Here is a 230,686-nt window from a genome sequence, read left to right as displayed (position 1 = left end):
GTTTTCACGGACGCATCTGGCCAACGACGTAAATCAACATTGAAAGCAATACCATCAATCATCACATTGGTTGGGTGGCCTTTGTATAGAGGTTCTAGCATCAATTTAAGGTGTTTTTCACCTACCAGTTTTTGATGCAGCACTTTAAACTCACCATCAAAGATGGGTTCTGGGAAAGCTTGGCCCCACGGACCACCTGAACGCAACGTCTCAGCGGTGTGCATTGAGAACTCTTCAGGTAACAGCTCACCATCAGACAAGATTATGCCCTTAAGTGCCGTCTCACCGAGTTCTTTACGCACAACGTCATCAAACATCTTGCTGAATCGCTCGAAGTCTTTTTCCATAATGGTTAAGCCGGCAGCCATTGCGTGACCACCAAACTTCAAGATCAAGCCAGGGTTTTGAGTATCGATTCTGTCTAGCGCATCGCGCATGTGCAAACCTGGAATCGAACGACATGAACCCTTGATACTGCCTTCACCACCATCAGCAAATGCGATCACTGGGCGGTGATATTTGTCTTTGATACGCGAAGCGAGAATACCGATTACGCCTTGGTGCCAATCACGTTGAAACAGCGCCAAACCAGAAGGCAAATCGTCTTTACCAAATTCAAGGCGCTCACAAAAAGCCATCGCTTCTTGTTTCATGCCCTCTTCGATCTCTTTACGTGTTTGGTTCAAGCCATCTAACTCGCTGGCCATTCGACGCGCGGCATGGATGTTGTTACTCATTAGCAGCTCAACACCAAAAGACATGTCATCCAATCGGCCAGCTGCATTGATACGTGGACCAAGCGCAAAACCAAAATCGGAGGCAACCAATCGCTTAGCATCTCGCTTAGCAATTTCAATCAAGGCTTGAATACCTGGACGAGCTTTGCCCGCACGAATGCGTTGTAGCCCTTGGTGCACCAAGATTCGGTTATTTTCATCAAGTGGAACCACATCCGCAACAGTACCCAGTGCCACTAGGTCAATCAGTTCCATCAACTTGGGCTCTGTCATACCGTGTTGAGCAAACCAACCCAACTTACGCATGTGAACACACAACGCCATCATCAGATAAAAGGCGACACCAACACCCGCTAGCGCTTTTGAAGGAAATGCGCAGCTTTCTAGGTTCGGATTGACCATCGCATCGGCGATTGGCAGTTCATTGCCTGGCAAGTGATGATCGGTAACCAGCACATCAAGGCCTTGCTCTTTAGCGAAACGGACACCGTCAATCGAAGAGACACCGTTGTCCACGGTCATGATCACTTCAGCACCAAGTTCGATCGCCTGTTCGACAACCTCAGGGCTCAAGCCATAACCATCTTCAAAACGGTTGGGTACTAGATAATCAACGTTAGAGCTGCCCAACATACGCAGAGCAAGCACAGACAACGCCGAACTGGTTGCGCCATCGGCATCAAAGTCACCAACAATGATGATGCGTTTTTGCTGCTGAATGGCTTTGAACAACAATTCAACCGCAGCATCAATGCCGCCCAGTTTTTGATAAGAGTGCAAGCCTTTCGCTGCTGTCTCTAGTTGGTCAGCACTGTCGATTCCGCGACTCACATAAATGCGCTTTAACAAGTCAGGTAAGTGAGCAGGTAAGACTGAAGTGTCGACCTCAGGACGGCGTTGGATCTCTATCATATAAAAATGGGCCTGATATTAATCAGGCCACTCCTTAAATCAAAAACATGAGGGATAAATTGGCAATACAGAAACGATATTATTGCTCTAAACGTTGAAGAAGTTGTGCTGGCGGTAAGTAACCACTCACCAACTCACCACTTGCTAGCACGATAGCAGGTGTGCCATTGATGCCAAGCTCACGACCTAGTTGGTATTGTTTAGCGATGATCTGCTTCTGCTCTGCTAGGTCTTTACCAGACGCTGGCATTTGACGGTTGACTTTAGCATCGTGCATGGCTGTTTTTGGATCATCTGAAGCCCAGATTGCTGCCATTTGATCGGCAACTTGTCCTGTTGCACCTTGGCGTGGGTAAGCCATGTAACGAACGGTAATACCTAGATCGTTATAGCCTTGCATTTGGCTGTGCAGACGAACACAGTAACCACAGGTAATGTCAGTAAATACCGTCACAACGTACTTTTCGTTATCGGCTTTATATTCGATAACTGTATCCGACATCGCCGCGACCTTTTCAGCATTCAGCGGAGCTTGACGCTCAGCCAGAACGTCACTGAATTTGCCGTTATCATCCAGAGAGTAAAGAGTGCCGGCTAGAAAGTGATCGCCCTCTGGAGAAGAAAAGATAATGCCACTGTTAGTTTGAATTTCTAATAGGCCATCGATGTCTGAAGGAACGATCTTCTCTACCTTGATACCGATTTTTTCAAAACGCTTAGTTAACGCTGCTGTATCAATAGCTTGAGCTGGAGCAACTTCTACGGCTGTTGATGTTTGTTCTACTTTCGCTTCTGATGCATTACATGCAGTAATCATGAGAGGAAGCACTAATAGAGGAAGACGGCGTAATACGCTCATTAAGTTCACCTTAAAAATAAATGGATTTAAGCACGTGGGTGATGCTGCGCGTGAATTTGCTTCAGCCTTTCGGTCGCCACGTGAGTATAAATTTGGGTTGTCGATAAGTCACTATGCCCAAGCAACATCTGTACGACCCTGAGATCTGCGCCATAGTTCAGTAAATGAGTCGCAAAAGCGTGTCTTAACACGTGTGGTGACAATAGCTCTGTGTCTATACCAGCAACAACCGAGTAATGCTTAATACGATACCAGAACGTCTGACGGGTCATTTGCTTGGCGCGTTTACTCGGAAAAACCACATCAGAACTGTTTTCGCCGAGCAGTTGTGGCCGACCTTGCTCAATAAAAGTCTCAATCCAGTCCACGGCATTTTCGCCCATTGGCACCAAGCGCTCTTTACCGCCTTTACCAATAACACGCACCACGCCTTGTCTTAGGCTGATATTTTCCATCGTCAAACTGACTAACTCGGTAACACGAAGACCAGTTGCATATAATAACTCAAGCATCGCTTTATCGCGAAGTTCAATAGGGTCATTGGGATCAGGAGCCTCTAGCAGTGCATTAACTTGCTCTTCACTCAAATCTTTTGGCAAGCGCTGTGGCAACTTAGGGCTGATCAACAGTGCACTCGGGTCATCGCCTCTCACTTTCTCGCGGTGCAAGTATTGGAACAAGCGACGAATCGCCGACAACATGCGAGCACGGGAAGTCTGCTTAAAATCGGCGTCGGCTAACCAGCCTTGATAATCCTGTAACCCTGAAAGGCTAATAAAGTCGAGGCGGTAATTGTTCTTTTCCATCCACGTTAGAAGCTTGGACAAATCGGTACGATATGAGACAAGCGTATTCTCCGATAACCCTCGCTCCATCCACATAGCATCTAAAAACTGCTCAACGAGACCGTGGTCTGCGCTCTGCCCTTGAGGCGACTGCATAGTGTTACTCACAATATTGGAAACTGTTTTGAGAGTATGTCAGAGCAAATATGAATGCCATAAAAATTACGACTTGAGCGGATAATCGCTGCAATCGAAGTCGATTTATGGTTAGAATTCGCCATCTGAAATTAAAATCGAACGTTTGCTATGAAAATTGGATTATTTTACGGCTCAACCACCTGCTATACCGAAATGGCAGCAGAGAAAATTCGCGGCATTATTGGTGAAGACTTAGTTGATATCCATAACGTGAAAGAAACCCCTCTTTCTTTTATGGCGGACTACGACCTTTTACTGCTTGGTATCTCAACGTGGGATTTCGGTGAGATTCAAGAAGACTGGAATGAGTTGTGGGAAGACATCGCAACAACGCCAATGAAAGGTAAGGTGGTTGCTCTGTTTGGTCTAGGTGACCAAGAGGGCTACGGTGAATGGTTCCTAGATGCGATGGGTCTATTGCATGATGAATTGAAAACCGCAGGCGCTGAGTTTGTCGGCTTCTGGCCAAACGATGACAGCTACGAATTCGAAGCATCTAAAGCATTAACAGAAGACAAGTCTCAGTTTGTTGGTTTGGCTCTCGATGAAGATTCACAGTACGAACTCAGCGACGAACGTATCGCAACTTGGGTTGAACAAGTCCTCGTCGAGTACAGCGAAAAGCTATAAGTTCTGCTTCCTTAGAGTTCAGAGCTAAGAGCTAAGCACTACGAGCTAAGGGCTACGGGCTACGGGCTACGGGCTACGGGCTACGGGCTACGGGCTAAGAACTAAGAACTAAGAACTAAGAACTAAAAACTAAAAGCTTCAGGCAGAAAGAACATCATCGATTAGATACAAAAAGGCCTCATTACTGCGAAGTAATGAGGCCTTTTCTATTTCATCTCGAAGGACAATCTAATCTCAACGGAAGATTAAACGGTCTCTTCAGCCATCTCTTGTTCTGTTGCTTTACCAACAAAGAACATGCAGATGATTGCTGCAGCAGTTGGAAGTAACCAACCCATACCGATCTCGAACAATGGCAGCATCTTAAGTGCAGACACATCGACACCCGCTACTTTAGCGCCATCAATAAGAGCAAACAGTAGAGACACTAATACAACCACACGGTAAGCGGCTTTTGGATTAGGGAAACGGCTACGCAAGAATGTCAGTGCAACCAACGCGATAGCGACTGGGTACAATGCAAACAGTACTGGAACAGACAGAGAAATCAGTTGAGAAAGGCCAACATTCGCTACGGTTGCACAAGCTACACCGTTGATGATTACCCAAGTCTTGTAAGACAAAGGCGTTAGCGAGCTGAAGTAATCAGAACATGCTGAAACAAGGCCAATCGCCGTTGTTAGACACGCCAGTAATACGATCACTGAAAGCACTAGCTGACCTGATGGGCCAAACAGTGATTGAACGTAAAGGCTTAAGATAGCACCGCCATTGTCCGCACCCGCTGCGACTGTTGCGCTTGTTGCGCCCAAGAAGAACAAAGAGATGTAAACAAACGCGAGACCAGCCGCGGCAATACAACCTGCGCTGATAAGGTACTTAGTCGTCGCTGCACGATCAGTAATGCCCTTGCTGCGAATCGCATCAACGATCAGCATACCAAACATCAATGAAGCAAACGTATCCATGGTGTTGTAGCCTTCAAGGAAACCTTTGGTCAGTGGCTGAGTAATGTACTCACCGTGAGCCGCAAGAATGTCGCCTTGTGGGTTAACGAACACAGCAACTGCCAGTACAACCAAACCAACAAATAGTGCAGGTGTCAGTACCTTGCCGATTACGTCGATAAGCTTACCTTGCGACCATGAGAAGAACATCGCTACCACAAAAAATGCAATCGAAAAAAGAGTGAGGTGAGCTTGAGAGGCATCGATGAAGAACGGTTTCACCGCCATCTCATAAGCAACAAGGCCGGTACGTGGCGCAGCGAATGCAGGACCGATGATGATAAAGATCAGCACAGCCATGATAGTTGCAGCTCGCTTTGGAAGATCTTTCGTTAGATGACCCCAAGAGCCACCAGCCACTGCAACTGCGACGATAGTGATTAACGGCAGACCAACGGCGGTCAGCAGGAAACCAGACATCGCTGGAAGAAAGTGGTCACCAGCTAATTGGCCAGCAAGAGGTGGGAAGATGATGTTACCCGCACCTAAGAAAAACGCAAAAAGCATAAAGCCCAATGCCATTATATCTGTTAGTTTTAGACTCTGTTTCACAGATAATCCTTAATTATATTTATGAATTTATGTTGTGCTTACGTGAATGTTACAGCTAGAAGCTGCCAATCAATCTATAAAATAGTCGCGCATAATGACGAAACACTTGGCTAGCTGCAAGTCACCACAAAAAAACACCATATAAATTTGCATTTGAGAACCAAAAGCAGTGGATTCCACTGGGTATGGAAATATTGCCATAATTATAAGCTAACCATAATTAACAACAATGAATTCTCAAATAGAACATTGAGCCATACAATTAATTAACATTAGAGCTAATCACTTAAAATATATCGATATCCAGAACATTCATGAAAGACAAAAAAAACGAAACCAAAAGCTTCAATTTCAAAAAATTCTCGATTTACGGAGGACAAAGCGGCATGCCCGTCAGTACCGATGGCGTGTTACTTGGCGCGTGGGTAAGCCTGCCACAAAGATCATGTGTACTCGATATTGGAACAGGAACAGGTCTGTTGGCCTTGATGGCTGCGCAGCGTTTTGAGGATGCTTCAATCTCTGCGATAGATATTGATCAGCACGCCATTGATGCTGCCACAGTCAATATTGAGCAGTCGCCTTGGCAAGATCGCATCTCCCTTCATCATGGCAGCGTGTTAACCACGGATTTCTCGCAACGATTTGATGCAATAATTTGTAATCCGCCCTACTTCAACTCTGGAGAGCAGGCACAGCAAAGCCAAAGAGCCACCGCGAGGCACACCAACAGCTTGGATCACCTTGAGCTTGCTCAGCGTTGTTTCGAGATAACGACGGATGCCGCCACCGCCAGTTTTATACTGCCGACGACCGAGGGAGAAGGCTTCATCAAGCTTGCCCAACAATGTGGTTGGTACCTAGCGAAGCGCCTTGATGTGAAAACAACAGACAGAAAACCGGCAATTCGAGTCTTGTTTGAATTGTCTAAAGATCCTGTTTGTGAGCAAGATTTGCAGCGTGAATCGCTTACGATCCATCACGATGGCGGTTATAGCGAGGCATTTATTGCCCTTACTAAAGATTTTTATCTCAAGATGTAGCAAATACCATGTGATCCTAATCACTAATGCTTCTATAATGTCCGACTACTCTTTTTTATCGTCTGCTTTTTGAGGCAGAAACATTTATTGCTTGTGGAGAAACAACAGTGATCAGAACCTTTGCAGAACTCGATCTAAACCAAGAGCTGCTTAAAGCAATTGACGAAATGGGCTACGAACGCCCAACACAGGTACAAGCTGAAGCAATCCCACAAGCGTTAGATGGAAGAGACGTTTTGGCTTCTGCGCCAACAGGTACTGGTAAAACAGCATCATTTGTATTGCCAGCACTGCAATACCTACTGGATTTCCCACGTAAGAAATCTGGCCCTGCACGTATGCTTATCCTAACGCCAACGCGTGAACTAGCAATGCAGATCACCGAACAAGCACGTGAGCTTGCTAAATACACCAGCCTGAACATCTTTACGATCACGGGCGGTGTGATGTACCAAGAGCACGCTGACATCTTAAGTACAACCCAAGATATCGTGGTGGCAACACCTGGTCGTCTGATGGAATACATTGAAGGTGAGCGTTTTGACTGTCGTGCGATTGAATGGTTAGTTCTGGATGAAGCAGACCGTATGCTAGACATGGGCTTTGGCCCTGTTGTTGACCGTCTGTCTGCAGAGTGTCGCTGGCGTAAACAAACTTTACTTTTCTCAGCAACACTAGAAGGTAAAGGCATTGAAGGTTTCACTGAAGATCTACTTAAAAACCCAGCAGAGATCGATGCTAAATCATCACTGCGTGAACGTAAGAAGATCACTCAATGGTATCACCGCGCCGATTCAGCTAAGCACAAGCTTAATATCCTAAAACATATCATCACAGAGCAAGCTGAACGCAGCATCATCTTCTTGAAGACGCGTGATCGCCTAGGTGAGCTACGAGCTCAACTAGAAAGTGCACAGATTCCATGTGTGTGGATTCAAGGTGAAATGCCTCAAGATCGTCGTAACAACGCGATTTCTCGTTTCCGCGATGGTTCTATCAACGTACTGCTGGCAACTGACGTCGCAGCTCGTGGTATCGATCTTCCAGATGTGAGCCACGTTATTAACTACGACATGCCGCGTACAGCAGATGTCTACCTTCACCGTATCGGCCGTACGGCTCGTGCAGGTAAGAAAGGTAACGCGGTTTCTATCATTGAAGCGCACGATCAGCTAATGATTGAACGTGTGGCTCGTTACACTGAAGATGCGATCAAAGAACGCTTCATCGAAGGCATGCGCCCAACGCATAAGAAAGCCGCGGTAACGAAGAAGAAGAAACCGAAGAAAGAAGACAAGAAAGCGGTAGCGAAGCAAAAAATTGCTAAGAAAAAGAAAATCGCTAAGAAAAAGAAAGCCGTTAAGAACAAGTAATCTAACCGCCTTTCAATGATTCAATAAAAAGCCCCATGCAGTTCTCTGCATGGGGCTTTTCTTTGTCTGGTTTATTATTGTCTGGCTTGTTATCAGGCTAAATGACTAGGCCTCTAATTTTAATTACCGACTCAAACCGAGAGTAACTCATTAACCAAGAGTGACTAATTAACCAAGAGCTACTAGTTTTGCTCTTCACGCTTGAAGACGAGCTCTTTCGCGTTCGACTCTTCTTCAACGAAGTAGTAACCCGCCGTATCAAATTTGGTCAGCGCTTCAACGGAATCAATTTTGTTCTCAATGATGTAGCGAGCCATCATGCCACGCGCTTTTTTCGCGTAAAAACTGATCACCTTGTATTGGCCATTCTTACAGTCTTTAAAAACTGGCGTGATGATTTGACCATCAAGGCTCTTCGGCTTCACCGCTTTAAAATATTCGTTCGATGCAAGGTTGATCAATACATTATCGCCTTGAGCATTCAACGCTTCATTCAGCTTATCAGTGATGATATTGCCCCAGAACTGGTACAAGTTAGTGCCACGCTCATTAGCTAAGCGTGTGCCCATCTCTAGGCGGTAAGGCTGCATCAGATCTAACGGCTTAAGCAAGCCATATAACCCAGAAAGCATACGCAGGTGATTCTGTGCGTAGTCAAAATCATCGTCCGACAGTGTTTCAGCATCTAGGCCAGTGTACACATCGCCCTTAAAAGCTAGGATTGCTTGGCGTGCGTTGTCTTGGGTAAAGGTTTCGCTCCATTGCTCAAAGCGCGCTACGTTCAGCCCAGCAATCTTATCGCTTACTTTCATCAGAGCTGAAACATCAGCAAGTGTCAGCTTGCGGCACTCTTCAATAAGCTCTGCAGAGTGTTCAACAAACTCTGGCTGGCTGAAGCGCTCAGTCGCTAATGGTGATTCGTAATCTAATGTCTTGGCTGGAGAAACGACAACTAACATAACTTTACCCTAATCGGTTATCTAACTGGATGCAGCTAGAGTATAGAAAAAACATCAACTTGTCTTTATGACTCTTCCTATTACTTTGATAGACAGATCTAGCTGTAAGTCGCTTACAAAGAAGAATCGCTTGCAAAGAAGAATCGTTTACAAAGAAAAGGTCGCAGACAAAGCAAAAATCACTCACCAAGAAAAACTGCAGGCAGATAGAAATTGTAAACAGATAGAAATCGCAGGCAAAGAAAAAGGCTAAGGTCGAAACCTTAGCCTTTCTAATGATTTTAGGATGAGTGATGAATCACTCCAACAAGATTACTTCTTCTTGTTGTTAACCCAAATACCATCTTCCAATTGAGCTTTAAGCTCTGGGAAATCATCCGCATCAAACGTGGGTACTTTACCCGCGTCTAATTGACGGTTGTAGTCTTTCGCTAGCTTAATCACGATGCCCGATAGCAAGATGATCGCTACCAAGTTCACAATCGCCATTAGACCCATCGATACGTCAGCCAATGCCCATACCGTTGGCAGTGTCGCGAGAGAGCCGAACATAACCATACCCAATACAACGATACGGAACAGCACTAGGCCTTTCTTGTTGTTGTGCTCAAGGAAGATAAGGTTCGTTTCAGCGTACGAGTAGTTTGCAATGATTGAAGTGAAAGCGAAGAAGAAAATCGCTACCGCGACAAAGATGCCACCCCATTCGCCTACTTGTGCCGTTAGTGCACGTTGCGTTAGTTCGATACCCGTTACTTCACCGTGCGGTACATACTCACCAGACATCAGGATGATTGCTACTGTTGCAGAACAGATAACAATTGTGTCCATGAACACGCCTAGCATTTGCACATAACCTTGTGATGCTGGGTGTGGTGGGTAAGGCGTAGCAGAAGCTGCTGCGTTTGGCGCAGAACCCATACCCGCTTCGTTCGAGAACAAACCACGTTTGATGCCGTTAATCATCGCTTGTGCGATCGCGTAACCTAGGCCACCCGCTGCTGCTTCTTGCAGACCGAATGCACTCTTGAAGATAAGAGCCAGAACTTCAGGCACTTTCTCAATGTTCATTAGCATTACATAGATAGCGATAGCTAAGTAAGCCAGTGCCATGATTGGAACAATGATTTCTGCAGTGCGGGCAATCTTACGGATACCACCGAAGATAACGAATGCAGAGATAATTACGATACCAACACCAACGTAGCCACGCTCAAAGTCGAATGCCGTGTTCATTGCACTTGCAATCGCGTTCGCTTGAACCGCGTTGAATACTAGACCAAATGCGATGATTAGGAAGATAGAGAATAGAACCCCCATCCAACGCATACCTAGGCCTTTCTCCATGTAGTATGCAGGGCCGCCACGGTAGTTACCGTCGTTATCACGCGTTTTGTATAGCTGTGCTAGTGTGCTTTCAGCAAATGATGTTGCCATACCTAGCATGGCGATTAGCCACATCCAGAAGATAGCACCAGGGCCACCGGCGGTTAGTGCCACAGCAACACCTGCCATGTTACCTGTACCTACACGAGCAGCAAGACTAGTACAAAGAGCTTGGAAAGAAGAGATACCAGCACTGTCTGCTTTACGGCTGTTTCTAAGAACAGAGAACATGTGGCCGAAATGGCGGAATTGAATGAAGCCTAGTCGTACAGTGAAGTAGATACCCACACCAACGAGTAAGTAAACTAAGATAGATCCCCAAAGGAGATCGTTCATCAAATTGATTAAGTCTGTCACGTGAACCTCGTAATTGAGTTTAAGCACCGATCTTGCTTCCGAGCCTTCCTCTAGATCACCTATGCCAGTGTCAATAGTTGTGTCGGCATTAGATTTATATTTATTTGTTGCGATCTAGATTGTAAATGTCGCTTCATGCATCCATTTTACGTATCAGTGTATTTTTTGACGGGCGGATAATGCAGCGAGATGGCCTAAAAATCAATATGCAAATACATTTATATTAAAATGACATTTCACTAATAACACACCTTTTGTTAACACAATTTTCAACAATACAGCCCAATAAAAGTCACATTATCGGGACATAATATCAACAACAACCAAGGCACCACCAAAACAAGAACGACATCCTATAAAGATGACGTCAGCCTAGGTTTTACAAGGTATAGTGAAGATCTGTATTTTTTTCTAGGGCAATGAGAACCCGCTACCGCACGGCGCAATACGCACTTAAATGCAGTGTAGTAAAAATACCATTCCATTCGCACAATGAATTAACATTCCATAACCCCTAATTTAATCGTTTACTTAGGTTTGTTTGCTTGTTTTTTGTACATAAAAATCCCCACAATGTGTGAGCATGCATAAGAAAACAGAACAAAACCTTCATAGATTTGAAACAAATGAGAAACAAATCAAGGTTATTGTGAACCTAAATATGATATTTAATGGTTCGTAAGAACGATTCCCACGGAAGGAGATATGGCTTATGGATAGCTTTCAATTCGATGAACTATCAGAACTAGAAATGCCTCGTGCAACTCAAAAAACTCGCTCTAAACCACTCAAGCGTAAATGGCGAGAAATCGAGGCAATCAACGATCGTAGACAGCTTGAGAAAGAGCTCAGAGAGATGAATCTCGGTCTCGATTTTAGCCTTGATGATATAAAGCTTTAATCTGCACGACAAGAAATTAGATAGCAAAAGGCACCTATACAGGTGCCTTTTTTATTGTATGAAACCACTCTTCGATTTAGAGCACAATTTGAAAGCGAGCGTCTTAATAGAGAGCGCCTAATAATAGCAGCGTTTCAATACGACAACGGGCTACACGCACTCTTGCTCATTCTGTCGAACACGAGCCGCAAGTTGGCGGTACTGATCGGCAATTGTCTCTCCAAAGACAGGGTCGTCTTCCGGTTGAAGCCATTGAGACTCTACTTCTTGCCAATCTTTGACCGTGAATGCCTTCACAATCATCGGTAACACATGCTTCTCTTCATATTCCATGTGCTTTCGTTGAGCTTTAACAAAGGCTTCAAGCTGCTCAATAAAGACTTGCTGAGGAACAACCGCATCTTGGAGGATCATATCGACCACACCTAAAAAGTCCGCGGTTTTCTCAGAAAGCAATTGATGTTCCAGCTCCAAGTCTTCAATCATTTGATCGCTGCCGAATTGCTTGAGGTAGTAACGATAAATAACGTCTTCTTTCGGGTGATGCACCTTATCTGAATGGTTCATGAGATAATGAACCACCTCTGCGATCAAGCTATAGTTTATTTCTCGCTCTTGTTTTAGATGCTCTAACTTATTGTTGAGTATCGCGAGCAAACGAGCCATATAGCCATGCTCTCGTCTAATCCTTTCAATCATCATAGTATTGCACTCCATTACACCTACTATTTATAAGTGTATACGAAGATGCTCATTTATGATTTGACCCTGCTCAGAAAACCACCAACCTACAACTCTGTTGATAATCGCCAATCTATAGGTTGTTGATCCATAGAAGAAAGCAGCTTATTGGTTGTTGAAAAATGCTGACAACCGAAGAAACCACGGCGCGCTGATAATGGTGATGGATGAGGTGCAACCAACACATGATGTTTGTCTGCATCAATGGCTTGGCCTTTCTTCTGGGCATGCGCGCCCCACAGTAAGAAAATGATCGGCTCAGAACGCTGATTTAGCTCAGCAATGATAGCATCGGTAAAGGTTTCCCAACCACACTTAGCATGTGAGTGTGCTTTTGCCTCTTCTACGGTTAGTACCGTATTCAACATTAATACCCCTTGAGATGCCCAAGTATCGAGGTAACCATGACTAGGGATCTCAAAGCCGTCTATATCTTGTGCGAGTTCTTTGTACATATTACGTAGAGACGGTGGAATTTTAACGCCAGGCAGCACAGAGAATGCTAAGCCGTGAGCTTGGTTGGCACCGTGATAAGGGTCTTGCCCAAGGATAACCACGCGTACAGACTCAAAAGGCGTCATATCGAAAGCACTGAACACTTGCTCTTGAGGAGGGTAGATGGTTTTCCCACTATTACGTTGCTGTTCGACAAAAGCGAGAACACTCTGAAAGTACTCTTTGTCACGTTCATCATTAATAATGGATTCCCAACTCTTTGGTGCGCTCATCGTTTTACTTCCCAATCATCAAGGTTTCTAGGGGCTTTCACCAGACAAAAAAATAGCTGTATCGGCTAACTGTCCTAAATAAGGCTCTAGTTATACCTCATACAGCTATCAATAAACATGATGTGTAGGGTTCACTTGTTGATGAATCATAATAATCAGTTCAAGTTGTGTTTATCTCGATTAACCACTTTTTTGCTGTGTACGATGGTGGCCATGGCTATGCACGTGACGGTTTGGTGTCGGTAAACGGCTGGCGACAGCAACAGTTGAAATTGAAGTTGAAGTTGAAGTTGAAGTTTGGGTGATTGAATACATAAAGGCACCTCCTGTAAGACATCGTGAACTACATATTCACTTTAGTACTATGAAAGAAAGGTGCCAATTTTTAGAAATAGACGGAAATAAATTTCCCCCTCTATTATTACGCTTCTTCGCTCACTGCCGTTGCTGAGCGATGGAACATTCTAAGTTGTTGAATTTCCTCTTTCCAGATCGTCGAATCAATGGTTTCCAAGATAAGAGGAATACCATTAAAGCGAGAATCCGAGGCAATATACTCAAAACAATCCCAGCCAATCTCGCCTTTTCCTAAAGAATGATGTCGATCGACTCGGCTCGCAAACTCAGCTTTTGAATCATTGATGTGCATTGCTCTTAGATAGTGCATACCCACAATGCGCTCGAACTCAGCAAAAGTCTGCTCACACGCTTCTTTTGTTCGTAAGTCATAACCGGCCGTAAACGTATGGCAAGTATCTAAACACACACCGACACGCGACTTATCTTCTACTTGGTCGATGATCTCTGCTAGGTGCTCAAATCTCCAACCCAGATTAGTCCCCTGCCCTGAGGTATTCTCAATCACTGCAATTACATCAGGCACCGCTTGGTGAGCCAAGTTGATCGACTCAGCGATCTTGGCCAAACATTCGCTTTCTGAGATTTTCTTCAAATGACTCCCAGGATGAAAATTCAAAAGCGTGAGTCCTAGTTGGTTACAACGCTCCATTTCATCAATAAAAGCCGCACGTGATTTCTCTAGCTTCTCTTCTTCTGGTGCTCCTAGGTTAATAAGGTAGGAGTCATGAGGCAGAATATTCTCAGCACTAAAGCCCAACATCTTACAGTTGGCTTTAAACGCACTAATGGTTTTCGCTTCCAGCGGCTTTGCTGCCCACTGTCTTTGGTTTTTGGTAAACAGCGCAAAAGCATTGGCACCGATCTCTCTTGCGCGCATTGGCGCCTGATCAACACCACCAGCAGCAGACACATGAGCACCAATAAACTTAATATTGTTTTGAGGTTTTGAGGATGAATTATTGTTTGTCATTAAATCACTTTACACTTTCAGGATGCTTAATAAATAAAGGGTCGTATCGTTTGTAGTTCAATAAAAACACAACAAATGTAGTAAACTTACAACAAATAAGACTGTTAAATATTTTTTATACTTTAAAATATTTTGTAATTACTTTGTTTTCAAAGGTTTTATTGATTTATCTCAATATAATCACCTTTTTAAAAATATGGTTTTTGGTTGTTTTTTGACTTAAATCAATGTTAACCTTACAGATATTAGGTATATATTACCCAGCTCAACAAAAATCGAAAGTTAACACCATAATCAAACCACATTCAGTGGACTAGGAGATAGTTATGATCCAAGGTATTCAAATTACTAAAGCAGCAAACGATGACCTACTAAACTCAATCTGGCTACTAGACAACGAAAAGAATGAAGCTCGTTGTGTTGTTGCTACTGCAGGTTTCGAAGCTGACCAAGTTATCTCAGCTGCAGACCTAGGCGACTACGAAAGCCGTGAAGTTGCAATCGAAGCAGCACCACGCATCGAAGGCGGTCAACACCTAAACGTTAACGTTCTTAAGCGTGAAACGTTAGAAGATGCAGTTGCTAACCCAGAGAACTACCCACAGCTAACTATCCGTGTATCGGGTTACGCTGTACGTTTCAACTCTCTAACGACTGAACAACAACGTGACGTTATCGCACGTACGTTCACTGAGTCTCTATAATTTTTAGAGCTTGAACTAGAATACAAAAACGGCGCTCATTGAGCGCCGTTTTTATTTGTTCAACAATACAGATGTACGTTACGGTTGAACTCGACGAAGCACTACTTTTAGCGCTTCAAAATCATTATCAAGATCTTCAGATAACAACTCCATCGCCGCGTGTTTTGCTAGCGGGCCTGGCAGTTCAATATCCGTACCTAAAATATCATCAACCACTTCTTTGAATTTCGCTGGGTGTGCAGTACACAAGAACAGACCAGTTTCGTTCTCTTGCAGTTGCTCTTCCAGTAGACGGTAAGCAATCGCACCATGTGGTTCACATAGGTAACCCTGTGCTTTTAGGTCACGTACTGACTCAGCACTCTGCTCATCAGATACCTTACCTTTGCCTAGTGTATCTAAGCCCCAACCTTTCAGTTGGCAAAGCTCTTCGATACGAGGCCAGTTGTTTGGTTGGCTCACGTCCATCGCGTTTGATGTTGTTGCTACCGTTGGCTTTGGATCCCATTGGCCTGTTTCTAGGTAACGAGGAACCGTGTCATTTTCGTTGGTTGCAGCAATGAAACGCTTCACAGGTAAGCCTAGTGCTTTAGCAAGTAGACCTGCTGTAAGGTTACCAAAGTTACCACTTGGTACTGAGATAACAAGGTTTTCACGTTGCTCTTTAGTCAGCTGAGAAGCCGCTTCAAAGTAGTAACAGATCTGAGCCATCAAACGGCTGATGTTGATAGAGTTTGCCGAGTTAAGACCGATCTCTTTACGCAGCTCAGCATCGTCAAATGCATCTTTCACTAGCGCCTGACACGCATCAAAGTCGCCATCGATCGCCACAGTATGGATGTTCTTACCTAGCGTACAAAACAGCTTCTCTTGCAGTGGGCTGATCTTGCCTTTCGGGTAAAGGATCACAACATTAATGTCTTCCATACCGTAGAAAGCGTGCGCAACCGCCGCACCAGTATCACCTGATGTTGCCGTTAAAATAGTGATTTGACCACCATCTGAAACAGCCGCTAAAGATTGAGCCATAAAGCGGCCACCAAAATCTTTAAACGCGAGTGTTGGGCCGTGGAAAAGCTCAAGTGCGTAAACTCCATCTTTTACTTGCTTGATCGGTGCAGGGAACTGGAACGCCGCATCCACCAATTGAGCAACCTGTTCTTTTGGTAACTCATCGCCGATTAAAGCCGAGAGAATCTTTGAACTACGAGGGACAAAGTCCTCTGCTAGTAGCGCATCGATGTCATCAAACTTTGGCAGTTCAGATGGGAAAAATAGACCTTGATTGCGGCCTAGACCTTGACGAACGGCTTGGCCAAAAGAGACTTGCTCGTCATTTTCTTTGATGTTGTACAGCTTCATAACTCACTTCCTGTAACGATCGAACCTTGCTTATCTAAGCGACAAACGTGGACGAATCCTTCTTCGTTTTGTACGTAATTTTGTTCTAACCAGCGTGCAACACGCTCGGCGACATCTTGTTCTTTGCAAATGCTAAATAGAGTTGGGCCACTACCGGAGATCCCAGTAGCAAGGGCTCCAGCTGAGGTTGCGTATTTACGCGCATCAGCAAACCCTGGAAGCAGTTTCTCACGATATGGTTCAGCAATCACGTCTTTGATCATCTTAGCCGCTAGCTCCGGCTGACCAGAGTGGCAAGCATGGATGAAACCCGCTAAATGGCGACCATGAGCAATGACATCCTGGCGACGATATTGAGAAGGTAGAATCTCGCGAGCTTCTGCCGTTGAAACCTTAATGCCCGGATACGCCATTACCCAGTACCAGTCATCAAAACACGGTACTTCTTGACTAATAATACCTAGCTCTTCCAGCATTAATTGCACACCACCAAGGTAACAGGGTGCAACGTTATCGTAGTGGATACCGCCTGAAATTTTACCTTCCATTTCGCCCATCAGAGCAAGCAGTTCAGTTTCATTCAGGGGCTGACCATGAAAACGGTTTAAAGCATCCAGTGCCGCGACAATTGAACAGGCACTTGAACCTAAACCAGAACCAATAGGCATGTTCTTTTCTAGTGTCATTTCCAAAGGCTTAACCGCAACGCCTTTTTTATCAAGCTCTCTAGAGAACACAACCCAGCAGTCGTAGACAATGTTTTCTTTGGTTTCAGTTGGCAGCTTAGAAACAAAACTGCCTGCTGTTTTTAGTGAGAATGATTCATCACCTGCTTTAACCATTACTCGGTCACCGAGCAGCGTGCCATCCACTGGAGACACAGCGGCCCCCAGCACATCAAACCCTACACTGACATTGCCGATTGATGCAGGCGCATAAACAACAACATCCATATCACTTGAACTCATTCCTAAACTCCTAATTTCCAACCAAGAGTGCGCATCACATCAGAGAATACGCCTGCTGCTGTAACTTCAGTACCCGCACCGTAACCACGCAATACTAGAGGGATCGGTTGGTAGTAACGGCTGTAGAATGCTAATGCGTTCTCGCCATCTTTAATCTTGAACATTGGGTCGTCGCCATCAACAGCTGCGATACGAACTTTACACTTACCATCGGCGATTTCACCAACATAACGAAGTACTTTGCCTTCTTTTGCTGCGATCGCTGACTGTTCTTGGAAATAAGCATCCGCTTCTGGCAAGCGAGCCATAAACTCTTCAACCGTGCCTGAATCATCAAAACCCGGTGGCAATGCTTGGTCAACTTCAACATCTTCAAGCTCAAGTGCCATACCCGCTTCACGAGCAAGAATAAGCAGCTTACGCGCCACGTCCATACCAGACAGATCATCACGAGGATCCGGCTCAGTGAAGCCGTTATCTTTAGCAATATTAGTTGCTTGACTGAGTGTCATACCTTCATCAAGCTTACCGAAGATGTAAGACAGTGAACCAGAAAGAATGCCGTTGAATTTCTCAAGTTCATCACCCGCAGAGATTAGGTTCTGTAGGTTTTCGATGACCGGTAGACCTGCGCCTACTGTTGTCTCGTACATCAACTTACGACGTGAGTTACGTGCAACTTCACGAAGTTGATGGTAGTAAGCCATGCTCGCTGTATTTGCTTTCTTATTTGGTGTTACCACGTGAAAACCAGCCGCTAGGAAATCAGCGTATTGCGCCGCAATGCCTTCGCTAGACGTACAATCAACCAAGACTGGATTGATAATGTGGTTACGTTGAACAAGTGCATTTAAGCGCGCTAAGCTAAACTCTTCTGTCGCGCTCGACATGCGATCACGCCACTGCTCTAGCGGTAGACCATCGCTATCTAGCAACAAGCCTTTGCTGTTTGCTAAACCACATACGCGAATCACGATGCCTTTTTCAGCCAGTTTGCCTTGTTGACGTTGGATCTGGTCAACAAGCTCACCACCAACACCACCAACACCAACAACGAATACGTCAAGGAAGTGCTTAGAGTTAAATAGGTTCTCGTGACACGCCTTGATCGCTTCAGAGATTTTGTCTTCAGGAATAACCGCAGAGATCGCACGCTCAGAAGAACCTTGCGCAATAGCAACGATGTTGACGTTCACTTCAGCTAAAGAAGAGAAGAATTGAGACGCCACGCCACGTGAAGTGCGCATACCGTCACCCACTAGCGTAACAATCGCGACATCGTCCATGAACTCAACAGGCTCTAATAGGCCATCTTTCAGCTCAAGTTCAAACGCATCTGATAGCACTTGCTTCGCTTTCACTTTATCAGCAGATTCAATACAGAAGCTGATGCTGTACTCTGAAGAAGATTGAGTAATAAGGACGATAGAAACGCCGGCAGAAGACATCGCGCCGAATACACGACTCGCCATACCAACCATGCCCTTCATACCTGGGCCTGATACGTTAACCATCGTTAGGTCACTTAGCGTAGTGATGCCTTTGATTGCTAGGTTATCTTCGCCAGTGTCTTGGCCGATCAAAGTACCTGCACCCTGTGGGTTGAAGCTGTTTTTGATTAGGCAAGGAATATGGAATTGCGCGATAGGAGCGATAGTCTTCGGATGTAGAACCGAAGCGCCGAAGTAAGAAAGCTCCATCGCTTCTTGATAGCTTAGTGATTTAAGAAGACGAGCATCATCCACTAAACGCGGGTCACAGTTGTAAACACCATCGACATCTGTCCAGATCTCACAACAATCAGCGCGTAGACATGCCGCTAGAACCGCTGCTGAATAATCAGAGCCATTGCGACCAAGCGTTACTAGCTCACCTTTTTCATTACCAGCCGTAAAGCCCGGCATGATGTTCACGTGACCTTGTGGAAGCGGTGATTGACGGAAGTTCTGAGTTGAAACATCCACATCGACCATCGCTTCAAGGTGGTCACCTTTAGCGTATAGGTATTGAACTGGGTCAATCAGGCTTGCTGGCTGGCCTTTCGCTTCAAGTACCGCTTTCATCAACTGGATTGAAATTCGCTCACCTTTACTGATGATGCGAGCATTTACGTGATTTGGGCACATACCCAGTAAGTTAATACCATTCACGAACTGCTTAAGTTGAGCAAGAGAGGTATCGACCTGCTCTTGAAATGCAGAGCCATCGACTGACGGCAATACCGCTTGAATCTCTGTAAACAATGCTGCGAATGATGATTCGATCTCGGTGATCTGTACTTCTGCTTCACCATTTTTTAGTGCTGCTTCAATAACAGCAACCAGCTTATTGGTTGTTTTTCCTGGAGCCGATAGTACAACGGCTAGCTCTTCTTGCTGGGCATTATTAGCGATGATATCTGCTGCTCGTAAAAAACGATCTGCATCAGCTAATGATGAACCTCCAAACTTTAAAACGCGCATCCCTTTCTCCATAAGTCATAAAAATGGTACAAAAAAAGGCCTGTATCTTGTTGGATACAGGCCTTTTTTTTAAAATCCGTTACTTAGCAGCCTGCCCCAACAATGTGAATGTCGGTAATAATAATGGTGGTGGTCATTACTAGGTGGCTTACGTGCTGCATATCAAATTCTCTGCTTGTGCTTTACTCTACGTGTATCAATTTTTACTACTACACGTCAATGAAAAGTTGCGTTTTTTTTACATTCACACCATTTTTCAGAGCAAACCGCCATTTCAGGGATAAAACGGCGGCTATAAGCCTACAATCCAAAGGTTGGGTTTGATATCAGAACAACAAAGTTAACCCATTGCATATATAGCCATAACAAAATGCTATATCGATTGTGCAGCGAACGTACAGATCTTGTGCTTTAATTGAACGATAACGTTCGAAGAACAATAATAATGACATCAGGAGTGGGAAGTGAAGAGATTACTTATTCTTTTAGCCTTTGCTATGCCTGTTGTTTGTTCAGCGAACAGCCTACCTCTGTTAAACAATTTGCCTTTGCTACCCAGTCAAATCGATCGTTCTGCCCATAAGTTTTTTATCTCCACACAAAATGCATCAAGTGAAAGCTTTGACACTTGGAAAGTCGATAGTGGCTATTCTTACAGTCTGTTTGCCGATGTAGATCTTTATGTCGGTACACGTATTAATAGTGATTCACTAAAATATGAGAGTGGATTCTTGAGTGGTGTCAGCTATCAATTCTCAGAGAGAGTCTCTTTCAACAGTTCTCTGCACACTTATAAAGATGAAACCGAGGACAGTGAAAAGTCAGTCGCCGCTGAGGTTTCAAGCCGAGTACAACTGACCGACAATCTAGATTTGCATGCCACCCTTGATTATGAAGAGTGGCAGCAAGGTGTTGAAGTGGGATTAGGATTTCGTTTCTAATCTATCTTACTTCTTGATTGATAAGCCCGTTAAGATTCAATCAACAATTCCGTTGAAATTAACACACCATTCCAATCAGCATATATATAGTCACCAGGCTGAATCAGTTGATTGTGTATCGTGAGCGTGACATTAACTTGCCCAACACCGTGCTTCTCAGTTTTAAATGGAGATGCCCCAAGCGCTTGAATACCAAGATCCATTTGCGCCATCATCGCCACATCTCGAACCGCACCATTCACAATGACGCCTTCCCAACCGTTTTCTATAGCTAGAATCGCCAATTGATCACCAAGCAGTGCTTTCTGACACGAGCCATTACCGTCTACAACGAGCACTTTGCCACTGCCGTCAGTCTCTAAAACCTCGCGAACCTTGGAATTATCGTGATAACAACGAACTGTTACAATTTTTCCCCAGAACGCGCCACGTTGACCGAAGTTCTGCAATGGCATGTTCAGTTGGGTGACTTTGCTTTCAAACTCGTCACACAAATCAGGTGTTATATCGTGCATATATCCTCCGTGAGTAAGGCGTTGCCGTCTAATGCGGGTGTGCCTCTATGCTTTTATATGTTGTTAGAATTAATCCTTTGTTTTCATTGTTCTATGCTCAATTTAATATTGAATTAGAGTTGATTGCGCATATTTATCTACTAGACTCTAAGGACAGCTTTCAGCTTCCTTGGTTCAAAATCTGGTCTTTAGCAAGCGAGATGTGAGAACTATCTCGAATAATCATTCTAGTTTTGCTGCTAAATAATCACCATAACATTGGTTAAGTTGTAGCCATACTATTAAAGTTTGTTGCGATACGGCAATTGATGTAAATCAACAAAGTGAATGGAATTAACATTCTCGCGTTGTTAGCATGCTGTTAACATTATAGAATCCACTGCAATCACTAACAGAATGATTGAAAGGCGTACTGGATCTACGTTATTGGGCAATACTTCAAGGAAGGCAGATAGCTGGAAGTAAGTGTTTTTTTGAAAACTTTAAGTTATCATCAAAAATACATTACCTGTATGTTATGTTTTTGCCTAGAATTTATTCTATTAGCACAGTTTCGTCACAAATTTAGGTACCGCCAAATGCAAACCCCGCAGATTCTTATCGTTGAAGATGAGCAAGTAACTCGTAACACTCTAAAGAGTATTTTTGAAGCAGAGGGATATGCTGTTTTTGAGGCTAGCGACGGTGAAGAGATGCACCAAGTGCTATCTGACAACCAAGTTAACCTTGTAATTATGGACATCAACCTTCCTGGTAAGAATGGCCTACTACTTGCGCGTGAACTACGTGAGCAAGCAAATGTAGCGCTTATGTTCTTAACGGGTCGTGATAATGAAGTTGATAAGATCCTTGGCCTAGAGATCGGCGCTGATGACTACATCACTAAGCCTTTCAACCCTCGTGAACTGACTATCCGTGCACGCAACCTTCTTAACCGTTCAATGAGCACAAGCTCTGTTCAAGAAGAAAAGCGTAGCGTTGAGAAGTACGAGTTCAATGGTTGGGTACTAGACATCAACAGTCGCTCTCTGGTTAGCCCAGATGGCGAAGGCTACAAGCTACCTCGTTCAGAGTTCCGTGCTCTACTTCACTTCTGTGAGAACCCAGGTAAGATCCAAACACGTGCAGACCTTCTTAAGAAGATGACTGGCCGTGAGCTTAAGCCACACGATCGTACTGTAGACGTAACAATCCGTCGTATTCGTAAACACTTTGAGTCTGTTTCTGGTACGCCAGAAATCATCGCAACGATTCACGGTGAAGGCTACCGCTTTTGTGGTGACCTAGAAGACTAATTCGATTCGCGCTTCTGGCCGTTTAGTTCTTGTCGTCGGTTAGCTGTTCTAAACCGATAGCACTTCTAAACCGTTAGTACTTATAACAGTCGAAGCGTAATCAATAGTGATTAAAAAGGGAGAATGCCAACGCATTCTCCCTTTTTTATTGTTCATTGATCGCTAAGATTTTAGTAAACCGTATCAACCTTAACGTCTTTCTCGACGAGCCACTTCACGGTTTCGCCGTCTTTGAGTTCAATCGCAACATCAACAGGCTTGTCACTGTCGATCTCTAGCTGCCATACAAAAGCGACTTCCCACTGAGTTTCACTGTGTGTTCTTAAATCAAGATCGTCAGCTGTTACCAACAAGGTATCCGCACCCTGTTTAACCGTCACACTCTCAACCGCAAGCGTTGCTGGTAGTTGTGAGTCAGACTCTAGGTAGATAGAACCGTGCAGAGTCTTATCTTGAGCCTCTCCAATCGTAGGCATCTTGTTGTGCCACAGGTTGCTTTTCATTGTGACTGTCGCTGCAGATATTTCGACTTGGTTATCTTGCTGCCATTCTACTTGTGGTGCAGAACAACCCGCTAATGCCACGACACATGCGGCGAATGCTAATTTTTTCATTATTCTTCTACCTTTGATTTAACCAACTCTTTAAGACTTCAATGTCATTCTGGTATTCGTTATTTATTTCATCAACCCAATCTGAAATGTTCTCCCACCACGCAGGCATATCTGGAGATTGAGCTTTCTGAGCAACTTGCTGTATGCGCTTCAGGCCAATTGAACCTGCCGCACCTTTAATCTTATGCGCTTCAGAAACGATGCTGTCTTGATCTTTCGCCACCATGTTGGAATTCAATATTTCCATATATTCCGGCATCATATCTTCAAACATCACGATGCTGTCCAAAACCGGTTTGGACCCGACAATGTCAACATAAGACTCTAGCATATCAATATCAAGCAAAGTGGTATCAATCGTTGAAAGAGCAGGCTTACTCGCTGTTACTTTTTTAACACCTACTACTTTCTCAGCACCGGTTACTTTCTCAATACCGGTTACTTTTTCAACATTCTTTGCAGTATCAATCCCCTTGGCTGTATCAATACCCTTAGCTTTCTCAATAGCCTCTGGCGCATCCTCGATAAGATCGCTGATGACATCCTGGATTGCACGAACCGACAGTGGTTTACTGATCGCTTCATCCATGCCTTTCTGGAAGTATTCTTGCTTGTTGTTTAATACGTTTGCGGTTAATGCCACCAAAGGCGGCAGCTTGCTGTATTTCTCGCGGTAGTATTGAGCAATATCGAAGCCCGTCATATCTGGTAACTGGATATCCAGTAAGACCAAGTCATAATCTTTCGGGTTGAAAACGATTTGCGCCTCTTTACCCGTCATTACGACTGTCACTTCATGACCAAGGCTTTCAAGTAGAGAGCGAGCTACTGTGATATTAAGCTCAATATCTTCGACCATGAAGATCTTAAGATTGGACTGCTTTCTTGGCGTTTTGATCAGAGCCTGAGTATCGTGATTAACAGGCACTCGAATCGAAACCGTAAAGGTACTACCAAAGCCCTCTTCACTGGTGACTTCAATGTGACCATCCATCATATTGATCAACTGTTGAGACACGGCAAGACCAATACCAGTACCGACAGCGTGTAGATTGTCTGTGCCCGACTTCACCTGGTAGTACATCGCGAAGATCTTCTCGATTTCACTTTCAGGAATACCAATCCCGGTGTCTTCTACTTCCATGGTGATGTTGGCAAAGTCGCCATCAATTTCAGCGCTGACTGTCATCACGACACCACCATCCTTGGTGAACTTCATGGCATTACTAACAAGGTTCCACAACACCTGTCTAAGACGAGTACCATCCACTTCGACCGCAGCAGGAAGATCCGATAACCTTTCAAGATCAAACCTTAGCCCTTTTTGCTCTGCCATTAACGCAGAAATACTCTCAATCTCGACAACGAAATCTTCAAAGTTGAGCGGAGTTGGGAATAGCTCAAGTTTACGACGATCAAATTTATCCATATCGATAATATCGTTAAAGATATTACCCAATGTCACCGCGCTCACCTTGATGGTTTGCATCTGCTTGCGCTGCTCGGTCGTCAGTTGGCTATCCAACAACATACGACTTAAGCCGATGATGCCATTGAGCGGCGTTCTTAACTCGTGGCTAATGGTTGAAATAAAGGTGGTCTTATCGCGACTGGCTTTCTCCAGTGACTCTTGGTGCTCTTTACGCTCGGTAATATCACGACCAAAACCGACCAAGCCCAAGTGACGACCTTCTTTACTGTAGAAAGGCACCTTACGCAGTTCGAAGTAGCTCTTACGACCATCAGGGTATTCCAACCATTGGTCATAAGTCAGTGCTTGGTTGTCAGCAAATACCTTCTTATCGGTTTCAACAACTTGTTGAGCGATCTCTTTGCTATAAACATCCCAAGGCGTTAAGCCAACGAGATCTTTTTCTGTCTTGCCAGTAAGCTCTTCAACTGCACGGTTACAACCAGAGAACACACCATCTTCATTACGATAGTAAATAAGATCAGGAGAGGCATCGATAAACGAGCGTAGCAGTGCCGTACGCTCTGCGAGTTCAAGCTGAGTTCGCTCACGCTGGAACACCTCATTTTCGAGATCGTGCATTGCTTCTGCACGCGCTTCTTCCGCTTTTTCACGCTCTTCAATTTCTTGATTAAGCTTCTCGATATTGAGTTGCAGTTTATTGTTGAGCTCTTGATCTCGCTCTCGCATGTCACCAAGCTTAGAGACCAATTTCGCCAACCTTTGACGAGACTCTTCCAGCTGGTCTACGACCACTGATAGGAAATAAACCGCCCAAGGCGTGATCACTAAACCGAAGAAAACCGAACGGACAATGTCGATATCATCAACATTACCTTTGAGTGCGAGGGTAATACCCACTTGCACAACAACTGCGAGGGCTACAAGCGCTAAGGCGAGTAAGATAGAAAAGCGGACAATCCCCAGTTTTACGAGTAGATCCACGTAATACTGAGCGAGATTTTTCATGGGTTTCATTTAACGCTCCATGCGATAAGACTAGCAATATTCTACCCTGTTTAAAGAGAGGAGGTAAGCTAGCTACATCACACGCAGCAAGAGAGCTACAGTTATATTGTTTAAAACAGATAAGTGGGATAAATAGAGGGGCAGCAAGAGATAAATGTGCTTATCGAATTGAGGAAGGATGCACCATCGAACGGTTTCGACCGTCGGATTTAGCTTGATACAACGCACTGTCAGCCAAGGCAACCGCCGAATCCATTTCATCATCAGGTGTCGGAATGTAAGAGATAATACCAATACTCACCGTGATGAATTCAGAGACATTCGATTTCTCATGCGCCAGTTCCAATTTAAGGATCCCATCATGGATACGCTGTGCCACCAGCTGAGCACCCTCAGCCGTGGTATTCGGTAGAATAAAGCCGAACTCTTCACCACCGTAACGAGCCACACAATCCGATGAACGGTTCAGCACCTGCTTAAATGCCTGAGAGACTTGGATCAGAGCATCATCACCTTGTTGATGTCCGTAAAAATCGTTGTAACCTTTAAAGAAATCGATGTCACACAACATAATCGTCAGTGGTAATTTCTCACGCACATGATAATGCCACAGCGTCGAAAGCTGTTCATCAAAACGACGGCGGTTGGAAACCTGAGTCAGGCTGTCCATAAAGCTAAGACGCTCAAGCTCAAGGTTGGCTTCTTCAAGTTTCTGCTCCGCAAGGTAACGTTCTGTAATATCACGCGCCATGATCAACACACCATTAGTGCTTGATGCCAGATCCCTAAACGGTGATTTCACCACATCATACCAAGTGTATTCGCCATCACTAGAGACAACCTTATCGATATAGCGTAATGACTTACCTTGATGAAGCACTTGGTGATCGGTGTCTGAAATACGCATATACATACTATTAGGCACCACATCTTGCAGGCGCTTACCGACCAAATCACTCACTTCAGAGATACCCAGCGCAGCCACAAATGGCTTATTACATGCTTGGTAAACCATATTTTCGTTGAAGATACCAATCGAGTCAGGGCTCGCTTCCAAGATGTTTTGGAGGATGGTGTCACGTTGGGCAAGCGCGACTTCAGTATCTTTTCGCTTTTCCATTTCGCCGCGCAGCTTTTGCTGCATGTCGTGCCAATCGGTCACATCATGGCTAATTGAGAGCGTACCTATGGTTGATCCATCTTGCGAGAGCAAGACACTTTGGTAAGTTTCAAGCAAACAACCCTTACCGTCTTGATCCGTTGTCCACGAACGTTCACTGACTCGACCTTTTAAAGCCCCACCAGAAACACTCAAAGTGCCCTCTTCAGAGCGTCCATGCCAAAACTTTTTAAATGAGCGATTACTCGTCACCAACTCACCCTTTTGATCTTTTACATAGATCAGCTCAGATAAAGAATCCAAAGCGGTGCGCGCGACATTAAGCTCACGAACTTCTTGGGACACCTCTTCATCTGTATTTTTATACGGTGATGCGTGAATCATCCACGCTTTCTTACTTCTAAAACGGATCCTGCGACCAACCAAATTGATCTTAAAGGACTCAAATTCAGACAGCGCCCACAGGGAGACCTGCTCAAATGATCGAGAGTTGATGTGATTGGTTAAGTAATGACGAAAGCTATTCTCGCTTTCAACGGTAGGAAATCGAAAGTTAACGCCAATTTGGCGAATACCAAGCAGCTGCATAGCTTGGCGATTGGCATATAAGATCTCTCCACTTCGAACATCAACAAAGTAGAGTGGCGATGGAGTAGCGAGTAGAAGTTTTTCAAGATGCGACTGATAACGTGAATAAAGATGCCAGCAGATGAGAGCAATCAGCAATACAACAACGATATAAATACCGTAGCCATACGCCCTGTCCCACAACCAAGTCATTACCAGTTCCATTTACTCTCAATCTATACCATAAAATCTGTGAGGGAAATGTTACCACTATTTGTTGGTTTTATCTGCTGTTACCGACAGTCACCATTTTCTATCAATTGACTGCGTTTAAAACGGGCAGTGTGTACTCGAATGCAGAGCCAGTTTTGATGCCTTGTGCGCCAGTTTTATCAAGCGAACGGCCAATCTCAGTCATCGCTAACCAACGGTTCTCACACCACAAAGGAGAGAGTAACGTCGGGCGTCTCGCCGCAGAAGATACTCGGTGATAAACCACGTTTGCTGGAGTGCGTTGAATCACCTCAGTCGCGATATCAATGTACTCCTCAAGGCTTGGTGCTTCTAGCTTTCCGGCCTTCCACGCCTTAGCCATGGTACTGCCCTCTACTATATGGAGCCCGTGCAGCTTAATACCGTCGGTGCCAACGGCTAATACCTTATCTAAAGTTTCAAGGTTATCCGCTTTGGTTTCTTTGGGCAGGCCAACAATAAGGTGAGTACATATATTGATCCCCAAAGCACGAGCACGCCGAGTGATCGTTTCATACACCGCGAAATCGTGGCCACGGTTAATTCGCTTGAGGGTTTTATCATTGGCCGTTTGTAGTCCGAGCTCTAGCCAAATCTCATAGCCTTGTTTCACGTAACCCGCCAGCAGTTCCAATACAGAATCAGGCACGCAATCAGGTCTTGTACCAACGCAAAGGCCAACAATATTGGCACCCGGAGCTTTAAGGGCTTCTTCGTACATGTTCTTGAGCACCTGCACTTCAGCATAAGTGCTGGTGTATGCCTGAAAGTAAGCAAGATACTTCTTAGCACGGGCAATCTCACCCGCACGGTCTTTTAATTGATCGGCAATACTTTGAATCTGAGTTTGTTCGTCGGAAAAAGACGCCACATTGCAAAAAGTGCAACCACCGCGACCGATTGTGCCGTCTCGATTTGGGCAGCTAAAACCACCATGAAGTGTCAGCTTGTGAACCTTTTCGCCATAACGACGTTGAAGGTCTTGGCCGATAGTATTAACCAACTCGTGTAATTGCATATTTTCAAAGTGCTCAAGTAAATAAAAATGAATCTCAGTCTTTTTCTGAAAAAAAATTACATCCCTGCAAAATTCGACCAATTAGTTTACGCAAGGCTTTTTGCGAGCAACCTATCAAATATCAATAAACATGCAAAAAATCGGCTCTATTTGCCTAATGTTGCACATTTGTTAGACATTAAATTCAAAATAAAACGAAAAAAATGGTCTACATGGACCAACTTTCATTGCAATTCGCCTAGACAAAATTGTAGGATACTTACACATATTGGCTATTTTTGAGTATTTACTTACATCTAAAACTTGCCAATAAGTCGGTGATACCCATATCCCACCTATATAAACCACTAGTTTGTGGCTAAAAATAAACGGATATCACTAAGGATTGTTTTTCTCGCAATACTTTTCCTGCGAGATACGGAAAGGATTCAAACCGCCAGCATAGGCAGGTTTAGACCCATAAATATAAAAGGACAAGGCTAACTTAATACAAATAAGTTGCGCCTAGATTTAACTGGAAGGATGTATCTATGGTAGATCAAGAGCAGAACTCACAGGGTCTGTATACTCCTGAATTGGAGCATGACGCTTGTGGTATCGGTTTTGTTGCGCATCTAAAGAATCGCAAATCTCATGATGTAGTAACTCAAGCACTCGATATGCTTGCACGTATGGAACACCGTGGCGGCCAAGGCTGCGATCCGTGTTCTGGTGATGGTGCAGGTATCCTGCTACAGAAGCCGCACGAATTCTTACTAGAAGAAGCCGTAAAGCTTGGAATTAAACTGCCATCTTTTGAAAAATATGGTGTTGGTGTTGTACTTTTCCCTAAAGATGAATACAAACGTGCACAGTGCCGTGACATTCTAGAACGCAATGCACAACGCCTTGAGTTAGAAGTTATCGGCTACCGTGAACTTCCAACTGACAATTCAATGATTGGTGCTGACCCATTAAGCACTGAACCTCAATTTGAACACGTATTTATTTCTGGCGGCCCTGGTATCACACCAGAAGAGCTTGAGCGTAAACTGTATGTTCTACGTAACTACACGGTTCGTGTATGCCTAGAAAGCGTTTCAAATATCGGTGATGACTTCTACATCAACTCAATGTCTTACAAGACATTGGTGTACAAAGGTCAGCTAACAACTGAACAAGTTCCTCAGTACTTCCTAGATCTGCAAAACCCAACCATGGTGACAGCTCTAGCACTTGTACACTCTCGCTTTTCTACCAATACATTCCCTCGTTGGCGTCTAGCTCAGCCTTTCCGTTACATCGCGCATAATGGCGAAATCAATACGGTTCGCGGCAACCTGAACTGGATGAAAGCACGTGAAGCAATCCTAGAATCGGACCTGTTTACACAAGCTGAAATCGACATGCTGCTTCCTATCTGTCAAGAAGGTAGCTCAGACTCATCAAACTTCGATATGGCGCTTGAGCTACTTGTTCTTTCAGGTCGTACTCTGCCACATGCGTTGATGATGATGATCCCGGAAGCATGGCAAGAAAACAAAAACATGGATCCAACTCGTCGTGCGTTCTACCAGTACCACGCGAACGTAATGGAACCATGGGATGGCCCAGCGTCAGTATGTTTCACCGATGGTGTTCAAGTTGGTGCAACTCTTGACCGTAACGGTCTGCGTCCTTCTCGCTATACAGTAACTAAAGACGACTTCCTAGTGATGGCGTCTGAGTCTGGTGTTGTTGAGATCGCACCTGAAAACGTTGAATATCGTGGTCGTCTACAGCCTGGTCGTATCTTCGTTGCTGACCTTGAGCAAGGTCGCATCATTTCTGATGAAGAAGTGAAAGACGGTATCGCTAAATCGCAACCCTACGAAAAATGGGTTGAAGAGAACCTTCTGAGCTTGAAAAAGCTACCCGATGCGAGCAACGAATTTAACCAACCTTCTCCAGAGAAACTGCTTCACAAACAACAATCGTTTGGTGTGAGCTCTGAAGAAGTAAACGAAATCATTCTCCCTCTTGCAAAAACAGGCTACGAGCCACTTTCTGCAATGGGTGCTGACTGGCCGCTAGCGATTCTTTCTCATCAATCGCAGCACCTTTCAAACTACTTTAAGCAGTTGTTTGCACAAGTAACTAACCCGCCAATCGACCCGATTCGTGAGCGTATGGTTATGTCTCTGAACACTTACCTAGGTAAAGATCAGAACCTACTTGCTGAAACGCCTGAACACTGTCAAAAAGTGGAACTTGAGTCTCCAGTTCTTTCTAACTCAGAGTTAGAGAAACTGCGTGCAATCGATAATGAGCACCTTCAATCGAAGACGCTGGATATCGTATTCCAAGCAAACGGAGACCAAGGTAAGTTAGAGCGCGCACTTAAACGTATCTGCCAATATGCGGAAGATGCGGTTATTGATGGCTACTCTATCATCCTACTAACTGACCGTGCGGTTAACTCAAACCACGCCGCTATCCCAGCAATGCTGGCGGTTGGCGCGGTTCACCACCACCTAATCCGTAAAGGTTTACGTGCTAAGTGTGACATCGTTGTTGAAACGGGCGATGCTCGTGAGACACACCACTTTGCAACCTTAATTGGTTACGGTGCAAACGCAGTTAACCCATACCTAGTTATCGAAACGATTGTTGAACTGCAACGTACTAAGAAGCTAGATCCAAACGTTCATCCACGTGAGTTATTCGATAACTACCGTAAGGGTGTTAACGGCGGTCTATTGAAGATCTTCTCGAAGATGGGTATCTCTACGCTGCAGTCTTACCACGGCGCTCAAATCTTTGAAGCACTTGGTGTTAGCAAATCCGTGGTTGAAAAATACTTCACTGGTACTGTTTCTCGTATCCAAGGTCTAACGATCGACGATATCGCACGAGAAGTATTAGTTCGTCACCGTGTTGGTTACCCAGCTCGTGAAATCCCAGCTCAAGTTCTTGATGTTGGCGGTGTTTACCAGTGGAAACAACGTGGTGAGAAGCACTTATTCAACCCAGAAACCATTTCTCTACTTCAAGAATCGACGCGTAACAAAGATTACGGTCAATTCAAGAAGTACGCGAACGCCGTTGATGCTCAAGGCGACAACGCAGCAACACTACGTAGCCAACTTGATTTCATCAAGAACCCAGCAGGCTCTATTCCTCTAGCAGAAGTAGAACCTATTGAGAAAATCCTTAAGCGTTTCGCAACAGGCGCAATGAGCTTCGGTTCAATCTCGCATGAGGCTCACTCAACACTGGCTGTCGCGATGAACCGCATTGGCGCGAAATCAAACTCAGGCGAAGGTGGTGAAGATCCAGCACGTTTCGAGCGTAAAGAAAATGGCGACTGGGAACGTTCAGCAATCAAACAGGTGGCTTCTGGTCGCTTTGGTGTAACGTCTTACTACCTATCTAACGCTGATGAGCTGCAAATCAAGATGGCTCAAGGTGCGAAACCTGGCGAAGGTGGTCAACTACCTGGTGATAAGGTTGATGACTGGATCGGCGCAACGCGTCACTCGACTCCGGGCGTAGGTCTTATCTCTCCACCGCCGCACCACGATATCTACTCAATCGAAGATTTGGCTCAGCTGATCTACGATCTGAAAAACGCGAACCGTAATGGCCGTGTCAACGTGAAGCTAGTATCAGAAGCTGGCGTAGGTACGATTGCATCAGGTGTAGCAAAAGCGAAAGCTGACGTAGTACTTATCGCAGGTTTTGATGGTGGTACGGGTGCATCTCCGATGTCTTCTATCCGTCACACCGGTCTGCCTTGGGAATTAGGTCTAGCGGAAACGCACCAAACACTACTGAAAAACGGCCTACGTAACCGTATCGTTGTTCAGTCTGATGGTCAGATGAAAACACCACGTGACCTTGCAGTCGCAACCTTACTTGGCGCTGAAGAATGGGGCGTAGCAACAGCTGCTCTAGTTGTTGAAGGCTGTATCATGATGCGTAAGTGTCACAAGAATACATGTCCTGTTGGTATCGCAACACAGAACAAAACTCTTCGTGAGCGTTTCGACGGCCGCGTAGAAGACGTAGTCACTTTCTTCCAATACATGGCTGAAGGTCTACGTGAAGTAATGGCTGAACTTGGCTTCCGCTCTATTGATGAGATGGTTGGTCAATCGCACAAACTTAAAGTTCGTGATGACATCGGTCACTGGAAGTACAAGAACCTAGATCTAACACCGGTACTGCACATTGAGCAGGCTCGTGCAGAAGATGGTATCTACAACCAGACAACACAGAATCATAATCTTGAAGACGTTCTAGACCGTAAGTTGATTCAGGCTGCAATCCCAGCGCTTGAGAACGGTGAAGCGGTTACCGCTCAGTTCCCTATCATCAACACGGACCGTTCAGCAGGCACGATGCTGTCGAACGAAATCTCGAAGGTTTACAAAGACCAAGGTTTACCACAGCCAATGAACGTTAAGTTCCACGGTAGTGCAGGTCAATCTTTCGGTGCGTTCCTTGCGAAAGGCGTTAAGTTCGAAGTAGAAGGCGACGCGAACGATTACTGGGGTAAAGGTCTGTCTGGCGGTACGTTAGTACTGTACCCAGATGCAAGATCAACTATCGTTGCTGAAGATAACATCGTGGTTGGTAACGTATGTTTCTACGGTGCAACCTCTGGTGAATCTTTCATTCGCGGTATGGCTGGCGAACGTTTCTGTGTTCGTAACTCTGGTGCGAAGGTTGTTGTTGAGGGTGTTGGTGACCACGGTTGTGAATACATGACTGGCGGCGCGGCAATTATCCTTGGTTCAACGGGTCGTAACTTTGCTGCAGGTATGAGTGGCGGTGTCGCTTATGTTTGGGATAAAGCAGGTGACTTCGAGACTAAGCTCAACGCAGAACTTGTAGACCTAGATCCAATTGAACAAGAAGATAAAGATCTTCTACTGGATATGCTAACTAAGCATGTTGAATTCACAGGAAGTGAAGTTGCTCAGTCTTTCCTAGACAACTTTGAAGCAAGTGTTGCATCGCTAGTTAAAGTAATGCCTCGCGACTACAAAGCGGTTCTTCAAAAGCGTAAAGCTGAAGCACAACAGGCACAAACGGAAGAAGTGGAGGCAGTATAATGGGTAAGCCTACTGGATTTTTAGAACACGGTCGTGAGCTTCCAAAGAAGCTCGACCCGTCAGTTCGAATTGAAGACAACAAAGAGTTCGTACTTAACGAAGAGTTTGGTGAAAAGATCAATACTCAAGCATCTCGTTGTATGGACTGTGGCGTACCTTTCTGTCACAACGGCTGTCCGATTGGTAACATCATCCCAGAATTCAATGACGCTGTTTATCGCGACAGCTGGGAAGAGGCTTGGAACATTCTTAGCTCTACCAATAACTTCCCTGAGTTTACAGGTCGTGTTTGTCCTGCTCCTTGTGAGAGTGCCTGTGTTCTTGGCATCAACCAAGACCCAATCACTATCTGTAATATCGAGAAAACGATTGTAGAAACTGCGTACCGTGAAGGGTACGCAAAGCCTAAAACACCACGCTCTCGCACAGGTAAAACTGTCGCAGTTATCGGTTCAGGCCCTGCAGGCTTAGCCGCAGCTGAGCAGCTAAACAGTGCCGGTCACTCGGTAACGGTATTTGAACGTGACGAGAAAGTGGGTGGTCTACTTCGCTTCGGTATCCCAGATTTCAAACTGGGTATGGACGTAATTGATCGTAAGATCAACCTAATGGCTGAAGCTGGCGTTGAATTTAAAGTTAACCAACACATCGGTGTTGATGTTAATGCTCAACAGTTACGCCAAGAGTTTGATGTGGTATTGCTAACGGGTGGTTCTACGGTTCCACGCGACTTACCAATCCCAGGTCGTGAGCTTAAAGGCGTTCATTTTGCCATGGAATTCCTTGGTCAAAATAATCGCCGTGCCAACGACTTAGATCTTAAGACAGAAGAGCTTCACGCTAAAGATAAACACATTGTGGTTATCGGTGGTGGTGATACAGGCTCTGACTGTGTAGGCACATCAAACCGTCATAAAGCAGCAAGCATTACTCAGGTTGAGATCATGCCGATCCCACCAGAGAAACGCCCTGCAAATATGCCTTGGCCTCAATACCCAATGATCATGAAAACCACCACTTCTCACGAAGAAGGTTGTGAACGTCATTGGAACATCTTAACCAAAGAGTTCATTAGCGACGATCAAGGTCAAGTAACGGGTCTACGTATCGCTGACATCGTTTGGCAAGACGCAAAACCAGGCGAACGTCCAGGTTTTGATGAAGTAGCGAACTCTGAACGTGTTATTCCATGTGACATGGCATTCCTTGCAATGGGCTTCTTACACCCAGAGCCTACAGGCGTGCTTGCTCAACTAGACATTAAACTGGACGAGCGCGGTAACGTCGCTTCTGAAGGTTTTGCGACGAACCAGAAAGGCGTTTTCGCTGCTGGTGATATGCGTACTGGTCAGTCTCTGGTTGTACGTTGTATTAATGAAGGTCGTGAATGTGCAATTGCCATTGATGACTTCTTAATGGGTAACTCAAACTTAGAAGCGAAAGCTGATTCACTCATGCTTTCCGCATAATATTTCTCGGGCTAACGTCGATGACGTTAGCCTAGAGGAAAAGCAACACCCTTCCTAACTTTTATGTTTGGCTAGCACTCGATGCTAGCCTTTTTTCTATCTGCCTTACGGCTCCTAGGACATTCCCTTCGTTGCACATGTTAAATCCCATTAACATCTACCTTTTATATCCCTTTGATATCATTCTACTATTTTAGATTATTACGTGGTTAATCGCGTTTACGCATGATAATTAACCATGAACTTGACCTTAAACACAATTAGCTATACGTTGTAAAGCTGGTGAAAATAAAACCAATCGGTTTTGTTAACACAACCAATAACGTTTTAACTAGCTAAAGACAAACTATAAGCTTATAAAAAATAACAAGTATATGAATAGTTAGTCATTTACTGTCTGGATGACAGAGAAGCAAAAGGGAGAATTGCAATGGCTCTATATGATCCTAGTCTTGAAAAAGACAACTGTGGATTTGGTTTAATAGCGCAAATGGAAGGCCAACCGAGTCATAAGTTGGTACGAACTGCTATTTCAGCCCTCGATCGCATGACACACCGTGGTGGTATTGCTGCGGATGGTAAAACAGGAGATGGCTGTGGCTTATTGCTACAGAAGCCAGACTCTTATCTCAGAATTATTGCAGAAGAGAATAACTTCAAGCTCGGCAAGCAATACGCTGTCGGCATGATTTTCTTCAGCCAAGACCCAATCAAAGCGCAATCCGCGCAAGACATCGTCAATAAAGAGCTCGCGCAAGAAACGTTAACCGTTGCAGGTTGGCGTGTCGTGCCGACCAACACCGACGTATTAGGCCCAATCGCCAAAGATTCCGTTCCCAATATTCAGCAAGTGTTTATCTCGGCACCTGCTGGGTGGCGTGAACGCGATATTGAACGACGCCTTTATATCGCTCGTCGTCGAATTGAAAAACAGATCACCGAAGACAAAGATTTCTATATTTGTAGCCTTTCGACACAAGTCATGGTTTACAAAGGCCTGTGTATGCCGGCCGATCTTCCGCGATTTTACCTCGATCTTGCAGACTTACGTATGGAATCGGCGATATGCCTGTTCCACCAGCGCTTCTCAACCAATACTCAGCCGCGTTGGCCACTGGCTCAGCCATTCCGCTATTTGGCGCACAATGGTGAGATCAATACCATCGAAGGTAACCGTCAGTGGGCTAAAGCTCGTGCCTATAAATTCTCTTCACCACTGCTGCCCGATTTACAAACGGCCGCACCCTTTGTGAATGAGACAGGCTCAGATTCATCAAGCCTAGATAACATGCTCGACCTGTTCCTTGCCGGTGGTATGGATGTATTCCGAGCGATGCGTATGCTCGTGCCGCCCGCTTGGCAAAACCACCCAGACATGGATCCCGATCTGCGTGCATTCTACGACTTCAACTCCAAGCACATGGAACCGTGGGATGGCCCTGCAGGTATCGTCCTTTCTGACGGTCGTTACGCTGCGTGTAACCTAGATAGAAACGGCTTACGCCCTGCGCGTTATGTGATTACCAAAGACAATCTGATCACGCTGGCCTCTGAAGTGGGCATCTGGAATTACGCGCCAGACGAAGTGGCAGAGAAAGGGCGTGTCGGCCCGGGTGAACTACTCGTCATAGATACGCGCCGCGGTAAACTGTGGCAATCTAACGAGATCGATAATGACCTTAAAGGTCGCCATCCCTATAAAGAGTGGATGGAAAAGAACGTTCACAAACTCACACCGTTTTCCGATCTGCCCGATGAGCAAGTCGGTAAGCGCAGCTTTGACGATGACACGCTCAAGACCTACCAAAAACAGTTTGCGATGAGCAACGAAGAGTCGGACCAAGTACTGCGTGTGCTTGGTGATATGGGACAAGAGGCCGTAGGCTCGATGGGCGATGATACGCCGATGGCTGTTCTCTCTTCGAAAGAACGTCTCGTCACTGACTATTTCCGTCAAATGTTTGCACAGGTCACCAACCCACCGATTGATCCACTGCGTGAAAAGCATGTTATGTCTTTAGCCACCAGTATCGGCCAAGAGATGAACGTGTTCTGCGAAACAGACGGTCACGCCTACCGTGTGACATTTAATTCGCCAGTTCTGGTCTACTCTGACATGCAGCAACTTCTGCAGTTAAATCAAAAACACTATGGCCACGCGATTCTTAGCATGCACTATGATCCTGCTGATAAAGATCTCGAACAAGCCATTAATGACTTGTGTGATCGTGCGGTGCAAGAGGTCCGTGATGGTGCTGTTTTGATTGTACTTTCAGACAAGCACTTAGAGAAAGGCAAGCTCCCGGTTCCAGCAGCGATGGCTGTAGGTGCGGTGCAAACCAGACTTGCTGACAACAACCTACGTTGTGATGCTAACATCGTGGTTGAAACAGCAACTGCACGCGACCCACACCAATTTGCAGTACTGCTTGGCTTCGGTGCAACCGCAGTTTATCCATATCTCGCTTATGAAGCATTGGGCAAAATGTTGGACGATGGTTCATTAAATAAAGACTATCGCACTGCATTGCAAAATTACCAAAACGGCATCAACAAAGGTCTGTATAAGATCATGTCGAAGATGGGTATCTCGACGATTGCTTCTTATCGCTGCTCGCAATTATTTGAGGCGGTCGGTTTGCATACCGATGTCGTTGACTTGTGTTTCCGAGGCGTAACGACTCGTATCCAAGGCGCTAGCTTTAGCGACTTCCAACAAGATATCTATAACCTATCTCGTAAAGCATGGACTAAACGTAAACCACTGGAACATGGTGGCTTGCTCAAATACGTACATGGCGGTGAATACCACGCCTACAACCCAGACGTAGTCAGTACCTTACAAACCGCCGTAAAGACAGGCGAAACATCAGATTATCAATCTTTTGCGAAGCAAGTTAATGCTCGTCCTGCTGCCATGCTACGTGACTTAATGAGCCTTAAAAAAGCAGCTCAACCTCTAGCATTAGAAAAAGTCGAACCGAGCAGTGATCTCTTTAAACGCTTCGACTCTGCAGCGATGTCGATTGGTGCCTTGAGCCCTGAAGCTCATGAAGCACTGGCCATGGCGATGAACCGATTAGGAGGCTACTCCAACTCTGGTGAAGGTGGTGAAGATCCACGACGCTTTGGTACTGATCGTAATTCTCGTATCAAGCAGATAGCTTCCGGTCGCTTTGGTGTAACGCCACATTACTTAACCAATGCGGATGTTCTACAAATCAAAGTCGCACAAGGTGCGAAGCCAGGAGAAGGCGGTCAGCTACCTGGTCATAAGGTCACGGCAGAAATCGCTAAGCTGAGATACTCAGTTCAAGGCGTGACTCTGATCTCTCCTCCTCCGCATCACGATATTTATTCTATCGAGGATCTGGCGCAGCTGATTTTCGACCTTAAGCAAGTTAACCCTAAAGCCTTGGTTTCAGTGAAGTTAGTATCTGAGCCAGGTGTAGGCACCATTGCCACAGGTGTAGCGAAAGCTTATGCCGACTTGATTACGATCTCCGGTTACGATGGTGGTACTGCAGCAAGCCCACTGACCTCGGTGAAATACGCAGGTTGTCCTTGGGAGCTTGGTTTAGCCGAAACCCAGCAAGCACTCGTCGCCAACGGGCTTCGTCATAAGATCCGCTTGCAAGTCGATGGGGGTTTAAAAACTGGCCTCGATGTTATCAAGGGCGCGATTTTAGGCGCAGAAAGCTTTGGTTTTGGTACCGCGCCTATGGTGGCGATGGGTTGTAAGTTCTTAAGAATTTGTCACCTAAATAACTGTGCGACGGGTGTTGCGACTCAAGATGAAACCCTACGTCGTGAATACTTCAAAGGCCTACCAGACATGGTAGTGAACTACTTTACCGGCCTAGCCGATGAAGTACGTCAATACCTTGCAGAACTTGGCGTAGAAAAACTCACTGACCTAATAGGTCGTACTGATCTCCTTGAAGCCGTTCAAGGCCTCACTGCGAAACAGAGCAAGCTCGATCTCTCTTCAATACTCGAAGCTCCGGTATCTGCGGAAGGTCACCCACTGTTTTGGACAGAGCCAAACGCACCGTTTGATAAAGCTCAACTCAACCAACAGATCCTTGATGACGCAATCGATGCGATTGAGAAACGTCAATCCACCAGCCTTTACTACAACGTGATCAACACCGATCGCTCGATTGGCGCTCGTATCTCTGGCGAAATAGCGAAACGCTACGGTAACCAAGGCATGGCGGGCTCACCAATTAAGTTGTACCTCGATGGTACAGCGGGCCAATCCTTTGCGGTTTGGAACGCTGGCGGCGTTGAGCTGTATCTGACGGGTGATGCCAATGACTATGTCGGCAAAGGCATGGCGGGCGGTAAGGTGGTTATCAAACCTCACCAAGGCACTGCATTTGTTTGTAACGAAGCGACCATCATAGGTAACACTTGTTTGTATGGTGCGACCGGAGGCAAGCTATTTGCAGCAGGTACTGCAGGCGAACGATTTGGCGTGCGTAACTCAGGCACCGTTGCCGTGATTGAAGGTGCAGGTGACAATGCCTGTGAATACATGACCGGTGGTATTGTTGCCATTCTTGGCGCAACCGGAGTGAACTTCGGCGCCGGTATGACAGGTGGGTTTGCTTATGTGATGGACAAGAATGAAGACTTCCAAGGCCGTGTAAACAACGAGTCGGTCGAAGCACTTTCTCTGTCTGACCTATTTATCCACCAAGAACACCTGCGCGGCTTAATTGCGGAGCACTTAGAAGAGACTGGCTCAGTACACGCTGAAGCTATTCTGGCGAACTTTGATGAATGGATTCCAAAGTTCTACTTAGTGAAGCCGAAGACGGCGGATCTCAACACCTTGCTCGGTCACCAAAGCCGCAGCTCTGCTGAACTTCGTGTTCAAGCGCAATAATTGGAAGGAGCCAATCATGAGCCAGAATGTATACCAATTTATTGATGTGAATCGCGTAGACCCAGCGAAGAAACCAATCAAGATACGTAAGATTGAGTTTGTAGAGATCTACGAACCTTTCACGAAACAACAAGCTAAGGCACAGGCCGACCGCTGTTTAGACTGTGGTAACCCCTACTGTGAATGGAAGTGCCCCGTCCATAACTACATCCCTCAATGGCTCAAACTTGCCAATGAGGGACGCATTATCGAAGCGGCTGAACTGTCCCACCAAACCAACAGCTTGCCTGAGGTTTGCGGCCGTGTTTGTCCTCAAGATCGTCTATGTGAAGGCTCTTGTACCCTCAACGACGATTTCGGTGCAGTAACCATCGGCAACATTGAAAAATACATCAATGACAAAGCGTTTGAGATGGGCTGGAAACCAGACATGTCTCACGTTGAATGGACCGACAAAAAGGTCGCAATCATAGGCGCAGGCCCCGCTGGTCTTGCTGCAGCTGATATCTTAGTTCGAAACGGTGTGAAGGCCGTGGTATTTGACCGCTACCCGGAGATCGGTGGCCTGCTGACGTTTGGTATCCCATCGTTCAAGCTTGAGAAAGGCATCATGGAAAACCGTCGCCGTATCTTTAGTGGTATGGGTGTCGAATTTAAAATGAATACCGAAGTCGGTAAAGATGTTCAGTTGCAACAACTTGTTGATGATTATGATGCCGTTTTCTTAGGTGTTGGCACCTATAAAAATATGCGTGCTGGGTTAGACAACGAAGAAGCACCGGGTGTTTATGATGCTTTACCCTTCCTTGTTTCCAATACTTACATGGTCATGGAACTGGACAACCCAACACCATTCATCGACATGAAAGGCAAGAAGGTGGTCGTGCTTGGTGGTGGTGATACCGCGATGGACTGTGTGCGAACGTCTATTCGTCAGCATGCAGCTAACGTTGTTTGTGCTTATCGCCGAGATGAAGCCAACATGCCAGGCTCTCGCCGTGAGGTGAAGAATGCAAAAGAAGAAGGCGTGAAGTTCATGTTCAACCTTCAACCATTAGCATTGGAAACCGATTCATCTGGTCATGTTACTGGCGTCAAAGTGGTGAAAACGGCGCTAGGTGAACCCGATGACGCAGGTCGTCGTCGCCCTGAACCCGTAGAAGGCAGTGAGCATGTTCTTGAAGCAGACGCCGTTATCATGGCATTTGGTTTCCAACCTCATGCAATGGAGTGGCTAGAACCATTTGGTGTAGAGCTCGATCAATGGGGTCGCATCAAGGCACCCGGCAAACAAGAGTTTCAATACCAAACCACCAACAGCAAGATCTTTGCAGGTGGTGATGCAGTTCGAGGATCTGACTTAGTGGTGACCGCTATCGATGAAGGCCGCAAAGCCGCGGAAGGAATATTGGATTACCTAGAAGTGTGACCAGGGCGTGTTGATCTTTCGAGCTGATTTTTGCAGCGAGTTGCTGGGTATTTATACAAGGCAGAGGCGTCGATGTGTAGCTAGCCTACATGAGAAGCCGATAACGTAGTAGAAATGACCAGCAAACGCTGCCCGAAGGGTTCGGCTAAAAGCGTTTTACTCTTTGTTGAGGGAGATTTGCTTAGAGTGACTAGGCTACTTCCCCCTCGCCGCGATTAAAACGCTTTTATCTCGAACAAAATTTAACCACGAAAGGTCAACACGCCCTAGTATAAGGTTTCCTTTATTACTCAGGTCGTTACTATAAAAAAGGATCCAATCATGGATCCTTTTTTCAATTCGATACGTTTGATGACAAGCACAACGATAAATAATTAGAACAATCGCAAAAGAACCAATACCGATAACTAGAATTAAAACTAAAACAACGCCATAGGAAACACTATGAAAAAAGCCGCTCTCCTTTCTCTATCTCTTTTGACTTTAACCGCTTGCAGCCAAGGAATCACGGACATGAAAGACAGAACTTCATCACCTTGTGGAGACAAACCAAACTGCGTATCAACTCAAGATGACCGTGAGCAGCATGCATTGGCCGCGTTTGAGTTATCAGATTCAGCAAACCTAGATGCGATTGAGCAGGTTGCACTAACCTTACCAGGTTCGAAAACCGCGAGTAAAACAGAAGATTACCTGCGTGTTGAATGTACCTCTCGCATCATGCGCTTTGTCGATGACTTAGAACTTAAGATCACTGATGGCAAACTGATCGTGCGTTCAGAGTCTCGTACTGGTCACTCTGATTTTGGCGTAAACCGAAAGCGTGCTGAACAACTTCGCGCTAGCTTAAAAAGCGAAGGCCTGATCAAATAGATAAAAGAATACGCAGATAAATCGCTGCTATTCGGATGAGAAGTGCCTCTGGGCAGTCGCTCGACACTTCTTATCCATGCTACAATTTCGCTCTACTGTTTAAATATTATTTATTAAGAGACTACACATGAAAATCGGCATCATTGGCGCAATGGAGCAAGAAGTTGCGATCCTAAAGGCAGCAATTTCAGACATTACTGAAGTTAATAAAGGCGGTTGTACCTTTTTCTCTGGTCAGATAAATGGTGTTGACGTTGTTTTGCTTCAATCAGGCATTGGTAAAGTAGCCGCTGCAGTGGGTACTTCAATCCTACTAAGCGAATACCAGCCAGACGTAGTACTGAACACGGGCTCTGCTGGCGGTTTTGATTCAACACTGAACCTTGGCGATGTGGTTATCTCAACTGAAGTTCGTCACCACGATGCAGATGTTACAGCTTTCGGTTACGAAATCGGCCAAATGGCAGGTCAACCTGCAGCGTTCAAAGCGGACGACAAACTGATGGCTGTTGCTGAACAAGCACTAGCGCAAATGGAAGATAAGCACGCCGTTCGCGGTCTTATCTGTACTGGCGACGCATTTGTTTGCACAGCAGAACGCCAAGAGTTCATCCGCAAGCACTTCCCATCAGTGGTTGCTGTAGAGATGGAAGCATCTGCTATCGCTCAAGCTTGTCACCAATTCCAAGTACCATTCGTGGTTGTTCGTGCAATCTCTGACGTTGCAGACAAAGAATCACCAATGAGCTTCGAAGAGTTCCTGCCACTAGCAGCTCAAAGCTCTTCAGAAATGGTTATCAAGATGGTTGCCCTACTAAAGTAAGCGACTAGACATGCAAACACTGTTTGATCAGGTATTTGCAAATGGCGTGCTCCTTGTAATGTGGGGAGCACTGCTTTTTCATTTGATTTTACCTATCCCCCATGCCGCACACCCTACGACCTTATGGCATAAGTTTGCTGAGCTTTTAGCAAGCAAGGTTAATAACAACCAAAACTATTCCCAAAGCTTAATCTCGGGCACATTAGCCTGGGGCGTAATGGTACTGCCGACTCTGGTAATTCTATTGGCACTGCAACCATTGGTTTGGCAATCTCAACTGTTTGAATTAGCACTGTTATTACTGGCGATTGATTGGCGCAATAATGAAAAGCTAGCAAATCAGCTGATCAAAGCGCTTGGTCAAAAAGATAAAGCTGCCGCTCGTCAGTTACTGGCTCCGGTTGTCAATCGTCAAACTGAATCACTTTCATCACTTGGGCTTGGCAAAGCCGCTGCTGAAACCATCATCATGGGTTATGCTCGCAATGTGGTATGTGTTTTATTCTGGTACGCCATTGGTGGTGGAATTGCGGCTTTAATGTATCGCCTTGTAGTCGAGTTAGCTCGAGCTTGGTCGCCAAGTCGCAAGCAATTTTCTCCGTTCGGCTCAACGGCTATCAAGATAGTCGCTATCCTAGAATTCATACCGATGCGTTTGTTTGCTTTGATGATCGTATGTGGTGATAAAGCAATGCACACATTCAAGATGATGCTTGCCCAAAGCCGTTCTTGGCCACTGCCTGGGCCTGCTTGGTTGATCACGGCCGTTGGCAACAAGCTGGAATTATCATTGGGTGGCCCTGCTATTTACAACAACACCAAAGCCATTCGCGCAAAATTGGGTGGAAGAATCGCCCCATCAGCTCTGCATCTATCTCAGGTTCAGAAGCTGCTGTTTGGTCGTATTGCTATCTGGATATTTTTACAAAGCCTAATCTTACTATTTGTTCACCAAGGGATTTAGAGTGAAACCTTCAGCACTTGTTACAAGCCTTACTCTTTTGTCTTCCAGCTTATGGCTGCCTTTATCATTTGCGGAAGAAACATCGCTGACTCCAGAAAAAGTACAGCCAGCTCAACGCGTAGTAAGCCTTGCTCCTCACGCCACTGAACTCGCGTACAGTGCTGGTTTAGGTGATAACCTTGTTGCGGTAAGTGAGAGGAGTGATTACCCACCACAAGCAGACCAGCTTGAAAAAGTGGCAAACTATCAAGGTATCAAGGTTGAGAAGATCATCGCACTGCAACCTGATTTAATTCTTGCGTGGCCAGCGGGAAATCCGCCCAGAGAGCTCGCGAAACTAGAGCAATTTGGGTTTAATATTTACTACTCGAAAACCAAAAGCCTAGACAGCATTGCGACCAATATTGAACAACTCAGCCAATACTCCAGTGATCCGAGTATTGGGAAAAACAATGCCAAGCAATACAAAGAACAACTCAACGCATTGAGACTAAAATATAAAGATGCTGAGCCCGTAAACTACTTTTATCAGCTAAGTGAGAAGCCGATCATCACCGTCGCTCAAGGGCACTGGCCAAGTGAGGTGTTTGAGTTTTGTGGCGGCCAGAATATTTTCGAAGACAGTGCTTCCCCTTATCCTCAAGTTGGTATTGAACAAGTTGTATTAAGGAAACCGCAAGTGATCTTCACTTCTCAGCATGCAATTGAGAATGGAACCATGTGGCAAACTTGGGAGGACGAGATCCCAGCAGTCGCTCAAAATCAGATTTGGTCACTCAATTCTGACTGGATTAATCGCCCGACAACGAGAACTTTGAAAGCGATCCAACAAGTATGCGATTTCTTCGATAGAGCTAGGCAAAATCACTAACTATTTGCTGCATTTTTTCGTACAATTCGCCACCGACCTGTCCCTACAATTTTAACTATAAGAGCACCAGTATCATGGACTCCATGCTGCTTTATATTATCGATTTATTTGGCACTGCCATTTTTGCTGTCTCAGGCGTATTTGTCGCTGGCCGTCTTAAGATGGACCCCTTTGGCGTAGCCGTTCTAGGCAGTGTGACCGCGATTGGCGGCGGCACTATCCGTGACATGGCATTGGGTGCGACTCCCGTGTTTTGGATCACCGATACCACCTACCTTTGGGTCATTATCACTACCTGTTTGCTGACCATGATTATTGTAAGACGCCCTAAACGTCTGGCTTGGTGGATATTGCCGGTATGTGATGCGATAGGCTTAGCCGTATTTGTTGGCATTGGTGTTGAGAAAGCGCTGAATTATCAAGACTCGGCATTAGTGGCTATTATCATGGGGGTTATCACAGGCTGTGGTGGCGGTATTATCCGTGACGTGCTTGCCCGTGAAGTGCCGATGATCTTAAGAAGTGAAGTCTACGCCACGGCTTGTATCATTGGTGGTGCTTTTCATACCATGGCGATTCTCATGGGGCACGATTCAGAAACCGCATTTTTAGCCGGTGTGTTCACAACACTATTGATTAGGCTTGGCGCAATTCGCTGGCACTTGTCATTGCCAACCTTCGCTATCAAATAGATAGAACGATGACTAAGAGGCTCCGCAAAGGAGCCTTTTTTAATTCGCTTTCAAAGTACTTATCCCCTCTATTTCCATTATTCAAAGATCCCCTCCTTTCCTAACACTCTAGTTAGCTCATTAACTCATTCATCACTAGGTTAGTAATGTTTTTTGTTTACTTATCAAATTCACAGGCTATATTAATAAACAAATAACTTTATAAATTAATTAATTTACTAACATTGGCAAAAGGGAGTTCAAGATGAGTATCAATAAAGTGGGCATTGTTTTCTTCTCTAAGAATGGAGCGACTAAGCAAGTCGCAGAGACAATCGCTGAAGGCATTAACACTCAACAATCTAACTCAGCACAGCTCATCGAGGTGCTCTCTTCTGAAATAGTCGAAGGAAGATATGACAATGACGATAAGCTCAGCGCATTAGACAGCTGTGACGCCATTATCTTTGGCTCCCCGACTTATATGGGTTCACCAGCGGCTCAGTTTAAGAGTTTTATGGATGCAAGCAGTGATACCTACTGTAAGAAAGCATGGCGAAATAAGCTCGCTGCAGGTTTCACCACTGGTGGTAGCCTTAACGGTGAACAACAGCAAACCCTACTGAGCTTTTTCACTCTGGCTTGTCAGCATGGCATGATTTGGGCAGGGCTTGATATCTCAAAGCATATTGATGATTTAGGTTTGAATCGCACAGGTTCAAGTATTGGTTTGGTCGCCAGTGATGATCAGACGGCTGAGAGCACCAATAATCACATCAATAGTAATGATCTTAAAACCGCTTTCTATTTTGGCCAACGCATCGCGAGTCTAGTTAAGAAAACCTAACTAGCTAATTAACGAGCTAACGTCAAAACCCCTAGCTTGTCTGATATCTATGTGCTCAGACTAGAGAATGAATGGCGTTTGAGGTAACTTGGTTTAATCATTCCCAACTTTCATGAATATAACCCAATGCTACTCGAAGGAATCGAAACTCTATTGGTTTTAAGTAAAGCAAAAACCATGAGCCGCACCGGCAGTTTGCTTTATATCAGCCAATCAGCGGTCAGCAAACGGATTGCGAATTTAGAAAAGAAGTTAGGCAAGAAACTCATAGAACCGAGTGGTCGACAGATCAAACTGACGCCAGATGCGATTGCATTAATCGAGAGTATCGGCCCTGCATTCAATGAGCTTCGTGGTCTTATTTATGAGCAGCAAGAGTTGGAAGATACCACTCTCATCACCTTAGATAGCTCTAAGTCGCTGATCGCAGGTTATCTAGGTGAGATGATGGGCCAATTTATCCAGCAAGATAAATACATCACCATTACCACTAACCATACCCCAAGAATCATAGAGCGAGTGCAATCTGGCAAGGCGACCTTAGGGTTGTGTGCTGGTTTACTGCCGCCGCATCATGGGTTGATGACATTCCACCTGTTTGATGAGCCGTTTTACATAGTGAGTAAGTCGCCATTAACGGAGCTTCCTCCAATGGTTATCACTAACGACATGACCAATCCGGCAAATTCGTATCAGTTATCTGTGCTTGAAAAATTCGGCATCAAACCCTTGATGGAGATGGATGCTTACACCGCAGCAGCCCAGTTAGCGTTGGGTGGGACAGGGCCAGCGTTGATCCCGCTATCTATCGTAAAAACACTCAATATTGAGCCTCAATACCTGTTTAGTTTTGCCGAATTGAAGGGATTGATTCGACCGATTCATATCTGTGTAAGGCCGAACAGCTATCAGTCTCCACGAGTTAAAATACTGATAGAATCCATTGTTGATGCTGTTCCCAAAGCAGTTTAGACGCCATTAACATCGACATCACGATCACAAGGGGGCGAATCCATTTCTGCCCTTTTGTCACCACGACCTTAGCGCCAAGCTGAGCGCCCATAAAGCCACCAACAGCCATCACTAACCCTAATTCCCAAATGGGTAAACCAGCCAAAATAAAGAAAATTAAAGCTGCGATATTCGAAGTGAAATTAAGAACCTTAGTACGTGCCGTTGCATCCACTAAAGAGAAATGGCCGATAGCGACAAAACAGACCGTGAAAATAGAACCCGTTCCTGGGCCAAAGAAGCCATCGTAGAAACCAACACCGCCACCAATGCACAAAGCAAACACGGCTTCAGACATCTTTTGCTTACCTTCAGACGCTCTGGTTTGTGGTGCTAATAGGAAATAGAGAGAGATGGCGATAAGCAGTAAGGGGATCATGCTCGTCAATAAGCTCGCATCAATATGCTGCACTAACTCAGCACCAATCGCAGAACCGATAAAGGTACAGAGAATGGCAAGACGCATCTCTTTTATGTTCACGATACCGTTGCGTACGAAATACCAACTGGCGGAGAAGCTGCCAAAAGAACTTTGAAGTTTATTGGTGGCCAGTGCCTGCGTTGGTGGTACTCCTGCCGCTAGCAATGCTGGTAGAGTCAATAATCCACCGCCGCCAGCCATTGCATCAATAAAGCCTGCCGCCGTTGCAACTACAAACAAGATAGCCAATATTTCTAGAGTGATTTCCATATACCCAACGCCTTAAATTCTCGTGAAGCGACAACTTACCACCGTGAGCAAACAATCAACAACGAAACACAAGATTGTAACCTATTCCAATTTTTCATCATTTAGCCATCACCAGATTTTCACTATTTAACCGACACCAGATGACAGACATAAAAAAGCCACTCCGAAGAGTGGGCTTTGAGCATTTATATCCGCTTAACAGCGATACACGTTAGTCAATTAAGCTAGAGAAGCTTTAACCTGTGCGTGCAGTTCTTGAACTGAAGTTACTGACGTTTTCGCGTCTGCAGTGTGCGCCATGCAAGTCGCAAATGCAGCGTTTAGCGTAGTCGTGTAGTTCACTTTCTCAGCCAGTGCACCACGACGAAGAACTTTAGAATCTTCAATCGCTTGACGGCCAGCTGCAGTGTTCACGATGTACGTGTACTCGTTGTTCTTGATACGGTCAAGAATGTGAGGACGACCTTCGTGTACCTTGTTTACTAGACGTGGGTTGATACCCGCTTCGCCAAGGATAACTGCAGTACCGTGTGTTGCGTCTAGCTGGTAACCAAGCTTAGATAGCTTAGATGCTAGGTCAACAACGCGCTCTTTGTCGCCTTCGCGAACAGAAAGAAGTGCACGGCCGCCTTCTGGGTAGATGTTGCCACAACCCAATTCAGCTTTAGAGTATGCTTCAGCAAACGTTGCACCAACACCCATAACCTCACCAGTAGAGCGCATTTCTGGGCCTAATAGTGGGTCAACACCAGGGAATTTGTTGAACGGAAGAACAACTTCTTTCACTGAGTAGTATGGTGGAATGATTTCTTTCGTAAAGCCTTGAGACTCTAGCGATTGACCCGCCATAACACGAGCAGCAATCTTAGCGACTGCTGCGCCTGTTGCCTTCGATACGAATGGTACTGTACGTGCTGCACGAGGGTTAACCTCGATTAGGTACACTTCGTTGTTCTTAACAGCAAACTGCGTATTCATTAGACCACGAACACCCAACTCGAACGCTAGCTTTTCAACTTGCTCACGCATTACGTCTTGGATTTCTTGGCTTAGCGTGTAAGCAGGAAGAGAACATGCTGAGTCACCTGAGTGAACACCTGCTTGCTCGATGTGCTCCATGATACCCGCAATAACAACGCGCTCACCGTCACAAATCGCATCAACGTCGACTTCAATTGCATCATCTAGGAAGCTATCAAGTAGTACTGGAGATTCGTTTGAAACACTGACTGCTTCGTTGAAGTAGCGACGTAAGTCTTGCTCGTCGTATACGATTTCCATCGCACGACCACCAAGAACATAAGAAGGACGAACAACTAATGGGAAGCCGATTTCGCGAGATTTCTCTACCGCTTGCTCCATTGTTGTTACTGTCGCGTTTTCTGGTTGTAGAAGACCAAGACGGTCAACAGCAACCTGGAAACGCTCACGGTCTTCTGCACGGTCGATTGCGTCTGGGCTAGTACCAATGATTGGTACGCCAGCAGCTTCAAGCTCACGAGCCAGTTTCAGTGGTGTTTGGCCACCGTACTGAACGATAACGCCTTTTGGCTTCTCAACACGAACGATTGCTAGTACGTCTTCCAGAGTTACTGGTTCAAAGTACAGACGGTCAGACGTATCGTAGTCAGTCGAAACTGTCTCAGGGTTACAGTTAACCATGATTGTTTCGTAGCCATCTTCACGTAGTGCTAAAGATGCATGTACACAACAGTAATCGAATTCAATACCTTGGCCGATACGGTTTGGACCGCCGCCTAAGATCATGATTTTCTCTTTGTCTGTTGGGTTCGATTCACATTCGTCATCGTAAGATGAGTACATGTAAGCCGTATCAGAAGAGAACTCTGCCGCACACGTATCTACGCGCTTGTAGACTGGGTGAATATCGTATTGGTCACGTAGACGACGAATTTCACTTTCAGCCACACCTAGAATCTTAGACAGGCGAGCATCAGCAAAACCTTTACGCTTAAGCTTCATTAGCTCGTCTTTATTCAGACCAGCAAAGCCTTTCGCTTTAAGTTCTTGCTCTAGTTTTACGATGTCTTCGATTTGAACTAGGAACCAACGGTCAATTTGCGTTAGGTTGAATACACCATCAACTGACATACCAGCACGGAAAGCGTCTGCGATGTACCAAATACGGTCAGAACCCGCTTCTTTAAGCTCATGGCGAATCGTCGTTAGAGCGTCAGGTGCGTCTAGGTCAACCATTTCGTCAAAACCAGTTGCGCCAACTTCTAGACCGCGAAGTGCTTTCTGTAGAGATTCTTGTTGGTTACGGCCGATAGCCATAACTTCACCAACCGACTTCATTTGCGTCGTTAGACGGTCGTTAGCACCTGCAAATTTCTCGAAGTTAAAACGAGGAATCTTAGTTACTACGTAGTCGATTGTGGGTTCGAATGATGCTGGTGTTGCGCCGCCAGTGATGTCATTCATTAGCTCGTCTAGCGTAAAGCCAACAGCCAGTTTCGCTGCAATCTTAGCGATTGGGAAACCTGTTGCTTTAGAAGCAAGTGCAGAAGAACGAGATACACGTGGGTTCATCTCGATGATAACCATACGGCCATCTTTCGGGTTGATACCAAACTGTACGTTTGAACCACCTGTTTCAACACCAATCTCACGCAGTACCGCTAGAGAAGCGTTACGCATTAGTTGGTATTCTTTGTCTGTTAGCGTTTGAGCCGGAGCCACTGTGATCGAGTCACCAGTGTGAATACCCATTGGGTCAAAGTTTTCAATCGCACATACGATGATGCAGTTATCGTTCTTGTCGCGAACCACTTCCATCTCGTACTCTTTCCAACCGATAAGTGATTCATCGATAAGAAGTTCGTTAGTTGGAGATAGGTCCAAACCACGGCGACAGATTTCTTCAAATTCTTCTTTGTTATAAGCAATACCACCACCTGTACCACCCATCGTAAACGATGGACGAATGATACAAGGGAAACCAACCATTTCTTGAACTTTGTAAGCTTCTTCCATCGTTTTCGCTGTATCAGCCGTTGGACACTCAAGACCAATCGATTTCATTGCTTTATCAAAACGAGAGCGGTCTTCAGCTTTATCGATAGCGTCAGCCGTTGCGCCAATCATCTCTACGCCGAACTCTTCAAGTACGCCGTATTTTTCTAAATCTAACGCACAGTTAAGTGCAGTTTGGCCGCCCATTGTCGGTAGAACTGCATCTGGCTTCTCTTTAGCGATGATGTTACGAACCACTTCCCATTGGATAGGTTCGATGTAAGTCGCATCAGCCATGTCTGGGTCAGTCATGATTGTCGCTGGGTTCGAGTTTACAAGAATAACTCGGTAACCTTCTTCGCGAAGTGCTTTACAAGCTTGAGCACCAGAGTAATCAAACTCACATGCTTGACCGATAACAATCGGACCAGCACCTAGAATTAGAACACTTTTAATGTCAGTACGTTTTGGCATTATCTACTACTCCGAATTACACTGTGTGCTGTTTGATTAGTTCAATAAAGTGGTCGAATAACGGCGCTGCGTCTTCTGGACCTGGGCTTGCTTCTGGGTGACCTTGGAAGCTAAATGCTGGCTTATCTGTACGGTGGATACCTTGTAGAGAACCATCAAATAGAGACTTATGAGTCGCTCGTAATGTCTCTGGAAGCGTATCTTCGTAAGCAGCAAAGCCGTGGTTTTGTGAAGTAATCATCACAACATCACGATCTAAATCTTTAACCGGGTGGTTTGCACCGTGGTGACCAAACTTCATCTTCACTGTCTTAGCGCCTGACGCAAGAGCAAGAATCTGGTGACCTAGACAGATACCAAAGATTGGTAAACCTTTTTCTAGGAACACTTTTGTTGCTTCAATTGCGTAAGTACATGGTTCTGGGTCACCAGGGCCATTTGAAAGGAAAACACCATCAGGGTTCAGAGCGAGTACTTCTTCTGCTGAAGTTTCAGCAGGAACAACCGTTAGGCGGCAGCCGCGGTCAACAAGCATTCGTAAGATGTTTCGTTTTGCGCCGAAGTCATAAGCAACAACGTGGTATGGCAATTCAGAGTCTGCTTTCGCTTCAGGAAGTCCACCCGTAAGCGTCCACGAACCTTGTTTCCATTGATACGCTTCTTTTGTTGTAACTTCTTTCGCAAGGTCCATACCTTTCAGGCCAGGGAATTCTTTTGCTTTAGCTAGAGCCAAAGCTTCGTCTAAATTTCCGTCGTTTACTGAAGAGCCCGCTACGATACAACCGTTTTGAGCACCTTTTTCACGAAGAATACGCGTCAGCTTACGAGTATCGATATCAGCGATACCAACAACGTTTTGCGACTTAAGGTAATCAGAAAGGGATTGTTCATTACGGAAGTTAGAAGCGATTAGAGGGAGATCGCGAATCACAAGGCCTTGAGCATGGATTGAAGAAGATTCTTCATCTTCGGAATTGGTTCCGGTATTGCCAATGTGAGGGTAAGTAAGGGTAACGATTTGCTGAGAATAGGAAGGATCAGTGAGGATTTCTTGGTACCCCGTCATCGAGGTATTAAAAACGACTTCACCAACTGCAGAACCTACAGCGCCAATGGCTTCACCGTGAAATACTGTCCCATCTTCTAGGACGAGTAGTGCTGACTTCTTCAAGACAACCTCCAGAAATAAAAATGCATTAAAATTGATTTAATTTGCAAATCTACCTTCCTGCAACACCAAAAACTGCGTGTTTATGGAAATTAGACAAATTGGCGGTATTTTAGTGATCTGCGTGATACGTGTCAACATTTAACGCAAAAGAAATTAAACATTTGTAAGAACTAATTCAATTTCCTTTACCAAAGCTTCAAAAGTTCAACTTTTACACTCAATTAATAGGAATATTACGATTTTCTAATTTTGACCCGTCATTTTAGCTAACCATAGAGTGCCAAAAATATCAGCAACAAAACGCAATCGATAAATACCAAGAGAAAACATGATAATTTAAAGATCTAAAACAAAAAACACACTAAAGCCTGCATAAATAGCATAAAAATAGAGGGAAAATTGCGATAAGAAGAAAGTAGAAGGAAGATCGTAGAAGAGAGATTATTAAGGAAAAGCCACCAAATAAAGAAAGCGCCGGCAATTGCCAGCGCATAAATATCTATTTACAGGTCATTCAAACCAAGCACATCCGTCATGGTATAAAAGCCTGCTGGCTTATCATTTAGCCAAACAGCTGCCTTTATCGCACCATTAGCAAAGGTCATTCTATCCGTTGCTTTATGGGTAATTTCAACGCGCTCACCAATATCAGCAAACATTGCGGTATGCTCGCCAATGATGTCACCGGCACGAATCGTCGCAAAGCCGATCTCATCTTTGGTACGCTCGCCCGTAATTCCTTCACGTGACCATACAGCGACATCGTTTAGATCATTGCCCATCGCACCAGCAATCGCTTCGCCCATACCAATCGCAGTGCCTGACGGCGCATCGACTTTATGGCGATGGTGAGCCTCAACGATCTCAACATCACAATAATCGCCCATCACTTTAGCGGCCTTTTCTAGCAGCTTGAATACTAGGTTTACACCAACGCTGTAGTTAGGAGCCATTACGATAGGCATCTCTTTTGACGCCGCATCAATCACCTGTTTCTCTTCTTCAGAGAAACCTGTCGTACCGATAATTAGCTTCTTTCCGTGACGTTTACAAAGTTCAATATTCGCTAATGTGCTCACAGGTGCGGTAAAGTCGACGATCACGTCAAACTCTTCAATCGCTTTCGAAAGGTCATCGACTAGAGCTACATCAAAACGGCCTTCACCGCATAACTCGCCAACATCAACACCGACCAAAGATGACTCTGGGCGCTCTGAACCAGCGCCAACGCTTGCTTCTGAATTTTGGTGAGCGGCTTTCACCAAGTTACGACCCATACGGCCAGCTGCTCCTGCAATTGCAATTCTTACCACTGCGAATATCTCCATTGTTTTGGTTACCGTCACTGCTCATCTGTCGCAGCAACGTTCATTCGATTAATCTCTTTAAACTAACAACAATCTCAAACTCAGGCTAGCAATTACGAAAACTCTTTTATTACTCGCTCTAAAATGGGCACATTCGCTTCAGGGAATGCGTATTGACTCAATGATTCAAGATCGACCCATTCACCTTGTTGCCCTTCTTTACCATAAGGCTGTTGCTCGAAATCAGTCACAAGAATGAAATCAAACTTAAGCGACTTGTCACTGTAATCAAATTCAAGGTGCTCAAACAGAGACTGATCTGTCACCTTAATGCCAATTTCTTCATCAAGTTCACGAGCCATCGCCTGCTCAATGGTTTCGCCCGCTTCTACTTTACCACCAGGGAATTCCCAGAAACCGCCTTTGTGCTTGTCGTCTGGGCGTTTAGTGATAAAGACCTGTGACTTATCTTGGTTGAAGATAATGCCCGCGACAATATGGATTCTTTTCATATGATGATGTTCCTTAATAAAACGCTTCGCTCAAGCAGCCCCTGAATACGTCATCCTCAAGAAGGAGCAACGACTGAGTTGGGGAGAAAATACAACAACCTTAAGCCAAACTATCAAACAAGATTCCCTACTGCGCTCGTTCCTCGCTATAGGGAATGACGACTTTCCTTTCGACAAAAAGATAAGTCATGAAATTTACATACAAAAAGAGCCGCCTAAGCGACTCTTTTTAATAGCAGTAAGTTTTTATGAAGCTAAGTTGTAACGTGTTAAGTACAAGGAGGAGACACGGAGCTTACGTTAGTAAGTGAGTACCTCCGACACTGCAATTATCCGTTACAGCGAAGATTCACCAAACTTAGTCAATTTTACCGTGACACTGTTTGTATTTTTTACCACTTCCACATGGACATGGTTCGTTACGACCCACTTTACGCTCATCGCGTACTACCGTTTGTGGAGATGCCGCATCCGCTTCATCGTCAGCTAGCTGGTTTTCAGCCGTTGCATGTTGTGCTTGTGCACGACGCGCTGCTTGTTCAGCTTGAGCTTGACGTTGAGCTTCCATCTTTTCAACTTCTTCTTGTTGCTGAACGCGAACTTTAGAAAGGATGGTCACAACGTCTGTTTTCAGTACATCTAGTAGGCCTTCAAACAGTTCAAACGACTCGCGCTTGTACTCTTGTTTCGGGTTCTTCTGAGCATAACCACGTAAGTGGATACCTTGGCGAAGGTGATCCATCGCAGCCAAGTGCTCTTTCCAAAGACCGTCTAGCGTTTGTAGCATCACAGACTTCTCGAAGTTACGCAGTACTTGAGCACCAACCACTTCTTCTTTCTGTTTGTACGAATCTACCGCCATACCAAGAATACGCTCACGCAATGCTTCTTCATAAAGCTTGTCGTCTTCGTCTAACCAACCTTGAATATCAAAGTCTAGGTCGAAGTCATTCTTCAGACGATCTTGCAGACCCGCGATATCCCACATGTCTTCAAGAGATTGAGGAGCGATGTATTCATCAATGACTGACGCCAGTACATCTTCACGGTTGTGTTCGATCATCTCGCTGATGTCATCAGAACTCATCAGTTCATCACGTAGCTCATAAACAACCTTACGTTGGTCATTGGCTACATCATCGTACTCAAGAAGCTGCTTACGGATGTCGAAGTTACGACCTTCCACTTTACGTTGAGCTTTTTCAATTGAGCGAGACAGCATCTTAGATTCAATCGCTTCGCCTTCGTCCATACCACTTTGGATAAGACCAGCCATACGATCAGACGTAAAGATACGTAGTAGAGAATCTTCCATTGATAGGTAGAAACGAGAAGAACCCGCATCACCTTGACGACCAGAACGACCACGTAGCTGGTTATCGATACGGCGAGATTCATGACGCTCAGTACCAATGATGTGCAGACCACCTGACTCAAGAACTGTATCGTGGACAACTCTCCAGTCAGCTTTGATCTTGTCGATCTGCTCTTTCGTTGGATTATCTAGCTTCTCAATTTGTGCTTGCCAGCTACCACCTAACACGATATCGGTACCACGACCTGCCATGTTAGTTGCGATAGTTACCGCACTCGGCATACCAGCTTGCGCAACGATCTCAGCTTCCATCTCATGGAACTTAGCATTTAGTACGTTGTGCTTAATTTTTGCTTTTTTCAGTGCGTTAGACAGCAGTTCAGATTTCTCGATAGAAACCGTACCAACCAGTGATGGCTGACCAGCCGCAACACGGTCTTTGATGTCTTCAATGATCGCATTGAACTTGTCTTCTTCAGTACGATAAACCACATCTGGCATATCGTTACGAACCATAGGCTTGTTGGTTGGGATAACCACCGTTTCTAGGCCGTAGATAGACTGGAATTCGAAAGCTTCAGTATCAGCAGTACCTGTCATGCCTGACAGTTTTTCGTACAATCGGAAGAAGTTCTGGAATGTAATCGATGCTAGCGTTTGGTTTTCATTTTGAATCTTCACACCTTCTTTAGCTTCAACAGCTTGGTGTAAACCTTCAGACCAACGACGACCTGGCATAGTACGACCAGTATGTTCATCAACGATAACCACTTCGCCTTCTTCAGTAACGATGTAGTCGACGTTTTTCTCAAACAATACGTGTGCACGAAGCGCAGCATTCACATGGTGCAATAGGCTGATATTGGTTGGAGAGTAAAGTGTGTCACCCTCTTCCATCAAGCCGTTTTTGACCATTAGTTCTTCTACAAATTCTTGACCGTTTTCAGTCAGGTGAACCTGTTTTGATTTTTCGTCCATGGTGTAGTGACCTTCACCACGGTACTCTTCTGAATCTTCTTTATCTTGACGCTCTAGAGAAGGAATTAGAGTGTTAATGCGCGTATAAAGGTCAGAACTATCTTCAGCTGGGCCAGAGATAATTAACGGAGTACGAGCTTCATCAATTAAGATTGAGTCAACCTCATCGACTACAGCGAAGAAGCGCTCACGTTGAACTCGGTCTTCAGCACGGAAAGCCATGTTGTCACGAAGGTAATCAAAACCAAACTCGTTGTTTGTTCCGTATAGGATGTCAGCTTGGTACGCTTCTTTTTTCTCTGGCGGAGCCATGTTTGCCACATTCACGCCAACAGTCATGCCAAGGAATTCAAATAATGGACGGTTTGTTTCCGCATCACGCTTCGCTAGGTAATCGTTCACCGTTATTACGTGAACACCTTTGCTTGGTAGCGCGTTTAGATAAGCTGGTAGGGTTGCGGTAAGTGTCTTACCTTCACCAGTACGCATCTCTGCAATTTGGCCAGCATTTAGAACCATGCCACCAATCATTTGCACGTCAAAGTGACGCATGCCGTAAACACGCTTAGACGCTTCACGTACCGTAGCGAAAGCTTCAGGTAGAAGTTGATCTAACGATTCACCTTTATCTAAGCGCTCACGAAACTCAACCGTTTTTGCTTTTAGCTCTTCATCAGAAAGTGCTTCAAACGTTGGTTCGTAGTTATTAATTTCTTTTACAATTTTTCTAAGGCGGCGCAGTGTTCTGTCATTGCGACTGCCAATTACCTTTGTCAGCAGCTTAGTAATCATGTGCTTGGAATCTCTTCGTTCTCAGATCGTCCGCGATCTATTTTAAATGCCGTCAGTCTCTACTAGCTATGAACTAGTCTTCAGTTACTAACCAAGGATACTGAGATAAATCTAGTATCTTTGATATTGTACTTGAGAGTAGAGTTTTCAAGGCTTGAGTTAAAATTAATGCCCTTTAGTGTAAGTAATTTTCACACTAACGACCATTTAGAACACCATTTGTTTGATGTGCTTGGAACTTTTCTTTCTAATTGCTGATGGATTAAGCAGACAGCAGCCCATTAGCCAGCAATTTCCGGAGGTTAACGACACTGTATCTGGAAAATAGATACAAAAAAACCAGGCCAATGGCCTGGTTTTTGAAATCTTATATTGTTGTAAACAACAATTACGCTAGAACCATACCCGGTTCTGCGAAAGCAACTGGAGAGCCAGCTTCTTCTTCGAATGTTGCCCACTCCCAAGCTTCTGCGTCAGCAAGAACTGCACGTAAAAGTTGGTTATTTAGGCCGTGACCTGATTTGTATGCACGGAACTCACCAATAATAGCGTGTCCACACATGTAAAGGTCACCAATCGCATCCAATACTTTATGAGTTACAAACTCATTGTCGAAACGAAGGCCTTCTTCATTAAGAATTCGGTATTCGTCCAGTACGATAGCATTATCAAAGCTACCGCCAAGTACTAGGTTTTGAGACTGAAGGTACTCAATATCGCGCATGAAACCGAAAGTACGAGCGCGAGAAATCTGCTTCACAAAACCTTGTGATGAGAAATCAAACAACAAACGTTGCTCATCCGATTCAATTGCAGGGTGGTTAAAGTCGATCTCAAAGTCCATACGGAAGCCGTTAAATGGAACAAACTCTGCCCACTTATCGCCATCTTCAAAACGGATAGGCTTTTTGATTCGAATAAAACGTTTCGCTGCATTCAGTGTTTCTACACCCGCTTGCTGTAGCAAGTATACGAATGGGCTTGCGCTACCATCCATAATTGGAATTTCTGGAGCATCGACTTCAACAATAATGTTGTCGATACCCATTCCAGCTAGAGCTGCGTTAAGGTGTTCCACTGTAGAGATTCGTATGCCTTCGTCATTAACAAGAGCAGTACATAACATAGTGTCACGAACTGATGCTGGATCAGCTGGGAAATCTACAGGTGGATTGACATCTGTACGACGATAAACAATACCTGTATTTGCAGCTGCCGGGCGAAGAGTAAGTGTGACTTTACGACCAGAGTGGAGACCCACACCAGTTGTTTTCACAATTTCTTTCAGAGTACGTTGTCTGATCATCTGCTTGCCTCGTTATCAGTGCTACAAATCACGGTCAGTATTTACCAACCGCGAATTTTACCATTAATTCGACGATAGTCAAATTTTGGGTATTTGTTAATCAGCCTGACGTCGTAAAAATGCTGGAATATCTAAATATCCGCTCTCTTTCTCAGCTTTAGGTGCTGCACTTTGGCTAGCGCCTGTACCCGAAGAAACAGGTGACGTTGTTGGCTGTGGTTTAACTTGAGGTTTTACCTCAGTTTTTTCCTGCAATGGCTGTGCCACTTTCTCTTCCACTTTTGCTGCCGTTTGAACAGCAACTTGAGGTTGAGGCGTTGGCGCTACTTTTGCTTTACCACCAGCAACTAAAGTAATGTCTGGTTTTTTCTCTGTGCCGATACCTGTTGCAACAACAGTTACACGGATTTCATCCGTCATATCAGGGTCTAGAGAGGTACCAATAACAACCGTTGCGTTATCAGAAGCGAATGCCTTAACTGTATTACCCACAGTTTCGAATTCATCTAAACGCATATCTAGGCCTGCAGTGATGTTCACAAGAACGCCACGCGCGCCAGCTAGGTCGATGTCTTCTAGTAATGGGCTAGAAATTGCCGTTTCAGCAGCTTCTTCAGCACGGTCTTCACCTTTTGCGATACCGCTACCCATCATTGCATGACCCATTTCCGACATCACAGTGCGAACATCCGCGAAATCGACGTTAATCATACCAGGGCGAGTAATTAGCTCAGCGATACCTTGTACAGCGTTTTTAAGTACATCATTTGCACTTGCGAAAGCTTCTAGCAGTGTTACGCCACGGCCAAGTACTTTAAGTAGCTTTTCATTTGGAATCGTAATTAAAGAATCCACATGTTTAGAAAGCTCTTCGATACCTTGCTCAGCAAACGCTAAACGCTTTTTGCCTTCAAAGCTAAATGGCTTAGTTACAACAGCAACCGTTAGCACACCCAGCTCTTTCGCAACTTCAGCAATAACTGGAGCAGCACCTGTACCTGTACCACCGCCCATACCAGCTGCGATAAATACCATATCGGCGCCAGTTAGAACTTCTTTAATTCTTTCTCGATCTTCGAGAGCTGCATCACGGCCTACTTGTGGATTTGCACCAGCGCCCAAACCTTTAGTGATATCACCACCAATTTGGATCACGCTGCTCACGCTCGTTTTACGAAGGGCTTGTGCATCAGTATTAACACTGATGAACTCTACGCCTTCGATCGATTCACGTACCATGTGCTCAACAGCATTACCGCCACCGCCACCAACTCCAACGACTTTAATTACTGCATCGTCAGACATTTCCATCATCGGTTCAAACATGTGTTATCTCCGTTTTTTCCTGCAACTCAGGTTAAAACTCTTTTTGTATCCAATTACGCAATTTACCAAACAAGCCTGACATAGAAGGTGCTGAACGCTTAGGTTCGCTGTAATCACCCTCATCACTTATCTGACAATCTCTTGCGTAATGAAGTAAACCAACCGCCGTAGAATGATACGGCTCTTTAACATAGTCAGTTAAGCCACTAACTTCTAACGGCTTACCAACTCGAACTTGATTGCGGAAAACACGTTCCGCACACTCTACCAATCCGTCAATTTGTGCCGCTCCACCAGTGAGAACGACGCCAGCTGCAAGGTGGTGTTTAATACCTTCATCTCGTAGCTGTAATTGAACCGTATCAATAGTTTGGTTAACGAGACCCATAAGTTCAGTGTAACGTGGTTCAATCACTTCCGACAAAGTTTGTCTTTGCAAACTTCTCGATGGACGGCCACCTACACTAGGGACGTTAACAGAATCATCCTTGCTTACGAGTTCACTCAGAGCGCAACCGTGGTTTACTTTTATCTCTTCAGCATCGCTCACTGGCGTGCCGAAAGCGAAGGCAATATCACTGGTTACTGCATTTCCTGCGTAGGAAAAGACTTCTGTGTGTCGTAATGCGCCGCCAGTCCAAATGGAAATATCCATCGTACCAGCACCAATATCAACAACACATACTCCAAGCTCTCTCTCGTCGTCAGTAATTACCGCATTGCTTGAGGCAAGTCCTGAAAACACGATTTGTTCTACAGTGAGACCACATCGTTCAACAGCTTTAATAATGTTTCTCGCCATGTCGCTATGGCAAGAAATTAGATGAACACTGACTTCCATTCGAACACCAGATAAACCAAGTGGATTCTTGATCCCCTCTTGATAATCGATGGTAAATTCTTGTGGAATCACGTGCAGAATTCTCTGCTCATCACCTATTTTAATTGATTTCGCGGTATGGATCGCTCGATCCATATCGTCTTGAGACACTTCTTCATCAGAAATAGTGCCCATGCCTTTTTCAATTCGGCTTGCGATATGTTTGCCCGATAGCGAGATAAACACATTGCTGATTTGGCATTCCGCCATCAACTCTGCTTGATCAATGGCTCGCTGAACTGACTTCACTACCGACTCTAGGTCGTTTACACCACCTTTATCCATACCTCTGGATGGGCTTTGCCCTGAACCAATGATATTGATTTGACCATCAGGCAATATTTCACCAACTAGAGCTGATATGGTCGCAGTGCCTATATCAAGACCAACGATTATGTTGTCATCTGCGGTCTTAGTCATCTGTGCTCTCTTCTAACTCTTGCTCTGGAAACCAGCCTACAGCGGCTCCCGTATCATACCTGAGGTCGATGTAGCTCACTTGATTCGCTTTACTACCAAGTTCGTTGTAAAGCGAAATGAAGCGTTCAACACGCTCATCTAAAGAATCTTTACCTAGTTCTAAACGGATACCGTTATCTAGGATTATTTGCCAAGCGCGACGCTCATTGAGAACGAGCGAGGTAACGGTTAACCCTAGATTATTAATCAAAGGAGTTATTTGTCGCCACTTTTCTATCACTTTTTGGCTGGTGCCGTCTGGGCCGTAAAGCTTGACTCTATCGCCCTTCAAAAGACCGATATCACCATTAAACACCTGACCATTATCATTCAACAGCATGTTACCGTTCCAGATTGCTGCTGCATGATACTCAGTCAAAAATACTTTTATTGTGTCTGGCCACTGCTTACGAATGGACACCACTGAAACCCAAGGTAACGCTTCTAAACTGTCTTGCAACACACCGATGTCTTGCGACATGAACGTTCCAATATGCTCTAGCTCGCCAAAGGCATGTTGAACATCACCAGCAGTTACGTAAGTTAAGTCGCCTTGAAGTACTATTTTGGAGAGAGGCAATCGCTGATCGTCCCACATCCAAGTCAGTGTGGTATAGAAAAGAAATCCAATGAATAGCAGTACCATGACAAAAAAAGACCCGCCTACAGCGTGTTTCTTTAGCGATGGTAAACTGAATAGGTGGCGGTTTTCGCTAAAAGTACTTTCTACCAAAGCCCGCATTCCCTGTCGTTGGTTCGCAATTCTATTCCCTATCTTCGTAATAGAGGTAAAAGCACTTACTTTAACCTATGAATTATACTGAGCAAAATCAAACTATCAAACGTTGATAATAAGATTTTTGGTCAATTTTAGGTCAATCGCAAGAAGTGAGCGATCAACCACAGTCTGTATACAGTATTCTGTTACGCGTTTTGCATCTTATTAATGTCTAATTGTAGCGATTCAAGTTGCTTCGCTACACGACCAACATCACCAGCACCCTGTGTTAAAACAAGGTCTCCGCCTTGAATAACGTTGGCTAAAACCGACGGCAGCGTGTTGATATCAGCAACAAAGATTGGATCAATCTTACCACGCCCACGAATAGTTCGACTTAACGAGCGTCCGTCAGCCCCTGCAATAGGTTTCTCACCTGCAGAATAAACATCTAACAGAATAAGCACATCAACCTGCTCAAGAACGTTCGCGAAGTCATCATACAGATCGCGAGTGCGGCTATAACGGTGCGGTTGGAAGATCATCACAAGACGTTTATCAGTCCAACCACTTCGTGCAGCTTGAATGGTGACATCAACTTCGGTTGGGTGATGGCCGTAATCATCGACCAGCATTGCAACACCCTTACCCGTTTCATATTCACCAAGGTGATCGAAACGACGGCCAGTGCCTTCCGTTCCAGCCATCGCTTTTAGAATCGCTTCATCGCTGATGTCATCTTCCGTCGCAACCGCAATCGCCGCAGATGCGTTCAGTGCGTTATGGCGACCGGGAATGTTCAACGTAATATCGAGATTGGCTTTACCTTTGCGAACAACCGTAAACTTGCCTTGCTGACCTTGTTGTACATAGTTTTCAATGCGGATATCAGCGTCTTCTGAGAAGCCGTAGGTAATCACTTGACGGCTAACCTGAGGAATAAGCTCACGTACTACCGGATCATCAACACACATCACAGCCTGACCGTAGAATGGCAGATTGTGTAAGAAATCAATAAACGTCTGCTTTAGCGTTTCAAAATCGCCGCCGTAGGTATCCATATGATCCGCTTCAATGTTAGTCACAATACTAACCATTGGTTGCAGGTGTAAGAATGACGCGTCACTTTCATCGGCTTCAGCGATAAGAATACGACTCGAACCTAGGCGAGCATTGGTACCAACACTTTTTACCAAACCACCGTTTACGAAAGTTGGATCTAAACCCGCTTCCGAATATATTTGTGTCACTAGCGCGGTCGTAGTGGTTTTACCGTGCGTACCTGCCACAGCAATGCCATGACGAAAACGCATCAGCTCAGCCAGCATTTCTGCACGACGAACGATAGGTGTACGCGCTTCACGAGCAGCAATAATCTCTGGGTTTTCTTCGTTGATAGCGGTTGAAACCACCACCACACTTGCATCAGCAACGTTACTTGCTTGGTGGCCGATGTAAACGGTAGCACCCTTGCTAACTAAACGATCGGTCACTGGGTTTTGAGCAATATCAGAACCCGTGATCTGGTAGCCTTCATTAAGCAAGACTTCAGCAATCCCGCTCATTCCTGCGCCACCAATACCGATGAAGTGGATAGATTTAACACGGCGCATCTCTGGCACCATTGCACGGATTTGCGCTAAGTCTTGGGTATGTTCAATCGTCATCAATTCAATCTCATTATTTTGCTAAAGCTTTAATCGCTTCAGCGACGGTCACATCAGCATCAAGCTTGGCTGCTTGACGAGCTTTTGTTGCCATCATTTTTAATTCATTTCTATCAAGCTGAGCAATCGTGTTCGCTAGCTTATCAGCCGTCAATTGAGGCTGTTCAATCATTAACGCTGCGCCACATTCAACTAGGTGATCGGCATTCAACGCTTGCTGTCTGTCTTTATGCATAAACGGAACGAAGATAGAACCCACACCGGCTGCAGACACTTCTGATACGGTTAATGCACCTGAGCGACACACTAATAGATCTGCCCACTCATAAGCTTGCGCCACATCATCAATAAATTCAGTCACTTGAACATTATCAACAGAATGTGATTTGTATTGTTCAATCACTTGCTGTTGATTGTTTTTACCGGCTTGGTGCATCACAGTAAAACCAACGCCTAACTGAGCCAATGTTACAGGCAGAGTATCGTTAAGAATTTTAGCACCTTGGCTGCCACCCATAACTAGGATTCGAATATCGCCGTCACGCTCTGCCATGCGTTGCTCGGGTTCTGCTAAGGCAACAACATCTTCACGCACAGGGTTACCAACAACGTCAGCCGTTGGAAAAGCACCAGGGAAAGCTTGGAATACTTTTTTAGCAATTTTAGATAGCCATTGGTTGGTTAAACCTGCCACTGCATTTTGTTCATGCAAAACTACAGGAATACCGGATAACCATGCCGCGATGCCACCGGGGCCACTCACGTAACCACCCATTCCAAGCACCACATCTGGTTGCCATGCTTTGATGTGCTGTCTTGCTTGAAGTATGGCATTAATAATCTGGAATGGCGCTTTAATTAGCTTGCTAATGCCTTGACCACGCAGGCCTTTCACCTTGATGAAGTCGATCTCAATACCATGCTTTGGCACCAGATCCGCTTCCATTCGGTCCGCAGTTCCTAACCAGCGAATTTCCCAACCTTGTTGCTGAAGCTTTTTCGCCACCGCTAACCCTGGGAAAACGTGACCACCAGTTCCACCAGCCATCACTAAAAGTTTTTTGTTTTGTTTCATCACGTTAGATTCTTATTCTACTAATTCGTTTTGATTGTCGGCTTGTTCTTTTTGTTGCATTCGGCATTCGTGATCGATACGCAGCAGCATAGAAACCGCTACTGACATCACGATAAGGCTTGAACCACCGTAACTGATAAGCGGCAGGGTTAGACCTTTGGTCGGAACAATACCCGATGCAGCACCTACGTTAACAAGCGTCTGAAAAGCAAACCAAATACCAATACCAAAGGCAAGATAACCACTGAATAACTGGTCGTTCTCGAAGGCTTTTTTGCCAATTAAAATGGCTTTAAGCACCAAACTAAAAATAAGGACCAGCACTAAGGTCACGCCAACAAAACCCAACTCTTCAGCCAATACCGCAAACACAAAATCGGTATGTGCTTCTGGTAAATATTCTAACTTCTGAACCGAGTTTCCAAGGCCTTGCCCCATCCAATCACCACGACCAAATGCCATTAGCGATTGAGTTAACTGGTAGCCACTGCCAAACGGGTCATTCCACGGTTCCCAAAATGAGGTAACACGTCGAACACGATAGGGCTCAATAACAATCAAGCCGACGACTGCGGCAATACCCGCCACCATCAAGGCAATAAACTGTGAAAGCTTGGCTCCTGCGATAAATAACATTCCGAACAAGGTCACCAGCATTACAACTACTGTACCTAAATCGGGCTGGCCAAGTAGTAACACAGCAAAAGCACCGAATACCATGATCGGTTTACCAAAGCCACCGAAGAAGGTTTTTCTCACTTCGTCTTGTTTACGAACTAAATAACCCGCCATAAAGATAAACAGCGACAACTTAGCGACTTCAGCGGGTTGTAAATTAAATAATCCAAGAGGGATCCAGCGCGATGCACCGTTAACCGACTTACCGACAGCCAATACCACGACCAGCAAAAAGAAGGATAAACCCAATAAGTACATACTGTATTGAAACCAACGTTTCATTGGAATTTGCAATATGACGCTGGATACGATTAACGCCAACACAAGGAAAATGGCATGGCGGAACATAAAGTGAAACGGCTGATCAGTTAAACGAGCACTGATTGGGAACGAAGCAGACGTTACCATCACCAATCCGGTCAGCATCAGTCCAAGAGCAATCCATACCAACTGACGATCGTAGAGCGCCTCTGGTGTGGCACGGTTTAGCCATTGCCAAATGGATTGATTAATCTCTTTCACTCTTTGCACTGAATGTTAGTCCTTCAACACGTTAGGCATACTCATGGGCAAGGTCAGTGAACGCATCACCTCTCGCCATGAAGTTATTAAATTGATCGAAGCTCGCACACGCTGGAGACAACATCACCATATCACCGGCAACTAACTGCTTCGAGACACTCTCGATAATGTCACGCATGGTATCAAACGTCTTAGCCGATGGATGCAATGGCATAAATTGCGCGGCATCTTCACCGAAGCAACACAGTTGAACACGCTCTAACTGTGACAACACAGGTTCAAGCTCACTAAAATCCGCGCCCTTACCTACACCACCAACCAGAAGATACAAGGTGCCTTGATATTCTAAGCCCGACAGAGCCGCTAATGTACTGGCTACGTTGGTTGCTTTCGAGTCGTTAACCCACTTAATAGAACGCTTATCAGCCACCACTTGGCAACGATGCGTTAAACCGTTGTAGGCCTTCAGAGCTTCAAGGCTTTTGCTGTAATCAATACCGACTTGTTTAAGCAGTGCTAGCGAGACTAGCGCATTTGCCACATTGTGACGTCCAACCAATGTTAAATCTTGAGTAGGAAGTACTGGCTTGCTGTTATCCACTAGCCATTCAGTACCATCAATCGTCGCCACACCAAACTCTTGGTCGTCGAGTCCGAATGTCACTAATGGCATGCTGTGGTCAGGATAAGTCTCTTTGTCTTCGCGGTTTACAATCGCGTACTGAGCGTTGTTAAAAATTCTTAATTTGGCGTCACGGTAATCGGCCATGCCTTGATAGCGATCCATATGATCTTCTGACAAGTTCAAAAAGGCCGCCGCTGCAAGGTTTAGACTGGATGTTGTCTCTAGCTGAAAGCTTGAAAGCTCAAGGACATATAAATCAGCATCAAGCTCAAGAAGGTCTAAGGCAGGAATACCGATGTTGCCACCAACACCAACGTTAAGACCAGCAGCCTTTGCAAGTACACCCGTTAGATCGGTCACTGTGCTCTTGCCATTGGAACCTGTGATAGCCACAACAGGTTTGTCTACCGCCCAGCCAAACAGTTCAATATCGCCAACAACCGGAGTTCCCGCTTGAATAACATCTTGTATTTCAGGCGTCGCTAAGGCGATACCTGGGTTAGCAATCACCAAATCAGCTTCCGCTAACCATTGGCTATTCCAACTTCCAGAATGCAGTTCTACCGATTGAGGTAAAGATTCCTTTCCTGGTGGTAGCTCTCGAGTATCAATGACCTTCACATGAGTATGAGGCTGATATTTTACGAGATGTTTAACGACAGAGAGCCCGGTAATACCGAGCCCCACAACCACTACATTTTGAATATTTTGCCAACGTTCCATTTAAACAAGATGCTCTTAATAGTTTTAAAGAGCCCCTACTCAGAGGCTCACATAGGATTAACGAACTTTCAGTGTCGCTAGACCAACCAGTACTAATACCATAGAGATGATCCAAAAGCGCACGATTACACGCGGCTCTGGCCAACCTTTAAGTTCATAGTGGTGGTGAATCGGTGCCATGCGGAAAATACGCTGACCACGTAATTTGTAAGAGCCCACCTGCAGAATCACTGACAGAGTCTCCATTACAAACACACCGCCCATGATAACCAGTACCAACTCTTGACGAACTAACACCGCGATCACACCCAGTGCACCACCAAGCGCTAGTGAGCCAACATCGCCCATGAATACTTGCGCTGGGTAAGTGTTGAACCATAGGAAGCCAAGTCCGGCACCGACGATAGCAGTACATACCACAACCAGTTCGGAGGTGTATGGAATGTATGGAATGTGTAGATATGCTGCAAAGTTAACGTTACCTGTTGCCCAAGCAATCACAGCAAAACCAGCAGCAACCATAACCGTTGGCATAATGGCCAAGCCGTCTAGGCCGTCTGTTAGGTTCACCGCGTTACTGGTACCCACAATAACAAAATAAGTCAGTACGATGTACAATAAACCTAATTGTGGCATCACATCTTTAAAGAAAGGAACCACCAATTGAGTTGCTGCAGTATCGTGCCCGTGAGCATACAGAGCAAATGCCACAACCAATGCAATAGCCGATTGCCAGAAGTACTTCCAGCGAGCAATCAAGCCATCGGTGTTCTTACGAACCACTTTACGGTAGTCATCAACAAAACCGACCGCGCCATAACCAGCAAGTACAACTAATACAGCCCAAACATAAGGATTGGAAAGATCAGCCCACATCAATACCGTAATAATGATCGCAGCTAGGATCATCACGCCACCCATGGTTGGTGTACCACGTTTGCTAAAGTGAGATTCAGGGCCGTCATTACGAACAACTTGGCCAATTTGTAGCATTTGCAGACGCTCAATTAAACGAGGTCCCATCCACAGCGACAGACATAAAGCCGTCAAAATACTCGCGATTGCACGAAACGATAGGTATTCGAACAAACGGAAAAAAGAAAGGTGTGGCTGTAGTAGCTCTGCAAGCCAAATTATCATGAAAAGTTCTCCTTTAAAGCAGCGGCTATTTTACTCATTCCTGCACTATTCGCGCCTTTTACCAACAAGGTATGTGACGCGTTTTCTGGCAAGCGTAAGTGCTGCTCTATGTGCGCGATCATCGCTTGATGCGTTGCAAAGTGGGTACCGTTACAGACCTCACTAATCACCTTGGTATCATCACCGTAAGTGAGTACATGCTCAAAAGCGAATGGGGCAGCATATTCACCGACTTGACTGTGAAGTGCAAGACTTTCGTCGCCTAATTCAGCCATATTGCCTAAAATCAACCAACGTTGACCTTTGAAGCTCGACAGCAGTTTGGCTGCCGCCTTCATCGCGGGTACGCTGGCGTTATAACTGTCATCTATCAGCTTGATATTCTGACTTAATTGTTGAACCTCAACTCGTCCTTTAACCGAGATAAGATTCGCTAAACCACTTTTTATTTCATCAAGCGTTGCGCCAAATTGAATGCTCAACGCTGCAGCCGCCAACGCGTTCGCCACGTTATGCTGACCAATAATACCAAGTTCAACAGCCGTAGCACCTTGTGGTGTTTGCATATCAAAGCAAGCTTCGCCTTGGTCGTTAATTTTGATATTTTCAGCAAAATAATCGGCTTCACGACTACCTTCAGAAAATGTCAGCACCGCTTTATCCGCAAGTACTTCATTCCAAAAATCACCACCGTTGCTCTCTAAATTAACAATAGCAGTATCACCAGCAGCAAGCCCCTGAAAAATTTCACCTTTCGCTTGTTTCACACCATCAATAGAACCAAAGCCTTCTAAATGAGCCGCGGCTACATTATTAACTAAGGCAACTTGTGGCTTCACTAGCTGAGTGGTATAGGCAATTTCACCAATATGGTTAGCGCCTAATTCGATCACAGCATAGTCATCATTGGGTTCACTGCGTAACAAGGTCAAAGGCACACCAATATCATTATTGAAGTTACCCGCCGTAAACAGCACCTTGCCACGTTGCTGTAAAATGCTCGCCACCATCTCTTTAACGGTCGTTTTGCCACAGCTGCCTGTAATCGCCATCGTTGGCACATCACATTGTTTGTGAATCCAAGCACTTAGTTCACCTAAAGCAAGTTTAGTGTCTTCGACAACAACTTGAGTAATATTTAGGTCAAGTTTTCGTTCGACTAACAACGCGCTCGCGTTTGCTTCAACGGCTTGATGGCAAAAGTCATGCGCGTCGAAACGCTCTCCAACAATAGCGACAAACAAGGCGCCTTCTTCAACGGTACGAGTATCCGTTGAAACTGCATTGATTACGTTATTGTTCGAGTTGCCCGCTTTGATCAGCTCACCACTGACCACGGAGCAGATTTGCTCAAGTGATACATCAATCATTATGAAATACCTAAAAGTTGAAGCGCAGACTCTCGGTCTGAGTAATGTACCGTTTTATCTTTCAATACTTGATAATCCTCATGGCCTTTACCAGCCAGAAGAATAATGTCATCGCTGCCTGCCTGCTCAAGCGCAAACTTAACCGCTTGGTAGCGATCGTGTTCGACAAACGCAGTTTCAGGTTTACTTAAGCCAGACAGCATGTCTTTGACAATCAGTGCCGGTTCTTCGCTACGAGGGTTATCATCTGAAATAATGATTTTATCGGCGAACTGCTCTGCGGTCGCAGACATCATTGGGCGCTTACCAGTGTCGCGATCTCCACCACAACCAAAGATTGCCCACAGTTTACCGGAGCAATGCACGCGCAGTGCTGCCAATGCTTTCTCTAACGCATCGGGCGTATGAGCATAATCGACAACCACTTTTGCCTTGTTCGGAGTTTGGAAAAGCTCCATACGGCCAATCACAGGTTGAAGCTGAGGCGCAGTGTCGACCAAGGTTTGCTTGTCGATACCCAACGAAAGCAGAGTCGCAAAAGCAACCAATACGTTTGATGCGTTAAACTGACCAATCAGTGGAACAGAAAGCTTCCCTTGCCCCCAGCTACCATCGAAAGAGAGCTTGATACCGGTTTCTGCATAAGCGACATCAGATGCCCACACCGACTGTTGATAGCCCGTTAGCGGTAACAGTGACACTGCAATAGCATTGGATAAATCCGGCATCCAAGCTTTACCCACTTCGTCATCCACATTGATCACTGCGTGCTTGCATTTGTGTTGAGTAAACAGGCTCTTCTTAGCCAATGCGTACTCTTCCATCGTGCCGTGGTAATCAAGATGATCACGACTCAAGTTAGTAAATACACCTACCTCAAAGTCCAAAGCCTTTACTCGACCTTGCACCAAACCGTGAGAAGAGATTTCCATTGCCGTGTAGATAGCTTTTTCTGCAGCTAACTCACTCAGTGTGCGCTGTATTTCGATGGCACTGCCTGTAGTGTTCGCTGCGGTTTTTAGATTGTCTAAGAAACCATTACCTGTCGTGCCCATTACCGCTGAGCGTTGACCGACGAGATCAAGCCATTGAGCAATCAATTGGGTGATGGTGGTTTTGCCATTGGTGCCGGTAACACCAATCAACTTAGTCGCTTGGGACGAGTAAACACGACCAGCTAACTCAGATAGCACCAAGTTAAGGTTGTTAATGTAAATAACAGGGACAGTATCCAACCATTCAATCAGACCATGAGGCTTTTCAGCATCGGCCTGTGCAATAACAGCATGAGCTCCCAGTGCGACCGCTTTGTCGATAAAACGACGGCCATCAACAGCATGTCCGACTACGGCAACAAAAATATCACCTTCCTTGATGGCTCGGCTATCTAGCTCCAATTGCTCAACAGCAATCGACTCCAGTTCAGGTGAACTAAAGTCTCCCCAAGGAGAAAGTAAAGATGACAGCGTGAGGCTATTACTCATATTGAATCCTGATTAACTCTATTCTTGAAACTTATTTTCATCAGCGGGGACGTTCATTATTTGCAGTGCGCCCTTCATGATTTCAGAAAAGACGGGGGCTGCGACTGAACCACCATAGTAAAGGTCGCCTTGAGGCTCGTTGACCACAACAACCAATGCCACTCTTGGATCACTAACTGGAGCAAAGCCTGCGGTAACCGCGATGTATTCATCACTGTAGCCGCCAGCTTCAGCCTTACGAGAGGTACCCGTTTTGGCTGCAACGCGGTAACCCGGAACGGCAGCTCTTGTCGCCGTACCACCTTTTTGAGTCACCCCTTCTAGCATATTCAAAACCAGTTCAGCGTTCTCGCGCTTGATGATTTGCTTAGAAAAATCTTGGTCGTTACTCTTAATAATATGAATCGGCTCATACAAACCTTTGTTAGCTAACGTCGCATAGGCATGTGCCAACTGCATCGGCGTAACAGACAAGCCATAACCGAACGCTAAGGTGGCAATTTCAAACTTTGACCAACGACGGCGATTCGGGAAAATACCGCTCGTTTCACCAACCAAATTCAGCCCAGACATCTCGCCTAGACCAACCGAACTGTACATCCCAAGCAAGGCTTCAAGTGGCATGTTAAGCGCCAATTTAGCAACACCGATGTTACTCGACTTCTTGAGGATCAGCGCTAAGTCAGCCTTACCGACTTTAGAAGAATCTCGTACACGACTACCACCGATCTGCATAATGCCATTGCCAGTATCAATCACGATATCTGGGTCTGCAGTGCCGTTCTCCAGCGCCGCCAAAACCACAAAAGGTTTCACGGTCGAGCCAGGTTCCATTGCATCAGTCAGAACGCGGTTACGCATCTTAAAGCTTTGTAAGTCAGCTCGGTTATTCGGATTATAAGAAGGGGCATTAACCATGGCTAACACGGCACCCGTTTTCACATCGAGTAATACCGCAGAGCCTGAAGTCGCCTTGTGATCGGCCACGGCCTGCTTAATCGCTCGATAAGCAATGGCTTGTAATCGTTGATCGATCGTTAATTCGAGTGGTTTGCCTTCTTCACGCTCTTCTAAAGCAATGTTTTCAACAACGCGTCCATAGCGATCTTTACGAATCGTCCGCTTACCTGCTTCACCCGTGAGCCATTTGTCATAGCTGCGTTCAACGCCTTCTAAACCGTGCCCGTCAATTCCGGTAACACCGATAAGGTGTGCACTGACTTCGCCTGCTGGGTAGTAACGTCGAGATTCCGCTTTCAGGCCAACACCCACCAGCTTTAGTTCACGAATATACTTAGCCATCGCTGGGCTAACTTGTCTTTGTAGGTAAACAAATCGGCGGGATTTGTTGCTAGAGATCTTGTCGATCATCGATTGTCGTTCTAAGCCAAGTACATCAGCTAACGCATACCAACGATCAATCTGGGCCATACCATTTTTATCGAAAATCGTTTTCGGGTCGGCCCATACCGCCTCTACTGGAACACTCACAGCAAGCGGTTCGCCATTGCGGTCTGAGATAATGCCACGGGCGGAAGGAATAGCCTTAACACGTACCGAGCGAAGATCGCCCTGACGGATTAAGTTATCTGGTTCAATAATTTGGATGTAAGCCACACGACCAACGAGTGCAGCAAAGGCAAGAAACACGAAAGCAATAACGACGTTGAAACGCCATTTAATAAGAATTGGATCCGAATCCTTTTCGCTCTTCACTCGCTCTTTCGTTGATTTATTAACGGGTTTGGCGGGTGCTTTTTCCTTTTTACCGGTCATTTCAGTGTGATCACAACTTCTTTGTCAGAGTCTGGACGTTTCATGTCTAGCTCTCGTTTTGCCGATGCTTGAACGCGGCTATGTTCAGCCAAAGCCGTCTCTTCAAGCATTAAATTTCGCCACTCATCATCAAGCTGTTCTCGTTCCACTAATGCCATGTCTTTTTTCGTGATCGCCTGACGTGAATTATGTGTCGTAAGAACGACCCCCATCGCACTCGCAAAGATACAGATAAGAAGTACCAATGGAACCTTGCCCACGGAGATCAAATCAAAAAATATTATCTTGGCTAAGTTAGGCTTGGAGGTCTTCATTGACTATAGCTTTTCTGCGATTCGTAGTACTGAACTACGCGAACGAGTATTCTCATCCACTTCATCTTTAGAAGGCTTGATCGCTTTACCAATTGGTTTTAGATCGGCACTGCCTAAAGCTTTAATTTGATCTTCTGTTAACGGTAAACCGTGAGGAACCTGTGGCCCTTGGCTCTCTTTACGGATAAAGCGCTTCACCATGCGGTCTTCAAGCGAGTGGAAGCTGATAACAGAAATACGACCTTGAGGAGCAAGAATGCCTGCTGCGCCTTTCAGTGCGGTATCAATCTCTTCAAGTTCGCTGTTGATGTAAATACGGAATGCTTGGAAAGCACGTGTCGCTGGGTGCTTTTTCTCTTTGAAGCTCTTTGGAGCGACATCAGAGATAAGCTTAGCCAGTTGACCAGTACGCGTTAGCGGTTCGTTCTCTTCATTCTCTTGATAAGCGATGATGCCTTTCGCGATACGACGAGCGTGTTTGTCTTCACCGAACTCACGAATAACCCATGTAATGTCATCAAGATCCGCTTCAACTAACCACTGAGAGACAGGAACACCTGTTGTTGGGTCCATGCGCATATCCAGCGGACCATCTTTCATAAAGCTAAAGCCACGTTCAGCATCATCCAACTGTGGTGAAGAAACACCTAAATCCAGCAATACGCCATCCACTTGACCGACTAAGTCATAACGCTCTGCATATTCAGCCATACCCGAAAATGGACCATGGATAATCGTAAAACGAGGATCATCAATCTTCTGAGCTTCAGCAATCGCTTGTGGATCGCGGTCGATACTAAAGAGTCGTCCATTCTCGCCCAGTTTAGACAGGATTGTACGGCTGTGACCACCACGGCCAAAAGTACCATCAATGTAGGTACCGTCAGGTTTGATCGCAAGTCCGTCAATAGATTCGTTAAGCAATACTGAAATATGTTTGAATGCTTCTGTCATAGTCTTCTCAGTGAGTGGATTGAGCCATTAGTTCGGCAATAATTTGTTCTATTAACGTTTTAGTGTACTGATTTCACGCCGTATCTCCACCATATTGTGTATAGGCTTTGGGAATTTTTGACCCAAGCTCATATCAGGGTGAAGGATTCTAAGGAAATCTAAATCATTTACGTCAATATAAAGCAAAAAACCCATCACTACCGTTAAGTAATGATGGGTTCTTTATATAGGTGGAGTTGACACATACGCCGGGTTCTGTTCCGCTTGCGCGGCGGTAACCATTCGTCTAGGCCTGCAATCGCTCACAGGCTCAAGCAATCTACCCGCCCCCATACGCGAGCAGCGCAATGCGAGGGCCTATTTGATCTTGCTCCGGGTGGAGTTTACCTTGCTACGAACTGTTGCCAGTCGCACGGTGCGCTCTTACCGCACCCTTTCAGCCTTACCTGTGCCTCTTCCGAAGAAATGAGGCCATCGGCGGTCTTCTCTCTGCTGCACTTGTCGTGGGCTCGCGCCCCCCAGACGTTATCTGGCACCCTGCTCTATGGAGCCCGGACGTTCCTCCCCTCTACCAGTCTCCCGAAGGACTTCAACGTCAGTTTCCCGAAGGACCTCAACGTCAGTCTCCCGAAGGACATCAGCAAAGCAGCGATTACCCGTTCAACTCCGAGGGCGGATTGTATAGAGATTAGTGAGCAGTGTCTAGCGAGATCACAAATATGCTGCAAACCTCTAATCAAATGCATGATTTTCACACAATCTAGACAAAAAAAGAGGAATAACGGTAATACCATCATTCCTCAGAAGCTTTTTCAATAAAGGTTATCTACTCTTATAAATATAGGTATCTAGTCTATAAAGAGGTCTCTAGTTGTCTAGATGCTCTAAGCCCCATTTGTATAAAGCGTTCTTTTTCAGATTGTAGATTTCTGCTGTCATCGCAGCCGCTTTTTTAAGGGGTAGCTCTTTGGTTAGAATGCCGAGTGTGCGAGTTGCTTCGTCTGGCAGATCGGTGCTCGCTTCTTCACGGTGACCATGGATCAGCAACACCATCTCACCACGTTTGCGGTTCGAGTCTTCTTCTATCCATTCAATCAACTCACCTAATGGTAATCCTTGAATGGTTTCGAATGTCTTGGTTAGCTCACGAGCCAACACGACCTCACGGTCGGGTCCTAAGATTTCTAGCATGTCCTGCAGAGAATCCGTAATACGGTGCGGTGATTCGTAGAAAATACATGTGCGCTCTGCTTTTGCAATCTCTAAGAACTTGTCTTTACGACCCTTGCTCTTTGGCGGTAAGAAGCCTTCAAAGCTGAAACGATCCGACGGTAAACCTGACGCACTGAGTGCGGTAATCACAGCACAAGCACCAGGAAGTGGCACAACTCTCACACCCGCTTGACGACATTGTGAGACAAGATGGTAACCTGGATCACTGATTAAAGGAGTACCCGCATCAGAGACTAATGCGATAGACTGACCTTCTAATAACCTTTCGACTAGAACTTGGGCTTTAGTTTGTTCATTATGATCATGTAAAGCGAACGTTCTGGTGGATATATTGAAGTGAGCAAGCAGCTTACCCGTGTGGCGTGTGTCTTCGGCTGCTATAACATCGACACTTGATAAAATTTCAATTGCTCTTTGAGTGATATCTCCCAAATTTCCGATTGGGGTTGGCACAATGTAGAGAGTTGGGCTCTCTGTGAGCAAGGTTTTGTTATCTGTCATTTGTTTACCATCACTTCAACGATTAATATAGATACAAATTTATACGGAATTTAAAGAACTCATGGCAACGATGAACCATAAGAGACTCAGTGTACCACGCTTACTAACTCCAATTGCATTAGCAATTACATTGGCGGCTTGTTCTTCAGGTCCTCAAGCACCAACGCGTGTTGATATTACACTAGATCCAGCGCAATCAACTGAAAGTTACATGATGCAGGCGGATAGTAGCAAAGGAAGTCTACAAAACGACTGGTTAATCATGGCACTTAAGGCTTCTGTGCAAGCTGGAAAAACCGATCAAGCGACTCTGCTTATCAAGCGCTTAGCCAAACAAGAGCTGAGTGAAGTTCAACAAGCAGAATGGCAATTAGCTCGCGCTCAACTGCTGGTGAATAACTCGCAACCACAGCAAGCGTACAGCCAGCTGAATTTTCAGCCTTGGTGGAAGCTTCCGAACGAGCAGTGGAAAGATTATCACGAGCTACGCGCTAACATTTCTGAAATGCAAAGCGAGTATTTCGAAGCAAGCCGTGAGTTAGTCCTTTATTCAGAATACGTAGACGCTGATGACGAAAGCCAACAGATAACTGCCGACCGTATTTGGCAGAACCTGAACAGCTACTCTCAATATGAGATTCTAGAACTTAAGACTTCTCCGACAGAAGACGTTCTAGCAGGTTGGTTACAGCTGGCTATTTATATGAAGACGCTGAACTCTAACCTTCCAGACCTACAGAAAACTCTGTCTGATTGGCTGGCTGAGAATCCTCGTCATCCTGCAGCAACCTACACACCTCAGGCGATCACTGACATATTGGCGCTAGAGATCAGCAAACCAACCAGCACTGCGCTATTACTGCCGCTCACGGGTAAGTACGGCAAGCAAGCACAGCTTGTGCGTGATGGCTTCATCTTTGCGATGATGAATGACAAAGAGCGCGAAGAAAATGCAACGCTAACGGTTATGGACACCAACGTACAAAGTGCTGCTGAAATTAAAGCGACACTGGAAGAGAACAATGTAGATTTCATCGTTGGCCCGCTGATTAAGAGCAATATTACCAAGCTTCAGCAAGCGCAGAAAAACCACGAAAATTCGATTCCAGCTTTAGCTCTAAATATTCCGACGCAGCTAGAACCTGATACCAATATTTGCTATCTCGCTCTATCGCCAGAGCAAGAAGTCGCTCAGGCAGCGAAACACCTTTTTGCTCAAGGCTACAAGTACCCGCTTATTCTGGCGCCAAAAGGGCGTTTAGGTGACCGCGTTAAGCAAGCGTTTGAGAAAGAGTGGAAAAAATACAGCAACAACGAAGTCGCGATTACCTTATTCTCTGACAAGCGCCAACTTCAGCGCAATGTGAATCAGGTATTCGGCTTACAAGAGAGCCAACAACGTATCGCTCAAATGGATGGGCTACTTAACCTAGACCTAGAAACTGAACCGCGCAGCCGTCGTGATATCGACTCTGTTTACATTGTGGCGAAGAACTCAGAGCTTACGTTGATTAAGCCTTTCATTGAAGTCGCGATTAACCCAGATGCTGACCAACCAGCCTTGTTCTCAAACTCACGCAGCAACAGCGGTGACAAGCAGTACGAAGATCTAACGGGTGTGTTCTACAGTGACATCCCATTATTGGTTGAGAGCAAGAACGAGCTTAACAAAGAGCTAAACGACCTATGGCCTGCACATTCAAACGGCCAAAAACGTCTGCAAGCACTGGGGATGGATGCCTACTACCTAATGGATGCATTGCCACAGATGAAAGCCGTACAGGGTTACAGCATTCCAGGTGAAACCGGCGTGTTAACCATCGACAACAACTGTGTTGTTCAACGTGAAATCAGCTGGGCAGAGCATGGGGCTTTTTAGCCGAAAGTTCCTGTCCAAACCAACAATCACCCACAAACAAGTGGGTGATAAATACGAGACCGTGGCTAAAAATTATTTAGTTGGCCACGGATTATCGTTAATTCAAGAAAACTTCATAGCTAAATGTGGCGAGATTGATCTTATAATGCGCCATAACAATACGATTGTGTTTGCTGAGGTAAAATACCGCAAGCAAACCCGCTACGGGCATGCCGCCGAAATGGTGACAGCAAAGAAGTCACAGAAGCTGCTCAAAACAGCCAATGTTTGGCTTATGCAGCAAGGCTTGTCGGTGCACTCTACAGATTTCAGGTTTGATATCGTTGCCATAGAAGGGCCGAATGACAATATCGACTGGATTCAAAACGCGATTACCCAAGGATAAACATGCTAGACAGCATTAAAGAAAGTTTTACAGAAAGTATTCAGATCCAAATTGCGGCTGCAGAAGCACTGCCAGACGCAATTACGCATGCCGCTCAAGCAATGGTTGCGACCTTGCTTAACGGAAACAAAATTCTTTGTTGTGGTAATGGTGGTTCGGCGTCGAATGCTCAGCAATTTGTATCGTGCCTACTTAATCGCTTTGAAACCGAGCGCCCTAGCCTCCCAGCAATGGCTCTCACAGCAGACAACACCACGCTAACGGCAGTAGCCAACGACTATCACTACGAAGAGATCTTCTCTAAGCAGGTACGTGCGTTTGGTCAAACTGGCGATATTTTACTGGCTATCTCTACTAGCGGTAACAGCAAAAACATCATCAAAGCGATGGAAGCAGCGGTAACACGTGACATGACGATCATCGCCTTTACGGGTAAAGATGGTGGTGAAATGGCAGGCTTACTTGGCGAACACGATGTAGAAATTCGTATCCCTTCACACCGTACAGCACGCATTCATGAAGTACACATGGTGACACTGCATTGCCTATGTGACCTAATCGATCAAGTACTCTTCCCTGCTCACGAAGAGTGATATACGGAGCATCACAATGAAATCATTAACCTCTATGAAGCTGTTTAAGCTGATTAGTGTTTCGCTACTTACACTGTCCCTGTCTGGTTGTGCTGGCATTTTCATTGCTGGAGCTGCAACCACAGCGAACTTAGTCACTGACACACGAACCACCAAGCAAATTTGGAACGATAACAATATCGAATTTGAAGTCGCAGCCATCACCAACAAACAGCCATATCGTGGCAACGTTCGTATCACAGCGAGCTCTTACCGAGGTTCGGTTGTATTGATGGGGCAAGCGACCACTGACTCAGAGCGTCGCGCGTTTGAAAACCAAGCCAAAGAAGTGGCAGGCGTAGAAAGCATCCACAATCAGGTGCGAGTAAAAGAGCCATTGACCATCAGTGCTATTAGTAACGACAGCTGGATTACTACCAAGGTGAAATCAGCCCTTCTAGCAAACGCTGATCTCAACGGCATCAAGGTTAAAGTCATCACTGAAGATTCAGAGGTGTTTTTACTTGGGTTAGTATCTCGAGAGCATGCTGATATCGCGACAGAAGTTGCGCGTAATGTTTCAGGCGTAAAGCAGGTGATTCGAGCGTTTGAATATGGCGAAGAAGAGACGGCCGTTAACTAGCCTTAAGCCAGCCAATTAAATGCTATTTAGCAGAAAAGAAAAAGCAGCGACGAGTCGCTGCTTTTTTATTTGAGTCGTTATTTAGCTAACGTTAAACGTTATTTGATAACACGAAGGCTTGGGCGACCTTTTGCTGGACGAGGAGGCTCAGGATCTGAGTCAGGCTCTTCAGCATCTACGTCTGCCGTTGCTACGCTCAAAGATGGGCCTTTCTCTTGTTCTTCAAAAGGACTTTCTTCAATCCCTTCTTCAAAAGATTCCATGTAAGCCTCTTCAGGTTCAAACATGGTACCAGCACCATTCTCACGAGCATAAATCGCTTGTACTGCGTAAAGCGGCACGATCACAGAGTGTGGGCGACCACTAAAGCGAGCACTAAACGTCACAGCTTCGTTACCCAGTTCAAGTTGTCCAACCGCACGAGGCGCGATGTTCAGAATGATCTGACCATCTTGAACAAACTCTTCTGGAACTCTTACACCCGGTAATGTTGCTTCAACAACAAGGTGTGGAGTTAATTCGTTATCAACCAGCCACTCATAAAATGCACGAAGCATATATGGTCGGCGTGGAGTCATATTTGAAATATCCATAAACGCTTAGCGAACGAGTCGCATCTCACGCTCAGCTTCAGTTAGAGAAGCTAGGAATGAATCACGTTCGAATACGCGGTTCATGTAAATCTTAAGCTCTTTAGAACCAGGACCAATTAATTCGATACCAAGCTCAGGTAAACGCCATAGTAGCGGAGCTAGGTAACAATCAATTAGGCTAAACTCTTCGCTCATGAAGTATTCATACTCAGCGAAGATAGGAGCAAGAGTCAGTAGGTCGTTGCGCAGTTTAACGCGAGCTGCTTCAGATTCTTCAGCGTTGCCTTTAACGATCTTCTCTGCAACTGAATACCAGTTACGCTCAATGCGGTACATCATTAGACGACTATTACCACGAGCAACCGGGTATACAGGCATCAACGGTGGATGAGGGAAACGCTCATCTAAGTACTCCATAATGATCTTTGAGTCATATAAAGCAAGCTCACGATCAATAAGAGTAGGTACTGATTTGTACGGGTTCAGTTCAACAAGCTCTGCTGGTAGATTTTTTTCATCAACCAACTCAACTTCAACACTTACGCCTTTTTCAGCAAGAACAATGCGCACCTGATGGCTATACATATCAGAAGCACTTGAGAAAAGAGTCATTACAGAACGTTTATTGGCAGCTACAGCCATGGAGCCCTCCAGTACACTTTAAATAAAAACAATGGAGGCCTAAAGCCTCCATTGAACATTAACATAATTTGGGAATTAGCACGGTATTATAGCACAATTAGTGCACATCACGCCAATACTCTTTCTTCAGCAAAATCACGATGATAGTGAAGATTACTAAGAAGGCCATTACCCACCAACCCATTGCATGACGCTCAAGTTGAACTGGGTCGCCCGAGTAAACCAAAAAGTTAACAAGGTCACGAACTGCTTCGTCGTATTCACCAGCACTTAATTCGCCAGAACCGTCAGTTTCAGTGCCAACAACAGTTGTCACTTCCTCGCCATCTACCATATGAGTATCGTAGATTGGTGTTGGAATACCTTGCAGCTCTTCAAGAACGTGCGGCATACCAACACTTGGGAAAACAATGTTGTTCACGCCAAACGGACGAGATGGGTCTTCATAGAAGGTACGAAGGTACGTGTATAGCCAATCTGCGCCACGAACACGAGCAACCAAAGTTAGATCTGGTGGCGGAGCACCAAACCAACTTGCCGCTTGATCAGAGGGCATAGCATTAACCATCAAGCTACCGATTTTCGCTTCAGGGTCGAAAATCAGGTTTTCCTTCATTAGATCTACAGAGATCTCTAAATCATTCGCAACACGTTCATAACGCTGGTACTGCGTTGAGTGACAAGCAAAACAGTAGTTCATGAACATCTTAGCGCCATTTTGCAATGAGGCTTTATCTGTTAAATCATTGTTTGCTTTGTCTAATGGTACGCCTGCACCCGCTGCCATCGCCAGTGACGGCAACATAGCAAATAAAATTACAATCCACTTTTTCATTTGAATGTCACCCTTTCTGGTAATGGTTTCGTCGCTTCATTTTTACTGTAGAACCACAGTAGAACGAAGAACATGAAATAACCTAAGCTAAAGATCTGAGCCAGTAGCGTATACGTTGGCGTTGCTGGAAGCGCACCAAGTACACCAAGCGCAATAAAGCTTATTGTGAATTGGATGATGTTAATCAAATGCAGTTTGCTACGGTAACGGTAAGAACGCACTTTACAACGGTCGAACCATGGCAGTAGGAATAGCACGACAATAGATGCACCCATTGCAACTACACCTATCAGCTTATCAGGAACAGCACGAAGTACAGCGTAGAACGGCGTGAAGTACCAAACTGGAGCAATATGCTCAGGTGTTTTCAGTGGATTAGCAGCTTCGAAGTTAGGCGGCTCAAGGAAGTATCCACCCATCTCTGGGTTAAAGAACAACACGTAACAGAACAAGAATAGGAAACCAGCAACACCGACCATATCTTTCACCGTCCCGTATGGGTGGAAAGGAACAGAGTCAATGATGTCGTATTTCTTAGTGTAATCCTTGTGGAATGGGAACTGAGTTTTGTAGTCGTCGCCCATTGTGCCTTTAGGAAGCTTAGTCTCGATACCGTCTGGGTTGTTCGAACCCACTTCGTGCAGTGCTAGTACGTGAAGTACGATAAGCAGCAGAAGTACGATTGGTAGAGCGATAACGTGCAGTGCGAAGAAACGGTTCAGCGTTGCACCAGAGATGATGTAATCACCACGGATCCAAAGCGTTAGGTCATCACCAATAACAGGAATCGCACCAAACAGAGAAATGATTACCTGAGCACCCCAGTAAGACATTTGCCCCCATGGTAGTAAGTAACCCATGAAAGCCTCAGCCATAAGCACTAAGAAGATCAGCATACCGAAGAGCCAAAGTAGCTCACGAGGCTTTTGGTAAGAACCGTAGATTAGACCACGGAACATATGCAGGTAGATAACCACGAAGAATGCCGAAGCACCTGTCGAGTGCATGTAACGCAGTAACCAGCCGTATTCCACATCACGCATGATGTATTCAACAGATGCAAACGCGCCATCACCAGACGGAACGTAGTTCATTGTTAGCCAAATACCTGTAAGGATTTGGTTAACCAGTACCAACATTGCCAAAGAACCGAAAAGGTACCAAAAGTTAAAGTTCTTAGGCATTGGGTATTCAGATAAATGCTTTTTATAAGCATTCATTGCGGGTAGACGTTTTTCTACCCAATCAAGCAATCCTTGCATTATGCGTCTCCCTCGTCCACACCGATCATGATCTTAGTGTCACTCAAATACATATGCTTTGGCACTACAAGGTTCAATGGGGCTGGTACGCCTTGGAATACTCGACCTGCCATATCAAACTTTGAACCATGACAAGGACAGAAGAAACCAGACTTAACGCCCTGAACTTGTTCTGCAAAAGAATCTGGCAGGTAAGTTGGAGAACAACCTAAGTGCGTACAGAAACCAACAGCAATGAAGAACTCCGGCTTAATAGAACGAAACTCGTTCTGTGCGTAGTCTGGTTGTTGTTCAGTTTCAGATTGAGGGTCACGAAGTTGACCACCGATCGCTTTTAGGTTCTCTAGTACCGACTCAGCACGGCGTACAACCCATACAGGTTTACCTTGCCACTCGACACGAACCATTTGTCCCGGTTCTAACTTACTGACTTCCACTTCCACCGGCGCGCCCGCAGCTTTCGCTTTGGCACTCGGGTTCCATGATTTAATAAAAGGCACGGCTACAGCAGCTGCTCCCAAACCACCAACAACGGCTGTTGTTGCGGTTAAGAAACGCCTGCGACCGTTATTTAAAGGCGCGTTGCTCATCCAAACATTCTCCCATTTGCTCCTTATGGATTGAAATAATTCCGATTAAAGAGCATGGCTAACAAAATATGTATTTAGTTCTATTTATTGACGGCAAATGATAAATAAAACCCTACTTTTTGACAAGATAAAGCTACCTTTTTGTAACAATCATGAGGCAAAGCGCACATTGGGTTACAAAAGCTTTCAAAATATAAGAATTTAGGAATAAAACGAGGAGGGGGAAGCGTTTAGCGGAGGCCAGAAAGACAAAAAGCCCGGCATATAGCCGAGCTTTGAACCACAATTCCAGTAATAAAACTGGTCGCGTGTATTTTTCGGTGAGGAAAAATTAACGCTTAGAGAATTGAGGTTTACGACGTGCTTTACGTAGACCAACTTTCTTACGTTCAACGCAACGAGCGTCACGCGTAACATAGCCAGCTGCACGTAGAGCAGGACGTAGAGTTTCATCGTATTCCATAAGAGCACGAGTGATACCGTGGCGGATTGCGCCAGCTTGACCTGAAATACCACCACCAGAAACAGTGATGTAAAGGTCAAGTTTCTCAGTTAGTTCAACTAGCTCAAGAGGTTGCTTAACAACCATACGAGAAGTTGGACGACCGAAGTAAACATCAAGGCTACGCTTGTTGATTACGATCTCACCAGAGCCTGGTTTGATGAAAACACGAGCTGCTGAGCTTTTGCGACGACCAGTGCCGTAGTATTGATTCTCTGCCATTGTCTTAATCCCCAATTAGATGTCTAGTACTTGTGGTTGTTGAGCAACATGGTTGTGCTCAGTACCAGCGTATACTTTAAGCTTACGGTACATCGCGCGGCCTAGAGGACCACGTGGAAGCATACCTTTAACTGCTAGTTCAAGAACCATTTCTGGTTTCTTAGCAATTAGCTTTTCAAAAGTGATAGTCTTAAGACCACCTGGGAACTCAGAGTGACGGTAGTAAACCTTACCCTTAGCTTTGTTACCAGTCACAGCTACTTTCTCAGCGTTAACAACGATGATGTAATCACCAGTGTCTACGTGAGGAGTGTATTCTGCTTTGTGCTTGCCGCGTAGGCGAGAAGCGATTTCACTTGCTAGACGGCCAAGAGTTTTGCCTTCAGCGTCTACAACATACCAGTCGCGTTTTACAGTTTCTGGTTTAGCAACGAAAGTTTTCATGCTAATAATTACCTATTTAAAAAATTTACACTTAAGGAATACTCGCGTATTCCCACTGTCTAAGAGTTACCATCATCACCCCTTCGAGTGTTGGAAAACTCTTGGCATAACGTGATTTTACTCATCGCTAGAGGCCCGCAGTAACGGTAGGTCGCAGGATTATAGAGAAGAGCGAAGAAAAAATCACCTCTTTTTGAACAAAATCACGATTTTTTTAATTCTCTTTCTTATTCGAGATAATCAAAGCTAACTTAAGTGTTCTTTTGCCAAATATTCATGGCTCTGCATTTCGATTAAACGCGACTGACAACGTTTAAACTCAAATTCTAACTGACCATGGGTATATAGCTTTTCTAGCTCCACTTCCGCTGAAATAATCAATTTCACGTTACGCTCATAGAACTCATCAACTAACGCAATGAAGCGTCTTGCTGCGTCATCTGAAGTCGCACCCATTTGCAACACATCAGCCAGCAGAACCGTGTGATAAACCCTAGACAGCTCAATATAGTCATTCTGGCTGCGAGCCGACTGACAAAGCTGAGCAAACGTACCATGTAGCACACCATCGCTTGCTTCGACTACATCCAGCTGACGGTGATTGACCTCAATCTGTTTGAGTTTCTCTTTATCTTCACCAACGAGCTGCGCGTAATATGTTTCGAGGTTGATGTTCGCTTGGCTATCCAGCGGGTAATGATAGATCTCAGCCTGCTCTAAAGTACGAAGACGATAATCGATTCCGCTATCGACATTAAGAATATGGCAATTGCCTTGAATAAGCTTAATAGCGGGTAAGAAGCGAGCTCGCTGCAACCCGTTACGATACAAATCCGCAGGTGGAATATTAGAGGTCGCGACTAAGATAACGTTGCGAGCGAATAACTCTTGGAACAAAGTTCCTAAGATCATGGCATCCGTGATGTCTGAAACAAAGAATTCATCAAAACAGATAATATCCGCTTCTTCTTTCAACTTATCTGCGACTAAAGGCAACGGGTCGCTAACATTACCTAGCGCCCTTAGCTCATCATGGACTCGATACATAAAGCGGTGAAAGTGAACACGCATTTTTTTTGTGGTCGGTAAGGCATCGTAGAACGTATCCATTAAGTACGTTTTACCGCGCCCGACGCCACCCCAAAAATAGAGGCCTTTTGGTGGCTCTGGCAGTTCTGGCTTTTTGCCCATTAATTTCTGGAATCGAGTCAGTTGAGGAATAGGCGTATTCATGTAATCTTGGAATTGATGAAAGAGTTCATCTAAAGATTTAACGGCTTGCTCTTGCGCTGGATCTCTTTGAAATCCATGTTCTTTTATATCTTGTTCGTATTTTTTAATGGGATTCATGACGACATTTCCACAATGAAAGCAATATCAGACAGCAAATAAAAATGAGCCCAAACAGTATGAGATATGTCGCTATGCGGTGAATAATGCAGCATCAAACTGCTAACTAGCGCACACGCATTTCTCTTTATACTGCGGCTTTCTCATAGTACCATGGAGCCGTATCACGTGTAACTAAGCAGTAACAAACATGTTAAAAAACAATAATAAGGAGCTGTTATGCCTTGGATGTATGCCGTTGCCGGTTTACTAGTCGGAGTTATTTTAGGGGTCGCTATTTCTCGTCTCATGACACCTGAATACAAAAAACAAAAGAACGTACAGAAAGAATTAGATAGCGCAAAGTTTGCCCTTGAACAGCAGCGACAAGAGCTAGCTGACCACTTTGCGAAATCAGCAGAAATGTTGGACACCTTAGGTAAGGACTACACAAAACTGTACCAACACATGGAAAAAACAAGCTCAGAGCTGATCCCTAATCTGCCAGAGCAAGATAATCCATTTGTGAAAACAGCCGCAGCCCATTCGGATAAACCACAAGACAAGCCTTCAGTTAAAGAGGCGACACTTGAAGAACAACCGAAAGATTACGCTAATGGCGCAACCGGTTTATTTACAGAGCAGAAGAAAGAAATCATGGATGCTCCCGATGTCGTTACAGCAAAAGCATCGTAAACATTTAACACTTCTGTGAACTTTACAAAGGTTTTTGAGTCATAACTTTCACTCAGGTCATTTGAAACCTCTCATATTTTTCATAAATATGAGAGAGGCAAGACCTTAACTAGAGAGGAGTTTATGATGAAAAAACCTTTGCTTGCTTTATCGGTACTGACTTTAAGCTTAAGTTCAATCATCACCCCCATTCAAGCAACGGCCGCACTGCCATTAAGTGTGGGCAATGAACAATTACCAAGCCTTGCACCTATGCTTGAACAAGTGACCCCCGCTGTGGTTAGTATTGCCGTAGAAGGCAAACAGGTACAACGTCAGCAAATCCCTGAACAATTTCAATTCTTTTTTGGTCCAGAACAGACACGAGAACGCCCATTCCGCGGGCTAGGTTCTGGTGTGATCATTGATGCCAAGAAAGGCCATATTGTCACCAATTACCATGTCATCAATGGTGCCGACGATATCAAAGTAAAACTTCATGATGGTCGAGAGTACGATGCCGAGCTGATCGGCGGCGACCAGATGTCGGATATCGCGCTATTAAAACTCGAAACAGCCAAGAACCTTACCCAGATAAAAGTTGCAGACTCCGACAAGTTAAGAGTCGGTGATTTCAGTGTCGCTATCGGCAACCCATTTGGACTCGGTCAAACCGTGACATCCGGGATCGTTTCTGCACTCGGTCGTAGCGGCCTAAATCTAGAGAACTTTGAAAACTTCATTCAAACCGATGCCGCTATCAACAGTGGTAACTCTGGAGGTGCGTTAGTGAATCTCAACGGTGAGCTGATTGGTATCAACACGGCTATCCTTGGCCCTAACGGAGGCAATGTCGGTATCGGCTTTGCAATCCCATCCAATATGATGAAAAACCTGACAGAACAAATTCTCGATTTCGGTGAAGTAAAACGCGGTATGCTGGGTGTTCAAGGCGGAGAGGTCACCTCTGAATTGGCGGAAGCGCTTGGTTATGAATCCAGCAAAGGTGCCTTTGTCAGCCAAATTGTACCCGACAGTGCTGCGGACAAAGCCGGACTGAAAGCGGGCGATGTTATTGTCTCTATTAATGGTAAGCGTATTGATACTTTTAGCGAGTTAAGAGCCAAAGTCGCAACCCTCGGCGCAGGTAAACAGATCGAACTTGGTGTCGTTCGTGACGGAAAGAATATGACCTTTGATGTGACTCTGGGTGAATCCACCAATAGTAAGACACAAGCTGAAAAACTCCATGAAGGACTTGCCGGTGCAGAGCTCACTAACACAACCGACAGCGACTCAACGACAGGCGTCAAGGTATCAAGTGTCGCTCAAGGTTCGCCAGCAGAAGCCTATCAACTTCTTAAAGATGACATCATCATCGGGGTAAACCGCCAACCCGTTAAGAACCTTGCTGAATTTAGAAAGATTCTTGAAAAACAACCTGGCGTGTTGGCGCTTAATATCCAAAGAGGCGACAGGACTATCTATCTAGTTATTCGATAGTCATACGTCAGCGCAATTACAGGGAGGCTCAGTAAGTTTGCTTTAAACTTACTCAGTCTCCCTTTTCTTTAGATCAATCAAAATGCTATGCTTCACTCGTAATCAAGTCAGTCATCCATTGACGGATGCTCCATACCTTACTTGTTGAAGAGGGAAACATGCTGTCCTTTCTATTTCGTTCTATTTCCCTTGGACTCGTTTCAGCGGCACTTATTCTTCTCGCATTTCCGAGCTTAAGGCCAGCTATAGTTTCAGATGTCACTAGTCCTCAAGTCGATAATATTGGCTCTCTTCAGATCTCATTTAACCAAGCGGTGCGACGTGCTGCACCCGCTGTGGTCAATATTTATAGTCGTAAATACGCAGAAAGCGATCGCAATAAGCTACTGACTCAAGGTTTGGGTTCAGGGGTCATTGTTAGCGAAAAAGGCTACATCATTACCAACTTTCACGTTGTTGCTCAAGCCGACCAAATAGTTGTGGCACTTCAAGACGGACGAGTAGCCGCCGCACAGCTTGTCGGTTCAGACAAGCGCACCGATATAGCGATACTCAGAGTCAGCGGTGACAACTTACCAGTGATTCCACTGAACCAAGATTACACTGCAAATGTTGGAGATGTGGTTCTCGCTATCGGTAACCCGTATAACCTAGGTCAAACCACAACCTTTGGTATTATCTCGGCAACCGGTCGCTCTTCAATCAGTGCAGATGGCCATCAAGCCTTTATCCAGACCGATGCGGCAATCAATGAAGGTAACTCCGGTGGTGCACTTGTCAATTCACAAGGTGAGTTAGTCGGTATCAATACCGCGTCTTTCCAACAAGCTACCGACATGGAAACCTACGGGATTTCATTTGCTATCCCCTACCCACTTGCCAATAAGATCATGCAAAAAATCATCGCTGATGGTCGTGTGATTCGTGGTTATATTGGCATAGACGGACAAGACATCAACTCGGTGACGTCACGCTTACTCGGCAATAAGAATATCGGCGGTATTGTGGTACTAGGGATAGACCCGAACGGTCCTGCGGCTGATGCAGGCTTTGAAGCACAAGATATTATTGTCAGCATCAATAATACCCAGATTAGCGGACGACAGAGCGTAATGGACATTGTTACTGACCTGCGCCCAGGAACTGTCATTGATGTTGGTGTATTACGCAAAGGTGAAAACAAGACCCTCAAGGTGACTATCGCTGAAGATACACGCCTGTAGCCTATATACGTATGTTGATTGCTAACATGAAGTTAGCGACCCCACACTGTTAAACTTCCAGACACAAAAAACCCAGCTCTTAAGCTGGGTTTTCTTTTATCTATCAAGCGAATTATAAGCTCAATGAAAACTAGTTATATAACTAAGTATCATAACTAAGCGTCATAGCTAAGCGTCATAGCTAAGCGTCGCTAGGTTCATCGATATCAATGCGCGTCACTCGTTGTAGTCCTCTAGGTAGTAAACCACCACGACGACCACGTTCACCACGGAAATTTTCAAGATCCGCAGGTTTCAAGCCAAGTTTGCGTTTACCCGCATAGATTGTCAGCGTCGCATTCTCTGGGATAGCCATTAGATGCGAGACAAACTCTTCACGCTCTTTTGCTTTCGCAGAAGGAATGTTGATGATCTTGTTACCCTTACCTTTGCTCAACTGAGGTAGGTCTTTAATCGGGAACAACAACATACGACCTTGGTTAGTAATCGCCAGAATCTGGTTAGAGTCCAAGTCAGCAATCGGGCTTGGCAACATCACTTCAGAAGCTTGTGGCAAGTTAACCAACGCTTTACCGCTCTTGTTCTTAGACAGCAGATCACTACCTTTACAAACAAAGCCATAACCCGCATCAGAACCGACTAACCATAGCTGTTCATTCTCTCCCATCACCACTTGGCGAATAGAAGTACCAGGGCTGACGTTCAAGCGGCCTGTAATTGGCTCACCTTGGCTTCGCGCCGATGGCAGTGAGTGAGATTCAAGGGAGTAGCTTCGGCCATCACTGCCGAGGAACACCGCTTGTTGGTTACTCTTACCCTTAGTGCTTGCTAAGAATTTATCACCTGATTTGTAGTTCAAGCCTTCAGCGTCAACTTCATGCCCTTTAGCATGACGAATCCAACCTTTTTCAGAAAGCACGACAGTAATTGGCTCACTTGGAACTAAATCACGCTCAGTCAACGCTTTTGCTTCAGCACGTTCAATCAACGGTGAGCGACGATCATCGCCGTATTTATCTGCATCTGCTTGGATTTCTTTTTTGATCAGGGTATTCAAGCGACGCTCTGAACCTAATAGCTTTTCAAGCTTTTCACGTTCAGCTTCAAGCTCTTCTTGCTCAGCTCGAATTTTAAATTCTTCTAACTTAGCTAAGTTACGAAGTTTAATATCGAGTATCGCATTGGCTTGAATTTCAGAAATGTTGAAACGGTTCATCAAAACAGGACATGGTTCGTCTTCTGTTCTAATGATTTCAATCACTTCATCAATATTTAGATAAGCGGCAAGTAAGCCTTCTAAGATATGCAAACGTGCCAGTACTTTATCTAAACGGTACTGCAAACGACGACGAACGGTCGTACGACGGAACTCAATCCACTCTTTCAGGATTTGAACTAAGCCTTTAACTTGAGGACGGTTATCTAAACCAATCATGTTCAAGTTAACGCGGAAGTTTTTCTCTAAATCCGTCGACGCGAATAAGTGACTCATCAGTTGGTCACAGTCGATACGATTTGAACGAGGAACCACGACGATACGCGTTGGGTTCTCGTGATCTGATTCATCACGCAGATCGTCAACCATAGGCAGCTTCTTAGCTCGCATCTGGTTAGCGATTTGCTCAAGTAACTTCGCACCTGACACTTGATGAGGTAAAGACGTGATAACGATATCAGAGCCTTCCTTGTGCCATACCGCGCGCATCTTGATGCTGCCACGGCCTGTACGGTAGATCTTTTCGATATCCGACTTCGGCGAAATAATTTCAGCTTCTGTCGGGTAATCTGGGCCTTGAATGAAACCCATCACATCTGGAAGTTCAGCTTTCGGCGTATCAATCAAATGAATCGCCGCGTTCGCCACTTCACGTACATTGTGAGGCGGGATGTCGGTCGCCATACCAACCGCAATACCTGTAATGCCGTTAAGTAAGATATGAGGAAGGCGTGCTGGCAACATCTGAGGCTCTTTCATCGTGCCATCAAAGTTGGGTTGCCAATCAACGGTTCCCTGACCTAATTCACCAAGCAGGACTTCCGCAAACTTCGACAGTTTTGCTTCGGTATAACGCATCGCAGCGAACGATTTCGGGTCATCCGGAGCACCCCAGTTACCTTGACCATCCACCAATGGGTAGCGGTAAGAGAAGGGTTGCGCCATCAGTACCATCGCTTCGTAACAAGCAGAGTCACCGTGTGGGTGATACTTACCTAGAACGTCACCAACCGTACGAGCTGATTTTTTATATTTTGATGCAGCGGATAGGCCTAGCTCAGACATCGCATAGATAATACGACGCTGTACTGGCTTCAAGCCATCACCGATATATGGCAATGCACGATCCATGATCACGTACATTGAGTAATTTAAGTAGGCATCTTCGGTGAACTTGCGCATTGGCAACTGTTCAACGCCATCATATGTAATTTCGTTAGACATCCATTATACCTCGGCCATATCACCGTTAGTCTGTAGCCATGTACGGCGATCATCTGCACGTTTCTTACCAAGCAGCATGTCCATCATCTCGTTGGTCGCGTCGTTGTCATCAATCGTTAATTGGACAAGACGACGAGTATTTGGATCCATAGTGGTTTCGCGTAACTGAAGTGGGTTCATTTCACCCAAACCTTTAAATCGTTGCACGTTGATTTTGGCTTTCTTCTGCGATAGTCGCTCAAGCACACCATCTTTCTCTGAGTCATCGAGTGCGTAGAACACTTCTTTACCGCAATCGATACGATACAGAGGAGGCATTGCCACATAGATATGACCCGCTTCAACCAAAGCATGGAAATGGCGAGTAAATAGTGCACATAGCAGTGTCGCGATATGAAGACCATCCGAGTCCGCATCGGCAAGGATACAGATCTTACCGTAACGCAGGCCTGACAAATCATCGTTATCAGGGTCGATACCCAGAGCAACTGAAATATCATGTACTTCTTGTGAAGCCAATACTTGGTCTGCTGACACTTCCCACGTATTTAGGATCTTACCGCGAAGTGGCATAACCGCTTGGAACTCACGATCACGTGCTTGTTTAGCAGAACCACCCGCCGAGTCCCCTTCCACGAAGAAGATTTCGGTACGGCTTAAATCTTGAACCGAACAGTCGGTTAGCTTACCCGGCAGTGCTGGACCAGAAGCAATCTTTTTACGTACAACCTTTTTGCTTGCGCGCATACGACGATGTGCGTTAGCAATACAAGCTTCTGCAAGTAATTCTGCTAGTTGAGGCTTTTCATTCAGCCACAAGCTGAAAGCATCCTTCACTACACCAGAAACAAACGCAGCAGTTTGACGAGAAGATAAGCGCTCTTTTGTTTGACCTGCAAATTGTGGATCTTGCATCTTCACCGATAGAACGTAAGAACAACGGTCAAAGATGTCATCACCCGTTAGCTTAACGCCACGAGGCAACAGGTTACGGAATTCACAGAACTCACGCATCGCATCAAGCAGACCTTGGCGAAGACCGTTTACGTGTGTACCACCTTGCTTAGTTGGTACTAAGTTCACGTAACTCTCGGTGATCATATCACCGCCTTCTGGCTGCCAAATGATCGCCCAGTTCGCCATTTCCGTTTCAGCAACGAATTCGCCAACATAAGGTTCTTCAGGCAGTAAGGTGTAACCTTTCACGCCTTCGGCAAGGTAATCTTTTAGACCGTCTTCATAGAACCATTTATGTTCTTCACCGCCAACCTTGTCGATAAAGGTGATTTCTAAACCAGGGCAAAGTACGGCTTTAGCTCGCAGGTTATTAATAAGGCGTAAAACAGAGAACTTAGAGCTATCGAAGTATTTTGGATCTGGCCAGAAATGCACGGTAGTACCGGTATTGCGATGACCACAAGTCCCCGTAACCGTAAGGTCGGTTACGGCATGACCACCCTCAAGGGCGATTTCATGTACCTGACCGTCACGACGAACCGTTACTTCAACGCGTTTTGACAGCGCGTTTACCACCGAGATACCTACCCCGTGCAAACCACCTGAAAACTTATAGTTGTTGTTTGAAAATTTACCGCCTGAGTGGAGCTTAGTTAAAATCAGCTCAACACCCGAGATGCCTTTTTCAGGGTGGATATCAACCGGCATACCACGGCCGTCATCGGTAACTTCTAACGATTGGTCAGCATGAAGCACAACTTTAATTTTCTTAGCGTGTCCCGCTAGTGCTTCATCGACCGAGTTATCAATGACTTCTTGGGCAAGGTGGTTTGGTCTTTCTGTCTCTGTATACATTCCCGGGCGGTGTCGCACGGGATCGAGACCTTCAAGTACCTCGAGGTCTTTTGCATTATATTGTTCAGTCATAATACGGAGTTTACTCAAAAAGTTTGCGTCTGTTCGCTGGCTCTAGTTTCACTAAAGCAGAATCATTACTATGAACCTTCATAGTAGAGCGAACGAGCGAAGTATTGGGGAATATAGTCTGGAAGCTGAGTAATGATGTCAAGCTAGTTCAAAAACTAAGACATCAAACTATGATATTTCACCATTGATAGATGAAATAACAGGCAAACAAGAGAAAATCACTCTGTTGATGAAACAGATTAGAGGTTTAGAAAAGTGACGATTTGTTGTGGGTAACGTTCAAAATCAACAAAGCTATGATCCCCGCCCTCTTCTACTGTCTGTGTCGCACCTTGGTACTTCTCTACCGCTTGTCGGTAATCCAGAACTTCGTCTTCCGTTTGCTGAAGTAACCAGAAGTCACTCGGCTTAGCGATAGCCGGAACCTCTAACGCCTTCAGTTCATCGATATGCTTTGTTTCCAGTACATATCGTTCATCTGTGTATGGGTTTACTTGCTCACCTAAATAATCAGCCAGAAGCTCATACGGCTTCACGGCTGGGTTTACAACCACCGCCTTGAAACCATAATGACTATTTAACCATGTTGAAAGATAGCCACCCAATGAACTACCGACTAACGCGATCTGATATTGATCTTTATATTGCTCCACCAGCTGCTGTAAATGCAGAGCTGCTTGCAGAGGGAAGCTCGGTAGTTGAGGCGTTACGACTTTAATATCAGCGCGATGCTTCGCACAGTAATCAGACATTACGTTCGCTTTATGAGAACGTGACGAACTGTTAAAACCGTGAATATAGAGAAGCAGCGATGGTTTAACGGTTTGCTGATTAAGGTCCGGCATATTAGTAACCACCTGCATCAAAGTCTGGCGAAAACTGCCCACTAGGCAAACGGCGAACCTGCGTAGTTACCGTTCCATCTTGGTGCAATTCAATCTCTCGCCAGCCTGGAGATAAAGTATCAACCGCAAAGTCGTTCGAGTTTGGTTTGAATTGAACACAAGTCGATGGGGTTGCCATGACTTGTACACCATGATGATTGCGATTCATATCTTGATGAACGTGACCACAAAGTATCGCTTTCACATTGGTGTGCTGTTGAACCACATCCCAAAACTGCTCAGCATCTTTCAGGTTATGTTGATCAAGCCACGCACTACCGACCAGTAAAGGGTGGTGGTGCAGCAAAACCAAGGTGTTACGCTTAGGGAATTCAGTCAGCTTTTGTTCTAGTAGATCAAGCTGTTGATCACTAAGGCGCCCGTGAGGTACACCCACCACTTGCGAGTCCAGCATAACCATCTGCCAGTTATCGCCTAGCAAGACATGCTCAACACACTGTATTTGTGGTGATGGTAAAACACTGCCCATATTAGGCTTGAAGTCATGATTCCCGGGTAGCCAGTAACATGGCTTTTCCAAAGGCTCTATCCCTGACTCAAATTTCTGGTACGACTCAGCACTGTGATCTTGAGAGATATCACCAGTTGCTAGAATCGCTTGATAGTCAAAGCCCTGACTAACAATGCCATCGACTACAGCACGAAAGCTATCTTGAGTGTTGATGCTTAATAAGCTGCCATTGCTCGGCGCAAATAAATGCGTGTCCGTTAGCTGCACAAGCTTAATAGTGCTCTCATCAAATTTTGAAGTGTGTGATAATTCCAAAATAACAAATCCAGATACGTTACTGTTTAGACTTTAAAAGTGTTGTTAAATAGGTTCAATTAAAAGGTAATTGGGGTTCGACTGATACCCGTTTTTAAACAAAACGTTAACCATTCCCCAAGAAATTTATTCAATTGAAATTTCTCGTCCTTTTGCAAAAGCTTAGTGTTGGGGTAGTCATATTTCGCTTTGACTCGCGAAAAATCCCCGCTAGCGCACACTTCTGCAACTCGAGCGTCGTGATATAGCCTGACAGACATTTTTGGCAAAGGAAACACTGGCATCGCGTCACTCTGACATATATCTATTAAAGTGGTGTATTTTGTGACCTCATTCACTGTCAATTGATACACCATATTAACGGCTTGGTAACAGCGAACGTCACCAACCTCATGCCCAACAGGTAACAGAGCGTTAAGTTTGGCATAGTTAGTCTCGTAAACTCGCATCAATTCAGCAAGATCAACATGATACGGTTTTTTCACTGCTATATTTGGCATGACGTTAATCTATCCACTCTGACTGTAATTCTTGGTAGTTCAATTGTAGCCACTGTAGCGCAATGATCGTGGCGCCATTTTCAAACACACCGTCTTTTACCAACTGATAAGCCGCTTCACGACTCATCACTTGCACACGAATGTCTTCACCTTCGTAGTCCAATCCGTGTACCCCTTTGGCTGTCGTTGCATCAACACAGCCAACAAAGACGTCGAGCTTTTCTGAGCAACCGCCAGATGAAGGGTAATACGAAGTAATCGGCAATACAGATCCGACTTCGACTCCGGCTTCTTCCATTGCTTCACGACGAGCGACATCTTGTGGTGATTCATCGGTATCAATGATCCCAGCAACAATTTCGTATTGCCATGGGTTCTCATGCTCTAGAGCACCGACACGGATCTGCTCGACGATCACTACTTCGTCACGCACAGGATCATAAGGTAGCAAAGCGGCAGCATGTCCACGCTCAAACATCTCTCGTTCTATTGGTTGGCTCCAGCCGCCCTCAAACAGTCTATGTTTAAATGTGTACTTAACCATTTTGAAAAAACCACGAAACAGCGTCTCTTTTGAGACTATTTCCACATCTTGCGGAGTAAACTCATGTCGTTGATTGTCATACTGTTGCATTTGGTACCTCACTAAGTGATCTTTATAGTTTACTCATTGTCCGAGTTAACTACCAAGGATAAGGTTCAACTTTTTATATAAAATTTATAATTAAAGTTAAGTTTTAAAAAATAAATATTGCACAAGTGGACAGTTAACTGTAAAAAAGTGCAAAGTTTCGAGTAAATTACCACCAAACTGGGTTAAACTCTTTTGAAGAAAATTCCATTAAAGGCAGGAATAGGAAAATGAAAAAACTGCTTCCACTATTTATCAGTGCAGCAATCGGCAGCCTGAGTTCGTCAGCTTTTGCTGATACGCTAGCTGAAGTTTACGACCAAGCAAAACAGAACGATCCACAACTTCTTCGTTCCGCAGCGCAGCGCGATGCCGCTTTTGAAGCAGTAACGTCAAGCCGTAGTGATTTGCTACCACAAATTGATTTAAGAGCTAACTACGATATCAACCGTGGTGATTTAAGCGATAAAAACAATGACAATAACCAATGGGGAGCTGGGATTTACTTTTCTCAAGAGCTCTACCAACGCTCTTCATGGATCACGCTAGACACGGCAGAGAAAACTGCTCGTCAATCTGATTCCGCGTACGCGGCAGAGCAACAAGCCTTGATCCTACGTGTAGCAACGGCATACTTTGAAGTACTTCGAGCTCAAGATAACCTAGAATTTGTTCGTGCAGAGAAAGCCGCAGTTGCTCGTCAACTAGAACAAACAAAGCAACGTTTTGAAGTCGGTCTTTCAGCAATCACCGATGTACATGATGCGCAAGCTCAGTACGATGGCGTATTGGCTGACGAAGTGTTAGCAGAGAACACTCTGATTAATAACTACGAAGGTCTACGTGAGATTACAGGTCAGGAACACTCTAACCTAAGCATCCTAGACACTGATCGTTTCTCAGCAAGCAAATCTTCTGAATCTGCTGCTGCACTGGTTGAGCAAGCAGAGCAAAAGAACCTGAGCCTTTTAGCATCTCGTATTTCTCAAGATGTAGCAAAAGACAACATCACACTAGCAAGTTCTGGTCACCTACCAAGCTTAACGTTAGATGGTAGCTACTCTCTTGCAGATCAATCAAACAGCTCAAATGATTACGACCAAGACAACCTAAACCTAGGTTTGAACTTAGTTGTGCCTCTATATACAGGTGGTAACACGACTTCTTTGACTAAACAGGCAGAATACAACTACGTTGCTGCAAGTGAAGATCTAGAAGCAACTTACCGTAGCGTTGTAAAAGACGTACGTGCATTCAACAACAACATCACAGCTTCGATCGGCGCTCTACGTGCTTACGAACAGTCTGTTGTTTCTGCTCAGTCAGCTCTAGAAGCAACAGAAGCAGGTTTTGATGTAGGTACTCGTACTATCGTTGACGTACTAGACTCAACTCGTCGTCTATACGATGCGAACAAAAACCTTTCAGATGCTCGTTACAACTACATCCTAAGTGTACTTCAGCTTCGTCAAGCCGTCGGTACGCTAAGCGAACAAGACATTGTTGATGTAAACGCAGGTCTAAAAGTAGCAAGTAAGTAATTAAGAATTACTCAGTTACCGTTACAAAAATGCCACTCATTGAGCGGCATTTTTATTATCTATTGAAAGCTAATTCTCAGCCTAACTCAAAGGTTAAGCCTTGAGACTAGAAAACGAGAAGGCTAAGAGTTAACCTCGACCACCTTTAATCGCTTTAATGATTTCAGTCGTAGAGCAACCATCTTCAAAGTTAAGAACTTTCACTTCACCACCAGCCGCAATCACTTCTTCACCACCAGCAATCTCTTCAGGTTTATAATCACCACCTTTCACTAGAATGCTAGGTAGAACCTCAGAGATCAAACGTTGAGGTGTATCTTCAGAAAACGGAACCACCCAATCAACCGCGCCTAAGCCAGCCAATACCGCCATACGACGATCAGTTGGGTTCACAGGGCGACCAGGACCTTTCAAACGTTTGACTGATTCATCAGTATTCACTGCAACGATCAAACGATCACCCAGCTCAGCCGCGTGGTTCATGTAAGAAACATGGCCGGCATGCAGAATATCAAAGCAACCATTAGTCATAACTACTTTCTCGCCTTTCGCACGAGCTCGTTTCACCGCTTCAACCAGTGCCGCTTCAGAGATCACGCCGTAGTCAGTGTCTTGGCTACCATGAATCGCTTCCGCTAACTCAATCGTAGACAACGTAGATGTACCAAGTTTGCCAACTACCACACCTGCAGCAGCGTTCGCTAATGCACACGCTTCATCTAATGGCTTACCAGCAGCAACAGAAGCCGCGAGTACCGAGATAACCGTATCACCCGCACCTGTCACGTCATACACTTCTTTCGCTTGAGTCGGCAAGTGGAATGGCTCCAAACCTTTGCGAAGCAAAGTCATACCATGTTCGCTGCGCGTTACCAACAAAGCCTCGAAATCAAACTCTTCGATTAACGCGAGTCCTTTTTCGATCATTTCTTCTTCAGATTTTACTTTGCCCGCAACCAGTTCGAACTCAGCCATATTAGGCGTAAGCAAAGTCGCACCACGGTAACGTTCAAAGTCTGCGCCTTTCGGGTCAATGAATACCGGAACCTTTGCCGCACGTGCTTTTTGAATAAAACTTTGCACATGCTCCAAGGCACCTTTTGCGTAATCAGATAGGATCACCGAACGTACATTAGGAAGCGCTTGCTCCATGCGAGACAAAACAAGCTCGGGATCCGTGTTCTCAAATTTGTCTTCAAAATCAAGGCGGATTAGCTGTTGTCCTCGGCTCATCACTCGCAATTTAGTAATAGTTGGATAGTCTTCTAACTCAACGAAATCACATTTAACTTTTAGTGCACCTAGGGTGTTTTTTAACACCTCAGCAGGCTCATCTTTTCCAGTCAAACCAACGATATGAGCATGCCCACCAAGAGAGGCAATATTCATTGCTACGTTGGCAGCACCACCAGGACGCTCTTCGTTATTTTCTACTTTCACAACGGGTACAGGTGCTTCTGGTGAAATACGGCCAGTTGGGCCATACCAGTAACGGTCAAGCATTACGTCACCGACAACAAGAACGCCTGATTGGCTGTAGTCAGGTAGAATTGGTTTCATTATGGATCTCCAAAAATCGAATCTGGCTAGAGTCTAGCACACTGATTACAGTGGCTAAACTATAGATAAATGAGTAAAAGCCTATCAAGATAGACACATCAGTCACTACGTTATGACTTGGTTAAGCTTCCATCCATTGCTTCCATGCTTGAACAACATGTTCTCTTTCCATCTCAAACTTCTCAATCGCCACATCCGCATCAAGGTTGAGTAGATTACGATGATGGATTTCATCTCTTAACGTCGTATAGACATTGGTTAATGCCATGCCTTGCTGCTCGTCCATAATCCCCTGTGACAACAAGCTTTCAAAGATTCGTACATTGTCACACCAACGGGTGAGCTTAGGTTTTTCGTTGCTGTATCTCAGCACTAAATATTGCGCCAAGAACTCAATATCAGTAATACCGCCCGCATCTTGTTTCAGCATGAACCGATCGGCTTTTTTACCGCCTAAATGACCGCGCATTTTTTCACGCATATCCACAACGGACTTTTTGAGTGTTGCCTCATCACGAGCCAAGCACAGAACCTCATGGCGAGTTTTGTTGAATGCCGAAGCCAATAAGTCATCGCCGTAAATCATGCGAGCACGAGTTAGAGCTTGGTGCTCCCAAGTCCACGCATCATTGTGCTGATACTCGTCAAAGGCATCCGTTGGACTAACCAATAGACCAGAGGCACCTGAAGGGCGCAGACGAGTATCGACCTCATACAAAATACCGGAAGCGGTTCTAGTTGAGAAAATATGAATAATTCGCTGTGCCAATCTTAGATAAAACTGGCGTCCATCAATCTCTTTCTTACCATCAGTATAGATGTGTACCGGACAGTCGTGCATGAAGACAATATCAAGGTCTGAGTTATACCCCAGCTCCCAGCCGCCAACTTTGCCATAACCGACAACCGCAAAACCACGACCTTCACGATCTTTTACATGAGTCGGTTCACCAAACTTGGCCGATACTTGTAACCAAGCTTGGTTAATACCCGCCTCAACAATCGCTTCGGCTAAATAGGTCAGGTGATCACTGACCTTCATGACAGGCAGAGCACCTGCAATATCCGCGGCTGCAATCCTCAAGATACAAGTCTGCTTAAACTGACGCAGACCTTCCATCTGTTGCTCCATATCATCTTCAGGAATACGAGCTAGGTAATCTCGCAGCTCAGTCTTGTAAGACTCTAAAGGTACGGGATTATAAAGTTGCTGAGGGTCAATAAGTTCATCTAATAGAATAGGATAACGGCCAAGCTGCTCCGAAATCATCGGGCTCGCAGTACATAAACGAACTAACTGAGTTAACGCGGCTGGGTGTTCATCCAATAGCTCAAGGTAAGTGGTGCGCGTGACTATTTTATGGAGAAGGTGCAACACTCGAGATAAACCAAACTCTGCATCCTTGGCGGTGTACAACGCTTGGAACACTTTAGGCATCAAGCGATTTAAAACCTCCCGTCCACGTGGGCCAAGGGTTTTCTTCGCTAAATCCGCTTTAAATTGGATAATGGTTTTCGCCGCTTCCAGCGGGTTAGCAATCGCGATATCATGCTCAAGAACCTGCTCAATCACGTCTTGTTTATGGGCCATATCCCACAGTTCACTAAAGTGACTCGCGATTGGATTGGCGTCCTCTTCATCGACACCAATCAGATCTTCGAAAACAGTATGTACATTCGCCATATGAACACGAGTTGCCGTAATCAAACTATCCCAATCAGCAAATTGCATTGCGACAGCGAGCTGCAGTTGCTCGAACTCACCATCTGGTAAGGTTTGAGTTTGCTTGTCAGACATCGCTTGCAATAGGTTTTCAAGGCGACGTAAAAACAGGTAGGCCTCACGTAAATGACCGACTTCTTTGGTCTCTAATAAATTGAGAGACTCAATAGCACTTAACGTTTCTAGTAACCCTCGACCACGCAGGCTAGGCTCGCGCCCGCCACGAATCAATTGAAAAACTTGCGCAATAAATTCAACTTCACGAATACCACCAGAACCAAGCTTGATGTTATTGGAGAGGCCACGACGGCGAACTTCACTGCTGATCATCGACTTCATTCGACGCAGAGATTGAATGGCACTGAAATCGATATAACGACGAAACACAAACGGGCGCAACATCTGGCGAAGCTCTTGATATTCAGGGTACATTTCACTACCCATCACTCGCGCCTTAACCATCGCGTAGCGTTCCCAATCTCGGCCTTGTTCTTGATAATAATCTTCTAGCGCAGCGTAACTCATGACCAGTGGACCACTCTCACCGAATGGACGCAGACGCATGTCTACTCGATAACAGAATCCATCAAAGGTTTGCTGATCAAGCGCTTTGATAATCCGTTGCCCTAAACGCGTGAAAAATTGGGCGTTGGCGATACTTCGTCGTGCACCTTGTGTTTCACCATTCTCAGGGTAAGTAAAAATCAGATCGATATCAGAAGAGAAATTAAGCTCACCGCCACCAAGCTTGCCCATACCGATGATCAACATCGGCTGCGCTTCACCCAGATCATTACAAGGTGTGCCCCACTCTTTACAGCAAATATCGTACTGCCACTGATAGGTCTCGAAGATCATCGCCTCTGCCAACATCGATAGATGGCTTAAGCTCTGCTCTAGCTCCCACACACCCAAAAAATCACGCCAAGCAATGTAGGTCATTTCTCGATTACGGAATTGACGCAGCACACGCTGGCCACTCATTTCATCGGCACAACTTGAAAGTAACTCGGCTAATCGCTGACGATACCCTTCAGCACGCTCTTCACATGCCAGCATATCAGGTAGGGAGTTGGATAAAACCGTATCACGCTGTAAGCAATCAGCAACAAAACAACTTAAACCGAGTACACGTTTAAGATCTTCAATCATTGGCTCTGGCCAAGCATTGATGGCTTCACTTTGATGATCTAATAATTGCTCAAAAGCAGACTGGGAATGCGTGGTGAGTTGAGAAGGCAATGGCATGTTTCTTCCTTGTGTAAGCTGCGCGCCGAACAATTGGTTCTGTTCTTTAGTAAATAGTTTTAACAGGCAAGTTTAACAACGAGCTTTGAGAACCCGTTTTAATATCTAAGGATAAGTTATACCAAAGTTACGCCAATAAAAAACGCCCACATTAGCAATGTGGGCGTTTTATCGGTTAACTTATCGAATCGGGCCTTTCCTAGCTATCGAATACTAGAAGTACTTCTGAGGAGTAAAGACCAAGACCCCATGATTAAACCTTAAATTGTTTAATCTTACCGTCCAGTTCTTGCGCGTTGGTTTCCATGAGCTGAGAAGTCTCTAACAGTTCACCAACGACCACGACAGAAGCTTCGACAAGCTCACGAACATTCGTTAGGTTGACACTCATCTCTTCAGCAACACTGCTCTGTTGGCCTGCAGCGGTCGCGATCTGGAAGTTCATATCATTGATTTGGTTGACTTGGCTTACTATTCCATCCAACTCTGAGCCAGCATTGGTTACCAGTTCAACGCCTTCAGCCGCTTCTACAACACTCTTCTCCATCAACTCTACGGCTGAATTAGCGCTGCTTTGTAGGTGACTGATCATATCTTGAATCTCAACTGTCGCTTGTTGAGTACGCTGCGCAAGGTTACGAACCTCATCGGCAACAACCGCAAAACCACGTCCCGCTTCACCTGCACGCGCGGCTTCAATCGCTGCGTTCAGTGCTAACAGGTTCGTTTGCTCTGAAATGCCTTGGATAGTACCCACAACGCTGCCAATCGAATCAACGCGTTCTTCTACTTGGTTTACCGCTGCTGCAGATGCTGCGATATCTGAAGATAGCTCACTCATCTTAGACACTGAGCCTTGAACGAACTTCTGACCGGTCAATGCTTGGCCTGATGCCTGCTCAGTCAATGACGAAGCACTTTGCGCATGCTCAGCGACAGTTTGCACGGTAGACGTCATCTCACTCATAGCTGTCGCTAGCTGATCGATCTCGTCGAACTCTTCTTGAGCCGAATCTTTGGTTTCTGACATGCTAATGGTCATCACTTCTGTCAGAGCAAATAACTCGTCTGAAGAAGCCACTTGAGTTTTGATCATGTCGTTCAGTTGGACGCGAGTTTTTTCAAGTTCGCGTGCCACATCGCCGTATTCATCTTTACAGTCCATTTCAATCGGCACTGATAGATTCTTATCGGCCATGATTTTAATGGCGTCATTAAGGTACTGAGTTTGACGAAGCATAACGCGCGCCGCCGCTAATAGAAGAACCACAAACACAATGATCATCAAGGCTGTTTGCCAAGCCACTTGAACTAGGTAAGTCTCGTAATGCTGCTGTGCAACTTGCGCATTATTGGTTACAGCAAGCAATGAATCGTAAAACGTACTTGCGTCCCATAACTGCTTCGAAATGATCAAGATAGTGCTGAATATCATCAGCATGACCATTTTTGGAACGAGACGAACGTCAGAGATTATCCTTTCCCACGGCTTGAATGACAGTTTAGTCATTGTCAGTTCTCCATTAATTCTTATATATTGATGGCTTCTATATCCGCGAGGTGGCTATGTCAGTCAAAGTTCGCGATTTATTTTGAGCCTCGTATGAATGTTGAATAATACCAAAGACGCCACCAAGCCGATGAGCTTATTGTCACTGATTCTCTCTTTCTTAGCGTTATTTGTGATCTCAGGCTTATTGTTCGTTCCGATTGATAAAGAATCAAAACAAGTTCTTATCGGCCTCGATTTTATAATCTGTAGTGTTTTTCTTTTTCAGCTCACGATTGATCTATTGAGATCACAAAATAAGAAAGAATATCTAAAAGTACACTGGATCGATTTCTTAGCAAGCATCCCAATGATCGAACCACTTCGTTTCGCTCGCATTTTTCAGATCCTGCGTGTCATTCTTGTGCTCCGCTCGGGTAAACGTGTTTTCAGAGAGCTGTTTCGTAATCGCAAAGAAACCACGCTCGCCTCGATTATTCTGCTGCTGGTTATTCTCCTAACCATAGGAGCTGGAACAATACTTCTGTTAGAACACAAAGATCCCAATGCCAACATTACCACTGGCCAAGATGCTTTGTGGTGGGCTTTCGTTACCATCAGTACCGTAGGGTACGGCGATCATTACCCCGTGACGAACTCAGGGAAATTAGTCGCCTCTCTGGTGATCATTTGTGGTGTGGGTGTTTTCGGTATGATTTCAGGCTTGATTACTTCTCTGATCACCTCCCCAACTCACCATGAGAATCAACGAGCAGAAAACAAAGAGAAGCATCTTGAAAAGATCATAGAGCAACAACAGAAAATACTAGAGCGACTAGAAAAGCTCGAGCAACAAACAAAAAAATAGGGCCGAAGCCCTATTTTCAAATTCATACTTATACTGATGCCGGTATTGAGTTTAGTCTTGCCAGTATGGCTCAACCTCAACACTGATTTGGCGTGTCTGTTCCATCGCATGCAGAATAGACACTTCTTGGCGAGCCAACCAACGCTCTAGCTGAACCTTCTCATCGCCTTCCAATTTCTCAGTCAAAGGCTCTAACGTTTTAAGTGCCAGCAAGTCATCAATGCCTTGCACCATATCGGCCCATGGCAAGCGGAAGCTGTTTCGTTCATCGTCATCATACAAACTCGCGAAACCAACGCCAGAATACAGATTGCGCATCAAACGGTATTGCTGATCAATATACGCTTGGCTGGTCATCACTCGCTCTGGCGGGAAAGCTTCCATCAAATCAGCCCATGTGCGATCGAGTTGCTGCACGGAAAACCATTCGATACCACGAGCCATTTGCTCACGTGCCTTTTCATCTAAGAAAGGTTGCCAGCCACGAGACAAGATCCAACGGCTAAGATCTAATAATAAACCGGTGTATCGAGCAGAACTCAATAAGGTCAGTAGGTCTTCACGATCTGGCAGTTGCTCTTGCATCTCTTTAAGCTCAGCGACCAAGAACTTACGTGCATCTAGCTTACGCAGCACATGGCCTTTATCTTCGAGCAAATCTTCGAAGTGGTCATAACTTTTTAGCCAATCAAGTTCTTGCTCAAGCCACTTAAGTTCTTGGCGTAAAATAGCACTCGCGCGCCTTGGAACAATGTCACCATAGATAGTGAAGGTTTGACGAATAAAACTTAACGAATGACTTATCTCATGTAACGCTTCAATAGATTGACGCTCAGTAAAAATCTGCTCGTGAGAGTGCCAATGAGCGAGAGCATGCTCTAAAGATTGAATGAAACACGATTCAACAGTATCACTTTTGTCAGTATCAACTAAGGTCAAAGGAGTGACTTCATCTCCTTGATAACCTTGAGCAAGGCGGTAACCCTTAGCAGCTTTGCTGAGATTCCCCAAACGCATACCACCTTGTTCGCAGAATTGACGAGACAATGTAAATAGAGCATCCGTTTGACCCGATTTAAGTTCCAATTCGACTTCGCAAATCGGTTCTTGCAGATCGCCTGACTCAACGAAGCCTTGGTCGAACGCAACCTCAACCTGGCTACCATCTGGCATACCAATCAACCACTGCTCACGAGTGAAGTTGGTAGAGAACAGAGGAGTCAGCTCAGCTTGCAACGTTTCGATGTCTTTACCCGCTGGCCAGATATCCTCTGGGTGCAGGGCTAACTTAGGTTCATTGCTGTCGTGTTCTGCATTGTATTCAGGCCTTTGATGTAAGCCAGCAACCACACGACCAGCGGTCTTTACGGTTTGTACAAATACGTCATCAAAACGTCGAATACGCAAGCCAATATCGTGCTTACGTAGCCAGTTGTCAGGGGTGTCAAAGTAGATGTTACCTAGCTCGCGACAACTGTGCTGAAGTACTTTAGTTTCAGCAATTTTATTGCGTAAAGTCTCTGAAAAATCAGGAGAAACAAAAAACTTCAGTTCTATCTCGGTTTCCATAGTTATACCTTTCTGTGAAGATAGGGACAGGATATTGCCAATTTGAAAACTCAGCAAGTCAGAAATATCGCCCTTATGATGATCTAAAACAGTTTTAATGAGACATTGATTAGGTTAACATGCGCGACTTTGTAGCCATCGCTTAACATTTCACCATGAATATGGTGTATGTTGTTTTAAGGTTATTATTTATTAGGTTGGATGACCATGCCAGTAAATACAATTATGGGGTTATTTGCAAAGTCCCCAATTAAACCTTTGCAGCGTCACGTAGTATGCGTGAACGAATGTTGTTCTCACCTAGTTAATTTCTTTGAAGTTTCTTCAAAAGGTGACTGGGAGAAAGCATCAGAAATTCGAGCTCAGATTTCTCACCTTGAGAAAGAAGCTGACGTACTAAAACGTGAAATTCGCCTTAAACTTCCTCGTGGTTTGTTTATGCCAGTTGATCGCACCGATATGTTGGAGCTATTAACTCAACAAGACAAACTCGCAAACCTAGCGAAAGACATTGCTGGCCGTGTATATGGTCGTCAACTTGTCATTCCTGCTCCAATGCAAGAAAACTTCATCGCTTACGTTAAACGTTGTCTAGATGCAGCGAACCAAGCACAAAACGTAATCAATGAATTAGACGAATTACTTGAGACTGGCTTTAAGGGCCGAGAAGTAACACTCGTTGCTGAAATGATTCATCAGTTAGATGTAATTGAAGATGACACGGACGCGATGCAGATCGAATTACGCCAACAATTAATGGCGATTGAAGACGATATGAATCCAGTTGACATCATGTTCTTATACAAAATTCTTGAATGGGTTGGTGGTATTGCAGATCAAGCACAGCGTGTAGGCGCTCGTCTTGAAGTAATGCTTTCTCGATCTTAAATCATACGCTAACTATATAACGAAGAGCATTTTTTAACCAAACCACTTATGCGCTGAGTATTCCTCTCGCTGAGCGGTTTTTTGCGTCTAAATTTGTTCCGCTTGTTATCAAACAACTAGGTATTACGATGGATATCCTTGCTAACTACGGCACTGTCCTGATTATTGTTGCAGCAGCTTTCGGTTTCTTGATGGCTATTGGTATTGGTGCAAATGACGTTGCGAATGCAATGGGCACTTCAGTAGGCTCTAAAGCTCTAACCGTTAAACAAGCGATCATTATCGCAATGATCTTTGAATTCGCAGGTGCTTATCTTGCGGGCGGCGAAGTAACAGACACGATCCGTAAAGGTGTTATCGAAACGTCTCTATTCGCTCATCAACCTGACGTACTTGTGTACGGCATGATGTCGGCGCTACTAGCTGCTGGTACATGGTTGCTTCTAGCATCATACATGGGCTGGCCAGTATCAACGACTCACTCAATCATCGGTGCAATCATCGGTTTCGCTTGTGTGTCTGTAGGTACAGAAGCCGTAGACTGGAACAGCGTTCAAGGTATTGTGGGAAGTTGGATTGTCACACCGTTGATTTCCGGCATCTTCGCTTATCTCATTTTTGTCAGTGCCCAACGACTGATATTCGATACAGAAAATCCGTTGTTTAACGCTAAGCGTTTTGTACCTGTGTACATGTTCATTACGACAATGGTCATTGCACTTGTAACAATCAAGAAAGGTCTTAAGCACGTTGGTCTTCACCTAAGCGGTACTGAAGCCTGGTTATGGGCAGCTGGTGTTTCTGCTCTAGTCATGATTGGCGGTTACTTATACATTCAAAAGAAATTTGCTAACCGTGAAGAAGACCATGGCTTTGCTGGCGTTGAAGGTATCTTCAGCGTACTTATGGTTATCACAGCTTGTGCAATGGCATTCGCACACGGTTCAAACGACGTAGCTAACGCGATTGGTCCACTGTCTGCTGTTGTTTCAACGGTTGAGCACATGGGTGAAATATCAGGTAAGAGCACTATCGCATGGTGGATTCTTCCATTAGGTGGTATTGGTATCGTTGTTGGTCTTGCTACCATGGGTCATAAAGTAATGGCGACTGTGGGTACTGGTATTACAGAACTAACACCTAGCCGTGGCTTTGCCGCTCAACTAGCAACGGCATGTACGGTTGTACTTGCTTCTGGTACTGGCCTTCCGATTTCAACCACGCAAACATTGGTTGGTGCGGTTTTAGGTGTAGGTTTTGCTCGTGGTATCGCAGCACTCAACCTAGGCGTTGTGCGTAACATCGTTGCTTCGTGGATTGTAACGCTACCTGCAGGTGCTCTACTTGCTGTTGTGTTCTTCTACGCAATTCAGGCTATGTTTACTATGTAACAGCCCTGACGTTAGTAAATATTAGCGTCAGAAAACGGTGAGCTTCGGTAATGATATGTAAATACCATGTCATTATTGACTCAAACGCACAGAAAGGGAGGCTTTGCCTCCCTTCTTTGTTGCACCGCATAAAGAAACTAAATATTATTTGCTCATTGAGGCTGACTCATACGCCTACCCAATTTGAATCGTTAAGGGATTTACTGTGAAAAAACTGATTAGCTTAGTTTTGCTCGCAATGCTTGCGGCTCCAGCTGCCTTTGCACAAGACCGTTATATTGCTGACAAACTATTTACTTATATGCATTCTGGCCCAAACAACACATTCCGTATCATCGGTAGTGTTGATGCTGGTGAAAAGATTACTTACCTACAAACTAACAAGAGCACGGGTTACACCCAGGTTCAAGACAACCGCGGTCGTAAAGGCTGGGTAGAAAGTAAGTTTGTAAGCACTCAAGAAAGCATGGCTCTGCGTATGCCTAAGCTAGAGAAAGAGCTGACTGACGTTAAAGGCAAGCTAGCGAATGCTCGTCAAAGTGCTGACAGCGAAAAAGCTGGCCTAGCGAGCTCTTTAGACTCTCGTAACAAGCAAATTTCTGAACTTGAGCAAAACTACAGCGAGATTAGCCAACAACTTACGAGCTCTCAAACAGAGAACCGTGAGCTACGCGCTAAGCTAGACACTCAAAAAGATGATCTGCTACTGAAATACTTTATGTATGGTGGTGGTGTTGCTGGTATTGGTCTACTTCTTGGCCTTGTCCTGCCACACATTATACCTCGTCGCAGAAAGTCACCAAACGGCTGGTCGTAAGCTGATCACTTTACCTGTTTGGCTTATCTTCCGCTAAACAGAGTAAATTCAGTATCGAATATCAAAAAGGAGCACCTCGGTGCTCCTTTTTATTTGTCTGTTCTCTAAGTCTTTGGGACTATCTATCTTTTAGCCTTTCCACTCGTACAGAGCGGGGATTTCTATTTTCTGTTGATTAAACTCGATAATCACTGATTGCGGCTTAATTTCGAGTAACTGAATGTCTCTTCCAATCCAATCCCCTTGCGCCACTTCTTGACCATTCACTTTGACCCAGCGCTTGGTTTCGCTACTCGAATACATGTGAGTTTGCAGGTCTAGCTTAGGTAATACCCCAGATAAACTATTGCTGTGAGACTCTAACTCTATGACCTGAGACCCTACCTGTCCTGCTGGGCGCGAGTCCATTGGCTCAGGTGCGCTTTGTTGCTCACCCATCATTGATTCAAGCTTTAAGGCCAAATCGGGGGGTAACTCACTGAGATCTAGCCCTTGCAGTAAATCACTGTCCGATTGCAGAGCCGTATTCTCATTGCTTACACCTGGCTGAACCTCTTGCTGAGCTAGTGATAACTCTGACTCTTCTGATGTTCGCGCACTACTCTCTGAACTAGCCACAGGCACAATAGCTCCACCAGCGACATTCGTACTTTCAGAGCCAATCTGCGCATACACCTCTTGGCGTGGCAGTGCTTTCAAAGGTTGGCTTACTGGTGCTGGGCGAACGGCGAATAATACTTCATCTTCTGCATCCACTGACACAGCATCCACATTGGCTATATCAGCACCAGCAATTTGAGACTCAAGGTCTGATTGAGGTTTTGATTCAGGCAGAATCACCAACGCAGCTTGGCTAGCCGAGTTTTGTTGTTGGTTATACGATTGATAAGCCAGAACACCACCCACCAACAAAGAAGGCACCAAGATAAGGAGTAGCCCCATCGCTAACGATGAGCCTCGTTTATTGCTAATCCCTTTAACAGAACTTGGCACATGATGGTTTTGGTAGCCTTTGAAGCTGGGGCTATTAAAAGATGATTGTTTAAGAGACGCTTGGTTAAGAGGCGGCTGCTTAGCAGACGACTGATTAAGCTCATGCATAATGCGTGACATTAACTTGCGCCTCCATCAAGTGACATCAACTTAGGCGAGTCGAGTTGAGCCAATCTTTGTAATCTTGCCAGCGTGCGCTTTCCAGCGATGCCATCGACAGACATCCCTTGCCACATTTGAAACGCTTCAATTTTCATTTTTAACTCATAGTCAAATACATCACTGCCCGATACGTCTTCACCCAAAACTTCAGACAATAGCAGATCAAGCAGTGCAATCGCCTCACCTTGATAGCCCTCTTTGAGCGTATCTCTGAGTGGCTGTTTCCAAATCGCGACATAATCACCTTGCCAGATTTTCTTTAAGGTACGCTTAGGCATCACCAAGAGCTTTTCGTTAACGAGGAGCTCGACAGACTCCTCAGACGCACCATAAAGCACAGCAAACACTGGCTCTTGATCGATATCCAGATTAAGGACCACGGGTACGCCAAGCTCTAACAATGTATCCAAATTTGACTGTTGTTGCTCGCACACAAAGACACTTTGCGGCTCACTTAAGCACAAGCCATCACGCAGTGAAGACTGATACCCCCAGAGCGTATACAAGTCCTTGATAGCGAGAGAACGATTGGTTCCCTGTATCAAGTGCTGTTGAATATCTTGTGGCAAAGCAAACTTTGAAGGTTTTGGCTCAGCAACCAACTGAGGTTCATTCGCCACCAAAGAGCGCTGAGCCTGTGCAGACACTTCTGTTTTCATTTCACTTGAAGTCTCAGCCGACTGCCATGAATTGATATAGCTTGGAGCAAAATTAAAGGTCGCCATTGCGAGGCCGACACTTAATGTAGCAATCCCTGCGTATTGGAATAACTTAGGTACGACGAGAGAAGATCGAGGCTTTTCGACATGATACACATCGGCCTGAAACGACATAACTTGCTGACACGCTCGGTTAACCGTTTCATTGTTCGGTAATGGCTCACCATCATGAAAAGCCAATTGCAGGGCTTTGTCACACACCAAGTTAATGAGCCTTGGAATACCATGAGTATATTGGGCGATCAGCTTGATTGAACGATTCGAAAACAGCATCTGCTCGCCACCCGCCGTTTCCAAACGAAACGCGATGTACTTGCCAGTTTCTTCAGTATTAAGAGGCAGTAGGTGATAGCGACCTGTAATACGCTGTGCTAGCTGACGTAATTGAGTGGTTTGTAAGTGCTGTTGTAATTCCGGTTGGCCGACCAACAGTACTTTTAACAGCTTGCGACTGTCGGTTTCTAAGTTGGTCAGAAGGCGTAGCTGCTCCAGCACATCAGCTGCAAGATGTTGGGCTTCATCGATCACCAATAGGGTTTGAATGCCTTCAGCATGACTATCGAGCAGGAAGTAATGAATGGCCTGACTCAGCTGTTTCAACGATGCTTGTTCAGGGTACTCGACCTCAAACTCATCACAGATAGCTTCCAGTAAATCCGTATTCGAAAACGTAGGGTTGAGTATAAGGCCAGCTTGAGTCTGATTATCGAGTGATGACAACATCGCTTTGGCGACCGTTGTTTTTCCTGTACCTACCTCACCAGTAAGCATCGCAAAGCCCCCACCCTCGCCTAAACCGGCTTGTAGGTTCTGCATCGCTTCTTGATGGCGCTGACTCAAAAACAAATAGCGAGAATTTGGTACAATCGAAAATGGCATCTCAACGAAGCCAAAATATTCCTTATACATGTGCTGCCCTATAATTACGATTAATGGAAAGTACCATTGCTTGCAGTAAAGTCCAGCAGTGATAAAACATTTCGAGGTGATAAGTTGCAAATATACGATAGCCTACCAAAAGACAATGGGCTACAGCGCTATCTAGTCGGTGGAGCGGTGCGCGATAAGCTGCTCAATATTGATAGCTATGATAGAGATTGGGTCGTGGTAGGGAGTACCCCTCAAGAGATGGAAAACCTTGGCTTTACTGCAGTGGGCAAAGACTTCCCCGTATTCTTACACCCAAAGACAAAAGAAGAGCACGCACTGGCTCGCACTGAGAGAAAATCCGGTTCCGGTTACACAGGCTTCGAGTGTTACTTCGCTCCAGACGTGAGTTTGGAAGAAGACCTGATGCGCCGAGATCTCACCATCAACGCCATTGCTCAAGATGATAAAGGCCAACTTTACGATCCTTACCACGGCCAGAAAGATCTCTCAGATCGTGTTTTAAGACACGTTTCAGACGCTTTTGTTGAAGATCCTCTGCGTGTGCTGCGTGTGGCTCGCTTCGCCGCCAAACTTCACCATCTCAACTTTACGGTTGCACCAGAAACCATGGATATGATGAGTGAGATCGTCCAATCTGGTGAGCTGGCACATCTTACCGCAGAACGAGTTTGGCAAGAGTGGCATAAGTCTCTTAGTACGCCGCACCCTGAAGTGTTCCTCTCTGTATTGAAAGAGTGTGGTGCATTGGCAGTCGTATTACCTGAGATTGACGCGCTGTTTGGTGTACCTCAACCTGAAAAGTGGCACCCTGAGATCGACACGGGTATTCACACTCTGATGGTTGCTCAGCAAGCTGCGCGATTAAGCTCATCGTTACCCGTGCGTTTTGCCGCTCAAGTACATGATTTAGGTAAAGGCGTCACGCCAGAAAGCGAATGGCCAAGCCACAAAATGCATTGCCATACAGGCTTAAAAATCATTAAGAAGCTGTGTGAAAGAGTCAGAGTGCCCAATGAATTCAGAGACCTCGCGTTATTAGTGTGCGAGCAGCATTCTAATATCCATCGTGCAGGCGAGTTAAAGCCAACCACCTTTCTCAAGGTTCTCAACAAGTTTGATGTTTGGCGTAAGCCAGATAGGCTCGACGATATACTGCTTTGCTGCCAAGCCGATCACGCAGGCCGAAAAGGATTAGAAGATCAGCCGTATCCTCAAAAAGCGCGTTTTGAAGTTGCGTACCAAGCGGCACTTCAAGTCGAAGTAAAAGCGATTATTGCCGATGGTTTTAAAGGCAAAGACATTCGAGAAGAACAAGAGAAACGCAGAGCTATCGCGATTGAGAGCGCCCTATTAGAGCTCGCTGATAGTTAATCGCCATAGCGCTGATTACCATGCATTAAAAAACCCGCGACTAGGCGGGTTTTTCCGTTTCAATCTGTAGGACGAAACATTTGTCTACGTAAGTCGAGTGCTACTGCATCATCAAGAAAGCAAATAGACCAAAACCTAGAATCAGGCGGTAGATAACAAACGGTGTCATGCCCATACGTGAGATCAGCTTCAAGAAGAAGTGAATACAGATATAAGCACTGATGAAAGAAACCACGATACCCGTTAGCAAGGTGCCAACATGGATAGGGTCACCACTGGTCACTAACTTCAGACCTAAGTAACCACCCGCCAGAGTGATGATTGGGATAGACATTAGGAAAGAGAATCGAGCCGCGGCTTCACGTGTGAAACCAAGGTAAAGTGCTGCGGTAATCGTTGCGCCAGAGCGAGACGTACCTGGGATGATCGCCATTGCTTGAGCAAGACCAATAAACAGCGCCTTTTTCCAACCCGCTTGGTATTCGTCATCACGCAGGCTTGAGTTTTTATCCACCCACCATAGCAATAAACCAAAAATAATCGTTGTCGTCGCAATCACCCACGCACTGCGCAAATAAAGCTCAACAATATCTTTCATCAACAAACCAAAGATACACGCTGGAATCGTCGCGAGAATGATCATCCACGCGAGCTTTGCTTCTTTACTGCGATCACCTTTAAACACGGAGCCAAAGAATGCGCTCAAAAGAGAGACCACTTCTTTGCGGAAATAGATAACGACTGCGGCCAAAGTACCGACGTGGACCGCAACATCAAAAGCCAAGCCTTGATCTTCCCAACCTAAAACAGCCGAAGGAAGGATTAAGTGTGCAGAACTGGAAATAGGTAAAAACTCAGTAAAGCCTTGCACCAACGCCAACATAAACGCTTCAAAATAACTCATTACTTACCTTAAAATTTATAGTGTTATATCTACGACAGAGAGCGAATCTAATTGCTGCATCTTCTGCCATATTTCACTGACGGTTCTTCCATCTTGCGGGATCACTCTCGCAGGACACAGATCATAAAGTGGTTGTGTTACAAAAGGATATTTATAGATATCACTGCGTGGTAATTCTGGTTCGCTTTCAGAAACCACGTCTCCAAACAGCACAATATCAAGATCGAGCTTTCGATCTTGAAGTTTATGAGCATCTTGAGAGCGACCCCATTTAAACTCAATTTTACGAAGTTGCTGTGAAAATTCAGTCAATGAGAGTGATGTGTCGAGCTCTATCACAAAGTTATAAAACGAATGGCTTTCAAACCCTACAGGCTCACAATGATAGATCTTAGAGCATTTAAGGTTAGTCCCTAACGATTGAAGCTCTGTCCATGCCACCTTTGCATGCTTGTCGCGGTCTATGTTCGTGCCAACACCAACATAGGTTATTGTCATGCTTGACCTCGTTCGATGATCACACCGACGGCTTTTGCTTGTGGCACTGCGCCAGGCTTCGCTAAACGGATTTTAATCCAAGGCACTGAAAACTGAGTCATGATTAGTTCAGCGACTTCTTCTGCCACACGCTCAACCAATAGGAATCGGCCATTCGCAATGTGGTCAAGTACGGCTGTGCTGACTGTCGAGTAATCCAAAGCATCAACAACATCATCACTCTTACCTGCAGGGCGGTTGTCATGAGCCATTTCAATATCAAGCACAAGTTTTTGTTTGATCTCTTGTTCCCAATCGTAAACACCGATCGTTGTAATTACTTCTAGCTGTTCAATGAAAACTTTATCCAGTGCCATGACTTGTCCTTTTAGAGGTCGGATACCCATATGGGGGAAAAAAACGTATTATTCGTGTAATTCCAGATATGATATCAATTACTCTTGGATTGAGCATTATTTTCCCATCGTTAGACTTATAACCGTTTAAGGAAAAACATGACCCCTTTGGCACTTATCATGATCATTGCGGCCTATTTGCTAGGTTCAATTTCGAGTGCGGTCTTGATATGCCGAGTCTTAAGACTTCCTGATCCAAGAACGGTAGGCTCCAACAATCCAGGGGCCACCAATGTACTGCGTGTGGGCGGCAAAGGCGCCGCTGCAGCCGTGCTACTTTGTGACATGCTTAAAGGCACCATTCCAGTCTGGCTTGGCTACTACCTCAACATCGACTCGATCATTTTAGGCGTCGTGGCGATTGCTGCATGCCTTGGTCATATGTACCCAATATTCTTCCACTTTAAAGGTGGTAAAGGCGTCGCAACGGCACTCGGAGCCATCGCCCCAATTGGGTTCGATCTAACGGGCATGATCATGGCGACTTGGTTGGTTGTGGCATTTTTGTTTCGTTATTCTTCTTTAGCGGCACTGGTTACTGTGTTGCTAGCACCTTTCTACGCTTGGTTAGTCAAACCTCAATACACACTGCCTGTGGCCATGTTGTGTTGTTTGATCGTCCTACGTCACCATCAGAATATTCGTCGCCTACTCGATGGCAGTGAACCAAAACTCGGGCAAAAAAAATCGGCTTAAACTGTCATGTCTAAGCCGAACCATTTTTAAACCGAGATAAATTTAAACGACACAAGTCTCAGTCGATCAATACTATTCAGTCTTTAAGAGCTTACAGCAGATGTTTATCTAAAAACGTCTTCAGCATTGTGTTCACAAACTCTGGTTGCTCAAGCGAGCTAATATGACCAGCACCAGGAATCACCACTAACTCACTGCCCCTAATGCAATCGTGCATTAAGTATGACTCAAGTGCCGGACGCGGCTTATCTTCTTGTCCAACGGCAATCAACACTGGCAGTGCAAAGTTCTCTACCGCTTCTATCATATCGCGACGCCCAAACACCATTCGACCAATTCGTGCGACTTCTTCTGCTTTCTCACCCTCAAGTGATGATAGCTGCTGAGTAAAACCTTCCACTAAAGCTGGTGAGTTAGTTTGAGCATCATTAGCAAAGAACAGTGGAACAACCGCTTCTACAATCGGCTGAGGAACCATTTTGGTTTGAGTAATGGTGTCTAACATGCTGAAGTATTTAGCATGAGCAACTTCTGGCTCTAAACCAACAAAGGTATCCATAAGTACCAGAGACTTGATTCGTGCAGGAGCTAACTCCGCCAACTCTGTTCCCCACATACCGCCAACCGATAAGCCAACCACAGAGAATTCTTCGATCTCTAAATGATCAAGCAGAGCCAAAACGTGCTGAGCGTAATCTTTCAAGTTACGCATCGAAGCTGGTGCAGCTTGTGATTCACCATGAGACCAAAGCTCTGGAACAATACAGCGATACTGAGTTTTTAATGCATCGATCTGCGGCTTCCACATTGCACTATCCCAAAGGTAGCTGTGGCCTAACACAACAACAGGGCCTTGACCTTCATCTAGGTACGCCATCGACTGGTTGTCTACTGTAAACTTGTTCATTTTCTTCCCTAATCTCTGTTTGCAATTATTTATCGACACATAGTCGGTAAGCTAGGATATAAAAACGGCCGCACAAGGCGACCGTTTATCGAAACACTATAGTCAATTACGCAATGGGCTCTAGCTGGTCAATAGGCCAACGCGGTGTAGCATGAACAGACAAATCAGCCGTTTCACCATTTTTAAGGCGTTGCATACCCGCGTAAGCAATCATCGCACCGTTATCAGTACAGAATTCAGTTCGTGGGTAGTAAACCTCACCACCGATTTTCTTCGCCAGCGCTTCAAGCTCAATACGTAGTTGTTTGTTGGCACTAACACCGCCAGCAATCACGATACGTTTCATGCCTGTCTCTACCAAGGCTCGCTTACACTTGATTACCAAGGTCGCACAAACGGCTTCTTGGAACGCGTAAGCAATATCAGCACGAGTTTGGTCATCATTGTCATTAGCGCGAATGGTATTTGCCGCGAACGTTTTCAAACCAGAAAAGCTCATATCTAGCCCTGGGCGATCGGTCATTGGACGTGGGAACTTAAAGCGCCCCGGAGTCCCTTTTTCTGCAAGTCGAGATAACAGCGGGCCACCCGGGTAATCTAAGCCCATCAGCTTCGCGGTTTTATCAAACGCTTCACCCGCCGCATCATCAATCGATTCACCAAGGATTCGGTATTCACCAATGCCTTTTACTTCGACCATCATGGTATGACCGCCAGAAACCAGCAGAGCAACAAATGGGAATGGTGGAGGATTGTCTTCTAGCATTGGCGCAAGAAGGTGACCTTCCATATGGTGTACTGGCACAGCAGGCACGCCCCACGCATAAGCAATACTGCGACCAATTGTTGCACCCACAAGCAATGCACCAACTAAACCGGGACCAGCTGTGTAAGCCACGCCATCAATGTCTTTCGACGTTAGGTTCGCTTCTGCCAATGCCGCTTTAATCAGTGGAATAGTTTTTTTTACGTGGTCACGCGACGCTAGCTCAGGTACCACACCACCGTAATCGGCGTGCAGTTTTACTTGGCTGTATAACTGATGAGAAAGCAGCCCTTGCTCATCATCATAAATTGCGATTCCTGTTTCATCACAAGAGGTTTCAATACCAATAATGCGCATAATTTTCTCGGCACGCTTTCGTCTAAAATGGGAAATTAACGCAATATTACCCTGCCTAAGCTCTTCAAACAAATATTGTACAGACTATAATCGACAAAGTGCTTTACAAAGCCACTGTGATCGGATTAAAATTCCGCACCATTTTTGATCAAGCTGGTTAATGGCCAAACGCGAATAGAGAGTTAGCTCGATGGGTAACTTCTCTGATTTGGTACTGAGTAACCAGCGATAATGAATAACCCCTGAGGTGAAAGGCATATGCCAATAGTTAAAGTACGTGAAAACGAACCGTTCGACGTTGCACTACGTCGTTTCAAGCGCTCTTGTGAAAAAGCAGGTATCCTTTCTGAAGTGCGTCGTCGTGAGCATTACGAAAAGCCAACTACAGTTCGCAAACGCGCTAAAGCAGCAGCTCAAAAGCGTCACGCTAAAAAGCTAGCTCGCGAAAACGCACGTCGCGTTCGTCTGTACTAATAACTTAATCCATAAGGACTGAGTTATGGCTCTTATTGAACAACTCAAAGAAGAGCAAAAATTAGCGATGAAAGCCAAGGACAAACCGCGCCTTGGCACTATCCGCTTAGCTCTTTCAGCAATTAAGCAACGTGAAGTTGACGAACGGATCACTCTGAACGACGACGACATTATTGCGATATTAGTTAAAATGGTTAAGCAACGTCGCGATTCTGTTGCTCAATATGAATCGGCAAATCGTCAAGATCTTGCTGACGTGGAAAAAGCAGAAATTACGGTACTTGAAGGCTTTATGCCTCAACCGCTAACTGAAGAAGAAGTTATTGCACTACTTGATAGCGCAATTGCAGAAGCTCAACCTGCGGGCATGCAAGACATGGGTAAAGTAATGGCTATCTTGAAACCACAAATTCAAGGGCGTGCAGATATGGGTAAAGTTAGTGGTTTAGTTCGTTCTAAACTCGCTTAATCCCAAATCAAATTGCAACAAGCCGTGCAATCCTTCGGAACGCACGGCTTGTTTGTATCTGTAACCTATTCAAACTATTATTATCCACACTCTCAGTTAGTGCATTTTTCTAAGGTTTTATGGCAGGACACATCCCGCGTAGTTTCATCGATGATCTCCTAGCGCGTCTCGACATTGTCGATATTGTGGACGCACGCGTGAAACTTAAGAAAAAAGGCAAAAACTATGGTGCTTGTTGCCCATTTCACAACGAAAAGACCCCTTCTTTCAGCGTAAGCCAAGAAAAACAGTTTTATCACTGCTTTGGTTGTGGCGTACACGGCAATGCTATCGACTTCATTATGGAGTTCGAACGTCTCGATTTTGTTGAAGCGATTGAAGAGCTGGCCTCATTTTTAGGACTTGATGTTCCTAGAGAACAGCGCAGCGGTGAAATATCCACGGCGCCAAGAGCCAACAGCGAACAAAAACGTAACCTCTACGATTTGATGGGTGGCATCAGTAATTTTTACCGCTCTCAGCTGAAAATCTCAGCGAACAAACCTGCGATTGATTACCTAAAAAATCGCGGCCTTTCTGGTGAAATCGTACAGAAGTTTGGCATTGGCTACGTCGCTGATGAATGGGACTTGGTTCGTAAGAACTTTGGCCAACAAAAAGAAGCCCAAGACATGCTCGTTACTGGCGGCATGTTGATAGAAAACGATAAAGGCAACCGATACGATCGATTCCGTGGACGCGTGATGTTCCCGATTCGTGACCGTCGAGGCCGAGTGATCGGGTTTGGTGGTCGTGTTTTAGAAGACGGCACGCCAAAGTATCTAAACTCGCCAGAAACGCCGATCTTCCATAAAGGTAAAGAACTTTACGGCCTTTATGAAGTGTTACAAGCATACCGTGAACCACCTCAAGTACTTGTGGTTGAAGGTTATATGGATGTTGTCGCACTAGCGCAGTACGGTGTCGATTACTCAGTGGCATCACTGGGCACCTCAACAACCGGTGATCACGTTCAGATGTTGTTCCGCCAGACCAATACTGTGGTTTGTTGTTACGATGGTGATAGAGCAGGTAAAGAGGCCGCGTGGCGCGCACTAGAAAATGCGCTTGAATACCTAAAAACAGGTAACACACTCAAGTTTCTGTTCTTGCCAGACGGTGAAGACCCAGACAGCTATATTAGAGAACACGGTCAGGCTGCTTTCGAACAGCTCGTCCACAATGCGACGCCGCTTTCGACCTATTTGTTCGATAACCTGATAGAAATACACAAGCTGAATTTAGGAACAACAGAAGGAAAATCGGCACTGCGTGCACACGCGAGCGCCTTGATTAGTAAAATTCCTGACAGTTACTTCCAAGAACTGCTCGAAAAATTGCTCGATGAGCGAACTGGATTTGATAACCAATTGAGGCGTGCTCGCGTTCACACAAAGAACCCGACACCTCAACCGCATAAAGAGCTCAAGCGCACTCCAATGCGTGAAGTTATCGCTTTGCTTATCCAAAATCCGAGCTATGCTGATATGGTACCGGATTTATCAAGTGTCAAAGGCTTACAGCTGCCTGGACTAAGTTTATTCGTCGAAGTACTTGATATCTGCCGAGTGAACCCCCATATCAGCACAGGCCAATTATTAGAACATTGGCGAGAGAACAAACATGAGGCACTTCTGTCTCGTCTCGCGAGCTGGGAAATCCCCCTCGACGAAGACAATCAAGAAGACATATTTTTAGACTCATTGGACAATATCCTTGCCCAGTGCGTTGAAAAACAAATTGAAAACCTGCAGGCCAAAGCAAGAAGTGTCGGTTTATCAGCCGAAGAAAAAAGGGAGCTACTAGCTTTAATGCTAGATCTAAAAGCGTAACCCTGTTTGATTAGTCAGCATTTAATAAATTTGTTAACATAATTGGTTTGCATTTGAGAATGCAACGTCCTTCACCAGACCTGAAGTTGGATATCATCTATGGATCAAAATCCGCAGTCACAGCTAAAATTACTTGTTATTAAAGGCAAGGAACAAGGCTATCTGACCTACGCCGAAGTAAACGACCACCTACCTGCAGAAATCGTGGATTCTGAACAGGTAGAAGACATCATTCAAATGATCAATGACATGGGTATCAAGGTAGTAGAAACTGCACCTGACGCTGATGATCTAGCTCTTAATGATGACGATGCCAATATAGATGAAGATGCAGCTGAAGCTGCTGCTGCTGCGCTTTCAAGCGTAGAAAGCGAGATTGGCCGTACAACTGACCCAGTTCGTATGTACATGCGTGAAATGGGTACAGTTGAACTACTGACTCGTGAAGGCGAAATCGACATTGCGAAGCGTATTGAAGATGGTATCAATACCGTTCAATTATCTGTTGCTGAGTACCCTGGCACGATTCCATACATCTTGGAACAGTTTGACCGCGTACTCGCTGAAGAGATTCGCTTAACAGATCTAATTAATGGCTTTGTTGACCCAGACGACGATGGCACAGCTGCGCCAACGGCGACTCACATCGGTTCAGAGCTCGCTAAAACTGATCTAGAAGACGAAGACAAAGAAGAAGCAGAAGACGACGAGGAAGAAGAAGAGGAAGATACAGGTATTGATCCTGAGCTTGCTCTTGAGAAATTCACAGCGCTTCGCACTAGCTACCAAAACCGTCAACTAGCAATCAATGAATACGGCCACGAAAGCCCGAAAGCAACGCTTGCAACAACAATGATGCAAGACGTATTCAAAGAATTCCGTCTGACGCCAAAACAGTTTGATTACCTAGTAAACGAACTGCGTACTTCGATGGATCGCGTACGTACTCAAGAACGCCTAATCATGCGTCAAACGGTTGAGTACGGCAAAATGCCGAAGAAATCTTTCATTGCTCTATTTACTGGCAATGAATCTAGCGAAGCATGGTTGGACGAAGTTCTTGCTTCAGACAAGCCATACGCAGAAAAGATCAAACGTAACGAACACGACATCCGTCGCTCTATCCAAAAGCTGGATATCATCGAACGTGAAACGTCTCTTACTGTTCAAAGCATCAAAGATATCAGCCGTCGTATGTCTATCGGTGAAGCGAAAGCTCGTCGTGCGAAGAAAGAGATGGTTGAAGCGAACTTACGTCTAGTAATCTCGATTGCTAAGAAGTACACAAACCGTGGTCTACAATTCCTGGATCTAATCCAAGAAGGTAACATCGGTCTGATGAAAGCGGTAGATAAGTTTGAATACCGTCGTGGTTACAAGTTCTCTACTTATGCTACGTGGTGGATCCGTCAAGCAATCACTCGTTCGATTGCCGACCAAGCTCGTACTATCCGTATTCCGGTTCACATGATCGAAACGATCAACAAACTAAACCGTATCTCTCGTCAAATGCTACAAGAGATGGGTCGTGAACCGCTTCCGGAAGAGTTGGCTGAGCGCATGCAAATGCCTGAAGACAAGATCCGTAAAGTACTGAAAATTGCTAAAGAGCCAATCTCAATGGAGACACCAATCGGTGACGACGAAGATTCGCATCTAGGTGATTTCATCGAAGATACAACGCTAGAACTGCCTTTAGACTCTGCAACGGCAACAAGCCTGCGCGGTGCAACTAAAGACGTTCTTGCAGGCCTAACGCCTCGTGAAGCGAAAGTACTGCGTATGCGTTTCGGTATCGACATGAACACTGACCACACTCTTGAAGAGGTTGGTAAGCAGTTCGACGTAACTCGTGAACGTATCCGTCAGATCGAAGCAAAAGCACTGCGTAAACTTCGTCACCCAAGCCGCTCAGAAACTCTGCGTAGCTTCCTAGACGAGTAATTACACGCTTTAGTGTGGTTAGCTTTTAAGCATAAAATAAAAAAGGTGAGCGTTGGCTCACCTTTTTTGTGCCTACGTGATTTAAGTGGCTAAGATGTAAGCGGAATTGCCCCTCATAGTGTCTAGACACCATTGATTGGTTCCCCTATAATCTATGCCCTACGGCCCCTTAGCTCAGTGGTTAGAGCGCACGACTCATAATCGTTCGGTCCCCAGTTCAAATCTGGGAGGGGCCACCAAATTAGAAAAGCCAGAACAGTTCACGCTGCTCTGGCTTTTTGCTTTTCTAGCCCTTTATCTTCTAGCTCAACGCTCTGCCCCATTCGCCCAGTTTCTTCTATGTGACTAAACATACTTTTCTTTTATAAAAAAATCGGCAATATGAGAGTACACAAATCATTCAATAGTTCAGGGAAGACTCATGAAAGACGAAACGCTCTCGATTCACTTCGGCTACGACACAGATCCAACAACCAAATCGGTTGCGACTCCTATTTACCAAACCGTTGCTTATGAATTCGATGATGCACAACACGGCGCCGACCTGTTTAACCTTGCGGTGCCGGGCAATATCTACACTCGCATAATGAACCCAACCAACGATGTGTTGGAAAAACGCATGGCAGCCTTAGAAGGCGGGATTGCAGGCTTAGTGGTGAGTGCAGGCAGCGCGGCGATCAACTACGCGATTCAAACGTTGGCACAAATCGGTGACAACATCGTTTCAACACCTCAGCTTTACGGCGGTACTTACACCCTATTTGCTCATATGCTACCAAACCAAGGGATCGAAGTTCGCTTTGCTAAAGACGATAAACCAGAAAGCTTAGCGGCTCTGATCGATGAAAAGACCAAGGCGGTTTATTGTGAAAGTATCGGTAACCCAGCAGGTAACATTATCGACTTAGAACGTGTTGCTGAGCTTGCTCACGCACAAGGTGTACCTGTGATTGTCGATAACACGGTGGCGACACCTGTGTTGTGTAAACCTATCGATTTTGGTGCCGATATTGTGGTGCACTCGCTAACCAAATACGTTGGTGGTCACGGAACGACGTTGGGTGGTGTTATTGTCGATTCAGGCAAATTCCCATGGGCAGAGCACAAAGATCGCTTCCCGGTCTTTAATCAACCAGAACCTTCTTACCACGGTGTGGTGTATACCGAAGCCTTTGGTGAAGCCGCATTTATTGGCCGCGCTCGAACCGTTCCATTGCGTAATACAGGCGCAGCACTGTCACCCATGAATGCCTTCATGTTGATGCAGGGTCTAGAAACGTTGTCGCTACGCATGGAGCGACACACCGAGAATGCACTGAAAGTAGCAGAATACCTTAAGCAACATGAGAATGTGAGTTGGGTAAGCTACGCGGGGTTACCAACCTCTGAGTTCTACCCATTGGCTGAGAAATACATGCAAGGTAAGCCGTCTGCCATTTTATCTTTTGGCTTGAAAGATGGTTATGAAGCCGGTGTTCGTTTCTATGATGCGCTGCAAATCTTCAAACGTTTGGTCAACATTGGCGATGCAAAATCTCTCGCTTGTCACCCTGCTTCTACAACACACCGTCAATTAAGCGAAGCGGAACAAAAGCAAGCAGGTGTGTCACCAGAGATGATTCGCCTCTCAGTAGGTATTGAACACATTGACGATATCTTGGCTGACCTAGAGCAAGCACTTAATGCTTAATGCTTAATGCTTAATGCTTAATGCTTAACGCTTAACGCTTAACGCCGTTAAAGCTAGATCTAACGCTGATCGTTAGCTAACAGACACAAAAAAGCCCATCACAGGATGGGCTTCTTATTATCTAATTTTCTTAGATAGGCTGGCGATTACTCAACCGTTACCGCTTTCGCTAGGTTACGAGGTTGGTCAACATCGGTACCCTTGATTAGCGCCACGTGGTAAGACAACAGCTGCATCGGTACTGTGTAGTAGATAGGTGCTGTTACTTCACTTACGTGAGGCATCTTGATGATCTTCATGTTCTCATCGCTTTCAAAGCCTGCATCTTCATCTGCGAATACGTAAAGTAGACCGCCACGAGCACGTACTTCTTCAACGTTTGATTTCAGCTTCTCTAGCAAGTCGTTGCTTGGTGCAATAACGACGACTGGCATATCTGCATCGATAAGAGCCAAAGGACCGTGCTTAAGCTCACCAGCCGCGTATGCTTCTGCGTGGATGTAAGAGATCTCTTTCAGTTTAAGAGACGCTTCCATCGCGATTGGGTAGAACTCACCACGACCCAAGAATAGTGTGTGGTGCTTATCTGCAAAATCAGGTGCTAGCGCTTCGATCTCTTTATCAAACGCTAATGCTTTTTCAATATCAGCAGGCAGTTGATGCAGTGCTTGAACGATCTCCGCTTCTTTCTCTTCATTGATGCGACCTTGTAGACGACCAATTGACGTTACCATCATCAGCATTGCAGCTAGTTGAGTGGTGAAAGCTTTAGTAGAAGCAACGCCGATCTCTGTTCCTGCGCGAGTCATGAAGGCAAAATCAGATTCACGAACCAGCGAAGAGCCTGCAACGTTACAGATAGTCATTGCTGACATGTAACCTTTTTCTTTTGCAAGACGAAGTGCAGCAAGCGTATCCGCCGTTTCACCAGACTGAGACAAAGTCACCAATAGGCTATTCGGACGAACAACGAAATCACGGTAACGGAATTCAGAAGCAATCTCTACGTCACAGCTTACGCCTGCTAGAGATTCAAACCAGTAACGCGCAGCCATGCCTGAATTGTAAGACGTACCACATGCGATGATCTGCACGTGTTCAACTTTGCTTAGGATCTCTTCCGCTTTAACACCGATTGCGTTAGTGATAACCGAAGTGTCAGAGATACGGCCTTCCATTGTGTTGATCAGCGCTGTTGGCTGCTCAAAGATCTCTTTCTGCATGAAGTGACGGTATTGACCTTTGTCACCTGCATCGTGTTCTGCGTTTGATTCAACGATTTCACGCTCTACACGCTCGCCCGCTACATCAAATACTGTTACATCACGACGAGTCACCTCAGCAACATCACCTTCTTCTAAGTACATGAAGCGACGAGTTACGCTTAATAGCGCTAGTTGGTCAGAAGCAAGGAAGTTCTCGCCCACACCAAAACCGATAACGATTGGGCTACCAGAACGAGCAACAACGATACGGCTAGGATCTTTACGATCAACTGCCACTGTGCCGTATGCACCGTCTAATTGTTTTGCTGTTTTTTGCAGAGCTTCAACCAAAGAAGCTGACGTGCGAAGTTCCCACTCAACAAGATGAGCGATAACTTCTGTATCTGTTTGTGAAGTAAACACGTAGCCACGCTCTTGCAGCAGAGCGCGCAGTGTTTCGTGGTTTTCGATAATGCCATTGTGTACAACAGCAATATCGCCAGACATGTGTGGGTGTGCGTTTGCTTCAGAAGGCTCACCGTGTGTCGCCCAACGTGTATGAGCAATACCAGTACCGCCAATGACATGTTGTTGATCGACTGCGTCTGCTAGCTCTTGTACTTTACCAAGGCGGCGTACACGAGTTAGGTTAGATTCGCTATCAACTACAGCGACACCCGCTGAATCGTAGCCTCGGTATTCTAGGCGGCGAAGACCTTCTACTAAAATTTCAGCTACATCACGCTGTGCTACTGCACCAACAATTCCACACATAGTTTCACTCCATCAATTTCGTTTTATTCCTATTGGCAGCAAGCAAAGGCCAGATCTTTATTAAGATCAATTATAGGAAGGTAAATGCATAATACTTAAATTTGTTTTTACGCTGGATCGGTCAGGATCACTCGAACATCATGTGATTCGATACTTGCTTTGGATTCTTCGCCTAAGTCTGTATCGGTAATTAAGATGTCAATGTGTTCCCATGCCAGCTCTAAGTTCGGGATCTTTCGTCCCACCTTTTCCGACTCAACCATCACGATCACTTCTCGTGACACTTCAGCCATTACTTTACTTAGGCCAACCAATTCATTGAACGTGGTTGTGCCTCTATCAAGGTCGATACCATCAGCCCCGATAAATAGTTGATCAAAATCGTAAGCTCGAAGTACTGATTCTGCGACTTTGCCTTGAAAAGAATCCGAATGGGTATCCCAAGTGCCGCCGGTCATTAGCAGTGTTGGTTCGCTTTCCAACTCATTAAGTGCATTAGCGACATGCAACGAGTTGGTCATCACAACCAAACCACGCTTGCTATTGAGCTGCTGAATTAGCGCCCCTGTCGTGCTACCGCTATCGATCACAATGCGATTATGGTCGCGAATTAAATCTGCAGCGGCTTTCGCTAATGAAATCTTTCGAGTCGAAACTTGTGGACCCAGTTCTTCGTTCACAACCTCTTTCGGTAATGAAATCGCACCACCATAACGGCGCAAAAGCTGACCGTTTTTCTCTAAAGACGCTAAGTCCTTTCTAATCGTGACCTCTGAGGTTTCGAATTTAGCGGATAGTTCATCAACACTAACCTCCCCCTTTTCATTAACGAGGTTAGAAATAGCATGTCTTCTGAGTTGGGTGTTTCGTTTCGACATTTAAAAAAGGCCAGTAAGTTTCGATTTGAAACATATTATAGTTACAACGAAACTATTTAGTCCATTTATTTTGATCCAAAAAATTAATAAATAGCGATAAAACCTTGTCCTAAGACAATTGTTAAGCAGTGATATTGAACTGATTAGGTGGTAGAATCCGCACCCGAAAAGAAAAAAAATTACAAAACTGACTGTTATTTTTTTGCAACTTACCTCTTATATAGTGGGGTAAGTCACATAAAACCGATATTGAATCAAAATCTTTTGGTCATAAAATGACTAAAATTGATGAAAGACTTACAACTCTGAAGGACATATTGGAAGTCCCGCGCTTTTACACAACAGGCACAAAATGTTGATGTAGCGGACCAATCTTCAGACCTTAAATAAATTTCAAATTGTAACAATACTTACCGGAGAGTACCTTCCATGAAAAAGACCAAAATCGTATGTACGATTGGCCCTAAAACTGAATCTGTAGAGAAGCTAACTGAACTAGTAGATGCTGGCATGAACGTTATGCGTCTTAACTTCTCTCACGGTGACTTCGCAGAACACGGCACTCGTATCGCGAACTTCCGTACAGTAATGGAAAACAAAGGTGAGCAACTTGCTATCCTTCTAGATACTAAAGGTCCAGAAATCCGTACTATCAAACTTGAAGATGGTAACGACGTAGATCTAGTAGCTGGTCAAGAGTTCACTTTCACAACTGACGCAACAGTTGTTGGTAACAAAGACGTAGTAGCAGTAACTTACCTAGGTTTCGCTAAAGACCTAACAGCTGGTAACACTATCCTTGTTGATGACGGCCTAATCGAAATGGAAGTTATCGCAACAACAGAAACTGAAGTTAAGTGTAAAGTTCTTAACAACGGTGCTCTAGGCGAAAACAAAGGTGTTAACCTTCCTGGCGTTTCTGTTCAACTTCCAGCTCTTTCTGAGAAAGACAAAGCTGACCTTAAGTTTGGTTGTGAGCAAGGCGTTGATTTCGTAGCTGCTTCTTTCATCCGTAAAGAAGACGACGTTAAAGAAATCCGTGAGCTTCTAAACGCTAACGGCGGCGAGAACATCCACATCATTTCTAAGATTGAAAACCAAGAAGGTGTAGATAACTTCGATTCAATCCTTGAAGCTTCTGACGGCATCATGGTTGCTCGTGGTGACCTAGGTGTTGAAATCCCAGCTGAAGAAGTAATCTTCGCTCAGAAGATGATGATCGAGAAGTGTAACCGCGCACGTAAGATGGTTATCACTGCAACTCAAATGCTTGACTCTATGATCAGCAACCCACGTCCAACTCGTGCTGAAGCGGGTGACGTTGCGAACGCAATCATGGATGGTACTGATGCAGTAATGCTTTCTGGTGAAACTGCTAAAGGTAAGTACCCAGTTGAAGCTGTAACTATCATGGCTCAAATCGCGAACCGTACTGATTCAGCTCTTAAAGCTGAGCTAGGTTCTCGTCTAGACAGCCCACGTCTACGCATCACTGAAGCAGTATGTAAAGGCGCTGTAGACACAGCAGAGAAGCTAGCTGCTCCTCTAATCGTTGTTGCAACTGAAGGCGGTAAGTCTGCACGTTCAGTACGTAAGTACTTCCCAACTGCAAACATCCTTGCTCTAACAACTAACGAAAAGACAGCTGCACAGCTAGTTCTAACTAAAGGTGTTAAGCCAGTTCTTGTTGACTCTATCGAGAACACAGACGCGTTTTACATCAACGGTAAAGAAATCGCTCTACAATCTGGCCTAGGTAACAAAGGCGACATCGTAGTTATGGTTTCTGGTGCTCTAGTAGCTTCTGGTACTACAAACACGGCATCTGTTCACGTTCTATAAGAATGAACCGATACGCATAAAATATAAAAGAGGGCTTCGGCCCTCTTTTTTTATGAAACAAATCTTGCCTAACTTTTCAGTACGCTGTATTATCAATCACAGTAGAATCACGTACTGTTAACTTCCATGGGCTCTTTCTAAGAGACGGATTAGCAGACTAGAATCAAATATGCATGAGGTTTGTAATGTCTAGTCCTACGCTCACAGACAAAGTATCAAAGATGATTCGCCAAGATATTCTTAATGGTGAGTTAACCCCTGGCCAAAAACTCGTTGTTGCTGATCTAAAAGCACGATACAACGTAGGCGCATCTCCAATTCGTGAAGCCTTAGTGCAGTTATCTTGGAGTAAATACGTAAAGCTAGAGCCACAAAAAGGCTGCTGGGTATCTCCGGTCTCAAAGAAAGAACTCAATGACCTATACGAAAGCCTTCGACTGGTCTCTTCCGTTCTGCTTAAAAAAGCGATCTCAGCTGGCGATGAAAGCTGGGAATTAGAAGTGTTGACCTCTTACCACAAGCTATCACGCCTTCAGAACGTAGAAGAAGAATTTGATTCTGTTGAATGGGAAGAACGCCACCAACAGTTCCATGTCGCGTTGCTTGAAGGTGCTGATTCAGAGAACATGTTTAAGTTCTTTGATGAACTAATTAACCAAGTTAAACGTTACCGCTTCTTAGCAATGTCAGCTGAAACAGCATCTGATGATCTGTTCAATATTGATGAGCACGAAATGATCATGAAGCTAGTACTCTCTAAGAATGCAGAACAAGCAACAGAGTTACTTGATCAACATTTACTAGGTTCAATGAAACGAATTGAAGAAGTTATCGAAGCGGCATAACGCCAAGATAGATTCTAACCAAATAAAAACGGAGCCCAACGGCTCCGTTTTTTGTTTCCAGTATCACGACTGAACTACCACCCAAAAAACTCTTTGTGATGAGTATTGAGCAGTACAACCATAGGTAAAAAATACAGTGCACTCAGTTGAAAGCCAAGAATGACTAATGTGCCTATGGTTAACCTCACTAAAAAATCGACAAACATACCAGGCCTCTTTTAACCAGACAGTATGATCCCCAAACTCTTGCTACAGCTAACCTAATTCTACTGTTATCTCTCAAGCCATTGATAAGGCAAGCTAACCAGTTGAATTAAGTTAACGGTGTCATCCCTTTTATATCGGGTAAACACTCTGTTTATTGGTTCGCTTAACACGACGCAACCTGAAGCAAGATAGTTTACTTATTGTTTATTTTAGCTCAAATTTTCATCAGCATTAGACTTTAGTCTAACTACATAAGACTTGTGACATAGGTCGCCTCAAAAGTGAGATTCCTAGTATAGATGTTGAAAGGAACGGCTGAAGACTAACTTTAAAAGATACGAAGCGAGGAAGATGGCTTGATAGGAAAGTGGTTAGTCACTTAAAACGTAAATCTTTTAAAGGCTAAGTCTGTTGAAAGCCAAGTGAAATATTAAAGACGAATCGAGTAATGAAAAATTAAGCGACATCAGCATGACTAGGGCACATAGAGACGGTATTGCGCCCAGACGATTTAGATTCGTAAAGCCCAACATCGGCACATTTGTATGAGCGAGTGCTGTTGCTTGTCAAATCAGTGAAACCGACACTCACCGTCACTTTAGTCCCTGAGGATAGCTCTATTTCTATTCGTAATCGATCCAACACACGTTTCGCTTCCGGCAGTGAGGTGTGTGGCATCAGTAATGCAAACTCCTCCCCCCCAACGCGAGCAACAAAATCAGTATTGCGTAGGCTGTCTTGTAGAAGCCTTGCAACACTTGCAATCACTCGGTCGCCTTCATCGTGGCCAAGTTCGTCATTGATTCGTTTGAAGTTATCAATATCGACTAAAGCTAAGCAAGTGGTCGCTTCATTAGGGTAACGCTCGACCAAGCGAGAATAATACGCGAGCTGCTCTTCGAACTTTCGGCGGTTCCAAAGGTTACTCAAAGAATCTCGTTCACTTAAGATCCTCAAACGCACCTCAAGCTCCTTCCTTACAGAAATATCAACCAAAGACGTAATATAGTAACTGATCTTTCCAGAGCGATTCTTAACGGCTTGTACTCGCATGATGACGGTGAAAGGGATACGTAACTTGTTCTTACACAGAACTTCCCCCTCCCATACTTCTTCTTGCTCTAAGTGTTGCCAGATTGAATCACTCGAGAGTGTCTGCTCGGTATTTTCAAGCAACAGCTGTAATGCATTTTGACCGATAACTTGAGTTTTGCAGTACCCCGTCATGTTCTCAAACTCGTTGTTGATCATCATAGTACGATGCTGCTTATCAGAGATCATGACGGCCGACATGCCGCTCAATGCGGCACGTGCCAACTTACTTTCTAGACTTCGACGTCGGTAATGAGTCACTAAATAAGCAAACGGAAACGCAAAAACTAGTACCGTTAGCAACACAAACACTTCTTCTTGAGAGAGGTCACTTAAGCTCGGTTCAGCTCGATCCATCAGTTGTTTCTGATTAAGTTGAATCAGTAAATGGACCTTTTGATTATTCGCGAGCATCACCGTGTTAAACGCAAACAAATTGCCATCTTCAAAAACGTGCCCCACCTGATCATTAGAGATCGCTTCCCATGCCTTTGGTGCGATGTTTTTTAGGTTATAGCCTTTTCTTTCTGGAATAGAATCGCCAAACAGCTTACCGCTATGGTTACTCGCTATGTAATAACCCGCTTCATTAAGAACTTCTGCTCTAAGATCATTATCAGGTGAAAAACTAAGACGCGACGATAAACCCCATACGTCGAGATTAATAACAAGGTAGCCCACTCTTTTCTCAGGTGTTTCTACGGGGGTAAAGACACGAATAACCGGCATATAAGGGAAGGTGATCTCACCATGTTCCATTTCAAGCTCAATGCCCCAACCGCCAATTTGTTCAGCTTCTAGTTTTTGAGCGTATTGAAAGTAGCTCGAGTCAGATTTATCTTGAAGTTGTTGCGGTACCGTTATGTGGCCTGAATCAGCGGAGTAGTTGACACGAACCAGCTCTTTACCCGAGATATCTAGCAGGTGGATCTGTGTATACCATTTTTGGTTCACGAGGACAGACTGCCAAACCTCTTCAAGTAGATCTTTGGTTTGGTCAGAGGGAGAAGAGGCAAAGTTAACCAAGCTTTGGCTGTGGCTTAACAGGCCCATTACGGAAACTAATTGAGTCTTAAGAAGATCGTAGTCTCGCTTAGCGTACACCAATTGATGGACGGCTTGCTTGGCTGAGTAGTCAAAACTCTGCTGCTTCACTTCTTGATATCGCTGCAAGTAATATAGAGCGACAGCTGAACAGAGTGTGATTGAGATGATTAGTAATGTAATTATTGATTTTTTATTTCGCATTACTAGCTCAGGAAGAAAAAGAGAGCGCAAGATTATAGCACTCTAGGAAATTAACAAAATAAAAGCCGCTTAAAAAAGCGGCTTTAAAACTATTTTTTAAATACTTCTTGTTTAGGCTTTCAACGCTCGTTCACCACGTGCGATGCCAACAACCCCACTTCGAGCGACTTCAAGTACTTCCGTTACTTCAGACAATGCCTGAATGAAAGCATCCAGCTTCTCGCTAGTGCCGGCCATTTGAACCGTATATTGCGAAGCCGTTACATCAACGATTTGGCCACGGAAGATATCCGCGGTGCGCTTCACTTCGGCGCGAGCAAAGCCGCTAGCGCGTACTTTTACCATCAATAGTTCACGCTCGATATGCTCAAGCTCAGACACTTCTTGTACCTTAAGTACGTCGATTAACTTGTGTAACTGTTTTTGGATCTGCTCAAGCTGCATTTCGCTCGAGTTAGTGGTGACGTTCAGACGAGAAAGCGTTGGATCATCCGTAGGAGATACATTCAAAGACTCGATGTTGTAGCCACGCTGAGAAAACAAGCCAACCACTCGAGAAAGTGCACCTGGTTGGTTTTCCATTAATAGTGAAAGGATGTGTCTCATATTATGTTCTCTCCGTTTTGCTTAGCCACATGTTATCCATACCCTCGCCTTTGATCTGCATTGGGTATACGTGCTCGGTGTCATCCACACTGATATCGACAAATACCAAACGGTCTTTCATCGCCAGTGCTTTTTCCAAACCTGATTCCAGTTCATCCGGAGATGAAATACGCATGCCAACGTGGCCATAAGCCTCAGCAATCGCAGCAAAATCAGGAACAGAGTCCATATATGAATTAGAGTAACGACCTTGATAAACAATGTCTTGCCACTGTTTTACCATGCCTAAGAAACGGTTGTTAAGGTTAATAATCTTAACGGGAATATTGTATTGCAGCGCAGTCGACAGCTCTTGGATATTCATTTGAATACTGCCGTCACCAGTAACAATCACAACTTCTTCATCAGGTTTCGCAAACTTAACGCCCATACCAGCAGGTAAGCCAAAGCCCATCGTGCCTAGACCACCAGAGTTAATCCAACGGCGTGGCTTGTCAAACGGGTAGTACAAAGCAGCAAACATTTGGTGTTGACCTACATCAGAAGCAACATAGGCATCGCCATTGGTTACTTTATGAAGTGTTTCAATAACTTGTTGTGGCTTAATACGACCAGACGTTTTGTCATATGCTAAGCAGTCACGTTCTTGCCACTGTTTAATTTCACTCCACCAGCTTTCCATCGCGTCTGCATCGTTAGTTCCACCTTGCTCAATAAGCAGGTTAACCATGCTCTCTAGTACTTTTTCCGCTGAACCTACAATCGGTAGATCCACTTTAACGTTCTTAGAGATAGAAGATGGGTCGATATCAATGTGCATGATCTTCGCATCAGGGCAGTACTTATCTAGGTTATTGGTGGTTCGATCATCGAAACGTACGCCAATACCAAAGATCAAGTCCGCATTGTGCATCGCCATATTGGCTTCATACAAACCATGCATGCCCAACATACCCAAAGAGTTCTTATGGGTACCAGGGAAAGCGCCAAGCCCCATTAGGGTGCTTACCACGGGTAAATTCAGTGCCTCTGCTAATTTTAACAGCGGCTTATCTGCCTCAGAAATAACTGCACCACCACCGACATAAAGTACCGGCTTCTTCGCTTCAAGAAGGGCTTTTAGCGCCTTTTTGATCTGACCTTTATGACCCGTAACCGTTGGGTTATACGAACGCATTTTGATCGTTTCTGGGTATTCATAAGGAAGCTTGATTTGTGGGTTTAAGATGTCTTTTGGCAGATCAATAACCACAGGACCAGGACGTCCTGTCGTTGAAATATAGAATGCTTTTTTAACGACTTCAGGGATATCTTCCGCTTTCTTAACGAGGAAGCTGTGTTTAACGATCGGACGGGATACACCCACGATGTCACACTCTTGGAAGGCGTCATTACCAATTAAGCTATTTGGTACGTTACCAGAAATAACTATCATTGGGATTGAGTCCATGTAGGCTGTGGCAATACCAGTAACGGTATTGGTCGCACCCGGACCAGAACACACTAGTACTACGCCCGGCTTACCGGTAGAACGAGTATAGCCATCTGCCATGTGGGTAGCGGCTTGTTCGTGTCGTACTAATACGTGTTTAATTTCAGCAGTTTTAGCATGCAGCGCATCATAGATATCAAGTACAGAACCACCTGGGTAACCAAAGATTTGTTCTACACCCTCTTCAATTAGAGACTGCACCACCATCTCTGCGCCGGATAACATTTCAGCGCCGGATGACATGGCTGTTTCAGGTTTTGTTGTCATATTGCTCTCCTCACCAGTTTCCAACCATATTTGGTGAACATGTTGGGCTGGTTTTTCATAGTCTAGGGCTTATTCGTAGCCTAATTCGAAATACTTCCACTTTTTCGGCTATGGCTGTCTGTCGTGATAACAACAAACAGTAATACGAAACAACTTTAACGCTTTATTATCATCTGGTCTAACACCTGTTATCCGATAATTACGTCAAAAAACCAACTATTAGCTGAAAGCATTAAATAAAACCCAAACCAAACCCAATAGTTAGATTTAAAAACCAATTAACACCTAAAAAAAAGAGCTTAATATTCAAATGAATCACGGTTTATCGATTAATTACGCCCTTATTGGTGTGCGCTTTCGCACATTGTGCTGTGTCGGCAGGCATAAAAAATCCCCCTAAAAATGCAATCACATTCGTAGGGGGATTTTTAAACAACTGAAAATTTATCTAAGCAGAAAACTACTTATCTTTAGGCTTTTCATTGTACATTTCTTCGATTTCGTCTTGATACTTATCGTTGATAACTTTACGACGCAATTTTTGAGTAGGTGTCAGTTCGCCATCATCCATAGAAAATGCTTTTGGCAGCAACTTGAATTTCTTCACTTGCTCAAACTTAGCTAGCTCTTGCTGTAAGTCATTCACGCGTTTCTCTAGCATCTCGACAATCTGGTGATGTTTAACAAGCTCAACACGGTCGTGATACTTGATATTCAGCTCTTTGGCATACTCTTCTAGAGAGTCATAACAAGGAACGATCAGCGCAGAAACGAATTTGCGCGTATCAGCGATAACGGCAATCTGTTCGATAAAGTGATCTTTACCAATCGCGCCTTCAACCACTTGCGGTGCAATATACTTACCGCCAGAGGTCTTCATCAATTCTTTAATACGATCAGTAATGAACAGGTTACCATTTTCATCAAAATGTCCCGCATCACCAGTCTTTAGGAAACCGTGCTCGTCAAACGTCTTAGCGGTCTCTTCTGGCATCTTGTAGTAGCCACGCATCACCATTGGACCACGAACAAGAATCTCGTCCTTAGCACCAATTTTCACTTCAGCGCCCGGCATCGACATACCAATCGAATCAGGGTTAAAACAGCGGTCATCCCAGCACGATACTGTTGCCGTGGTTTCTGTCATGCCGTAGCCAAGTTTAACGTTGATACCAATCGCGTGGAAGAAGCGACCAATGGTTTCATCAAGCTTCGCGCCACCACATGGCATGAAGTTGATGTTACCGCCTAATAGAGCTCGCAGTTTAGATAACACAAGTTTATCGGCAAGCGCATGGCTCTTCTTCAGCATGAATGATGGTGTGCGACCTTCTTGGTGACAAACTGAAAGCTTCGCTCCCATGTTCACGGCCCAAGTAAAGAGGACTTTACGGATAAACGGTGCTTTAGACACTTTCTCGTGAATCGCTGAGAATATCTTCTCGTAGAAACGAGGAACTGCAGACATAACCGTTGGCTTAACATCACTCAGCGCATCACGCACTTGCATTGTGTCTTGCAGGTAACAGTTGGTTGCGCCTTTATAAAGCACATAGAAAGTCCAAGCACGCTCAAATACATGTGATAAAGGTAAGAAACACAATGAGACGTCGTCTTTGCTTAAGCTAAGGCGCTCATCATGGCCTTTTAGTTGATAGCCAACGTTCGTGTAATCAAGCATTACGCCTTTTGGCTGGCCTGTTGTACCAGAGGTATAGATAAGCGTCAGTAAGTCATCCATACAGGCATCCGCAAGACGAACATCAAGTTCAGCTTGCTGATCTTCAACACCACGAGCCATGAATTCTTTCCAAGAGACGGCAAAGCGATGTCCTTGCAGATCGATATCATCAGACATCGCCACAACAACTTCTAGCTGTTCACACTCTTCAAAAAGGCTAACCGCCGCATCAAATTGAGCTTGCTCGCCAACGAATAAGATCTTCACATCTGCATTTTGGATAATGTAAGAAGACTGCGCTGCTGTGTTGGTTGGGTAGATTGGTACCGTTACAAGACGCGCTTGTAAAGATGCAAAATCTGCCACAGTCCACTGAGGCATATTGTTCGAAAAGATACCGATCTTATCCTGAACTCTCAGTCCGTTAGCCAACAGTGCTAATGAAAGCGTATCGATTTGTTGTCCAAACTGTTCCCAGCTAATACCTTGCCATACATTGTCGACTTTATGCTTCAAAGCTGTACGGTTGCCGCCTTGGGCAATTTGGTCACGAAGTCTTTTTACGATATGAAAATCTAAATTGGCCATCTCTTTACCTTTGGCTTACACCTGTAAGCTTTTTTGAGCGCACAAGTGTACCTCTGATCATGGAAAAGGCAACTGATGAAGCTCAAAGTTATAAGTAATAGTACGTCTCACGCTAAGTTTTCTATCAACAAAAATAGCAGGTACAAAAAAGCCCCAAGCCAGACTCCCAGCTTAGGGCTTACAAATCATAGGGATTAGTGCTTAGTTAAGCGCCACGACTTCGCCACAGATCATCATTAACTGATCTCGTAACCAAATGTGTCCTTTATCCTTTTCACTTGATTCGTGCCAGCTTAGGAAGCCAGAAATTGCCGCATTATCGAATGGGAAATCTAGAATCTGAAGCTGATCTTTGTTCGCGGCATGCTCAACCATCCAACGAGGTGCAATTGTCACAAGCTCAGATTGACCAACAACGTAAAGTACGTTGCTTAAGCTCGTACCTTCGTAGAAAGGTGTGCAATCTAGGTCACGGTAAGCTTGCTCTGAGAAGCTGCGTTGACCATGGATGCGAGACAGTTTTGCGTGCTTTTCGTTAAGCAGCTCTGCCGCTGAAACTTCACCGTTGATACGTGGGTGAGAAGCAGAAGCAACAACAACTAATTCGTCTTGGAAGATCTCAGTGCTTGAAAAGCCCTGCTCATCAAAACGAGCGTAATCAATAACGAAGTCGATTTCTTGGTAGCGCATACGCTCAGAAAGTTGACGATCGAATTCTGCATCCATGTGCAGTTTAACGCTCGGTGCTTGGTCGTTGATTGTCGACATGATCTTAGGTGCAAAACGCATGTCACAAGGGCTACAAATCGCAAGTTTGAACAGACGAGAAGACGACTCTGGAGAGAACACAGAACTTGGCAGTTCATTGCGTACTAACTGTAGTGCTTGGCGGATTGGACCAAACAACTGACGAGCACGTTGAGTCGGCTGAATACCACGACCTTGACGCATGAATAGTTCGTCGTTAAACATCACTTTTAGACGAGCAACAGCGTTACTTACAGCAGGCTGAGACATACCCAGATTATGAGCTGCACGTGTAATGTTTTGCTCTTGCATAACTGCATCAAATACAGTCAAAAGATTTAAGTCGACTCCACGAAGTGTGCTTTCCATTCTGTAGCTTGCAATAGCACTCATTGCGTCTTTTTTCTCTAACATTCAAGTTGCCTCTTGTCGGTTCGACAGCGTTAAATTGGTAATGGTATAGGAATAGATAACCACTAATTCTTATATTTATCAGACCGATGTTTTTCGGATTACCATTACTATTAACCAATAAATCTCGAGCTACCAACAAGATTGATAAAGAATAATTTTATTTTACCTTAATGATTAAATAACATCTAAAAATCAATTATTTATAGAGTTATAAAAAAACATAAAATGCATCACTTATGAGTTTCATTTCGACTTATTTAGCTGTTCTATCGTTTGGTTACATTTGTTACAATTTATTGAACCCATGAATTGTTTGACTGGTTGATTCAGAAATAACACTTATGAGTTAAGTGAGCGATGCATAACTAGGAAAATCGACCTTGTCCCAAAGTTGCTTTCTTAAGTCATCTTGGTTGGACCAATTGCCCGCTAACACCCACTCAACAAGTGCACTTGCCACGTCGGGATAAGTGACCACTTCAGCTTGTTTTTCATCGAGCCAACTGCGCATGATAGCCGCATCTAAAAAGGTCATAGTTTGAGCTAATCCAAGAGCCTCTAGCGTCGCCACATTACTCTGTTGTTCGAACTGCCCTTCGAGTGGTTTAAGAAGCAATTTCTTCCCCAAAGTTAAGGCTTCAGATGGCAATTCAAAGCCGCCATTAGCCACTACACCAGAGCATTGATTGAGGTCGAATTGGAAACCGGCATGACTCAGTGGTTTGAACTCAATATTTTCGACTCGGCTATGCTCAATAACATCCGGGTGGTAACAGACAAAGTTGTGCGAAATGAACTTCATCAGCAGCTCTGAGATCGACTCAAGATCCTCAAACGGCAAATAGACCAACGTAAAGTTTTGTGCTGCTTTTGTTTGTTTATCACCAGCCAGCGTGTGAACGATAGGCGGCAGTATCGGTTGTTCAAAGTGATACCAATGCAAACCAATCGAGTGCTCAGTTGGGGCAAAATGTTGAATCACCGAATGTTCAATCCAGTTGCCCCCTTCTTTAGGTACATCGTAGCGGAACGCATTCTGGTGGCTTATGCCAATGCATGGCACACCTTGCCTCTTAGCTGCCCATGCAGTCACAGGCTCAAAGTCATTCAACACTAAGTCATAAGGCGTCAAATCGATCTGATTAATCTCACTGAGAAATCGCCAGATGTTGTTCTTGATGAATGTCTTGCCGTATTTAACCTGCCCCTGCTCGCTGTAAAAAGTTAAGCCGCTGCGGGTCTGATAATTACCAAACGCTTCCATCGAGAAGTACTTGCTCTCGTCTCGCCCAGAGAACAGAAAGTCGACATCGATATTTTGCTGACGAAAAGCCACAGCCATTGCCCTCGCTCGAGCGATGTGCCCATTCCCTGTGCCTTGTACGCCATATAAAATTTTCATGCATGTTCCTTTATGTTTGCCACTTAAGCTCGGCAGTGGTTGTTGCCAACAAAATGATTACAGGATGAAGCTGATAGCAAGGCTAGTACAAGCGATGCCCAAGGCTGCGCCAATCAGTACGTCCGTTAAAAAGTGCACACCAAGTAGGATTCGAGAGCCAGCAATCGCAGTCGCCCAAATCAGGCTAAAGAGGTACAAGCTCGGATAGAAATGTCCGATTAGAGTCGCCATAACAAAAGCCGCAGCGGAATGCCCAGAAGGCAGGCTGTATTTATCAGATGGCACAATATGGGAGTAAAGCAATGAAGAGAATTCAGCGGGTCTGCGACGCTTGAGGGTATTTTTGGCAAACCAGTAAATAGGTAACTCGATTGCAAAGGCAGTTAAGCCCACCAATAGAAAATCTCGACCGGTGTAACTGTCAGCCAGTAGTGCAACCAAAGCAATCAAAACGTAAAGGTGTCCATCTCCAGTATGAGACACCGCCTTACTGAGTGTCGCCTGTTGTCCGCTATAACGGCTCTTTAAACAGAAAACAGAAAATGCCACATCCCAGCGGACAATAGGTTCGATAGTACGCATACAATCTCCTTAACAATCCTTATTCAGTTAAGGCTCAAGTTATGCTCCTGAAATGACAGTTAAGTGACGTTTTGAATGAACTAAAATGAATTTTGAGGCGAATTGACCGCTTTCGCTAAGCAAGCTGATGGGGCCTAGAAACTGCAGATAAAAATAAAGCGACCCAAGGCCGCTTTATTCTTCTACGTTTTTACTTCTTTATATAAGCAAGCAAACGCTACTTCTATCGTGTTAATAGCTATAGCGTTCGCTAATGATAATAGTGCTCACTAATGATAATAGCGCTAAAGGTTATAGCGCTAATGGCTCATGCTTTTTCACTAAACCAAAGTCCGCCAGTATCGCGTAGGCCGCAGGGATCATAAACAACACCAGTAAGGTCGAGGCAAATATGCCAAACACGATAGAAATAACCAGAGGCTGGATAACCTGAGCCTGTAAGCTGGTTTCCGTCAACAGCGGTAGCAAACCTGCCGCTGTCGTCATTGAGGTCAAGAATACCGCACGGAAACGCTCGCGACTGGCTTTCACTACCGAGTCGTGCACGCTATCTCCCTCATCGACATGGTGACGAATGTACTGCACCAACAAGATGGAATCATTTACCACAATACCGGCAAGCGACACAAAGCCCATCATGCTTGGCATACTCAAAGAGTGGCCAAGTATCCAGTGCCCAACCACCACTCCAATAAAGGCGAGTGGAATCGCCAACATCACGACCACAGGCTCTAAGTAGCTTCGGAATTGATAACTAAGAATCGCAAACACGCCGAATAGGCCGAGCAAGAAGCCTTTGCCCATCGAGGCTCCAGTCTTAGCTGCATCTTTGGCTTCCCCTTCGAAATCAAAGCGTAAGCCCGGGTACTTCTGAATAAGTTTGGCTGCTTCATCTTTTTGGAACTGAGCCAAAATTGCTGAAGAACTCGCCTTCTTATTATCAACATCACCAAAGATACTAATGGTTCTCAGCCCATCGATACGTTGGATTCGTACGTAGTTACGTTGGAAATCTAGCGTTGCCAATGTCGCTAGCGGAATCTGGCTGCCATCTGCTGTGATGATTGGGAAGTTAGCCAGTTGTTGTAAATCGCCTGCCTGTTCTTTATCAAGGCGCACCTCAATCGAGATGTTCTCAACGCCAATTTGAATCTCATCCGCAGTTTGCCCAAAGAAAGCCGCTCGTAATTGGGACGCTATCATCTGCCCATTCACATTGTAGGTTTCGGCTCCTGGGCGAAGTTTAACTAAGATTTCTTCTTTCCCCATGCGCATGTCATCAAGCACACCATGCACTCCGTCAAACTGATTGAGGTATTCCTGAATCTCCAGAGAAGCAGACTTCAATTCAGCCAGATCATCATGCTTGGCACGGATCTCGATAGCACGGCCACCCGGCCCCATCGTCGGTTGTTTAAAAACCAGCGAGATAGGATCAGCCAAATCGCCGATATCTTCACGCCATGCATTGATGAAATCATCGATAACCGTGTTACGGCTCTCTGCACCGCGTAAGTCTAAACGCACAGTAGCTAAATGTGGCCCTGATTCATTGGCGTCTGCGTTGGCATTGAATTGGCTGGTGATATGCTCAACCAATTTATTACCATCCTCAACCTCTTCGCTCCATTGCTCATTCAAACGCTCAGCAGACGCGACAATTTTGTCTACGACTCTCTCGGTTTGAGACAATGATGCGCCCGGCGGAAGAATGATACGCGCCTCGGCAATATCACCATCAAGCTCAGGGAAAGGTTGGAACTTAACAACGCCACCAGCAATCAAGGCTACCGAAAGCAACAGCAGGGTCAGCACTCCGCCCATAAAGGCGTAGCGGAATGTAACCACTTTCTCAACCATGTTCATCAAGGTGGTATTACGAAAGTTCTCAAACTTCTCTAACAACACAACTTTGAAGCGCAGCGCTGGCTTGTCATTCTTTTCTTTGTGTAATGAATGAGACAAGTGATTAGGCAGAATCAGGAAGGCTTCAATCAAGCTCAACGAGAGCACTAATATCAATACTTGAGGAACAGCCTTAAGCACCGCGCCCATTTCCCCATCGAGAAACAGCAAGCTACCGAAAATACACACCGTAGTTAAGAAAGAAGATAAGACTCCGGGAAGCACTTTCTTAACGCCGTTGTACACCGCATCATCAACGTTTTGCCCCCGATCTAAATGGGACGCTATCGATTCGGCAATCACGATGGCGTCATCCATCATGATACCAATCGCCATTAGCAAGCCAACCAATGACATGATGTTAATCGATAAACCAAGGTTAGCCATCAAGAACAAACCACCAAGGAAGGCTACCGGCAGGCCAGCAGCTACCCAGAATGAATAACGCAAACTGAAGAACAACCACATGGTGGCAAATACCAGAACAATACCTTGCCAGCCATTGCGCACCATCATGGTTAAGCGATCCCAAAGTACCGACGAGAGATCGTTGGTCATTTGTAGCGTCACGCCATCAGGGGCAATCGCGCTCTGATCTTCAACGAAACGCGTCACGTTCTCTTTGATTCGTAACGCATCATCTTCTTTGTTTTTACTGATTTTCAACAGAGCCGATGGCTTTCCATCAAACAACACCTTCTGTTCATCAAGCTCAAAGCGGTCGGTTATTTTTGCAATGTCTCTCAGACGGATCACTGATCCATTAGGCGCAGAGCCAACCACGATGCTTTCCAGCTCAACCGGTGTAATTCGTCTTTCATCAAAACGAATCAGAAAATTCTTGTCTGGTGTTTCAACGTTACCGCTTGGCAGTTTTACATTCTGACGGCCAATCTGGTCTGCGATATCACCGACACTCAAACCCAGCTGGCGAATGGCTTGGGTATCCAGTTCAACGCGGTATTGATGATCAGAGAAGCCGCTAACATCGACCAGTGAAACATCATAATCAAGCTTCATGATACGTTTGAGGTCTTCAGCGTAGGCCTTAAGCTCCGGCCACGATGTTTCTGCTGTGATGGCGATATCAACAACCGGTTCATTCCAATCCAGTTCTTGAACAACAGGCGATTCAATCTCAGTTGGGAAATCATTGATCGAGTTGATTTGAGTTTGCACATCCACCAGCATTCGACCGATATCCGCTTTCTCATTCAACTTCAGGATTAGACGTGCACTACCTTCTATGGCTTCACACTGAGTCTCTTCAATGTTAGCTAGGCCATCGACGGCATCTTCCATTCGTACACACAGGCTTTCTTCCACTTCTTGTGGTGATGCACCGGGATAAACGATGGCAGCCATAATATAAGGCGGATCATAAGCGGGGAAGGTTTCACGCTTGATGGTTGATAATGAGCTTATACCCATGATCAATAACCCAAGCATCAACAAGTTTGCAGCTGTTGGGTGCCTAGAAAAGAACTTGATCATGACGCACTCTCCTGAGTATCAGATTCAAGCTTAACCTCTGTAGAGTTCGATTCTCTCAGTAACATGCCTTCGATTGCTGGCAGGACATCATTGAGAACCAGTTTATCTCCCGTTTGTAGCTCACCACTCACAATCACTTGATTGTCTCTGCGATAAAGCACTTCAACATTCACTACTTGCAAGCGCTGATTGTCATCCATCAGGTAAACCTTATCACCGTGCAGTGCTCGCTCTGGAACCACCCAACTTAGATTCGCGACACCTTCAATCTCAGCTTTTACAAACATGCCGTTGACCAAAGGGGTCGCATTGCTTGGCTGCAGTTGTGAATAGTCTTGAGCGATCTCGAGAATAATTCCGGCCGTCGCTTGGTTTTCATCAACCGTCTCACTGATTCTTGCCACCTTCGCAGGCCAACTCAGGTTCAGGTTGCCGCTGTTAAGTTGAATCGTCGCTTTGATTGGCGCTTCATAAGGATTAGGGATACCTGCAGCATCGCGAGGGAATTGATTAAAGCTCGAGGCTAAAGTTTGCATATCGTGAATAGAAAGTTGCGCCTCCACTTCCATGACATTAATTCCGTGAGCAACAAACATCTCTTGCTGAAGATTAACCACTTGATTTTGTTCGATATCAACTTGAGCAATTCTCATCGCTCTTGGCAAAATGATGGTGGTCTTATCGAGAGAGCGCTGCGCCTCTTTCACTTTAGATACATTGACCTTTATCACCGCTTCCGCAACGCGTTTTTCATCAGGCATTAAAGCGATTTGGTTCGCGATATCCAACACTAGCTTCTGTTGAGAAAGTGCACTTTGTTGTTGCAGGTCGACATCCGATTGAGAAGTCAGCCCTTTCTTACGCAGATCTTGTTTACGTTGTAGCTCTTTGTTGCTGATCACTAAGCGATTCTTTTCGATCTTAAGAGTCTGATTCAGGTTGTCTTCTTCTTGATTCAATTTTGCTAATGAGGTTTGGCTTGATTTTAGATCCGCCTCTGCTTGTATCAGCTTCAATTCGTAATCCAATGGATCAACCTTGAGCACGACCGTTCCGGCGGGGATCACCTGACCTTTCTCAAGATCCGGATGGCGATAAACGATCTGTCCTGTCACCTCGGCAATCGCTTTCCATTCGACTTTCGGCACCACTTTGCCAAAACCAACCGCTAACGGTGCTATCAGTTGTTGCTCTAGGCTTACTGTGTCAACTAAGCGAGCTCTATCACCCGCAGGCTTGGTTGGAAGATCCGGCTTCAAGTTAATCGCAACCACAAGGCCAATGACACCAACCGCAAGTGCCGGAAAGAAGAGTAGTTTTTTATTTATTTTCATTATCTTTGGTCCTGCACGGAAGAAGGGCTAGGCGTGTTTATAAAGCCTTCTGTCATCAATTGAATGTTGTGTTCGATTAAACGGTTAAGAAATTCTTCATTAATCTCAATACCATGGATTGCTAATAGAGGGGGCGGTGCAATGAATGGAAATACCATCAAGCTTATATACGACACGCGACAGAGCTTGGGATCCATCTCTTTTCTTAAGACACCTTGTGCCACCAACTTTTCAAAAATGACATCTTGGGCTGGCTTGGCCACATCGAGGAAAACCTTTTCGAGCAACTCTCTTTGCACTTCAGAGGGAGGCATATTCATTACTTGGGCAATCAAGCGTGGAAACTTGGGCACCTTGACCATCTCTTTGTAGTAAGTCCGCATTAAATCAAGAAAGTTCTCATGACTGCTTTCTTCAACCAACCTTTGCATCTGCAATTGCATCGGTCGTAGGGTTTCACGTAGCATCGCCTCAAATAACCCAGCCTTACTGCCAAAGTAATAACGGATCATCGCAATGTTCACACCCGCACGATCAGCAATCAGACGTGTCGAGACCTTGTCGTATGGCTGAACAACAAACAGATCGCGAGCATGCTCAATCAATAACTGTCGAACATCTAAGTTCTGTTGAGGTCGCCCCGCTTTTCGTGCCGTCATGGCAAAAATCCATCTCTATAATTAATCATCCGATTAATTATAGAGATAAACAGGCGTAACAGTAGAAGATTAATTACTCACTATTTAATCAAGTGATTAATTAATTGGGTCACGCTTGTAATTTTTTTGGTGAATCGTTCCATCAAAAAGATTTACTACAAAGTTTTAACCTACACATCGACCAAACGATAAACTAACCCGCCAATACAAAACCACCAATCAGTCGATTTAGCCAACTAAAGAACAAAAAACAGCACAAACCAAACCAAAACACTGCCAATGTACGCTGATATTGGATTTTCTTGTTTGACGCTCAGAATAAATTACGGTAAATATGGTGTTAACAGTTTATTTACGGATATTTGTGTAATGATTTTTTCTTCTTCTCTACTGCTGAAACTTCTCCTTATCGTGAACCAATCGCGCGGGTAAGTTGTGGGTCAAGAACTACACAAATATTAAAACCCGCACTGAGCGGGTTTTTTTGTAACTGGCACTTTTAAAAGAACATCATTCTTAATAATAATTTGGATAGCAATCGATTCATTATCGATATAAGGAAGCACCCATGAACGATCAAGTAATAATTTTTGATACTACCTTACGTGACGGCGAGCAAGCATTGGCTGCAAGCCTTACGGTAAAAGAGAAGTTACAGATCGCTTATGCTCTTGAGAGACTGGGTGTCGATGTTATCGAAGCTGGCTTCCCTATCTCTTCGCCAGGTGATTTTGAGTCTGTACAAACCATCGCTAAACACATCAAAGACAGCCGTATTTGTGCACTTTCTCGTGCCGTAGCGAAAGATATCGACGCCGCTGCAGAAGCGCTTAAAGTTGCTGACCAGTTCCGTATTCACACCTTCATCTCTACATCGACGGTTCACGTACAAGACAAATTACGCCGCAGCTACGACGATGTTGTCGAGATGGCAGTGAAAGCCGTCAAACACGCGCGTAACTACACTGACGATGTTGAGTTCTCATGTGAAGATGCCGGTCGTACCCCTATCGACAACCTATGTCGTATGGTTGAAGCCGCGATTAACGCTGGCGCAAAAACCATCAATATTCCAGACACGGTAGGCTATACAGTACCGAATGAGTTTGGTGGCATTATCAAAACGCTATTCGATCGCGTACCCAACATCGACCAAGCGATCATCTCTGTTCACTGTCACGATGACTTAGGTATGTCGGTTGCAAACTCAATTGCTGCTGTGCAAGCGGGCGCTCGTCAAATTGAAGGCACAATCAATGGTATTGGCGAACGTGCAGGTAACTGTTCTTTAGAAGAAATCGCAATGATCATCAAAACTCGTCAAGAGCTTTTGGGTGTTCACACCGGCTTGGATCATAAAGAGATTCACCGCACCAGTAAGTTGGTTAGCCAGCTTTGCCACATGCCAATTCAAGACAACAAGGCAATCGTCGGTGCTAACGCATTCAGCCACTCTTCAGGTATTCACCAAGATGGCATGCTTAAGAACAAGAACACTTACGAGATCATGACGCCTGAGTCTATCGGTTTGAAGAACAAGGCATTGAACCTAACAAGCCGTAGTGGCCGAGCGGCTGTTAAGAGCCACATGGACGCGATGGGCTACAAAGACAACGAATACAACCTAGATTCATTGTACGAAGACTTCTTGAAGCTGGCTGACCGTAAAGGCCAAGTATTCGATTACGACTTAGAAGCATTAATGCATTTCGCGAACCTACGCGACGAAGATGACTTCTATAAACTTAACTACCTAAGCGTACAATCTGGTAGTGTTATGTCTACCACCAGCATCAAGCTGCAATGTGGCGATGAAGAGAAATGCGAAGCGGCTGTCGGTAACGGCCCTGTAGATGCTTTATACCAATGTATCTACCGCTTAACGGGTTACGAAATTGCATTGGATAAATTCGACCTGACCGCGAAAGGCGAAGGCGAAGATGGCTTAGGTCAAGCCGATATTATTGCGAACTATAAAGGCCGTAAGTACCACGGTACGGGCGTTTCAACGGATATCGTTGAAGCTTCTGGTCAAGCGCTATTGCACGTTATCAATAGCATTCAACGTGCAGACACCATCGCTGAAATGAAGCAGCAAAGAATCGCGACAGTTTAAGCACCCGATAACAGAGCCCTAGAGCCGCTGTTGTTGGCTTTAGGGACAAAATTTAAAACGAGCCAACTAGCTCAGTAACAAGAATTAAAGGATTAACATGACTGATAAATCATACAAGATTGCCGTACTACCTGGTGATGGCATTGGCCCAGAAGTAATGCAGCAAGCACACAAAGTGCTAGACGCAATCGAAAAGAAGCACGCGATTAGCTTTTCTCGTGAAGAGTATGATGTTGGTGGTATCGCAATTGATAACCACGGCTGTCCACTTCCAGAAGCGACAGTAACAGGTTGTGAAGAATCTGACGCGGTACTTTTCGGCTCGGTTGGCGGTCCTAAGTGGGAACACCTTCCACCAAACGATCAACCAGAACGTGGTGCCCTACTTCCTCTGCGTAAGCACTTCCAATTGTTCTGTAACCTACGTCCTGCACAAATCCACAAAGGTTTAGAGCCTTTCTCTCCTTTGCGTGCTGACATTTCAGGTAATGGTTTCGACATCGTTGTTGTTCGTGAATTAACTGGCGGCATCTACTTCGGCCAACCTAAAGGTCGTGAAGGCGAAGGCGCAACAGAGAAAGCCTTTGATACTGAGGTTTACCACCGTTACGAAATCGAACGTATTGCGAAGATTGCTTTTGAATCTGCTCGTCTACGTAACAAAAACGTTTACTCAATCGATAAAGCAAACGTTCTTCAGAGCTCTATCTTATGGCGTGAAGTGGTTGAAGAAATCTCGAAAGACTACCCAGATGTCACGCTAAACCACATGTACATCGACAACGCGACCATGCAGCTAATCAAAGATCCATCTCAGTTTGACGTAATGCTATGTTCAAACATCTTCGGTGACATCATCTCTGATGAGTGCGCAATGATCACGGGTTCTATGGGTATGCTTCCTTCTGCAAGCTTGAACGAAAGTAACTTCGGCCTATACGAACCAGCAGGTGGCAGCGCACCAGATATCGCCGGTAAGAACATCGCGAACCCAGTAGCGCAAATTCTTTCTGCAGCGCTAATGCTTCGTTACAGCCTAGGCGAAGAAGCCGCAGCGCAAGACATCGAAACAGCGGTATCTAAAGCACTTTCTGCAGGCGAGCTAACCGCTGACCTTGCAGGCAAAAACCAAGCGCTGACTACCTCTGAAATGGGTGACAAGATCGCTGAGTACATCTTAGCTTCATAAGCTAGATGCTTAGATTAGAAGCAAGTACATAAGAATAATATCAAGCCAAGTCAGCTTAAATAGCATGACTTGGCTCGAAACAAACACTGGGACTGATGCTCCCAAGGAAGAAAAGCTATGTCGACAAACCAGCAAGCAAAAACCTTATACGAAAAAGTTTATGACGCTCACGTTGCGGTTGCAGCGAAAGGCGAAACACCAATTCTTTATATCGATCGCCACTTAGTCCACGAAGTAACGTCGCCACAAGCCTTTGATGGCCTGCGTGAAAAAGGTCGTAAAGTTCGCCAAGTAGGCAAAACTTTTGCGACCATGGATCACAACGTATCGACACAAACCAAAGACATCAACGCTTCTGGTGAGATGGCTCGTATCCAAATGGAAACGCTATCGAAGAACTGTGAAGAGTTTGGTGTCACGCTTTACGACCTAAACCACAAATACCAAGGCATTGTGCACGTAATGGGCCCTGAGCTAGGTATCACGCTACCGGGCATGACCATCGTATGTGGTGACTCACACACGGCTACACACGGTGCATTTGGTTCTCTTGCATTCGGTATCGGTACTTCTGAAGTTGAGCACGTTCTAGCAACGCAAACGCTAAAACAAGCTCGCGCTAAAACCATGAAGATTGAAGTCAAAGGTCAAGTAGCGGAAGGTATTACAGCAAAAGATATCGTACTGGCGATCATCGGTAAGACAACGGCGGCTGGCGGTACAGGCTACGTGGTTGAATTCTGTGGTGAGGCGATTACCGACCTTACAATGGAAGGTCGTATGACGGTATGTAACATGGCGATCGAGCTTGGCGCTAAAGCGGGTCTAATTGCTCCAGATGCAACAACATACGAATACATCAAAGGTCGTAAGTTCTCTCCACAAGGCGAAGACTTAGAAGAGGCAATTGAATACTGGAACACATTGAAAACCGATGCTGATGCAGAATTCGATGCTGTTGTAACGCTAGAAGCGGCAGACATCAAACCACAAGTCACTTGGGGTACTAACCCAGGTCAGGTGATCTCAGTAGACACACCAATCCCAGCACCAGAAAGCTTCGCAGACCCTGTTGAAAAAGCATCTGCTGAAAAAGCGCTGGCTTACATGGGGCTTGAAGCGGGTAAATCTCTATCTGATTACAACGTCGATAAAGTTTTCGTGGGTTCTTGTACTAACTCTCGTATCGAAGACATGCGCGCAGCAGCAGCGGTAGCAAAAGGCCGCCAAGTAGCGAAACATGTTCAAGCATTGATCGTTCCGGGTTCTGAGCAAGTAAAAGCGCAAGCTGAAGCTGAAGGCCTAGATAAGATCTTCATCGAAGCAGGCTTTGAATGGCGCCTACCAGGCTGCTCTATGTGTCTTGCAATGAACAATGACCGTTTAGGTCCACAAGAGCGCTGTGCTTCTACATCAAACCGTAACTTTGAAGGTCGCCAAGGTCGTGATGGTCGTACGCACCTAGTTAGCCCAGCAATGGCAGCCGCAGCGGCAATCGCTGGTCACTTTGTCGATATTCGTGAACTTTAATTAGAGGATTTAACATGTCAGGTTTTCAACAACACACCGGATTAGTCGTTCCTCTAGATACGGCCAACATCGATACTGATGCGATCATTCCAAAGCAGTTTCTACAGAAAGTGAACCGTATTGGATTTGGTAAGCACTTGTTCCACGACTGGCGCTTCCTTGATGACGCAGGCCAACAGCCAAACCCTGAGTTTGTAATGAACGCCCCACGTTATAAAGGCGCTTCAATTCTACTGGCTCGTGAAAACTTTGGTTGTGGTTCATCTCGTGAACATGCACCTTGGGCGCTTGCCGATTACGGTATTCAAGTGATGATCGCGCCAAGCTTTGCAGATATTTTCTACGGTAACTCGATCAATAACCAGATGGTTCCTGTTCGTCTTACTGATCAAGAAGTTGATGAGATTTTCCAATTCGTTGAAGCGAATGAAGGTGCTGAGATCGACGTTGATTTAGAAGCAATGACAGTCAGTGCTAATGGAAAAGAGTACTCATTTGAAATTGATGAGTTCCGTCGTCACTGTTTGCTGAATGGTCTAGATAACATCGGCCTAACGCTTCAACACGCAGATAAGATTTCAGAGTTTGAAGCTAAGATTCCTAGCTTTCTGAAATAGCATCACACAGTTTTGTGTACATATAAAAGGTTGGCCTAGTGCCAACCTTTTTTATTTGGCTGAGCTTTTAGCTTAACTTAATGTGCTTATTAGGCTCATCCCTTTATTTTGATCAGTTCCGCTATTTAACTGAAGAGCTATGAAAGAAAATCGTAAAGCATAAGGTCTTAATAGTCAGTCATCAGGAGAATGCCATGAAACAACTACTTTTTATTGTCAGCCTACTTTTCTCAACCTTAGCTTGGTCTGCGCCTAAATCTGATCTTTGGCCATACTGGAACCAAAGCAATGAAACCAACCAAGAACAGGTATCTCATCAAGACTGGCAGCAATTTATCGATAACTACTTAGTTAAACAAGGGCAAAACACCCTAGTTCGCTATCAAGCTGTGAGCACTGCAGATAAGACAAAGCTCAAGCAATACATCAAGAGGCTAGAGCAGTTGAATCCACTCGACTATTCAAGAGCGGAACAATATGCCTACTGGGTTAATCTATATAACGCCGTGACTGTCGATCTAATTCTCGATGCTTACCCAATAAAATCCATCACCAAGCTCGGCGGACTGTTTAGTTTTGGACCGTGGGGAGATGATGTAGTAATCGTTAACGGGAAGTCACTAACACTCAATGATATTGAGCATCGAATCTTAAGACCGATTTGGCAAGATCCACGCACGCATTATGCAGTGAATTGTGCGAGTTTAGGTTGTCCTAATTTACAGCCTGAAGCTTTTACCTCTGACAACACTGAAGCCTTGTTAGAACAAGCTGCTAGTGATTTTGTAAATAGCGATAAGGGCGTGTTGATTGGAAACAACAAAATCCAACTATCATCGATTTACGAATGGTTTGCTGTGGATTTTGGTACAGAGAAACAGCTCATTCAGCACTTAGACCAGTATCGAACAAAGCCGGTGACGAACACTGAAAAAATCAGTTATGACTATGATTGGTCGCTTAACCAAGCAAACTAGTTTTAACGTTAAAGCTCATGAATGCAGCTAAACAAAAAAGAGGCTAAAGGTTTTTATTAACCTCTAGCCTCTTCTCAATTCTTTGACCGTATTTCTACGATTAAAAGCTTGAGCCCGGTTGCTGTAAGAACTCAACCTCTTCAGGAGTCGAAGTTCGCCCTAGCACCTCATTACGATGAGGGTAGCGACCAAAACGCTCAATGATGACCTTGTGCTTAAACTCAAAATCAAGATTATGTTCTAATCCCGTTTGAGAAAAGAGCTCCACGGCTTGTTCATGAACCAACAAAGATTCACTGTGCATATAAGGCATATACAGGAAGCTTTTTTGTTGCTCGTTAAGCTGGTGATCAAAACCACCCGCTACCGCCTCTTGCGCTAAAACCAACGCCATAGGATCAGCCAAAAATGCTACTGGACTGTTTCGACCCATATTTCGAGAAAACTGATCAAGCACGATAATTTCAGCCAATCGTCCTTGTGCGTTTTGTCGCCATTCAAATAGCTCCCCTTGAGCTGCTGCTTTGTGTACCTCAGCAAATCGAGACTCTATCAAAACATCAATTTCTTCGCCGCCAGTAAACCAGTCTTTTGGCGTCAATTCATCGAACCAAAATTCTAGAACATCCTGATACGTTACCGTCATATAATTCCCTTTAATAAAAACCGAGTAATTTTGTTATTACTCGGTTTAATGTTCGGTTACTTAAAACCTTTGACCTTCTTTATTAGGTCATAAGCATTTTGAATTTCTTGCGATTTTTCTTTCGCAACGTTCATCATTTCTGGTGGTAAACCTTTCGCCATCAATTTGTCTGGGTGATGCTCATTCATCAGCTTGCGGTAAGCTTTCTTAACCTCTTTACCGTCGGCACTTTCACTCACACCGAGAACTTTAAACGCATCGGCCAGTTGGTTTTGTTGCGAAGCTTGTTGCCAACCCGATGATTGCCCATGGCCTTGATGGCCACCAAAGCTTCCACCTTGCTGTTGAAAACGAAATGCTGCTTCTTGCATCTGCAAGCGGCGCTCTAGCTGTTCTGCAGAAAATCCAAGACCTTGCGCTATCTTATGCAGAACCTGACGTTCACTCGGGTGCAAGCTTCCATCGGCAAATGCTGCGGACACTTGTAGCTCAAGAAAAAACTGCAGAAGATCAAAACGACCACCCGATGAGATTTTCACACGTTCAAGTACATCGCTTAATGGGAAGTCACTCTCTTTGCCGTCACGGAAAGCATCTTGAGCCGCTTTACGTTGTTCGCCATGCAGGTTCATACGCTCCATCATTGTAGAAGCGAGCTGAATCTCTTCTGGTGTAACCTGCCCCTTAGCTTTAGCAACGTGTCCCATAACCGCAAAAGCAGATTTGAAAAACTCGTTTTGTCTTTCAGCTTGGCTTGGACCTCGGCCAAAACCAGAGCTATTGAAGCCCGATTGGCTTAAACGTCGAGCCTTATCAAATTGATGCCCTAAAAACAGACCAAAAACTAAACCGAGCGGCCCTCCAAATAAAAAGCCAAAAAACGCGCCCAAAATTTTGCCAAATATTTGCATTATGTGTTCTCTATCTATGAATTTTATCTGAGTAACGCTGTCTGATGATGCTGAATGCTAATATTTCCTTTATCATAAGGAAAATGCTTTATTAATTGGATTGATACTAGATCAACCCTTCATCTAGTGACACAGGATAGTTCAACTTCATGCAATCTTTTTCCCGCACCTTGTTAGCCGCGTCTATAAGTACGGCATTATACGTGTCGACAACTCAAGCTGAAACAATCACCGATAGTAGTGTGCAGGAAATGCCCTCTATAGATCAATGCTTGATCGAGCCCGCTGCAGAAAACGAGACACAACTACCCGCTCATGTTGAGTCAGATCGCTTAGAAGCTATCAATGGTGACAAAGCAATATATTCGGGTGACGTAAGAGTTACGCAAGGGAACAAGACCATCCTTGCCGATAATGTGACCCTGCACCAACAAGAAAATATCGTTGTAGCTGAAGGCAACGTAAACTTTAGTGATGGCCAAATAAAATCCATTTCCGATAAAGCGACAAATAATCTAAATACTGATCAAATCGAATTAGAGAACACTCAATATCAGTTTCTTTGTGAACCAGGCCGAGGAGATGCCCAATATATATCTCGCACTGGCAAAGCGGTTTATACCATGGAAGACGGATCTATCACATCCTGTCCACTTGGTGATAAATCATGGAGATTAAAAGCCTCTAGTATTGAACTAGATCAAGATGAAGAAGAAGCCACATTCTACAATCCGCGTTTTGAAATTCTAGATGTTCCTGTTTTCTATCTGCCGTATCTCACCGTTCCAGTGGGTGATAAACGTAAAACTGGCTTTTTGTACCCAACGATTTCATACGGCTCTAGTGATGGTTTCGAAACCGAAGTACCATTTTATTGGAATATAGCACCAAACTACGATCTACTTATCACAACTAAATATATGGCAGAACGTGGAACGCAACTTAATAACGAGTTCCGTCATTTAAGTGATTTTGGTGAAAGTAACTTAAAGTTTGAGTTCCTAGAAAGTGATGATAAATACCCGGAACAAGGCAGTCGTTGGGGTGGGCAGTTCAACTTTGAAGGGATCTATCAACAAGCATGGAAGTTTGACATCGACTATTCAAAGGTTAGTGATGTTAATTATTTTTCAGATGTGGATTCAAATATCGGTAATAGAGAAGACGGTCAGCTTTTACAATCAGGACAAGTTACTTACCGATCTCTAAACTGGGATGCATCCATCGCAGTTCGTGACTTCCAAGTACTTACCGATGGAGATAACCAAGCCTATCGTTTAATGCCGCAGCTAACATTTAACTATTACGCTCCTATTATATGGGACTCTGTAGAGGTGGATATGATTAGTCATATCTCTCAATTTGATACAGATGCAAAAGGAAAACCAACAGCAACACGATTGCACATAGAACCAGGGTTAAAAGTACCATTAAGTACAACTTGGGGTACATGGACAACCGAGGCTCGCCTACTTGGAACATACTATAACCAAGACCTGAGTGGTGTGGATACATCTGTAGCAGAGTATGCTGATTTAGAAGAAAGTGTTAGCAGAGTTATACCCGAATTTAGAAGTCATGCAGGTATTGTACTTGAGCGCGACACTACATTAATGAACGGGTACACACAAACTCTTGAACCACAAGTTCAATACCTTTACGTTCCCGAAGAAGAACAAAATAACATTGCTCGCTACGATACTACTCTTTTACAGACAGATTATTACGGCTTATTTAGAAGTAGGAAATACAGTGGGGTTGATTTTATAGCGGCTGCAAATCAGCTAAGCTATGGTGCGTCTTCTCGCTTCTTTGATGACGAGTACAAAGAACGTCTTAATATTTCTTTCGGTCAAATTTTTTATATCGATAAAGAAACAAAGCAATCAACTGGCAACAACGATTCAACAGAAAAATCTAATTATTCATCCTGGGCAGTTGAGGTCGACTTTAATTACGATGACTACCTTTTTTACCATGGTGGCGTTCAATACGATATCGATTCAGCAGAAATGCAACTAGCTAATAGTACAATTGAATATCGAATAGACAGTAACGGTTTTGTTCAAGCAAACTACCGCTACGTCACTAAAGAGTACATTGAAGATAATGTCGGCGAGACAATTACTAATATTGATGAGATTACACGGGAAGGTATCTCACAAGCAGGTTTAGTCACAGGTTACCAATTCACTCCGAAATGGTACGCCAGCGCCCAGTACTACCATGATATGAACGAAAACATTGCTATCGAGTGGTTAGCTAACCTGCGCTATAAAGATGATTGTTGGTACGTGGGAGTTACCTATAGCAACGAACTCCGAAGCTGGACTGGTAGCGGCTATTCAGACATTAATGCTGACCCTGTCTACGAAAACAACTTTAGTGTCAATTTTGGTATTGTGGGCTTCGGTACATCGGCGGGATCGGGATCAAACGTTTCAGGCTTTGATAGCTCTGGAAACTCTTTAGAATACGGCCGCCCATTCTTCTTAAACAACTAATTTTCTTTACTGATAAAACGTCAGTAAATTTAAAGGATTACACATGACATTGTGGAAACGCACATTAATTGCCATCGCAGCAGCTTGTACTGTATCAGTAAGCTACGCAGCGCCGGTAGAACTAGACAGCGTAAAAGTTATCGTTAACGAAGGCGTGATCTTACAAAGCGACATCGATGCTTCAATGAAGACGCTGCGCGCAAATGCTAAGAAAAGCGGCCAAACACTACCATCGCAAGACGTTCTCAATGAGCAAGTGCTTGAAAAGCTGATCATCGATACCATTCAAACACAAGAAGCAGAGCGTATTGGCGTTCGTATCGATGATGCTCGACTTGATCAAGCAATCGAAGGCATCGCGAAAGACAACAACCAGACTGTAGAACAATTAACAGCATCGGTTGCTGAAGAAGGCCTTAGTTACAATGCATTTCGCGAACAAGTAAGAAAAGAGATTGCGGCAAGTGAAGCGCGTAACGCCTTAGTGCGTCGTCGTATCAACATTCTTCCAGCTGAAGTCGATAACCTTGCGGATATCTTGGCGCAAGAGACTAACGCGACCGTTCAATACAAAATCGGCCACATCCAACTTCGCTTTAATGATGACCAAACCAAAGAAGAGCTACAAGCTCAAGCTAAAGAGGTGGTTGAGGAACTTAACTCAGGCAAAGATTTCAGCACCATGGCTTATACTTATTCAAAAGGCCCTAAAGCACTACAAGGTGGTGACTGGGGTTGGATGCGTAAAGAAGAGATGCCTACCATTTTTGCAGACCAAATCAAAATGCAGAATAAAGGCAGCATCATCGGTCCTTTCCGAAGCGGCGTTGGTTTCCACATTCTGAAAATTGAAGATGTGAAAGGCTTGGAAACGGTAGCGGTAACGGAAGTTAATGCTCGTCATATCCTAATTAAACCGACCGTCATCTTAAGTGACGACGGTGCCAAGGAGCAATTAGAGGAAATCACGCGTCGTGTTAATGCGGGTGAAGCGAGCTTTGGTGAACTTGCGCAGCAATACAGCCAAGATCCAGGCTCTGCAGTGCAAGATGGTGAACTAGGCTACCAAACACCGGATTTGTATGTACCTGAATTTAAGCACCAAGTAGAAACGCTTCCTGAAGGTAAGATCAGCGCACCATTTAAAACCGTGCATGGCTGGCACATTGTTGAAGTACTAGACCGTCGAGAAGTAGACCGTACCGATTCAGCTTTGAAAAACAAAGCTTACCAAATTCTATTTAACCGTAAGTTCAACGAAGAAGCTGGCGCTTGGCTGCAAGAAGTAAGAGCAAGTGCCTTTGTTGAAATGGTTGAGGATGACCAAAATGACAACTAAACGCCTTGTCATTACGGCAGGTGAACCAGCGGGAATTGGGCCAGATTTGACTCTCGCCTTATCCCAAGAAAGCTGGCCACATCAGCTCGTCGTTTGTGCCGATAAAACCCTACTAGCAGAGCGAGCTGAAATGTTAGGGATCGAGGTTGAGCTGTTGGATTACGATTCAACTGCGCCCAAGCAACCTCAACGCTCCGGAACACTAGTTGTGAAACACGTTCCACTGGCTGAAACTGCCGTAGCTGGCCAACTCAATGAAGCGAACGGTCATTACGTATTAAATACTTTAGAAACCGCAGCAATTGGCTGTATGAATGATGAATTTGATGCTATTGTCACCGGCCCTGTTCACAAGGGTGTAATTAACCGAGCTGGCGTTGCTTTTAGCGGCCATACTGAGTTCTTTGCAGAGAAGTCCAATACACCACTGGTGGTGATGATGTTGGCAACAGAAGGGCTGCGTGTTGCGCTAGTAACAACGCACATCCCACTAGCTTATGTATCTCAAGCAGTGACCGAAGACAGATTAGAGCAAATTATTGCAATTCTGAATAAAGATTTGGTTGAAAAATTTGCTATTGAGAAACCAACTATCTACGTGTGTGGCTTGAATCCACATGCTGGTGAAGATGGTTGCTTGGGACGTGAAGAGATAGAAACCATCACCCCGACGCTAGAAAAAATTCGCCAAAAAGATGGCATCAATTTAGTTGGCCCATTGCCAGCAGATACCATCTTTAATGAAAAATATTTGCAAGATGCAGATGCTGTTTTAGGTATGTATCACGACCAAGTACTCCCGGTATTGAAATACAAAGGGTTTGGTCGCTCAGTGAACATCACGCTTGGCTTACCGTTTATTCGCACATCAGTCGACCACGGTACCGCCTTAGACTTGGCAGGGAAAGGCCAAGCCGATACAGGGAGCTTTAGAACAGCGCTCACGCACGCCATTGAATTAGTAGAGAAAAAGCAATGAGAAATGATGTCCACTTAGGGCACAAAGCGCGTAAACGTTTTGGTCAAAACTTCCTTAACGATCCATACATTATTGATGGCATCGTATCGAGCATTAACCCACTACCAGGTCAAAACTTGGTAGAGATCGGTCCTGGTCTAGGCGCAATTACTGAGCCAGTGGGTAAGCTTGTCGATAAATTTACAGTTATCGAATTGGATAGAGACCTAGCTGAACGTCTTCGCAACCATCCCGATCTGGCTGATAAGCTAACGATCTATGAAGGCGATGCAATGAAGTTCGATTTCGAACAACTTGTTAAGCCAAACAACAAGCTACGTATTTTCGGTAACTTGCCATACAACATCTCGACACCATTGATGTTCCACCTTTTTGAGTTCCATAAAGACGTGCAAGACATGCACTTCATGCTTCAAAAAGAAGTGGTTAACCGATTAGCGGCCGGCCCAGGTACTAAAGCTTATGGTCGTCTTACGGTAATGGCTCAATACTACTGTAAAGTGACGCCTGTGCTAGAAGTGCCACCAACGGCCTTCGTTCCGCCACCGAAAGTAGATTCTGCAGTAGTACGCCTACAGCCATACGAAGTGCTACCTTACCCGGCAAAAGATCTGAAATGGCTAGATCGTGTATGTCGTGAAGGCTTTAACCAGCGTCGTAAAACGGTTCGTAACTGCTACAAGAGCCTAATCGACAAGGAAGTACTTGAAGAGTTGGGTGTTAACCCAGGCATGCGTCCTGAGAATTTAACGCTCGAGCAGTTTGTCGACATGGCAAACTGGTTGTACGACACTCACAGCGCTGACAAATAATTCTAAAAGGCTCCTACACTTCGGTGAGGAGCCTGTTTTTTATGTAATACTTTAAAGTATACCAACAACAAAAGGTGCGAATATGGATATATCTACGCCTTGTATCAAATGTCAGGTTCACTCTAAATACATAGAGGAACAATCTGAACCAACGAAGAACCGCTACGTCTTCGCCTACATCATTACCATCAAAAACCTCAGCAAAACAACGGTTCAACTCATGTCTCGCCGCTGGCTGATTACCGACTCCAACGGCAAACAACTCACCATAGAAGGTGATGGCGTAGTTGGGCAACAACCCGTGATTGAGGCCAACGACGAATACACTTACACCAGTGGTACCGTCATCGAAACTCCTGTGGGTGTTATGCAAGGTCATTATGTGATGACAGATAACAAAGGCATCGACTTCATAACTGAAGTGGATCCATTTAGACTCGCGATCCCTAATATTCTTAATTAGCCGTACATCTGTACCTACAGGAAATTATTGTGTCGAATTATATTGTCGGGGACATCCAAGGGTGCTTCGACGAACTTCAATTACTGCTTGAAACCGTCAACTTTGACAAACAACAAGATACCTTATGGGTCGCTGGTGACTTGGTCGCTCGAGGTCCTAAATCATTGGAGACACTACGCTTTATTCGTAGCCTAGGTGACGCAGCTAAGGTTGTATTAGGTAACCATGACTTGCATCTACTTGCGGTTTCCTTAGGGCTATTTCCAGCTAAAGCAAAAGATAAGACTCAACCTATTCTTGATGCGGAAGACCGTGAACAGTTGCTCGAATGGTTAAGACAACAGCCTTTAATTCAGGAGCATCCAGAGTTCGTGATGTCTCATGCTGGTATCTCACCTCAATGGGATCTAGAGCGAGCACGGATTGAAAATCTGGAAATAGCTGATTTATTAAAATCCGATCAGTGGCAATGGCTTATCGAGAATATGTACAGCAACACACCTGACTTATGGCGTCAAAATTTAGAAGGGATTGAGCGCTATCGCTATGCGATCAACAGCCTTACTAGAATGCGATTCTGTTTTACTGATGGTCGTCTCGATATGGCCTGTAAACTTCCACCAAACGAAATTACAACTGAGCCGCTAGTGCCTTGGTTTGACCTACCACAACGTATAAAGCTGGATAAAACAGTTATTTTTGGACACTGGGCTGCGCTAGAAGGTTACTCAGGAAAAGATGTGATTGGACTTGATACTGGGTGTGTGTGGGGGGGAGACTTGACGATACTTCGCTGGGAAGACAAACAGTTTTTCACTCAAAAAGCGCTATAACTTGTTAGCTACTAAAATGCTTGCTACCAATTGATAGCAAGCATTCATTATAATTAACGCTCTAGAATAACGAAGTGCATATCAAAGCTATTTCTATCGTCATTCATATAATCTTTACTATATACGCAAGTCCAACCTTCACTTCCCCAGCTAGGAAAGCGAGTGTCACCTTCAATTTCAGCTTCAATAAATGTTAAATATAGTTTATTTGCTATAGGAAGGTAAGATTCATATATAGAACCGCCACCTATAACCATTACCTCTTCAACGTCTCCAACAGCTTTCAGAGCTTCCTCTGTAGATGTAACTGTTGTTACCCCGTCGATGGATAACCCAGGATCACGACTGATAACTATATTCTGTCTTCCAGGAAGAGGGCGACCTATAGAATCATAAGTTCTGCGCCCCATAATTACTGGTTTTCCTAGAGTGTGTTTTTTAAACCAAGCAAAATCAGCAGGTAAGTGCCATGGCATGGCATTCTCTTTACCAATAATTCTGTCACCAGCTTCAGGTAAATAAAAACCATTTCTCTTGTCAATTTTCCCACCATGAGCCATAGCTGCAATTAAGCTAATTTTCACAACTCTATACCTCTGTAATTTCTGAGACACAGATTATACCGATTTCCCTCATAGGGTAAATCATTATGCGATTATACTATCGGTCTTCTTCTATAAAAGAGCAGCCCAGGCACTGCTAAGCCAACCGCAAGCCCTGCGATAATGAACATCGATTTCAAAAAGTTCTCCATCAACAATGCCAATAGTTCTGGGTTGTATCCGGCTCGGTTAATCTCAACCATAGCAATCATCGCCTTAAAGGCAAACACGCCAGGGACCATCGGAATCAAGGCTGCAACCGTAAATACTTTCGGGTGCGCTAACAATTTATGCGACCAATGCACCCCTATCATACCTACCAATGTAGCAGCAAAGAACGTCGCCCATTCAATGGGAATGCCGAAATGCATCATTAAGTAACGGCTACCGTGGCCAATGGATCCTCCGAGAGCACAATAGATCAACGCTCGTTGTGGCACGTTAAACACCAATGCAAAACCAACCGCAGGAATCGCAGCAAAAAACATGTCGTTGAGTAACCCAACAAAAAGTTCAAAAATAGTCATTAGTTCACCCACCCCCATACGTCAGATAGGCTCATCGCTGCGACAATACCTAAGCTTGTAGCCAACGTTAATAAACTGGCCATGGTGAAGCGTGCGAGACCCATATTTATATGGCCTTTAAGCATATCTGCTACGGAGTTAATCAAAGGAAAACCAGGCACTAGCATCAATACTGACGAAGCCATCACGATAGTAGGTTGACCACCAATATTGTAGAGCACCGCCTGAGCTGAAATGGTGGTGGTGACAAAAGCGGTAATAGCGAAATTTAATAAGGGGTTAAAATGACGATGGCCGATCTCTTGTCTCACGATCATACCGCAAGCCGAAGCTATAAACGTCATCATAAAGACATGCCAATCTCCACCAGCAAGACGGCTAAAAGAAGCACACGATAGCCCTATCATTACGACAACTAACCAACGGTTGTAGCGTTCAGGACTGATCCCTTGGATCTTCTTATAAGCTAAATCATAATCAAGAATCCCTTTCTCCATCATGATACACACACGTTGAATCTCGGTTATCACCTGCATATTAATGCCACGATCAGCGCAACTTCGAGTCGTCGTTATGCAATGATCATCCATTACTGTTGTCACAACCAATGCATTGGCTGACAGTGCAACTTCAACCTCATTCACCCCACAAGCAATACCGATACGGCGCATTATGTCACCGACCAATGTGCTCTCGGCGCCATGAGCTAATAACATTTGTCCTGATTGAGCGACTAACCTTGAGATCGCTCTTTGTTTTGATGCCATGATTTCCTTCCCATAGGCGTTAATTATCTAAAGATAAATTTTGCATAAAAAACAGCAAGACGTCATGATTTAGATACAAAAAAACCGCAATTTTCATTGCGGTTTAATAAAACTATCAGCGTATCTTAGAAAAAGCGACCAAAGTGCTTATAAGAAACTACGAGGATTATTAATCACGAACATAGATAACATGACCGTCATCTTCTTCGTCATCCCAATCATCCCAGTCGTCGTCATCTTCAGTAACGACATTCTTACCAGCCATCGCATCTTTATGGTAGTCATCCCACATAAAGTTAACTTTTTCTTCTTCTTCAATTGCTTCAACTTCACGAGGTAGGTTCTCCATGAACTCACCCAGTTTAAAGCAAAGATCTTTGGTACCGATCTTGTTTACAGCAGAGATCTTGAAGTACTCGCCTTCCCAACCCAAAGCTTCGACGATTTCTTGAATCTTTTCGTCAGCTTCTTCTTCAGTCATTAGGTCAACTTTATTGAACACTAACCAACGAGGTTTCTGTGCAACTTTCTCACTGTATTGCTCAAGCTCATCGATGATCGTCAGTGCATTCTGAATAGGATCAGAACCATCGATCGGCAAAATATCGATCATATGCAGAAGAACGCGACAACGCTCAAGGTGCTTCAAGAAACGAATACCAAGACCAGCGCCATCAGCTGCGCCTTCGATCAAGCCAGGGATATCGGCAACGACGAAACTCTTCTCAGGGACAACACTTACCACACCTAAGCTAGGAATTAGCGTCGTAAACGGGTAATCAGCCACTTTTGGTTTTGCAGCAGATACTGAGCGAATAAACGTAGATTTACCAGCGTTTGGCAAGCCAAGCATACCAACATCCGCTAGCAGAAGAAGCTCTAAACGTAGTTCGCGAACTTCACCTTTAGTACCCATTGTCTTTTGACGAGGAGCACGGTTAACAGACGACTTAAAACGCGTGTTACCAAGACCGTGCCAACCACCTTTACCAACCATGACTTTCTTGCCGTGCTCAGCAACTTCAGCAACGATTTCATTAGTGTGGATATCAACAGCGCGAGTACCTACTGGTACTTTCATTGTCATATCTTTACCACGTTTACCAGTACAGTTACCACCGCGGCCATTTTCGCCACGCTCAGCATTGTAAAAACGTTGGAAACGGTAATCGATCAGTGTGTTTAAGTTTTCATCCGCTTGAATGTAAACATCACCACCATCACCGCCATCACCGCCGTCAGGACCACCTTTAGCGACGAATTTTTCGCGCCAAAAGCTTACTGTACCATTACCGCCATCACCGGCTTCTATTTTTACTGATGCTTCATCAACGAATTTCATTTTTTAACTCCGCACTTACGTTGCGTTACCACTCATCAAGGAGTGATATAAATTCTAGCAGATCCGTGTTTAGATCGATCACCTAAGATCTAGATCGATCTGCAACCAAGGAACAAATAAGGAGAGGTTCTTTGCTTTCTGTATCTTAAAAAACAAACGGCTTCTTAATAAAACCAAACTGTTTCTCAAAAATAAAACGGCTTCTCAAAACCAAAACAAGAGCGTCTACTTTTTTATTCTCGCTATAAATAAAAAACCCTGCCGAATCGGCAGGGCTTTTGAATTCAGCTTGAAAGCTAGTATAAATAATCTAATAAAAGATTAAATTACTCAGCTTCGATGCTTACAAACTTACGGTTTTTAGGACCTTTTACTGCAAATTTCACTTTACCTTCAGTAAGAGCGAAAAGAGTATGGTCTTTACCGATGCCAACGTTTGTGCCAGCGTGGAACTTAGTACCACGTTGACGAACGATGATGTTACCTGCAAGAACAGATTCACCACCAAAACGCTTAACACCAAGACGTTTGCTTTCTGAATCGCGGCCGTTATTAGTAGAACCGCCAGCTTTTTTATGTGCCATTGTTAAACTCTCCTAATACTTAAGCGTTAATGCCAGTGATTTTCACTTCTGTGAACCACTGACGGTGACCAGCTTGCTTACGCGAGTGCTTACGACGACGGAACTTAACGATTTTTACTTTATCGCCACGACCGTGTTGTACTACTTCTGCAGTAACTTTGCCACCTTCAACAAGAGGTGCACCAACAGCGATTTCTTCGCCGTTAGCAACAAGAAGAACTTTATCAAATTCTACAGTTGCACCAGTTTCAACGTCTAATTTCTCTAAACGAAGTGTTTGACCTTCGCTTACTCGGTGTTGTTTGCCACCAGATTGGAAAACAGCGTACATATTTTACTCCGCTTTTTCCGCACAGCCTATGGTTGTTAATTCTACAACTCGGGTGTGCGCTAAACTAATCAATAGGGCGCAGATTCTACGGGAATCATGCCGCTATGACAAGCCATATTTTTAAAATATTGGCGAAAACATGTTCGCCAAAGAAAAGTGCGGCAATGATGCCTTTAAGTGATGTATTAATCAACGTTTTTTAGTGTATTATTCAACAATTGAATACAACGTATAAGCCTTACAGGGTCTAACTTCAGCCGGATGAACAATGGATTTTAAAGCTATCCAAACGCTTACTGCCAATGATATGGCAAAAGTGAATGAAACAATTCAAGCCCAACTTAATTCTGACGTAAGTTTAATCAACCAGCTTGGTTTTTATATCGTTAGCGGTGGTGGCAAACGCCTACGTCCTTTGCTTGCTCTTTTATCTGCTCGTGCACTTGGTTATCAAGGTGAAGCTCATATCACCTCTGCAGCTTTTATCGAGTTTATTCACACAGCTACCCTTCTCCATGATGATGTCGTCGACGAGTCGGACATGAGACGCGGTAAAGCGACAGCCAACGCAGCTTTTGGTAATGCCGCTAGCGTTTTGGTGGGTGACTTTATCTACACTCGCTCGTTCCAGATGATGACAACGCTAGGATCCTTAAAGATCCTTGAGTTAATGAGTGAAGCAGTTAACGTGATTGCCGAGGGTGAAGTTCAACAATTAATGAACTGTAATAACCCGGACACCACAGAAGAAAGTTACATGCAGGTCATCTACTCGAAGACCGCTCGCTTGTTTGAAGCTGCAACGCAAATCGGTGCAATTCTTAGCGAATCATCACCTGAAATCGAAACGGCTATGCAAAACTACGGTAAATACCTAGGCACTGCATTCCAATTGATTGATGATGTGATGGATTACACTGCTGATGGTAAAGAGATGGGTAAGAACGTTGGTGACGATCTAGCCGAAGGCAAACCAACACTGCCTCTACTTTACGCAATGCACAATGGTTCTCCTGAACAAACCAGCATGATTCGAGAAGCGATTGAAAAAGCCAATGGTATGGAGCGTCTCGACGACATTATGGCTGTTATGAAAGAGACAGGCTCGTTAGAGTACACAACAAATAAAGCCTATGAAGAAGCAGATAAAGCCATTGCTGAGCTTTCTGTACTTCCTGATTCAGAATATAAGCAAGCGCTAACCACGCTCGCACACTTAGCTGTTAAACGCAGCAAGTAAGCAGGTTAATAGACAACTCGCTTCTAGCTTCTAATATAAATAACAAAAAAGAGCCTCAGGGCTCTTTTTTAGTTTTGAACAAATATTTGTAAGAGAGCCAAATTCAATATCGGCTCGCTTCTAATGACAGCGGCAGTTGTACTTCAATTTCTTCAAGTTCTTCCATTGGCACTGCGTATTGCTCATGCCCATTGTAAGTCTCTACCAAGGCGTACTGCTCTTGCTCGTCAATGACCAATATTTTTCCTAAGCGCCCCAAATATTGGACATTCATACCCTTTTCAACAGTAGCCATAAACTTTACCTCCACCTTGGTTATATAGACAGATACGAACAACTTGAATTTTAGGATCAAAAAAGCCGATCATAATGATCGGCTCTTATTAACTATCTTTTGGCTGAGTTAAATGGTGTCCCGCTTATTTAGCGAATTCAACACCAATCTCAATATCGCCATTTAGCGTTTCTAGCATGCTGTCTAATGCGTTGCGTTCGAAGTCGCTCAGTTCACCGTAGCTAAGGATCGCTTCTGCGCCGTCTTTGCCAAGTTTAACTGGTTGTGCGAAGAATGGTGCGTGCTCGCCTTCACCTTCAACGTATGCACATTCAATTACGTTCTCTTCGCCTTGAAGCGCTTTCACTAGAGCAAGACCGAAGCGACAAGCCGCTTGACCCATAGATAGTGTTGCACTGCCGCCGCCAGCTTTAGCTTCTACTACTTCAGTACCCGCATTTTGGATACGAGTTGTTAGCGCTGCGATTTCTTCATCAGTAAACTCTACGCCTTCAACTTGAGAAAGTAGAGGAAGGATCGTTACACCAGAGTGACCGCCGATAACAGGAACACGGATGTCGCTTGGATCTTTATCTTTCAGCTCAGCAACAAACGTTTCAGAACGAATAACATCAAGAGTAGTAATACCGAATAAACGACGCTTGTCGTAAACGCCCGCTTTCTTAAGTACTTCAGCAGCGATTGGTACTGTTGTGTTTACTGGGTTAGTGATGATACCAACACAAGCAGTAGGACAAGTAACTGCGATTTTCTCTGCAAGAGACTTAACAATGCCAGCGTTCACATTGAAAAGATCCGCACGATCCATACCAGGCTTACGAGCAACACCCGCAGAAATAAGCACAACATCCGCACCTTCTAGTGCTGGTGTTGGATCTTCACCCGCGTAACCTTTGATCGAAACAGGTGTTGGGATATGGCTAAGATCGGCAGCGACACCCGGTGTTACCGGAGCGATGTCGTAAAGTGCAAGATCTGAACCAGCAGGTAGGCGGTTCTTTAGTAGTAGGGCTAGGGCTTGACCGATGCCACCAGCGGCACCAATAACAGCTACTTTCATTGTTATTCTCCTTGAGAGATTTCTCTTATAAATTCTTGGTAGGGTAGTTCTTGAGCTAAATTATGGTTAAAAAAATATATTAATCACAAAGTGATTACAATCAATTAACGCCAGCTTTGCGACTTCGCGCAAGTCAATAAAACCGTGCTACACAGCAAGTTCGCATTATGGCGATAATCGACTGAAATAACAAAATAAGTCGACACTAATAACACATTATTCTATTAAATTTTTACAGTGATATGACTAACAAATTGCCGTGATATTTTAGCTAAAATTGAATATGTATGCGAGAATATGCAAACATCTTTGTTAATGAATAAGAATGACATATGCGCAATACAGAAAAACAAGACAACTTAGTTCGTGCTTTTAAATCATTACTAAAAGAAGAACGTTTTGGTTCGCAAGGCGAGATTGTCGATGCCCTCAAACATGAAGGTTTTGAAAGTATCAACCAATCTAAAGTTTCGCGTATGTTAACTAAGTTTGGTGCAGTTCGAACTCGTAATGCAAAAATGGAGATGGTTTACTGTCTTCCTGCTGAACTGGGTGTTCCGACAGTTTCTAGCTCTCTGAGAGAATTAGTATTAGATATCGACCACAACAATGCATTGGTGGTGATACACACCGGCCCAGGTGCGGCGCAGCTTATTGCTCGTTTATTGGACTCATTAGGTAAGTCGGAAGGTATACTAGGTGTCGTTGCAGGCGATGATACTATCTTCATCACGCCAACCTTGTCAGTTACCACGAAGCAATTGTTTGATTCTGTGTGCGAACTGTTTGAATACGCAGGATAATTGGTCACAGTTTCATAACCATAAACCTGATTAATGGATCACGAACACCGATTCGCTTCGTGATCCAAATCACATCCTAGAATATCTATCTCCCCCTCCTCAAACACCACTAAACCATTGATTTTAAAAAACTCAGTAGCAAATCAAACACAAGATCCAACCGTCATTTGTTAGATTTTTTAGCTATATCTTTTAACATTTGAGTAATTTTCTGCCAATTTTTGATATTATTCAGCCACTTTTTCATCACATGGATTGAAAAAGGTGCCGTTTCCAAATAGGAAACTCCAGAAACGACTACACTTGTTTCAGGGTTAATAATGAATAAAGGAAGGGAAATTCATGGCATTTACCAAACTTATTAAAGTTGGGGCTATTGCAGCTGCTGTAATGGGCGCTGGCGCAGTTAACGCTCAAGAATTCATCACAATTGGTACTGGTTCAGTAACGGGTGTTTACTATCCAACTGGTGGCGCTATTTGTAAGCTAGTGAACAAAGGCCGCAAAGACCACAACATTCGTTGTTCTGTAGAATCTACTGGTGGTTCGATCTACAACGTTAACACCATCCGTGCTGGTGAACTAGATTTCGGTGTTGTTCAATCGGACTGGCAATACCACGGCTACAACGGTACAAGTAAATTCAAAGATCAGGGCGAATACAAAAAACTTCGCGCTATGTTCTCTCTACATACAGAACCGTTCAACATCATCGCTCGTACCGATGCTGGTATCAACAATGTGTCTGACCTAGCAGGTAAGCGTGTAAACATTGGGAACCCAGGCTCTGGTGACCGTGCAACGATGGGTGTTGTAATGGACGCTATGGGTTGGACTAACGATAGCTTCAAGCTTGCTTCTGAACTTAAAGGTTCTGAGCGTTCACAAGCTCTTTGTGACAACAAGATTGATGCATTCATCTACATGGTTGGTCACCCGAACGGATCAATCAAAGAAGCAACGACTTCTTGTGATGCAAAACTGGTTTCTGCAACTGGTCCACAAATCGACAAGATCGTAGCTGAAAACCCATACTACGCATACAGCACAGTTCCAGCTGGCATGTACCGTGGTACAGATGCTGACGTAAACAGCTTCGGTGTTGCTGCAACTATGGTAACAACGTCTGACGTTTCTGATGAAGTCGCATACAACGTTGCTAAAGCGGTATTTGAAAACTTCGCTACATTCAAACGCCTGCACCCAGCATTTGCGAACCTGAAGAAAGAAGACATGGTTAAAGCGGGTATCTCAATCCCTCTTCACCCTGGCGCAGTAAAATACTACAAAGAAGTAAGCCTTCTAAAGTAATTCTACTTTAAGCCTGCTCTACCAATAAGGAGGCATGTCCTCCTTATTGGCTTTTCACGTTTTATAAAAATAACCCAAGTGAAAAGAGACAAACCTTTAAGTTTCTCCAATTTGGCGAACTTACCTTCGTATCAAGCCTAAGACAAAGACGAACAAAAAACGCATTTCCCTATCCATTCGCTACACTAGATAGGAAATAAATAACGTCTCGTTGTTCGTAAGAAAGGCAGACCATCAATAATAAGGATAAAGTACATGACGCAGACAACATCACCGTCTCCAGATGTGCAAGAAATGGTGGCACAATCAGACACTGGTGCGCGTAGCCCTCGCGGTATCCAAGGCCGTATTTTATGGTTTGTGCCTCTATGTTGGTCACTGTTCCAACTTTGGTATGCATCTCCGCTGCCGTTCATTTTTAACTTCGCAATTTTAAACGACACTGAAGCTCGAGCAATTCATCTTACGTTTGCCATCTTCCTAGCCTTTACCGCTTACCCAGCCATGAAAAATTCGCCTCGGGATAGAATTCCTGCGGTCGACTGGATATTAGCGCTGGTTGGTAGCTTTTCAGCTTCTTATATCTATATTTTCTATACTCAACTCGCTGAACGTTCAGGCGCACCAACAACATTCGATATTGTTGCTGCTGTATTTGGTATGGTTCTACTGCTTGAAGCAACACGACGCGCTTTAGGTCCACCTCTTATGGTTGTGGCTGCAGTCTTCCTACTTTACACCTTTGGCGGTCCACACATGCCAGACGTTATCGCCCATAAAGGTGCAAGCCTGAACAAGGCAATGTCGCATCTGTGGCTAACAACTGAAGGTGTATTCGGTGTTGCTCTTGGCGTCTCTACGTCATTCGTATTCTTATTTGTACTGTTTGGTGCAATGCTAGAACGCGCGGGCGCAGGTGCTTACTTCATCAAGGTTGCGTTCTCTTTACTTGGCCACATGAAAGGCGGCCCAGCGAAAGCAGCCGTTGTTGCATCTGGCCTATCCGGTCTTGTGTCTGGTTCATCTATCGCTAACGTGGTAACCACGGGTACTTTTACGATCCCTCTAATGAAAAGAGTCGGATTCTCAGGTGAAAAAGCCGGTGCTGTAGAAGTTGCCGCTTCAACCAATGGTCAATTAACTCCACCAATCATGGGTGCTGCTGCATTCTTGATGGTTGAATATGTGGGTATCTCGTATGTAGAAGTGATTAAAGCGGCGCTATTGCCTGCTCTTATCTCTTACATCGCCCTGATTTACATTGTTCACTTAGAAGCATGTAAAGCTGGTATGACTGGCCTACCTCGTCGCCACACACCAACTATCGTACAAAGCTTACTGTCTTTCACTGGTACCATTCTTGGGCTATGTGTCATCAGTGCTGCGGTTTACTACGGTGTCGGCTGGACGAAAGATGTCTTTGGCGATGCAGCGACACCTATTGTTACCGTTGCTCTATTGATCTCTTATGTAGCCTTGGTTCGAGTATCAGCAAAATATGCCGCTGAAGGTGGCATGGACATCGATGCCGAGCTAACAGAAGTACCCGATCCAGGCCCAACCATTAAATCTGGCCTGCACTTCCTGCTGCCTATCGTGGTGCTTGTTTGGTGTCTGACTGTAGAGCGATTCTCTCCAGGTCTTTCTGCCTTCTGGGCAACGGTATTCATGATCTTTATTTTGATCACACAGCGTCCTTTGATGACTCTGATGAACAAATCTGACGATCTTGCAGAGCAAACTAAAGCCGGTTTCGTTGACCTATTAGAGAGCTTGGTTTCAGGCGCGCGCAACATGATTGGTATCGGTGTAGCAACAGCTGCAGCAGGTACGGTTGTAGGCGTGGTGACTCTGACGGGTATCGGCTTGGTAATGACGGACTTCGTTGAGTTCATCTCAGGCGGTAGCATCATTCTTATGCTGCTATTCACTGCAGTAATCAGCTTAATCTTAGGTATGGGCTTACCAACAACGGCGAACTACATCGTTGTATCAACGTTGATGGCTCCGGTAATTGTTACCTTAGGCGCGGCGCATGGCCTGATCATCCCTCTGATTGCAGTTCACTTATTCGTGTTCTACTTCGGTATCTTAGCCGATGATACACCTCCGGTTGGTTTGGCAGCCTTTGCGGCCGCCGCGATTGCAAAATCAGACCCGATTCGGACCGGTATTCAAGGCTTTACCTACGATATCCGAACAGCAATATTGCCATTCATGTTCATCTTCAATACCCAACTACTGTTGATGGGCATTGATTCTTGGTGGCATCTATTCCTCACTATCTTCTCTTCTGTGACGGCGGTACTTATCTTTGCCGCTGCAACGCAAGGTTGGTGGTTTACCAAGAACAAATGGTGGGAAACGATCCTACTATTGGTTCTAACTTTCTCTTTCTTCCGCCCTGGCTTCTGGTGGGACATGATTTATCCAGAGAAAGTTCTTTCACCTGGAGTTGAGATCGCTCAAATCACAGAAGGTCTATCTGTGGGACAATCTCTTGAGTTAAGAGTGGGTGGCGAAAACTTAGAAGGTGACTATTCTGAGAAGACGGTTCGCCTTCCATTTGAAGATTCTGCGACAACAAGTGAAGACCGCATTGCTTCAATGGGCTTAATGCTGACGAAATCTGAAGGCAAGATGATTGTCGACATGGTTGAGTTCGGTAGCCCAGCAGAAGCGGCTGGCATTGACTTTGATTGGGAAATTAAATCAGTTATCCAAGACGCAGAAAGACCAATGAAAGAGTGGGTATTTTTACCATCCCTACTCATTTTGATTGGCTTAGCGATGAACCAAAGAAGGCGTGCTCGTAAGGATGAGATTAGCGCGTAATGGATAGAGCCAAGTAGCGCTCAACTCTATTTGGCTTTATTACATGGAAAGGATAATCACAGCGCTTGGTCAATACTAAGCGCTGATAAAAAAGAGAAAAACACATGTATAAACAAATCCTTGTTCCTGTTGATCTTAACGACAAAGGCTTTTCTGACAAAGCTGTTGAATTAGCGGTATGGCACGCAAAGCACAGTAATGCTGAAATCCATATTCTGAACGTACTACCTGGCATTCACATGTCGATGGTGGCGTCTTACTTCCCGAAAGATGCAGCAAACCAAATGAAGCTCGATGTGAAAAATCAGCTGAAAGAGTTTGCAGACAAGTACATCGACGATGAAGTGGTTTATAAGGTTCACGTTGCCGAAGGTAAAACCTACACAACGATTCTAGATTACGCAGAAAAGCTTGGGGCAGACCTGATTGTGATGCCTAGTCATAAGCGCTCGAAAATCGACAAAGTGGTACTGGGGTCAGTGGCGAGTAAAGTCGTACAGAATTCACCAATCAATGTATTGGTCATCAAACCTCAAGGCTAATCGCTTCTGGCTTCTGGCTTCTGGCTTCTGGCTTCTGGCTTCTGGCTTCTGGCTTCTGGCAGATAAGCTAAGTCGAACTACAAACAAAACATCTAAAAAGGTTGGCTCAAAGCCAACCTTTTTTATGTCTGAAGCTGAGTGTATAACCGCTTACTGCGGCTTAACTGACGAGATTCTGCGGCTTACCAGAAACAAAGGCATCAATGTTATCGATTAAGATATCAGACAGCTTTTGAATTGAGCTATCACTGCCCCACGCCACATGTGGCGTTAATAGTAAATTTGGCAAATGACTGTTAGCCAGTAATGGGTTCGAGTTGTCAGCCGGTTCTTGTGTGAACACATCCATACCCGCGCCCGCAATCTCTTGATTTTTCAAAGCTTCAACTAAGGCTTGTTCATCCACGAGTCCACCGCGGCCAGCATTAACTAACACCGCATTTGGTTTCATCATGGCTAGCTCTCGCTCTGAAATCAGGTCTCGAGTCGCTTTGGTCAATGGACAATGTAAGCTGATCGCATCTGCTTGCTGCAACACCGTATCAAAAGGCAGATACCCTTCTCGACAAGAGTCAGCCCCTTTACGCTCAGCAAAGATGACATTCATACCAATTGCTTTAGCCAATATCGCTGTTGCTTGTCCTAAGCCACCACTACCGATTAAGCCTAATGTACTGCCTGCAACATCTTGAATCGGATGAGTAAAGAAGCAGAATTGTTGATCCTTTTGCCACTCGCCGGCTTCGATGTCTTGATGATAACCAACGAGATTTCGTTTTAACGCAAACAACATCGCGATAACATGTTCAGGTACCGATTGAGTCGCGTAGCCTTGCACGTTTGTCACCGCGATATTGTTACTCTTACAGTAGCCAACATCGACATTGTTTACACCTGTAGCTGAAACGGCTATTAGCTTGAGCTGTTGTGCTTGAGCTAAATTCGATTCGTTGAGCACCACCTTATTGGTAATAACCACATCAGCGCCTTCAATTCGTTCAGACACTTGCTCCGGCGAAGTGAAATCATACTCAACCCACTGATGTTCAAAGCGGAGAGGTTTTAAATGGATTTGAGATGGGATGGTGGCTCGGTCGAGAAAGACCACTTTCAACTTCGGCATTGTACGTCCTTGCATTGGTATTGATTTAACCATTCTAAGCTTTTAGCTTGCTGTAGTCTGGAAGCTCTGGCGCAATTTCAAAGTGCTGTTCAATTTGCGGTGATGCTTGAGGGTAAAACTCACACGGAACAAAGGCTTTGAAAAGCTGATTATTAGCCGGATGATAAAAGCTCAGTTCACACGCGTGCAGAGCTAACCTATCACTATAGTTAAACGCATCTGGCGTTGCATAAAACTCGTCGCCAACGATTGGATTCCCTAGTTCCATGCAGTGAACACGTAACTGATGAGAGCGGCCAGTGATCGGCAGCAACTTCAACAATGCCGTTTGAGCCTCTTGTTGCTCCACCACATAGCGAGTCTGTGATGGCTTGCCATCCTCGAAGCACACCTTTTGTCTTGGTCGATTTGGCCAATCACAAATGAGCGGCAGATCAATCAAACCTTCTGCTTCTTCTACTGAACCCCATACTCGGGCGTAATAGAGTTTGTGTGTCAGTCGATATTGAAATTGCTTCTTCAAATGACGCTCAGCTTGTTTGTGTTTAGCGAGCAGCATCAACCCCGATGTCGACATGTCCAGTCGATGCACCACCTGAATCTCCGCAAATTCGACAACCAACCGACTCCACATACTGTCGTAATGCTCTGGCAATCTCCCTGGCACCGAAAGCAGGCCTGCAGGCTTGTTCACCACAAGAATATCGTCATCTTGATAAACAATATCAATCCACGGTTCACACGGTGGTGTGTACTGTTCTAACGCCATTAAAGCCTCTTAATTACTAGTGAATAAATAATTTACGGTTGATTCGTTTATTAATAAATACAATTTTCAACATTTTTGTACATAAAAGTTGACGGCCTTACAAAACATGGTATTGATAGGGTAACGGATAATAAGAAGTCAGCATCAAAGGAAAAATGATGGAAAGTACGGTTAAAACTACCAGCACAAAAACACCAACCTCAGCTCCCCTATCAAGTTTAATTAAGTCTCTTGGCCCAGGCATTATGATGGCCGCAGCAGCGGTAGGTGGCTCTCACTTAGTAGCCTCAACCAAGGCTGGTGCGATTTATGGTTGGCAGCTAGCCGCGCTTATTATCCTCGTAAACATATTTAAGTACCCGTTCTTCAAAGCTGGTATCCAATACACACTAGGAACGGGTCAAAGCTTGGTGGAAGGTTACTCTAACCTAGGCCGCCCATACCTTGTGATCTTTTCGATACTGAGTGCTATTTCCGCAGTCGTGAATACCGCAGCCTTGCTGTTATTCAGTGCGAGCCTACTCAGTTACTTTATTCCTTTCGATTTAGCCACCAGCACCTTGTGCATGATCGTTTTAGCGACCTGTTTGATCATTCTTTTTGCGGGCCATTACCGCGCGCTCGACACTCTCTCTAAAGCGATCATGGCGATCCTGACCATCACAACCTTAGCTGCTGTTGCGATTGCTATTGGCTCTCCAGTCGAACCTGATGCCGCTTTTGTGCCACCATCACCTTGGTCATTGGCAGCTATCGGATTTATCGTGGTGACTATGGGTTGGATGCCTGCGCCTATCGAGATCTCAAGCATCACTTCTATGTGGCTAAAAAGCCAAAAAGAGAAACAAGACGTGACCGCTCAATCAGCACTGTTTGATTTCAATGTAGGCTACATTGGTACGGCATTGCTTGCATTGGTATTCGTTGCTTTAGGTGCTCTGGTACTTCACGGCTCGGGAGTTGAATTGTCTCGATCTGGCGTTGGCTTCACTCATCAGTTGGTCGGTATTTACGCCTCAACAATTGGTGAATGGTCTCGTCCACTGATCGCAATCGTCGCCTTCTTCTGTATTTTTGGCAGTACCATTACCGTTATCGATGGCTACTCACGCGTACTTGCTGAATCACAGCGTCTACTGCTTAAAAAAGAGAGCAGCCCAAGAATGCTACAAGGGTGGATAATCATCGTATCTATCGCTGCGCTAGCAATCGTAATGTTCTTTAGTGCAGCCTTGATGCCAATGCTCGATTTCGCGATGATACTCGCCTTTATCACAACCCCCTTCTTCGCATTACTGAATTTCATTTTGGTGACCAAAGCAGAGCTACCTAAAGCGCTTGCGATTGGCACTAAGCTAAAATGGTTGTCTGTAGCAGGTCTGGTTTACCTATTTGGCTTCTTAGCTCTGTTCGTTTGGTGGAAATGGTTGATGTAATCAGCTCTCCAAATTATTAGCCAAACTGCTAACCGAACTCAGAACTAAACTGTTAACCAAGCTACAGATACAAATAAGGCCTTCGTGATGAAGGCCTTATTTCGTTAAAGCGTAAAGCTAGCGATATTCGAGTTCTTGGCTTAGTTGTGAGAAACCACAATCAAGCGTAACGAATCCAGCTGAACCTGAGCCTTACTGATGTAACCCGTCAGTTCATTGATTTGAGCTTCGATAACTTCTAGCTCTTCATCACGAATGTTAGGGTTCACCGCTTTAAGCGCTTGTAGACGCTCTAGCTCACCGTTCAAGTTGGTTTGCATATCTTTCTGGGCTTGCTGACGAACTTCTTCAACCTTCGGCAGTACATGCGTCTCACCAGCTTCAATTAGCTTGTGAATTTCACCCTGTACTGAATTCACCAACTTGCTTGCCAAGTGACGGTTCACAGGACTTAGCTGACGGTTAAAGCTATCGAACTCAACCTGAGCAGATAAATCGTTACCACGACCATCCATCATCAAACGAATCGGCGTCTTAGGTAAGAACTGGCTGATACCGCTGCGCTTTGGCGCTTGTGCATCAACAAGGTAAACCAGTTCAAGCAGGATAGTACCAACAGGTAGCGCTTTGTTTTTCAGTAGCGATACTGCTGACGCACCCACACCTTCACTCAATAGCAGATCAATACCACCCTGAATCATTGGGTGTTCCCAGCTAATGAAGTTCATGTCTTCACGAGACAGCGCAGTTTCACGATCAAACGTGATGGTTGCACCTTCATAAGGTAGGCCTGGGTAGCTTGGAACCATCATGTGCTCAGATGGCGTTACAACTAGCGCATTTTCACCCTTATCGTCTTGGTTCAAACCAATGGTATCGAACAGGCTCAGTGCAAAAGACACTAGATTAGTATCACCGTCAGTCGACGCGATCTTTTCGGCAATCTCATGCGCTTTTTCGCCGCCATTTGAATGCATTTCTAGTAGGCGATCGCGGCCTTTTTCTAGATCCGATTTCAGGCTTTGGTTTAGCTTCGCTGACTCTTCAATCACTTCATCAAGTTGTTCGGTGTTACCAGAAGCCAACATCTCAATAAGAACATCAGAGTACTTGTCGTAAACTGTGCGACCTGTAGGGCACGTCTCTGCAAATGCGTTCAGACCTTCATCGAACCAACGCGCTAGAATCGCTTGCGATGTGCCTTTTAGGTAAGGAACGTGAATGTCGATATCACGCAGCTGACCGATACGGTCTAAACGACCAATACGTTGCTCAAGCAAGTCTGGGTTGAATGGCAAATCGAACATCACTAACTGGTTAGCAAACTGGAAGTTACGACCTTCAGAGCCGATTTCACTACAGATAAGAACCTGAGCGCCACCCTCTTCTTGAGCAAAGTAAGCCGCGGCTTTATCACGCTCTAGAATTGACATGCCTTCGTGGAATACGGTTGCACGCACACCTTCACGCTCACGTAGCGCTTGCTCTAATTGAAGAGCAGTACTCGCACGAGAGGCGATCACTAGGATCTTTTCGCTGCGCTTATCTTGAATCTTTTCAATCAACCAGTTAACACGTGAATCGAACTGCCACCAGCTTGAATCTTCACCTTCAAACTCTTGGAAGATCTCTTCTGGGTACAGCATCTTCATCGCACGAGCTTCGGGAGCCATTTTGCCACCGATCATGCCTGATACACGCATAGAGGTTGTGTACTGCGTTGGAATATCCATCGGCAGTAAGTTTACATTGCGCTTAGGGAAGCCTTTGATTGCAGCACGTGTGTTTCTGAAAAGAACACGACCTGTACCATGGCGATCCATAAGATTATCAATCAGTTCTTGGCGAGCTAACGCTTGCTCTTCTTCGCTGCTATCGCCCTCGATAACGCGGAATAGAGGCTCAACATCTTGTTCAGATAGAAGCTCAGTGATCTGATTCTTCGCGCTGTTTTCAAGCTTCACGCCAGAGAACAATGCCGTTACTGCATCAGCAACAGGGGCGTATTGGTCTTCTTCTTCCACGAATGCTTCGTAATCGTAGAAGCGATCAGGATCAAGCAGACGCAGACGTGCAAAGTGACTCTCACGACCCAGCTGTTCAGGGGTTGCTGTCAGTAGCAGTACGCCAGAAGTATTTTCCGCTAATCCTTCAACCACTTGGTATTCGCGGCTCGGTTTATCTTGGCTCCACTCAAGGTGGTGCGCTTCATCGACAACCAACAAATCCCACTCACCTTCAAGTGCTTGCTCGTAGCGCTTACGGCTCTTACGTAGGAAATCCAAAGAACACAGAACGTATTGCTGTGTATCAAATGGGTTATCTGACTCAGCGAAGGCTTCAATACAACGCTCTTCGTCAAAGATAGAGAAGTGCAGGTTGAAACGGCGCATCATCTCTACTAACCATTGGTGCTGCAGAGTTTCAGGTACCACAATCAGAATGCGTTCAGCACGGCCAGACAACACCTGTTGGTGAATGATCATGCCTGCTTCAATGGTTTTACCTAGACCCACTTCATCAGCCAGTAAAACGCGAGGTGCGTGACGACGACCTACTTCATGAGCAATGTACAACTGATGAGGAATCAAACCAGCGCGCATACCACACAAGCCACGCATCGGGCTCTTATGTTGTTGGTATTGATTGCTTAACGCGCGGTAACGCAGCACAAAGTTATCCATACGGTCGATTTGACCTGCGTACAGCTTATCTTGTGGTTTGTTAAAGCGGATCTGGTTGCTTAAGAATATTTCACGCAGAGTCACCTCTGTCTCTTGAGTATCTTCACGAGTGCCCAAATAAGTCAGTAGCCCTTTATCTTCGATAACTTCTTCGACAGTTAGAGACCAGCCTTCTTGGCATTCGATGACATCGCCAACATTAAACGTTACTCGGGTTACGGGAGCATCAGTGCGTGCATAGACACGATTCTCTTCTGATGCTGCAAACATTACTGTCACTGTTCGAGCATCCATTGCTACAACGGTACCTAAACCTAAATCGCTCTCCGTATCGCTTATCCAGCGTTGCCCCAAAGCAAATGTCATGAATCGACTACCTCAATCTTATAGTTGGAATTTGGTCATGTTAACTGCAGTTTTAAACAAGAGCATTATCGCGCTTGAACTAAAAATATAGCCAAAGATGCCTAGTTTGCAGCCACTTTTTAAGTGCGCTCTTAATAATAAATATCTCGAGAAAATGGTGCAGAAAAAGGTCGCTAATCTTACTCGATGCTGTGATTTAGGTCACGCCTAAAGGAGATGATTTCATACTTTTTTTCTGTTTTCGCCAGTGCAATCAAACTGTCAAAAAATCATGGGTAATCTATAGGTAGCAGATTGCTGCTCTCAAACGAATACGCGATATTCATTCACAACGATATGGCGATATTTCTCTAGATGAAGTTTAGGTGAGTAGTTGACTATCACCGGAATGAGATACTAATCTTTATATGAGCTTTATCTACGTTCAATGAATGCAAGGCAAGCCGCACGTCGGCAAGGAGATGCTATGGGCGAGACCAACCGGAAGCTATTTGTTTTAGACACTAATATCCTACTTCACGAACCCTTCGCTATATTTTCTTTCCAAGAGCACGATGTCGTTATCCCCATGACCGTGCTAGAAGAACTCGACAGAATCAAAGACAGTAAAAGAGACGTTGCTCGAGATGCGAGAATTGCGATTCGAACGCTCGAAGACTTGTTCAGGGAAGCCACACCAGACCAAATATCGGAAGGCATTCCTTTTTCTAAAGACATAAACGCATCTGGCAGTATTTCAATACTCGCTGATTACGAACTTCAAGAAAGCATCAAAGCGTTCGCCGATGACAAGGCAGGCGATAACCGAATCCTCAACGCAGTCCTCTACCTTCAAAACAAACGCGCGCCACGCGAAGTGGTTCTTATCACGAAAGACATCAACATGCGCTTACGAGCCAAAGGCGCAGGGGTCCGCTTTGTTGAAGACTATCAAACCGACCAATTGATTGATGACATCCAATACCTCACTAAAGGCTTTCAACAACTCGAAGGCTCATTCTGGGATGGCGTCGATAACGTCGAGAGTAGAAGTTTAGGCGGAAAAACGCTGCACACCCTCGCAAGAGCACCTTTCGACCCAACCTTCCTCAACCAATATGTGATTGACGAAGAAAGTGACTTTGCTGGTCGTGTAGAAGAGATTGAGGCCGAACGCATTACGCTCAGAGATCTCAGTAGAGAAAGGTTAATGAACCGCAAGACATGGGACATTACACCTAAGAATGTCTATCAAGGGATGGCGATTGATGCACTGCTCGACCCTGACATCGATCTGGTGATTCTAACGGGCGCTGCAGGTAGTGGTAAAACACTGTTAGCCATGGCTGCCGCACTTGAACAAACCATAGAGCGTAAACAATTCGATAAGATCATCGTAACCCGAAACACGCCCGATATCGGTGAGTCGATTGGGTTCCTTCCCGGCACCGAGGAAGAGAAAATGCTGCCTTGGTTAGCGGCGGTGACCGATACACTGGAAGCTCTGCACAAGAACGATCACTGCACCGAAGGGTCAATGAAGTACATCTGTGACAAAGCCAATATCCAGTTCAAATCGATTAACTTCATGCGAGGCCGCTCAATTCAAAATGCCTTTGTCCTTTTGGATGAGTGTCAGAACCTCACCGCTTCACAAATCAAAACCATCATCACCCGTTGTGGTGAAGGCACCAAGATCGTCTGTTCAGGAAACCTAGCTCAGATAGATTCATCCTACTTAACCCCTGTAACTTCAGGCTTAACCTACATGGTCGAGCGTTTTAAAGACTTCGAAGGCAGTGCCAATATTCACCTCAATGGTGTGGTACGAAGCCGACTGGCCGAGTTTGCTGAAGAGAACATGTAACGGTTCGGTTTAGTAAATCGTACTCCATAAACAGAAAAACCAGAAACAGAAAAGCGCCTCACATTGGAGGCGCTTTTAGCTTTAGCTTTAACTTTAACTTTAGCTTTAGCTTTAACTGCAACTGTAATTTCAACTAGCTTGCTATCACAAATTTGCTGAAGTTGGTCTGAATTACTCAGTACCACCAACCGTTAACGAGTCTAGTTTCAATGTTGGTTGACCAACACCGACTGGTACGCTTTGGCCGGCTTTACCACACACACCAACACCACGGTCAAGGCTAAGGTCGTTACCCACCATAGACACTTGCTGCATCGCTTCGATACCCGAACCGATTAGCGTTGCACCTTTCACTGGGTGAGTGATCTTACCGTTTTCAATCATGTACGCTTCAGAAGCGGAGAACACAAACTTACCAGAAGTAATATCCACCTGACCGCCACCAAAGTTCGGCGCGTAGATGCCTCTTTCAACCGTCGAGATAATCTCTTCAGGAGTATGCTCACCTGGCAACATGTAAGTGTTGGTCATGCGCGGCATAGGAAGGTGTGCATAAGACTCACGACGACCATTACCTGTAGGCGCTACACCCATTAGACGAGCATTAAGCTTATCTTGCATGTAGCCTTTTAGGATGCCGTTTTCGATTAGCGTGTTGTACTGGCCATTAACGCCTTCATCATCGACGTTCAATGAACCACGTAGATCCGTTAATGTACCGTCATCAACAATCGTACATAGGCTTGATGTGACTTGCTCGCCCACTTTGCCAGAAAATACTGAAGACTCTTTACGGTTGAAGTCACCTTCTAAACCGTGGCCTACCGCTTCATGCAGAAGAACGCCCGGCCAACCCGAACCAAGAACGACAGGCATTGCACCAGCAGGTGCAGCAACCGCTTCAAGGTTAACTAACGCTTGGCGGATTGCTTCATCAGCAAATTGATAAGCAACCTGAGAACCGTTAGCATCACTTAAGAAGAAGTCGTAACCAAAACGACCACCGCCACCAGCACTGCCACGTTCACGACGATCGCCTTTCTGAGCAAGTACGCTAATAGACAAGCGAACCAGCGGGCGAATATCACCAGCGAAAGTACCATCAGTTGCCGCAACCAGCATCTGCTCATGTACACCACTTAAGCTTACCGATACTTCAGTTACCATCGGCTCTTTAGTACGAATGTAAGCATCAAGCGCTTTAAGCAATTCTGTCTTTTGCTGCTTTTCCCAGCTTGCTAGCGGGTTTACCGCGTCATAGTAAGCTTGGTTAGAGTTGCGCTTGAAAGCTTGTACCTTGCCGTTTTGGCCTTGCTTAGCGATACCGCGAGCCGCGATTGCACTCTGTTTAAGGCCATCCAATTGGATTTGGTCAGAGTAAGCAAAACCGGTTTTTTCACCAGAGACTGCTCGTACACCAAGACCACAATCGATATTGAAAGAGCCGTCTTTAATAATGCTGTCTTCTAGCACTAATGACTCGTGCCAGCTTGACTGAAAGTAAATATCAGCATAATCAATTTGGCGGGTAGCAATGCTCGCCAATGTATCTGCGATATTTTGCTCCGTCAGCCCTGTTGGGTTCAGTAGCGCTTCTTCAATTTGATTAATGCTCATAAATGGCTCTTGTTTGTAATTAAAATTTATTGGTAAATCGAGAGTGTTGCGCGATTGGCATATTTTGCCTGATTGATTCGCAACTGGATGTGTCTATCTCAACCACCATACTTTTAGGATCTTGGTCTAGCTGTGCGACCACTCGTCCCCATGGATCAACCACCATTGAGTGTCCCCATGTTTCTCTTTGACAAAGATGTTTCCCCCCTTGCCCCACCGCGACAATCCACGATTGTGTTTCGATCGCGCGGCATCTTAATAATGCTTCCCAATGCGCTTGACCCGTTACTGCCGTAAACGCTGCTGGTACCACTATGATTTGTGCACCTTGCTTGCGTAACTCTGAATACAAGTGAGGAAAGCGCACATCATAACAAATACTCAAACCTAAGCGACCAAAAGGCGTTTCCGTCGTCACAACTCGCTCACCCGGCGTGAAAATATCCGACTCTCGATAGCACTTGTGCGCATCGGCGACATCCACATCAAACATGTGTAGCTTATCGTAATGAGTCACTAGGCACCCAAAGTCATCAATCACTAGGGTTGTAGTGGTCACGCCTTCAGTTGTGCTTATCGGCATACTACCAACAACGATCCACATTCGGTGAAGCTTAGCTAACTCAAATAATTTCTGTTGTAGTGGGCCATCACTTAGAGGCTCAGCATACTGGTGATAGTCGGCTTTACTGCCAAAAACTAACGCGTTTTCAGGGCACACAACCCACTTCGCCCCCAACGCTTTGCACTTTGCTACTTCTTGAGCAAGGTAAGCAAGGTTCAATTCAGGGTTAGGGCCAGATGTCATTTGAATCAACCCAACACTATCCATGTGTCTCGCTCCTCTATTCATTATGATTCAGAAATCGGCATTTGACCGTATATTCACCGATGGGCTTGTTATCAACTACTCAGCTAATTTTCTCAATTTTTCGGGTAGCTGGAACTCGCCAGAACTACGAGAAAGCTCACTTACCGTAGGTGAATCCAATGGGCCTTTTACCGAGTAATTCACTTGAGTAAAGACTTCAACCACCGGCGATATAACCGTAGTCACCGCCAATACATACAACGCCGTTTGAGGCGTTACCGCAAAGGCCGTTAATACTGGAATACCCGAGGTAATATCAGGAGTAAAGTTCACCTCAGCATCGACCAAGCGCGTGTTGAGGTTAGCGATTCCTTTGATTTTCATCTCACCTGCGACCGCATCCATGTTCAGATCGTTCGTCAGGAAGATACCATTTTGAATTTTGCCGGTTCCTGTGATGCTATTGAATGCCATGCCTTTATCAAACACATCAGAGAAATCGAGCTGCATCTTACGAATAATCGAATCTAGGCTAAACAACCCCAGTAATCGAGCCGCACCACTGACATCCGAGATGATACCTTTACCAAACTTGGTTTTAACGTTGCCATCAAGGGTATCCATTTTGATCCCCCATGGCGAACCATCCCAGTTCAGTTGGCCTTCTAACTCGAATGGTGCTTTTTGAATTCCGGATGTAATGCCGAAGCGCTCCATGAGCTCGCTATTATTTTCACCTTCAATATCAACGGTTAGCGATGAATGACTCTTGTCACCATTCAGTGCCCACCAGCCACTCACGTCGGCTTTATTGCTCCCGCTTCGAACTTGAATCTTGTTCCACTCAAGCCGATCGTCTTGCCTAGTCAACTCAACATCGACGGTACCGACCTTATAGCCTTGTAGCCAAAAATCGTTCAGCGTTAACTTCAGGTTAGGCATCGCATCATAAATCTCTCTATCTAGCTTAGAGATCAATGGTGCTTCTTGTTCTTTACGTTGAAGTAGTTGCTCTTGGTTTTTCTTATCGCTCCATTCAGGAACAAACAGATGCAGGCGATCCAGAGAAACGGTTAAATCGTAAGGAGGCAGATAATTAATATCTCCTTCGATCTCTTGGCTAGACACTTCCATTTGCCAAGCTTGTTTGTTCTTGCGGGCGCTAAAGTCGACATCATTCCAAGAAATACCACCTAAGATCAGCTCTTTACTCTCAAAGGTAATACGGCTTGGCGCTGGAATGGTTGGCGTGTTCATCTGGCTAAGTATTGCATCTGACGGTTGCACTGGCTCCATCACCACTGATAACCAATCATCAGCATTAAATTTATCCGTACGAATCAACGCATGATGCCCAACGACAGGGCTAATTTTATAGCCACCACGACCCAGCACTAAGTTAGTCGCCGTTAACTCAGGAACATCGCCGGTAATATCAATTTCAGCTTGGTATTTAGTGTTCGGCAGTTGTAGACGCGCGGTAATAGCTTCTTGATTACCTGATGCTTGTAGTCGAGCAGAGCCGCTCTCCAAGGATTTTTTAGCCAATGGATACGGGTAATCACTGGCTAAATATTTAAGATCTGACTGTAAGTCTAACTGGTAGCTAAAACCGATATCGTTAAGTTGAATTTCAATCTGGCTTTGCCATTGCGCATGACCTGACAAGCGACTCATCCACTGTTCACCAATATATGGTTCTAAAGGCTTAACGTCCCAATCGCCCAATACATCAATATCAACGGCATAACCTGGGCCATCATTTAAGCCCTTAAAATCGACAGAAATACCTTGCTTTAATAAATCGGCAGCGAGACCGTTGGCCGTAATCACATCATTATCAAATTCAATACGCCCAGTGGTATTTTCAAGCACCATTGGCGGCGCTTCAATCTCTACATGGTTATCTTTGAGATCAGCATAACCCCATGCTCTTGGCTCTTTTTCGGAATCAAAAGGAATATTGAGTTGGAATTCAGACGATACATCACCACTCACTTGCAGCGCGGTTAGGGCAGCACCCACAGAATCAACCAACGGTGAAGCCGTCATGTAATCACGAACCGCATTACCTGACGCCGTCGCTTTAGCTTCAATTTCAATATGGCCGCCTTCCCCTAAATAAGGAATGCGTCCTGTGATTCGGTCTGCCGTCACATCCATCAATTGAGCGGAACGAGAATCAAGATGCATCGCATCATTTTCAAACAACAGATCAAGTTGTAGATCAGTAATCAGTGGCCAACCGGTATCAAAACTGAACTTAGCGTTCTCTAACCCAACCCAAACTTGGAAAATACCATCGTGATTGGTGTAGGGGTACTGGGCTAATTCACCATGCCAAAGTAACTTAACAGTGTCCGCTTTACCTGCTTGAATCGCAGTAGAAAGGTAATCAGTTAAATCTTGGCCAAGCGCTAATGTCGGTAAGTAACGCCATGTTTCGCCGACATTGTAAGCGTCCGCTTCACCGTAAAAAGACAGGTATGGGCTTGCATCATTCGGGAAGTCCAAGCGAAATGCGCCTAGTACTTGTAAATCTGGCGTGGCTGCTGTGATTTTATCGGACCAAAGCTTCCAACCGCTTTCATCTTGCTGCCAAACAATGTCAACCTGACCTTGTTTGATATTCAAAGGGGCTTGGAATACATCACCATAAGGAAACACATCATCAATCACATGAAGGCTAGCTTTCGCTTGTGACGCCGAGCCAAACACACTGCCTGAAACTTGGCTAAAGCCCGGAACCAACTCCCATTGCTCAATGGCAAGATCACTAAAACTCGCTGAATAACGTAAGCTTTCGATGCCAGAATCCATTGAGACCCGAATATCAGAAACGGAGCCACCAGGCTTCAACGAATTGATCATTTTGGTTGATTGCGCAGAATCTGGCAGCAACTTGATTAACGGGGTAATAGTTTCTACATCAAGCTCAGAAACATTAAGTTCCCACGGGCCTTTATTCCACTTGAAGGCAACATCTAACTCAGGCCAAGGCCTATCATCCGTTCTAAGATTAAGTGAGTGACCATTCACTTGCCATCCATCATCAATTGGAGACAACTTAAACACCCCTGACTCAAGCATCAGATCATGTTGGCCATCTTCGTTCCAAGTCAATTCAGAAGGTAACACCTCAACATACGCACTCACTGGTTTGCTGTTTCTCAAGGTCAGCCAGCTATTCAAACTCACTGTACCGGTTTCAACACCAGACTCAGCCTGCATGTAACGGGTTAGCCATGGTTTAACCGAGATGTTATCTGCACTCACATAGAACTCACCGGTTACATCGGTTAATGAGCCACCATCGATAAAGTTAGCACTTACTGACAACGAGTTAAGATTGGCGTCTTTAATGCTAACAACCCCTTCAGCAAGGTGATGTTTATCTGTGTTTTGCCATTTTAAAATGTCGATATCGAGCTGACGATCTTCGCCCGAAACTGAGCGATAGAGAAGTGAAGAATCTTTAGCGGTCACATCCACCAAAGTTTTCAATAGTAAATTATCCAGCTCTTTCATCACTCGCTTCGAAGAGCCGGGGTCTTTAGGTTCGTCTGTACCGTTTTTCCCAGCAAACAGATCAATTGAGCGAATATCAAGATACATTTGATTCATGACCAGATCGGCCACAACTGGACGCATCTGAACAAGCGATTGAATCAAATCAAACTCGACTTCAACACGCTCAACAGAGAAGGTCACATCTTCTGCATTTGGGAGGCTGGCTTTAACGCCTTGTAGAGCAACAGAAGGGTGAGTGTTACGCCAAAAACCGCCCACATCTTGAATAGAAAACTCAAAACCGGAATGTTGGTTTACCCAAAGCTCAATTTCAGATTGATACTTATTTAAATTGGGTAAGGCTACACGCAGTGTAGTAACAGCAATGGCTAGCGTTACTAAGAGAGTAACCACTAACCATAGACATGCACGAAGAATCAGAGTAACGCTTGAACTCACAAAATATCCATTACATCATAACAACATCAAACTGCTCTTGTATGTACAGAGGCTCAGCTTGGATTTTAACTTGTTTACCAATAAACACTTCAAGCTCCGCAAGCGCATGTGACTCATCGCCCTCTAGTGCTTCGGCAACGGCAGCTGCCGCATAGACCACAAACTTATCAGCGTCATACGCACGATTCACTCGTGTGATCTCTCGAAGGATTTCATAACAAACGGTTTCAACTGTCTTCACACTGCCACGCCCTTCACAGGCAGGACAACTCGAACACAGAATATGCTCAATACTTTCACGAGTACGTTTACGCGTCATCTCAACCAAGCCAAGCTGTGTGAAGCCATTGATATTGGTTTTCACACGATCTTTGTCTAGTGCCGCCTCTAAAGAAGTTAGTACTCGCTTACGATGTTCCTCAGACAGCATATCGATAAAGTCGATAATGATGATGCCACCTAAGTTACGCAAACGCAGCTGACGAGCAATGGCTTGCGTCGCTTCTACGTTGGTGTTGAAAATCGTCTCTTCTAGATTACGACGACCGACAAAGGCACCGGTGTTGATGTCGACGGTCGTCATCGCTTCCGTTTGGTCGATAATCAGATACCCACCAGACTTCAATTCGACTTTACGATCCAAAGAGCGTTGAACTTCGTTCTCGGTATCGTACATATCAAAGATAGGCTTGTCGCCTTCATACAACTCAAGCTTTTCAGTCAGCTCTGGCACGTACTCAGAAGTAAATTCTTTTAGGTTTTCATATTCTAAACGCGAATCGACCTGGATTCGGCTCAACTCAGTACCCACAAAGTCACGTAAGATACGCTGGCTTAGGCAAAGTTCACCGTATAGACGAGTACGAGCTTTATGTTTACCACGGCGCTCTAACACTTTGAGCCATAATCGCTTCAAGAATGCCGCATCTTGTGCCAACTCATTCGAGTCTGCGCCTTCAGCTGCAGTACGGATAATAAAGCCACCGTGTTCGTCACAGTAACGAGACACCACTTTTTTAAGGCGGTTACGTTCAGACTCACTGTCGATACGTTGAGATACGCCCACATGGCTTGCACCCGGCATAAAGACCAAATAACGAGACGGTAAAGTAATATCAGTCGTTAAGCGGGCACCTTTGGTACCAAGAGGATCTTTGACGACTTGAACCACAATGTCTTGTCCTTGGCGAACAAGCTCAGAAATGTCACGAACCTGAAATTGCTTCTTTTCGTTTTCAGCGACACATTCAGTGTGTGGAACAATATCAGAGGCGTGTAGAAAAGCTGCTTTCTCAAGGCCTATATCCACAAAAGCCGCCTGCATTCCCGGAAGAACACGGCTTACACGTCCTTTATAGATATTTCCTACGATACCGCGTCGAGCATCTCGTTCGACATGGATCTCTTGAAGAGCCCCCCCTTCAATCATGGCCACGCGAGTTTCACTCGGGGTCACGTTCAGCAACAATTCAGCACTCATGGTGCACCTCAGATTAGTAATTATAAGAATTCTTGCAGTAGCTGGTCCGTTTCATATAAAGGCAAGCCGACAACGGCGTAATAACTACCTTCGATTCGGGTAACAAAGCGCCCACCCAAACCTTGGATCCCATAGCTACCGGCTTTATCGCATGGCTCCCCTGTTTGCCAGTATTGTTCTATTTCTTGTTCACTGAGGGGTTTAAACCATACGTCGGTAATAATGATTTCTGTTCTTTGTTTTTCTTCTGAAACCACAGAAACCGCCGTCATCACTTGGTGACGCTCGTTTGCCAACTGAGTAAGTTGGCGCTTAGAGTCGGCAAAATCGGTGGGTTTCTCGAGCACTTGCCCTTGGCTTACGACGACTGTGTCAGAACCAAGAACGACTGTTTCAGAATCAAGAGAAATAGCATCAGAGCCAACAGCTACGATGCCAGAGCCAACAGCTACATTATCAACACTAGAAACTACATTATCAGAACTAGGAACGACATGCTGCTTTTCAGAAGGGTTATCTTTCAATAAAGACAACGCAGCTAAGGCTTTATCTAAAGATAGTCGCTTAACGTACTCTTCGGCGGTTTCTTGGGCGTGTTTACACTCTTCAACATCAGTTACAAGGACAGAAAACTCATAACCAAGTTGAGATAGCAGTTCTTTGCGGCGTGGTGAACCGGATGCCAAAACTAAATGCTTCTTTTCCATTGTCACTCTACCTTACATGCCAATGACGACGTACGCGTCTCATTAATAGAAACATCCAAGGCCAAAGTATACAGTTTATCAATGCGCTCCATAACGATAATGGATTGAAAACGACATCTTGGATCAAATATTCACCAAAGAAGATCAACACCTCAAACAATACCGTTAACGCGGCAATAATCATCGCTTGTTGCCATAGCGCCATGTTACGAATGACTAGGAAATTCATCGCAATAATGTACATAACGATTGCCATCATCATGCCCCGAATACCTAACGTCGAGCCTATCAACAGATCCCACAATAAGCCAAGAATCAAAGCGCTACCCACGTTAACACGGTGAGGTAGAGCCAAAACCCAGTAACAGGTAACCAGTAGCAACCAAGATGGTCTAAATAGATCCAAGCTACCAGGCCAAGGAATCGTTTGCAGAATAAGGGCTACTAAAAATGAGCAGCCAATGACTACCTTGCTTCTTAAAACGCTATTGGCCATCTTCACCCTCTAACAATGCTTGTTCTATGCTGGATTGATCCGCTTGCATCTGTTTGTTTTCATCAGGCCATACTAGCAGCAAGTATCTGAGCTTATCGAACTCAACCACAGGCTCCGCTTTGATAACGGCAAACTCACGTTTCGGGTCGTAATCAACGGCAGTAACGTAGGCGACTGGATAACCTTCTGGATATACTCCACCGAGTCCAGATGTCACCAATAGATCTTCTTCTTGTATATCGGTACTGGTTGGAATGTGCTCTAGCTGGATCTCATCAATCATGCCATTGCCCGAAGCGATCACTCGAATATCGTTACGAATAACCTGAACAGGAATTGCGTTGTTTGCGTCAGTCAGTAACAGAACACGACTATTGTGAGCAGCAACAAAAGTCACTTGGCCGACAATGCCTTTTTCGTTGATCACCGGTTGACCTTCATACACCCCATCAATCTGGCCTTTGTCGATCACAACTTGATGACGATATGGTGAAGTGTCTACCGCCATAACTTCTGTGACGACTTTCTTCTCATCACGGATAAATGGAGATCCTAACAACTTACGGAGGCGCTTGTTTTCTTCTTGGTATTGCTCAAGCAGAATCAGCTCGCTCTTCAGACGCAAGACTTCTCGTTTAATATTATGGTTGGATTCGATTAGGCCTTTACGAGTACTAAAACGGTCATAGACACCATCGAACATAGTACGAGGTAAGTTGGCTGCATATTGAATAGGTGCAACCATGCTGTTCAATAGATAGCGTACATTTGAGAAAGCATCTAAACGACTATCAGCCAGCATAAGGCTGGCTGATAAAATTACAGCAAAAAACAGGCGCAATTGTAGAGAGGGACCTCTACCAAAAATTGGCTTCATTCTATATTTGGTCCTAGAGCTACATTTGATCCTATAGACAAGGTCCTAGGCTCTTTACATAAAACTAGATAAGAAAAGAGCCTAACACTAGATATTATTCTTCGCTGAACAGGTCGCCGCCGTGCATGTCGATCATCTCTAGAGCTTTACCGCCACCTAGAGCAACACACGTTAATGGCTCTTCTGCCACAACAACAGGGATACCCGTTTCTTCTGTTAGCAGACGATCAATATCTTTAAGCAGTGCACCACCACCCGTTAGTACCATACCGTTTTCTGAAATATCAGAAGCCAGCTCTGGTGGACACTGTTCTAGTGCAACCATTACTGCAGATACAATACCTGATAGCGGTTCTTGAAGCGCTTCTAGGATTTCGTTTGAGTTTAAGCTAAAGCTACGAGGAACACCTTCAGCAAGGTTACGACCACGTACTTCGATCTCATTGACTTCATCACCAGGGTAAGCTGAACCGATTTCGTGTTTGATCTTCTCTGCTGTCGCTTCACCGATCAAGCTACCGTAGTTACGACGAACGTAGTTGATGATCGCTTCATCAAAACGGTCACCACCGATACGTACAGAAGACGAGTAAACCACACCGTTTAGTGAGATAACCGCAACTTCAGTCGTACCACCACCGATATCAACAACCATTGAACCCGTTGGCTCAGATACACGTAGGCCAGCACCAATCGCAGCAGCCATAGGCTCATCGATTAGGTAAACCTCACGAGCACCAGCACCTAGCGCTGATTCACGGATAGCACGACGCTCAACCTGAGTTGAACCACAAGGTACACAAACCAAAACACGAGGGCTTGGTTTAAGCACACTGTTGTCATGCACTTGCTTAATAAAGTGCTGAAGCATTTTTTCGGTTACGTAAAAGTCAGCAATTACACCGTCTTTCATTGGACGGATCGCTGAAATGTTACCAGGCGTACGACCAAGCATTTGCTTAGCAGCGTGACCAACAGCAGCTACACTCTTTGCAGACCCCGTACGATCTTGGCGAATAGCGACAACGGAAGGCTCATCAAGAACAATGCCTTGGCCTTTTACATATATAAGGGTATTGGCTGTACCTAAATCAATCGATAGGTCGTTTGAAAACATGCCACGAAGTTTTTTAAACATATTCTTCGCTCATCCTGCAAGAATTAGAAGACAAAAATTGCACTAAATGTACCAATGCCTTGCTGTCACGGCAAGGCATTGAAGTATAAACATGGACTGAAACCCGCAATTTCTTACAGATTCCTAACTTAAGGGGCAAAAATTATATTTTTACTGACCTGTTAAACCACTTTCACCTCGGTAGATCACTCGATCGTTACCGCGGTAGATACCGAATGTGACAACAGTTGAAGGATCTTCTTCTCCAGAAAGTTCAGAATTCCAGTTATACCTTAACCATGGTGTATCAGTCATATCTTGCCATAACTGGACTTGCTCACGGATAACGGTACCTGGAGCTTGTTCAGCTGTGATGTTTCTTGATTGACCATTAGATACATCACCACCATCGTCTAAAGTGACAGTGGTAGTTATAGCTCCACCTTCAGACCAAATAACCACTTCATCACTTTCTGAACCTGTAATGTTAGTAAAGTCATCGTCAGTATTCACAATAAACCTACTACCATTCCAAAATTCAACTCGTAGCGGAATAGTCAGTTCTTCTTCTGTATTCCCCCCAATGCTATCCAACTGAATACGCCCGAATAGTAATTCTGGCTGTGTCGATAACTTGCGAGATTCATCATCAATATAGGCAATAGGGTCTGAGTTACTTACTCCTTCGGCAGTCAAAGAAATACTGGTTACATCTCCCCCTTGATTTAAGGGACCATCTTCGTAAGAAGAACCAACGCTTGCTTTGCTCCAACATAACTCATCTGAACAAGTGGTAGATGGGGCAGAGTCACTAAAACTGAATGTTCCGATACTACTACCACTCTCTTCACGCCACGTTCCTGAAAATTCAGGTGAGAAAAAGCGTCCATCGTAATCAATGTTATTTGGTTCATATAGCGAAAAGTCTGCATTTAAGCCGTCATCGGCAGGAAAACGAGCATAATTGACAACATCGTCCTCATTAGCATTTAATGCTATAACTTCGAATTCAACCCCTTCGAATGGTTGATTCATATAGGCATAACTTTGCTCTGAACGTCCGAAACCAGGGTAATCCCAGGTATTAACTCCCGTCACTGAGAAGTACTTAGGGTAAAAACGACCAATGACTTGGTCATCCTCCTCAATAGAATGACCTAGATAATCCGCATTGGTGAACATAGATATTGCGCCTACTTCATTCCACGTAAAGATAAGTGTCTTTTGCATGACACCCTCACTAATATCGCTCTGTTGAAATGAATAAGTTGTATAGTAATTATGATTATCTTGATCAGCTAAATTACTAATATCTCCCCCCGTTGGGTATCCAATATCAAAGCTCACATTCAGCGGTGCTGAGTTATTATCTGCAACATAATAATAATTGGTTGTCGTAAAATCACACTCATCACTTGGCACACTACCTGAACCATAATAATCAGGGTGAAGAATAGGTTTAACAATAACCTCAAACTCTTCGCCTGAAGGAATGAAGTAGCTGCCATATTCTTTTGTGGATGCTGGGTTTAATTTGTCGCCAACGACTCCTGACACATCACAAATAGCAATTTTCCAAGGTCTTGAGTCAATATTAAAGCTACCGGTCAAGCTAAGCTTTCCATCGACAGGGCACCCTATTAGACCAGTACAATCATATTCTCCACCTGTAAGGGTTGCAGTAAATTGGCCTGATTCATCTATAGAAAAGTTGGCTGTAGAAGTGCCATTTGAAAAAGTGGGAGCATAATTAATCAGGTTACTACTATCGTTATCAGCTTTCGTGGGTTTTTCAAGAATAGCGCTGACTGACGGTGTCCCACTATAATCGACCACTAGTGGGGCGTTGTTTTCATCACACGCAGCTACAGTTGCAGTGACATCCGTTACAACTTGTCCAGCATAAACACTTTGGTCCGGCACACTAAATTCAAAGGGAACAAACTTAAAATCACCAACCTTTTGCTGGTCTGTATCATCATCAAGAGTGGCTGCAAACTGATATTTAGTATCAATATCTACATTTCCAGGGGTATTCACTTCAATTCTAAAGCTGAATTCACCAGCAGTATCAGAAACAAATTTTGAGCCTACAATTGTCCCAACGGTAGCTACAATATCAAAATCAGAACCAATATTAATTTCCCCGACTAAACTTTCATATTCATCATTACTTTTAGTATAAATAGTAAAATTAGGCAGATAGTCATCAGTTCCGCACATCAAGCCTGTATCTAAGGCAGGGGATAGTTCAATTTCATACGAATCACTAGGTAAGATACAAGAGGTTTCTGCATGGATAAGTGAATTCCCATTCATCTGTATGCTTTTGGCTGAAATCGCCCCATAAACTCGAGAGCCAGAATTTAGCTTTACGTCTTGTTCACTGTAAAGTAAACCAACAAAAACAGAAGCTGTATTTAAAGCCACATTCGATCCAGCTTGTTCTAAAACATTCACTCTTAAATAGGTATCAGCAACTAGGTTAGGGTTATTACCGGTCCAGTTTTCAATAGGAATACCGAAATTGGCATCGTTATTTAGCTTAAAATCGTTAGTGAAAATAGTAACTGTATCTCCGACCTTCACAGAGACTTCCCCTGTACCATTAATGGTTATTTTGCCTATTTTATATTTACCGGCTTCTATCGTAACCACACCACCGTCGTTAACTTTAAGCTCTTGATATTCATAAATAACCGAACCACCAGAAGTTATCGGTAATGTAATACTTTCACCAGAGTTAACCGTTATGCTTTCTTCTAAGTTATCCGGTATATCCTCTAACAATTCTTTGGGAACCATTAAGTCTTCTAACCCGTGGCACTCCACTCCGTCACAAGCACCATTAGTATTATCAGTTACAGCATTTTGATCAAAACCGATATACCTTTGAGACCCATCTTTGAAAGAACCAACCACTGATGAAGTTGAATTGGCTTCAAATGTTCCAAAAGTTCCATCAATGCGTTGCCAAGTTTGAGCTGGGCTTTTGTTATTAAAACCATCACAAACTCCAAGTTCGCTTGGTCTATCAAACATAAAAAAACCAACATTTTCAGCTACATGTGATCTTTCACTGTCTTTATCCATATCTTCTTCAACAATGAAATAAACTTCGTCTTTCGTTACATCACAGCGTCGGACCCACCCTCCATTATTACCAATCCTAGAGTTCTTATTTGCAACCAAAATTGGCGGAGCATCGAAGTTAGCTTCAGATATGGGGGTTGACTCAATACAACCAATTTCTATTGGGGAAATGATTTTTTCATTGAGCGTGGTAGTCACTCGAGTCTCTCCACTTCCTAAAAAGAAGCGAGCACCTTGAGTAATGCCTGAACCTTCACCAGCAACAAAAGCGACTTTCTCTGGTTCATTAATGTCGTTATTGTTGATAACTTCCGATTTTTCGAGAGCTAAATAGAAACGCTCGGTATTCACCCCTCTTGCCATCCCAGTAAACCAAGACGATGAACCATTTTGTTTAGTTTGTGGCTGTACTAACACCCCCGGTGTATTTATAAATGAACTTAAACCATAATCTTCAAATTCAATTAGATCTGCATTGTTCCTTTCACCACTAACTTGGGATGCCGCTGTCTTAGTAGGCACCAAACCAGCTACAATTTTCCCTCTACCATTTCCAAGAGATATAACGCCCTCTTGAATCACAAAATAATCGATATTAAGTGAATTTAGATCTTCATCACTCAGCATTGGAGCATCAAGGTATGTAATCTTACTGGTATTACGTTTAGCGCTCGGTGCAATCTCTTGTACTATAGTTGCAGAGGTCAAACTTGTTCCAATAACAGAAGCGGTTGATGGTAACTCAGTCGTCCCACCATCATTGTTAGAGTTCTTAACGGATAAACTTGCGTCAATGGTTGGCATAACAAAGACCAAAGGAACCGTAGTGTAAGTTTTGTCGAATTCCAATGTGCAAGACACTCTTTGTCTATCTGCATCATCGTTAGTACCAGGTTCGATAATGCGGCAGCTGTCTTTGGTTAAGGTCCCAAATTCAAATTGTGGATTTTGGTTGATAGGCGGATCAACCGGGCCACATGCCCCTTCCGGATCCGTTCGATACAAACAGGTACCATGTACGATACTTCTACCACTATCGTTATAATCTTTAAAATATATTGTCGCCCAGTTATTATTTGCCGCAGTTGCGTTGCCGTGGATTTCAGCGCCAGTATCTAACTCAATATTGGAATTGGCACTATTAATGTTACCTTGAACCTCAGAGTCTTCAATTATTAGCTCGCCTTGCGAATCAATGTTCCCATCAATAAATGAATCACTTTGAATTTTAACAGGATTATTACCACGGTTAGATACATCACCGACTACATCCGAATCTTGGATAGTAATTGCTGTACCAGCATCAACGTTACCACCAATAGATGAATCGCTCTGAATCGTAATTGGATTCCCGCTGCGGTTAGATACATCACCGACTACATCCGAATCTTGGATAGTAATGGTTGCACCAGCATCAACATTACCTTGAACGGTAGCATTATTACTGACCGAAATAAGGTGACCATTGCCAGAACGAATGGAGCCTTGTACTGTTGCATTATTAATTGATAGATTACCAGCAGCAGACGCATCACCTCTGACACTCCCTAAAGACAACACCTCTACTGTACCTTTTGAGTCCACTGAACCATTTACAGTTGCTGAGTTTTGAATGATTACCTCTACCCAACCTATAGTATTCACATCCCCTTGTACTGTTGACGAATTAACATCAATTTTTCCATCTTTAGCTTCAACATAATCAGCAATAGTAGAAGAGCTCTGGATTAAAACCGTGCCAGACCCTAAACCTTTGACATACCCATTGACAGTGGATGAACTTATATCAATGTTGCTATACCCTTCAACATACCCTTCAACTGTGGTTGAATATCCATTGGCTGTATTAGAGATAACAATAGGTTCGTAGGAGTTTGTCTTTACAAAACCTTCAGCTATAGAGTCTGTAAATGAGATACCGTTATAGACATTGATATCTCCTTTCAAGAAAACATTATTAAATGTACTACTTGGAAACCCCCCATTCGATGATGTTAAAGTCACACTACCTGAATGATGGTCAATTGAGCTATTACTAACATCATATCCACTAATAGCATATAACGTGTCGCCGTTACTCATTCTTATATCAGCATAATTTGCAGTAAAGCGCCCATTGCAAGTATACAGTTTGGGGTTACCACCACTTTTGGATGTAGTGCCAGAACATAGGTCGTCAAATTCATTTTTGTTGGCTAGGTTATATACGGTCAAAGCATGCGCACTGGAAGTAAACAGCACGATGAATAGTACTGAGATTTTAAATACTCTACTCATCATCCGGCTAAACATATCCATAATTGATTACTCCCTCACCCATACTTCTTGATTACGTTGAACTCTACTAATTCCCGAACCACAAATAACTGACGACTCTAAAACATAGAACACCAAACCACCTAGTTCACCACGACTTGAGCACTCTAAACTATTGAGAGAGCAGTTCATTGGTACTCTGGATATCAAAGATTTAGCTTCAGAAACCACACCAAGTGGCTCTAGGTTAGTACACACGGTTGAAACGGCAGAAGAGGCAAGTAGATCAATACTCGGATAAAACTGAGTCATCACATACTCATTTACAGAATGACTCAACAGCCATGCCTGAGTGCCCAATACAGAACGAGTATTAGTGTCGTGAGTCGACCAACTGGTACGCGTTAAGCTTGTCGCGAGAAACCCAACAATAACGATGACAAAGATAACTATGATAAGTGCGCTACCACGCTGTTGATAATTACGGGACATTGAGCACCTGCACTTCTTGTTCAAAGATCGTGGTTTCATCATTAACAGTAAATGTAAGGGTTAGATCTACAATTCCGTTTTGCTGAACCGTAGCCGGAGAATATAAAAGGGAGCTTTGAGCAACATTTAATTTATCACTAATGATAACTGGCGCTCCACCATTGGCTCTTGTTAAAAAATTATCGCCAGAAAGGCAGTATTCAACAGGGTTAGCATCATCAAAAATATAATGCCTATTACTCACAGATCCTCCCACCAAATCACTAGTCTGATCGACCAAAGTAAATGCAGCTCCTGAGACATTTGTACCTGTAGCTCGGCTGACATTAGTTAATGGGAATACATTATCGATATTATTAATTTCTTCGTAAGGGCGCGTTGGGTTGATAACCATTGATAAATTTTGCAGTGATTGAATATCACTACCTGAATCGCTTACTAAAAAATTAATATCTGCCCCAGACTCCACATAGAAACCAGAGTCTACGATTGGGTAAAAAGAGATACACCCACTAGATACTGCTGAGGGGAATAGATTTGGTACCGCATGTCTCATCTCACGCGATATTTTTTCAATAACAAAATTGGCTTCAGTTTGTAAGCGATAACGTTCTACCGTACCAAAATAACCTTTTACACCCACTTCCGTGAAATTAGCTAAACCGAGCAACAGAATACTAGATACAACGATCGCTAAAATCAGTTCGATCAATGTAAAACCTTTGATTCGCATCAGTAGTTCCCCTTAAAAGCACTAAAGCTCACTGTTGGTTGCGTACTCGCTGTAACTTCAACAATGACAGATTTAAGGTTATTGCTAGCTCCTGATACTGGCGCTATAGATACTTCTATTTGAAAGTTCGAGTAAGTAGAGGCATCTTTTATCAGATTACTTAAATCGGTTTCGCCATTAAACGCATCAATATCGTTATAGCTTTGAGCAAGCAATCTAGACATAACACTACCGCCTAACGCTGAGGCTCTGTTGTAATAATTGGCATCACTGGATTTAGCTGACTGCGGTGCTAAAAAAGAGGAAAGTGTAAGCGCCGCAAACCCCAGTAAGACGATTACAATCACTGATTCTATTAAAGTGAATCCTTTGGCATTGGTTGTCATTATCAACACCCTCCTATTTCAGCAGAAACGAACCCTTGTTTATTGATACATACCCAAACACGGTTACTAGTGTTTCCTTGTTCACTGATTGCGATGCCTACTCCGGCGGAAGCTGCAAATAAAGGGTTACCAAGGAGATCAAATTCAAGAATATTCTCGGTGAGGTTTGGCTGGTATTCGAATGAGTATCCGTCATCCATCACACGATCACTTCTTGGATCTGTATTTTCATCAGAGGAGCACGCATTAGCAGAGCCCAAGCAATTACCATTGGCAGATAGTTGAAAGTTAGCTTGATCTAGAGGTGATGACGAATCAATATTTGATTGCATGCGATTGACTTGAACTTGCCTTACAACTGAGATGGCTTGATCTTGCAAAGCGTAGAGTTCAAAGCTACTTCGACCCGACATACGTGAGACAGCCGTAATAGATACGATGGCGAGGATAATGATAACGATGATCAGCTCTACCAGAGTAAAGCCTTTGGATGTGGGGCTGTTATCCATAATGAGCCTCTAACTGCCTAGCGAATACTGATTATACAAGATAACGAAACTTACGATCTTATGTATATGAATAGTTTTGAGATTTATGAGCTTTGGATAGAAAAAAGGCCAGCAGGAGCTGGCCTCATTTCGCATTAACAATAAATTAGCTTATTGGCAGTTTGTACCGCTTGCACTTGACACTACACGAGCTGTAGCTTGAGCTGATGATGTTGCAGCTGTGTATTGAACACAGAAGTCTGTGTAACCAGTAAAACCATATTCGATAGTTGCACCTTGAGCAGTACCACCACCAACTAAGAAGTCAAAACCGTCCATATCTGTCGCATTACCGATACCAGCAGAAGATGCCTCAGGATAACCTAGGACAGTATTGATTGTTACATTGTTTTCTGTGATAGAGGCAGCTGCACTCGCCTCCAAACCAGCAATAGCAGACTTACCAAATACAATGCCCGAAGCACCGTTCATTGCTCCAGCTAAGCCTTGCAGTGCAGATTCTTTCGCATCATCTTGCAAGTTTAGGAAACGTGGTGCCGCAGTTACAGCAAGAATACCCAGAATAACAATTACAACCACTAGTTCGATTAGGGTGAAACCGCCTTGTCTTTTCATAGTTAAGCTCTCTCTATGTTTAATTTTACGCAGACTTACTGCAAAGTTACGGTCACACGACCAGTTTTAATTTCGTAAACAAATTGGTGCTCGGTATTACCTTCTAACTGAATGTAAGTACACGTTGCATCACCTGAATTCGCTTGCGCTGAATATTTGTAATTTGAGTCGCTAGCAACATCTGAAACCGCACCGACTTTAGGGGGGTTTTGCAGTAAGTTTTCCATCAACTCAGAACAGGTTTCATCTGAAATATCTTGTGGTGCAGTGCTCGAATCGTTGTTCAGAGTCCATGGGTAGCCATCTCTAAAATCGGTATCGACATTGTTACTGTTCTTTGATCTTGTTAACCAAAAATCAACACCATCATAATTTACAGTATTGTATGTTTCAACACCTATATTCTCTGACGGCCTAGCTTCTGCTTCCCACTGTGCTCTTGCCGACAAAACGGCGGTTGCAAAACCACCAGCGACACCTTCAATACTTGATTTCTTGGCTGCATCCGTCACATCTAAGAAACGAGGTAAAGCAGCAACCGCCAATAAACCAACGACAACAATCACTATAACCAACTCGACTAGGGAGAAACCCTTTTGATTTTTAAGCATTTTCTACCTACTCATCTAATTGCTAACGCGCATTATACATTTGCACACGTATAAAACCACAGAAAAACTGTCAATATTCTCACAAAGCCAAAATATTGGCTTTTACACTAAATCTTTCTTTTTCGAGCAATATATCTATCTGATACTTATCACTATAATGATAACGACAATGAAACTGTATGTTATCACTTTTATCTTCAATACTCGGTGAACTGAGCCCTAAAATGCTCTCTTGAGGGTATAATTCCTCAAGCCAATAATGACAGTCTCGCTCATCTCCTTGAGTCGGCATTATCCAGCCTGTTCGGCTATAACTTTTAGGATGTTCCGAGCTATTGTTTTGCTCAGCACTCGATAACAAATACTGTTGTTTGAACAAATTTGCTTGCTCTAAAATCCGCTTGCTCGCGACGATCAATGCCGTGTTAGTTGCTTCTTCTTCTACCGTTTTAAAGGCAGAGAGCACCCCCACAATAAGAAAAAGAATAACGACACTCCAAATAACAAAACGTGAGCGTTGTAGGTTATTTAGCATTCCCTAGCCTTTGATTGCATCCAGCATTCCCCACATAGGTAGGAAAATACCCAGAGCTAAGATCAGCACCATACCAGCTACAACCACCAATAAAATAGGTTCGATCCTTGCGGTTAAGGTCTTTAAGTCATAATCGACTTCTCGATCATAAAAATCGGATACCTCAAGTAGCAACTCATCAATACGGCCGGTTTCTTCACCCACCGAAATCATTTGTATCACCAGTGGGGTGAAAATTTCGCTATTGATCGCTGTTGAAGAAACCGTACTACCGGCTTCTATTGCGGCTTTCATCGCCTGAACTCTCAATTCAAGGAATCGGTTATCCAACGCTTCCGCAGACAACGACAGCGATTGGTTCAGTGGTACACCGGCTTTTAGCATCAAGGCAAAAGTACGAGAAAAACGCGAAAGTAGCGCTCGATTCACTACCCCACCAATCACGGGTATTTTTAAGCGTAACTTGTCCCACTTTTCCAATCCTTTGTCTGTCTTAACCCATGCTTTAAAAGCAAAAATAAGACCAAAGATAACGGCGAGCATTAAGCCCCAGTAATTAACAAAGAACTCGGACATTCCAATCAAGATACGAGTTGGGAGCGGCAGGTCGACACCAAAGCGCGCAAACATACCAGAGAACTGTGGAATAACCTTAATATTGAGAATGAACATCGCGACCAAAATAAAACTGATCACAAAGGTTGGATAACGCATCGCAGTCTTGATTCTCTTACGAGTCTCGACTTCTTGCTCATAGTATCCAGCCAATTGCAGCAAAGATTGGTCTAGACGACCGGTATTCTCACCAACCCCTATCATAGAGACAAACAGCGGACTGAACACCTTGGGATGCATCTGCATTGATGCTGATAATCCACGACCATTGGTTAACTCAGCAACCACGTCTTCTAAGGCTGCTTTCAACTGCTTATTTTCACAGTTTTGGGTCAGGCCTTTCATCGACCTTAATAGTGGTACACCCGCCTTGGTTAGGCTGTATAACTGTCGACAAAATAGAACCAAGACTTCAAGCGGAACATTGGGTGAAAACAGACTCGATACATCCATATCCAGCACTGAACCACCACTTTTACCCAGTTTGATTGAGGTGGGAATAATCCCCTTACTCATCAAACTTTCTGCGGCAAGATCTTCGTTATTCGCATCTAACTGGCCAGTCACTTGGCTGCCATCAGAACTGCGACCTACATAACGATACGTTGGCATATCGCTCTACCCCTACAGATAAATTGGGTCAGTGGCACCGGAAGCATCGCCTTCACCAAGGTGCATGATCTCATCGAGGCTCACGACACCTTGCAAAGCTAGCTCCATCGCAGAAGCCAACAACGGTTTGTAGTTTTTAGACCGCCTTGCCGTTTGAGCAAAGCCAACCGCATCATTCGCTCTGAGTGCATCCATCATGTCTTGCTCTAGCTCCAACATTTCAAATACACCAATACGCCCTCGATAACCGGTTAGGTTACAGTTCTGGCAACCACGACCTTTCATAAATGGCACAGCCACTTGATTAGGGAAACGTACGCTCAACCACTGCTTACGAGGTTCATCCAATTCATCCTCAACCTTACAATCAGTACACACTTTACGAACTAATCGCTGTGCCACTACCGCTCTCACGGCACTTGCCACAAGATAACCGGGAGCACCCATGTCCATCATACGCAGCGCACTGTCTACTGCATCGTTGGTATGCAGCGTACTTAACACTAAGTGGCCAGTCAGTGCGGCTCTCAAGCCAATCTCAACGGTTTCGTGGTCGCGCATCTCACCAATAAGGATGATATCGGGATCCTGACGAAGGAAAGTTCTGAGGATAGTAGAGAAATCGAGATTGATCTTAGGGTTTACCTGAACTTGGTTCACACGAGGAAGGCGGTATTCCACCGGATCTTCCGCGGTAATGATCTTTTTGCCCGGCTCGTTTAATTCGCTTAGCGCACCATAAAGGGTGGTTGTTTTACCTGAACCCGTCGGGCCAGTGACCAAAATCATGCCATGTGGGCGGCGTAACTGTTGACGAAGTCGAACCAACAGATCACTTGGTATACCTGACGCCTCTAACTTACGAAGGCCGGCTGATTGGTTGAGAAGACGCATAACCACAGACTCACCATGTTGCACGGGCATAGTCGACATACGAATATCAACAGACTGACCTTTGGCTCGAATGTTAAAACGACCATCTTGAGGAAGACGCTTCTCTGAGATATCGAGGTTTGCCATTAACTTCAAGCGCAGTACGAGTGCAGAAGCAATATTGACTTCATTCAGCAGTGTTTCATGCAGCACGCCATCAATACGCTGACGAAGACGCAATACGTTTGAATCTGGCTCAATATGAATATCAGATGCACCGACTTGGATTGCATCTTCAAATAGCGAGTTGATCAGCTTAACGACCGTAACTTCGTCACTGTCTTCACCAGCAATATCAAAATCAAAGGCGTCATTGACTTGGTGTTCGGCATGAAGCTGCTCGGCGAAAGACGCTATTTCTTTGGTTCGGCGGTAATAGCGATCAAAGCCATCCACTAATTGTCTTTCTTGAGCGACAACGAATTCAAGCGCGTAGTCACCTAGTTGGCCAAGCAAAGATTCCTGAGCAAACAAGTCCGCAGGATCACTCATGGCGACACGTAACGTATCGCCTTGGCGTCCAATCACCAATGCACGAAGACGACGAGCATGCACTTCAGGTAAAAGCTGTACCGCTTCAACATCAACAACGGCTCGACTTAAATCAATGAGAGGAATAGCGAGTTGCTGAGACAAGAAACTCAACATCTGTTGTTCTGATAAGAAACCAAGTTCAATCAGCGCATCACCTAGCTTACGACCGGTACTTTTTTGAGCAGAAAGAGCTTGTTCAACTTGGGCCTCAGTGATGATTCCCTCTTCGACGAGCAAATCACCTAGCCTTTTTCTTAATCTAATTTGCATCGCCACTCTCCTCTAAAGCTTTGATTATTTTTAAGCGGTCACGCACAAAGTTTTGCGATTGAGATGAGATTCCAACTCTGGTTAAGGCACCTTGGTATGACTCTTTTGCAGCAGAAAAATCAAGTTGACGCTCTTGTTGAATCGCAAGGCCAAGCCACCAGCGAGCATTATCTGAATCAACCTCGACTAACTTTTGGTAACTCTCGAGCGCGATGTCTTCTTGCTGAGATTTTTGACTCAACGCCGCACGCATAGCTAAATAATCTTGAGTAGGATTTGGTGGCAGGTGGATTAACGGGCTTAAAGCTGCTTCTGCTTGGTTAGCTTTAACCAGAAGTTTAGTTAACCCTAATCGCAGTTTTTCACTGTTGATGTTGAGCTTGATACCAGACTGATACAACTCATAGGCTTTACGAGTGTCACCCTTGCCAAAATAGAGAATCGCGAGTTTCTGACGAACCTCTTCATTTCGTGGCGTATAACGCAAGGCTTCGGTGTAACCTTTCAAAGCACCAGTAAGATCATTCGCATCAAGCGCTTTCTGAGCTCGCCCTTGTGCATTCACTGATAATTGCTCAGGCGTTAGCTCTACCTGCTCAATCAACATTTCGCTATTTTCTGAACTGTCAGAAGATTCTTTCTCATTAGAGATAGGAGCCGGATCTTTTTTTGCCACGCTAGCAACGTAAATCGGCTTTGGAATATCAGCATTACTCGCTTTAGCCGTGCTTAACGGTTTAGGCGTAACGTCGGGGGTTCTCGCTTTAGAAGTACTCGACGTTGTCGTTGGCTTAACTTGAACGTTATTTGCCGCTACTGTGCTTTCTGCGGAACGGGGCGTTAAATCTAGCGTCACTAATTTCTTGGTTGGCGATGAGAGTGTTTGAGTAACAACATCTTGCATTTCTCCAGAACTCTCTAAGACAGAGACCTGAACTTGTGCATCTCGAGTTGAGATTGAATGTTCAACGGTAGGGCCTTGTGATATCGCCCAACCGCCCATCGCTAAACTCAAAGTAAAGCCCGCAACAACCCAAACCAATGGGGAACGCGTTTTTACTTTAGGTACGATTGCTGCTTCAATCGAAGTCGCTGACTTTTTCTTTGCCAATTCAGACAAGGCGTTATTTATGGCGCTCATAATTAATTCCAACCCCACAATATTGGCGTTTTAAATTTAGGCTTACATACATCGTAAGTTTCATGCATGGCTGAAAACAGGTGCTGGTTGTCGATACTTTTCTTATCTTCACTGAACGAGAGCAAAAGAGCCTTATGGCATAGTTGATTTATCAATCTTGGAATACCTAACGATGAGCGACAAACCGCCTTTTTTTGATTCAAACTGAACAATTCAGGATTGCCACCAGATTTAGCGATCCGATTATCAATATACGCCACCGTTTCATCGAGAGTCAGCGGCCTCAGTGTTGAACTAAACGTGATTCTTTGACGAAACTGCCTAAGGTGATAAGCCTCTAATCGAACATCCAATTCAGGCTGCCCTAATAAAACAATTTGCAGCAGTTTTTTATCTTCAGTTTCAAGGTTACCGAACAACCTTAATGTTTCGAGAGCTTCATCCGATAGAGCTTGAGCTTCATCAAGAATCGCTACCACTCTTAAACCTGAGTTGTGTAACTCAATGAGCTTATGCTGAATGTTATCAACTAAGGTTGCTTCATTATCGATAGTCAAACCCAGTTCTTTCGCAACAGCTTGGCGTAAATCAGCACCAGAAAGTACAGGGTTTGGCAGGTAAATAAGAGCCGTACAATCATTTAGGTGATTGACCAACATCCGACAAACCATGGTTTTTCCAGTACCAACCTCTCCGGTGACCTTAATCACGCCCTCGCCCATTTCTAACGCTGAGATCACCGTCTGAATCGCTTCGAAATGAGGCGCTAAACCATAAAATAAATCGGTATTCGGCGTTAAAGTAAATGGCAGTTGTTCAAAACCAAAGTGAGCTTGATACATCAGTGACCTAGCTTAGTTAGATGCTGCCAATCTACATTGAGAAAGTGAGCGATTACTCTTCATCAGGGAACCACTGCTGCAGCAGATCTCGAGAGCGTTCTAACTCAGTTTGCCAAGTGTTGACGCCAACAATCGTTGGTTTTAGTAAGATCACAAGCTCAGTTTTTTGCGTCAACTGACTGGTATTACGGAACAAATGACCGAGTGCTGGGATATCGCCAAGGAATGGGACTTTCGACGTTATATCACTGGTGTTTGATTTCATTAATCCACCAATCACCACAACATCACCATCTTGTGCACGAATCACTGAGTCAGATTCACGAATAGAGCTTTTTGCCAATGGAAGTGAAACAATACCTGTAGTTGAACCAAGATTAAGCTCTTTCACCTCTTCTGCAACCTCAATAACGGCTGGGTGGACATGCAAGAACACACTGCCTTTATCATCGATCTGAGGTGTCACATCTAAAGAGATACCAGAGAAGAACGGAGTTAACTCAACCTCAGGGGCCACATTCGCGTTATCACCACTACCAACTGCACTTGATAAGTCAGTTACGTAGTATTCGTCGGTACCCACTTTTATCACTGCTTTTTGGTTATTAGCAGCAGTCACCCTTGGGCTAGATAGGACGTTCAAGTCACCCTGTGTACCCATGAAACTCAATACTGCTTCAAAGCTACCACCAGAGACAACAAGGTTAGATTGACCACCTAAAGCAGCACCGATTGGGTCCATACCTGGCAATGTACCCGGGATAATTGCACCAGCGGCATCTTTAACAATAGAGCCCATACCTATCGTATAGTTAGTACCATTCGACGAGAACATCTTGGTCCAGTTGATGCCTTGTTGATAGCCATCACTTAAGGTCACTTCCATGATTTTGGCTTCCAAGATAACTTGGCGCTGCAAACGCTTCTGAGAAATGCCTAAGAACTCTCGAACCTCACGAATTTCGTCAGGGTAAGCACGAACCGTAATCACGCTGGCTTGTGGCGTTACCACTACGCTTTGCCCATCACCAGAACCAATGAGGTGAGCAACTGCCGCTTCAAGCTGTGGCCAGAAATCACTTTCAGAGGTCGTTTCAATCTCTGTTCCGCCATTCGATGTCGAATTCGATGAGTTAGAAGAGTTGGATGAATTTGACGAGTTTGAGTTCGAGCTTGAAGAGCTCGATGAATTCGAATCTGAGTTAGAGATCGTTCCGGTGGTGATGGTCGTCAATGAGCGACCTGAACGCTTCACTTGTAAGTAATCAACCGGGATCGTAACCGTGCGCAGACCAGCAGGGTAAATCTGAATAACTTTGCCACGTTTTTCTATATCGTAGCCATACATATCCTGAGCAACAGCCAACACTTCATCTAACGTCACGTCAGTTAAATTAAGAGTAAGGTTTCCAGACACTCCAGGGTGAATAGCCGCGCTGTATTCAGTGCCTTTTACCAAGCTAGCAAAAAAGGTTCTCGCTTCAACACCTTTAGCTTGAATACGAAAACGCTTAACGGTTTCCATACCCGGAGACATGGCATCCGAATTAAGCTGAGGCATCAGGTCATCTTGTACCGACGAAGGAAGATCACGAAGCGCTTTGCTATTCGCTTCATTAATCGATTCGTTTAAAGACTCTTTGATCTCAACGGGATCTCGATGCCCCATCGAACAGCCGACTAAAGATGACACTAGGATTGCTACTACAAGTTTACGCATGTCTTCACTCTAACCTTAATTATTCTTAACATCTAAAGAGAACATCTCTAATTTCCACTGCTTAGAGCTTCTCTGCAGAGTGACGTATTCTGGATCTATGTTCTTAACTCGGTACCCTCTGATCGTTTCTCCTTGACCGAGAATCTGACCATTCATAATGGCATAGCAAGGTGTATCGCCTTTGCACACAATGCTTTCTAGAGAAGGTAAGCGGTAACGAGTTGGCGCCTTTTTAGCTGACGTTGTTTTTTGTTGTGGCGTCAACCAGCCTAATGGTGCTGTAGGATCCTGTTCGGCCCAAGCCATTTGGCTACTAAAAAGTAATGACAACAAAAGAGTTCTAACCACCGATAAACTCCTGTCTAGTACCTAGTGTGTAAACCTCAAACACCAGTCGAGCTTTAGGGTATTCTTCGACCGAATACTGAAATGTGCGCCAGTAATAACTGACAGGAAGAGACTCAAGCGCTTGAAGATAAGCGGAAATATCAAAGTAACTGCCCGTTAATTCCATTCTTACAGGGTGAAGAAAGTAGCCTGAATATTCACTGGTCTCTTGATTATTCGAAATCGCTTCTGGTTTTAACGACTCTAGCGATTCGAGCTTAAGTCCATTTCCGGCATTAAGAACACTCTCCAATAGCTGAGACATTTGAGAAGGCGTGATCAGTCCATCGACAATCTGGGAAAGCTGAAGTGACAGATCTTGGCTCTCCACCAGCAGTTTTTTGTACTCTCGATTAATGTCTTTGTCTGGGTCTTTGTTTAACTTAGCTTGAAGAACGAGCAACTCACCTTGCTGTCTCTGGTTTGCCTGAGTCAGATTCATCGTCTTTGCATTTTTAGCCTGTAAATCGAGATACGCAGGCTCAACCAACAAGGTGAACAACAACATGAATAGGCCAACAAAACCACACACGAAAAGTAGCCATTTTTCTCTCTGACTTAATGCAAGAAACTTATCGCTGAGCTGGTTCCACTGCTGCATTATTTACTCTCCCTGCGAGTACTTAGCTCAAACGTCACCACATCCTGATCATTGCGACCAATTTTTAGTTTTTCAAAAGCACGTCCAACTAAATTAAGCTCACTTTTAAACTGACCAATCCAGTTAGGAACCACATTTGCGTTACGAGCAAAGCCACTAAGATCTAAAGTATCGTGAGTCATGTAGATGTGCGAAAGAGAGATGTCATTTCGGCCTAATTTAGCTAAGGAATTCATGACGCCAGAATACCCGACTTGTTGTGATTCGTCGTATTGTCCTACCGCCTTCAAAGCCTCTTTTTTAGCCTGAGTCTCACGTTTGAGACGCGCAACTGCCGCCACTTTCTCTGGAGACGGTTTATGCTGAGTTAACTTACTATTCAATTGGTTAACTTGCTTGTTAAGCTGGTTCGAGTCATGTTGCAAAGCTGTTAGGGCTTTATCTAGATTAGAAGCTTGATACTGCATTACAAAGTAACTACCAAGTAGCAGCACACAAACAAGCCCCCAGCTCGCAATAACATTGGTCAGCGTAAAATATTCTTTCTTAGGCTTGAGATGTTCAGGGTAAAGATTGACATTAAAAGCCTCTTTTTCAGCCGCGAGCTTAACCAACAAGCCCTCTGAATTATCACGTTCACCTTCAACAAGTAGAGAAACTGTCGAACTCAATGTGTTATTTAACGCGCCCTGTAACTCAGACTCATCTTCCTCATCACAGCAGATTTTCAACTGATGAAGTTGAGTACCTTTAATTTGAGAAGAAAGGTAATCAATCGAGCGTTGGAGCTCTAGAGCAAGACCATCTAACTGCAGAGCGCTTGATGCAACACCCGTTAAAGGTGGAACAACACTACGGATGGTTCTTTGAAAGCAAACAGTATTTTCAACAAACGCACCTAGCTTAAAGTGTGAATTGGCGCTGCGCTGCAAAAGGATGAAATTAGACAGTTCGCCAGCACTGTAACCCCAGATTTCATCTTCAGGAGCAACGCCTATTAATTCAACCTGAACCGAGTTAGCAATATTCAAAAGCTTGTCTAACAGCTTTTTAGGCAGAACATATACTTGCAGCTTATTCGACGTCGGTAACGCGACCGCACTCGCGATAATTTCAGTCACTCTTTCAGAGACAAGATCTTTGAGTAAAAAAGGCAGGGCAACCGACCATTCACTCTCTGGAATGTCCGGTTTATCAATTTGGTAGGTTTGGTAGTAGTTAGCACAGACAATCAGCTGGAGGCTATTACTGGTAAACGCCTCACTGCTAAGCGATTTTTTTAGCGCACTCTCCCAGTCCCCATTAACCACGGGAGTGCTGGTTACTTGAGGTTCTTGTTCTGTCGATGAAATATAAATGGCATCGTTGCCTAACATGACAACTTGAGAGCTGCCTTTATTATTCGTTGGCTTTATCTTGTCTAAAATCGCTTTAAAATTCATTGTTAACTACTACTCTTGCGCCATCGATTTCTTCGTCCAACTTTCACAACAGATTCCGCTTTCGCGACCTTTTCAGCTTGATTAGGCAAAGGGATAATTTGTTGTTCTTCGTCGAAATATCTCCCTTGATAGCCGTTAATGCCTAACTCTATCAAGGTGTTCTTTTCTTGTTTAGTCTCGACTCCAACGGCAATAACTTGAGTTGGAGAGTCACCGCATGCCCCAATTAAGCTTCGGACAAACAGTTGGTTCTCATGCCTTTGATCGATTTTCTTTATTAAGCTTCGATGAAGCTTAATATAATTGACCTTTAAGTCTTTTATATAGTGAGTGCTAACAATGGTTCGTCCAGCTTGGCCAACCACAACTTTACACCCTAAACCTCGCAGCATCTTTGCCACCGGTCTCATATAATCAAGATGGGCAATCAAGTGCCCTTCTGGAAACTCAAACGCAAGCTGAGAGCGGTGCTGAGCAGAGAGCTGTAACAACTCACTTCTAAACCACTTAAAATGCTGTTTATTCGCAAATGGAGTAACATTCAGATTCACCGAATAGTTGAGAGGCTGAGTTGACTCTTTCAGCGATTTCAACAAAACCTTTAGAACCGATTGGTCCATTTGAGCTTGATAACCCACTTGCTCTACCGCAGGCATAAATCGAGACGATTTCAATAAACCTTTATCAGGATCCTGAATTCTAGTGAATATTTCTCTATGTAATTCATTAGCTTGACCAGATTCCGGCATAAGATAACATCGCTGAGCAAAGATTACTAAATTTTCAGGAAGCAGCGCTTTATCCAATAATGTTCTCCAACGAACGCTGCCTCTATCCAACTCATTTGTATTCTGCTTAGGGTAACGGCTCCAGTTATTAATACGCTCCAGCTGGGCACTCTTTAATGCTGTTTCCGTTTCATCCATGATCTGACTGTGACGCTCACCTTCGGTATACATGGTTACGCCAATATGGCACCAATTATCAGAATCTAAAGGCTCTGGCGGGGTTAGTTTATCTAACTGCCTTAAACACTGAGCCGCCAAGGTAGCAATATCTTTAGCCCCTTGATGCGGAATAAATACGGCAAAATCAGCATCGTAATAACGAGAAAAAATAACATCAGGATAGCGTTGAACAATATTCGACAATACTTCGCCAACTTCGATAATAAAGCCGTCAGTGATTTGCTTGTCATTAACATCACGAACTTGCTCCCATTCGTCGATACGTATCAATAACACACCACCTCGAGCACCGCTTTCATGCAAAGCCGATTCAAGCTTGTTATCGAATAAGACTCGGTTTGCCGTGCCTGTGAGTTTGTCTAGGAAGGTATGGGTACGAATAAAGGTATCGAAGCGGCTTCTTTCTTGACGAGCATCTTGCAGCTCTTCGATCAAGACATCCAAGGCTTCACTTGCCGTGTATGGCCATTCAAGTTCATCTCCCTTTGCATGAGCCTCAACTTGCCCTGCGAGGATCATTCTTCCTCGCTCTTCCAAGATCTCAGAACCCATCAACTGTTCCTTCAACCAACGAACACCACGAGCCAGACAGAAAAGGATCAATGCAACTGCCAAAGTAATTGACCACATTGCTTCCATTGAGTAGCTATAACCAATATAAGGAGGCAATGCTTTAAACTCGATTCGATAACCTTCATTGCGCTCTAGAATGAAGCTTCTTTCATAAAGACGATTGGGATCAATTTGTGGGGAGGTATCTTTGAAACGATAAACGATGCCAGTCTGGTTTGAGAGTTTCATCTCAACAATATTGCTCGCCTGCAACATCTTAGGCATCCAACGCTGCATCGAATACGCGGCGTCAGGATCTTCCATCTCTTTATCTACAACGTCGACAATACCAACCAAATAATGGTCTAAATATTCCTGTCCGATACGCTTAAAAGAAAGTGTGCCACCAATAAAAAGAATGAACATCGCACTGATCACTATCACAGTGACAAATGCGACCAATCGAGTGCTCAATTTTAGTGTTGGGGTATATCTCATGAATAACGAAATCCTTTTCAACTCACATTATACCGTATTGCTACTTATACTATAAATTGACGTTGTAAATAAAGCGTTAAGAATTCTAGGTAACAAAAAGCCGCGATAAACGCGGCTTTTTCCAATTTAATACTGTCTTTATAATATATTAAAAACAGGGCTTAAAATGGGATGTCATCATCAAAATCCATTGGCGGCTCATTATATTGAGGTTGAGCCTGCTGAGGAGCTTGTTGAGGTGCTTTCGGCTGCTGTTGAGCTGGAGCACTGTATTGTTGTTGTGCTTGTTGCTGCTGTTGTGGCTGCTGTGGCTGACCCCAACTACCTTGCTGTTGGTTGTTACCCATACCACCTTGAGCAGGAGCACCGCCTTGAGCACGACCGCCAAGCATTTGCATTACACCGTTGAAGCCTTGAACAACGACTTCTGTTGTGTAGCGATCTTGACCGCTTTGATCTTGCCATTTACGCGTTTGAAGTTGACCTTCAATGTAAACTTGAGAACCTTTACGTAGGTACTCACCAGCAACTTCCGCCAGCTTGCCAAACAGAGCAACACGGTGCCATTCTGTTTTTTCACGCTGTTCGCCAGTTGCTTTATCACGCCATGACTCTGACGTTGCAATGGTAATGTTCGCTACTGCACCGCCATTGGGCATGTAACGAATTTCAGGGTCATTACCTAGGTTACCCACTAATATAACTTTGTTAACTCCACGGCTAGCCATGATTTGCTCCGTCTAAATTCATAGTCTCAGAAAATTTTAGCGCACAAGAATAGCATGCTTTTCTGCAGTGATAAATCGCATTCCTATTCTCGCCTCACTACAAAGAATAAAAACGTAACAAATCATGATATTCAGAGCGATGTTGCTTTTTTCTCCACTTACAAACCACTCATTTACTTTGATAATTGATATTCAACGCAAGTCACCATTAAGGCGCTAGAGAAGCGAAAGCATGCATGACAACGTGAAATCTCATCCCAGTTCAACAAGGAATTTCAATGAGAAAATCTCGATACGCTCGCACTTTGCATTTTCTGTGCATCGACCCAAACGACACCTATCTACATGTAAAAGAGATAGAAAAGCACTTATCTATTATTCTCTACAAAATGACACCGGACGATTTGATGTTATTTGATCGAAAGCAGAGCAACCGAATTTTACTGGTTGATTACAAAGAGGTGCCTCGATTAATCAACCTTCATCCAAATCTACCTGTGATGTGGAAAAATCATGAGATCATTCTATTCAACGTCCCCAAAGCTCTTCCCACATCGGAGTTGATTACGTTTGGCGTATTAAAAGGTCTCTTTTACAACTCTGAAGAGAAAGCCAAAATAGCGAAGGGGCTTGAAGAGGTCATTAATGGAGACAACTGGCTACCTAGAAAAGTGGCAAGCCAATTACTCTTCTACTATCGAAATATCGTGAGCACCAATACCACCCCTACTAATGTCGACTTAACCATTAGAGAGCTGCAAGTGATTCGCTGCCTTCAATCAGGCTCATCAAACACGCAAATAGCCGATGACTTGTTTATTAGCGAATTCACCGTCAAATCTCATCTTTATCAAATATTTCGTAAGTTAGCCGTTAAGAATAGAGTCCAAGCTATTGCATGGGCAAACCAGAACTTGCTTGCATAATTGATCAGCCTCTTAAACTGACGATAATTTTGAGGAAAACTCTAGTGAACCATACGGATTGTTGCTGAATTTTCGACATAACTTATGCTAGAGTTGCCCTCAGAAATATCAACCATTCAGGTTGAATCAATAATTATTATAGATAAAGGGTCTTATCATGATCAAAAAGTGCCTTTTCCCGGCAGCTGGCTACGGTACACGTTTTTTACCTGCAACTAAGTCAATGCCGAAAGAAATGATGCCTGTCGTAAACAAACCTCTGATTGAATACGGCGTTGAAGAAGCAATTGAAGCCGGTATGGATGGTATGTGCATCGTGACTGGCCGTGGTAAGCATTCATTGATGGACCACTTTGATAAGAACTATGAGCTTGAGCACCAGATCAGCGGCACCAATAAAGAAGATTTGCTGATCAATATCCGTGAGACGATTGAAGCAGCAAACTTCACGTACATTCGTCAACGTGAAATGAAAGGCCTTGGCCACGCTATCTTGACGGGTCGCGAGCTTGTGGGTGATGAACCTTTTGCAGTAGTGCTTGCTGATGACCTTTGTGTTAACGAACAGCAAGGCGTACTGGCTCAAATGGTTGCACTATACAAACAGTTCCGTTGCTCAATCGTTGCTGTACAGGAAGTACCTGAAAACGAAACACACAAGTACGGCGTTATCTCTGGCGAAATGATTAAAGATGATCTTTTCCGTGTTGATGACATGGTAGAAAAACCAGAACCAGGCACTGCGCCAAGCAACCTAGCAATCATTGGCCGTTACATTCTGACTCCAGATATCTTTGAGCTTATCGAGCAGACTGAACCAGGCAAAGGCGGCGAAATCCAAATCACTGATGCATTGCTAAAACAAGCAAAAGCAGGTTGTGTGTTGGCTTACAAATTTAAAGGTCAACGTTTTGACTGCGGTAGTGTTGAAGGCTACATCGAAGCAACAAATTACTGCTTTGAAAACCTATACAAAAAAGACCAGCAACAAATCGAGCTAGGTAAGCACTCAACAACAAAAGAAGCTTAATCGCTAATTTTGGCTTACTCGCTGTTTAGCTATTGATCGGCTTAACTATTGAGCTATTGAGCTATTGAGCTATTGAGCTATTGAGTTAACAGCAATTAGCGGTTAGTTAACAGCACATTAAATGATTCCAAGGGTGACTCAAAAGAGTCGCCCTTTTTTGTTTACTGTTTTTTTATCCAGTAAAACTTTGCACAAATCTCACTCTATGTAATACTTTAGCCACTTAAAATTACATGGTCTATTGAGATGGATAAAATAGAAATTAGAGGCGCTCGTACGCATAACCTCAAAGACATTAACCTAACCATACCCCGTGATAAGCTGACGGTTATCACTGGTTTATCAGGTTCAGGAAAGTCGTCACTTGCGTTTGATACTCTCTATGCGGAAGGTCAACGTCGTTATGTTGAGTCTTTGTCGGCTTACGCCCGTCAATTTCTATCTCTTATGGAAAAACCCGATGTCGACCACATCGAAGGTTTATCTCCAGCCATCTCGATAGAACAAAAGTCGACCTCTCACAACCCTCGTTCAACCGTCGGTACCATCACTGAAGTCTATGACTACCTTAGATTATTGTACGCGCGAGTCGGCGAGCCACGCTGCCCTGATCACAATATCCCCCTCGCAGCGCAAACCATCAGCCAAATGGTCGACAAGGTATTAGAACTGCCTGAAGGCTCAAAGATGATGCTGATGGCACCGATCGTCAAAGAACGTAAAGGTGAGCATGTAAAGACACTGGAAAACCTCGCTGCGCAAGGCTTTATCCGAGCTCGTATTGATGGCGAGACTTGTGATTTGTCCGATCCACCCACATTGGAACTGCACAAGAAGCACACCATTGAAGTTGTGGTAGACAGATTCAAGGTTCGTCCTGATCTTCAACAACGTTTAGCCGAATCGTTCGAGACCACATTAGAGCTCTCTGGTGGCATCGCAGTTGTCGGTTGGATGGATGATAAAGAACAAGAAGAGATCGTGTTCTCAGCTAACTTTGCTTGTCCAAAGTGTGGCTACAGCATGCAAGAACTTGAGCCGCGCCTATTCTCATTCAACAATCCTGCAGGTGCATGTGGTACTTGTGATGGACTTGGTGTTCAACAATATTTTGATCCAAGTCGAGTGATTTTAGATGAGAGCCTAAGCATTGCAGAAGGTGCAATAAAAGGCTGGGATCAAAAGAATTATTACTATTTTCAGATGCTAACGTCGCTATCAGACCATTATGGTTTTGATCTTTATGCTCCGTTCAACTCTTTACCAAAGAAAACTCAAGATATCATCCTCAAGGGCTCTGGTAGAACTGAAGTTGAATTCAAATACATCAATGATCGTGGTGATATCCGAGTCAAACGTCACCCATTTGAAGGTATTTTAAATACGCTGGAACGCCGTTACCGCGACACTGAATCTAGCGCGGTGCGTGAAGATCTTGCCAAGTACATATCAACGAAGTCGTGTTCTAGCTGTGATGGTACGCGCTTAAGATTAGAAGCTCGAAATGTCTTCATTGGCGATACCACACTGCCAGAAATCGTTCAGCTCAGCATTGCTGATGCACTAGAGTTTTTCCAAAACTTATCGCTCAGCGGCCAGCGTGGTCAGATCGCTGATAAAGTAATGAAAGAGATCAATGATCGTCTGCATTTCTTGGTGAACGTTGGTTTGAATTATCTGAACTTATCACGCAGTGCAGAAACACTGTCTGGTGGTGAAGCGCAAAGGATTCGTCTAGCAAGTCAAATTGGTGCTGGTTTAGTGGGTGTTATGTATGTACTCGATGAACCATCAATTGGCCTCCACCAGCGCGATAATGAACGTCTACTGCAAACTTTGGTTCACCTCAGAGATCTAGGAAATACCGTGCTTGTTGTTGAACATGATGAAGACGCAATCCGTTGTGCTGACCATGTTATCGATATCGGCCCAGGTGCGGGTGTGCATGGTGGACACGTGGTCGCAGAAGGCACCATGCAAGACATCATCGAAAACCCGAATTCTTTAACCGGGCAATACCTGAGCGGCGCCAAAGAAATTGCGATACCAAAACAAAGAACGCCTATCGACAAGAAAAAGGTCGTCGAGATCGTTGGCGCGACTGGGAACAACCTAAAGAATGTCACTGCTACGATCCCTGTAGGCTTGTTCAGCTGTATTACGGGTGTATCGGGGTCAGGTAAATCGACTCTAATCAATGACACCTTCTTTAAAGTCGCTCACACTCAATTAAACGGTGCAACAACCGCAGTTCCGGCGCAGCACAAAAAGATAAAAGGCTTAGAGCATTTCGACAAAGTGATCGATATTGATCAAAGCCCTATCGGTCGCACCCCTAGATCAAACCCTGCAACCTACACTGGTATTTTCACGCCAATTCGTGAGTTATTTGCCGGTACCCAAGAATCACGATCTCGTGGCTACAAGCCAGGTCGATTCAGTTTTAACGTTCGTGGTGGTCGCTGTGAAGCGTGTCAGGGAGACGGTGTCATCAAAGTAGAGATGCACTTCTTGCCAGATGTGTATGTGCCGTGTGATGTGTGTAAAGGTAAGCGTTATAACCGTGAAACTTTAGAAGTTCGCTACAAAGGCAAAACCATTGACGAAGTTCTAGAGATGACCGTAGAAGATGCTCGAGAATACTTCAACCCTGTTCCTGTTATCGCTCGTAAGCTGCAAACGTTGATGGATGTTGGCCTTTCCTACATTCGCCTCGGACAAGCAGCGACGACCTTATCTGGTGGTGAAGCGCAACGCGTTAAATTAGCGCGTGAATTGTCTAAACGAGACACGGGAAAAACCTTATACATTCTTGATGAACCAACAACAGGTCTTCATTTCCACGATATTCAGCAACTATTGACGGTATTACATAGATTGCGTGATCACGGCAATACGGTAGTGGTGATTGAACACAACCTCGATGTCGTCAAAACAGCAGACTGGATCTTAGACCTTGGTCCAGAAGGTGGTCAAGGTGGTGGTGAGATTGTTGCAGAAGGTACACCTGAAGATGTGGCGTTAGTCGAAGGTTCGCACACTGCTCGCTTCCTTAAGCCTATGTTAAATTTGAAGTAGGTGTAAAATAGCGCCCTGCGAGCAGACAGAAAAATGTTAAAGTAACAGAGCTTGTTTCAGAAGGAACAAGCTCTGTTTTTATAAGGTTAGGGATTTATGGCAACAATACACACTAGCGGTACCCAACTAGAAAATCAGGTAACTCAGCTACCACTCAATAAAGCATTTCTGGCTTCTTTAGCTGTTGTATTCTTGTTAGCCATGCATTTTTTCATGCCGAATCCTGGAGGCTCAGGCCTTGCGTTATCGTTTAACCCAACCACTTGGTTAGCTCTTAGTTTTACGTTAGCAATTGGCTTCTACCAACTCGCGACTAACCGAGTACTTAAATATTCCAAGTTAACCGTTGGTTTGCTGATCAGTTGCGTGATACTTACGCTACCCACGCTCTACAGTAACGCCTGTCCTCAAGCCGCATCTGGTCGGCTACTGGGATTGTGGGCGGGCTTCGCTTTATTCGTCGTACTTCAGCAATTTAAGTTCAGCAATAAACACAAGCAACGCATGTTGTGGTTCATTGTGCTTGCTGTGGTTATACAAGCACTCTTTGGTTACGTGCAATATTTCTTACTGGAACCCGGCAATCTATTTGGTTACAACACTGCGGCTAATCGACCTTATGGGATATTCCAACAACCGAATGTAATGGCTAGCTTTTTAGCTACTGGTTTTGTGCTTTCAGCGTATCTTTTAGCGAGACAGCCCGCTAAATATAATCACAAAATTAGCGAGTCATTCTTACTATACCTAACCCCGACCTTAACCGTACCTTTGCTGATCATCATCGCATCACGTACCGGATGGTTGGCTGCCGTCATTGGGTTTGTCTGCATTCTGCCTTATCTATACAAATTCTCGACCAAGAAACGCTTCTACGGATGGTGCGCATCAGTGCTCGTCGGTATCGTGGTCGCTTTTTCGGTAATCAGCCTCAGTACAACTGATAGCCTCGCAAGTAAAAGGGCTAACTTAGAAAGCCCACGAGCTTATACCTTTCCACAAGCGCTAGACATGATGATCGAAAAGCCATTTACAGGGTATGGCTACGGGAAGTTCGAATCCGAGTACACGCTATACACAGCTCGCCAGCATCAACTCAACCCAAGTTATCATCCCGGCCTTCCTTCAATGGATCACCCACACAATGAGTTCCTGTTTTGGGGGGTTGAAGGTGGAATAGTACCAATCATCGGGATCTTGATTGCTGCAGTGTTGGTGATGTCACGCATAACAAGCTCAGCGAAAGGAACACGTCTAGCACTACTCGCGCTATTTATACCGATACTCTTACATTCTCAGCTCGAGTACCCTTTTTACCACTCAGCGATTCACTGGATAACATTCATCATCTTGATTTACTGGGTCGATCAACGAGCTTCTCGTCACTATCAACAGCCGTTTAGTATCGTTAGTAAAACCCTGTTTAGAGTGTCTAGCTTGGTGGTTCCGATCTTGGTGAGTTTCTATATGTTGAGCGCGCTGCATACCAATTATGTCCTGACTCAATTTGAACTTTCTAAACCCAGAAACCCGGATATTCTTAAGCAGGTAACGAACCCTGTAGTCTGGAAAGATCGCTATGATTGGGACGTATACAGCACCTATCTAAATATCGGCCTCTACAAAGCTGATCCTAGCTTGATCCAACCTTATATAGATTGGTCGTTAGAGATCATAAAACGTAAGCCAAGGCCTGCTTTCTACAGCAACCTGATTCTTGCGTATCAAGGATTGGGCGATCACAGTAAAGCAGAACAAATTCGTAGTGAAGCGAGCTTCTTGTTCCCAAATAGAGACTTTTCCAAGGTTCAATATAAGAAAATATCGGAAGCTGAAAACAACATTTCTTCTGCTAAATGACGCCACGGAATCTAGAGTTAATTCACCATATTGACGTTTAGTCTAGACACAAAAAAGCGCACGTTCTCTCGTGCGCTTTTCTTTTGAACTTGAGTTTATTACCGCTATTTTAAAACGTCTTGCAACGCTTTTAAGCACAAAGCGACATTCTCTTTTCGAGCGCCATAACCCATTAAACCAATACGCCAAGCCTTGCCAGCCAAAGAACCAAGTCCTGCGCCAATTTCAAGGTTATATTCTTCTAGAAGTTGTGTTCTGATTTTGGCTTCATCAATTCCTTCAGGGAAATAAAGCGCATTGAGCTGCGGAAGACGACTCTCTTCATCAACCACAAACTTTAATCCTAGTGCTTCTACGCCTTCTTTAAGCTCTTGGTGCATCGCATGGTGACGTGACCACGCATTATCCAGGCCTTCATTTTTCAATAAAACCAACGACTCATGCAGAGCATACAGGCTGTTCACGGGTGCCGTATGGTGGTAGCTACGCTTGCCTTCTCCACTCCAGTAACCCAGTACTAAGCTTTGATCTAGGAACCAGCTTTGTACTGGAGTTTGACGTGCCTTCATCTTCTCAACCGCACGTAGAGAGAAAGTCACTGGAGACAGGCCAGGAACGCAAGATAGACACTTTTGACTACCTGAATACACCGCATCGAGTTGCCATTCATCAACCAACAATGGCACACCACCTAATGACGTCACCGCATCCACAATCGACAACGCATCAAACTGACGAGCGACTGCTGAAATCGCTTGAGCATCCGATAACGCTCCAGTAGACGTCTCTGCATGCACAAATGCGACAGCAACTGCATCAGGGTTTTCTGCCAATGCCTTTTCGACCTTTTCAACGGAAACGGGCTTGCCCCACTCATCATCTACAAGGATCGCTTCACCACCACAGCGCACAACATTCTCTCGCATACGTTCACCAAAAACGCCATTGCGACAAACAATTACCTTCTCACCGGGCTCAATCAAGTTAACAAAACAGGTTTCCATACCGGCGCTGCCCGGCGCAGAAACAGCAATCGTAAATTCATTCTCTGTTTGGAATGCATACTTAAGAAGTTGTTTCAGTTCATCCATCATCGCGATAAATAACGGGTCGAGGTGACCAATAGTTGGACGGCTCAAGGCCTGTAAAACTTGAGGAGAAATGTCTGAAGGCCCCGGCCCCATTAACGTTCGGTGTGGCGGATAAAAGCTCTCGATAGCAGTAGTGAGTGTTAAATTAGACATGTACATCCCTTACGTTAATGTTGTGAACAATCCACCCTAAAGCAAATCGATACCGTCATCAATTAGCTAAAAGTATTGAGGTCACACCAGTGTCACATAATTGTTAAAATTATTTTTTAAATATCTCCAGTTACGGATTGACATTGTTACCGCAAACACGTTCAATGAAATGGCTATCTAGCAGAAGAGGAGCACTGCCCAGGCAGATGTTTTGTGGAACCGCATTTCCAATACAAAGCATCAAGGGGGAGCAGTGCCGAGATAATAAAAGGATGCAGGACCTTTATTATCGGTTGAGCGGGCTGAATCCCGGCAACTGTCGCCATTTCTATATGGTGAAGAGCTTCTGAGGTTACTATTCTAATAATTCCTCTCTTTTTGCTCTAAATACTCTCTTCGAAAAACATCGGACGTTGGATTACCCAACAGTAATTTTATTTTAGGAAGTCGTGGGAGATATATCGTGAGTGCATCTAATGTAGCTGGTTCTTTTAATGTCGCTAAGTTTGGTGGAACAAGTGTTGCCAACTTTGAAGCAATGAGCCGTTGTGCTGCCATTATTGAAAATAACTCGAATACGAAACTGGTTGTGAGCAGCGCGTGCTCAGGCGTCACCAACTTGCTGGTTGAGCTAGCGAATGGTGTCCAAGACAAAACTCGTCGTCAGGAATTATTGACGCAATTGACTGACATTCATAACGCGATTCTTGATCAGCTAGCTGACCCAATTAGCATTGAAAAAGATGTGCACTGTATTCTCGATGACATTGCGAGTGCAGCCGAAGCGGCATCATTCCAAGCCAGTACCAAACTCACCGATCACCTAGTGGCATGTGGCGAACTGATGTCGACACATATCCTCGCTCAAATCATTCGCGAGCGTGGCACACCCGCTGTCCGTTTTGATATCAGAGAAGTGATGCGCACCAATGGTGACTTCGGCAAAGCAGAACCACAGTTAAAAGATATTGCAGCCTTAGCGCAACAGAAATTGATTCCACTATGCCAGCAGCAAGTTGTCGTTACCCAAGGCTTTATCGGCGCCGATAGCGAAGGTAACACCACAACGCTAGGTCGTGGTGGTAGTGATTACTCAGCAGCACTGATTGCAGAATCTGTACAAGCGATTGGTTTAGAAATCTGGACTGATGTTCCGGGCATCTACACCACGGATCCACGTATCGCATCGAAAGCATCTCCTATCCCAGAGATCAGCTTCAGCGAAGCATCGGAAATGGCAAACTTTGGCGCGAAGATCTTACACCCATCGACTCTAGTCCCGGCACTACGCCATCAAATTCCGGTATTTGTCGGCTCATCAAAAGCACCAGAGCTCGGTGGCACATGGATTCGTCAACAAGTTGAAAGCTCCCCTCTGTTCAGAGCGCTTGCCCTACGCTGCAACCAAACCATGGTTACGCTACGCAGCGCCAATATGTTCCATGCTTATGGCTTCCTCGCAAAAGTGTTCGAGATCCTCGCTAAGCATAAGATCTCTGTCGATCTTATCACTACCTCAGAGATCAGTGTCTCACTCACTCTCGATCAAACAGATACATCGGGTGGTGCTCCTCAGCTACCAGAAGCCGCTCGAATTGAGCTTGAAGAGCTGTGTTCTGTGGATATTGAACACGACCTATGCCTTGTTGCTCTTATTGGCAATAACATGAGTGAAAGCAAAGGCTATGCGAAGCAAGTATTCGGCACGCTTGAAGACTTCAACCTACGTATGATTTGTTACGGAGCGAGCCCACATAACCTGTGCTTCTTGCTTGATGAATCTGTCTCCAAGTTAGCGATTCAAAAGCTGCATCAAGAGCTGTTTGAATAAAACGACGGTTGCTCGATTAGTTTAAAATCACCAAACGACAGATACAAAAAGGGTTGCTCTTAAGCAACCCTTTTATTTTTACGAATCAAAACCCGTTATAGATTCAAACTAGTTAATGTTTGGACCTAACCACTTCTCAGCTTCCAACATATCCCAACCTTTACGATCAGCATAGCTATCCACTTGATCCTGTTGAATCTGTGCAATAGCAAAGTATCGGGCATCAGGATGAGAGAAGTACATACCAGACACAGAAGCACCTGGCCACATTGCGTAACTCGTGGTTAGCGACATGTCGATTGCTTTTTCAACGTCCATCAACTCCCACAACGTGCCTTTCTCTGTATGCTCTGGGCAAGCAGGGTAACCCGGGGCTGGACGAATACCTTGGTACTTCTCTCGAATCAAATCGTCGTTAGACAAATTCTCATCAGGTGAGTAGCCCCAAATGTCCTTTCTCACTTCTTTATGCAAGTATTCAGCGAACGCTTCAGCCAATCGGTCTGCAACCGCCTGAATCATGATCGCGTTATAGTCGTCGCCTTTCGCTTTGTAATCATCAGCCAGCTCTCGCTCACCAATACCACCCGTTACTGCAAAACCACCAATCCAATCCGCTTTACCGCTGTCTTTTGGCGCAATGTAATCTGACAAACAGTAGTTAAATCCTTTGGGCTTTTCGGTTTGCTGACGAAGGTTGTGCAGAACCTTTAATACTTCAGTACGCGATTCATCGGTATACACTTCAATATCATCGCCAACACTGTTCGCTGGGAACATGGCACACATACCACGAGCTTCAAGCAACTTCTCTCTTTGTACTCGATCTAATAAATCATTGGCGTCTTTAAATAAGCGCTTCGCCTCTTCGCCTACTTCTTCATGATCAAAAATTGCCGGGTACTTACCAACCAAAGACCACGTCATAAAGAATGGGGTCCAGTCGATGTGCTGACGTAAAGTAGCCACATCAAAGTCCTTGAAGATGTGTACTCCCGGTTTAGCGGGTGCAGGGGGAGTATACGCATTCCAATCGATAGCAACTTTATTGGCACGCGCTCTCTCTAGCGAGACTGGCTTAGTGCGCGGCTTTTTTCGGTTGTGTTGATCGCGAACGCGATCGTAATCAATATCCAACTTCTCAACAAATGCAGGCTTCAGTTCGTTAGAGAGTAGAGAAGTACACACACCAACAGCACGTGAGGCATTGTTTACGTAGACCACAGGTTCAGAGTAGTTTTGTTCAATCTTAACGGCTGTATGCGCTTTAGATGTGGTTGCTCCGCCAATAAGAAGAGGCAGTTTAAAGCCTTGTCTCTCCATCTCTTTAGCCACATGAACCATTTCATCAAGAGAAGGAGTAATCAAACCCGAAAGGCCAATGATATCGACGTTCTCTTCTTTAGCGACTTTAAGGATCTTTTCACATGAAACCATTACGCCTAAATCGATGATTTCGTAGTTATTACACTGCAAGACAACGCCCACAATGTTTTTACCAATATCGTGAACATCGCCTTTTACGGTCGCCAGTAAGATTTTTCCGTTAGTTGCACCAACGTCTTTGGTTGCATTAATAAATGGCTCTAGATGGGCTACCGCTTGCTTCATAACACGAGCAGATTTCACCACTTGAGGAAGGAACATCTTACCTTCACCAAAGAGGTCACCAACTACGTTCATGCCATCCATTAATGGACCTTCAATTACCTCGATAGGACGAGAAGCATTAACACGAGCTTCTTCGGTATCTTCAACAATAAAGTCGGTAATACCTTTCACTAAAGAGTGTTCTAAGCGCTTTTCTACTGGCCAAGTACGCCACTCTAAAGCCGATTTATCTTCAACTTTCCCCACTGCACGCTCTAGATACTCAGTCGCAATATCGAGCAAGCGCTCTGTTGAGTCGTCTCGGCGGTTTAGAACCACATCTTCAACGGCTTCACGCAAATCCTCAGGCACATTGTCGTAAATCTCAAGTTGCCCCGCATTTACAATGCCCATATCCATACCATTTTTAAAACAGTGATATAGGAATACCGCGTGGATTGCCTCACGAACGTAGTTATTACCGCGGAAAGAGAATGAAACATTCGACACACCACCCGAGATCATCGCATGCGGAAGATCGCGTTTGATATCCCCTACTGCTTCAATGAAGTCGACCGCATAGTTGTTATGCTCATCAATACCAGTAGCCACTGCGAAAATGTTTGGGTCAAAAATAATATCTTCTGGCGGGAAACCGACTTCATCAACAAGAATATTGTAGGCATTGGTACAAATCTCGACTTTACGCTCTCGAGTATCAGCCTGCCCTAGTTCATCGAACGCCATCACAATGACTGCTGCGCCATAACGACGAACCAGTTTAGCTTGCTCGACAAACTTTTCTTTCCCTTCCTTCAATGAGATAGAGTTAACGATGCCTTTACCCTGAATACATTTCAGGCCCGCTTCGATAACTTCCCATTTTGAAGAATCGACCATAACTGGTACTTTCGAGATCTCTGGCTCAGACGCACATAGATTAAGGAATTTAACCATACACGCTTCAGCGTCTAGCATCCCTTCATCCATGTTGATATCGATGATCTGAGCGCCGTTCTCAACTTGCTCTCGAGCAACACTCAAGGCTTCGTCGTAAAGCTCTTCTTTAATCAATCGCTTAAATCGAGCAGAGCCGGTAACGTTAGTACGCTCACCGACGTTTACAAATAGAGACTCTTTGGCAATCGTTAATGGTTCTAAGCCAGATAAACGGCAAGACACTGGCAAATCAGGTAATTGACGTGGAGTTACGCCTTCAACGGCCTCAGCCATGTGACGTATATGTTCTGGCGTCGTACCACAACAACCACCAATTAGGTTCAAGAAGCCACTCTCGGCCCATTCCTTAACGTGTTCAGCCATATCTTCAGGAGAAAGGTCATACTCACCGAATGCATTAGGTAAACCCGCGTTAGGGTGAGCGGAAACGTTACATTCTGAGATACGAGACATCTCACCAACGTACTCTCGCAGTTCGTCAGGGCCTAATGCACAGTTCAATCCAAATGAGATAGGTTTAACATGACGAAGGGCATTGTAGAAGGCTTCTGTTGTTTGCCCTGAAAGCGTACGACCTGATGCGTCAGTAATGGTACCGGAGATCATCACTGGAAGAGTAATACCCACTTCTTCAAAAACAGATTCAACCGCAAAAGAACATGCTTTTGCATTTAACGTATCGAAGATAGTTTCGATAAGAATAAGATCTGAGCCGCCTTTGATAAGTGCTCGTGTCGATTCGGAGTAAGCTTCAACAAGCTCATCAAAGCTAACATTACGATAGCCCGGATCATTAACGTCTGGGGAGATAGAACAAGTTCGGTTAGTTGGACCTAACACACCCGCTACGAAACGAGGTTTGTCTGGGGTCTTTGCCGTCCATTCGTCTGCCGCTTCACGAGCTAATTTTGCAGCTGTAAAGTTAATTTCTTCGCTAAGGCTTTCCATATCGTAGTCGGCCATAGCGATGGTTGTAGAGTTAAAGGTATTGGTCTCGAGGATATCAGCACCGGCTTCCAAATATTCCATATGGATATCTTTGATAAGCTTAGGTTGTGTAAGTACCAAAAGGTCGTTGTTACCTTTTAAATCACTATGCCAATCAGCAAAGCGCTCACCACGATAGTCTTGCTCTTCCAATTTATAATCCTGAATCATGGTACCCATGCCACCATCAATCAGTAAAATTCGTTGCTTCAACAGAGCGTCAATCTTTTGCCTTACATTACTTCCCACGGTACAACCTCATTCCTTTAATTATCTCTCCATCCTACCACACATTAAAAAGGAGTCTAGACGTCTAAAAGATGAAATTGATTACCAAGTCATGACAAAAAAATGTTTGCTATTTGAGCATGAGACAACGAAAATTCATATTCATACTTTGTTACATGTTGGGATCCCAATGTCGGTCTATTACACCTTATGCTTCTTGTCCGCAGCTGCCATGCTTATTGCTTTCGTGAATACCAAAATTGGTAAAATGCAGACAACCATCGCCATTACAGCTGGCTCAATGATGTTATCTCTATTAATTATCATTGCGGGACAAAACAATTGGTTCCAATTGGCTGACATCGCCTCAGAAACCGTTGCCAGTATCAACTTTGAAGATTTCCTCCTGAAAGGAATACTGGGGTTCTTACTCTTTGCAGGTGGTTTGGGGATTAAATTACCTAATCTAAAAGATCAGAAATGGGAAATAACGGTACTCGCTCTTGGCGCTACACTATTTTCGACATTCTTTATTGGCTTTGTACTGTATGGATTCTGTCAGTTTATCGGTATTCAATTTGACTTAATTTATTGCTTACTTTTTGGTTCTCTAATCTCTCCAACCGATCCAATCGCTGTATTAGCAATAGTGAAGAAGCTCGATGCTCCCAGACGAATCTCTACTCAAATCGAGGGAGAATCTCTATTCAACGATGGTTTTGGCCTAGTGATCTTCGTTACCCTATTTACCATTGCGTTCGGAACAGAAGCACCGACTGTAGGTAGCGTGACCATGTTATTCGTCCAAGAGGCTATCGGTGGTATCGTCTATGGCTTTGTTCTAGGTTTAATATTCCATTACCTAATCAGCAACACCGATGACCACTCGATGGAGCTGCTATTAACCATAGGTATTCCGACAGCTGGTTATGCCTTTGCTGAAGTCCTACATGTATCAGGACCGTTAGCAATGGTGGTATCAGGTATCATGATTGGTAACTGGACGCGCTTTATTGGATTCTCGAAAGAGAGTGAGGATCACCTAGACCACTTCTGGGAATTGATAGATGAATTCTTAAATGGCGTATTGTTCTTATTGATCGGTATGTCGATGTTGCTATTCAAATTCCACCAAGAAGACTGGATCTTAATGGCGTTCGCAGTACCTCTAGTACTAAGCGCACGCTACCTAAGTGTTTTCTTATCTTATATCGGATTCAAACGCTTTAGAACTTACAACCCTTGGTCAATCAAGATCTTAACTTGGGGTGGTTTGCGTGGTGGTCTAGCTCTAGCCATGGCACTTTCAATTCCTTCAGGTATCTGGGTGATTGAAGACAAGGCAATAGATGTTAAAGAGATAATCCTCGTCATGACATACGCTGTCGTTGTGTTCTCAATCTTAGTCCAAGGTTCAACAATTACTCCAATGATAGAGAAAGCGAAACAAGCTGAGAAAGAATTGGATTAACACCGAAAAATATAAAACTAGGCTGCCTAATTTAGGTGGCCTTTTTTATATCTAATGAAAGTCAGATTCGCCGATTCCCTCACTGAAAATCTAGCTGAAAGGTATACATGAACAATAGAACTTACCACGGCGTTTACTGCACTGTTATTGAAGCAACCAAAAGCCTTTATGTTGGGTAAACATTAGATTTAATCGGGACTAAAGCGAAGACGAATGGTGTTTAATCACGCTGCCGACGATATTATAAAACGCTCTTAGCCAGCAATCTTTCCGGAAGTGAGGCTATGCAAAGAACTCGTTTTTTGCAACGCAAGCGAGTCTACCCACTTTAGAACAGACTTCAGTTGTATAAGCATTCCTTCCGGAAAAATAATTAGACTCAAGGCCTAACAGGTATAGCTTTAGTCACTACCAGAAACTACGGAGCGAGATGAGTGCTGAACGAAAGCTCTAGTGTTCGACTAAGCCTTTAAATACGGCAAGGTTGTATTTAGTAGGTATTAAGCGATTCGATTAAATAGGGGGAGCTAAAGGAGCACTTAATACTTCTAGCGTTACATTAAAGGTGACAGGCATAAAAAAGGCTCTAGCATTTCTGCTGGGACGCGCAGTCTAGAGCCTTAAATATGGTAGGACTGAACTGAGCCAGTACTCCGGAGAGTCGACTGGGCTGGCGAACCTGAACCTGGGACTCGCCTAGTTCTCCCAACATTGCTTCTAGAAGCAACAGATGCAAAAAAGCCTCAGCATTTCTGCTGAGGCTTCGTATATGCCAGGAGTAGAGGTTTAGACTACAACATGCGCTGTTTTGGTAAGTCGGGGAATCCGCGGCTCTGCTAATAGCGTATATTAGATTTAGAAAGTAAAAAGGCTTTAGCATTTCTGCTGGGACGCGCAGTCTAGAGCCTTATATATGGCAGGGGTGGACTGAGCCGGCACTCCGGAGATTCGACTGGGCTGGCGTTCCAGCTCACAACATTGCTTCGAATAAGCAACAGACGTAAAAAAGCCCCAGCATTTCTGCTGAGGCTTCAAATATGGCAGGGGTGGAGAGATTCGAACTCCCAACACGCGGATTTGGAATCCGCTGCTCTGCCAATTGGAGCTACACCCCTAAAACTTTTTATTACTTCAGATTCGAAAAAACCTCGCACTAGGCGAGGTTATCGAATAAGTGGCGGAGTGGACGGGACTCGAACCCGCGACCCCCGGCGTGACAGGCCGGTATTCTAACCAACTGAACTACCACTCCGCAGTGGTCAACTCACTAAGTGAGCGTCCATATCTCCAGGTTGGTCAACCTAAAGATTTAATTTAAAGCCTGGCGATGTCCTACTCTCACATGGGGAAACCCCACACTACCATCGGCGCTATTGTGTTTCACTTCTGAGTTCGGCATGGAATCAGGTGGGTC

Annotated in this window: 182 protein-coding genes, 3 tRNA genes, 1 rRNA gene, 1 other RNA gene, 1 riboswitch and 1 other annotated feature (1 of these 189 cut by a window edge); of the genes, 66 read left to right on the top strand and 121 right to left on the bottom strand. The window is 44.7% G+C overall.

Annotation, left to right across the window (positions count from 1 at the left end; all coding sequences use genetic code 11):
* The 3 genes from recJ to xerD form a co-directional block, all read right to left on the bottom strand.
* Nucleotides 1-1,649 carry the 5' portion of a single-stranded-DNA-specific exonuclease RecJ gene (gene recJ, locus L3V36_RS11455; RefSeq protein ID WP_004735011.1) on the bottom strand. Its footprint begins 88 nt before the window's first position, so only the first 1,649 of its 1,737 coding nucleotides appear in the window; its start codon is at nt 1,647-1,649; the stop codon falls past the left edge of the window.
* A gap of 79 nt (nt 1,650-1,728) precedes the next feature.
* Nucleotides 1,729-2,508 carry a thioredoxin fold domain-containing protein gene (locus tag L3V36_RS11450; protein WP_017077716.1) on the bottom strand — a complete coding sequence of 260 codons (780 nt, stop codon included), beginning with the start codon at nt 2,506-2,508 and terminating at the stop codon, nt 1,729-1,731.
* 26 nt (nt 2,509-2,534) lie between these two features.
* Nucleotides 2,535-3,449 carry a site-specific tyrosine recombinase XerD gene (gene xerD, locus L3V36_RS11445; protein WP_004735009.1) on the bottom strand — a complete coding sequence of 305 codons (915 nt, stop codon included), beginning with the start codon at nt 3,447-3,449 and terminating at the stop codon, nt 2,535-2,537.
* 150 nt (nt 3,450-3,599) lie between these two features.
* On the opposite strand from xerD, the gene fldB reads away from it, so the two are divergent.
* Complete coding sequence (gene fldB / locus L3V36_RS11440; protein ID WP_004735008.1) at nt 3,600-4,121, top strand: flavodoxin FldB; 522 nt, start codon at nt 3,600-3,602, stop codon at nt 4,119-4,121.
* A gap of 245 nt (nt 4,122-4,366) precedes the next feature.
* On the opposite strand, the gene brnQ is transcribed toward fldB, so the two are convergent.
* A complete protein-coding gene (gene brnQ, locus L3V36_RS11435) occupies nt 4,367-5,680 on the bottom strand; it encodes a branched-chain amino acid transport system II carrier protein (RefSeq protein WP_017077715.1) in 1,314 nt (437 codons plus the stop codon).
* Between the two features lie 314 nt (nt 5,681-5,994).
* Here brnQ and L3V36_RS11430 point away from each other — a divergent pair, with 314 nt between their 5' ends.
* A complete protein-coding gene (locus L3V36_RS11430; protein ID WP_102447121.1) occupies nt 5,995-6,723 on the top strand; it encodes a methyltransferase in 729 nt (242 codons plus the stop codon).
* 107 nt (nt 6,724-6,830) lie between these two features.
* On the top strand, nt 6,831-8,096 hold the full coding sequence (gene srmB, locus L3V36_RS11425; RefSeq protein WP_065605376.1) for an ATP-dependent RNA helicase SrmB: 1,266 nt from the start codon (nt 6,831-6,833) through the stop codon (nt 8,094-8,096).
* A 182-nt stretch (nt 8,097-8,278) separates the two neighbouring features.
* On the opposite strand, the gene yaaA is transcribed toward srmB, so the two are convergent.
* The gene (yaaA, locus tag L3V36_RS11420; protein ID WP_208774795.1) at nt 8,279-9,055 is read right to left on the bottom strand and encodes a peroxide stress protein YaaA; all 777 of its coding nucleotides are present in this window, start codon (nt 9,053-9,055) and stop codon (nt 8,279-8,281) included.
* 130 nt (nt 9,056-9,185) lie between these two features.
* Here yaaA and L3V36_RS23880 point away from each other — a divergent pair, with 130 nt between their 5' ends.
* Complete coding sequence (locus tag L3V36_RS23880) at nt 9,186-9,308, top strand: hypothetical protein (RefSeq protein WP_267136743.1); 123 nt, start codon at nt 9,186-9,188, stop codon at nt 9,306-9,308.
* Nucleotides 9,309-9,367: 59 nt separating this feature from the next.
* On the opposite strand, the gene L3V36_RS11415 is transcribed toward L3V36_RS23880, so the two are convergent.
* The gene (locus L3V36_RS11415) at nt 9,368-10,798 is read right to left on the bottom strand and encodes a sodium:alanine symporter family protein (RefSeq protein WP_017084788.1); all 1,431 of its coding nucleotides are present in this window, start codon (nt 10,796-10,798) and stop codon (nt 9,368-9,370) included.
* Between the two features lie 712 nt (nt 10,799-11,510).
* Between L3V36_RS11415 and L3V36_RS11410 the strand changes: the two genes are divergently transcribed.
* Nucleotides 11,511-11,699 (top strand): DUF3545 family protein, encoded by a 189-nt coding sequence (locus L3V36_RS11410; protein WP_004735002.1) that lies wholly within the window; start codon nt 11,511-11,513, stop codon nt 11,697-11,699.
* Between the two features lie 150 nt (nt 11,700-11,849).
* Here L3V36_RS11410 and L3V36_RS11405 read toward each other — a convergent pair whose 3' ends face one another.
* From L3V36_RS11405 to nfo, 4 genes are all read right to left on the bottom strand, one after another.
* Nucleotides 11,850-12,401, bottom strand: a complete 552-nt coding sequence (locus L3V36_RS11405) for a hemerythrin domain-containing protein (RefSeq protein WP_208774793.1) — start codon at nt 12,399-12,401, stop codon at nt 11,850-11,852.
* An 86-nt stretch (nt 12,402-12,487) separates the two neighbouring features.
* The gene (gene ung, locus L3V36_RS11400) at nt 12,488-13,168 is read right to left on the bottom strand and encodes a uracil-DNA glycosylase (RefSeq protein ID WP_102449456.1); all 681 of its coding nucleotides are present in this window, start codon (nt 13,166-13,168) and stop codon (nt 12,488-12,490) included.
* Nucleotides 13,169-13,348: 180 nt separating this feature from the next.
* Nucleotides 13,349-13,483 carry a hypothetical protein gene (locus tag L3V36_RS23875; protein WP_255312585.1) on the bottom strand — a complete coding sequence of 45 codons (135 nt, stop codon included), beginning with the start codon at nt 13,481-13,483 and terminating at the stop codon, nt 13,349-13,351.
* 106 nt (nt 13,484-13,589) lie between these two features.
* Nucleotides 13,590-14,498, bottom strand: a complete 909-nt coding sequence (gene nfo / locus L3V36_RS11395; protein WP_151408752.1) for a deoxyribonuclease IV — start codon at nt 14,496-14,498, stop codon at nt 13,590-13,592.
* Nucleotides 14,499-14,824: 326 nt separating this feature from the next.
* Here nfo and grcA point away from each other — a divergent pair, with 326 nt between their 5' ends.
* A complete protein-coding gene (gene grcA, locus L3V36_RS11390) occupies nt 14,825-15,202 on the top strand; it encodes an autonomous glycyl radical cofactor GrcA (RefSeq protein WP_004734998.1) in 378 nt (125 codons plus the stop codon).
* 78 nt (nt 15,203-15,280) lie between these two features.
* On the opposite strand, the gene thrC is transcribed toward grcA, so the two are convergent.
* The 3 genes from thrC to thrA are packed head-to-tail and all read right to left on the bottom strand — an operon-like array spanning nt 15,281 to nt 19,994.
* Entirely contained in the window at nt 15,281-16,564 is a 1,284-nt protein-coding gene (thrC, locus tag L3V36_RS11385; protein WP_004734997.1) for a threonine synthase, read from the bottom strand.
* Nucleotides 16,561-17,517 carry a homoserine kinase gene (thrB, locus tag L3V36_RS11380; RefSeq protein ID WP_004734996.1) on the bottom strand — a complete coding sequence of 319 codons (957 nt, stop codon included), beginning with the start codon at nt 17,515-17,517 and terminating at the stop codon, nt 16,561-16,563. Before thrB ends, thrC begins: the two co-directional genes overlap by 4 nt.
* Nucleotides 17,518-17,534: 17 nt before the next feature.
* Nucleotides 17,535-19,994 carry a bifunctional aspartate kinase/homoserine dehydrogenase I gene (gene thrA / locus L3V36_RS11375; RefSeq protein WP_102447119.1) on the bottom strand — a complete coding sequence of 820 codons (2,460 nt, stop codon included), beginning with the start codon at nt 19,992-19,994 and terminating at the stop codon, nt 17,535-17,537.
* Between the two features lie 29 nt (nt 19,995-20,023).
* Nucleotides 20,024-20,142, bottom strand: a sequence feature (Thr leader region).
* Nucleotides 20,143-20,458: 316 nt separating this feature from the next.
* On the opposite strand from thrA, the gene L3V36_RS11370 reads away from it, so the two are divergent.
* Nucleotides 20,459-20,935, top strand: a complete 477-nt coding sequence (locus tag L3V36_RS11370; protein WP_017077706.1) for a hypothetical protein — start codon at nt 20,459-20,461, stop codon at nt 20,933-20,935.
* 29 nt (nt 20,936-20,964) lie between these two features.
* On the opposite strand, the gene L3V36_RS11365 is transcribed toward L3V36_RS11370, so the two are convergent.
* The gene (locus tag L3V36_RS11365; protein ID WP_102447118.1) at nt 20,965-21,450 is read right to left on the bottom strand and encodes a putative 4-hydroxy-4-methyl-2-oxoglutarate aldolase; all 486 of its coding nucleotides are present in this window, start codon (nt 21,448-21,450) and stop codon (nt 20,965-20,967) included.
* Nucleotides 21,451-21,497: 47 nt separating this feature from the next.
* On the opposite strand from L3V36_RS11365, the gene L3V36_RS23940 reads away from it, so the two are divergent.
* The gene (locus tag L3V36_RS23940) at nt 21,498-21,656 is read left to right on the top strand and encodes a hypothetical protein (RefSeq protein WP_004734992.1); all 159 of its coding nucleotides are present in this window, start codon (nt 21,498-21,500) and stop codon (nt 21,654-21,656) included.
* Between the two features lie 372 nt (nt 21,657-22,028).
* On the top strand, nt 22,029-22,745 hold the full coding sequence (arcA, locus tag L3V36_RS11360) for a two-component system response regulator ArcA (RefSeq protein ID WP_004741534.1): 717 nt from the start codon (nt 22,029-22,031) through the stop codon (nt 22,743-22,745).
* A 170-nt stretch (nt 22,746-22,915) separates the two neighbouring features.
* On the opposite strand, the gene L3V36_RS11355 is transcribed toward arcA, so the two are convergent.
* The 4 genes from L3V36_RS11355 to L3V36_RS11340 form a co-directional block, all read right to left on the bottom strand.
* Nucleotides 22,916-23,359, bottom strand: coding sequence for a hypothetical protein (locus L3V36_RS11355; RefSeq protein WP_004734990.1), 444 nt, complete (start codon nt 23,357-23,359; stop codon nt 22,916-22,918).
* Between the two features lie 7 nt (nt 23,360-23,366).
* The gene (arcB, locus tag L3V36_RS11350) at nt 23,367-25,808 is read right to left on the bottom strand and encodes an aerobic respiration two-component sensor histidine kinase ArcB (protein ID WP_102447117.1); all 2,442 of its coding nucleotides are present in this window, start codon (nt 25,806-25,808) and stop codon (nt 23,367-23,369) included.
* A gap of 151 nt (nt 25,809-25,959) precedes the next feature.
* Nucleotides 25,960-27,711: a diguanylate cyclase gene (locus L3V36_RS11345; RefSeq protein WP_017077703.1), complete on the bottom strand. Its 1,752-nt coding sequence runs from the start codon at nt 27,709-27,711 to the stop codon at nt 25,960-25,962.
* Between the two features lie 91 nt (nt 27,712-27,802).
* The gene (locus tag L3V36_RS11340; RefSeq protein WP_102447116.1) at nt 27,803-28,756 is read right to left on the bottom strand and encodes a TIGR01212 family radical SAM protein; all 954 of its coding nucleotides are present in this window, start codon (nt 28,754-28,756) and stop codon (nt 27,803-27,805) included.
* A gap of 530 nt (nt 28,757-29,286) precedes the next feature.
* On the opposite strand from L3V36_RS11340, the gene gltB (L3V36_RS11335) reads away from it, so the two are divergent.
* The 11 genes from gltB (L3V36_RS11335) (at nt 29,287) to L3V36_RS11285 (ending at nt 47,647) form a co-directional block, all read left to right on the top strand.
* Entirely contained in the window at nt 29,287-33,834 is a 4,548-nt protein-coding gene (gene gltB / locus L3V36_RS11335; protein ID WP_017087515.1) for a glutamate synthase large subunit, read from the top strand.
* Entirely contained in the window at nt 33,834-35,303 is a 1,470-nt protein-coding gene (locus L3V36_RS11330; protein ID WP_004734985.1) for a glutamate synthase subunit beta, read from the top strand. The genes gltB (L3V36_RS11335) and L3V36_RS11330 overlap by 1 nt, the downstream gene beginning before the upstream one ends.
* 430 nt (nt 35,304-35,733) lie before the next feature.
* On the top strand, nt 35,734-40,197 hold the full coding sequence (gene gltB / locus L3V36_RS11325; protein ID WP_029222457.1) for a glutamate synthase large subunit: 4,464 nt from the start codon (nt 35,734-35,736) through the stop codon (nt 40,195-40,197).
* Between the two features lie 16 nt (nt 40,198-40,213).
* A complete protein-coding gene (locus L3V36_RS11320) occupies nt 40,214-41,626 on the top strand; it encodes an FAD-dependent oxidoreductase (RefSeq protein WP_102447115.1) in 1,413 nt (470 codons plus the stop codon).
* Between the two features lie 444 nt (nt 41,627-42,070).
* Complete coding sequence (locus L3V36_RS11315; RefSeq protein WP_017070085.1) at nt 42,071-42,499, top strand: DUF1499 domain-containing protein; 429 nt, start codon at nt 42,071-42,073, stop codon at nt 42,497-42,499.
* Between the two features lie 127 nt (nt 42,500-42,626).
* On the top strand, nt 42,627-43,322 hold the full coding sequence (mtnN, locus tag L3V36_RS11310; protein ID WP_017090520.1) for a 5'-methylthioadenosine/S-adenosylhomocysteine nucleosidase: 696 nt from the start codon (nt 42,627-42,629) through the stop codon (nt 43,320-43,322).
* Between the two features lie 10 nt (nt 43,323-43,332).
* Complete coding sequence (locus L3V36_RS11305; RefSeq protein ID WP_102447114.1) at nt 43,333-44,286, top strand: cobalamin biosynthesis family protein; 954 nt, start codon at nt 43,333-43,335, stop codon at nt 44,284-44,286.
* Nucleotide 44,287: 1 nt separating this feature from the next.
* Nucleotides 44,288-45,157 carry a vitamin B12 ABC transporter substrate-binding protein BtuF gene (btuF, locus tag L3V36_RS11300; protein WP_017080248.1) on the top strand — a complete coding sequence of 290 codons (870 nt, stop codon included), beginning with the start codon at nt 44,288-44,290 and terminating at the stop codon, nt 45,155-45,157.
* A gap of 74 nt (nt 45,158-45,231) precedes the next feature.
* Nucleotides 45,232-45,849, top strand: coding sequence for a TRIC cation channel family protein (locus L3V36_RS11295; RefSeq protein WP_004734978.1), 618 nt, complete (start codon nt 45,232-45,234; stop codon nt 45,847-45,849).
* 244 nt (nt 45,850-46,093) lie between these two features.
* Nucleotides 46,094-46,675 carry a flavodoxin family protein gene (locus L3V36_RS11290; protein WP_102447113.1) on the top strand — a complete coding sequence of 194 codons (582 nt, stop codon included), beginning with the start codon at nt 46,094-46,096 and terminating at the stop codon, nt 46,673-46,675.
* A 126-nt stretch (nt 46,676-46,801) separates the two neighbouring features.
* Nucleotides 46,802-47,647 (top strand): LysR family transcriptional regulator, encoded by an 846-nt coding sequence (locus L3V36_RS11285; RefSeq protein WP_017080246.1) that lies wholly within the window; start codon nt 46,802-46,804, stop codon nt 47,645-47,647.
* On the opposite strand, the gene L3V36_RS11280 is transcribed toward L3V36_RS11285, so the two are convergent.
* From L3V36_RS11280 to rsmI, 22 genes are all read right to left on the bottom strand, one after another.
* Nucleotides 47,598-48,377 (bottom strand): TSUP family transporter, encoded by a 780-nt coding sequence (locus L3V36_RS11280; protein ID WP_017080245.1) that lies wholly within the window; start codon nt 48,375-48,377, stop codon nt 47,598-47,600. The two genes, L3V36_RS11285 and L3V36_RS11280, sit on opposite strands and share 50 nt — an antisense overlap.
* A gap of 219 nt (nt 48,378-48,596) precedes the next feature.
* A complete protein-coding gene (gene carB, locus L3V36_RS11275; RefSeq protein ID WP_017077692.1) occupies nt 48,597-51,827 on the bottom strand; it encodes a carbamoyl-phosphate synthase large subunit in 3,231 nt (1,076 codons plus the stop codon).
* Nucleotides 51,828-51,843: 16 nt separating this feature from the next.
* The gene (gene carA, locus L3V36_RS11270) at nt 51,844-52,998 is read right to left on the bottom strand and encodes a glutamine-hydrolyzing carbamoyl-phosphate synthase small subunit (protein WP_208774791.1); all 1,155 of its coding nucleotides are present in this window, start codon (nt 52,996-52,998) and stop codon (nt 51,844-51,846) included.
* A gap of 503 nt (nt 52,999-53,501) precedes the next feature.
* Nucleotides 53,502-54,326, bottom strand: a complete 825-nt coding sequence (gene dapB, locus L3V36_RS11265) for a 4-hydroxy-tetrahydrodipicolinate reductase (RefSeq protein WP_004734972.1) — start codon at nt 54,324-54,326, stop codon at nt 53,502-53,504.
* Nucleotides 54,327-54,418: 92 nt separating this feature from the next.
* Nucleotides 54,419-54,817, bottom strand: coding sequence for an 8-oxo-dGTP diphosphatase MutT (mutT, locus tag L3V36_RS11260; RefSeq protein WP_017084773.1), 399 nt, complete (start codon nt 54,815-54,817; stop codon nt 54,419-54,421).
* A gap of 358 nt (nt 54,818-55,175) precedes the next feature.
* A complete protein-coding gene (secA, locus tag L3V36_RS11255; protein WP_017077687.1) occupies nt 55,176-57,902 on the bottom strand; it encodes a preprotein translocase subunit SecA in 2,727 nt (908 codons plus the stop codon).
* Nucleotides 57,903-58,290: 388 nt separating this feature from the next.
* A complete protein-coding gene (gene lpxC, locus L3V36_RS11250; protein WP_017080243.1) occupies nt 58,291-59,208 on the bottom strand; it encodes a UDP-3-O-acyl-N-acetylglucosamine deacetylase in 918 nt (305 codons plus the stop codon).
* Between the two features lie 96 nt (nt 59,209-59,304).
* Complete coding sequence (gene ftsZ, locus L3V36_RS11245; RefSeq protein WP_017084771.1) at nt 59,305-60,534, bottom strand: cell division protein FtsZ; 1,230 nt, start codon at nt 60,532-60,534, stop codon at nt 59,305-59,307.
* A gap of 31 nt (nt 60,535-60,565) precedes the next feature.
* A complete protein-coding gene (ftsA, locus tag L3V36_RS11240) occupies nt 60,566-61,834 on the bottom strand; it encodes a cell division protein FtsA (RefSeq protein WP_004729844.1) in 1,269 nt (422 codons plus the stop codon).
* Nucleotides 61,827-62,606 (bottom strand): cell division protein FtsQ/DivIB, encoded by a 780-nt coding sequence (locus L3V36_RS11235; RefSeq protein ID WP_017087509.1) that lies wholly within the window; start codon nt 62,604-62,606, stop codon nt 61,827-61,829. The genes ftsA and L3V36_RS11235 overlap by 8 nt, the downstream gene beginning before the upstream one ends.
* Nucleotides 62,607-62,797: 191 nt before the next feature.
* On the bottom strand, nt 62,798-64,258 hold the full coding sequence (gene murC / locus L3V36_RS11230) for a UDP-N-acetylmuramate--L-alanine ligase (RefSeq protein WP_017084769.1): 1,461 nt from the start codon (nt 64,256-64,258) through the stop codon (nt 62,798-62,800).
* Nucleotides 64,259-64,271: 13 nt separating this feature from the next.
* Nucleotides 64,272-65,333, bottom strand: coding sequence for an undecaprenyldiphospho-muramoylpentapeptide beta-N-acetylglucosaminyltransferase (gene murG / locus L3V36_RS11225; protein WP_017096031.1), 1,062 nt, complete (start codon nt 65,331-65,333; stop codon nt 64,272-64,274).
* A gap of 12 nt (nt 65,334-65,345) precedes the next feature.
* On the bottom strand, nt 65,346-66,542 hold the full coding sequence (gene ftsW / locus L3V36_RS11220) for a cell division protein FtsW (protein ID WP_017091317.1): 1,197 nt from the start codon (nt 66,540-66,542) through the stop codon (nt 65,346-65,348).
* 22 nt (nt 66,543-66,564) lie between these two features.
* The gene (gene murD / locus L3V36_RS11215) at nt 66,565-67,881 is read right to left on the bottom strand and encodes a UDP-N-acetylmuramoyl-L-alanine--D-glutamate ligase (protein ID WP_102447112.1); all 1,317 of its coding nucleotides are present in this window, start codon (nt 67,879-67,881) and stop codon (nt 66,565-66,567) included.
* Between the two features lie 57 nt (nt 67,882-67,938).
* Nucleotides 67,939-69,021: a phospho-N-acetylmuramoyl-pentapeptide-transferase gene (gene mraY, locus L3V36_RS11210; protein ID WP_004735991.1), complete on the bottom strand. Its 1,083-nt coding sequence runs from the start codon at nt 69,019-69,021 to the stop codon at nt 67,939-67,941.
* Nucleotides 69,018-70,391, bottom strand: coding sequence for a UDP-N-acetylmuramoyl-tripeptide--D-alanyl-D-alanine ligase (murF, locus tag L3V36_RS11205; protein WP_102447111.1), 1,374 nt, complete (start codon nt 70,389-70,391; stop codon nt 69,018-69,020). The genes mraY and murF overlap by 4 nt, the downstream gene beginning before the upstream one ends.
* Nucleotides 70,391-71,875, bottom strand: a complete 1,485-nt coding sequence (murE, locus tag L3V36_RS11200) for a UDP-N-acetylmuramoyl-L-alanyl-D-glutamate--2,6-diaminopimelate ligase (protein ID WP_102447110.1) — start codon at nt 71,873-71,875, stop codon at nt 70,391-70,393. The genes murF and murE overlap by 1 nt, the downstream gene beginning before the upstream one ends.
* Nucleotides 71,876-71,893: 18 nt before the next feature.
* Nucleotides 71,894-73,651 (bottom strand): peptidoglycan glycosyltransferase FtsI, encoded by a 1,758-nt coding sequence (locus L3V36_RS11195; RefSeq protein WP_017091313.1) that lies wholly within the window; start codon nt 73,649-73,651, stop codon nt 71,894-71,896.
* On the bottom strand, nt 73,648-73,965 hold the full coding sequence (gene ftsL, locus L3V36_RS11190; protein WP_004735995.1) for a cell division protein FtsL: 318 nt from the start codon (nt 73,963-73,965) through the stop codon (nt 73,648-73,650). Before ftsL ends, L3V36_RS11195 begins: the two co-directional genes overlap by 4 nt.
* Nucleotides 73,966-73,968: 3 nt before the next feature.
* On the bottom strand, nt 73,969-74,919 hold the full coding sequence (gene rsmH, locus L3V36_RS11185; protein WP_102447109.1) for a 16S rRNA (cytosine(1402)-N(4))-methyltransferase RsmH: 951 nt from the start codon (nt 74,917-74,919) through the stop codon (nt 73,969-73,971).
* Nucleotides 74,920-75,147: 228 nt separating this feature from the next.
* An RNA gene (gene rnpB, locus L3V36_RS11180) (RNase P RNA component class A) lies at nt 75,148-75,587 on the bottom strand.
* 199 nt (nt 75,588-75,786) lie between these two features.
* Nucleotides 75,787-76,653: a 16S rRNA (cytidine(1402)-2'-O)-methyltransferase gene (gene rsmI / locus L3V36_RS11175; RefSeq protein ID WP_004735998.1), complete on the bottom strand. Its 867-nt coding sequence runs from the start codon at nt 76,651-76,653 to the stop codon at nt 75,787-75,789.
* 61 nt (nt 76,654-76,714) lie between these two features.
* Here rsmI and L3V36_RS11170 point away from each other — a divergent pair, with 61 nt between their 5' ends.
* Genes L3V36_RS11170 through L3V36_RS11155 form a run of 4 tightly spaced genes read left to right on the top strand, consistent with a single transcriptional unit; the run spans nt 76,715 to nt 80,132 of the window.
* A complete protein-coding gene (locus L3V36_RS11170; protein ID WP_017091670.1) occupies nt 76,715-78,532 on the top strand; it encodes a penicillin-binding protein activator in 1,818 nt (605 codons plus the stop codon).
* A complete protein-coding gene (locus tag L3V36_RS11165) occupies nt 78,519-78,917 on the top strand; it encodes a YraN family protein (RefSeq protein WP_017077677.1) in 399 nt (132 codons plus the stop codon). The genes L3V36_RS11170 and L3V36_RS11165 overlap by 14 nt, the downstream gene beginning before the upstream one ends.
* 2 nt (nt 78,918-78,919) lie before the next feature.
* Nucleotides 78,920-79,510 carry a phosphoheptose isomerase gene (locus tag L3V36_RS11160; protein ID WP_004729817.1) on the top strand — a complete coding sequence of 197 codons (591 nt, stop codon included), beginning with the start codon at nt 78,920-78,922 and terminating at the stop codon, nt 79,508-79,510.
* Nucleotides 79,511-79,526: 16 nt separating this feature from the next.
* The gene (locus tag L3V36_RS11155) at nt 79,527-80,132 is read left to right on the top strand and encodes a BON domain-containing protein (RefSeq protein WP_017077676.1); all 606 of its coding nucleotides are present in this window, start codon (nt 79,527-79,529) and stop codon (nt 80,130-80,132) included.
* A 98-nt stretch (nt 80,133-80,230) separates the two neighbouring features.
* Here the strand turns inward: L3V36_RS11155 and sspB are convergent, their stop codons facing one another.
* The 8 genes from sspB to zapE all read right to left on the bottom strand — a co-directional run bounded on the left by sspB (nt 80,231) and on the right by zapE (nt 86,572).
* Nucleotides 80,231-80,725: a ClpXP protease specificity-enhancing factor gene (gene sspB, locus L3V36_RS11150; protein WP_017087501.1), complete on the bottom strand. Its 495-nt coding sequence runs from the start codon at nt 80,723-80,725 to the stop codon at nt 80,231-80,233.
* Between the two features lie 6 nt (nt 80,726-80,731).
* Nucleotides 80,732-81,367, bottom strand: coding sequence for a stringent starvation protein SspA (sspA, locus tag L3V36_RS11145; protein WP_010434700.1), 636 nt, complete (start codon nt 81,365-81,367; stop codon nt 80,732-80,734).
* Nucleotides 81,368-81,464: 97 nt separating this feature from the next.
* The gene (locus L3V36_RS11140; protein ID WP_208774790.1) at nt 81,465-82,202 is read right to left on the bottom strand and encodes a cytochrome c1; all 738 of its coding nucleotides are present in this window, start codon (nt 82,200-82,202) and stop codon (nt 81,465-81,467) included.
* On the bottom strand, nt 82,199-83,464 hold the full coding sequence (locus tag L3V36_RS11135; protein ID WP_004729830.1) for a cytochrome bc complex cytochrome b subunit: 1,266 nt from the start codon (nt 83,462-83,464) through the stop codon (nt 82,199-82,201). The genes L3V36_RS11140 and L3V36_RS11135 overlap by 4 nt, the downstream gene beginning before the upstream one ends.
* Nucleotides 83,464-84,054: a ubiquinol-cytochrome c reductase iron-sulfur subunit gene (gene petA, locus L3V36_RS11130; protein ID WP_017072804.1), complete on the bottom strand. Its 591-nt coding sequence runs from the start codon at nt 84,052-84,054 to the stop codon at nt 83,464-83,466. Before petA ends, L3V36_RS11135 begins: the two co-directional genes overlap by 1 nt.
* Nucleotides 84,055-84,385: 331 nt before the next feature.
* The gene (gene rpsI / locus L3V36_RS11125) at nt 84,386-84,778 is read right to left on the bottom strand and encodes a 30S ribosomal protein S9 (RefSeq protein ID WP_004740758.1); all 393 of its coding nucleotides are present in this window, start codon (nt 84,776-84,778) and stop codon (nt 84,386-84,388) included.
* Nucleotides 84,779-84,793: 15 nt separating this feature from the next.
* On the bottom strand, nt 84,794-85,222 hold the full coding sequence (gene rplM / locus L3V36_RS11120) for a 50S ribosomal protein L13 (protein WP_010434689.1): 429 nt from the start codon (nt 85,220-85,222) through the stop codon (nt 84,794-84,796).
* Nucleotides 85,223-85,468: 246 nt separating this feature from the next.
* Entirely contained in the window at nt 85,469-86,572 is a 1,104-nt protein-coding gene (gene zapE, locus L3V36_RS11115; protein WP_017077674.1) for a cell division protein ZapE, read from the bottom strand.
* A 219-nt stretch (nt 86,573-86,791) separates the two neighbouring features.
* Between zapE and zapG the strand changes: the two genes are divergently transcribed.
* From zapG to degS, 3 genes are all read left to right on the top strand, one after another.
* Complete coding sequence (gene zapG, locus L3V36_RS11110) at nt 86,792-87,247, top strand: Z-ring associated protein ZapG (RefSeq protein ID WP_004736002.1); 456 nt, start codon at nt 86,792-86,794, stop codon at nt 87,245-87,247.
* 126 nt (nt 87,248-87,373) lie between these two features.
* Nucleotides 87,374-88,729, top strand: coding sequence for a Do family serine endopeptidase (locus L3V36_RS11105; protein ID WP_004736003.1), 1,356 nt, complete (start codon nt 87,374-87,376; stop codon nt 88,727-88,729).
* A gap of 158 nt (nt 88,730-88,887) precedes the next feature.
* On the top strand, nt 88,888-89,952 hold the full coding sequence (gene degS / locus L3V36_RS11100; RefSeq protein WP_004736004.1) for an outer membrane-stress sensor serine endopeptidase DegS: 1,065 nt from the start codon (nt 88,888-88,890) through the stop codon (nt 89,950-89,952).
* 181 nt (nt 89,953-90,133) lie between these two features.
* Here degS and parC read toward each other — a convergent pair whose 3' ends face one another.
* From parC to nudF, 6 genes are all read right to left on the bottom strand, one after another.
* Entirely contained in the window at nt 90,134-92,392 is a 2,259-nt protein-coding gene (parC, locus tag L3V36_RS11095) for a DNA topoisomerase IV subunit A (RefSeq protein ID WP_004736005.1), read from the bottom strand.
* 3 nt (nt 92,393-92,395) lie between these two features.
* Nucleotides 92,396-94,276, bottom strand: coding sequence for a DNA topoisomerase IV subunit B (gene parE, locus L3V36_RS11090; protein WP_017077669.1), 1,881 nt, complete (start codon nt 94,274-94,276; stop codon nt 92,396-92,398).
* A 239-nt stretch (nt 94,277-94,515) separates the two neighbouring features.
* Nucleotides 94,516-95,121, bottom strand: a complete 606-nt coding sequence (gene yqiA, locus L3V36_RS11085) for an esterase YqiA (RefSeq protein WP_102447108.1) — start codon at nt 95,119-95,121, stop codon at nt 94,516-94,518.
* Between the two features lies 1 nt (nt 95,122).
* Nucleotides 95,123-95,947, bottom strand: a complete 825-nt coding sequence (cpdA, locus tag L3V36_RS11080) for a 3',5'-cyclic-AMP phosphodiesterase (RefSeq protein WP_102447107.1) — start codon at nt 95,945-95,947, stop codon at nt 95,123-95,125.
* Between the two features lie 59 nt (nt 95,948-96,006).
* Nucleotides 96,007-96,447, bottom strand: coding sequence for a DUF1249 family protein (locus tag L3V36_RS11075; protein WP_004736016.1), 441 nt, complete (start codon nt 96,445-96,447; stop codon nt 96,007-96,009).
* Nucleotides 96,448-96,451: 4 nt separating this feature from the next.
* Nucleotides 96,452-97,081 carry an ADP-ribose diphosphatase gene (gene nudF, locus L3V36_RS11070; RefSeq protein WP_017061425.1) on the bottom strand — a complete coding sequence of 210 codons (630 nt, stop codon included), beginning with the start codon at nt 97,079-97,081 and terminating at the stop codon, nt 96,452-96,454.
* A gap of 227 nt (nt 97,082-97,308) precedes the next feature.
* On the opposite strand from nudF, the gene tolC reads away from it, so the two are divergent.
* Complete coding sequence (gene tolC, locus L3V36_RS11065) at nt 97,309-98,619, top strand: outer membrane channel protein TolC (RefSeq protein WP_017067235.1); 1,311 nt, start codon at nt 97,309-97,311, stop codon at nt 98,617-98,619.
* 129 nt (nt 98,620-98,748) lie between these two features.
* On the opposite strand, the gene hldE is transcribed toward tolC, so the two are convergent.
* From hldE to L3V36_RS11050, 3 genes are all read right to left on the bottom strand, one after another.
* Nucleotides 98,749-100,179 (bottom strand): bifunctional D-glycero-beta-D-manno-heptose-7-phosphate kinase/D-glycero-beta-D-manno-heptose 1-phosphate adenylyltransferase HldE, encoded by a 1,431-nt coding sequence (gene hldE / locus L3V36_RS11060; RefSeq protein ID WP_017087492.1) that lies wholly within the window; start codon nt 100,177-100,179, stop codon nt 98,749-98,751.
* Nucleotides 100,180-100,300: 121 nt separating this feature from the next.
* Nucleotides 100,301-103,150, bottom strand: a complete 2,850-nt coding sequence (gene glnE, locus L3V36_RS11055; protein WP_102462716.1) for a bifunctional [glutamate--ammonia ligase]-adenylyl-L-tyrosine phosphorylase/[glutamate--ammonia-ligase] adenylyltransferase — start codon at nt 103,148-103,150, stop codon at nt 100,301-100,303.
* A 253-nt stretch (nt 103,151-103,403) separates the two neighbouring features.
* Nucleotides 103,404-104,660 (bottom strand): methyl-accepting chemotaxis protein, encoded by a 1,257-nt coding sequence (locus tag L3V36_RS11050; RefSeq protein WP_102455863.1) that lies wholly within the window; start codon nt 104,658-104,660, stop codon nt 103,404-103,406.
* 97 nt (nt 104,661-104,757) lie between these two features.
* Here L3V36_RS11050 and L3V36_RS11045 point away from each other — a divergent pair, with 97 nt between their 5' ends.
* Nucleotides 104,758-105,507: a potassium channel family protein gene (locus L3V36_RS11045; protein ID WP_004735958.1), complete on the top strand. Its 750-nt coding sequence runs from the start codon at nt 104,758-104,760 to the stop codon at nt 105,505-105,507.
* A gap of 51 nt (nt 105,508-105,558) precedes the next feature.
* Here L3V36_RS11045 and L3V36_RS11040 read toward each other — a convergent pair whose 3' ends face one another.
* The gene (locus L3V36_RS11040; protein WP_017077663.1) at nt 105,559-107,076 is read right to left on the bottom strand and encodes an inorganic triphosphatase; all 1,518 of its coding nucleotides are present in this window, start codon (nt 107,074-107,076) and stop codon (nt 105,559-105,561) included.
* A 207-nt stretch (nt 107,077-107,283) separates the two neighbouring features.
* Between L3V36_RS11040 and L3V36_RS11035 the strand changes: the two genes are divergently transcribed.
* From L3V36_RS11035 to L3V36_RS11025, 3 genes are all read left to right on the top strand, one after another.
* Nucleotides 107,284-107,964 (top strand): TIGR00153 family protein, encoded by a 681-nt coding sequence (locus tag L3V36_RS11035; RefSeq protein WP_004735960.1) that lies wholly within the window; start codon nt 107,284-107,286, stop codon nt 107,962-107,964.
* A gap of 128 nt (nt 107,965-108,092) precedes the next feature.
* On the top strand, nt 108,093-109,355 hold the full coding sequence (locus tag L3V36_RS11030) for an inorganic phosphate transporter (RefSeq protein WP_017084749.1): 1,263 nt from the start codon (nt 108,093-108,095) through the stop codon (nt 109,353-109,355).
* A 205-nt stretch (nt 109,356-109,560) separates the two neighbouring features.
* Nucleotides 109,561-110,172 carry a TIGR04211 family SH3 domain-containing protein gene (locus tag L3V36_RS11025; protein WP_004735962.1) on the top strand — a complete coding sequence of 204 codons (612 nt, stop codon included), beginning with the start codon at nt 109,561-109,563 and terminating at the stop codon, nt 110,170-110,172.
* Nucleotides 110,173-110,301: 129 nt separating this feature from the next.
* Here the strand turns inward: L3V36_RS11025 and L3V36_RS11020 are convergent, their stop codons facing one another.
* Complete coding sequence (locus L3V36_RS11020) at nt 110,302-111,285, bottom strand: general secretion pathway protein GspB (protein ID WP_102447104.1); 984 nt, start codon at nt 111,283-111,285, stop codon at nt 110,302-110,304.
* Nucleotides 111,285-112,955, bottom strand: coding sequence for an ExeA family protein (locus L3V36_RS11015; RefSeq protein WP_208774788.1), 1,671 nt, complete (start codon nt 112,953-112,955; stop codon nt 111,285-111,287). Before L3V36_RS11015 ends, L3V36_RS11020 begins: the two co-directional genes overlap by 1 nt.
* Before the next feature lie 36 nt (nt 112,956-112,991).
* Here L3V36_RS11015 and L3V36_RS11010 point away from each other — a divergent pair, with 36 nt between their 5' ends.
* The gene (locus L3V36_RS11010) at nt 112,992-114,308 is read left to right on the top strand and encodes a multifunctional CCA addition/repair protein (RefSeq protein ID WP_208774786.1); all 1,317 of its coding nucleotides are present in this window, start codon (nt 112,992-112,994) and stop codon (nt 114,306-114,308) included.
* A 100-nt stretch (nt 114,309-114,408) separates the two neighbouring features.
* Here the strand turns inward: L3V36_RS11010 and L3V36_RS11005 are convergent, their stop codons facing one another.
* Genes L3V36_RS11005 through folB form a run of 3 tightly spaced genes read right to left on the bottom strand, consistent with a single transcriptional unit; the run spans nt 114,409 to nt 116,066 of the window.
* Nucleotides 114,409-115,212 (bottom strand): undecaprenyl-diphosphate phosphatase, encoded by an 804-nt coding sequence (locus L3V36_RS11005; protein WP_004735967.1) that lies wholly within the window; start codon nt 115,210-115,212, stop codon nt 114,409-114,411.
* Nucleotides 115,213-115,227: 15 nt separating this feature from the next.
* Complete coding sequence (gene folK, locus L3V36_RS11000; RefSeq protein WP_102447102.1) at nt 115,228-115,710, bottom strand: 2-amino-4-hydroxy-6-hydroxymethyldihydropteridine diphosphokinase; 483 nt, start codon at nt 115,708-115,710, stop codon at nt 115,228-115,230.
* Nucleotides 115,707-116,066 (bottom strand): dihydroneopterin aldolase, encoded by a 360-nt coding sequence (gene folB, locus L3V36_RS10995; protein WP_004735969.1) that lies wholly within the window; start codon nt 116,064-116,066, stop codon nt 115,707-115,709. The genes folK and folB overlap by 4 nt, the downstream gene beginning before the upstream one ends.
* Before the next feature lie 138 nt (nt 116,067-116,204).
* Between folB and plsY the strand changes: the two genes are divergently transcribed.
* Nucleotides 116,205-116,801, top strand: coding sequence for a glycerol-3-phosphate 1-O-acyltransferase PlsY (plsY, locus tag L3V36_RS10990; protein ID WP_004735970.1), 597 nt, complete (start codon nt 116,205-116,207; stop codon nt 116,799-116,801).
* A 91-nt stretch (nt 116,802-116,892) separates the two neighbouring features.
* On the opposite strand, the gene L3V36_RS10985 is transcribed toward plsY, so the two are convergent.
* Both L3V36_RS10985 and tsaD read right to left on the bottom strand, forming a co-directional pair.
* On the bottom strand, nt 116,893-117,708 hold the full coding sequence (locus tag L3V36_RS10985; RefSeq protein ID WP_208774784.1) for an alpha/beta hydrolase: 816 nt from the start codon (nt 117,706-117,708) through the stop codon (nt 116,893-116,895).
* A gap of 106 nt (nt 117,709-117,814) precedes the next feature.
* Entirely contained in the window at nt 117,815-118,831 is a 1,017-nt protein-coding gene (gene tsaD / locus L3V36_RS10980) for a tRNA (adenosine(37)-N6)-threonylcarbamoyltransferase complex transferase subunit TsaD (protein ID WP_004735972.1), read from the bottom strand.
* 258 nt (nt 118,832-119,089) lie between these two features.
* On the opposite strand from tsaD, the gene rpsU reads away from it, so the two are divergent.
* The 6 genes from rpsU to L3V36_RS10950 all read left to right on the top strand — a co-directional run bounded on the left by rpsU (nt 119,090) and on the right by L3V36_RS10950 (nt 125,279).
* Nucleotides 119,090-119,305: a 30S ribosomal protein S21 gene (rpsU, locus tag L3V36_RS10975; RefSeq protein WP_004396009.1), complete on the top strand. Its 216-nt coding sequence runs from the start codon at nt 119,090-119,092 to the stop codon at nt 119,303-119,305.
* Between the two features lie 25 nt (nt 119,306-119,330).
* Nucleotides 119,331-119,774, top strand: coding sequence for a GatB/YqeY domain-containing protein (locus tag L3V36_RS10970; RefSeq protein WP_009847797.1), 444 nt, complete (start codon nt 119,331-119,333; stop codon nt 119,772-119,774).
* Nucleotides 119,775-119,893: 119 nt separating this feature from the next.
* Complete coding sequence (dnaG, locus tag L3V36_RS10965; RefSeq protein WP_017080230.1) at nt 119,894-121,645, top strand: DNA primase; 1,752 nt, start codon at nt 119,894-119,896, stop codon at nt 121,643-121,645.
* Nucleotides 121,646-121,744: 99 nt separating this feature from the next.
* The gene (rpoD, locus tag L3V36_RS10960) at nt 121,745-123,589 is read left to right on the top strand and encodes an RNA polymerase sigma factor RpoD (RefSeq protein WP_009847799.1); all 1,845 of its coding nucleotides are present in this window, start codon (nt 121,745-121,747) and stop codon (nt 123,587-123,589) included.
* Nucleotides 123,590-123,752: 163 nt separating this feature from the next.
* A tRNA-Ile gene (locus L3V36_RS10955) sits at nt 123,753-123,828 on the top strand.
* A 182-nt stretch (nt 123,829-124,010) separates the two neighbouring features.
* Nucleotides 124,011-125,279, top strand: coding sequence for an aminotransferase class V-fold PLP-dependent enzyme (locus tag L3V36_RS10950; RefSeq protein ID WP_017080208.1), 1,269 nt, complete (start codon nt 124,011-124,013; stop codon nt 125,277-125,279).
* Between the two features lie 146 nt (nt 125,280-125,425).
* Here L3V36_RS10950 and glmS read toward each other — a convergent pair whose 3' ends face one another.
* The gene (glmS, locus tag L3V36_RS10945; protein ID WP_004736010.1) at nt 125,426-127,258 is read right to left on the bottom strand and encodes a glutamine--fructose-6-phosphate transaminase (isomerizing); all 1,833 of its coding nucleotides are present in this window, start codon (nt 127,256-127,258) and stop codon (nt 125,426-125,428) included.
* A 107-nt stretch (nt 127,259-127,365) separates the two neighbouring features.
* Entirely contained in the window at nt 127,366-128,136 is a 771-nt protein-coding gene (locus L3V36_RS10940; protein WP_004736011.1) for a DeoR family transcriptional regulator, read from the bottom strand.
* Between the two features lie 429 nt (nt 128,137-128,565).
* Between L3V36_RS10940 and pykF the strand changes: the two genes are divergently transcribed.
* The gene (gene pykF / locus L3V36_RS10935; protein ID WP_017077653.1) at nt 128,566-129,978 is read left to right on the top strand and encodes a pyruvate kinase PykF; all 1,413 of its coding nucleotides are present in this window, start codon (nt 128,566-128,568) and stop codon (nt 129,976-129,978) included.
* Between the two features lie 173 nt (nt 129,979-130,151).
* Complete coding sequence (locus L3V36_RS10930) at nt 130,152-130,823, top strand: FCD domain-containing protein (protein ID WP_017080206.1); 672 nt, start codon at nt 130,152-130,154, stop codon at nt 130,821-130,823.
* Between the two features lie 663 nt (nt 130,824-131,486).
* Here L3V36_RS10930 and L3V36_RS10925 read toward each other — a convergent pair.
* The 10 genes from L3V36_RS10925 to L3V36_RS10880 form a co-directional block, all read right to left on the bottom strand.
* A complete protein-coding gene (locus tag L3V36_RS10925) occupies nt 131,487-133,370 on the bottom strand; it encodes a diguanylate cyclase (RefSeq protein ID WP_102447099.1) in 1,884 nt (627 codons plus the stop codon).
* 111 nt (nt 133,371-133,481) lie between these two features.
* A complete protein-coding gene (gene ilvN, locus L3V36_RS10920; protein ID WP_004735875.1) occupies nt 133,482-133,976 on the bottom strand; it encodes an acetolactate synthase small subunit in 495 nt (164 codons plus the stop codon).
* 1 nt (nt 133,977) lies between these two features.
* Complete coding sequence (locus L3V36_RS10915) at nt 133,978-135,735, bottom strand: acetolactate synthase 3 large subunit (RefSeq protein ID WP_004735876.1); 1,758 nt, start codon at nt 135,733-135,735, stop codon at nt 133,978-133,980.
* A gap of 460 nt (nt 135,736-136,195) precedes the next feature.
* On the bottom strand, nt 136,196-138,004 hold the full coding sequence (locus L3V36_RS10910) for a long-chain fatty acid--CoA ligase (protein WP_017087010.1): 1,809 nt from the start codon (nt 138,002-138,004) through the stop codon (nt 136,196-136,198).
* A 201-nt stretch (nt 138,005-138,205) separates the two neighbouring features.
* Nucleotides 138,206-139,165, bottom strand: coding sequence for a transcriptional regulator LeuO (leuO, locus tag L3V36_RS10905; protein ID WP_004735878.1), 960 nt, complete (start codon nt 139,163-139,165; stop codon nt 138,206-138,208).
* A 346-nt stretch (nt 139,166-139,511) separates the two neighbouring features.
* Nucleotides 139,512-140,567 (bottom strand): MJ1255/VC2487 family glycosyltransferase, encoded by a 1,056-nt coding sequence (locus L3V36_RS10900; protein WP_208774782.1) that lies wholly within the window; start codon nt 140,565-140,567, stop codon nt 139,512-139,514.
* Between the two features lie 57 nt (nt 140,568-140,624).
* Nucleotides 140,625-141,149, bottom strand: a complete 525-nt coding sequence (locus tag L3V36_RS10895; RefSeq protein ID WP_076645664.1) for a phosphatase PAP2 family protein — start codon at nt 141,147-141,149, stop codon at nt 140,625-140,627.
* Between the two features lie 291 nt (nt 141,150-141,440).
* The gene (locus L3V36_RS10890; protein WP_102455854.1) at nt 141,441-144,548 is read right to left on the bottom strand and encodes an efflux RND transporter permease subunit; all 3,108 of its coding nucleotides are present in this window, start codon (nt 144,546-144,548) and stop codon (nt 141,441-141,443) included.
* Nucleotides 144,545-145,882 carry an HlyD family secretion protein gene (locus L3V36_RS10885; RefSeq protein WP_102575977.1) on the bottom strand — a complete coding sequence of 446 codons (1,338 nt, stop codon included), beginning with the start codon at nt 145,880-145,882 and terminating at the stop codon, nt 144,545-144,547. The genes L3V36_RS10890 and L3V36_RS10885 overlap by 4 nt, the downstream gene beginning before the upstream one ends.
* Nucleotides 145,882-146,541: a TetR/AcrR family transcriptional regulator gene (locus L3V36_RS10880; protein ID WP_017077646.1), complete on the bottom strand. Its 660-nt coding sequence runs from the start codon at nt 146,539-146,541 to the stop codon at nt 145,882-145,884. Before L3V36_RS10880 ends, L3V36_RS10885 begins: the two co-directional genes overlap by 1 nt.
* A 568-nt stretch (nt 146,542-147,109) precedes the next feature.
* Here L3V36_RS10880 and leuA point away from each other — a divergent pair.
* The 5 genes from leuA (at nt 147,110) to L3V36_RS10855 (ending at nt 152,970) form a co-directional block, all read left to right on the top strand.
* Nucleotides 147,110-148,657 carry a 2-isopropylmalate synthase gene (leuA, locus tag L3V36_RS10875; RefSeq protein WP_004735885.1) on the top strand — a complete coding sequence of 516 codons (1,548 nt, stop codon included), beginning with the start codon at nt 147,110-147,112 and terminating at the stop codon, nt 148,655-148,657.
* 97 nt (nt 148,658-148,754) lie between these two features.
* Nucleotides 148,755-149,846, top strand: coding sequence for a 3-isopropylmalate dehydrogenase (gene leuB, locus L3V36_RS10870; protein WP_208774780.1), 1,092 nt, complete (start codon nt 148,755-148,757; stop codon nt 149,844-149,846).
* A 117-nt stretch (nt 149,847-149,963) separates the two neighbouring features.
* Entirely contained in the window at nt 149,964-151,376 is a 1,413-nt protein-coding gene (gene leuC, locus L3V36_RS10865) for a 3-isopropylmalate dehydratase large subunit (protein ID WP_208774778.1), read from the top strand.
* A gap of 14 nt (nt 151,377-151,390) precedes the next feature.
* Complete coding sequence (leuD, locus tag L3V36_RS10860) at nt 151,391-151,993, top strand: 3-isopropylmalate dehydratase small subunit (protein ID WP_004735889.1); 603 nt, start codon at nt 151,391-151,393, stop codon at nt 151,991-151,993.
* A 194-nt stretch (nt 151,994-152,187) separates the two neighbouring features.
* Nucleotides 152,188-152,970, top strand: a complete 783-nt coding sequence (locus tag L3V36_RS10855) for a DUF547 domain-containing protein (RefSeq protein ID WP_208774776.1) — start codon at nt 152,188-152,190, stop codon at nt 152,968-152,970.
* A gap of 100 nt (nt 152,971-153,070) precedes the next feature.
* Here the strand turns inward: L3V36_RS10855 and L3V36_RS10850 are convergent, their stop codons facing one another.
* Both L3V36_RS10850 and djlA read right to left on the bottom strand, forming a co-directional pair.
* Complete coding sequence (locus L3V36_RS10850) at nt 153,071-153,616, bottom strand: DUF924 family protein (protein ID WP_208774774.1); 546 nt, start codon at nt 153,614-153,616, stop codon at nt 153,071-153,073.
* Between the two features lie 56 nt (nt 153,617-153,672).
* Nucleotides 153,673-154,527, bottom strand: a complete 855-nt coding sequence (djlA, locus tag L3V36_RS10845) for a co-chaperone DjlA (RefSeq protein WP_017077642.1) — start codon at nt 154,525-154,527, stop codon at nt 153,673-153,675.
* Between the two features lie 149 nt (nt 154,528-154,676).
* Here djlA and lptD point away from each other — a divergent pair, with 149 nt between their 5' ends.
* The 6 genes from lptD to apaH all read left to right on the top strand — a co-directional run bounded on the left by lptD (nt 154,677) and on the right by apaH (nt 161,457).
* Nucleotides 154,677-157,031 carry an LPS assembly protein LptD gene (gene lptD, locus L3V36_RS10840; RefSeq protein ID WP_102536971.1) on the top strand — a complete coding sequence of 785 codons (2,355 nt, stop codon included), beginning with the start codon at nt 154,677-154,679 and terminating at the stop codon, nt 157,029-157,031.
* 43 nt (nt 157,032-157,074) lie between these two features.
* Entirely contained in the window at nt 157,075-158,370 is a 1,296-nt protein-coding gene (gene surA / locus L3V36_RS10835; RefSeq protein ID WP_208774772.1) for a peptidylprolyl isomerase SurA, read from the top strand.
* A complete protein-coding gene (gene pdxA / locus L3V36_RS10830; protein WP_029222219.1) occupies nt 158,360-159,349 on the top strand; it encodes a 4-hydroxythreonine-4-phosphate dehydrogenase PdxA in 990 nt (329 codons plus the stop codon). The genes surA and pdxA overlap by 11 nt, the downstream gene beginning before the upstream one ends.
* Nucleotides 159,346-160,161 (top strand): 16S rRNA (adenine(1518)-N(6)/adenine(1519)-N(6))-dimethyltransferase RsmA, encoded by an 816-nt coding sequence (rsmA, locus tag L3V36_RS10825; RefSeq protein WP_004735898.1) that lies wholly within the window; start codon nt 159,346-159,348, stop codon nt 160,159-160,161. The genes pdxA and rsmA overlap by 4 nt, the downstream gene beginning before the upstream one ends.
* 82 nt (nt 160,162-160,243) lie before the next feature.
* Nucleotides 160,244-160,624, top strand: a complete 381-nt coding sequence (gene apaG / locus L3V36_RS10820) for a Co2+/Mg2+ efflux protein ApaG (RefSeq protein ID WP_004735899.1) — start codon at nt 160,244-160,246, stop codon at nt 160,622-160,624.
* Nucleotides 160,625-160,653: 29 nt separating this feature from the next.
* The gene (apaH, locus tag L3V36_RS10815; protein ID WP_065681813.1) at nt 160,654-161,457 is read left to right on the top strand and encodes a bis(5'-nucleosyl)-tetraphosphatase (symmetrical) ApaH; all 804 of its coding nucleotides are present in this window, start codon (nt 160,654-160,656) and stop codon (nt 161,455-161,457) included.
* A 53-nt stretch (nt 161,458-161,510) separates the two neighbouring features.
* On the opposite strand, the gene folA is transcribed toward apaH, so the two are convergent.
* From folA to rplU, 6 genes are all read right to left on the bottom strand, one after another.
* A complete protein-coding gene (folA, locus tag L3V36_RS10810; protein ID WP_050546475.1) occupies nt 161,511-162,017 on the bottom strand; it encodes a type 3 dihydrofolate reductase in 507 nt (168 codons plus the stop codon).
* Nucleotides 162,018-162,112: 95 nt separating this feature from the next.
* Nucleotides 162,113-162,586, bottom strand: coding sequence for a threonine/serine exporter family protein (locus L3V36_RS10805; protein ID WP_009847830.1), 474 nt, complete (start codon nt 162,584-162,586; stop codon nt 162,113-162,115).
* Nucleotides 162,586-163,353, bottom strand: coding sequence for a threonine/serine exporter ThrE family protein (locus L3V36_RS10800; protein ID WP_004735903.1), 768 nt, complete (start codon nt 163,351-163,353; stop codon nt 162,586-162,588). The genes L3V36_RS10805 and L3V36_RS10800 overlap by 1 nt, the downstream gene beginning before the upstream one ends.
* Nucleotides 163,354-163,522: 169 nt before the next feature.
* Complete coding sequence (gene cgtA / locus L3V36_RS10795; RefSeq protein ID WP_208774770.1) at nt 163,523-164,695, bottom strand: Obg family GTPase CgtA; 1,173 nt, start codon at nt 164,693-164,695, stop codon at nt 163,523-163,525.
* Between the two features lie 326 nt (nt 164,696-165,021).
* On the bottom strand, nt 165,022-165,279 hold the full coding sequence (gene rpmA, locus L3V36_RS10790; protein WP_004735905.1) for a 50S ribosomal protein L27: 258 nt from the start codon (nt 165,277-165,279) through the stop codon (nt 165,022-165,024).
* Between the two features lie 19 nt (nt 165,280-165,298).
* Nucleotides 165,299-165,610: a 50S ribosomal protein L21 gene (gene rplU / locus L3V36_RS10785; RefSeq protein ID WP_004740823.1), complete on the bottom strand. Its 312-nt coding sequence runs from the start codon at nt 165,608-165,610 to the stop codon at nt 165,299-165,301.
* Between the two features lie 268 nt (nt 165,611-165,878).
* On the opposite strand from rplU, the gene ispB reads away from it, so the two are divergent.
* Nucleotides 165,879-166,850 (top strand): octaprenyl diphosphate synthase, encoded by a 972-nt coding sequence (ispB, locus tag L3V36_RS10780; RefSeq protein WP_004735906.1) that lies wholly within the window; start codon nt 165,879-165,881, stop codon nt 166,848-166,850.
* A gap of 103 nt (nt 166,851-166,953) precedes the next feature.
* Here ispB and L3V36_RS10775 read toward each other — a convergent pair whose 3' ends face one another.
* Together L3V36_RS10775 and mdh are read right to left on the bottom strand one after the other, a co-directional pair.
* Entirely contained in the window at nt 166,954-167,145 is a 192-nt protein-coding gene (locus tag L3V36_RS10775) for a hypothetical protein (protein ID WP_029406084.1), read from the bottom strand.
* 124 nt (nt 167,146-167,269) lie between these two features.
* Nucleotides 167,270-168,205 (bottom strand): malate dehydrogenase, encoded by a 936-nt coding sequence (gene mdh, locus L3V36_RS10770; protein WP_017095998.1) that lies wholly within the window; start codon nt 168,203-168,205, stop codon nt 167,270-167,272.
* Nucleotides 168,206-168,537: 332 nt separating this feature from the next.
* Between mdh and argR the strand changes: the two genes are divergently transcribed.
* The 4 genes from argR (at nt 168,538) to L3V36_RS10750 (ending at nt 173,696) form a co-directional block, all read left to right on the top strand.
* Complete coding sequence (gene argR, locus L3V36_RS10765; RefSeq protein ID WP_004735909.1) at nt 168,538-169,008, top strand: transcriptional regulator ArgR; 471 nt, start codon at nt 168,538-168,540, stop codon at nt 169,006-169,008.
* A 342-nt stretch (nt 169,009-169,350) separates the two neighbouring features.
* The gene (locus L3V36_RS10760) at nt 169,351-170,319 is read left to right on the top strand and encodes a TAXI family TRAP transporter solute-binding subunit (protein ID WP_208774768.1); all 969 of its coding nucleotides are present in this window, start codon (nt 169,351-169,353) and stop codon (nt 170,317-170,319) included.
* Nucleotides 170,320-170,574: 255 nt separating this feature from the next.
* Nucleotides 170,575-173,154: a TRAP transporter permease gene (locus tag L3V36_RS10755; protein WP_017078820.1), complete on the top strand. Its 2,580-nt coding sequence runs from the start codon at nt 170,575-170,577 to the stop codon at nt 173,152-173,154.
* A 104-nt stretch (nt 173,155-173,258) separates the two neighbouring features.
* Nucleotides 173,259-173,696, top strand: a complete 438-nt coding sequence (locus tag L3V36_RS10750) for a universal stress protein (RefSeq protein WP_004735912.1) — start codon at nt 173,259-173,261, stop codon at nt 173,694-173,696.
* 160 nt (nt 173,697-173,856) lie between these two features.
* Here L3V36_RS10750 and L3V36_RS10745 read toward each other — a convergent pair whose 3' ends face one another.
* Together L3V36_RS10745 and rluA are read right to left on the bottom strand one after the other, a co-directional pair.
* Nucleotides 173,857-174,819 (bottom strand): D-2-hydroxyacid dehydrogenase, encoded by a 963-nt coding sequence (locus tag L3V36_RS10745; protein WP_102492632.1) that lies wholly within the window; start codon nt 174,817-174,819, stop codon nt 173,857-173,859.
* A gap of 34 nt (nt 174,820-174,853) precedes the next feature.
* On the bottom strand, nt 174,854-175,588 hold the full coding sequence (gene rluA, locus L3V36_RS10740; protein ID WP_017095273.1) for a bifunctional tRNA pseudouridine(32) synthase/23S rRNA pseudouridine(746) synthase RluA: 735 nt from the start codon (nt 175,586-175,588) through the stop codon (nt 174,854-174,856).
* Between the two features lie 158 nt (nt 175,589-175,746).
* Between rluA and L3V36_RS10735 the strand changes: the two genes are divergently transcribed.
* Nucleotides 175,747-177,024 (top strand): divalent metal cation transporter, encoded by a 1,278-nt coding sequence (locus L3V36_RS10735; protein ID WP_102441783.1) that lies wholly within the window; start codon nt 175,747-175,749, stop codon nt 177,022-177,024.
* Nucleotides 177,025-177,164: 140 nt separating this feature from the next.
* Here the strand turns inward: L3V36_RS10735 and rapA are convergent, their stop codons facing one another.
* The gene (rapA, locus tag L3V36_RS10730) at nt 177,165-180,074 is read right to left on the bottom strand and encodes an RNA polymerase-associated protein RapA (protein ID WP_017080869.1); all 2,910 of its coding nucleotides are present in this window, start codon (nt 180,072-180,074) and stop codon (nt 177,165-177,167) included.
* A gap of 466 nt (nt 180,075-180,540) precedes the next feature.
* On the opposite strand from rapA, the gene L3V36_RS10725 reads away from it, so the two are divergent.
* Nucleotides 180,541-181,920 carry a PhoH family protein gene (locus L3V36_RS10725; RefSeq protein ID WP_004735919.1) on the top strand — a complete coding sequence of 460 codons (1,380 nt, stop codon included), beginning with the start codon at nt 180,541-180,543 and terminating at the stop codon, nt 181,918-181,920.
* Between the two features lie 171 nt (nt 181,921-182,091).
* On the opposite strand, the gene tldD is transcribed toward L3V36_RS10725, so the two are convergent.
* From tldD to L3V36_RS10595, 26 genes are all read right to left on the bottom strand, one after another.
* Nucleotides 182,092-183,537 (bottom strand): metalloprotease TldD, encoded by a 1,446-nt coding sequence (gene tldD, locus L3V36_RS10720; protein ID WP_004735920.1) that lies wholly within the window; start codon nt 183,535-183,537, stop codon nt 182,092-182,094.
* A gap of 19 nt (nt 183,538-183,556) precedes the next feature.
* Nucleotides 183,557-184,369, bottom strand: a complete 813-nt coding sequence (locus L3V36_RS10715) for a carbon-nitrogen hydrolase family protein (RefSeq protein WP_017096104.1) — start codon at nt 184,367-184,369, stop codon at nt 183,557-183,559.
* A gap of 75 nt (nt 184,370-184,444) precedes the next feature.
* Entirely contained in the window at nt 184,445-188,317 is a 3,873-nt protein-coding gene (locus L3V36_RS10710; RefSeq protein ID WP_208774766.1) for a YhdP family protein, read from the bottom strand.
* Nucleotides 188,318-188,327: 10 nt separating this feature from the next.
* A complete protein-coding gene (gene rng / locus L3V36_RS10705; protein WP_004735923.1) occupies nt 188,328-189,797 on the bottom strand; it encodes a ribonuclease G in 1,470 nt (489 codons plus the stop codon).
* Nucleotides 189,798-189,817: 20 nt separating this feature from the next.
* Nucleotides 189,818-190,504: a Maf family nucleotide pyrophosphatase gene (locus L3V36_RS10700; RefSeq protein ID WP_208774764.1), complete on the bottom strand. Its 687-nt coding sequence runs from the start codon at nt 190,502-190,504 to the stop codon at nt 189,818-189,820.
* Between the two features lie 7 nt (nt 190,505-190,511).
* Nucleotides 190,512-191,000, bottom strand: a complete 489-nt coding sequence (gene mreD, locus L3V36_RS10695; RefSeq protein ID WP_004735926.1) for a rod shape-determining protein MreD — start codon at nt 190,998-191,000, stop codon at nt 190,512-190,514.
* Entirely contained in the window at nt 190,990-191,877 is an 888-nt protein-coding gene (gene mreC, locus L3V36_RS10690) for a rod shape-determining protein MreC (protein WP_004735927.1), read from the bottom strand. Before mreC ends, mreD begins: the two co-directional genes overlap by 11 nt.
* Nucleotides 191,878-191,971: 94 nt before the next feature.
* Entirely contained in the window at nt 191,972-193,015 is a 1,044-nt protein-coding gene (locus L3V36_RS10685; RefSeq protein WP_017090474.1) for a rod shape-determining protein, read from the bottom strand.
* 150 nt (nt 193,016-193,165) lie between these two features.
* Complete coding sequence (locus L3V36_RS10680; RefSeq protein WP_102447084.1) at nt 193,166-198,385, bottom strand: DUF6701 domain-containing protein; 5,220 nt, start codon at nt 198,383-198,385, stop codon at nt 193,166-193,168.
* Nucleotides 198,386-198,391: 6 nt separating this feature from the next.
* Nucleotides 198,392-198,835 carry an MSHA biogenesis protein MshP gene (locus L3V36_RS10675; RefSeq protein ID WP_102447083.1) on the bottom strand — a complete coding sequence of 148 codons (444 nt, stop codon included), beginning with the start codon at nt 198,833-198,835 and terminating at the stop codon, nt 198,392-198,394.
* Nucleotides 198,825-199,568, bottom strand: coding sequence for a prepilin-type N-terminal cleavage/methylation domain-containing protein (locus L3V36_RS10670; protein ID WP_102447082.1), 744 nt, complete (start codon nt 199,566-199,568; stop codon nt 198,825-198,827). Before L3V36_RS10670 ends, L3V36_RS10675 begins: the two co-directional genes overlap by 11 nt.
* A complete protein-coding gene (locus L3V36_RS10665) occupies nt 199,568-199,954 on the bottom strand; it encodes a type II secretion system protein (protein WP_102447081.1) in 387 nt (128 codons plus the stop codon). The genes L3V36_RS10670 and L3V36_RS10665 overlap by 1 nt, the downstream gene beginning before the upstream one ends.
* A gap of 2 nt (nt 199,955-199,956) precedes the next feature.
* Nucleotides 199,957-200,463: a prepilin-type N-terminal cleavage/methylation domain-containing protein gene (locus tag L3V36_RS10660; RefSeq protein ID WP_102447080.1), complete on the bottom strand. Its 507-nt coding sequence runs from the start codon at nt 200,461-200,463 to the stop codon at nt 199,957-199,959.
* Nucleotides 200,464-200,613: 150 nt separating this feature from the next.
* The gene (locus L3V36_RS10655; RefSeq protein ID WP_102447079.1) at nt 200,614-201,078 is read right to left on the bottom strand and encodes a prepilin-type N-terminal cleavage/methylation domain-containing protein; all 465 of its coding nucleotides are present in this window, start codon (nt 201,076-201,078) and stop codon (nt 200,614-200,616) included.
* 35 nt (nt 201,079-201,113) lie between these two features.
* Nucleotides 201,114-201,689, bottom strand: coding sequence for a prepilin-type N-terminal cleavage/methylation domain-containing protein (locus L3V36_RS10650; RefSeq protein ID WP_017096097.1), 576 nt, complete (start codon nt 201,687-201,689; stop codon nt 201,114-201,116).
* Between the two features lie 79 nt (nt 201,690-201,768).
* Nucleotides 201,769-202,224: an MSHA biogenesis protein MshF gene (locus L3V36_RS10645; protein WP_102447078.1), complete on the bottom strand. Its 456-nt coding sequence runs from the start codon at nt 202,222-202,224 to the stop codon at nt 201,769-201,771.
* A 3-nt stretch (nt 202,225-202,227) separates the two neighbouring features.
* Nucleotides 202,228-203,451 carry a type II secretion system F family protein gene (locus L3V36_RS10640; protein ID WP_102447077.1) on the bottom strand — a complete coding sequence of 408 codons (1,224 nt, stop codon included), beginning with the start codon at nt 203,449-203,451 and terminating at the stop codon, nt 202,228-202,230.
* Between the two features lie 12 nt (nt 203,452-203,463).
* Nucleotides 203,464-205,188 carry a GspE/PulE family protein gene (locus L3V36_RS10635; protein WP_017078837.1) on the bottom strand — a complete coding sequence of 575 codons (1,725 nt, stop codon included), beginning with the start codon at nt 205,186-205,188 and terminating at the stop codon, nt 203,464-203,466.
* On the bottom strand, nt 205,178-206,329 hold the full coding sequence (locus L3V36_RS10630; RefSeq protein WP_102447076.1) for an MSHA biogenesis protein MshN: 1,152 nt from the start codon (nt 206,327-206,329) through the stop codon (nt 205,178-205,180). The genes L3V36_RS10635 and L3V36_RS10630 overlap by 11 nt, the downstream gene beginning before the upstream one ends.
* Nucleotides 206,330-206,331: 2 nt before the next feature.
* Nucleotides 206,332-207,171 carry an AAA family ATPase gene (locus L3V36_RS10625; RefSeq protein WP_102447075.1) on the bottom strand — a complete coding sequence of 280 codons (840 nt, stop codon included), beginning with the start codon at nt 207,169-207,171 and terminating at the stop codon, nt 206,332-206,334.
* A gap of 52 nt (nt 207,172-207,223) precedes the next feature.
* Nucleotides 207,224-208,891 carry a pilus (MSHA type) biogenesis protein MshL gene (gene mshL, locus L3V36_RS10620; RefSeq protein ID WP_017096093.1) on the bottom strand — a complete coding sequence of 556 codons (1,668 nt, stop codon included), beginning with the start codon at nt 208,889-208,891 and terminating at the stop codon, nt 207,224-207,226.
* Between the two features lie 15 nt (nt 208,892-208,906).
* On the bottom strand, nt 208,907-209,239 hold the full coding sequence (locus tag L3V36_RS10615) for a hypothetical protein (protein ID WP_004735948.1): 333 nt from the start codon (nt 209,237-209,239) through the stop codon (nt 208,907-208,909).
* Nucleotides 209,232-209,879, bottom strand: coding sequence for a type 4a pilus biogenesis protein PilO (pilO, locus tag L3V36_RS10610; RefSeq protein ID WP_017092364.1), 648 nt, complete (start codon nt 209,877-209,879; stop codon nt 209,232-209,234). The genes L3V36_RS10615 and pilO overlap by 8 nt, the downstream gene beginning before the upstream one ends.
* The gene (locus tag L3V36_RS10605) at nt 209,879-211,321 is read right to left on the bottom strand and encodes an MSHA biogenesis protein MshI (protein WP_102576014.1); all 1,443 of its coding nucleotides are present in this window, start codon (nt 211,319-211,321) and stop codon (nt 209,879-209,881) included. The genes pilO and L3V36_RS10605 overlap by 1 nt, the downstream gene beginning before the upstream one ends.
* A 2-nt stretch (nt 211,322-211,323) precedes the next feature.
* Nucleotides 211,324-213,339 carry an RNase E specificity factor CsrD gene (csrD, locus tag L3V36_RS10600; RefSeq protein WP_004735952.1) on the bottom strand — a complete coding sequence of 672 codons (2,016 nt, stop codon included), beginning with the start codon at nt 213,337-213,339 and terminating at the stop codon, nt 211,324-211,326.
* Nucleotides 213,340-213,500: 161 nt separating this feature from the next.
* Nucleotides 213,501-214,067, bottom strand: coding sequence for a single-stranded DNA-binding protein (locus L3V36_RS10595; protein WP_017078845.1), 567 nt, complete (start codon nt 214,065-214,067; stop codon nt 213,501-213,503).
* A gap of 278 nt (nt 214,068-214,345) precedes the next feature.
* On the opposite strand from L3V36_RS10595, the gene L3V36_RS10590 reads away from it, so the two are divergent.
* The 4 genes from L3V36_RS10590 (at nt 214,346) to L3V36_RS10575 (ending at nt 220,961) form a co-directional block, all read left to right on the top strand.
* Entirely contained in the window at nt 214,346-214,993 is a 648-nt protein-coding gene (locus L3V36_RS10590) for a LuxR C-terminal-related transcriptional regulator (RefSeq protein WP_017084684.1), read from the top strand.
* 157 nt (nt 214,994-215,150) lie between these two features.
* Complete coding sequence (galU, locus tag L3V36_RS10585; RefSeq protein WP_004735975.1) at nt 215,151-216,023, top strand: UTP--glucose-1-phosphate uridylyltransferase GalU; 873 nt, start codon at nt 215,151-215,153, stop codon at nt 216,021-216,023.
* A 246-nt stretch (nt 216,024-216,269) separates the two neighbouring features.
* Entirely contained in the window at nt 216,270-219,101 is a 2,832-nt protein-coding gene (uvrA, locus tag L3V36_RS10580; protein WP_102576015.1) for an excinuclease ABC subunit UvrA, read from the top strand.
* Nucleotides 219,102-219,197: 96 nt separating this feature from the next.
* Complete coding sequence (locus L3V36_RS10575; protein WP_208774762.1) at nt 219,198-220,961, top strand: PglL family O-oligosaccharyltransferase; 1,764 nt, start codon at nt 219,198-219,200, stop codon at nt 220,959-220,961.
* A gap of 104 nt (nt 220,962-221,065) precedes the next feature.
* Here the strand turns inward: L3V36_RS10575 and L3V36_RS10570 are convergent, their stop codons facing one another.
* Complete coding sequence (locus L3V36_RS10570; protein ID WP_065606694.1) at nt 221,066-222,205, bottom strand: alanine--glyoxylate aminotransferase family protein; 1,140 nt, start codon at nt 222,203-222,205, stop codon at nt 221,066-221,068.
* 176 nt (nt 222,206-222,381) lie between these two features.
* A riboswitch (Lysine riboswitch) is annotated at nt 222,382-222,559 on the top strand.
* A 109-nt stretch (nt 222,560-222,668) separates the two neighbouring features.
* Between L3V36_RS10570 and lysC the strand changes: the two genes are divergently transcribed.
* Nucleotides 222,669-224,036 carry a lysine-sensitive aspartokinase 3 gene (lysC, locus tag L3V36_RS10565; protein WP_004735980.1) on the top strand — a complete coding sequence of 456 codons (1,368 nt, stop codon included), beginning with the start codon at nt 222,669-222,671 and terminating at the stop codon, nt 224,034-224,036.
* A 108-nt stretch (nt 224,037-224,144) separates the two neighbouring features.
* Here the strand turns inward: lysC and metH are convergent, their stop codons facing one another.
* Nucleotides 224,145-227,822 (bottom strand): methionine synthase, encoded by a 3,678-nt coding sequence (gene metH, locus L3V36_RS10560; protein WP_102456369.1) that lies wholly within the window; start codon nt 227,820-227,822, stop codon nt 224,145-224,147.
* 169 nt (nt 227,823-227,991) lie between these two features.
* On the opposite strand from metH, the gene L3V36_RS10555 reads away from it, so the two are divergent.
* Nucleotides 227,992-229,272 carry a sodium:proton antiporter gene (locus tag L3V36_RS10555; protein WP_017078851.1) on the top strand — a complete coding sequence of 427 codons (1,281 nt, stop codon included), beginning with the start codon at nt 227,992-227,994 and terminating at the stop codon, nt 229,270-229,272.
* A gap of 1,038 nt (nt 229,273-230,310) precedes the next feature.
* Here the strand turns inward: L3V36_RS10555 and L3V36_RS10550 are convergent.
* The 3 genes from L3V36_RS10550 to rrf all read right to left on the bottom strand — a co-directional run.
* Nucleotides 230,311-230,387 (bottom strand) — tRNA-Trp (locus L3V36_RS10550).
* Nucleotides 230,388-230,447: 60 nt separating this feature from the next.
* Nucleotides 230,448-230,524, bottom strand: a tRNA-Asp gene (locus L3V36_RS10545).
* A 67-nt stretch (nt 230,525-230,591) separates the two neighbouring features.
* A 5S ribosomal RNA gene (gene rrf, locus L3V36_RS10540) occupies nt 230,592-230,686 on the bottom strand; the annotation flags it as partial.

The organism is Vibrio sp. G-C-1 (assembly GCF_021728015.1).
In the GTDB taxonomy this organism is placed as follows: domain Bacteria; phylum Pseudomonadota; class Gammaproteobacteria; order Enterobacterales; family Vibrionaceae; genus Vibrio; species Vibrio splendidus.
Note: the sequence above shows the minus strand (reverse complement) of the source record. Positions and strands in the feature narration are given on the sequence as shown.

Bases quoted from the DNA above. Each gene is read 5' to 3' on its own strand.
- murD (WP_102447112.1), bottom strand. From the start codon at position 67,881: ATGGAACGTTGGCAAAATATTCAAAATGTAGTGGTTGTGGGGCTCGGT.
- L3V36_RS10665 (WP_102447081.1), bottom strand. From the start codon at position 199,954: ATGACAACCAATGCCAAAGGATTCACTTTAATAGAATCAGTGATTGTA.
- L3V36_RS10590 (WP_017084684.1), top strand. From the start codon at position 214,346: ATGAGAAAATCTCGATACGCTCGCACTTTGCATTTTCTGTGCATCGAC.
- L3V36_RS10575 (WP_208774762.1), top strand. From the start codon at position 219,198: ATGGCAACAATACACACTAGCGGTACCCAACTAGAAAATCAGGTAACT.
- L3V36_RS10685 (WP_017090474.1), bottom strand. From the start codon at position 193,015: ATGTTTAAAAAACTTCGTGGCATGTTTTCAAACGACCTATCGATTGAT.
- gltB (WP_017087515.1), top strand. From the start codon at position 29,287: ATGGTAGATCAAGAGCAGAACTCACAGGGTCTGTATACTCCTGAATTG.
- L3V36_RS11155 (WP_017077676.1), top strand. From the start codon at position 79,527: ATGAAATCATTAACCTCTATGAAGCTGTTTAAGCTGATTAGTGTTTCG.
- L3V36_RS10735 (WP_102441783.1), top strand. From the start codon at position 175,747: ATGGAAAGTACGGTTAAAACTACCAGCACAAAAACACCAACCTCAGCT.
- L3V36_RS10890 (WP_102455854.1), bottom strand. From the start codon at position 144,548: ATGATCAAGTTCTTTTCTAGGCACCCAACAGCTGCAAACTTGTTGATG.
- L3V36_RS10910 (WP_017087010.1), bottom strand. From the start codon at position 138,004: ATGGCCAATTTAGATTTTCATATCGTAAAAAGACTTCGTGACCAAATT.
- thrB (WP_004734996.1), bottom strand. From the start codon at position 17,517: ATGGATGTTGTTGTTTATGCGCCTGCATCAATCGGCAATGTCAGTGTA.
- folB (WP_004735969.1), bottom strand. From the start codon at position 116,066: ATGGCACTGGATAAAGTTTTCATTGAACAGCTAGAAGTAATTACAACG.
- L3V36_RS11315 (WP_017070085.1), top strand. From the start codon at position 42,071: ATGAAAAAAGCCGCTCTCCTTTCTCTATCTCTTTTGACTTTAACCGCT.
- sspB (WP_017087501.1), bottom strand. From the start codon at position 80,725: ATGGATATTTCAAATATGACTCCACGCCGACCATATATGCTTCGTGCA.
- L3V36_RS11140 (WP_208774790.1), bottom strand. From the start codon at position 82,202: ATGAAAAAGTGGATTGTAATTTTATTTGCTATGTTGCCGTCACTGGCG.
- murC (WP_017084769.1), bottom strand. From the start codon at position 64,258: ATGACGATTGAACATACCCAAGACTTAGCGCAAATCCGTGCAATGGTG.
- arcA (WP_004741534.1), top strand. From the start codon at position 22,029: ATGCAAACCCCGCAGATTCTTATCGTTGAAGATGAGCAAGTAACTCGT.
- L3V36_RS10855 (WP_208774776.1), top strand. From the start codon at position 152,188: ATGAAACAACTACTTTTTATTGTCAGCCTACTTTTCTCAACCTTAGCT.
- folA (WP_050546475.1), bottom strand. From the start codon at position 162,017: ATGGCTCATGGTGGGAAAATTGACAAGAGAAATGGTTTTTATTTACCT.
- yqiA (WP_102447108.1), bottom strand. From the start codon at position 95,121: ATGCCGGACCTTAATCAGCAAACCGTTAAACCATCGCTGCTTCTCTAT.
- pilO (WP_017092364.1), bottom strand. From the start codon at position 209,879: ATGCAGCAGTGGAACCAGCTCAGCGATAAGTTTCTTGCATTAAGTCAG.
- mraY (WP_004735991.1), bottom strand. From the start codon at position 69,021: ATGATAATTTGGCTTGCAGAGCTACTACAGCCACACCTTTCTTTTTTC.
- galU (WP_004735975.1), top strand. From the start codon at position 215,151: ATGATCAAAAAGTGCCTTTTCCCGGCAGCTGGCTACGGTACACGTTTT.
- csrD (WP_004735952.1), bottom strand. From the start codon at position 213,339: ATGAGATATACCCCAACACTAAAATTGAGCACTCGATTGGTCGCATTT.
- L3V36_RS10880 (WP_017077646.1), bottom strand. From the start codon at position 146,541: ATGACGGCACGAAAAGCGGGGCGACCTCAACAGAACTTAGATGTTCGA.
- L3V36_RS11340 (WP_102447116.1), bottom strand. From the start codon at position 28,756: ATGCAATTACACGAGTTGGTTAATACTATCGGCCAAGACCTTCAACGT.
- mdh (WP_017095998.1), bottom strand. From the start codon at position 168,205: ATGAAAGTAGCTGTTATTGGTGCCGCTGGTGGCATCGGTCAAGCCCTA.
- L3V36_RS11045 (WP_004735958.1), top strand. From the start codon at position 104,758: ATGTTGAATAATACCAAAGACGCCACCAAGCCGATGAGCTTATTGTCA.
- ftsZ (WP_017084771.1), bottom strand. From the start codon at position 60,534: ATGTTTGAACCGATGATGGAAATGTCTGACGATGCAGTAATTAAAGTC.
- yaaA (WP_208774795.1), bottom strand. From the start codon at position 9,055: ATGTTAGTTGTCGTTTCTCCAGCCAAGACATTAGATTACGAATCACCA.
- L3V36_RS11030 (WP_017084749.1), top strand. From the start codon at position 108,093: ATGGATATCCTTGCTAACTACGGCACTGTCCTGATTATTGTTGCAGCA.
- L3V36_RS10755 (WP_017078820.1), top strand. From the start codon at position 170,575: ATGACGCAGACAACATCACCGTCTCCAGATGTGCAAGAAATGGTGGCA.
- L3V36_RS10925 (WP_102447099.1), bottom strand. From the start codon at position 133,370: ATGCGAAATAAAAAATCAATAATTACATTACTAATCATCTCAATCACA.
- L3V36_RS10760 (WP_208774768.1), top strand. From the start codon at position 169,351: ATGGCATTTACCAAACTTATTAAAGTTGGGGCTATTGCAGCTGCTGTA.
- uvrA (WP_102576015.1), top strand. From the start codon at position 216,270: ATGGATAAAATAGAAATTAGAGGCGCTCGTACGCATAACCTCAAAGAC.
- glmS (WP_004736010.1), bottom strand. From the start codon at position 127,258: ATGTGTGGAATTGTTGGTGCAGTAGCACAGCGTGATGTAGCTGAAATT.
- L3V36_RS10675 (WP_102447083.1), bottom strand. From the start codon at position 198,835: ATGTCCCGTAATTATCAACAGCGTGGTAGCGCACTTATCATAGTTATC.
- xerD (WP_004735009.1), bottom strand. From the start codon at position 3,449: ATGCAGTCGCCTCAAGGGCAGAGCGCAGACCACGGTCTCGTTGAGCAG.
- L3V36_RS10885 (WP_102575977.1), bottom strand. From the start codon at position 145,882: ATGAAAATAAATAAAAAACTACTCTTCTTTCCGGCACTTGCGGTTGGT.
- L3V36_RS11290 (WP_102447113.1), top strand. From the start codon at position 46,094: ATGAGTATCAATAAAGTGGGCATTGTTTTCTTCTCTAAGAATGGAGCG.
- L3V36_RS10850 (WP_208774774.1), bottom strand. From the start codon at position 153,616: ATGACGGTAACGTATCAGGATGTTCTAGAATTTTGGTTCGATGAATTG.
- nfo (WP_151408752.1), bottom strand. From the start codon at position 14,498: ATGACAAACAATAATTCATCCTCAAAACCTCAAAACAATATTAAGTTT.
- ftsL (WP_004735995.1), bottom strand. From the start codon at position 73,965: ATGAAGACCTCCAAGCCTAACTTAGCCAAGATAATATTTTTTGATTTG.
- thrC (WP_004734997.1), bottom strand. From the start codon at position 16,564: ATGAAGCTGTACAACATCAAAGAAAATGACGAGCAAGTCTCTTTTGGC.
- L3V36_RS11040 (WP_017077663.1), bottom strand. From the start codon at position 107,076: ATGGAAACCGAGATAGAACTGAAGTTTTTTGTTTCTCCTGATTTTTCA.
- secA (WP_017077687.1), bottom strand. From the start codon at position 57,902: ATGATTACTAAGCTGCTGACAAAGGTAATTGGCAGTCGCAATGACAGA.
- hldE (WP_017087492.1), bottom strand. From the start codon at position 100,179: ATGAAACCAATTCTACCTGACTACAGCCAATCAGGCGTTCTTGTTGTC.
- leuC (WP_208774778.1), top strand. From the start codon at position 149,964: ATGTCGACAAACCAGCAAGCAAAAACCTTATACGAAAAAGTTTATGAC.
- L3V36_RS10750 (WP_004735912.1), top strand. From the start codon at position 173,259: ATGTATAAACAAATCCTTGTTCCTGTTGATCTTAACGACAAAGGCTTT.
- L3V36_RS11015 (WP_208774788.1), bottom strand. From the start codon at position 112,955: ATGTATAAGGAATATTTTGGCTTCGTTGAGATGCCATTTTCGATTGTA.
- leuD (WP_004735889.1), top strand. From the start codon at position 151,391: ATGTCAGGTTTTCAACAACACACCGGATTAGTCGTTCCTCTAGATACG.
- L3V36_RS10605 (WP_102576014.1), bottom strand. From the start codon at position 211,321: ATGAATTTTAAAGCGATTTTAGACAAGATAAAGCCAACGAATAATAAA.
- L3V36_RS11280 (WP_017080245.1), bottom strand. From the start codon at position 48,377: ATGGAAATCACTCTAGAAATATTGGCTATCTTGTTTGTAGTTGCAACG.
- L3V36_RS10595 (WP_017078845.1), bottom strand. From the start codon at position 214,067: ATGGCTAGCCGTGGAGTTAACAAAGTTATATTAGTGGGTAACCTAGGT.
- folK (WP_102447102.1), bottom strand. From the start codon at position 115,710: ATGACAATAACCTATGTTGGTGTTGGCACGAACATAGACCGCGACAAG.
- L3V36_RS10915 (WP_004735876.1), bottom strand. From the start codon at position 135,735: ATGACAACAAAACCTGAAACAGCCATGTCATCCGGCGCTGAAATGTTA.
- rpsU (WP_004396009.1), top strand. From the start codon at position 119,090: ATGCCAATAGTTAAAGTACGTGAAAACGAACCGTTCGACGTTGCACTA.
- tsaD (WP_004735972.1), bottom strand. From the start codon at position 118,831: ATGCGCATTATTGGTATTGAAACCTCTTGTGATGAAACAGGAATCGCA.
- L3V36_RS10950 (WP_017080208.1), top strand. From the start codon at position 124,011: ATGAAAGACGAAACGCTCTCGATTCACTTCGGCTACGACACAGATCCA.
- L3V36_RS11450 (WP_017077716.1), bottom strand. From the start codon at position 2,508: ATGAGCGTATTACGCCGTCTTCCTCTATTAGTGCTTCCTCTCATGATT.
- L3V36_RS10680 (WP_102447084.1), bottom strand. From the start codon at position 198,385: ATGGATATGTTTAGCCGGATGATGAGTAGAGTATTTAAAATCTCAGTA.
- argR (WP_004735909.1), top strand. From the start codon at position 168,538: ATGCGCAATACAGAAAAACAAGACAACTTAGTTCGTGCTTTTAAATCA.
- rplU (WP_004740823.1), bottom strand. From the start codon at position 165,610: ATGTACGCTGTTTTCCAATCTGGTGGCAAACAACACCGAGTAAGCGAA.
- plsY (WP_004735970.1), top strand. From the start codon at position 116,205: ATGACCCCTTTGGCACTTATCATGATCATTGCGGCCTATTTGCTAGGT.
- dnaG (WP_017080230.1), top strand. From the start codon at position 119,894: ATGGCAGGACACATCCCGCGTAGTTTCATCGATGATCTCCTAGCGCGT.
- murG (WP_017096031.1), bottom strand. From the start codon at position 65,333: ATGAAACAAAACAAAAAACTTTTAGTGATGGCTGGTGGAACTGGTGGT.
- L3V36_RS11365 (WP_102447118.1), bottom strand. From the start codon at position 21,450: ATGCACGATATAACACCTGATTTGTGTGACGAGTTTGAAAGCAAAGTC.
- L3V36_RS10930 (WP_017080206.1), top strand. From the start codon at position 130,152: ATGAGGTTTGTAATGTCTAGTCCTACGCTCACAGACAAAGTATCAAAG.
- L3V36_RS10640 (WP_102447077.1), bottom strand. From the start codon at position 203,451: ATGCCAACGTATCGTTATGTAGGTCGCAGTTCTGATGGCAGCCAAGTG.
- pdxA (WP_029222219.1), top strand. From the start codon at position 158,360: ATGACAACTAAACGCCTTGTCATTACGGCAGGTGAACCAGCGGGAATT.
- ispB (WP_004735906.1), top strand. From the start codon at position 165,879: ATGGATTTTAAAGCTATCCAAACGCTTACTGCCAATGATATGGCAAAA.
- apaG (WP_004735899.1), top strand. From the start codon at position 160,244: ATGGATATATCTACGCCTTGTATCAAATGTCAGGTTCACTCTAAATAC.
- grcA (WP_004734998.1), top strand. From the start codon at position 14,825: ATGATCCAAGGTATTCAAATTACTAAAGCAGCAAACGATGACCTACTA.
- L3V36_RS10570 (WP_065606694.1), bottom strand. From the start codon at position 222,205: ATGTCTAATTTAACACTCACTACTGCTATCGAGAGCTTTTATCCGCCA.
- L3V36_RS10635 (WP_017078837.1), bottom strand. From the start codon at position 205,188: ATGCAAATTAGATTAAGAAAAAGGCTAGGTGATTTGCTCGTCGAAGAG.
- mshL (WP_017096093.1), bottom strand. From the start codon at position 208,891: ATGCGTAAACTTGTAGTAGCAATCCTAGTGTCATCTTTAGTCGGCTGT.
- rsmI (WP_004735998.1), bottom strand. From the start codon at position 76,653: ATGACAGATAACAAAACCTTGCTCACAGAGAGCCCAACTCTCTACATT.
- L3V36_RS10940 (WP_004736011.1), bottom strand. From the start codon at position 128,136: ATGTCGAAACGAAACACCCAACTCAGAAGACATGCTATTTCTAACCTC.
- zapE (WP_017077674.1), bottom strand. From the start codon at position 86,572: ATGAATCCCATTAAAAAATACGAACAAGATATAAAAGAACATGGATTT.
- L3V36_RS10805 (WP_009847830.1), bottom strand. From the start codon at position 162,586: ATGACTATTTTTGAACTTTTTGTTGGGTTACTCAACGACATGTTTTTT.
- gltB (WP_029222457.1), top strand. From the start codon at position 35,734: ATGGCTCTATATGATCCTAGTCTTGAAAAAGACAACTGTGGATTTGGT.
- leuO (WP_004735878.1), bottom strand. From the start codon at position 139,165: ATGTTAGAGAAAAAAGACGCAATGAGTGCTATTGCAAGCTACAGAATG.
- sspA (WP_010434700.1), bottom strand. From the start codon at position 81,367: ATGGCTGTAGCTGCCAATAAACGTTCTGTAATGACTCTTTTCTCAAGT.
- cgtA (WP_208774770.1), bottom strand. From the start codon at position 164,695: ATGAAATTCGTTGATGAAGCATCAGTAAAAATAGAAGCCGGTGATGGC.
- L3V36_RS11195 (WP_017091313.1), bottom strand. From the start codon at position 73,651: ATGACCGGTAAAAAGGAAAAAGCACCCGCCAAACCCGTTAATAAATCA.
- L3V36_RS10655 (WP_102447079.1), bottom strand. From the start codon at position 201,078: ATGAAAAGACAAGGCGGTTTCACCCTAATCGAACTAGTGGTTGTAATT.
- tolC (WP_017067235.1), top strand. From the start codon at position 97,309: ATGAAAAAACTGCTTCCACTATTTATCAGTGCAGCAATCGGCAGCCTG.
- L3V36_RS11050 (WP_102455863.1), bottom strand. From the start codon at position 104,660: ATGACTAAACTGTCATTCAAGCCGTGGGAAAGGATAATCTCTGACGTT.
- L3V36_RS10715 (WP_017096104.1), bottom strand. From the start codon at position 184,369: ATGGATAGTGTTGGGTTGATTCAAATGACATCTGGCCCTAACCCTGAA.
- zapG (WP_004736002.1), top strand. From the start codon at position 86,792: ATGCCTTGGATGTATGCCGTTGCCGGTTTACTAGTCGGAGTTATTTTA.
- L3V36_RS11305 (WP_102447114.1), top strand. From the start codon at position 43,333: ATGCAAACACTGTTTGATCAGGTATTTGCAAATGGCGTGCTCCTTGTA.
- L3V36_RS10700 (WP_208774764.1), bottom strand. From the start codon at position 190,504: ATGGAAAAGAAGCATTTAGTTTTGGCATCCGGTTCACCACGCCGCAAA.
- L3V36_RS10725 (WP_004735919.1), top strand. From the start codon at position 180,541: ATGGGCGAGACCAACCGGAAGCTATTTGTTTTAGACACTAATATCCTA.
- leuB (WP_208774780.1), top strand. From the start codon at position 148,755: ATGACTGATAAATCATACAAGATTGCCGTACTACCTGGTGATGGCATT.
- L3V36_RS11165 (WP_017077677.1), top strand. From the start codon at position 78,519: ATGGGGCTTTTTAGCCGAAAGTTCCTGTCCAAACCAACAATCACCCAC.
- tldD (WP_004735920.1), bottom strand. From the start codon at position 183,537: ATGAGCATTAATCAAATTGAAGAAGCGCTACTGAACCCAACAGGGCTG.
- L3V36_RS10625 (WP_102447075.1), bottom strand. From the start codon at position 207,171: ATGTATCAAGCTCACTTTGGTTTTGAACAACTGCCATTTACTTTAACG.
- rapA (WP_017080869.1), bottom strand. From the start codon at position 180,074: ATGACATTTGCTTTGGGGCAACGCTGGATAAGCGATACGGAGAGCGAT.
- L3V36_RS11135 (WP_004729830.1), bottom strand. From the start codon at position 83,464: ATGCAAGGATTGCTTGATTGGGTAGAAAAACGTCTACCCGCAATGAAT.
- arcB (WP_102447117.1), bottom strand. From the start codon at position 25,808: ATGAAACCCATGAAAAATCTCGCTCAGTATTACGTGGATCTACTCGTA.
- rpsI (WP_004740758.1), bottom strand. From the start codon at position 84,778: ATGGCAGAGAATCAATACTACGGCACTGGTCGTCGCAAAAGCTCAGCA.
- L3V36_RS10670 (WP_102447082.1), bottom strand. From the start codon at position 199,568: ATGCGAATCAAAGGTTTTACATTGATCGAACTGATTTTAGCGATCGTT.
- nudF (WP_017061425.1), bottom strand. From the start codon at position 97,081: ATGCAACAGTATGACAATCAACGACATGAGTTTACTCCGCAAGATGTG.
- leuA (WP_004735885.1), top strand. From the start codon at position 147,110: ATGAACGATCAAGTAATAATTTTTGATACTACCTTACGTGACGGCGAG.
- L3V36_RS10745 (WP_102492632.1), bottom strand. From the start codon at position 174,819: ATGCCGAAGTTGAAAGTGGTCTTTCTCGACCGAGCCACCATCCCATCT.
- L3V36_RS23875 (WP_255312585.1), bottom strand. From the start codon at position 13,483: ATGTATTCAATCACCCAAACTTCAACTTCAACTTCAACTTCAATTTCA.
- mtnN (WP_017090520.1), top strand. From the start codon at position 42,627: ATGAAAATCGGCATCATTGGCGCAATGGAGCAAGAAGTTGCGATCCTA.
- mutT (WP_017084773.1), bottom strand. From the start codon at position 54,817: ATGAAAAGAATCCATATTGTCGCGGGCATTATCTTCAACCAAGATAAG.
- ung (WP_102449456.1), bottom strand. From the start codon at position 13,168: ATGAGCGCACCAAAGAGTTGGGAATCCATTATTAATGATGAACGTGAC.
- L3V36_RS10895 (WP_076645664.1), bottom strand. From the start codon at position 141,149: ATGCGTACTATCGAACCTATTGTCCGCTGGGATGTGGCATTTTCTGTT.
- lpxC (WP_017080243.1), bottom strand. From the start codon at position 59,208: ATGATCAGACAACGTACTCTGAAAGAAATTGTGAAAACAACTGGTGTG.
- rpoD (WP_009847799.1), top strand. From the start codon at position 121,745: ATGGATCAAAATCCGCAGTCACAGCTAAAATTACTTGTTATTAAAGGC.
- L3V36_RS11295 (WP_004734978.1), top strand. From the start codon at position 45,232: ATGGACTCCATGCTGCTTTATATTATCGATTTATTTGGCACTGCCATT.
- L3V36_RS11160 (WP_004729817.1), top strand. From the start codon at position 78,920: ATGCTAGACAGCATTAAAGAAAGTTTTACAGAAAGTATTCAGATCCAA.
- ftsA (WP_004729844.1), bottom strand. From the start codon at position 61,834: ATGACTAAGACCGCAGATGACAACATAATCGTTGGTCTTGATATAGGC.
- surA (WP_208774772.1), top strand. From the start codon at position 157,075: ATGACATTGTGGAAACGCACATTAATTGCCATCGCAGCAGCTTGTACT.
- L3V36_RS10645 (WP_102447078.1), bottom strand. From the start codon at position 202,224: ATGCTAAATAACCTACAACGCTCACGTTTTGTTATTTGGAGTGTCGTT.
- L3V36_RS11285 (WP_017080246.1), top strand. From the start codon at position 46,802: ATGCTACTCGAAGGAATCGAAACTCTATTGGTTTTAAGTAAAGCAAAA.
- parC (WP_004736005.1), bottom strand. From the start codon at position 92,392: ATGTCTAACGAAATTACATATGATGGCGTTGAACAGTTGCCAATGCGC.
- L3V36_RS10555 (WP_017078851.1), top strand. From the start codon at position 227,992: ATGTCGGTCTATTACACCTTATGCTTCTTGTCCGCAGCTGCCATGCTT.
- mreD (WP_004735926.1), bottom strand. From the start codon at position 191,000: ATGGCCAATAGCGTTTTAAGAAGCAAGGTAGTCATTGGCTGCTCATTT.
- L3V36_RS11330 (WP_004734985.1), top strand. From the start codon at position 33,834: ATGGGTAAGCCTACTGGATTTTTAGAACACGGTCGTGAGCTTCCAAAG.
- pykF (WP_017077653.1), top strand. From the start codon at position 128,566: ATGAAAAAGACCAAAATCGTATGTACGATTGGCCCTAAAACTGAATCT.
- L3V36_RS11075 (WP_004736016.1), bottom strand. From the start codon at position 96,447: ATGCCAAATATAGCAGTGAAAAAACCGTATCATGTTGATCTTGCTGAA.
- djlA (WP_017077642.1), bottom strand. From the start codon at position 154,527: ATGCAAATATTTGGCAAAATTTTGGGCGCGTTTTTTGGCTTTTTATTT.
- rsmA (WP_004735898.1), top strand. From the start codon at position 159,346: ATGAGAAATGATGTCCACTTAGGGCACAAAGCGCGTAAACGTTTTGGT.
- carB (WP_017077692.1), bottom strand. From the start codon at position 51,827: ATGCCAAAACGTACTGACATTAAAAGTGTTCTAATTCTAGGTGCTGGT.
- L3V36_RS11355 (WP_004734990.1), bottom strand. From the start codon at position 23,359: ATGAAAAAATTAGCATTCGCCGCATGTGTCGTGGCATTAGCGGGTTGT.
- fldB (WP_004735008.1), top strand. From the start codon at position 3,600: ATGAAAATTGGATTATTTTACGGCTCAACCACCTGCTATACCGAAATG.
- L3V36_RS10650 (WP_017096097.1), bottom strand. From the start codon at position 201,689: ATGCTTAAAAATCAAAAGGGTTTCTCCCTAGTCGAGTTGGTTATAGTG.
- murF (WP_102447111.1), bottom strand. From the start codon at position 70,391: ATGATTGATGTATCACTTGAGCAAATCTGCTCCGTGGTCAGTGGTGAG.
- rpmA (WP_004735905.1), bottom strand. From the start codon at position 165,279: ATGGCACATAAAAAAGCTGGCGGTTCTACTAATAACGGCCGCGATTCA.
- rng (WP_004735923.1), bottom strand. From the start codon at position 189,797: ATGAGTGCTGAATTGTTGCTGAACGTGACCCCGAGTGAAACTCGCGTG.
- L3V36_RS10660 (WP_102447080.1), bottom strand. From the start codon at position 200,463: ATGGATAACAGCCCCACATCCAAAGGCTTTACTCTGGTAGAGCTGATC.
- lptD (WP_102536971.1), top strand. From the start codon at position 154,677: ATGCAATCTTTTTCCCGCACCTTGTTAGCCGCGTCTATAAGTACGGCA.
- L3V36_RS10630 (WP_102447076.1), bottom strand. From the start codon at position 206,329: ATGAGCGCCATAAATAACGCCTTGTCTGAATTGGCAAAGAAAAAGTCA.
- rluA (WP_017095273.1), bottom strand. From the start codon at position 175,588: ATGGCGTTAGAACAGTACACACCACCGTGTGAACCGTGGATTGATATT.
- L3V36_RS10985 (WP_208774784.1), bottom strand. From the start codon at position 117,708: ATGAACAAGTTTACAGTAGACAACCAGTCGATGGCGTACCTAGATGAA.
- L3V36_RS10900 (WP_208774782.1), bottom strand. From the start codon at position 140,567: ATGAAAATTTTATATGGCGTACAAGGCACAGGGAATGGGCACATCGCT.
- L3V36_RS11035 (WP_004735960.1), top strand. From the start codon at position 107,284: ATGCCAGTAAATACAATTATGGGGTTATTTGCAAAGTCCCCAATTAAA.
- glnE (WP_102462716.1), bottom strand. From the start codon at position 103,150: ATGCCATTGCCTTCTCAACTCACCACGCATTCCCAGTCTGCTTTTGAG.
- mreC (WP_004735927.1), bottom strand. From the start codon at position 191,877: ATGAAGCCAATTTTTGGTAGAGGTCCCTCTCTACAATTGCGCCTGTTT.
- degS (WP_004736004.1), top strand. From the start codon at position 88,888: ATGCTGTCCTTTCTATTTCGTTCTATTTCCCTTGGACTCGTTTCAGCG.
- L3V36_RS11345 (WP_017077703.1), bottom strand. From the start codon at position 27,711: ATGGAACTGGTAATGACTTGGTTGTGGGACAGGGCGTATGGCTACGGT.
- L3V36_RS11005 (WP_004735967.1), bottom strand. From the start codon at position 115,212: ATGAGTTATTTTGAAGCGTTTATGTTGGCGTTGGTGCAAGGCTTTACT.
- petA (WP_017072804.1), bottom strand. From the start codon at position 84,054: ATGAGCAACGCGCCTTTAAATAACGGTCGCAGGCGTTTCTTAACCGCA.
- L3V36_RS11410 (WP_004735002.1), top strand. From the start codon at position 11,511: ATGGATAGCTTTCAATTCGATGAACTATCAGAACTAGAAATGCCTCGT.
- L3V36_RS23940 (WP_004734992.1), top strand. From the start codon at position 21,498: ATGCTTTTATATGTTGTTAGAATTAATCCTTTGTTTTCATTGTTCTAT.
- rsmH (WP_102447109.1), bottom strand. From the start codon at position 74,919: ATGACAGAAGCATTCAAACATATTTCAGTATTGCTTAACGAATCTATT.
- rplM (WP_010434689.1), bottom strand. From the start codon at position 85,222: ATGAAAACTTTCGTTGCTAAACCAGAAACTGTAAAACGCGACTGGTAT.
- L3V36_RS10970 (WP_009847797.1), top strand. From the start codon at position 119,331: ATGGCTCTTATTGAACAACTCAAAGAAGAGCAAAAATTAGCGATGAAA.
- L3V36_RS10800 (WP_004735903.1), bottom strand. From the start codon at position 163,353: ATGGCATCAAAACAAAGAGCGATCTCAAGGTTAGTCGCTCAATCAGGA.
- murE (WP_102447110.1), bottom strand. From the start codon at position 71,875: ATGAGTAATAGCCTCACGCTGTCATCTTTACTTTCTCCTTGGGGAGAC.
- thrA (WP_102447119.1), bottom strand. From the start codon at position 19,994: ATGCGCGTTTTAAAGTTTGGAGGTTCATCATTAGCTGATGCAGATCGT.
- L3V36_RS11105 (WP_004736003.1), top strand. From the start codon at position 87,374: ATGAAAAAACCTTTGCTTGCTTTATCGGTACTGACTTTAAGCTTAAGT.
- parE (WP_017077669.1), bottom strand. From the start codon at position 94,276: ATGACTGAACAATATAATGCAAAAGACCTCGAGGTACTTGAAGGTCTC.
- dapB (WP_004734972.1), bottom strand. From the start codon at position 54,326: ATGGAGATATTCGCAGTGGTAAGAATTGCAATTGCAGGAGCAGCTGGC.
- L3V36_RS11320 (WP_102447115.1), top strand. From the start codon at position 40,214: ATGAGCCAGAATGTATACCAATTTATTGATGTGAATCGCGTAGACCCA.
- L3V36_RS11405 (WP_208774793.1), bottom strand. From the start codon at position 12,401: ATGATGATTGAAAGGATTAGACGAGAGCATGGCTATATGGCTCGTTTG.
- L3V36_RS10775 (WP_029406084.1), bottom strand. From the start codon at position 167,145: ATGGCTACTGTTGAAAAGGGTATGAATGTCCAATATTTGGGGCGCTTA.
- ilvN (WP_004735875.1), bottom strand. From the start codon at position 133,976: ATGAGACACATCCTTTCACTATTAATGGAAAACCAACCAGGTGCACTT.
- L3V36_RS11430 (WP_102447121.1), top strand. From the start codon at position 5,995: ATGAAAGACAAAAAAAACGAAACCAAAAGCTTCAATTTCAAAAAATTC.
- L3V36_RS11020 (WP_102447104.1), bottom strand. From the start codon at position 111,285: ATGTCACGCATTATGCATGAGCTTAATCAGTCGTCTGCTAAGCAGCCG.
- L3V36_RS11170 (WP_017091670.1), top strand. From the start codon at position 76,715: ATGGCAACGATGAACCATAAGAGACTCAGTGTACCACGCTTACTAACT.